The 227,805-nt window shown below is 60.9% G+C and carries 215 protein-coding genes and 1 tRNA gene (1 of these 216 only partly in view); 88 read left to right on the plus strand and 128 right to left on the minus strand.

Annotation, left to right across the window (positions count from 1 at the left end):
- Positions 1 to 61 precede the first annotated feature (61 nt).
- The 9 genes from J2D77_RS09210 to J2D77_RS09250 all read right to left on the minus strand — a co-directional run bounded on the left by J2D77_RS09210 (position 62) and on the right by J2D77_RS09250 (position 5,868).
- Positions 62 to 973 carry a hypothetical protein gene (locus J2D77_RS09210; RefSeq protein ID WP_207846000.1) on the minus strand — a complete coding sequence of 304 codons (912 nt, stop codon included), beginning with the start codon at positions 971 to 973 and terminating at the stop codon, positions 62 to 64.
- Positions 973 to 1,548 carry a DUF2612 domain-containing protein gene (locus J2D77_RS09215; protein ID WP_207846001.1) on the minus strand — a complete coding sequence of 192 codons (576 nt, stop codon included), beginning with the start codon at positions 1,546 to 1,548 and terminating at the stop codon, positions 973 to 975. Before J2D77_RS09215 ends, J2D77_RS09210 begins: the two co-directional genes overlap by 1 nt.
- Positions 1,548 to 2,765 (minus strand): baseplate J/gp47 family protein, encoded by a 1,218-nt coding sequence (locus J2D77_RS09220; protein WP_207846002.1) that lies wholly within the window; start codon positions 2,763 to 2,765, stop codon positions 1,548 to 1,550. The genes J2D77_RS09215 and J2D77_RS09220 overlap by 1 nt, the downstream gene beginning before the upstream one ends.
- Positions 2,752 to 3,105, minus strand: a complete 354-nt coding sequence (locus J2D77_RS09225; protein WP_207846003.1) for a hypothetical protein — start codon at positions 3,103 to 3,105, stop codon at positions 2,752 to 2,754. Before J2D77_RS09225 ends, J2D77_RS09220 begins: the two co-directional genes overlap by 14 nt.
- A 183-nt stretch (positions 3,106 to 3,288) precedes the next feature.
- Complete coding sequence (locus tag J2D77_RS09230; RefSeq protein ID WP_207846004.1) at positions 3,289 to 3,570, minus strand: BrnA antitoxin family protein; 282 nt, start codon at positions 3,568 to 3,570, stop codon at positions 3,289 to 3,291.
- A gap of 35 nt (positions 3,571 to 3,605) precedes the next feature.
- Positions 3,606 to 3,911: a BrnA antitoxin family protein gene (locus tag J2D77_RS09235; protein ID WP_230975688.1), complete on the minus strand. Its 306-nt coding sequence runs from the start codon at positions 3,909 to 3,911 to the stop codon at positions 3,606 to 3,608.
- A complete protein-coding gene (locus J2D77_RS09240) occupies positions 3,889 to 4,155 on the minus strand; it encodes a BrnT family toxin (protein ID WP_230975689.1) in 267 nt (88 codons plus the stop codon). Before J2D77_RS09240 ends, J2D77_RS09235 begins: the two co-directional genes overlap by 23 nt.
- 130 nt (positions 4,156 to 4,285) lie before the next feature.
- On the minus strand, positions 4,286 to 5,428 hold the full coding sequence (locus J2D77_RS09245) for a type I restriction endonuclease (RefSeq protein ID WP_207846005.1): 1,143 nt from the start codon (positions 5,426 to 5,428) through the stop codon (positions 4,286 to 4,288).
- Positions 5,429 to 5,619: 191 nt separating this feature from the next.
- Positions 5,620 to 5,868 (minus strand): Arc family DNA-binding protein, encoded by a 249-nt coding sequence (locus J2D77_RS09250; protein ID WP_207846006.1) that lies wholly within the window; start codon positions 5,866 to 5,868, stop codon positions 5,620 to 5,622.
- Positions 5,869 to 5,963: 95 nt separating this feature from the next.
- On the opposite strand from J2D77_RS09250, the gene J2D77_RS17615 reads away from it, so the two are divergent.
- From J2D77_RS17615 to J2D77_RS09270, 4 genes are all read left to right on the plus strand, one after another.
- Positions 5,964 to 6,158: an Arc family DNA-binding protein gene (locus tag J2D77_RS17615; RefSeq protein ID WP_207846007.1), complete on the plus strand. Its 195-nt coding sequence runs from the start codon at positions 5,964 to 5,966 to the stop codon at positions 6,156 to 6,158.
- Positions 6,159 to 6,175: 17 nt separating this feature from the next.
- A complete protein-coding gene (locus tag J2D77_RS09260) occupies positions 6,176 to 6,946 on the plus strand; it encodes a Rha family transcriptional regulator (RefSeq protein WP_207846008.1) in 771 nt (256 codons plus the stop codon).
- 122 nt (positions 6,947 to 7,068) lie between these two features.
- A complete protein-coding gene (locus J2D77_RS09265; RefSeq protein WP_207846009.1) occupies positions 7,069 to 7,446 on the plus strand; it encodes a hypothetical protein in 378 nt (125 codons plus the stop codon).
- A 92-nt stretch (positions 7,447 to 7,538) separates the two neighbouring features.
- Positions 7,539 to 8,066 (plus strand): hypothetical protein, encoded by a 528-nt coding sequence (locus J2D77_RS09270; protein ID WP_207846010.1) that lies wholly within the window; start codon positions 7,539 to 7,541, stop codon positions 8,064 to 8,066.
- A gap of 58 nt (positions 8,067 to 8,124) precedes the next feature.
- On the opposite strand, the gene J2D77_RS09275 is transcribed toward J2D77_RS09270, so the two are convergent.
- The 4 genes from J2D77_RS09275 to J2D77_RS09290 form a co-directional block, all read right to left on the minus strand.
- Positions 8,125 to 8,676, minus strand: coding sequence for a Gp138 family membrane-puncturing spike protein (locus J2D77_RS09275; RefSeq protein WP_230975690.1), 552 nt, complete (start codon positions 8,674 to 8,676; stop codon positions 8,125 to 8,127).
- Positions 8,677 to 8,758: 82 nt separating this feature from the next.
- Positions 8,759 to 9,709: a baseplate hub protein gene (locus J2D77_RS09280; RefSeq protein ID WP_207846012.1), complete on the minus strand. Its 951-nt coding sequence runs from the start codon at positions 9,707 to 9,709 to the stop codon at positions 8,759 to 8,761.
- A complete protein-coding gene (locus J2D77_RS09285; RefSeq protein ID WP_207846013.1) occupies positions 9,699 to 10,004 on the minus strand; it encodes a phage baseplate plug family protein in 306 nt (101 codons plus the stop codon). Before J2D77_RS09285 ends, J2D77_RS09280 begins: the two co-directional genes overlap by 11 nt.
- A complete protein-coding gene (locus tag J2D77_RS09290) occupies positions 10,004 to 10,741 on the minus strand; it encodes a hypothetical protein (RefSeq protein WP_207846014.1) in 738 nt (245 codons plus the stop codon). Before J2D77_RS09290 ends, J2D77_RS09285 begins: the two co-directional genes overlap by 1 nt.
- A 314-nt stretch (positions 10,742 to 11,055) precedes the next feature.
- On the opposite strand from J2D77_RS09290, the gene J2D77_RS09295 reads away from it, so the two are divergent.
- Positions 11,056 to 11,454: a hypothetical protein gene (locus J2D77_RS09295; protein ID WP_207846015.1), complete on the plus strand. Its 399-nt coding sequence runs from the start codon at positions 11,056 to 11,058 to the stop codon at positions 11,452 to 11,454.
- A 155-nt stretch (positions 11,455 to 11,609) separates the two neighbouring features.
- Here J2D77_RS09295 and J2D77_RS09300 read toward each other — a convergent pair whose 3' ends face one another.
- From J2D77_RS09300 to J2D77_RS09425, 26 genes are all read right to left on the minus strand, one after another.
- Positions 11,610 to 13,646, minus strand: coding sequence for a phage tail tip lysozyme (locus tag J2D77_RS09300; RefSeq protein WP_207846016.1), 2,037 nt, complete (start codon positions 13,644 to 13,646; stop codon positions 11,610 to 11,612).
- Between the two features lie 224 nt (positions 13,647 to 13,870).
- Positions 13,871 to 14,134 carry a hypothetical protein gene (locus J2D77_RS09305; protein WP_207846017.1) on the minus strand — a complete coding sequence of 88 codons (264 nt, stop codon included), beginning with the start codon at positions 14,132 to 14,134 and terminating at the stop codon, positions 13,871 to 13,873.
- A 110-nt stretch (positions 14,135 to 14,244) separates the two neighbouring features.
- Positions 14,245 to 14,733 carry a hypothetical protein gene (locus tag J2D77_RS09310; RefSeq protein ID WP_207846018.1) on the minus strand — a complete coding sequence of 163 codons (489 nt, stop codon included), beginning with the start codon at positions 14,731 to 14,733 and terminating at the stop codon, positions 14,245 to 14,247.
- Positions 14,733 to 15,167 (minus strand): phage tail fiber protein, encoded by a 435-nt coding sequence (locus J2D77_RS09315; RefSeq protein ID WP_207846019.1) that lies wholly within the window; start codon positions 15,165 to 15,167, stop codon positions 14,733 to 14,735. Before J2D77_RS09315 ends, J2D77_RS09310 begins: the two co-directional genes overlap by 1 nt.
- 2 nt (positions 15,168 to 15,169) lie before the next feature.
- Positions 15,170 to 16,561: a DUF3383 family protein gene (locus J2D77_RS09320; protein WP_207846020.1), complete on the minus strand. Its 1,392-nt coding sequence runs from the start codon at positions 16,559 to 16,561 to the stop codon at positions 15,170 to 15,172.
- A gap of 3 nt (positions 16,562 to 16,564) precedes the next feature.
- Entirely contained in the window at positions 16,565 to 17,125 is a 561-nt protein-coding gene (locus tag J2D77_RS09325; RefSeq protein ID WP_207846021.1) for a phage neck terminator protein, read from the minus strand.
- Positions 17,080 to 17,463, minus strand: a complete 384-nt coding sequence (locus J2D77_RS09330) for a hypothetical protein (protein ID WP_207846022.1) — start codon at positions 17,461 to 17,463, stop codon at positions 17,080 to 17,082. Before J2D77_RS09330 ends, J2D77_RS09325 begins: the two co-directional genes overlap by 46 nt.
- Positions 17,453 to 17,992, minus strand: a complete 540-nt coding sequence (locus tag J2D77_RS09335) for an HK97-gp10 family putative phage morphogenesis protein (RefSeq protein ID WP_207846023.1) — start codon at positions 17,990 to 17,992, stop codon at positions 17,453 to 17,455. The genes J2D77_RS09330 and J2D77_RS09335 overlap by 11 nt, the downstream gene beginning before the upstream one ends.
- A complete protein-coding gene (locus J2D77_RS09340; RefSeq protein WP_207846024.1) occupies positions 17,983 to 18,420 on the minus strand; it encodes a DUF4054 domain-containing protein in 438 nt (145 codons plus the stop codon). The genes J2D77_RS09335 and J2D77_RS09340 overlap by 10 nt, the downstream gene beginning before the upstream one ends.
- Positions 18,420 to 18,860, minus strand: coding sequence for a hypothetical protein (locus tag J2D77_RS09345; RefSeq protein ID WP_207846025.1), 441 nt, complete (start codon positions 18,858 to 18,860; stop codon positions 18,420 to 18,422). Before J2D77_RS09345 ends, J2D77_RS09340 begins: the two co-directional genes overlap by 1 nt.
- A gap of 3 nt (positions 18,861 to 18,863) precedes the next feature.
- Positions 18,864 to 19,922 carry a hypothetical protein gene (locus J2D77_RS09350; RefSeq protein WP_207846026.1) on the minus strand — a complete coding sequence of 353 codons (1,059 nt, stop codon included), beginning with the start codon at positions 19,920 to 19,922 and terminating at the stop codon, positions 18,864 to 18,866.
- 12 nt (positions 19,923 to 19,934) lie between these two features.
- Positions 19,935 to 20,681, minus strand: coding sequence for a structural cement protein Gp24 (locus J2D77_RS09355; protein WP_207846027.1), 747 nt, complete (start codon positions 20,679 to 20,681; stop codon positions 19,935 to 19,937).
- 11 nt (positions 20,682 to 20,692) lie between these two features.
- Positions 20,693 to 21,925, minus strand: coding sequence for a DUF2213 domain-containing protein (locus J2D77_RS09360; protein ID WP_207846028.1), 1,233 nt, complete (start codon positions 21,923 to 21,925; stop codon positions 20,693 to 20,695).
- The gene (locus J2D77_RS09365) at positions 21,918 to 22,730 is read right to left on the minus strand and encodes a phage head morphogenesis protein (RefSeq protein WP_207846029.1); all 813 of its coding nucleotides are present in this window, start codon (positions 22,728 to 22,730) and stop codon (positions 21,918 to 21,920) included. Before J2D77_RS09365 ends, J2D77_RS09360 begins: the two co-directional genes overlap by 8 nt.
- A complete protein-coding gene (locus J2D77_RS09370; protein WP_207846030.1) occupies positions 22,730 to 24,310 on the minus strand; it encodes a phage portal protein in 1,581 nt (526 codons plus the stop codon). The genes J2D77_RS09365 and J2D77_RS09370 overlap by 1 nt, the downstream gene beginning before the upstream one ends.
- Positions 24,307 to 25,551: a PBSX family phage terminase large subunit gene (locus J2D77_RS09375; protein ID WP_207846031.1), complete on the minus strand. Its 1,245-nt coding sequence runs from the start codon at positions 25,549 to 25,551 to the stop codon at positions 24,307 to 24,309. The genes J2D77_RS09370 and J2D77_RS09375 overlap by 4 nt, the downstream gene beginning before the upstream one ends.
- Positions 25,548 to 25,982: a terminase small subunit-like protein gene (locus tag J2D77_RS09380; RefSeq protein WP_207846032.1), complete on the minus strand. Its 435-nt coding sequence runs from the start codon at positions 25,980 to 25,982 to the stop codon at positions 25,548 to 25,550. Before J2D77_RS09380 ends, J2D77_RS09375 begins: the two co-directional genes overlap by 4 nt.
- Before the next feature lie 20 nt (positions 25,983 to 26,002).
- Positions 26,003 to 26,626 carry a GIY-YIG nuclease family protein gene (locus J2D77_RS09385; RefSeq protein ID WP_207846033.1) on the minus strand — a complete coding sequence of 208 codons (624 nt, stop codon included), beginning with the start codon at positions 26,624 to 26,626 and terminating at the stop codon, positions 26,003 to 26,005.
- Positions 26,627 to 26,698: 72 nt separating this feature from the next.
- Positions 26,699 to 27,241 carry a hypothetical protein gene (locus J2D77_RS09390; protein ID WP_207846034.1) on the minus strand — a complete coding sequence of 181 codons (543 nt, stop codon included), beginning with the start codon at positions 27,239 to 27,241 and terminating at the stop codon, positions 26,699 to 26,701.
- Complete coding sequence (locus J2D77_RS09395; protein ID WP_207846035.1) at positions 27,238 to 27,441, minus strand: hypothetical protein; 204 nt, start codon at positions 27,439 to 27,441, stop codon at positions 27,238 to 27,240. Before J2D77_RS09395 ends, J2D77_RS09390 begins: the two co-directional genes overlap by 4 nt.
- Before the next feature lie 267 nt (positions 27,442 to 27,708).
- Entirely contained in the window at positions 27,709 to 29,205 is a 1,497-nt protein-coding gene (locus J2D77_RS09400) for a replicative DNA helicase (RefSeq protein WP_207846036.1), read from the minus strand.
- Positions 29,202 to 30,092 carry a helix-turn-helix domain-containing protein gene (locus J2D77_RS09405; protein ID WP_207846037.1) on the minus strand — a complete coding sequence of 297 codons (891 nt, stop codon included), beginning with the start codon at positions 30,090 to 30,092 and terminating at the stop codon, positions 29,202 to 29,204. Before J2D77_RS09405 ends, J2D77_RS09400 begins: the two co-directional genes overlap by 4 nt.
- On the minus strand, positions 30,089 to 30,295 hold the full coding sequence (locus J2D77_RS09410) for a hypothetical protein (protein ID WP_207846038.1): 207 nt from the start codon (positions 30,293 to 30,295) through the stop codon (positions 30,089 to 30,091). The genes J2D77_RS09405 and J2D77_RS09410 overlap by 4 nt, the downstream gene beginning before the upstream one ends.
- Positions 30,292 to 30,618 (minus strand): hypothetical protein, encoded by a 327-nt coding sequence (locus J2D77_RS09415; protein WP_207846039.1) that lies wholly within the window; start codon positions 30,616 to 30,618, stop codon positions 30,292 to 30,294. The genes J2D77_RS09410 and J2D77_RS09415 overlap by 4 nt, the downstream gene beginning before the upstream one ends.
- Before the next feature lie 97 nt (positions 30,619 to 30,715).
- Positions 30,716 to 30,925, minus strand: coding sequence for a helix-turn-helix domain-containing protein (locus tag J2D77_RS09420; protein ID WP_207846040.1), 210 nt, complete (start codon positions 30,923 to 30,925; stop codon positions 30,716 to 30,718).
- 70 nt (positions 30,926 to 30,995) lie between these two features.
- Complete coding sequence (locus J2D77_RS09425; RefSeq protein ID WP_207846041.1) at positions 30,996 to 31,427, minus strand: hypothetical protein; 432 nt, start codon at positions 31,425 to 31,427, stop codon at positions 30,996 to 30,998.
- 44 nt (positions 31,428 to 31,471) lie between these two features.
- Between J2D77_RS09425 and J2D77_RS09430 the strand changes: the two genes are divergently transcribed.
- Positions 31,472 to 31,708 (plus strand): hypothetical protein, encoded by a 237-nt coding sequence (locus J2D77_RS09430; protein WP_207846042.1) that lies wholly within the window; start codon positions 31,472 to 31,474, stop codon positions 31,706 to 31,708.
- Here J2D77_RS09430 and J2D77_RS09435 read toward each other — a convergent pair.
- From J2D77_RS09435 to J2D77_RS17620, 3 genes are read right to left on the minus strand one after another with little or no spacing between them, the layout of a single operon-like run.
- Entirely contained in the window at positions 31,705 to 32,001 is a 297-nt protein-coding gene (locus tag J2D77_RS09435; protein ID WP_207846043.1) for a hypothetical protein, read from the minus strand. The two genes, J2D77_RS09430 and J2D77_RS09435, sit on opposite strands and share 4 nt — an antisense overlap.
- A complete protein-coding gene (locus J2D77_RS09440; protein ID WP_207846044.1) occupies positions 31,998 to 32,432 on the minus strand; it encodes a hypothetical protein in 435 nt (144 codons plus the stop codon). The genes J2D77_RS09435 and J2D77_RS09440 overlap by 4 nt, the downstream gene beginning before the upstream one ends.
- Entirely contained in the window at positions 32,429 to 32,632 is a 204-nt protein-coding gene (locus tag J2D77_RS17620) for a transcriptional regulator (protein WP_207846045.1), read from the minus strand. Before J2D77_RS17620 ends, J2D77_RS09440 begins: the two co-directional genes overlap by 4 nt.
- A gap of 91 nt (positions 32,633 to 32,723) precedes the next feature.
- Between J2D77_RS17620 and J2D77_RS09450 the strand changes: the two genes are divergently transcribed.
- The 17 genes from J2D77_RS09450 (at position 32,724) to J2D77_RS17290 (ending at position 42,065) form a co-directional block, all read left to right on the plus strand.
- Positions 32,724 to 33,083, plus strand: a complete 360-nt coding sequence (locus J2D77_RS09450) for a helix-turn-helix domain-containing protein (protein WP_207846046.1) — start codon at positions 32,724 to 32,726, stop codon at positions 33,081 to 33,083.
- Positions 33,084 to 33,209: 126 nt separating this feature from the next.
- On the plus strand, positions 33,210 to 33,467 hold the full coding sequence (locus J2D77_RS09455) for a hypothetical protein (RefSeq protein WP_207846047.1): 258 nt from the start codon (positions 33,210 to 33,212) through the stop codon (positions 33,465 to 33,467).
- Positions 33,464 to 33,937 (plus strand): hypothetical protein, encoded by a 474-nt coding sequence (locus J2D77_RS09460; protein WP_207846048.1) that lies wholly within the window; start codon positions 33,464 to 33,466, stop codon positions 33,935 to 33,937. Before J2D77_RS09455 ends, J2D77_RS09460 begins: the two co-directional genes overlap by 4 nt.
- A 135-nt stretch (positions 33,938 to 34,072) precedes the next feature.
- Positions 34,073 to 34,729, plus strand: a complete 657-nt coding sequence (locus J2D77_RS09465; RefSeq protein WP_207846049.1) for a hypothetical protein — start codon at positions 34,073 to 34,075, stop codon at positions 34,727 to 34,729.
- Positions 34,726 to 34,986, plus strand: a complete 261-nt coding sequence (locus J2D77_RS09470; RefSeq protein ID WP_207846050.1) for a hypothetical protein — start codon at positions 34,726 to 34,728, stop codon at positions 34,984 to 34,986. The genes J2D77_RS09465 and J2D77_RS09470 overlap by 4 nt, the downstream gene beginning before the upstream one ends.
- Before the next feature lie 371 nt (positions 34,987 to 35,357).
- Positions 35,358 to 35,651 carry a hypothetical protein gene (locus J2D77_RS09475; RefSeq protein WP_207846051.1) on the plus strand — a complete coding sequence of 98 codons (294 nt, stop codon included), beginning with the start codon at positions 35,358 to 35,360 and terminating at the stop codon, positions 35,649 to 35,651.
- The gene (locus J2D77_RS09480; RefSeq protein WP_207846052.1) at positions 35,651 to 36,409 is read left to right on the plus strand and encodes an ERF family protein; all 759 of its coding nucleotides are present in this window, start codon (positions 35,651 to 35,653) and stop codon (positions 36,407 to 36,409) included. Before J2D77_RS09475 ends, J2D77_RS09480 begins: the two co-directional genes overlap by 1 nt.
- Complete coding sequence (locus J2D77_RS09485) at positions 36,406 to 37,032, plus strand: lambda exonuclease family protein (RefSeq protein WP_207846053.1); 627 nt, start codon at positions 36,406 to 36,408, stop codon at positions 37,030 to 37,032. Before J2D77_RS09480 ends, J2D77_RS09485 begins: the two co-directional genes overlap by 4 nt.
- Positions 37,029 to 37,616, plus strand: coding sequence for a 3'-5' exonuclease (locus tag J2D77_RS09490; RefSeq protein WP_207846054.1), 588 nt, complete (start codon positions 37,029 to 37,031; stop codon positions 37,614 to 37,616). The genes J2D77_RS09485 and J2D77_RS09490 overlap by 4 nt, the downstream gene beginning before the upstream one ends.
- The gene (locus J2D77_RS09495) at positions 37,613 to 38,002 is read left to right on the plus strand and encodes a hypothetical protein (RefSeq protein ID WP_207846055.1); all 390 of its coding nucleotides are present in this window, start codon (positions 37,613 to 37,615) and stop codon (positions 38,000 to 38,002) included. Before J2D77_RS09490 ends, J2D77_RS09495 begins: the two co-directional genes overlap by 4 nt.
- A complete protein-coding gene (locus J2D77_RS09500) occupies positions 37,999 to 38,991 on the plus strand; it encodes a phosphoadenosine phosphosulfate reductase domain-containing protein (protein ID WP_207846056.1) in 993 nt (330 codons plus the stop codon). Before J2D77_RS09495 ends, J2D77_RS09500 begins: the two co-directional genes overlap by 4 nt.
- Positions 38,988 to 39,554 carry a hypothetical protein gene (locus J2D77_RS09505; protein WP_207846057.1) on the plus strand — a complete coding sequence of 189 codons (567 nt, stop codon included), beginning with the start codon at positions 38,988 to 38,990 and terminating at the stop codon, positions 39,552 to 39,554. The genes J2D77_RS09500 and J2D77_RS09505 overlap by 4 nt, the downstream gene beginning before the upstream one ends.
- Positions 39,555 to 39,765: 211 nt before the next feature.
- Positions 39,766 to 40,080, plus strand: a complete 315-nt coding sequence (locus tag J2D77_RS09510; RefSeq protein ID WP_207846058.1) for a hypothetical protein — start codon at positions 39,766 to 39,768, stop codon at positions 40,078 to 40,080.
- The gene (locus tag J2D77_RS09515; protein WP_207846059.1) at positions 40,067 to 40,585 is read left to right on the plus strand and encodes a hypothetical protein; all 519 of its coding nucleotides are present in this window, start codon (positions 40,067 to 40,069) and stop codon (positions 40,583 to 40,585) included. The genes J2D77_RS09510 and J2D77_RS09515 overlap by 14 nt, the downstream gene beginning before the upstream one ends.
- Positions 40,578 to 40,814, plus strand: coding sequence for a hypothetical protein (locus tag J2D77_RS09520; RefSeq protein ID WP_207846060.1), 237 nt, complete (start codon positions 40,578 to 40,580; stop codon positions 40,812 to 40,814). Before J2D77_RS09515 ends, J2D77_RS09520 begins: the two co-directional genes overlap by 8 nt.
- Positions 40,807 to 41,064 carry a helix-turn-helix transcriptional regulator gene (locus J2D77_RS09525; protein ID WP_207846061.1) on the plus strand — a complete coding sequence of 86 codons (258 nt, stop codon included), beginning with the start codon at positions 40,807 to 40,809 and terminating at the stop codon, positions 41,062 to 41,064. The genes J2D77_RS09520 and J2D77_RS09525 overlap by 8 nt, the downstream gene beginning before the upstream one ends.
- A complete protein-coding gene (locus J2D77_RS17290; protein ID WP_230975691.1) occupies positions 41,025 to 42,065 on the plus strand; it encodes a tyrosine-type recombinase/integrase in 1,041 nt (346 codons plus the stop codon). Before J2D77_RS09525 ends, J2D77_RS17290 begins: the two co-directional genes overlap by 40 nt.
- A 65-nt stretch (positions 42,066 to 42,130) precedes the next feature.
- Here J2D77_RS17290 and J2D77_RS09535 read toward each other — a convergent pair.
- Positions 42,131 to 42,207, minus strand: a tRNA-Arg gene (locus J2D77_RS09535).
- A gap of 111 nt (positions 42,208 to 42,318) precedes the next feature.
- On the minus strand, positions 42,319 to 43,470 hold the full coding sequence (locus tag J2D77_RS09540; RefSeq protein WP_207846239.1) for an alpha/beta fold hydrolase: 1,152 nt from the start codon (positions 43,468 to 43,470) through the stop codon (positions 42,319 to 42,321).
- 62 nt (positions 43,471 to 43,532) lie between these two features.
- Here J2D77_RS09540 and J2D77_RS09545 point away from each other — a divergent pair, with 62 nt between their 5' ends.
- On the plus strand, positions 43,533 to 43,757 hold the full coding sequence (locus J2D77_RS09545) for a zinc-finger domain-containing protein (protein WP_207846062.1): 225 nt from the start codon (positions 43,533 to 43,535) through the stop codon (positions 43,755 to 43,757).
- A gap of 241 nt (positions 43,758 to 43,998) precedes the next feature.
- Positions 43,999 to 46,419 (plus strand): protein-disulfide reductase DsbD family protein, encoded by a 2,421-nt coding sequence (locus J2D77_RS09550; RefSeq protein WP_230975692.1) that lies wholly within the window; start codon positions 43,999 to 44,001, stop codon positions 46,417 to 46,419.
- 176 nt (positions 46,420 to 46,595) lie between these two features.
- Here J2D77_RS09550 and J2D77_RS09555 read toward each other — a convergent pair whose 3' ends face one another.
- From J2D77_RS09555 to J2D77_RS09595, 9 genes are all read right to left on the minus strand, one after another.
- A complete protein-coding gene (locus tag J2D77_RS09555; protein ID WP_207846063.1) occupies positions 46,596 to 46,934 on the minus strand; it encodes a DMT family transporter in 339 nt (112 codons plus the stop codon).
- 26 nt (positions 46,935 to 46,960) lie between these two features.
- Positions 46,961 to 48,229, minus strand: coding sequence for a serine--tRNA ligase (serS, locus tag J2D77_RS09560; protein WP_207846064.1), 1,269 nt, complete (start codon positions 48,227 to 48,229; stop codon positions 46,961 to 46,963).
- Between the two features lie 3 nt (positions 48,230 to 48,232).
- Entirely contained in the window at positions 48,233 to 49,060 is an 828-nt protein-coding gene (tatC, locus tag J2D77_RS09565; RefSeq protein ID WP_207846065.1) for a twin-arginine translocase subunit TatC, read from the minus strand.
- Positions 49,057 to 49,869 (minus strand): Sec-independent protein translocase protein TatB, encoded by an 813-nt coding sequence (tatB, locus tag J2D77_RS09570; protein WP_207846066.1) that lies wholly within the window; start codon positions 49,867 to 49,869, stop codon positions 49,057 to 49,059. Before tatB ends, tatC begins: the two co-directional genes overlap by 4 nt.
- A 161-nt stretch (positions 49,870 to 50,030) precedes the next feature.
- Entirely contained in the window at positions 50,031 to 50,759 is a 729-nt protein-coding gene (gene scpB, locus J2D77_RS09575) for an SMC-Scp complex subunit ScpB (protein ID WP_230975711.1), read from the minus strand.
- Positions 50,760 to 50,995: 236 nt separating this feature from the next.
- Positions 50,996 to 51,964 carry a segregation and condensation protein A gene (locus tag J2D77_RS09580; RefSeq protein WP_207846242.1) on the minus strand — a complete coding sequence of 323 codons (969 nt, stop codon included), beginning with the start codon at positions 51,962 to 51,964 and terminating at the stop codon, positions 50,996 to 50,998.
- 61 nt (positions 51,965 to 52,025) lie between these two features.
- Complete coding sequence (locus tag J2D77_RS09585) at positions 52,026 to 53,057, minus strand: SPOR domain-containing protein (protein ID WP_207846067.1); 1,032 nt, start codon at positions 53,055 to 53,057, stop codon at positions 52,026 to 52,028.
- Complete coding sequence (argS, locus tag J2D77_RS09590; protein ID WP_207846068.1) at positions 53,057 to 54,856, minus strand: arginine--tRNA ligase; 1,800 nt, start codon at positions 54,854 to 54,856, stop codon at positions 53,057 to 53,059. Before argS ends, J2D77_RS09585 begins: the two co-directional genes overlap by 1 nt.
- Positions 54,857 to 54,923: 67 nt before the next feature.
- Positions 54,924 to 56,117: a deoxyguanosinetriphosphate triphosphohydrolase gene (locus J2D77_RS09595; RefSeq protein WP_207846069.1), complete on the minus strand. Its 1,194-nt coding sequence runs from the start codon at positions 56,115 to 56,117 to the stop codon at positions 54,924 to 54,926.
- A gap of 235 nt (positions 56,118 to 56,352) precedes the next feature.
- On the opposite strand from J2D77_RS09595, the gene J2D77_RS09600 reads away from it, so the two are divergent.
- The 9 genes from J2D77_RS09600 to J2D77_RS09640 all read left to right on the plus strand — a co-directional run bounded on the left by J2D77_RS09600 (position 56,353) and on the right by J2D77_RS09640 (position 63,868).
- The gene (locus tag J2D77_RS09600) at positions 56,353 to 56,724 is read left to right on the plus strand and encodes a HesB/IscA family protein (protein ID WP_207846070.1); all 372 of its coding nucleotides are present in this window, start codon (positions 56,353 to 56,355) and stop codon (positions 56,722 to 56,724) included.
- Positions 56,725 to 56,738: 14 nt separating this feature from the next.
- Entirely contained in the window at positions 56,739 to 57,554 is an 816-nt protein-coding gene (locus tag J2D77_RS09605) for an exodeoxyribonuclease III (RefSeq protein ID WP_331000169.1), read from the plus strand.
- A 179-nt stretch (positions 57,555 to 57,733) separates the two neighbouring features.
- Positions 57,734 to 57,814, plus strand: coding sequence for a pyrroloquinoline quinone precursor peptide PqqA (pqqA, locus tag J2D77_RS09610; RefSeq protein ID WP_035370857.1), 81 nt, complete (start codon positions 57,734 to 57,736; stop codon positions 57,812 to 57,814).
- Positions 57,815 to 57,908: 94 nt separating this feature from the next.
- Positions 57,909 to 58,820, plus strand: coding sequence for a pyrroloquinoline quinone biosynthesis protein PqqB (gene pqqB, locus J2D77_RS09615; protein WP_207846071.1), 912 nt, complete (start codon positions 57,909 to 57,911; stop codon positions 58,818 to 58,820).
- Positions 58,817 to 59,557, plus strand: coding sequence for a pyrroloquinoline-quinone synthase PqqC (gene pqqC, locus J2D77_RS09620; protein WP_207846072.1), 741 nt, complete (start codon positions 58,817 to 58,819; stop codon positions 59,555 to 59,557). Before pqqB ends, pqqC begins: the two co-directional genes overlap by 4 nt.
- A complete protein-coding gene (gene pqqD / locus J2D77_RS09625) occupies positions 59,554 to 59,850 on the plus strand; it encodes a pyrroloquinoline quinone biosynthesis peptide chaperone PqqD (RefSeq protein WP_207846073.1) in 297 nt (98 codons plus the stop codon). The genes pqqC and pqqD overlap by 4 nt, the downstream gene beginning before the upstream one ends.
- Complete coding sequence (gene pqqE, locus J2D77_RS09630) at positions 59,847 to 60,938, plus strand: pyrroloquinoline quinone biosynthesis protein PqqE (RefSeq protein ID WP_207846074.1); 1,092 nt, start codon at positions 59,847 to 59,849, stop codon at positions 60,936 to 60,938. The genes pqqD and pqqE overlap by 4 nt, the downstream gene beginning before the upstream one ends.
- Before the next feature lie 123 nt (positions 60,939 to 61,061).
- The gene (gene nhaA / locus J2D77_RS09635) at positions 61,062 to 62,261 is read left to right on the plus strand and encodes a Na+/H+ antiporter NhaA (protein ID WP_207846075.1); all 1,200 of its coding nucleotides are present in this window, start codon (positions 61,062 to 61,064) and stop codon (positions 62,259 to 62,261) included.
- Between the two features lie 713 nt (positions 62,262 to 62,974).
- Complete coding sequence (locus J2D77_RS09640; RefSeq protein ID WP_230975694.1) at positions 62,975 to 63,868, plus strand: LysR family transcriptional regulator; 894 nt, start codon at positions 62,975 to 62,977, stop codon at positions 63,866 to 63,868.
- On the opposite strand, the gene J2D77_RS09645 is transcribed toward J2D77_RS09640, so the two are convergent.
- Both J2D77_RS09645 and J2D77_RS09650 read right to left on the minus strand, forming a co-directional pair.
- Complete coding sequence (locus J2D77_RS09645; protein WP_207846076.1) at positions 63,861 to 65,189, minus strand: MFS transporter; 1,329 nt, start codon at positions 65,187 to 65,189, stop codon at positions 63,861 to 63,863. The genes J2D77_RS09640 and J2D77_RS09645 overlap by 8 nt on opposite strands.
- Before the next feature lie 77 nt (positions 65,190 to 65,266).
- Entirely contained in the window at positions 65,267 to 66,100 is an 834-nt protein-coding gene (locus J2D77_RS09650) for a putative hydro-lyase (protein WP_230975695.1), read from the minus strand.
- 219 nt (positions 66,101 to 66,319) lie between these two features.
- Here J2D77_RS09650 and J2D77_RS09655 point away from each other — a divergent pair, with 219 nt between their 5' ends.
- Together J2D77_RS09655 and J2D77_RS09660 are read left to right on the plus strand one after the other, a co-directional pair.
- Positions 66,320 to 67,618, plus strand: a complete 1,299-nt coding sequence (locus tag J2D77_RS09655) for an MFS transporter (protein ID WP_207846078.1) — start codon at positions 66,320 to 66,322, stop codon at positions 67,616 to 67,618.
- A gap of 14 nt (positions 67,619 to 67,632) precedes the next feature.
- Entirely contained in the window at positions 67,633 to 68,292 is a 660-nt protein-coding gene (locus tag J2D77_RS09660) for a DUF2848 domain-containing protein (RefSeq protein WP_207846079.1), read from the plus strand.
- A gap of 386 nt (positions 68,293 to 68,678) precedes the next feature.
- Here the strand turns inward: J2D77_RS09660 and J2D77_RS09665 are convergent, their stop codons facing one another.
- The 12 genes from J2D77_RS09665 to mdcA form a co-directional block, all read right to left on the minus strand.
- The gene (locus tag J2D77_RS09665) at positions 68,679 to 71,105 is read right to left on the minus strand and encodes a TonB-dependent receptor plug domain-containing protein (protein WP_331000100.1); all 2,427 of its coding nucleotides are present in this window, start codon (positions 71,103 to 71,105) and stop codon (positions 68,679 to 68,681) included.
- A 479-nt stretch (positions 71,106 to 71,584) separates the two neighbouring features.
- Positions 71,585 to 72,046, minus strand: a complete 462-nt coding sequence (locus J2D77_RS09670) for a RidA family protein (RefSeq protein ID WP_207846080.1) — start codon at positions 72,044 to 72,046, stop codon at positions 71,585 to 71,587.
- The gene (locus J2D77_RS09675; RefSeq protein ID WP_207846081.1) at positions 72,039 to 73,109 is read right to left on the minus strand and encodes a DUF4392 domain-containing protein; all 1,071 of its coding nucleotides are present in this window, start codon (positions 73,107 to 73,109) and stop codon (positions 72,039 to 72,041) included. Before J2D77_RS09675 ends, J2D77_RS09670 begins: the two co-directional genes overlap by 8 nt.
- Before the next feature lie 16 nt (positions 73,110 to 73,125).
- Complete coding sequence (locus J2D77_RS09680; protein ID WP_207846082.1) at positions 73,126 to 74,112, minus strand: threonine/serine dehydratase; 987 nt, start codon at positions 74,110 to 74,112, stop codon at positions 73,126 to 73,128.
- A 295-nt stretch (positions 74,113 to 74,407) separates the two neighbouring features.
- Positions 74,408 to 75,346, minus strand: a complete 939-nt coding sequence (locus J2D77_RS09685; RefSeq protein WP_269142543.1) for an acyltransferase domain-containing protein — start codon at positions 75,344 to 75,346, stop codon at positions 74,408 to 74,410.
- Between the two features lie 24 nt (positions 75,347 to 75,370).
- Positions 75,371 to 76,324 carry an AEC family transporter gene (locus tag J2D77_RS09690; RefSeq protein ID WP_207846084.1) on the minus strand — a complete coding sequence of 318 codons (954 nt, stop codon included), beginning with the start codon at positions 76,322 to 76,324 and terminating at the stop codon, positions 75,371 to 75,373.
- Positions 76,325 to 76,368: 44 nt separating this feature from the next.
- Complete coding sequence (gene mdcB / locus J2D77_RS09695) at positions 76,369 to 77,184, minus strand: triphosphoribosyl-dephospho-CoA synthase MdcB (protein WP_331000099.1); 816 nt, start codon at positions 77,182 to 77,184, stop codon at positions 76,369 to 76,371.
- Between the two features lie 35 nt (positions 77,185 to 77,219).
- Positions 77,220 to 77,936 (minus strand): malonate decarboxylase holo-[acyl-carrier-protein] synthase, encoded by a 717-nt coding sequence (mdcG, locus tag J2D77_RS09700; RefSeq protein WP_207846086.1) that lies wholly within the window; start codon positions 77,934 to 77,936, stop codon positions 77,220 to 77,222.
- Positions 77,936 to 78,685 carry a biotin-independent malonate decarboxylase subunit gamma gene (locus J2D77_RS09705; RefSeq protein ID WP_207846087.1) on the minus strand — a complete coding sequence of 250 codons (750 nt, stop codon included), beginning with the start codon at positions 78,683 to 78,685 and terminating at the stop codon, positions 77,936 to 77,938. The genes mdcG and J2D77_RS09705 overlap by 1 nt, the downstream gene beginning before the upstream one ends.
- Positions 78,672 to 79,601 (minus strand): biotin-independent malonate decarboxylase subunit beta, encoded by a 930-nt coding sequence (locus J2D77_RS09710; RefSeq protein WP_230975696.1) that lies wholly within the window; start codon positions 79,599 to 79,601, stop codon positions 78,672 to 78,674. The genes J2D77_RS09705 and J2D77_RS09710 overlap by 14 nt, the downstream gene beginning before the upstream one ends.
- Positions 79,598 to 79,912, minus strand: a complete 315-nt coding sequence (mdcC, locus tag J2D77_RS09715) for a malonate decarboxylase acyl carrier protein (protein ID WP_207846088.1) — start codon at positions 79,910 to 79,912, stop codon at positions 79,598 to 79,600. Before mdcC ends, J2D77_RS09710 begins: the two co-directional genes overlap by 4 nt.
- Positions 79,913 to 79,920: 8 nt before the next feature.
- Complete coding sequence (gene mdcA, locus J2D77_RS09720; protein ID WP_207846089.1) at positions 79,921 to 81,564, minus strand: malonate decarboxylase subunit alpha; 1,644 nt, start codon at positions 81,562 to 81,564, stop codon at positions 79,921 to 79,923.
- Between the two features lie 116 nt (positions 81,565 to 81,680).
- Between mdcA and J2D77_RS09725 the strand changes: the two genes are divergently transcribed.
- Entirely contained in the window at positions 81,681 to 82,586 is a 906-nt protein-coding gene (locus tag J2D77_RS09725) for a LysR family transcriptional regulator (protein WP_207846090.1), read from the plus strand.
- 152 nt (positions 82,587 to 82,738) lie between these two features.
- Here the strand turns inward: J2D77_RS09725 and J2D77_RS09730 are convergent, their stop codons facing one another.
- The 5 genes from J2D77_RS09730 to J2D77_RS09750 all read right to left on the minus strand — a co-directional run bounded on the left by J2D77_RS09730 (position 82,739) and on the right by J2D77_RS09750 (position 88,524).
- On the minus strand, positions 82,739 to 84,055 hold the full coding sequence (locus tag J2D77_RS09730) for an NTP/NDP exchange transporter (protein WP_207846091.1): 1,317 nt from the start codon (positions 84,053 to 84,055) through the stop codon (positions 82,739 to 82,741).
- A complete protein-coding gene (locus J2D77_RS09735; protein ID WP_207846092.1) occupies positions 84,045 to 84,704 on the minus strand; it encodes an NADPH-dependent F420 reductase in 660 nt (219 codons plus the stop codon). The genes J2D77_RS09730 and J2D77_RS09735 overlap by 11 nt, the downstream gene beginning before the upstream one ends.
- A 531-nt stretch (positions 84,705 to 85,235) precedes the next feature.
- On the minus strand, positions 85,236 to 86,366 hold the full coding sequence (locus J2D77_RS09740) for a methyl-accepting chemotaxis protein (RefSeq protein WP_207846093.1): 1,131 nt from the start codon (positions 86,364 to 86,366) through the stop codon (positions 85,236 to 85,238).
- Positions 86,367 to 86,691: 325 nt separating this feature from the next.
- A complete protein-coding gene (locus J2D77_RS09745; RefSeq protein ID WP_207846094.1) occupies positions 86,692 to 87,696 on the minus strand; it encodes a ferritin-like domain-containing protein in 1,005 nt (334 codons plus the stop codon).
- 135 nt (positions 87,697 to 87,831) lie between these two features.
- On the minus strand, positions 87,832 to 88,524 hold the full coding sequence (locus J2D77_RS09750) for an ATP-dependent Clp protease proteolytic subunit (RefSeq protein ID WP_207846095.1): 693 nt from the start codon (positions 88,522 to 88,524) through the stop codon (positions 87,832 to 87,834).
- Positions 88,525 to 88,649: 125 nt separating this feature from the next.
- Between J2D77_RS09750 and J2D77_RS09755 the strand changes: the two genes are divergently transcribed.
- The 6 genes from J2D77_RS09755 to J2D77_RS09780 all read left to right on the plus strand — a co-directional run bounded on the left by J2D77_RS09755 (position 88,650) and on the right by J2D77_RS09780 (position 97,792).
- Complete coding sequence (locus tag J2D77_RS09755; RefSeq protein ID WP_230975697.1) at positions 88,650 to 89,837, plus strand: OmpA family protein; 1,188 nt, start codon at positions 88,650 to 88,652, stop codon at positions 89,835 to 89,837.
- A gap of 202 nt (positions 89,838 to 90,039) precedes the next feature.
- Complete coding sequence (locus J2D77_RS09760; protein ID WP_207846096.1) at positions 90,040 to 91,275, plus strand: LL-diaminopimelate aminotransferase; 1,236 nt, start codon at positions 90,040 to 90,042, stop codon at positions 91,273 to 91,275.
- Positions 91,272 to 92,600, plus strand: coding sequence for a homoserine dehydrogenase (locus J2D77_RS09765; protein ID WP_207846097.1), 1,329 nt, complete (start codon positions 91,272 to 91,274; stop codon positions 92,598 to 92,600). Before J2D77_RS09760 ends, J2D77_RS09765 begins: the two co-directional genes overlap by 4 nt.
- A gap of 58 nt (positions 92,601 to 92,658) precedes the next feature.
- Positions 92,659 to 93,657, plus strand: coding sequence for a class II fructose-bisphosphatase (gene glpX, locus J2D77_RS09770; protein WP_207846098.1), 999 nt, complete (start codon positions 92,659 to 92,661; stop codon positions 93,655 to 93,657).
- A 34-nt stretch (positions 93,658 to 93,691) separates the two neighbouring features.
- A complete protein-coding gene (recJ, locus tag J2D77_RS09775) occupies positions 93,692 to 95,512 on the plus strand; it encodes a single-stranded-DNA-specific exonuclease RecJ (RefSeq protein WP_230975717.1) in 1,821 nt (606 codons plus the stop codon).
- Positions 95,513 to 95,677: 165 nt separating this feature from the next.
- Positions 95,678 to 97,792 carry an FUSC family protein gene (locus J2D77_RS09780; protein WP_207846099.1) on the plus strand — a complete coding sequence of 705 codons (2,115 nt, stop codon included), beginning with the start codon at positions 95,678 to 95,680 and terminating at the stop codon, positions 97,790 to 97,792.
- Between the two features lie 178 nt (positions 97,793 to 97,970).
- Here the strand turns inward: J2D77_RS09780 and rpoH are convergent, their stop codons facing one another.
- Together rpoH and J2D77_RS09790 are read right to left on the minus strand one after the other, a co-directional pair.
- Positions 97,971 to 98,858 (minus strand): RNA polymerase sigma factor RpoH, encoded by an 888-nt coding sequence (gene rpoH / locus J2D77_RS09785; RefSeq protein WP_207846100.1) that lies wholly within the window; start codon positions 98,856 to 98,858, stop codon positions 97,971 to 97,973.
- A 338-nt stretch (positions 98,859 to 99,196) separates the two neighbouring features.
- Positions 99,197 to 100,246 carry an RluA family pseudouridine synthase gene (locus J2D77_RS09790; RefSeq protein WP_207846249.1) on the minus strand — a complete coding sequence of 350 codons (1,050 nt, stop codon included), beginning with the start codon at positions 100,244 to 100,246 and terminating at the stop codon, positions 99,197 to 99,199.
- 252 nt (positions 100,247 to 100,498) lie between these two features.
- Between J2D77_RS09790 and J2D77_RS09795 the strand changes: the two genes are divergently transcribed.
- Together J2D77_RS09795 and J2D77_RS09800 are read left to right on the plus strand one after the other, a co-directional pair.
- Entirely contained in the window at positions 100,499 to 101,575 is a 1,077-nt protein-coding gene (locus J2D77_RS09795; RefSeq protein ID WP_207846101.1) for a FecCD family ABC transporter permease, read from the plus strand.
- Positions 101,572 to 102,537: an ABC transporter ATP-binding protein gene (locus J2D77_RS09800; RefSeq protein WP_207846102.1), complete on the plus strand. Its 966-nt coding sequence runs from the start codon at positions 101,572 to 101,574 to the stop codon at positions 102,535 to 102,537. The genes J2D77_RS09795 and J2D77_RS09800 overlap by 4 nt, the downstream gene beginning before the upstream one ends.
- Before the next feature lie 125 nt (positions 102,538 to 102,662).
- On the opposite strand, the gene J2D77_RS09805 is transcribed toward J2D77_RS09800, so the two are convergent.
- On the minus strand, positions 102,663 to 104,162 hold the full coding sequence (locus J2D77_RS09805; RefSeq protein WP_207846103.1) for a protein adenylyltransferase SelO: 1,500 nt from the start codon (positions 104,160 to 104,162) through the stop codon (positions 102,663 to 102,665).
- Positions 104,163 to 104,544: 382 nt separating this feature from the next.
- Here J2D77_RS09805 and J2D77_RS09810 point away from each other — a divergent pair, with 382 nt between their 5' ends.
- The 9 genes from J2D77_RS09810 to J2D77_RS09850 all read left to right on the plus strand — a co-directional run bounded on the left by J2D77_RS09810 (position 104,545) and on the right by J2D77_RS09850 (position 114,276).
- A complete protein-coding gene (locus J2D77_RS09810) occupies positions 104,545 to 105,660 on the plus strand; it encodes a branched-chain amino acid aminotransferase (protein WP_207846250.1) in 1,116 nt (371 codons plus the stop codon).
- Between the two features lie 85 nt (positions 105,661 to 105,745).
- Positions 105,746 to 106,228, plus strand: a complete 483-nt coding sequence (locus J2D77_RS09815) for a hypothetical protein (protein WP_230975698.1) — start codon at positions 105,746 to 105,748, stop codon at positions 106,226 to 106,228.
- A 157-nt stretch (positions 106,229 to 106,385) separates the two neighbouring features.
- Complete coding sequence (polA, locus tag J2D77_RS09820) at positions 106,386 to 109,193, plus strand: DNA polymerase I (RefSeq protein ID WP_207846104.1); 2,808 nt, start codon at positions 106,386 to 106,388, stop codon at positions 109,191 to 109,193.
- A 4-nt stretch (positions 109,194 to 109,197) separates the two neighbouring features.
- Positions 109,198 to 109,833: an SCO family protein gene (locus tag J2D77_RS09825; protein WP_207846105.1), complete on the plus strand. Its 636-nt coding sequence runs from the start codon at positions 109,198 to 109,200 to the stop codon at positions 109,831 to 109,833.
- A 49-nt stretch (positions 109,834 to 109,882) separates the two neighbouring features.
- Positions 109,883 to 110,686, plus strand: coding sequence for a lysophospholipid acyltransferase family protein (locus J2D77_RS09830; RefSeq protein WP_207846106.1), 804 nt, complete (start codon positions 109,883 to 109,885; stop codon positions 110,684 to 110,686).
- Positions 110,687 to 111,173: 487 nt separating this feature from the next.
- Positions 111,174 to 111,578: an oxalurate catabolism protein HpxZ gene (hpxZ, locus tag J2D77_RS09835; protein ID WP_207846107.1), complete on the plus strand. Its 405-nt coding sequence runs from the start codon at positions 111,174 to 111,176 to the stop codon at positions 111,576 to 111,578.
- A gap of 87 nt (positions 111,579 to 111,665) precedes the next feature.
- Complete coding sequence (locus J2D77_RS09840) at positions 111,666 to 111,941, plus strand: DUF4089 domain-containing protein (RefSeq protein ID WP_230975699.1); 276 nt, start codon at positions 111,666 to 111,668, stop codon at positions 111,939 to 111,941.
- The gene (locus J2D77_RS09845; RefSeq protein ID WP_207846108.1) at positions 111,938 to 113,308 is read left to right on the plus strand and encodes an AtzE family amidohydrolase; all 1,371 of its coding nucleotides are present in this window, start codon (positions 111,938 to 111,940) and stop codon (positions 113,306 to 113,308) included. Before J2D77_RS09840 ends, J2D77_RS09845 begins: the two co-directional genes overlap by 4 nt.
- Positions 113,309 to 113,373: 65 nt before the next feature.
- Positions 113,374 to 114,276 carry a LysR family transcriptional regulator gene (locus J2D77_RS09850; protein ID WP_207846109.1) on the plus strand — a complete coding sequence of 301 codons (903 nt, stop codon included), beginning with the start codon at positions 113,374 to 113,376 and terminating at the stop codon, positions 114,274 to 114,276.
- Positions 114,277 to 114,541: 265 nt separating this feature from the next.
- On the opposite strand, the gene J2D77_RS09855 is transcribed toward J2D77_RS09850, so the two are convergent.
- On the minus strand, positions 114,542 to 116,134 hold the full coding sequence (locus J2D77_RS09855) for a gamma-glutamyltransferase family protein (protein WP_207846110.1): 1,593 nt from the start codon (positions 116,132 to 116,134) through the stop codon (positions 114,542 to 114,544).
- Between the two features lie 201 nt (positions 116,135 to 116,335).
- Positions 116,336 to 117,811: a carbohydrate porin gene (locus J2D77_RS09860; RefSeq protein WP_407927098.1), complete on the minus strand. Its 1,476-nt coding sequence runs from the start codon at positions 117,809 to 117,811 to the stop codon at positions 116,336 to 116,338.
- Positions 117,812 to 118,485: 674 nt separating this feature from the next.
- Here J2D77_RS09860 and J2D77_RS09865 point away from each other — a divergent pair.
- Complete coding sequence (locus tag J2D77_RS09865; protein ID WP_207846111.1) at positions 118,486 to 120,942, plus strand: membrane-bound PQQ-dependent dehydrogenase, glucose/quinate/shikimate family; 2,457 nt, start codon at positions 118,486 to 118,488, stop codon at positions 120,940 to 120,942.
- A 405-nt stretch (positions 120,943 to 121,347) separates the two neighbouring features.
- Here J2D77_RS09865 and J2D77_RS09870 read toward each other — a convergent pair whose 3' ends face one another.
- Positions 121,348 to 121,800 (minus strand): Lrp/AsnC ligand binding domain-containing protein, encoded by a 453-nt coding sequence (locus J2D77_RS09870; protein WP_207846112.1) that lies wholly within the window; start codon positions 121,798 to 121,800, stop codon positions 121,348 to 121,350.
- 142 nt (positions 121,801 to 121,942) lie between these two features.
- Here J2D77_RS09870 and putA point away from each other — a divergent pair, with 142 nt between their 5' ends.
- The 4 genes from putA to J2D77_RS09890 all read left to right on the plus strand — a co-directional run bounded on the left by putA (position 121,943) and on the right by J2D77_RS09890 (position 131,371).
- Positions 121,943 to 125,539, plus strand: coding sequence for a trifunctional transcriptional regulator/proline dehydrogenase/L-glutamate gamma-semialdehyde dehydrogenase (gene putA / locus J2D77_RS09875; protein ID WP_207846113.1), 3,597 nt, complete (start codon positions 121,943 to 121,945; stop codon positions 125,537 to 125,539).
- Positions 125,540 to 126,300: 761 nt separating this feature from the next.
- On the plus strand, positions 126,301 to 128,811 hold the full coding sequence (locus J2D77_RS09880) for a TonB-dependent receptor (RefSeq protein WP_207846114.1): 2,511 nt from the start codon (positions 126,301 to 126,303) through the stop codon (positions 128,809 to 128,811).
- A gap of 418 nt (positions 128,812 to 129,229) precedes the next feature.
- Positions 129,230 to 130,489, plus strand: a complete 1,260-nt coding sequence (locus tag J2D77_RS09885) for a Glu/Leu/Phe/Val family dehydrogenase (RefSeq protein WP_207846115.1) — start codon at positions 129,230 to 129,232, stop codon at positions 130,487 to 130,489.
- 219 nt (positions 130,490 to 130,708) lie between these two features.
- Complete coding sequence (locus J2D77_RS09890) at positions 130,709 to 131,371, plus strand: TetR/AcrR family transcriptional regulator (protein WP_230975700.1); 663 nt, start codon at positions 130,709 to 130,711, stop codon at positions 131,369 to 131,371.
- A gap of 71 nt (positions 131,372 to 131,442) precedes the next feature.
- On the opposite strand, the gene J2D77_RS09895 is transcribed toward J2D77_RS09890, so the two are convergent.
- From J2D77_RS09895 to J2D77_RS09910, 4 genes are all read right to left on the minus strand, one after another.
- The gene (locus tag J2D77_RS09895; RefSeq protein ID WP_207846117.1) at positions 131,443 to 131,982 is read right to left on the minus strand and encodes a GlcG/HbpS family heme-binding protein; all 540 of its coding nucleotides are present in this window, start codon (positions 131,980 to 131,982) and stop codon (positions 131,443 to 131,445) included.
- Positions 131,983 to 132,049: 67 nt separating this feature from the next.
- Positions 132,050 to 133,459 carry a cytochrome c gene (locus J2D77_RS09900; RefSeq protein WP_207846118.1) on the minus strand — a complete coding sequence of 470 codons (1,410 nt, stop codon included), beginning with the start codon at positions 133,457 to 133,459 and terminating at the stop codon, positions 132,050 to 132,052.
- 10 nt (positions 133,460 to 133,469) lie between these two features.
- Positions 133,470 to 135,236 (minus strand): GMC family oxidoreductase, encoded by a 1,767-nt coding sequence (locus tag J2D77_RS09905; RefSeq protein ID WP_230975701.1) that lies wholly within the window; start codon positions 135,234 to 135,236, stop codon positions 133,470 to 133,472.
- Positions 135,237 to 135,252: 16 nt separating this feature from the next.
- On the minus strand, positions 135,253 to 135,987 hold the full coding sequence (locus J2D77_RS09910) for a gluconate 2-dehydrogenase subunit 3 family protein (protein ID WP_207846120.1): 735 nt from the start codon (positions 135,985 to 135,987) through the stop codon (positions 135,253 to 135,255).
- Positions 135,988 to 137,422: 1,435 nt separating this feature from the next.
- Here J2D77_RS09910 and J2D77_RS09915 point away from each other — a divergent pair.
- On the plus strand, positions 137,423 to 139,900 hold the full coding sequence (locus J2D77_RS09915) for a TonB-dependent receptor (RefSeq protein ID WP_207846121.1): 2,478 nt from the start codon (positions 137,423 to 137,425) through the stop codon (positions 139,898 to 139,900).
- 683 nt (positions 139,901 to 140,583) lie between these two features.
- Positions 140,584 to 141,495, plus strand: coding sequence for a LysR substrate-binding domain-containing protein (locus tag J2D77_RS09920; protein WP_207846122.1), 912 nt, complete (start codon positions 140,584 to 140,586; stop codon positions 141,493 to 141,495).
- 64 nt (positions 141,496 to 141,559) lie between these two features.
- Here J2D77_RS09920 and J2D77_RS09925 read toward each other — a convergent pair whose 3' ends face one another.
- Together J2D77_RS09925 and J2D77_RS09930 are read right to left on the minus strand one after the other, a co-directional pair.
- Positions 141,560 to 142,510 carry a hydroxyacid dehydrogenase gene (locus J2D77_RS09925; RefSeq protein WP_207846123.1) on the minus strand — a complete coding sequence of 317 codons (951 nt, stop codon included), beginning with the start codon at positions 142,508 to 142,510 and terminating at the stop codon, positions 141,560 to 141,562.
- Between the two features lie 177 nt (positions 142,511 to 142,687).
- Positions 142,688 to 143,620 carry a LysR family transcriptional regulator gene (locus J2D77_RS09930; protein ID WP_207846124.1) on the minus strand — a complete coding sequence of 311 codons (933 nt, stop codon included), beginning with the start codon at positions 143,618 to 143,620 and terminating at the stop codon, positions 142,688 to 142,690.
- A 417-nt stretch (positions 143,621 to 144,037) separates the two neighbouring features.
- Here J2D77_RS09930 and J2D77_RS09935 point away from each other — a divergent pair, with 417 nt between their 5' ends.
- Entirely contained in the window at positions 144,038 to 145,291 is a 1,254-nt protein-coding gene (locus J2D77_RS09935) for an MFS transporter (protein WP_207846125.1), read from the plus strand.
- 88 nt (positions 145,292 to 145,379) lie between these two features.
- Here J2D77_RS09935 and J2D77_RS09940 read toward each other — a convergent pair whose 3' ends face one another.
- The 9 genes from J2D77_RS09940 to J2D77_RS09980 form a co-directional block, all read right to left on the minus strand.
- Entirely contained in the window at positions 145,380 to 146,231 is an 852-nt protein-coding gene (locus tag J2D77_RS09940) for an urea carboxylase-associated family protein (RefSeq protein ID WP_207846126.1), read from the minus strand.
- Entirely contained in the window at positions 146,228 to 146,887 is a 660-nt protein-coding gene (locus J2D77_RS09945) for a GntR family transcriptional regulator (protein WP_207846127.1), read from the minus strand. The genes J2D77_RS09940 and J2D77_RS09945 overlap by 4 nt, the downstream gene beginning before the upstream one ends.
- Before the next feature lie 329 nt (positions 146,888 to 147,216).
- Positions 147,217 to 148,146 carry an EamA family transporter gene (locus tag J2D77_RS09950; RefSeq protein ID WP_207846128.1) on the minus strand — a complete coding sequence of 310 codons (930 nt, stop codon included), beginning with the start codon at positions 148,144 to 148,146 and terminating at the stop codon, positions 147,217 to 147,219.
- A 25-nt stretch (positions 148,147 to 148,171) separates the two neighbouring features.
- Entirely contained in the window at positions 148,172 to 148,525 is a 354-nt protein-coding gene (locus tag J2D77_RS09955; RefSeq protein WP_207846129.1) for a RidA family protein, read from the minus strand.
- A gap of 53 nt (positions 148,526 to 148,578) precedes the next feature.
- Complete coding sequence (locus J2D77_RS09960; protein WP_207846130.1) at positions 148,579 to 149,364, minus strand: maleate cis-trans isomerase family protein; 786 nt, start codon at positions 149,362 to 149,364, stop codon at positions 148,579 to 148,581.
- Positions 149,361 to 150,605: a D-amino acid dehydrogenase gene (locus J2D77_RS09965; RefSeq protein ID WP_207846131.1), complete on the minus strand. Its 1,245-nt coding sequence runs from the start codon at positions 150,603 to 150,605 to the stop codon at positions 149,361 to 149,363. Before J2D77_RS09965 ends, J2D77_RS09960 begins: the two co-directional genes overlap by 4 nt.
- 19 nt (positions 150,606 to 150,624) lie before the next feature.
- Positions 150,625 to 151,293 carry a GntR family transcriptional regulator gene (locus J2D77_RS09970; protein ID WP_207846132.1) on the minus strand — a complete coding sequence of 223 codons (669 nt, stop codon included), beginning with the start codon at positions 151,291 to 151,293 and terminating at the stop codon, positions 150,625 to 150,627.
- Positions 151,294 to 151,385: 92 nt separating this feature from the next.
- On the minus strand, positions 151,386 to 152,693 hold the full coding sequence (locus J2D77_RS09975) for an NAD(P)/FAD-dependent oxidoreductase (protein ID WP_207846133.1): 1,308 nt from the start codon (positions 152,691 to 152,693) through the stop codon (positions 151,386 to 151,388).
- Between the two features lie 70 nt (positions 152,694 to 152,763).
- A complete protein-coding gene (locus J2D77_RS09980; RefSeq protein WP_207846134.1) occupies positions 152,764 to 152,919 on the minus strand; it encodes a hypothetical protein in 156 nt (51 codons plus the stop codon).
- Positions 152,920 to 153,074: 155 nt separating this feature from the next.
- Between J2D77_RS09980 and J2D77_RS09985 the strand changes: the two genes are divergently transcribed.
- From J2D77_RS09985 to J2D77_RS10015, 7 genes are all read left to right on the plus strand, one after another.
- A complete protein-coding gene (locus J2D77_RS09985) occupies positions 153,075 to 153,854 on the plus strand; it encodes an SDR family NAD(P)-dependent oxidoreductase (RefSeq protein WP_207846135.1) in 780 nt (259 codons plus the stop codon).
- 79 nt (positions 153,855 to 153,933) lie between these two features.
- Positions 153,934 to 154,986 carry an LLM class flavin-dependent oxidoreductase gene (locus J2D77_RS09990; protein ID WP_207846136.1) on the plus strand — a complete coding sequence of 351 codons (1,053 nt, stop codon included), beginning with the start codon at positions 153,934 to 153,936 and terminating at the stop codon, positions 154,984 to 154,986.
- Positions 154,987 to 154,988: 2 nt separating this feature from the next.
- Positions 154,989 to 155,354 carry a VOC family protein gene (locus J2D77_RS09995; RefSeq protein ID WP_207846137.1) on the plus strand — a complete coding sequence of 122 codons (366 nt, stop codon included), beginning with the start codon at positions 154,989 to 154,991 and terminating at the stop codon, positions 155,352 to 155,354.
- Positions 155,355 to 155,730: 376 nt separating this feature from the next.
- On the plus strand, positions 155,731 to 156,861 hold the full coding sequence (locus J2D77_RS10000; RefSeq protein ID WP_207846138.1) for a TauD/TfdA family dioxygenase: 1,131 nt from the start codon (positions 155,731 to 155,733) through the stop codon (positions 156,859 to 156,861).
- Entirely contained in the window at positions 156,858 to 157,607 is a 750-nt protein-coding gene (locus tag J2D77_RS10005; RefSeq protein WP_207846139.1) for a class II aldolase/adducin family protein, read from the plus strand. The genes J2D77_RS10000 and J2D77_RS10005 overlap by 4 nt, the downstream gene beginning before the upstream one ends.
- A 28-nt stretch (positions 157,608 to 157,635) precedes the next feature.
- Positions 157,636 to 158,568 (plus strand): LysR substrate-binding domain-containing protein, encoded by a 933-nt coding sequence (locus J2D77_RS10010; RefSeq protein ID WP_207846140.1) that lies wholly within the window; start codon positions 157,636 to 157,638, stop codon positions 158,566 to 158,568.
- Positions 158,569 to 158,669: 101 nt separating this feature from the next.
- Positions 158,670 to 160,706, plus strand: coding sequence for an NADH:flavin oxidoreductase (locus J2D77_RS10015; RefSeq protein ID WP_207846141.1), 2,037 nt, complete (start codon positions 158,670 to 158,672; stop codon positions 160,704 to 160,706).
- A 73-nt stretch (positions 160,707 to 160,779) separates the two neighbouring features.
- Here J2D77_RS10015 and J2D77_RS10020 read toward each other — a convergent pair whose 3' ends face one another.
- Together J2D77_RS10020 and J2D77_RS10025 are read right to left on the minus strand one after the other, a co-directional pair.
- Positions 160,780 to 162,141 carry an MFS transporter gene (locus J2D77_RS10020; RefSeq protein ID WP_207846142.1) on the minus strand — a complete coding sequence of 454 codons (1,362 nt, stop codon included), beginning with the start codon at positions 162,139 to 162,141 and terminating at the stop codon, positions 160,780 to 160,782.
- A 437-nt stretch (positions 162,142 to 162,578) separates the two neighbouring features.
- A complete protein-coding gene (locus tag J2D77_RS10025) occupies positions 162,579 to 163,502 on the minus strand; it encodes a LysR family transcriptional regulator (RefSeq protein ID WP_207846143.1) in 924 nt (307 codons plus the stop codon).
- Positions 163,503 to 164,036: 534 nt separating this feature from the next.
- Here J2D77_RS10025 and J2D77_RS10030 point away from each other — a divergent pair.
- From J2D77_RS10030 to J2D77_RS10055, 6 genes are all read left to right on the plus strand, one after another.
- Complete coding sequence (locus J2D77_RS10030; protein ID WP_207846144.1) at positions 164,037 to 164,798, plus strand: SDR family NAD(P)-dependent oxidoreductase; 762 nt, start codon at positions 164,037 to 164,039, stop codon at positions 164,796 to 164,798.
- A gap of 370 nt (positions 164,799 to 165,168) precedes the next feature.
- Positions 165,169 to 166,347, plus strand: coding sequence for a M24 family metallopeptidase (locus J2D77_RS10035; RefSeq protein ID WP_207846145.1), 1,179 nt, complete (start codon positions 165,169 to 165,171; stop codon positions 166,345 to 166,347).
- Positions 166,348 to 166,428: 81 nt separating this feature from the next.
- Positions 166,429 to 166,998, plus strand: a complete 570-nt coding sequence (locus tag J2D77_RS10040) for a winged helix DNA-binding protein (RefSeq protein WP_207846146.1) — start codon at positions 166,429 to 166,431, stop codon at positions 166,996 to 166,998.
- 943 nt (positions 166,999 to 167,941) lie between these two features.
- The gene (locus J2D77_RS10045; RefSeq protein ID WP_207846147.1) at positions 167,942 to 170,383 is read left to right on the plus strand and encodes a TonB-dependent receptor; all 2,442 of its coding nucleotides are present in this window, start codon (positions 167,942 to 167,944) and stop codon (positions 170,381 to 170,383) included.
- A 45-nt stretch (positions 170,384 to 170,428) separates the two neighbouring features.
- Positions 170,429 to 172,462, plus strand: coding sequence for a phosphocholine-specific phospholipase C (locus J2D77_RS10050; protein WP_207846148.1), 2,034 nt, complete (start codon positions 170,429 to 170,431; stop codon positions 172,460 to 172,462).
- A complete protein-coding gene (locus tag J2D77_RS10055; RefSeq protein ID WP_207846149.1) occupies positions 172,462 to 173,769 on the plus strand; it encodes a haloacid dehalogenase-like hydrolase in 1,308 nt (435 codons plus the stop codon). The genes J2D77_RS10050 and J2D77_RS10055 overlap by 1 nt, the downstream gene beginning before the upstream one ends.
- A gap of 224 nt (positions 173,770 to 173,993) precedes the next feature.
- On the opposite strand, the gene J2D77_RS10060 is transcribed toward J2D77_RS10055, so the two are convergent.
- Positions 173,994 to 175,514 (minus strand): CYTH and CHAD domain-containing protein, encoded by a 1,521-nt coding sequence (locus tag J2D77_RS10060; RefSeq protein WP_207846150.1) that lies wholly within the window; start codon positions 175,512 to 175,514, stop codon positions 173,994 to 173,996.
- Positions 175,515 to 175,836: 322 nt separating this feature from the next.
- On the opposite strand from J2D77_RS10060, the gene J2D77_RS10065 reads away from it, so the two are divergent.
- From J2D77_RS10065 to mgtA, 3 genes are all read left to right on the plus strand, one after another.
- Complete coding sequence (locus J2D77_RS10065; protein WP_230975703.1) at positions 175,837 to 177,183, plus strand: erythromycin esterase family protein; 1,347 nt, start codon at positions 175,837 to 175,839, stop codon at positions 177,181 to 177,183.
- A 68-nt stretch (positions 177,184 to 177,251) separates the two neighbouring features.
- Entirely contained in the window at positions 177,252 to 177,959 is a 708-nt protein-coding gene (locus tag J2D77_RS10070; protein ID WP_207846152.1) for a phosphoribosyltransferase, read from the plus strand.
- A gap of 62 nt (positions 177,960 to 178,021) precedes the next feature.
- A complete protein-coding gene (mgtA, locus tag J2D77_RS10075) occupies positions 178,022 to 180,601 on the plus strand; it encodes a magnesium-translocating P-type ATPase (protein ID WP_207846153.1) in 2,580 nt (859 codons plus the stop codon).
- 8 nt (positions 180,602 to 180,609) lie between these two features.
- Here the strand turns inward: mgtA and J2D77_RS10080 are convergent, their stop codons facing one another.
- On the minus strand, positions 180,610 to 181,080 hold the full coding sequence (locus J2D77_RS10080) for a GAF domain-containing protein (protein WP_207846154.1): 471 nt from the start codon (positions 181,078 to 181,080) through the stop codon (positions 180,610 to 180,612).
- Between the two features lie 630 nt (positions 181,081 to 181,710).
- On the opposite strand from J2D77_RS10080, the gene J2D77_RS10085 reads away from it, so the two are divergent.
- The 3 genes from J2D77_RS10085 (at position 181,711) to J2D77_RS10095 (ending at position 185,332) form a co-directional block, all read left to right on the plus strand.
- Positions 181,711 to 183,051, plus strand: a complete 1,341-nt coding sequence (locus J2D77_RS10085; RefSeq protein ID WP_207846155.1) for an MFS transporter — start codon at positions 181,711 to 181,713, stop codon at positions 183,049 to 183,051.
- A 175-nt stretch (positions 183,052 to 183,226) separates the two neighbouring features.
- The gene (locus tag J2D77_RS10090; RefSeq protein ID WP_207846156.1) at positions 183,227 to 183,862 is read left to right on the plus strand and encodes a DJ-1/PfpI family protein; all 636 of its coding nucleotides are present in this window, start codon (positions 183,227 to 183,229) and stop codon (positions 183,860 to 183,862) included.
- Positions 183,863 to 183,985: 123 nt separating this feature from the next.
- Positions 183,986 to 185,332, plus strand: a complete 1,347-nt coding sequence (locus J2D77_RS10095) for a DUF4910 domain-containing protein (protein WP_207846157.1) — start codon at positions 183,986 to 183,988, stop codon at positions 185,330 to 185,332.
- Positions 185,333 to 185,375: 43 nt separating this feature from the next.
- On the opposite strand, the gene rfbF is transcribed toward J2D77_RS10095, so the two are convergent.
- From rfbF to J2D77_RS10125, 6 genes are all read right to left on the minus strand, one after another.
- A complete protein-coding gene (rfbF, locus tag J2D77_RS10100; RefSeq protein WP_207846158.1) occupies positions 185,376 to 186,140 on the minus strand; it encodes a glucose-1-phosphate cytidylyltransferase in 765 nt (254 codons plus the stop codon).
- Positions 186,141 to 186,459: 319 nt separating this feature from the next.
- Complete coding sequence (locus J2D77_RS10105; RefSeq protein WP_207846159.1) at positions 186,460 to 187,497, minus strand: NAD-dependent epimerase/dehydratase family protein; 1,038 nt, start codon at positions 187,495 to 187,497, stop codon at positions 186,460 to 186,462.
- Positions 187,498 to 187,538: 41 nt separating this feature from the next.
- Complete coding sequence (locus tag J2D77_RS10110) at positions 187,539 to 188,609, minus strand: hypothetical protein (protein ID WP_207846160.1); 1,071 nt, start codon at positions 188,607 to 188,609, stop codon at positions 187,539 to 187,541.
- Between the two features lies 1 nt (position 188,610).
- A complete protein-coding gene (locus tag J2D77_RS10115) occupies positions 188,611 to 188,874 on the minus strand; it encodes an acyl carrier protein (protein WP_207846161.1) in 264 nt (87 codons plus the stop codon).
- Positions 188,871 to 190,757: an HAD-IIIC family phosphatase gene (locus tag J2D77_RS10120; RefSeq protein ID WP_207846162.1), complete on the minus strand. Its 1,887-nt coding sequence runs from the start codon at positions 190,755 to 190,757 to the stop codon at positions 188,871 to 188,873. The genes J2D77_RS10115 and J2D77_RS10120 overlap by 4 nt, the downstream gene beginning before the upstream one ends.
- A gap of 9 nt (positions 190,758 to 190,766) precedes the next feature.
- A complete protein-coding gene (locus J2D77_RS10125; RefSeq protein ID WP_207846163.1) occupies positions 190,767 to 192,311 on the minus strand; it encodes an MBOAT family O-acyltransferase in 1,545 nt (514 codons plus the stop codon).
- A 253-nt stretch (positions 192,312 to 192,564) separates the two neighbouring features.
- Here J2D77_RS10125 and J2D77_RS10130 point away from each other — a divergent pair, with 253 nt between their 5' ends.
- The 4 genes from J2D77_RS10130 (at position 192,565) to J2D77_RS10145 (ending at position 196,315) form a co-directional block, all read left to right on the plus strand.
- On the plus strand, positions 192,565 to 193,272 hold the full coding sequence (locus tag J2D77_RS10130) for an SDR family oxidoreductase (RefSeq protein ID WP_207846164.1): 708 nt from the start codon (positions 192,565 to 192,567) through the stop codon (positions 193,270 to 193,272).
- Between the two features lie 105 nt (positions 193,273 to 193,377).
- Positions 193,378 to 193,926, plus strand: coding sequence for a dTDP-4-dehydrorhamnose 3,5-epimerase family protein (locus tag J2D77_RS10135; RefSeq protein WP_207846165.1), 549 nt, complete (start codon positions 193,378 to 193,380; stop codon positions 193,924 to 193,926).
- A gap of 67 nt (positions 193,927 to 193,993) precedes the next feature.
- Complete coding sequence (locus J2D77_RS10140) at positions 193,994 to 195,289, plus strand: class I SAM-dependent methyltransferase (RefSeq protein WP_207846166.1); 1,296 nt, start codon at positions 193,994 to 193,996, stop codon at positions 195,287 to 195,289.
- Positions 195,290 to 195,349: 60 nt separating this feature from the next.
- The gene (locus tag J2D77_RS10145; RefSeq protein WP_207846167.1) at positions 195,350 to 196,315 is read left to right on the plus strand and encodes a hypothetical protein; all 966 of its coding nucleotides are present in this window, start codon (positions 195,350 to 195,352) and stop codon (positions 196,313 to 196,315) included.
- A gap of 69 nt (positions 196,316 to 196,384) precedes the next feature.
- On the opposite strand, the gene J2D77_RS10150 is transcribed toward J2D77_RS10145, so the two are convergent.
- From J2D77_RS10150 to J2D77_RS10260, 22 genes are all read right to left on the minus strand, one after another.
- Positions 196,385 to 197,122, minus strand: coding sequence for a GntR family transcriptional regulator (locus J2D77_RS10150; protein WP_207846168.1), 738 nt, complete (start codon positions 197,120 to 197,122; stop codon positions 196,385 to 196,387).
- Between the two features lie 314 nt (positions 197,123 to 197,436).
- Positions 197,437 to 198,183: an ABC transporter permease gene (locus J2D77_RS10155; protein ID WP_207846169.1), complete on the minus strand. Its 747-nt coding sequence runs from the start codon at positions 198,181 to 198,183 to the stop codon at positions 197,437 to 197,439.
- 2 nt (positions 198,184 to 198,185) lie between these two features.
- On the minus strand, positions 198,186 to 198,950 hold the full coding sequence (locus tag J2D77_RS10160; RefSeq protein WP_207846170.1) for an ABC transporter permease: 765 nt from the start codon (positions 198,948 to 198,950) through the stop codon (positions 198,186 to 198,188).
- Positions 198,947 to 199,759 carry an ABC transporter ATP-binding protein gene (locus J2D77_RS10165; protein ID WP_207846171.1) on the minus strand — a complete coding sequence of 271 codons (813 nt, stop codon included), beginning with the start codon at positions 199,757 to 199,759 and terminating at the stop codon, positions 198,947 to 198,949. The genes J2D77_RS10160 and J2D77_RS10165 overlap by 4 nt, the downstream gene beginning before the upstream one ends.
- Positions 199,760 to 199,775: 16 nt before the next feature.
- Entirely contained in the window at positions 199,776 to 200,753 is a 978-nt protein-coding gene (locus J2D77_RS10170) for an ABC transporter substrate-binding protein (RefSeq protein ID WP_207846172.1), read from the minus strand.
- A 74-nt stretch (positions 200,754 to 200,827) separates the two neighbouring features.
- Complete coding sequence (gene phnN / locus J2D77_RS10175) at positions 200,828 to 202,897, minus strand: phosphonate metabolism protein/1,5-bisphosphokinase (PRPP-forming) PhnN (RefSeq protein ID WP_207846173.1); 2,070 nt, start codon at positions 202,895 to 202,897, stop codon at positions 200,828 to 200,830.
- Positions 202,897 to 203,751, minus strand: coding sequence for a carboxylating nicotinate-nucleotide diphosphorylase (gene nadC, locus J2D77_RS10180; RefSeq protein ID WP_207846174.1), 855 nt, complete (start codon positions 203,749 to 203,751; stop codon positions 202,897 to 202,899). The genes phnN and nadC overlap by 1 nt, the downstream gene beginning before the upstream one ends.
- Positions 203,752 to 203,817: 66 nt before the next feature.
- Positions 203,818 to 206,118 carry a TonB-dependent receptor gene (locus J2D77_RS10185; protein WP_407927099.1) on the minus strand — a complete coding sequence of 767 codons (2,301 nt, stop codon included), beginning with the start codon at positions 206,116 to 206,118 and terminating at the stop codon, positions 203,818 to 203,820.
- A gap of 663 nt (positions 206,119 to 206,781) precedes the next feature.
- Positions 206,782 to 207,096 (minus strand): hypothetical protein, encoded by a 315-nt coding sequence (locus J2D77_RS10195; protein WP_230975704.1) that lies wholly within the window; start codon positions 207,094 to 207,096, stop codon positions 206,782 to 206,784.
- A complete protein-coding gene (locus tag J2D77_RS10200) occupies positions 207,096 to 207,728 on the minus strand; it encodes a cytochrome c oxidase subunit 3 (RefSeq protein ID WP_207846178.1) in 633 nt (210 codons plus the stop codon). The genes J2D77_RS10195 and J2D77_RS10200 overlap by 1 nt, the downstream gene beginning before the upstream one ends.
- Positions 207,721 to 209,370: a cytochrome c oxidase subunit I gene (locus J2D77_RS10205; RefSeq protein WP_207846179.1), complete on the minus strand. Its 1,650-nt coding sequence runs from the start codon at positions 209,368 to 209,370 to the stop codon at positions 207,721 to 207,723. The genes J2D77_RS10200 and J2D77_RS10205 overlap by 8 nt, the downstream gene beginning before the upstream one ends.
- A gap of 4 nt (positions 209,371 to 209,374) precedes the next feature.
- The gene (gene coxB, locus J2D77_RS10210) at positions 209,375 to 210,373 is read right to left on the minus strand and encodes a cytochrome c oxidase subunit II (RefSeq protein WP_207846180.1); all 999 of its coding nucleotides are present in this window, start codon (positions 210,371 to 210,373) and stop codon (positions 209,375 to 209,377) included.
- The gene (locus tag J2D77_RS10215; RefSeq protein WP_207846181.1) at positions 210,370 to 211,170 is read right to left on the minus strand and encodes an SCO family protein; all 801 of its coding nucleotides are present in this window, start codon (positions 211,168 to 211,170) and stop codon (positions 210,370 to 210,372) included. Before J2D77_RS10215 ends, coxB begins: the two co-directional genes overlap by 4 nt.
- Positions 211,170 to 211,553 carry a hypothetical protein gene (locus J2D77_RS10220; protein ID WP_230975705.1) on the minus strand — a complete coding sequence of 128 codons (384 nt, stop codon included), beginning with the start codon at positions 211,551 to 211,553 and terminating at the stop codon, positions 211,170 to 211,172. The genes J2D77_RS10215 and J2D77_RS10220 overlap by 1 nt, the downstream gene beginning before the upstream one ends.
- On the minus strand, positions 211,546 to 212,595 hold the full coding sequence (locus J2D77_RS10225) for a hypothetical protein (protein WP_207846182.1): 1,050 nt from the start codon (positions 212,593 to 212,595) through the stop codon (positions 211,546 to 211,548). Before J2D77_RS10225 ends, J2D77_RS10220 begins: the two co-directional genes overlap by 8 nt.
- Complete coding sequence (locus J2D77_RS10230; RefSeq protein WP_207846183.1) at positions 212,592 to 213,095, minus strand: c-type cytochrome; 504 nt, start codon at positions 213,093 to 213,095, stop codon at positions 212,592 to 212,594. Before J2D77_RS10230 ends, J2D77_RS10225 begins: the two co-directional genes overlap by 4 nt.
- Positions 213,092 to 213,586: a DUF3341 domain-containing protein gene (locus J2D77_RS10235; protein WP_207846184.1), complete on the minus strand. Its 495-nt coding sequence runs from the start codon at positions 213,584 to 213,586 to the stop codon at positions 213,092 to 213,094. Before J2D77_RS10235 ends, J2D77_RS10230 begins: the two co-directional genes overlap by 4 nt.
- Positions 213,583 to 214,953 carry an NrfD/PsrC family molybdoenzyme membrane anchor subunit gene (gene nrfD / locus J2D77_RS10240; RefSeq protein WP_207846185.1) on the minus strand — a complete coding sequence of 457 codons (1,371 nt, stop codon included), beginning with the start codon at positions 214,951 to 214,953 and terminating at the stop codon, positions 213,583 to 213,585. Before nrfD ends, J2D77_RS10235 begins: the two co-directional genes overlap by 4 nt.
- Complete coding sequence (locus J2D77_RS10245) at positions 214,950 to 217,823, minus strand: 4Fe-4S dicluster domain-containing protein (protein ID WP_207846186.1); 2,874 nt, start codon at positions 217,821 to 217,823, stop codon at positions 214,950 to 214,952. Before J2D77_RS10245 ends, nrfD begins: the two co-directional genes overlap by 4 nt.
- Entirely contained in the window at positions 217,811 to 218,464 is a 654-nt protein-coding gene (locus J2D77_RS10250) for a cytochrome c3 family protein (RefSeq protein ID WP_207846187.1), read from the minus strand. Before J2D77_RS10250 ends, J2D77_RS10245 begins: the two co-directional genes overlap by 13 nt.
- A gap of 130 nt (positions 218,465 to 218,594) precedes the next feature.
- Positions 218,595 to 220,382 (minus strand): thiamine pyrophosphate-requiring protein, encoded by a 1,788-nt coding sequence (locus tag J2D77_RS10255; RefSeq protein WP_207846255.1) that lies wholly within the window; start codon positions 220,380 to 220,382, stop codon positions 218,595 to 218,597.
- A 350-nt stretch (positions 220,383 to 220,732) separates the two neighbouring features.
- Positions 220,733 to 221,944 carry an MFS transporter gene (locus J2D77_RS10260; protein ID WP_230975706.1) on the minus strand — a complete coding sequence of 404 codons (1,212 nt, stop codon included), beginning with the start codon at positions 221,942 to 221,944 and terminating at the stop codon, positions 220,733 to 220,735.
- A 115-nt stretch (positions 221,945 to 222,059) separates the two neighbouring features.
- Here J2D77_RS10260 and J2D77_RS10265 point away from each other — a divergent pair, with 115 nt between their 5' ends.
- From J2D77_RS10265 to J2D77_RS10275, 3 genes are all read left to right on the plus strand, one after another.
- Positions 222,060 to 222,671 (plus strand): TetR/AcrR family transcriptional regulator, encoded by a 612-nt coding sequence (locus J2D77_RS10265; protein WP_207846188.1) that lies wholly within the window; start codon positions 222,060 to 222,062, stop codon positions 222,669 to 222,671.
- A gap of 187 nt (positions 222,672 to 222,858) precedes the next feature.
- A complete protein-coding gene (locus J2D77_RS10270) occupies positions 222,859 to 223,620 on the plus strand; it encodes an SDR family NAD(P)-dependent oxidoreductase (RefSeq protein ID WP_207846189.1) in 762 nt (253 codons plus the stop codon).
- Between the two features lie 29 nt (positions 223,621 to 223,649).
- Positions 223,650 to 224,090, plus strand: a complete 441-nt coding sequence (locus J2D77_RS10275; RefSeq protein WP_207846190.1) for an SRPBCC family protein — start codon at positions 223,650 to 223,652, stop codon at positions 224,088 to 224,090.
- A gap of 23 nt (positions 224,091 to 224,113) precedes the next feature.
- On the opposite strand, the gene J2D77_RS10280 is transcribed toward J2D77_RS10275, so the two are convergent.
- The 3 genes from J2D77_RS10280 to J2D77_RS10290 form a co-directional block, all read right to left on the minus strand.
- On the minus strand, positions 224,114 to 225,160 hold the full coding sequence (locus J2D77_RS10280) for an NAD-dependent epimerase/dehydratase family protein (protein WP_207846191.1): 1,047 nt from the start codon (positions 225,158 to 225,160) through the stop codon (positions 224,114 to 224,116).
- A 102-nt stretch (positions 225,161 to 225,262) separates the two neighbouring features.
- Positions 225,263 to 226,555 (minus strand): cation:dicarboxylate symporter family transporter, encoded by a 1,293-nt coding sequence (locus J2D77_RS10285; RefSeq protein ID WP_207846192.1) that lies wholly within the window; start codon positions 226,553 to 226,555, stop codon positions 225,263 to 225,265.
- A gap of 40 nt (positions 226,556 to 226,595) precedes the next feature.
- On the minus strand, positions 226,596 to 227,805 hold the 3' portion of the coding sequence (locus tag J2D77_RS10290) for a TonB-dependent receptor (protein ID WP_230975707.1). Its footprint extends 1,049 nt past the window's final position; 1,210 of the gene's 2,259 nt are visible here — the last part of the coding sequence; the start codon falls outside the window, past its right edge; the stop codon is at positions 226,596 to 226,598.

Here is a 227,805-nt window from a genome sequence, read left to right on the forward strand (position 1 = left end):
ACCTGCACCAATAATTCCGCCGGATGAGTTTTTTACGACTGTATAAAACATTCACTAATCCTCAGCTTGGGACAAATAAATAGCTCAGCGACAGTCCGATCGGATACCAGGTGCCAGAGGTAGAGGCAGGCTGGTAGACGCACGAAATCGTATTTTCCCCTGCCACGGCCGAAATTGTGAGCGCATGCGACATCGAAAGCGGCGTCGAGTCAGAATCTATAGGGCTGGATGCGCCATTATAGAAAACTTCCAGTGCAGCCATATATGGCTGTGTGTCGCCTGGCGGAGCGCCGACATTCACACCGGCCTGAACTATGTACGTCCCCGGAACCGGCGCATTGTGCTCCAGCGTGATCGAACGCTGGGCGGTGCTGGCTGCGTAGTATACTTTGCTGCTCGCAGACTGGAACTGATTGGAAAACGCCACGTTCCCGAACTCGGTCGAGTCCACAACACTAACAACGCGACTTCCATTGTAGCCAAAATAGATGTCATGGCCGCCCTGCAAATCCCCTGCGCCGGACGCCCTTACGTAACGGAGATCAGCGTCTGATGTGGCGGTATAGTTTGCAAATAGGCTCTGCCATGCTGCTCCGGTCGCTCCTGGCACCGTTGTATTCGCGTCGGCAGTGGAAACCCAGAACGTGCCCGCAACCGTGCCGGAGACAATAGCCCCCTGCGGATATCCGCCGATGGCCGCAGCGAATGTCGCGTCATACGGGCCGAGATAGCCCGCCTGCAAGACCTGAACTGCACGAGAGAGGCGGTTGAGAAAGCCGTTCATGTCCTGCCCGCGCGGTGGCACGCCACCTGCGGCGCGGGCAATAAAGGTCTCGGGCGGGAAGCCGAGCGCAATGGAGGCCGTGCCATCGCCCGCCGTGGCCTGCGTGGCCGGAACGGTGGCGATATCGGACGAAGATGCGGATGCGCCGATCAGCGCGTCAAATTTGCCTAGATCGTCAGATTGTTTCATCAGCTTGCGCTCTTGATTGAGTAGGACACACCGACGCCCGCTGGCCGGGGCAGCACGCCGCTGTTCTGGATGATGCTGATCTGCACATCCGTTGGCACAAAGTCGAAAACATAGGTCATGGTCATGCCGCCGTTGTCCTGCACCCACACATCGCCCTGCCCGGCAAACAGGGTCATGGCGATAAGGTTGAGCGCCAGGATCGAACAGTCGGTGATGTTCGCCAGCGCTTTCGCGTAGATAAGCTGGCGGTACCCTTCATCCGACAGGGCAAAGTTTGTTGTCGCGTTGACGCCTGAATACCAGGGCGCGGTGTTGAACCCTTCTTCCGTCAGGTCGTTGGCCTCGGCAAAGCCCAGATAGGTTTCGGAACTGATCGTCAGCACGCGTGAGACGCCGACGATCCGGCCCCATACGTCCAGCCCATAGCCCTGCGCCGTCTGCACGTTCCACACCAGCGCGTACCATTGATCGATCAGCGCAGTCGGGTCCAGCGCCTGGTTCTGGCCGTCAATAATCGTGCACAGGCTGGGGCTGTTCGCATATTGCGACAGAATTGTCTGTTCGATGTTCAGCATCAGGACAACACGACGCTGATATTCGCCGCCTCAATGGTGGGGATCTGGTCGATGTTCAGGCCCGCGGTAAAGCTCGTGGGGCTGGCCGCCGTCCCGATTGTGACCTCGATGATTTGCGCCCATGACCCGATAGCCGCGATGGCCGCGTAATACGAGCTTGCGAACATCGTCCCGCCGATTGTCGCGTTAGTGTCGGTTGCGAAGGCCGCCACAATGGCCGCCTGCACGCTGGCGATAGCGGTAGATGGCACATTGGTCCCGTTCTTGAGCGTGACCGTGAAATAGATCGGCGTGTCCGTCGCCCTGGTGAAAGTCACCGTGTAGCTGGGTGGCGTGCTGTAGGCGCTGTTGGGGTCGGTCACGGTTACGCTTGTGGTGCCCGTGTAGCCGCAGCCGGGCGGCTTCTTGCTCAGGATGGCAAGGGCCACGTCCTCGTCCGTGCCGCCGTTGACGCACACATACAGGCTGTGCGCCGCAAGGCTGACGCCGCCCACTGTTTCCGCGTTGGCGGTGCTGTTGTCGGCCACGTAGGCCGCCGTTACCCCGTCCACTGACTTGACCACGCCCGCCAGCGCATTGAGCGTGCCTACTGCGTTGCTGGCCACAGAGGCCTCGCGCCGGGTTTCGAACGCAATGCGCCCTTCCTCCGCCGTGCCGGTCACACCCGCCGCCGGGTTGGTTACGGCCGTCAGCCCCGATACGGCCTGGTAGACGGCAACGCTCTGGGCCGGGCATTCAATCGCGCCCGTGGTCGTGCAGGAGAACGTGCCCGTGCCGGTCCCGACCGCGCTGATGGTGATTGCCCCGTCTGCCGCGTAATAGTTGCCGCTGCCGTCCTGTATGAGCGTGCCTTCCGGCACCACCGTTCCCGCGGCGCCCGTGCAGACCACCGTCACCACCGTAGCGGTCGCCCCCTTGCGGGACATGAAATAGATGTTGCCTATGGCGTCCTGCATGCGCCCGGACGCGCGCGCCGGGTCCACCCCGTTCAGGATCGCCAGAAACTGGTCGTAAGCATCCCCCAGCGCCGCCGTGAAAGACATGGCAAGCTGGCCCTGTGGCGTGGACAGATCCGTGTTCAGCACATTACCGAACGCAGCGTTCAGGTCCGCCAGAGCGCCGGTCAGGATGTCACTTTCCGCCGGGGCAGCAAAGCCCGCACTGGTGAACGACGGGGCCGGAACGGACGTGGTGCCTGTGCTGTTAGAACCCGACACTTTGCGTTGTCCCGTCTGTTGTGGTGAACAAAATGGCCCCGCCCAGCCTGCGGTCTGTGCCCAGGGCGGTAATGACGCAGCGCGCGGTTGCGACGCCGGGCACGGTCAGGGCTGTGGCTTCGGCCTGCGCCCGGAAGATGGAAATGGACTGCGCCCGGCCAAGGATATGCTGCCGGTAGGGCAGGCCCTTGCCGGTATCGTACCAGCATTCGCCCAGAAACACGCGGATAGCCGAGGCGATGTCCTGTGCGATGGAATACGGATCGGACGCCACAGCGATATTGCCGCCAGAGTCCAGAACCAGGTCCCATGTGGTTCGGTCCAGAAGCAGCGTTTGCATGGGGAGCGGCCAATAAAAAAGCCGCCCCGGTTGAGGGCGGCTGTTCACAGAATGGGCGATTGTGGGGGAACTATGACACAAACTGCGCCCGCGTACAAGGGCAATGTGGCCAAGCATTCACGCACGAATTTCCAAGGATAGGGAAAACATACCCTAAAAGGGTACCGGGCTGCAAGGGGTCGGTTATCTGCGCTCCAGCGCGCGGCGCAGTTCCTCGTTGACGCGGGTTTGCCAGCCCGGCCCGGTAGCGCGCCAAGCCGCAAGCACGTCTTCGTCCAAGCGCATAGACACCAGCATTTTGGTCGGCGCTTTCTGCGGCCCACGCACCCGGCGCGCGCTGGCCAGAACTGGCAGAGCCGACTGCGCTGGTTGTGCTGCCCGAAAGTCCGCCTCGGTCAGTTCTGGGTTATCGGGATCAGATGCAATGCCCTGGTTGATCCGGGCGTCCTCATCCTCTGTCGGCATGAAAAAGTCAGGTTTGCGCGGCATAGAAAGCCCTCTCACGCGTTCCGTAGCGCCTCATTAATGCGCGTTTGCCACCCAGGCCCTTTTGATCGGAATTTTTCAAGCACGTCCGGGTCAAGCCGAAGCGAAACCGATACTTTCCTGCCGGGGTCGCGTGGGCGGCCAACGGGCCGCTGAATGATGCCTTCCTTTGTTCTGGCTGCCAAAGCCGGATGAGAATCCACGAAACGGCGCGCGTGGGAGAGTTGTTCATCCGTGGCCTCGGGTGCGTCCGGGTCCAAGGCGATCATTTCCTGAACCTGGGCTTCTGTGACGCCCCTAAGAGATTTCAGCTTCTTCATAACGCTTCCGCTCCTTCCGGCTCGCGGGCCGCATGGAAATGATTGATATCGCCTCAGTGCCAAGCTCGATGAACACAACAGCTATCGTCCCGTCCAGAAATGGGCCGATAGCCATCAGGCGATCATTCTTGGCTGGCACCACGATTGAAGACAGGAAGAACGAGGCGGTCAGGTCAGCGAAATCCAAACCACGCTCATTCAGCGTTTTCAGGCGTTTCGGCTCGTCCCATGTGATTACCAGCATGGTTTTTGTATATACGGAAATGGGGTGAGGAGCAAGGGTATCGCTGCGGTGTTGAGGGCATTTGCCCTCAACTTGACGCGCTCGGCGTGGGTCGGCTTGCTCATGGCGTCATCGTATGCAGATTTTTGGATCAGGCCTCCACTTTGGCCTTCTTCCCCTTCACGCCCATAGCTTCTACGCGCGCTCTAAAAACACTCAACAGGTGAGCATCTATGGCGGCAAGATCATCGCCGGAGACTTCACCGCCGAAATCCTCCCCAAAATCGAAGGCGTATTTGCTACCTTTATCCTCGTGAAAATCAAAAAGGCGTCCAGCGCGTTCTTTTTTATAAAAGACAACGAATTTACCTTTGTAGTCTTTGTATTCAATCTCATCAATTGCATTGAATAAATCGTCTGTATCAGAGAGAAAAGATAGACGTCTTTTTGTGTATTCGTATACGTACATCTCCAATTCAGATACAGCAACCACGTCGACAGGCTTTGACTCGGGTTCTAGTTTGGAAATTTCTGGGACTGTTATATTTTTTTCCGCTTCTTTGTCTTTTACAGGCAAATCTAACCTTTGAAGAATTCTAAGGTTTATGAATTCGCCAAATGCATTTTTAGTAAGATCAGTATACTCAGCCATCGCCTTCGCGCGAGTATGCTTCAACCCGATATTCTGGAGAAGAAGTCGAACAAACGCTTCACTCGGATCAGCGGCAAGGATTTCAATTTGTTGCACCAAATTTTGGAAAACGAGCTTTCGTTTCGCCTCTGCGCCAATGTTTTCTGGATCAAAATTAGATTTCTGAAGGCTTTTCAAGCCATCAACAATAGAGTCTTCAATTTTACCCTTGGCTATTTCCCGCAAATCAAATGACAGAAAGGCGGTCGGGTCCATTATATTGGGCTCGTCTGAGTCCGCATAGAACTCATAAACAAGGCCATCAGTAATTACGCCCATTTTAACGGTCTGGGCCGCGTTGAAATAAGATTTTAGCTGCCCTCTATCATCTTTTAAAGCCGCACCCAAAGCTTTGCATTCAATTGCAATAACAGGATGCCTATCTTTCAATACGGCATAATCAACTCTATTTTTATATTTATCTGAAAAATCGGCATGATGTTCTGGGCATACCTCATCTGGGTTCATGGTGTCGTAGCCCAAGAACTGGAGAAACGGCAAAACCAAGAACATCTTGGTGGCTTCTTCGTTACTGCATCTTGGGGCTAATCCGACCATACGCTCAGAAAACGTCTTAAATTTTTGTCTAAAGTCATCCGACATACGATTCGCTCCATAAATTTTTTAAAACTTACGGGTTCCCCGCATTTTGCGGAATATTTTTTATAAATTTTAGTTATGCAATTTTTGTTGAGAAAGGACGCCGTTGTTAGCCAGGAGGGTCGGGAAGATGTTATTTTTTCAAACCTTCCGCCCAATAGCATCCAGATTAGACCTCCTGAATGAAGGGCAATTTATTCTTCTGACTTCCAGCTATTTAGAATAGATTGCATCTCTTCCCTTAAAGGATCGAGATTATTTTTAATCTCCTGCTGTATATACTGATGAATATCGGTCACCCCGGACGTATCAATTTTTTGCGCCGCCTCAATGCACGAAAGTATTTCTGCATTGATAGACCGATTATTGGATTTCGCATTTTTCTCCACCCACTCTTTGAGATGGCGAGGTATGCGGAGCCGAAAATGCGCTTCATCAGACATGACGCGAACATGACGCATTTTGCGCTTGACCTCAATAACGCAATTTGGCACACAATTGCGGCATGGCGCATTGTGCGTCATATTGGGGAGGAAGTATGCAGGTTCGAGAATACGCTCAGTTCCGGGTGAGAATGCACCCAGATCTCCTAAGCAAGCTGAGGAATGATGCTACTGCTGGGTATCGTAGTTTAAACTCTGAAATCGTGATGATTTTGGAACAGCATTTTGCCGACAAAGAAAAGGCACCGGGGAACGACGCCAATCAGACCCCCGGTGCCTCTCAGAAATGACCATAGGAAGTCACAACATGATGACGAATACCATAACCGAAGCCGCTTATTCAACGCCCACCATGTCCAGCCGCGAAATTGCGGAACTGACGGGGAAGCGCCACGACCACGTTGTTCGTGACATTGAAAAGATGCTTACGGATGTTGGAGAGGGTCTCCCCAAGTTTGGGGACACCTACATCAACGAGCAGAATGGCCAAGAATACCGCTGCTACAATCTCCCCAAGAACTTGACCCTAAACCTCGTGACGGGTTACCGGGCGGACATGCGGTTGAAGATCATCGATCGCTGGCTTGAACTGGAAGCCCGCCCGCAGCCCAAGCACGAAATTCCGCAGACGCTGCATGAGGCCCTGCGGCTGGCGGCTGATACGGAAGAGAAGCGGATCGCTGCCGAGGCCAAGGTCGTTGCTTTGACGCCCAAGGCCGAAGCGCTGGACCGCATCAGCGTGGCCGATGGATCATACGGGCTGTATGAGGCGGCGAAGATCCTGCAAATCGGCCCCAAGAAGTTCGTGCAATGGATGGCGTCGAACGGATGGGTCTATAAGCGGACGGGCAGCAAGACCTGGCTGGCCCGGCAGGAGAAGATTAACGCCGGGTATCTCTGGCATAAGGTCCGCGCCTACACGGACAGCAACGGCGAGGAAAAGACGCGCGACGATGTGCGCGTGCTGCCTAAGGGCCTGACCAAGCTCGCGCAGGTGATCCCCGGCGCCGCCATTGACCCATATCTGGCCCCGGAGGACGTGCCCCCTTTTCCCCCGGCGCCAGCGCGGACCCGGTAACTGCGCTGGCGTTAGTGCACGCCGAACCGGACCTGTCGTCTGAGGACCGGGGCCTTGTTCGGAACATGCGGAAGTTTCTGGCTGTCGGGGGCGCACTGCTCCCGGCTGACCGGCAAGCGCTTGTGGAACATATCGCCGGGTATGCGCCACAGAACCCGCGCTTGCGGAGCATCTGGGAGCGGTTCCGGGAGCAGCATGGGTTTCCGCCCATGGGCGGTGGCGTGTTTGCCGATCTCTCTCAAAATCTGGAACGCCACGCATTGGCGCAACTCTTCGGGCCATCCAAAGACATAGCCTTCAACGAACAGTGGAGCCGGGCACGCGCGGCGGTTCCGATCTGGGCTGAGAAGCTGGATCTAGAACTGCGCCAGTTGTGGCTGGCCCGTATGGACGGGGACACCGACACGCCCATGAGCGGGGAGGTGGCCCATGCCTTGGCAAGCCTGCTGCGGGCGTTCGGCTGGCCGGAGAAGCCCAAAGCACCGCGCGCGATTGCTTGAGGGGCCTGGGGAGCGGCCACGCGCCGTTCCCCATTTGTGTACCTTGGGGGACTCGATGCCGCGCTGGCAGGGTGCCTTTAAGGGAGACACTCTTGACCGCCATTACAGACTGGTTGACCGTGGTTTTTACGGCCACTTCTGCCGCCACGCCTTTCTTGCTTTACCGGCTACGGGCAAGCGCTAATTTGCCCCTTATTGAAGCCGAGGCCGTGCGCGTGAGGAAGTACGAGACAAAGAATGCAGTGAAAGTAATACTTAAATTTTCAAATAAAATAAATGAAACGCTTTCTGTAACAGATATTAGATGCAGAAAAATAAGCAAATTTCTAATTACTCCCGTGCTTTATAGAGAAGATAAATCCGGACGTATTGAAGATACTCTTTCTTCCGATTGGTTTGTGAGTTTTGATTTCCCACATAAAATCAGCAAATCCGAACATATAAGTGGTCCTTTACGGGGAGAGGCGCGGAGAATTGAATTTTATGTATCGCCAGTTTCGCCAATCTCAACGGGGATTAAAATATCTCTACGCATTTCCTCAAGCGCTCGAACGCTCAAGAGAAGGCGCTTGGTGATACCAATTAAAATCACAGATGAGGCGGCCAACGCTCCTGCCTGAACCGCAACTAGAACGCTGAGTGTTGTATTTGACATAATACGCTTCCTTTCGCGCCACCCTACCCCTGCGGCCCTCCCGTAGACGCGCTCCCCGTCTGCACCCCGGAGTGGGTGTGGCTCTCCAAGCTGATGCTCCCTGCCTTCACGTCGCCTGTCGCGGTGACGGGGCCCTGCACGTTAACCGCGCAGTTGATATCGCACTCGGCCGCGTCGATTATGAACTTGCCCGCTGTGTGGACATGCACGTCTTCACCCACCCAGCCGATATACTCGGACGGCGCCGCGTTCAGCAGGCCACCGATATAGACCGCATCGGCGTAATCGTGCTGGCGGAATGAGCCTGGTGCCGCAGCGGCGCGGTTGGCCTTGACATTGGAGATGTCCCGCCCACTGATGATAATATAGCCAATATCCCCCACAGCCGGGTCGCAGATGATGGCCCGCGTGCCGCCCTGCAGGCGGATATAGGGCACGTTGTGGATGATGCCTCGCGGGGTCGTGCGCCCTGCCCCGTCCTGCTGGTGGACAAGGGGCTGCACATCAACAAAGCCGACCGGGTTCAGGCCGACGCCTTCCACGGACAGCACCTGAACCGGCAGGTTCGCCCCCATGGTTGAAATAACGCTCCTTATGGCGGCATTTAAGGCATTCAGGTTGCTGCCTGAATCCGTTGGGAGCTTCGTCCCGACTAATTTAGTTGGCATAGGTCACCATTCCTGCAAATTCTGGCCGGGCCGCAGTCAGCGTTGTCACCCATGGGCCATCCGGCACTTCGGATTGCAGATCGTGCTGCAAGCGCTGCACCACCCAAAGGCCATTGGATGGCGGGTAGATCGTGCCCCCTGTGGCAGACCGCAACTGACCGTATTTGTTGACCCAGGCAGCCGGAGAATATGCGCTGTTGAGCTTGAGCGTGCTGCGGAACCCGATAGCTGGATTGAACAGCGTCTGCACATCAACCCCGTACTGGCTGTAGGCCGGGTATCCGATCATGCCGGTTGCGGCAGATACATCAATGGCCCCGCTTGCGTCCGCTGTAAAGTCGGATGGCCAGATGAACAGGGTGTTCATGCCGATCATGTAGACTGTGCGGGTTGCTGCGGCGCATAGGCCGATCTGCTCTGTCGCTGTGCCGTTATAGGTGACGCCGCCAGCAAGTATGGCCGTCACGCCATTGTTGTTGAAAGCCAGCCCCGCCTTTTTGGCTATGGTCTCCATGACTGTCGCAACTGTCACTGCCCCCTTGAAGGATGTGGGGGCAATGGGCACGGCGGCCGGAATGGATGTAGACAGTGCGCGCACTTCAAACGCCACGTCTGGCGCTCCGGAGTAATCCACAAAGCCCTCGATAATGCCGCCGGAGAAAACGACCGGCCGCTCTGTCTGGGCTGCGCCAGCATAAACGCTGACCGTGTTCATGCTCTGCATGATAACACCAGCCTGAACCGTGGACAGGCGGTTCATCAGATCCAGACCCATGCCCTCGATACGCAGATTGCACATGATGCCGCTTTCCTGTCCGGCACTGAGGATCTGGCAACTTACGCGGTGCCCCCGCAAGGTCTCCTGTGTTGCGCCGCCAAAACCATCCTGCGCGATGCCGAACACCACATCGATGCGCTTTTTTGTGAAGCTACTCGACATTTTGTCCCTCGACATAAACAAGCACGAAACGACTGCCCAGCCCCGAGTAAACAGGGTCATCCGTGCCTTGCGTGTCCTGAAACGCCAGGTCTCCGGGCATTCCGAAATAGGCTTTCCGCACAATCCATGTCCGGTCCTGGCATATGACCCCGGCCATAATCAGCGTGCCGTCCAGCGTGATGTTCATGTACAGGCCGGTGCTACGCTGCTGGATATCCAGTTGCACGGAATGCCCGGACAGCGGCACCTTGATTGCCTGATACGCCACGGCGTTAATCGGGATGATGGACGCCATCAGAAATACCCCGCCGGAGTAACAGGGCTCAACTCACCGCTTTCGATCGCCTGCGATTGCACATTGCCACCGTTCTGCTGGGCCTGCCCCTGAGGTTGGGCTGTGTCCACGCTGGTGGTCAGGTTACTTGGCGTCAAACGCACCTCCTGCAACAGCACGTCCGCCCACAGCAGAGTCACGCCGCGCCGGGCTTCGCGCCGCAGGTGGTATCCCACCACGTTGACGTTGGCATATGTCGCCTCTGGCGTGGTCACATGGTAAAGGTTCAGATCGGCAACAACGCCATCTAGCGCCGCCAGAAAGCTTGTGCGGCCCTGCTGGCCGGAACTGGTGGCATTGCTGTCAAAAGCGGAAATCAGCGTATCGATAACGTCTGAATTGCCCAGGCTGGTCGAACTGCCATCGCACAGCATTTCAACCATGTATTGGCCCGGAATGCGCACCTTGTTGTAGGACGCGAACGACCCGTTTTCGAGCGGGGCGTCAGATATCCGGTACTGGCTCTGCACGTCCAGCGCGCGCACCCGACCCGAGGTCAGGACTGGGCTGTTGCTGGCGTCGAAAATCCCCCACTGCTGGGCTGCTTGCGACACGAGATAATCGTCAAGCAGGGAGCCCAGGACGGTGGAAGCTGAGGCAGAAGCCCCGGCCCCGATAGACTGACCAAGTAGCGCGGGGACGCCCACGGCAACCGGAATGTCCCAGACAGACGGGAGAGAAACAAGTGATAGCGGCATAGCGCCAGACTCTCATGTTTGGGGATAGGGTACAAGTGAGAATGCGGATGGGAAGTATGCGCGCGCCGTTTAAAAGCAACCCGTCAATCTCTAAACGTAACCAACAAATACAAAGCTGTCGCAACGACGCGACATGCTACGCAAGTCAAGAATCTTTTGTGTAAATAATTAGAAGATTCGCCTAGGTACCGTTTCCGCGTACTGCTATTAGGGAATCAGACAAACGAAAGGGGCGGCCCGGCAAGGCCACCCCCTTCAATTCCGTAGCGACTGAACCGCCCCGGAAATGTTGCTACCATAATAGCTATGGCTCCATGCCATCGCAAGGCAATATGCGTCAAGGCGGTTTGTGTTTAAAGAATTTTTACAGCCATATCCGAAAAATACGTCGATTATCCGCCAGAAATGACGGTGATATCTTTCCGAATTGGATGGGCAAAACGCATTATGGTGGAGAAGCTATGAATACATTTATTTATAACACACAAACTGGGAAAACATCAGCAAAGATCAACGTCCAGGTCACTGCCGATTATGAGTGCGAATGCGGCAATAAATTGGAAATTTCTCTTGAATGGCCAGAAGATCTTATCGTGAGAGGGCAAATCACAGTAAACAACGCCAGATGTCCTATGTGTCACTCTCCCGTGGTTCTGCCTCGTGCAGAATATTATTCTGAGGGCCACAGGCTTTTTTCTCGCGCCATAGAGTAACGCGGCCTTCTACGACTGCATCGCCATCAATTAAAACGTTACCATTGTCATAAGTAACGGCACAACAATGCATAATTTGCATAATATCGCCCTCCATTCGCTCCCCTTTTGTGCCCATTTAACGCACGCTGCACAAGCGGTTTTTACGCACACCCTCACGCCAGCCCTCGGGCGACCTGCCACGCCATTACCCTGGGATCGTTGAAAGCGCTCTTAACCGCCTGACGAACGACATGCGGATCGCCACCCGGCGCATGCACAGTGATGTTGGTGGTGTTGTTTGTAGTGTTGGTAGTTGCGTTGTTGACGGGGGCAGAAGCCTGCGCCTGATCTACAGATCGCTGCATGTCTTCCATGTATTTGCCAAGGCTATCGTTCTGCGCGGGCACCTGTTTGGTGGCGGGAGCGCTTAGAATAGCCTGTGCGATTGTTTGGGGGGCCGTGGCCGACGACTGAGACGCCGCAGCATCTGCTCCGATTGTTCCCGCCGGGGCATTCTGGGTATTGAGATAGTCCGCCAGTTCTCCGCGCGCCCACGCTTCGGTTGCTTGCCCTGCCGGACGAATGCCATACATCGAAAGAACGGCTGCGGCTGTTTTCGCATCATTTGCATTACGAAAATAATTCCCCGCCGTCTTCTCCGTATTGTTCAATTCCCAATTTAAAAAACCGATCTGCTCCTTCATGGCCTGGTCACGGTCCGTCACGGATTCCATGGAATGGCCGTAGACCTTGCGATAATTTTCCCGACGATCGGAGTGCCATTGGAATAGCCCGTATGCATCCTCACCATTTTTCGGCTTGGCGAATGGATCAAGTTTGCTTTCCCGTATCGCGTTGGCCATCGCCGCCATGGCATGTGTCTGATCCATGCCGCTCGCCTTGAACATGTCGGCAGCCTTAGCCCGCGCTTCGGGGCTTGTGTCGCTGTCAGAAGACGCAATGGCCTGCTGCCCATATGACCGGCCAAGGCCAGCCTTGGAAAGAAAATTGTCGAGCGCCCCAAACCCCGGAATATGCTCATCAACAAACGTCTCGAACCGATCCCCGATCCCTGATTTTTTGTAGGCTTCGAGTGCGGCAAGAACGATGCCCACTTTCCCGAAAGCCGCCGCAAGAGCCAGGGCATTTTTAATGGCATTCAAGGCCGTCTTTCCTGCCCACAGAGTAAGAAAAACCTCCGCTATCTTCGCCCAGCCGCCAAAATTATTTGCCGTGTAATCGACCGCGCTCCCGATCTTCTCGATATCGGAGCCAATACGCTTCCAATCCAGCGAGCGCAGCCAAGTGATAGCATCCGAAATATCGCGGCCGACCTGCTTCCAGTCCATTTTTTTGAGGGATGCGGAGAGATTATCAACACCGGTCTTAATGCCCGCCAGCCAGCTTTCTCTGTTTTGATCAACGAAATTGTTGATCATCGTGAAAAGCTCATGCACCTCCGGGGAAAGGTCAGTCATGATAGACCGTCCGAACGCCTCGGATTTGGCTGTCAGAAGCGTCCAGTCCTCAAGAAGTTGGGCAGATGCTTTGACGTCTTCCGGGTTGGGAGCATACTGCTGAAGCGCCTTGTGAACCTGCTTTAATTTGTCTGGCCCCTGCTCCAACATATTGATGAAGCCCTGAGAAGCAAAGCTCCCAGCCAACGCCGAAAATAACTGCGGCCCAAGGATTTGGGATGCGCGCGCCATAGCCGGGATCAGCTTGTTCATGTTCTCCAACTGCCCGTTGGCACCCACTAACTGCACACCCATCTGCCCGAACACGCGCCCGAGGTTCTGCCGCCCCTCCACCGTCTGGAACTGCGACACCAGCGACTGCATAGACCCGGACACATCGTCCGCCGTGCCGCCGAAGGACTGTGCGACCTTTTGCCACGCCCCCAGGGACTGCACGGATACGCCCAGATTGCGCGACATATTGCCGAGGGCGACGTTGCTGGTTGTGGTATCGGCAATGAACGCCTTGAGCGTCTTACCCGCCGTCAGCACAGCCATGAAGGCCAGGGCCTCACGCCGCAGCTTGGTGAATGCCTCGGTGGCATTGTCCACGCCCCGGCTCACTCCGTCGCCCATCTTCTGGGCACCCTGCGTTACCTTGCCGAAAGCGTTGTTCGCCTGCTTCTGCCCCTGCTGAACCCCCTTGGGATCAAGGCCGAGGGTCACGATCAGGGCGTCGATTACTGTGGCCATGCAGGGGTCTTTCGGAAAGTGTGATTTCGCCGGACTCCGGCGCGGCTGTCAGGGTGGGGCTGAAGGAGATGATGCATGCAGACAGAATGCCCAAAGTGCGGAGCCACGATCAGAATACACCCGTCTGGAGTAAAGTTTGGCGTGGCAACGGATGACTTGCCAAAATGCCCGCATTACGAACCCGGGCGCATGCTCACCTGCCAGGAGGCCGCAACAGCGGCAACCTATTTCATCCAGAAGGTCAGGAGCGGCAATTCCGGGTGATCGGCAAGGCAGGCATCCAGTTCTGCCTGAGTATGGAACCGCCACCCCACAATCTGAAAGTTCGCCCGTTCATCAAGCTGGTAACAGATGGTGGAATCGGGCGCCACATATTGCTCGGCCCACTTGGGCATGCGGAGATGGTCGGGTGCTACCGTATCAAACGGGTGAAACGGAAAGTCACGCGCCCAACTCCCCATGATATTGCGCTCTAGATCTTCGCTCATGCTTCACCCATTGAACTGCTTGATCATCGCCATTTCCAGCAGGTCTTCGAAGTCCTCGCTGTCATAGGCCGTCTGGAGGTCGTGCAGGGTCGCCAACCCCTGCGTGATGACTAGGGCGTGGCGTTCGCTGACGTTTGCGTATCGGGCGACAGGCCGGTGCTTTCCGCCCCCAGCATCAGGGACAGAAGGGAGAACAACTGGCTGACGCCCTTGAAAAAATCCACGTGCAGGGCAAAGGCTTCCTTTTGCAACCAGCCCACGGTGGGAATTTCCTCGATATCGCTGTCATGCAGGGCACGCCGCAGGGCCGGGTTGGCGGGATCGGGCTGCACGCTGATACAGCGCATCAGCTCATCGATCAGCGCATCCATGCGGGCCGGGTCCATCACGCCGAAGATGTTGAGCCCGGCCGCTGCAACGCCCGCCAGCCCGGCCCCCGCCATCACGCCGGGGATATCGGCCCCCGATGCAATGGCCGCCTGGAGGCAATGCCGCCCCCATTTGTCGGCCTCGATGGCGGACATGCGCGTAATGACGAACCGCTTGCCCTTGTCGGCCCCATCCTGCGGGACCGTGACTGTTACTTCCTTGATCGCCATCAGATACCTGCCGGGTAAGTCGCCTGCCAGCGGACGGAGAAAGTTCGGGCCTCAAGCACGCGGGCCGCACTCGGGGTCGGGGCCATAGCGCGCAGCAGGCCGTTGACCATGGTGTATTTGCGCCCGGTGGCTTTGAGCGTGATTTCAGCCCCCAAACGGTAGAGTGTGCGCGCCGTCTGCTGCGCGGCCATGATGGCCTCGAACACCACCACGCTGTCACTGCTGGCGGCAAGGGAAATGGTCTGATCCACCGGGTTCGGCACCCAGCCTGCGTTCAGGTAGCCGTCGATCGACATTTCCGTCTCGGCCATTTCAAGCTCGGACGTTTCCCATGCCCGGTCGGCCGCGAAGTTCTGGAGCGTGACCGGAGCATTATACAGACCGGGCACTGTAATAGTGAAAATGGCGTTGGCCGCCGTGATATCGAGCGCCATGGTTACTGCACCTCAATGCTGTTCAGTTCGATGGACTGCACGCTCTGCCCATCGGCGTACCAAAGGCGCGCGGGCGGGGTGGTGCGGGACACCCGGTAGGACGCCGCAGCGGTCGAGACATTGGGCTGGAAATACCAGCCACGCGTGCCGACCGTATCCGCCGCCGTGGTTACGCTGGACGCATTGTTGATCTGCTGCTTCTGTTCCGTGGTCAGGGCCACGCCGGGCTGGATCGCGCCAAAGGCCAGCGCCTGCGTAATGGTGTCCTGCACGGCGGCAGAGACCAGCGTATCGCCCTCGGTGTTGTAAGGAATCTGCCCGGTGTTCAGCAGCAGGTTGATAAGATCGTCCGCCAGGTTGGCATTCAGCCAGATCTGGTTGATGTAGCTGTCTGCCCACAGGAACTTGCCCGACACGCTGCCCGGCCGCATGAACTGGAAGGAACTGCCCCCGTTGGCATACGCGCCATAGAAGTTGTAGCCATTGGCCAGCAGGATCGCCGCCACGCTCCCGCTTGAGACAGGCGGCGTAATCAGCCCTGTAGCGTCCTGGATCATGGCCAGCGTCTGGCGCCCGGCCGTGGTATCGAACGAAAGCGAAGCCATCCAGCCCAGACACAGAGCCGCAGTCAGCGCGTCATTGTAAACCGCCGTGACGCCACTAAGGCTCTGATTGGTCAGCCACACGCCAAAGGCTGTGGTGCTGTTCTGCGTCGTGGCCTGCGTGTCCGTATCCCAGATCACGCCCCAGACTTTGTTGCTCTGCGCGCCCACCCACTGCGCCAGCGCCTGCTTGTCGGCAAGGGACGGTTCGTAGGCCGGAGCAAAGCCATTCCACGCGCCACTGGCCGCCAGAAGCGTGTCCATCTGCCCGCCAATGTCTGCCCCGGCCGCAGGCATGATCGTAACCGTGGGGGCAGTCGTATAGCCCGTGCCGCCTTCCGTGATGGTGATGCCCGTCACCGCGCCACCGGAGACCGTCGCGGTTGCCGTCGCCCCCGTGCCGCCCCCGCCCGAGAGCGTGACGGTCGGAGCGGTCGCATAGCCCGTGCCGCCCGCGCTCACCGTAATGGCCGAGACCTCACCGTCAGCAATCGCGGCCGTGGCCTCAGCGCCCGACGCGGACGCACCCATGCCGCCGAAATACAGGGTGGCTGGCGTCATGATCGCGTTGCTGTAGCCCGCGAAATAGACCGATGCCATCTGGTATTCGACAGACGTGTCGCCAAACGCGGTGCCAACATCGGCGGACGCCGTGAAGGCCTTTACCGTCCCGGCCGGAACCGCCGTGGCGTTCTGGGTCAGGATCAGGCCGGTCAGGTTATTGAGACCCCCGGCAGCGGCAAGAACGCCGGGCGTGACCTGAACGATTGTGGAAATGGGAATGCCTGTCACGGCTTATTCTCCTGGTGGATAGGTTGTGTCGACCTCTAGGGTCTGAACCGGAAGGGAGGTCGCGAAATCCTGCGACACGCTGACGCTGAGATTGACCTGCATGGACAGATCCACGGTCCACAGGTCCTCGTACTGCTTCTCGCCGTTGATGAACCCGAGTTGGCGTGTGTCGGATGTGGTCAATGGGGTCAGCGGGATGCCGAGCCCGTCGAAGAAATCAACCGCCTGCATGTCCCGCCATAGGGCCGTGACGGTCTGCATCTGGTTGCTGGACGCCGGGCCGAACAGGCCGATCTGCATGGTGATCTGAACAGGCTCGGTCACGTCGCGCGTGGCAGTCCCGTAGGACCAGCCATTGGTAGCAATCCGCTCACGCCCGATGATCGTCATGGTCGCGAATGGATCGGTCGGCGGAGCCTGCCGGTTCTGCTGGCCCTGAATGACCCGCATGCCCGCGGGGAGGATCGCCAGGAGCCAGGACCGGACTGCCGTATAAATCTCGCTTTCGGTCGGGCTGACTACGAAGGGGGCTGCGTCTGCCGTGTCACCAGAACTTTCGACCATTCTCCGCCCCAATCTTCAAGCTGTTGGGTCACAAGCCAGTCGGACCCGTAAAATGTCAGGATGTCGCCGCCGATCTGGAGCGGCCGGTTGAGCGCGTTCACGGCACCCCGGACGTAGACCGCGCGCATGTCGGCCTGCTGGCTGATGTTTTCGACCTGCTGCAAGTCCTGGCTGCTCAGCGCCTGCACCTCGATCTGCACGGTAGCTGTGGAATAGGTCGGGTTGGGCGAGCCGTCCGGATTTTCGGTGCTGCCGGTGCTGAACCGGATCGTGGCCGTGATATGCGGATTGACCGGCGCGCAGATGTTCCCGGCCGCGCCGAAGATATCAAGACTCATCCGGGCCGCCCTTTACTTCGGACGCTACCGAATCGAGCATGTTGCCGCTCCACACCAGCGGCTTCCCGGCGGGGGCCGTTGCGCCTTTTTTCAGGTCTTTGATTGCCTGAAGGAAATCTTCTGTCGTGTAGCCGCCCATTGGAAACCTGTCCTTGAGCAAATTGGTCAGGGGGGCATTTGCTGGCTCACCCGTGGCAGTAATTTCCTTTTGCATCTGACCGACCATTTTCTCTCCAGCCATCGCCAAAGCCGCGTTTGTCTGGTAGCCGGTCGCCTTCAAGGATGCTTCAAGTAGCTTCCCCCAGCCATCTTTGTTATGCGCGACGGTGTTGCGCATGAATGGGCGGGGCGGAGCGGTCTTTGTGCCAAATTCGTTCCACGCAGCGATTTGCGCTGTCGGAATGTCGCCCTCCGCGCTCCCTTCCAGAAACCCGACGCGCACATGCGCGCCCTCTCCGACCTTCTGCTGCAACTGCTTTAGGGCGTTCTGGAGGCCCACGCCCCCGACTGACTTGATCTTTACGGCCATATGCGGGGCCTTTGCTGAAAGCCGGGCACGTATCGCGCCTGGCGCAGAAACCGGGTAGCTGCCCAGAAGGATGCGCCCGCCTGGGTCTGGTTGAACCAGGCTGCGCGTTCCTGCTGGCTACCGAAATCGGTGGAGACAGACACGCTCCCCCGACTGGCGGATGACACGCGCCCGATCACGCCGCCCACGCCACCTTGATCGGATGGCAGGTCCAGCATGGCCAGATGTGCCACCAGCATGTTTAGCAACAGCGCGCGCTTTGTCAGGGCGCGCACCGGGCTGCATGACGTGTTCGACAGATAGAGCGTGGCCTGATCGAAATACGACTGCGCAAGCGTCTGGTTCACATTCGCCGCCAGCGCGGGATAGCGGGCCGACCACGCCGCGTAATCGAACGTGACGACGCCGCTCGTGGTCGTGCAGGACATCAGTCGTCGTCCTTGCTCGCGGGGGTAACGCCCTGGAGTGCGTCAGGGTCGAGCCCCTCAAGGCCGGTGCGCTCCTGCCCGCGTTCGGCCAGCATGGACACCGCGTCGGACTCCTTCGCCGCCGCGAAAATCAGGCCGCTCTTGAGGGGCGCATAGTTGGCATTCTGTTCCTTCCATGCGCTCCAGAACGCAGCATCCACCTCGGTGCGTCCGCCCATGCCGAGCATCTGGTTGCTCTTGGGGTGGAAGCGCGGGTCACGCCGAGCGCCGCGCAGACGCACAGTGGCCTTGGGGACGGGAGGCCCCATGATGGGCATGGCGGAAAGAGCGCGGGCCTTGAGATCATCCTGCTCATACAGGTCCAGCACAAGGCCGGACGGCATGCGGCAGATGACCGTGACGGTATCGCCGCCGCGGCCGGAGTTGGGTGAAAGTGCCATGTATCAGATCCCCGCCATGGTTACGCAGGCCTGCGGGTAGAACCAGATGGTTCCCCACGAGCCCTGAGACTTCTTCTGCCGGAAGTTGGTCGAATACCGTTCGACGGCATGCGCACGCAGCTTCTCGGTGAATGCGGTCGTCACGCTCTGCTGGCCCTCGACCGCGTTGACGAACAACTGCATCAGCGTGACGCTGCTGTTGCCTCCGCTCAGGTTCGTACCTGCCTCGGGCAGCGTCTCGATCTTCAGGCCCGGCAGATTTTTCTTGAGCAGATCGGCCAGAGAGACCTGGAACTGGTTGGTATAAAGCAGGCACTGCTGACGCTCGGTCGGGATGACCAGCGTCATGGGGGTTTCAAGGGTCAGGTTGCCGCCCATCTGCGTGGTCAGAACCCCAAACGCCTTGAGGATGTCACCGTAAACCTGAACCGGGTCAGCCACGTCCAGCCAGCTATTCCCCGCAGCCGCACTGCCCGAAGGACCGACCTTCGCCACGGGTGCGATAGCCGGATGAAGCTGCGGGTCATTCAGCGCGCCATACAGTTCCAGCCCGCTCAGCCCGAACAGGTTGATGAGGTTGGCGTTCTTGTTCAGCACGGAAATGCTGGCCATGTTCTTCTGGTTCACCCAGTCGATCTTGGCCGCGCCCATGCGCTCCACCTCGCGCTCGCCCCACTTCGTCCAGGTCTGGAAATGGAAGGACTGGCGCTGCACCCAATTGGCGTTCGGGTCCGTGGTACCGGCCTGGCTGTAGTCGTCATAGGCCACGGCATAGCCGGACAGTTCCACAACGGGGAACTGCGCGGTATCGGTTACCCAATCGCCCTTCTTGGCGCTGCCGTAAATGTCTTCCGACTTCGTGGGCGTAATCAGCGCCTTGATGATGGTCGGATCGGTGTAGGTGGTGAACAGCGCGGGAATGCCGCTGTTGGGGGCCGTCACCGGCATATTGGGTGGCAGGGCGTCTGCGGCCATTTCCGAGAAATAGCCACGCACACCAGGAAGGTGGATGCCCCAATCCCGCGCGAGGATTGCGGCGTCCCTCTTGAAAATCGCATTCATGCGTGTGGTTCCTTACGCGGCCGCGACAGGGCCTGTGATGATGATGGGAGAGCCTGCGGCATTGCCCTGACTGACCTTCCAGCCCGTATCAATGCTGCCCTCGGGCGCGCTGCCCGCGGTCCCAGTGCTGATCGTGCCATCCGTGGTGGACGCATAGACCGCCTGCCCGATGGTGGCTGGGGTGCTGGAGGTCGCGAACACATCGCCACCCTCGGCAAGCTGCGCCATGAACCCCTCGGGGATCAGCATGGTGGCTTCCTGGAGATACTGCGTTGTCAGGCCCTGCTGGTCGGCATAGACAAAACCCTGGGGCGCGCCGTTGGGCACGGTCTGGGCCGTGATGGTCACGGTCGGAGCTTCCGTGTAGCCGGTGCCCGCGTTGACCACGTTGATGGCCGTCACTTCACCGCCGCTGACGACGGCCACGGCCGTCGCGCCCGAACCACCGCCACCGGACAGGGTGACAATGGGCGCAACGGTATATCCCGTGCCGCCTTCCGAAACGGCAATGGCGGAAATGGCCCCATCGGTAACGGTAGCCGTGCCCGTGGCGCCTGAGCCCGCGGCCGCAGTCGGCGCGGCATTGAGCAGCATTACGCCATCAGCCTGCACCCAGGCAAAGCGGGCGATATTCAGGCCGCCCAGCCCGGCCCGAAAGCCGTTGGGGCCAGGGATGACAATGCGGCGCGGGTTCTCACTGGCCCACCGGCCGGGGAAGCCAGCGGCCCAATTGTAATTGACGGTATTGGGGAAAGGCATTGCGTGGTTCCTTACAGCTTGCGGGGGGCGGCCACGCCGGCCACGACACTATCCTTGCCGGGAGCCGCATCGACGGCGATGGCGGGGGTGTGATGCAGGGAGCCAATCTGGGCCTGCACAAGGGCCTTGAGGCCGGGCAGGTTCACGCCGGTCGCATCCACGCCGCGCTCTTTCAGGGCGTAGCGGAGAATATCGGGGGCGCTGTCCATGCCGATCACATCGCCCACGAGCGGGCGGACGAGAGAGCGGGCTTCGTTGGCGTCGGCGTTGCGCTTGCGTTCGGCCTGGATTGCGGCGCTGACGGCGGACTGGATCGCGGCGTCATTGGCCTTCCGATCCTTGTCGTCCTTCTCGTCGTCCTCATCCTCGGCTTCTAGCTTCTTCTTTTCCTTGCGCTCGCCCTCTTCTTCCTCGTTGGCCTTGCGACCGCCTGCGGCTTCGTCGCGTTCGCGCTCTTCCTCGGACTCGTCACGGGCTCCTTTGTCCTTGGCGCCCTTGTCTTTCGCCTTGGGCTTGTCCTTCTCGTCGTCTTCATCATCCGCCTGGGTGGCGGATTCCGGCACGCCCGAGCTGTCCTCGTCCATGCACTTTTTCACATCTTCCTCGCTGGCATCCATCGCCAGCTTGCCGGAAGCAATGGCAGCACTAAGCCGCGCCAGCATCTGGCCAGCAGTCCGCATCTTTTTCACTCCGTTGGGTTTTGAATCGGCCACGAGGACATCCGGCCCCGCGCGCCCTGTCGGCACGAGGGCAACGTGATTTCCCCGTATCTGTGTCATGCGCCCGTCATAGCGCTGGCCCTGGTAGGTTCCTGGCTCCATGACGGGCACGTAGCGATAGGCGCAGGACAGTTCCCGCTGCTCTCCGCTGTTGATCCTGGCGATGGCATCCGCATCCCAGACCGTAAGACTGTTTCTTAGGTATGGATCATCGAACACCGCATCCGTGCCGGTCGCCCCGGCCACAATGTCCTTGCGCGGCTCATCCGCTGTGACGTGGACATGGTCCATCAGCACCGGGATGGCATTGAAGGTGGGCGCCGCCGCCGCCAGTTCCTGCGGATCGCGCAGAAGCTGGTAAAGCCGGTCAGGCTCTAACCCAAGCGCCCCGGCATTGGGAATTTCCCGGCCGTAATATGGATTGACCGTCGCCTTGCTGATCGGGGTGGAGGCCACGAACAGGCGCCCGTCCTCATCCGTGACGCGCACAGACCCGACGCGGTCGTAACCGAGTTTTTCAGTCATCATCAAATCCAGGAATAATTACCGAGGATACGCAGCGGCAGTTGCAAAGCTCGCCTGGGTGTATCCATTCGCCATCGATGTAAGCGCCCTCGGCAAGATTGTATCGGATCCGGTCTTGCCCGGCCTTTACGTGGCTGGGCCTCGGGTGCTTGCCGCCTGACGAATGCACCCAGATGGCCTCTTTCAAGCCAAGCTCCATCTGCCGCGTCCGGTTGATCACGGACGTAGTCTTGTTGTTCTGGTCCCGCGCTATGAAAGCAGCACGACGCCGGCTGATCCCGTATTGCTCCTGGAGTGCTGCGCTGAGGCTGGACAGGTCGCGTCCCTGCATCACCGACATGTTGACAGCGGTTTCAATGCCCTTGAGGTGATCGTCCGACATGCCCTTGATGAGATTGACGTTCTCGGCAATTGACCGAGACGCCATGTCCCGCACATGAGCAGTTGGGCGGAATTGAACCGCAAACCCGTTGCGCTTCAATTCCGCCTGAAGCGAACCCTGCGCATACCCCTGCGCAGATTTGACGAAGCGCGAGGCCATATCCTCGGCCATGTCGTCAAATTTCTTGCGCCACTGAGCCGTGAGGTCGTCCATGACCTTGACCAGACGGGCCAATGGTGATGCGTCCTGTGCAATCTGGGGTTCGGCGGCTTTGTACGCCTTAGCCAGATCGCTCAGAATGTCTCGGTGCATGCGTTTAAGCATGTCATGTAGAGCGCGATAATATCTTGCCTCTATCCCTGCATTAGCCCGCACCGGGGCAATGCGCTTGCCCTGCGCAGACTGACAGCGGAGTTGAGCCATTAACCATCCTCGCTTTCCTCGCCTCGCTTCAGAAGTCCCTCCAGACCCGCACCATCCCGCTCCGGATCGGGTGGGTCTGGAGGTGCCCCTGAGAGATTGACGTTGCGGTAAATGCTCTGCGGGTCGCCAGCCTGCCTCTCGCGCGCCTCTTCGGCTGCGAGAATCCCGGCCTGCACGTTCACCGCGTCCGTATCCGCCTTGATCTTCTCAACCTCAGCCGCCTCTTTCTCGGAAAGCTGCCAGAGGTGCACGAACTCAAAGTCAAGGTCGGGGTCGATCTCGCCCCACAGGTTCAGTTGCACCAGATGGAAGATCGCCCGTATCGTCGGGCCCATGTGGGCTTCCTGAAAGGCCGCGATTTCGTCGTAGAAGACCCTGATTTCCCCGTCGCTGCTGGCGTTCAGGCCGGTGGGCTGGATACCGAACAGTTTGACCAGCGGAATGCCGGGAATGCCCGCCATGAACTCCATGGACTGGGCTTGTAGCGCATCTAGCGTGCCCAGCGGGACCGCGTTGATCGCGAAGTCCTCGTTCTCCTTGTCAATGACAAACGTGCCGTTGTTGCTCTGCCAGGCATTCATGGCCGCCACACGGCCGGTCACGCTGTCCGCGTCGATATCGCCGAAATCCATGCACCCATCAGTCTGCGCGTTTCCGGCCATGTCGGTCTTGAGAACCTTGGTCGCGAAGTTGCTGACCAGATCGGAGACTGACTGCCTGGTGCGCAGGAAGTTATGCACGTAGGCTTCAAGCATCTGCGGAAGCGCCAGGCCACCGAAGTTGAACGCGGGCTTTAGGATGTCCGGCACCTCGAACGGCACGACGGTCAGCAGCCGCGACGTATGCACAAGCGTGCCCTGCACCCACCAGTTCTGAGGCCGGTAGTAATCTGGCTTCAGCGGGTTGTCGGCATTGTAGGCGTTCGGGTTCGTCCAGATCGGGTCGATGTTGATAAGCTGCTCGACAGATCCTTTCTGGACCCCGTTCGGGCCGATGACGAGGGGCTTCTCCTGGCCCTCGGTGTTGAGCGCAGCGCCCTTGATCCCGATCCAGATATGCCCCAGCCCGTAGCCCATGCCGTGGGTGATCTGACGCCGCACCACGTCGCGCACACGCAGGCGCCGAAATTCGCCTTCAATCTCGCGCAGTCGATCCGATACGTCGCCATCGTCTTCAGCCTTCGTATCGACAGACCGGAACTTAATCCATTCGCGCGTGGATTCCTTGACAATAGTCTCGACCGGCTTGCGGAACTCGGCCCGCAGCATCATCGCGGCAAGATCGGCATAGCCCTTGAAGTTCAGGCCATCCGCAAGGAAATTGCTGACGATATTGTAATTTGAGCCCATGTAAGACGAAAGGCCGGTGTCCATGGCCAGGCCGGGCTTGCCGTCACCGCGCACCCCGGCAGGAGGCTGATAGGGCTTGAACAGCGCTTCCGCGCGGCTCTGCAATTCATCGGGCGCAACAGTAACAAAGCGCGGCATCTTCCTGCGCTCTTTCGCCTTCACAACCGGCTCGACACGCGCGGCAGCGGGCACAGGCCCAGCCTTGCGCGTGAACCAGTCGAAAAGCTTCATCTTCGTCCCTGTTGGGCTATGCGGTTGACCGTATCGGCAGTGAATTTCGGCATGCGGCGGCGGTTCTGGATCACGCCATCAAGCGCGTATCTGAGCGCATCAATCCAATGGTTCCAGGCGTCCACGATGATCGGGAGAACATCTTCCGTCTGCTTGTCCACCTTGTAGGAATACTTGCGGAACTCTTCTGCTAGACGCTTGCAGCGGGGATGAATGATGATCTTCTTGAACGCCTTCAGCCGCGCAATGCCGTCCTCGACGCTGCCGGGCCACTTGTCGGCCGCGCTGATCTTGAACCCGAAGCGATTGGCGAGAAAACTGATCGTCTCGGGCCGCGCCCCGTCGGCCTTCCAGGGCCAGCGGTAAGCGTCGGGGATTTCCTCAAGAATGGCTGGCGTATCATCAAGCTCAATACCGACCCCGCCCGCCTCATAATCCACATACAGGCAATCGTTCTGGATAAAGCACCGGATGGCTGCGGTAGGGTCTTTGGCAAAGCCCCAATCCACGCCGTAGTAGAGCCTCGCGTCAGACGGGGTGGTGAACTCTTCCTCATAGACACGATTGCGAAAGATAATCGCATCAGAAATGGTGAGGTAATCACCTTCCCAGATATGCCCATACTCATCCGGTCGCGCGCGCTGGTCCTCAACCCGCTCAGTGGGCAATGTGCCGTCACCGAACCATGGGTTATCGGACCAGTTTGCCCGAACTGCGATCAGGTCTTTTCGGTCAGAGCCGGGACCGCGAAAGAAATCATCTATCGGATCATCGGGGCTGGCCGGGTTCCAGCTTGCCCATATTTCAGAACCAGCCTTACGCATGGTCGGCCGGAGCATCCGCCACGAATATGCGCTGATCGACTGCGCTTCTTCAATCCATGCCCGGTCGAACCCTTCTAGCGACTTGATGCTATCGGCCGTGTGATTCTGCATGCCCTGAAAGATGATCAGGCCACCACCCGGCGTTTTGATAAGCTGGTCCTGGACGTCAAACGTGCTGTTCAGATTGAACCGGTTGATCTTGTCCACGATCAACTGCTTCGAAGAGCGCTCGATAGACTTCTGCACCTCACGAATGCAGACCGTGCGATGCCCTGGGATGCGAAGATGCTCTTCGACTATGCACTCACCGAAGAAATGCGACTTCCCTGACCCTCGCCCTCCATACGCACCCTTGTACCGGCATGGAGCCAAGAGCGGCTCGAATACCTCGGCTGTGGGTATGGAGAGGCTTGTCATTTTTCCTTGTCTGGTGGCCTGACGATAACGCGGCGAACCTCGCTCACTTGAACTGGGCCGCCATCAGGCCCCGTGTGCTCCTGCGTGATCTTGTCGCCGTAAACCTTGGGGGCACGCTTGGACATGACCCACTTGAGGGCATCCACCTGAAGCCTGCGGGCGTTGGCATCCTCTGGCGTGGCGGCGCGAGCAACATCAATGATCTCGTCTTCAAAGACCTCTGCGGCTCGCTTGCGCGCGCGCACGTACCTGCTGCGGAAATCCTCATGCGCGTCGTTATCAAGCCGCTCAAATACTGTTCTTTGACCCGGCATGTGGTCATCTCGGCATATAGAGCGGAGGCTTTCGCCCTCCATGATCCTCGCGCAAATTTCGTCTTCAATGTCGGGCGAGAAAACAGATGGCCTTCCTGCCTTCATCTTCCTCTCCATTACGTTTCCTAGGCATCCGACTACCCTGCAAACAAGTCTGGACGCCTTTCTTCTAGCTTCTTATTAATTCGATTGGTCGCCGAGCGCTTTCCCTCTCGAGAATAAGCCGCTCGAAGGGACTGCTCTATTCGCGCAAGCCTCTCAAGAGAGCGGTCGGCAATATCATCAAATCCCAATCGGCGCGCATCGCGCTCAAGCCTTCTCGCATTTTGGATAACTTTCTGTATCGGGGTCCACCCGGTATAAGCAGAAGCTTTCTTTGCGCGCGCTGCGTGAGCAAGTGAATTGCCGCCATCGGCCAGATTTGTGAGGCGAAGCCCACTTTTCCTAGCAAGATCAATCCAACGCCCTTCGGCCGCTTCCCAATCTACGCATTCTTCTAGGACGAACATCCGCGGCGCATCCCCCGCAAGGATAAGGCTGCGAAGCCAATTCGTCACATGCCTTGATGCGCACCGGTTATTGGAAAGCGATCTGTGCTGAAGGAGCCTTTTCCATGGGTTCTTGGCCTTCCCAATATATCTGATTTCGTTTTCCGAAGATGCTGTAAGCGCATAAATGAAAAATTTCCCCGCGACCCCTTCGCGATGGGCGGTTATTTCTTCCAGGCCAGAAACGTCAAAAACGCAAGACGTACCGGCCATGCTCATTCTCCAGAAACGAAAAAAAGCCACCCGGAGGTGGCTCTTGAACATAGTTTTTCGATTGTGGCTAACTCATACCATAACTGCGCCACGCGTACAAATTTTTTCTTTCCGCATGCTCAGATAGAATTCTGAAAGCTGCTCAAGCAGTATTGCGCATTGTGCTGCGACCTTCTTCCCGGCAGTCGCTTCTGCATGGTGAGGGATAAGGATTGCTCCCATTTGACGGAAGCTGCTTTCATCTACAAGCATCATCCGCAAACGCAATTCCGCACACATGCCCAAAGCATCCCGAACCCTCCCAAGTCGCCCGGCAGCAGCCGCACGCGTCATCAGCCACGAAACATCATCATGCCTGGTCGTGGTGTCTCCCTCATGGTTCTCCGGGAACTCGATCACCCCGTGATAAGCGAACGCCCAATCCCGATACCATCGCTCGGCTGCATTGGCCTCATCTTGCGAAATATCGCCTGAGTTCAGTAGGGCCTGAACAGTCGTCAGCACTCGCGGAGGGATGCCCCGCGTAAACACCGACTTAGCCGCTCGCTCTGGCGTAGGCCCATTGTTCTGCGCCTGGGGTATCTCATAGCGAGGCTTCACGCGCGGTTTCGTCATGTTGCTGCTCCAACTTCCACGCGCTTCATTTGCGCTTTCAGGTTCTGTATCGCGCGCCGGTCGCTGGGCGTTGCCGCACCGAACACGAACGCACCGCTTGTGTGCTTCCACCGGACATGACCGCCCCGGGTCAATTCAGCGCTCCAGCCCCTCGCCTTCACGCTGCGCAGGAGTTCTTTCAGGGCGTGGCGGGGCATCATGGCCACTTCTCGGCGCGGTGCATCTGCGCTTCTGTGAGTTTGGGCTTCTGATGCTCCCACTTCGGGAACAACCCCCGCTGCGCCTCAGTCAGCCGCACCCCGGCCCGAGCCTGCGTAAGCGCGCAAGCCGCATCCCAATTCCGCGCAGGAGCCAGATGCTCGGCAAAGTGCGCGGGCATGCACTCGGGCCATGTGTCGGAGGTTTTCTGCATGCCGTTCATGGAATCACACGCAAGCCAAAATGTACAGGAAAATATGGGAGAATATTCACCATGCCTCGCTTCCCTCCCCTTCGGATATGCTCCTGAACCACGTTCCCTTTCCATCGAATAGCATCGGTATAGATCCCGTCTCTCCTTGCCGGTTCTTGTCGATGATCCACAGGGCTTTCCCGGCTGATGCGGCCTGAGCACGTTCGTATTGATCTATGCGGGCATGCCACTGCATATCACTTTCGCCGGGCTTCTGGGTGGGGCTGCCGTCTTGCTGAAGGTAGTATTCCTCCCGGTAAAGCAGGATGATTACCGATGCATCCTGCTCCAAGTTCCCGCTGTCGCGCAGATCGGCTTTGGTCGGCTTCTTGTTGTCACGTTTCTCAACCTCGCGATTAAGCTGCTGAAGCGCGATGACGGGCACATTGAGAGATTTTGCCATAGCCAGAAGGTCAGCAGAAATTTCGGACACCTCTGCATATTTCCCCTGGCGACGAGCATCTGCTGTCCCCCTCATCAAGGCCAGGTAATCAACCACAACCATCGCAAGGCCGCCTTTCGATCGCGCCAGCCTGCGCGCAGCGCTGTAGAGCTTGGCCACAGTGATCGCCGGGGTATCATCGATGAGCAGCGGAACATGCGTTGCGGCATGCCGCGCGGCTACAATCCTATCCCACTGCTCCTGCCTCAATGGCGTTCCTGGCCCGTAAACTCCCTCTGAAACCTCTCTTCCCCTGTTCTTCCCCGACCTGATGCAAAGCACGGGAATGCCTGTTTTTGCCGCGATAATGCGTTGTGAGATGGCCTCGGCGCTAACCTCTCCGGACCAATAGAGAACACGCTTGTGGGTCGCCTTGGCCGCCCGTACGGCAATCCCAACACCTGCGGCAGTTTTCCCCATGGCAGGGCGTCCAGCGATGATCGTGAGCGTACCCGCCTCAAATCCCCCTGTGAGCCCGTCCAGTGCATCGTACCCGGAAGGCACCCCCACCACCCCGGAAGCCTTTGAAGCGCTCTCAGCGGCCACCATAACGGCATCCATGGCGGTGGTCAGGTGGCGCGTGCGCATGTCGGCCCGGTCTGTGCTGATTTCCAGCATCGTTTCCTCGACATGATCGACCACATCCTGGGCCGTCACGCCATCAGGGCGCACGATCATATCGCGCATATCGCCGGATAACGCGAGCATCTGCCGCCGCAGCCATGCGCTGCGTATTTGCTCGGCATATCCCTTGATCCCGTGAATGCCGATCATGCTCATCAGCAGCGGGCCGATAATGGTTTCCCATCCGCCGGCCTGCCGCACAAGGTCATTCCCGCTGAGCAGCGGACGCAACGAAACCGGATTGGCGGCATGCCCGCCAAGGATCATGGTTTCTGCGGTTTGGTAGAACAGGGCATTGAGCGGAGAATAAAAAAACCGCCCCTCCAGAACCTCGCAAACCTCATCATAGGCCCGGTTGTTGGTCAGGATGCCGCCAATTATCGCCTGCTCAGCCGCCAGGTCATGTGGCATTTCGGCGGCCAATTCCATGCGTTCGAAGGCGCTCATGCCGCACATTCCGCAGATGCCCCGGCGTAGCCGTTGCGTTTCTCCCAAGCCGCCCTGAACTCGGCGTAGGGCAGCCGTTTCTTGCCGCCGCGGACACAGGCCGTCACGTGGTCCGCGTAGTCGCGGTTGACGAAATCAGCCCAGGGTGCCCGCGTTTCCTCGGCGGCTTTGACAACCCCCGCCTGGATCGCCTCCGCAACCGGCTTCGTGAACCATGCTGGCGGCTTGCCCCGGCCCGCGAATTTCGCTCGCTCCCGAACCACTGCGAGGATCGTCTCGCGGGCAGCCTCGAACTCGTATCCGGCCCGGCGGGCATCGGCCAGCCATTGCCGCACACATCCCGTCTGCTGGAGCGACCGAGTGGGGTCATGACCAATCTCGATGAGCACAGAATTGCCCACGTTCATCCATTCGTCAGTCACCCAATCGCCGGTAGGCGACTGCTGCATTGCTGCAATAGGTTCCTTACGGTTCTTTACGGTTAGGGTGCATTTGGTGCCGGTCTGACCGGCATGTGGTGCCGGTTGCCCTGCATGACGTGCCAGGTAACCGGCATCTGGTGCAGTGGCATGTGGTGCCGGTTGCCCTGCATGACGTGCCGGGTGCCCGGCATCTGGTGCCGGTATCTCATTCCCTTTATCGAGGCTCAGTTGATAGGTTTTTGAGCGTGTGCTGCTGCTGACGCGCATGATAAACCCACCCTGCTCAAGCTGCTTCAGGGCATACCGAACGGCCCTTTCGCAAGCACCAGTCATATCTGAAATTGTCCGCGCAGATGGCCATGCGATCCCCTCGTCATTGGCGCGCTCAGCCAGGGCCACCAGCACGAATTTCTGGCATAGGGGCAATTGAACAGAATATGCCCAGTCTCTCGCTCTAGCGCTCATCCCAGCCCCTCCAGTTGCAGTGCGCCACGCATGGCATTTATGGTGCAGTTGATCTCGCCCCGCAGTATTTGGGGGTCCACGCCGCTGCGGATAAGGCAAAAGAAAGTGCGCATCATGTCCTGACGCGTCCAGTCGAACGCCTCCTGCGCGGAGTAAGCATCCATAGGCAGGAAGGGTATTTCCGGTTCTGTCGGTGTCTTCATCCCACAATCTCCGTAATCGTCACCACGGTGCGCTGCTCATGTCGCGCGCATTTTATGGAGTGCACCTCGTAGATGATGTGCTTGGGGCTATCGTCCACAATGAAGCCCAGACCGCGCTTGTTCCTGATGACCGGCCTCGCGCCTGGGGTGCGCACGTGCAGAACCTTCGGCGTCGTCAGACAGTCAAGCAGGCGCTTGGCGCCAGCCACCACGTTGTCATAGTCGGGAAGTCCCGCCGAATGCCGCTCGATCACCACGCGTGCTTTCCTGAACGGCTCAGGCGGGATCAGATGGCGCGCATGAACTGCCACAGAGCGTTTCACGGAATCCTTATGCCTAGCGGTCGTGTGATGGCTAAATCCGTTCGTCCGGTTCACGGTCGCGAAGGCATATGGGAGCGTGAAGGTTATGGTGCGGGGTTCAGGCATTGGCGCGCTCAAAATACTCAACGCGCCGTAATCCAATGACCGTGAGCAGGCGCGGTGATATTGGGCGGCGAGAATTCAGAACATCAGAAACGTCCTGCTCTCTGAGGTCGTGAGCGTTGGCAAAATTACGCTGGCTGCCGTATTTTTTGATTTCCTCACGTAAAATGCGGAAGGCATCAAGTTTATCCAGGCGATCTGTCACTCGCCACACTCCTTCGCCAACCGATCCGCCTTAGCCTGCAAGCTATCTGCCCGCGCGTTCAGCCAGTCCGCTATCTCGCGGTAATAGAGGGCGCGGTGCATGGCTCGGACAGCGCGCTTTCGAGTGACGACAATTCGCCAGCGCAAAACGAGTTTCCCCATTTGCTTTCCCATTCATTGTTGAGAGTGCGATACATGGCGGCCTGATGTTCAGCCTGCCGCTGTAGGCGCTCCAGGTTGTTCCGATAGGCGGCCAGCAGACGCAGAAAGACATGCGCCGGGATTGCATGGGGCTCGCCGTAATAAATACTCTTCGCCTGGCGCTCCGTGACTCGCAGGACACCGGCCAGGTGATGAATGATTTCCTTGACGCTACGGGATGCCCCGAACGCCCTTGCGATGGTTCGGGCCATAGTCTGGGCGTCCCGCGTGACTGCTTCAGCGGTCTGCATTGGACAGTTTTCCAAACTGGTGGAACGATTTTCCAAATTTTTGTCTGCCATCTGCTCCATTCTCCGTTTTGCAGACACGAAGAACTGGAGAGCCCATGACAGAGGAGGAAAGAATCAGGCTGTATCGCGGGGCCTTTTCTTTCGACCCCGTGAACAGATGCGACGTGTTCAACACCCCGGCAGCATACACAGCCCCATTCCTCGCGCAGTCGCTGGTAACCACTGCCGAGCTTTGGGGCTGGCTGCATCCGTTCGCCACGCTGCCCGAGCGTGTCAGGCTCGTGCAGGATATGGCGCGGAAGATGGGGGTTGAGGTGCGCATGGCGTGTTAAGCCAGCCCCGCCGTTGTGGACTTGCAGCCGGAGCACATGAAGTTGCCCTTATGCTCCGGCCTGAATTCGCGGCGGCAGCGCAGGCACGGACGCAGCTTGATCGCCGCTTTGGCGCGCTCGCGCTCCTGCGCCTTCTGCGCGCGCATTTCTTTCAGATGGGCGCGCACGTCCTCCAGGTTCATGCCCAACTGGGACGCAATCAGCTTGGCTGCCACATTTCTCTCGCGCAGCACCGCGATCCGCTGGCGCACGGTCTCGGCGTCCGCTTGGGAATATTGGACGGAGATGCTCATGCCGCACCGCCATGCGTACGCTCGGCTTCCTCCGGGCCAGCAGGCGAGGCTACCGTTTCAGTGCGTGAGGGAGTCGGAAGCTCCCCCACGCTTTCACCATCTTGCACAGAGGATGAATTGCTATGAGTGCTGGAAACATTACCACCCGCGAGGGGCTGATATTTCAAATTGCTACCTACCTCGCCCTCGCGGACGGGAAAGAGCTTCCCTCCTTGCCCGTCAAAAATGGCGGCGTCACACGCACTGAGGTTGAGGAATGGTTCAACGCTGCCCGCTGCATCGTCGATGGGCGCAAGGCTGGCTATTTGCCCAGCTAAGTAAGCCTCAAACACGGAGGCGTCCTTCACGATGCTGGACGCCTCCAGTTCCTCTGCCCGCCTTGCAAGCTCCATCGCATGCTCAAGCGCCCGCGCTCTGATTTCGTTTATCATCCCCCCACCCCCTCGGCTGGGGTGCGCTTGAAGAGGTCGGGACGCAGTTCCTCGCGGGGAATGCCGGTGGCGGCCTCAAGCGCGACGACACGTCCATCGGGAACTTTCTCCCAGCGGACAACGGCGCTGTGATGAATTCCAAGAAGGCGAGCTACCGTCGAAGCTCCACCCGCTCTTTTGATGATTGCTTTTATGCTCATGCCTCATTGTGACATGACATCACAAAACAGGTCAAGAGAAAACGTGATCTGATCTCACACACGAAATGCAAGAAAGTGCCACTATATCGAAATGGACAAAGCCTTTGCCGCGCGGATCAAACGGCTCCGCATTGATAGTGGCTTAAACCAGGTGGATATTCAGGCCGCCACTGGTATTGACCGCACGTACCTATCGCGGATGGAAAGCAAGGGCATTCCGACCGCATGGAATAAAATGTGCGCCTTGGCCGATTTATATGGCGTCTCCCTTGATTACCTGCGCCACGGACAAACGGTTCCTTCTCTGGAAGGCTCGGGCGAGATCATCAAAGACGCCGACGAGCGGTCCCTGCTCCGCATGTGGAGAGCAATGAACGAAGGAGAGCGCATGGCTCTCCGGGCGGTTGCTGAGCGGCTCGCTGATAAGGCTGACCCCAGTGGCGCGGCCTAATCCCTCGCTCTCGACTCTATCTAGCTGTGCCATGGAGCGAGTATGTCAGAACAAAATGAGAACATCAACATATTCGCTTGTGTATATCTGTTCCATTAAGTTTAGAAATTTGACGAGGAATATCCGATGATAATAAAAGATTTAGAAGGGAAATGCTCTTTAATAAAAGATTATAACGTCCGATTAGCCCTCGGAGAAATTGCTCTTTCACTATCAAAGTTGGCATCTGTAGTTGATGCCAATGATAAACTTTTAAATTCACTTCTAAAAAGTAGGCTGCCTCTAGACAGCGATCATATCAAGCTCAAAAGTAAACTAATAACAGAGGTGGAAGAAGATATGAAAGATTTGGCCATGATGCTGTGGCGGATAACACAGCAATGAGTGGGGCACTTTCTGACGAAGAAAACTTAAAAAATCGCTTTGCTAATTATCTAAAGGAAGCTGACGAGCTATCTAAATCAGGCCTTGACGGGGGCGGCGGCCCTCCCCATGATTCAGATATGGAACGCCGGGTCGAAAGCCTTGAAAGGAAGATGGATGGAGTTCAGGGAACCCTGAATGCCATACAGGTGACCCTTGCTGAAATACGGACAGGCATGGCCACGAAGGATGATATTTCGTCTGCTCGCAACGAAGCCAAAAATGACATTTCATCCGTGCGGTCTGATCTTTCGCCCATTAAAGCCGATATTGCATCCGCAAAAACTTCCCTGGAAGGCAAGGCTACATCCGCATCTGTAGCTGAACTTAAGGGCCGAGTTGACTCTCTCCCTGGAATCGCGAAAATTTCAGCGGTGGTCGCATTAATCGGAGCGGTTTTGAAATTTTTCCCTTGGATATTTAACCACTAAATAGCAGATGCCTCAGTCCCGGCCCAGCGCCGGGATATTTTTTATCGGCATATGTGAGTTCATATCACATTTTCTGTTGACGCGATATGTGATGTCATGTCACAAGTAACCCATCAACCACTCAGGTGATGGGCAATGACACAGACACAGACGGTCGAGCGCGAGAACGCGGCTCCCGAACGGAAATACGAACTCACAGGCGAAACCATTACGACACCCAGCGGCAGAACCCTGCACCGCATCCGCGCGCTCGTTGCGATTGCCGCAATTGGTGTATCGGCGGGCGACCTCGGCGGGTTCATCGAGACTGACGACAATTTGGATATGTTCGGCGATGCCTGGGTGTTCGGCAATGCCCGGGTGTTCGGCAATGCCCGGGTGTTCGGCAATGCCCAGGTGTTCGGCAATGCCCAGGTGTTCGGCAATGCCTGGGTGTTCGGCAATGCCTGGGTGTCCGGCAATGCCCAGGTGTTCGGCAATGCCCGGGTGTCCGGCGATGCCCAGGTGTCCGGCAATGCCCGGGTGTCCGGCGATGCCTGGGTGTCTTTGAATATCCATGTTGGCTGGCACTCGCATGTCGGTTCTGAAAACGGCACGTTGACATGGTTCCGAACCCAAACTGGCGGAATTTCAGTGAACCATGGATGTTTTTACGGAACGCTACCAGAGTTTGAGGGCGCCGTTCAGAAGGCGCATGGCGATAACCAGACCGCTCGTGAGTATGGACTTCTCGTTCAGTTCATCAAGTTGCGTGCTTCTGCGTGGCCTGCCGACAACAAGGAGGCCGCATGATGCCTCCCGTAACCCGTGATCGCCCCATATTCGAACGCCTTCAGTTCTGGGCTACCCACTACGCCCTGCGCGCACTGGATAACAAGATCGTGCAGGCTGCTGTCGGTGCGCTGGTCTGGGCTGCCTGCATCGCGTTCATCTTCCTCACGGACGCGGGCCTTGCGGCATCGGGCGACGCCCTGAACGTGCTGTTCGGTGTCTGGAACGTGCTTGCAGACGTGACCGGGCTTCCTCGCGCTCCTTACTTGGAGGGTTGAGGGATGCGTTTACTTAAGTCGGATATCCGAACTCTGGAGAAAGCGCGAGTATACGGTCAAGTGCGCGTTTTCGAATATTTCGGCAGCAAAGTCCCAAACTCTGGGATTAAGGACGCGGAAAAAGGGAAATTTGTTGACCGCAATATTTCCAGAGGACTGCTTAGGGGGGGGATTTCTTCAACCAATATGTGCTGACCGAAAGGGGTATGCGCGCATTGCTGGAGAACGAATAAAATATCCGCCTAAAAGCGGAAAAGAAAGAAAAAAGGAAAAAGAAAAATACATCCCCCTAACGCCCCCGCGTCACCCGGCTTGCGGGCCGGGCTTCGTGGCCGCGTTGGCCTATCATTTCCCACGAGGGAGTTTGGAAAATGTCACAAGCACTTGGATACCCGGATGGTATGGCGTTTGGGCGTATGGCTCCGGTTGGGAGCCCTTACCACAATGAACTGCCGATGGAGCGTGAATCCCGCGCAGATCAGAAGCTGCTCGAAGCGTTCCATGACAAACTGGAAGCAGTTGCGAAAGAAGGTGACGCCTTAATGGCAAGGCTCCATTTCGCGCGTGACCTGCCCTCATTTGCGTTCATCGTGGATGACCTGAGAAAAGCTGCTGCTGAGGTCATGTCTTCTGATGTGGAATATCTGATCGGGATGCAGGGGTGATGAGCGAAGTCATAACGCGCCCCGCTGCCGCTATTGCCAAGCCGCAAGAGCCTGCGGGCGGCGATCAGTTGCTTGCCCTCATCACGCAGGCGGCAAGCAATCCAAATTGCGACGTTGAGAAGCTTCGCGCCCTGCTGGAGATGAAAAAGCAGGTCATGGAGATGGATGACCGCAAGGCGTTCAACGAAGCAATGGCGCTTGCCTCGGGCGAAATCCCGCAGGTCTTCAAGGCTGGCATCAAAGACATGAAGGGGCATGGCTCCTACAAGTTTGCCAAGTGGGAAGATATGGACCGGCTGATCCGCCCTGTCCTTCTCAAGCACCAACTGCGCCTGTCGTTTGATACCGTGCGACTGGACGGCGGTTTTATCCGCGTCACCGGGATCATCACGCACGCCAGCGGGCAATCGCAGAGCGCGTCCATGGAGCTTCCCATTGATAATGGGCCAGGGCGTACAGAGGTGCAGGCCCGTGGTTCAACCATCTCATACGGGAAGCGCTACTGTGCTGAAATGCTGCTGAATATCGTGCGGACTGATGAAGATACAGACGGCGCACCCAGGGGTCCCCAGCCGATGTCGGCCATTACGCCCGAGCAAAAAGAAGAACTGGTCAGGCTTCTGCAAGAGACGGGAGCCAATACCGAACAGTTCTTGGCATGGGCGCGATGCCGCACCCTTGATGAAATGGAAGCGAAGCACTTCCCCAAGGCGCGGCAGGTTCTCTTGGCAAAGCTTAAGGGCAGTTCAGCGTCATGAAAATCCACAATGTAGAGCAAGGCTCCGAGGCATGGCACAAGCTGCGCCTTGGTATCCCAACGGCTTCTGAATTTAGCCGCATCATAACCCCAGACGGCAAGCCTTCACCGCGGGCGAAGGAATACGCGGCCCGGCTTGTGGCTGAGATCATCCTTGGCCGCTCCATGGATGCGGACAAATCTCATATCGAGGCTATCGCGCGCGGTAAGGAGCTGGAACCCTTTGCTGCCCTTGCATATGAGTTTGAAATGGGGCTGATCACACAGAAAGTCGGCTTTGTGACGAACGACGCGGGGACGATTGGCATCAGCCCAGATCGGTTTGTCGGGAACGATGGCCTTGTGGAAATCAAATGCCCCTACCCCACCAAGCACGTTCTCTACAGCACATGCGGGTTCGAAAAACATTACATCGCACAGGTTCAAGGACAGCTTCTGCTTGCTGAACGCGAATGGAATGATCGTGTGTCTTACAGCGATGAACTGCCGATTTTCATAGATCGCACTTATCGGGATGAGCCTTTCATCAAGGCCCTCGATCAAGCGCTTAAGGACTTCCACGAAATGAAAATGGAAATGCTGCACAAGGTGCGCGCCGCCGTGAATGTCGAGGTGGCCGCATGATCCTCTTTTACGACACGGAAAAGACCGGTCTGCCCGACCGGTTTGTCCCACTCAATTCTGACCGCCAGCCCCGCTGCGTGCAGCTTGCCGCCATATTGACGGACAATGCCGGCGTGGAACTGTCATGCCTGAACCTGATCGTGCATCCGGACGGCTGGACTGTGCCTGCTGGCGCTGCTGCCGTGCATGGCATCACCACTGAAAAGGCCAAGGCTATCGGCATCCGAGAAGCTGTTGTTGCAACTGCTTTCTACGACCTGAGCCGCAAAGCCGATCTGGTGGTCGCTCATAACGAGAAGTTCGACCGCCAGATCATCAGCATCATGTATGAACGACTTGGGCGGGGATGGAAACTGGATACGCCTGCGTTTGACACGATGGAAGCCGCATCCCCGATCGTTAACCTTCCGCCAACGCCCCGCATGGTCGCTGCGGGCATCGATAAGCCCAAAGCGCCCAAACTGGAAGAGTGCATTCAGCACTTCTTTGGCGAGAAGCTCGAAGGCGCACATGATGCCCTTGTCGATGTTCGCGCCTGCGCTCGCCTGTATTTCCACCTTCGGGATATCGGAGTCGCCGCATGACCGACCAGAAACCCACAGGCGTGTTCGTGCGGTTTCATGATGGGCAACTGAGCGAAACTCAGATCGCCAAGATATTCAACCCGAAGCGGACCATGATAGAGAGCCTTCTCGCTATCGGTACGCCTTTGCAGGATGGGGATTTGCCTGTTGTCACCACACTAGGAACCCTTCGCGATCCTGTTCCATGCGTCCGCCAGTCCGACGCCCAAGCCGCGATTGCCGCCGTGCAGGCTGAGAATGAGCAGTTGCGGGAAGCTCTTTCGCATGCACGGGAAGCCATAACTTCAGACGAAAACAAGAGCAGCATCGTTTGCACCGTCTGGGCTGGCCCGGGTGAAACACTGGTGGATTACATCAGCGCGACCCTGGAAGGCGGTGCGGCATGAGCGAACAGAACGACGGCAGGCCGGTCCCGACCTATCCCCGTGTGCATGCGCTTCCTGTCGTATCGTTCAGCGGTGGCAAAGACAGCCTCTGCACGCTGATAAAGGCGCTGGAGATATACGGCCGCGACGGGATACGGGTTGTAACGGCGGACACGGACAACGAAAACCCACTGACTGTCGAATACATCAACCATACCATCCCGGAATTTTTCGGCATCAAGATCGACGTGGTGAAGGCTGATTTCACCGCCCAGATCGCGCGCAAGCGCGTCTACGTTGAAACCGTTTGGCCGACAAAAGGCGTACCTGACGATATCATTCGAAGCGCCCTGGCAACGCTTCATCCCACCGGAAACGCCTTTCTTGACCTGTGCATCTGGAAAGGCCGGTTCCCATCGCGCCGGGTGCAATTCTGCACGCAGGAATTAAAATCAAGGCCTCTGTCTGATTATCTGGATAACGTCATAGCCTCGACCAGCCTGCATGTTGAGAACTGGCAGGGCGTTCGTCGCGATGAGAGCGCAAGCAGGGCAAATGCGCTCATGTGGGAAATCGGCAGCACGAAAACGCAAGCGCACTGGATACACCGGCCCATCATCCACATGAGCGCGCTGGAAGTGGTTGCATTCGCCCGCAGCCGTGGTGTGCCACTGAACCCGCTTTACGCGCTGGGAGAAAACCGGGTGGGCTGTTTCCCATGTGTGAACTGCGGGAAAGCAGAAATCCTCAATCTGTACCACCGCTGGCCGGAAGTTATCGAGCGGATGCGGGAATGGGAGCGGATCGTCAGCGCAGCCTCAAAACGCGGGCTTGGTACATTCTTCTTTATTAACCAGGAGGACGGACGCACAGACGCGGAACACTTCGAGGCCAACCGGATCGACAGCGCGGTGGAGTGGGCCAAGACCGCCCGCGGCGGCACGCAGTTTGACCTTGAGTGCATGATTCCTCCGGCCATGTGTTCATCAGAATATGGATTATGCGAATGACCAGCCCCACAAACTGGCCCGACCCCGAGCGGCTGGGCGTGCCGATGTTCCCTGAGCAGGATGGGTGGCACTGGCTGTCGAACCGTCCGAATGAAACTCCATTCCCGGCTGAGTGGTCGCATGAGGACTATTCAGACGCTGACACAGAATGGTTCTGGGATATGGGGGAAGAGTTGGTATCTTCTCATGAAATGAGGGGGCTTTACTATCGTGGCCCGTGTCCATTTCCCGGCGCGGCAAATGAGGCTGGCTGCGTTGCTTTAAACAACATCGCAACCCTCACGGAGCAAGCAAGGAAAAACATCGCGGTTGCAACAGGTGCGCGCAAGATGGCAAAGGCGGTTTCCCCCATTCTTCATGATATCGACAACCAAGTTAATGCCATTCGCAATTCCGGGCTCATCCTCACCCCCACGCAAATAGCCGAGATGCTGGCGGGGGAGCGTGAGAAGGTCGCGAGTAAAATCGACGGGCTGATGTTGCGCGGCCGGCGGTTTGATGAGTGGAACAGAGCCCTGCAGGCCGCATCGACGGAAATACGACACAGGTGGGAAGCGCCATGACCCGTTACAGACTACCAGATGGCCGCACATTCTCCGTGAATGAGACTTTCTATCTCGCCTCATGCGACCACTGTGGTTGGGTTGGCTCAACCGAAAAATGCGGCACTGACGTGAATACGGACGCCGGGGACTCAAATGTTTATTGCCCAAAGTGCCGTGCTGCTGGGGCTGATTGTGGGAAAGTGGCGGAAACAGCCGCGGAGATAGCGCCATGAGGACGAGAGAGGAGCAGATTTCTCATTTATCGGTCGCGCTGTTTAACCAGCATGTCGATATTGATGCCTGTATTAAACTTGCCCGGAAATACATCCTCGAAGCCGAACGCCGGGCCGAACAGCGCGTTCGGGCGGAGATCGGGCGGGATAGTGAGCGTCTGGATTGGTTGGATAAAACCAGATTTGTCACTCTCGAAGACGCAATAATCGGATGGCGTATCTCCGTTATTGGTAACAGGCTTTTCAGTATGAAGGGAACAGTGCGCCAAGCCATCGACGCAGCGCGGGAGCTCGACAATGACAGAGGATGAAGCCAACTCGGATGACCTGAAAGAAATGCCTCATAACGTCGTCAACATTGGCGACTACCGCATAGAGCGCACGAAATCGGGGTATGATGGCATTGCGATCGGTAAAGATTGTCCGCACCGAAGCCTTGTCATGGATGACAACGGACACACCTGCACATGTGACGATTGTAAAAAGCAGGTATCCGCATATTGGGCTCTTGGAATGCTCATAACCCAATATCGACGCGAATATGAAAAGCTGCACCGGATGCAGGCATTACAGAGGAAACGCGAAACAAAGACCCTTCGGCTCAAGGCCTCCCAAGCTATCGAGACGGCATGGCGCAGGCGGGGAACTGTACCAACCTGCCCGCACTGCGATAGAGGAATTTTCCCCTCTGACACTTTTGGTGCCGTTGGGAAGGCTCTGGAATTGGCAGAGCGGGAAAAATCGCCCCCTAAGAAGTGGTCGGGCGCCGCAACGGCTGAAGTGGTGAAGATAACGGAGCAGGCAATCCATGACTGACCCACGCATTGAGGCGGTAGCCCGTGCATTGTGCCTTCAGGACGGACATGACCCAGACGGCAATGACAGCTATATCCAGTCCGGCATGGGCGCGAACTGGTGTGCATTCAAGGATAATGCGCGGGCTGCCTTAGCAGTCGCCGACGCCGTGTACCCGCTGCTCCGAGGTGTGAGCATTCCGGAGCTGCCCACAAACGTGCCGATCGGCAGGAGGGGGAAAGATGGGTGAGATTCTTGCCCCCGTTCAGCGCAAAGTCATGCGCGCCAGCGAGGCGGCGTCTTATCTGGGCATATCCGAAACCAGCTTTCGGAGCATCGCCAAGAAGGAGATACCGCCCGTCCAGATCAGCGAAAAACGCCAGGTCTGGCTTATTGAGGATCTGGACTCATACCTTGCGGCCCGCTCGGGCAGGATGCCGGCACCGCAACAGACGAATGAATGGGATTCCCTGTGCCGCCGCTTAACCTCAAATATGTGAAAATTTACAGGGATAGGCACGGGAAAACCCGATATTACTTCCGCAAAAAAGGGGCAAAAAGTGTCAAGCTGCCGGACCTTCATGCGGAAGGGTTCTTGGATGCGTACCATGCGGCCCTCACCGGATATGAGCGCGTTGAGCCAAAAGCCGCTGCGGTCAGGAGCCAAACTTTAGAACATCTGATTATCCTCTGGCTCAAGTCTCCGCACTTCACTCGCCTGGAAGAAAGCACAAAGGCCGTTTATATGCGCCTGCTAAACCGGATCAGGGAGAGTGAAGCCGCAGGCGGCAATGCCCCCACCATGCAGGCAAAGCATATTCGCATCCTCGTCTCGCACTTCGGGACTGCGCCAACAACCGCACAGAGGATACTCCGCCTGATGGGGCAGCTTATGCAGTTTTCCAGATCGATCGGATGGAGAGAGGATGACCCCACCCTTGGGATAAAGCTCAAGCGCCAGAGAAGCGAAGGAATACACTCTTGGACTGAGGGGGAAATTGCGCAGTATGAAGCATGCTGGCCGTCCGGGAGCATCCCGCGCCTGGCACTCTATCTCATGCTCTACACCGGCCAACGCCGGAGTGACGTGGTGCGCATGGGGCCTGCTGACATTTCAGGCGGATCACTCAGGCTTAAGCAGCAGAAGACCAAAACTGAACTGATCCTGCCCATTCATGCAGCATTGCGCGCGGAGATCGACCAGTGGCGAGGAACCGGGCAAACATTTCTGGAAGCCAGTAGCCGGAGACCCTACACGGCTAACGGATTTTACAACGTATTCAAGGGGTGGTGCCGAGCGGCCAAGCTGCCGGAGCGATGCTCTCCGCACGGGCTCAGAAAGGCTGCGGCCAGGCGGCTGGCGGAGGCGGGCTGTTCTGCACATCAAATCGCGGCCATCACAGGACACAAGAGGCTGGCTGATGTGGCCCATTACACCAAGGCCGCTGAGCAGCGGAAAATGGCAGAGGACGCAATGTCAAGGTTAGACGGAAGTGTCTAACCGAAAACGGCAGAGTGTCTAACCAAGATAGAAAATGGCGGTTTACTGCGTTTTTCGCAAAGCGCTGGTGGACCCGACGCGATTCGAACGCGTGACCTTTGCCTTCGGAGGGCAACGCTCTATCCAGCTGAGCTACGGGTCCCTGCGCCCTCCCTAACCCAAAGCCATAGGGTTGCCAAGCCTCTATCTGTGCGGGCTGGCAACTTCGTGTGCTCATACAGCGTGGGCTTGCCAAAGGCGGCCCGGCGACCGGTCAGCGGGTCAGTTGATCCAGACGGGCAGGCAGGAACCATGGCATGCCCGCCTTGCCGGGGCGTGTATCTCCCCCATCCTGGGCCAGCCATGCGGCGGCGGCCACATCGCCCCCCGATGGCAGGAAAAAGCCCGGCTGTGTCATCCAGCGCAGGATATCGCCTTCCACCAGCGCGCTGTTGCGCCCGCGCAGCAGCAGGTGGTAGCCGCCGGGGATCAGGTCCAGCCTTGCCGGGCCGCTGGCCTCTGCCCCGTGCATTGCCATGGCGCGCCATACGGGGCCCATGGCGGCAGGGGGCACCAGGGCATCGCGATCGCCATACACGCACAGGATCGGGCCATGCAGGTTGGGTGCTGCTTCAGCAGCGTCGCGCATCAGGTTGACCAGGCCACGCAGCGTGGCCAGTTGTGTTTCGCGCAGGCTCAGCGGGTCGTAATATAGACGGATCAGGGCGGCGAGGTTATCGCTGGCCACCACATGCACCGGCAGTTCACGGCCGGTCACCACACGGTGCGGGAACATGGTGGCAAGGATATTCAGCGGCACGTCCGCCCCCGGCCCCAGCGCCCACACGGCCGGGGCCAGCAGGATCGTTCCGGCAATATGCGGTGCATCGGGGCTGGCCATGAGCAGCATGGCGACTGCCCCACCCATGCTCTCCCCCGCCAGGTAAAGGGGCACGCCGGGGTTTTCCCGCGCCAGGATGGCCAGTTCCTCGCGGATGTCAGCCACCATGCGCGCGCTTCCTGCCCAGCCGCCCCGGTCCGGGGCACCGCCGAAACCGCGCTGGTCAGGGGCTACGATACGCACCCCATTGGCCGTAAAGAACGGGGCGGGAAATTCCCACGCATCCCGGCTGTCGTTAAAGCCGTGCAGGGCCAGTATGACGGCGCGCGGGGCCGTGGCGGGGGACCAGACACGGGCGGGCAGGGCCGCACCGTCGGACAGGATAAAGACCCGGTCAGGCGGGACAAGCCGGGCGGCGGCGGCAAAGCGGGGTGGGGGCACGGGTGCATGGGCGGGCACGGCGGCACACCCGCCAAGCCAGCCGGCAAGGGCCAATGCCGCCATGCGCGCACCCCGCCGGGGCCAGCCGCTCACGCGCATGGGAAGAGAGGAAAGCTGCACAACCACGACGGGAATGCGTATCATCACCGGCACCGACAGACCAGAGCGGACCACGCGCCGCCCGCACCATGACACTGGGGATACCAATGCTGCCCACCCTTGTTCAGCCGACCAATCCCGTGCCCCGCCCAAGGCTTGGCCATATCGAGACCATTGTGGTGGACAAGCGCAAGGTCGCCTGCGATGGCGGGCTGGGCCAGCTTGGCCACCCCCGCGTGTGGCTGAAGATAGGCGATCACCAGACGGTGTGCCCCTACTGCTCACGCCTGTTTGTTCTCCAGCCCTCGGCCGACGCGCAGGACGAACACTGAGCGCGCGCACACTGCCCCCACTGGCAGGTGGGATGTTGCGGATACTATGCTGCACAGGGAACGGCGCGTAGCCCGGGCCCTCTGCGCAAGGGGCGTGCGGGGGTGCAACGTCTGCCGCCTTGGGGATCGCGCCTTTCCAAGCAGATGCGGCTTTGGGTATGCTGTGGCTTTGGCGCGTCGCGCCGAGTTGCCTGAAAGCCTACCCATGCTGCGCCCTGCCCCCTTCCCGCCCGGACCGAATATGACACGCCCGATGCGTGCGGCATGGCGGGCGGTGGCCGCCACCCTGTGGCTGAGCACGGGCCTGTTCCTGACGGCCCCGCTGGCTCGGGCTGCGGAAACTGCGCCGGTCAGGACAGGGCATGCCACCGCCAGCCTGATAACCGAGTCCGACACGGCGGACGGGCAGGCCCCCCTGCCTGTCGCCCTGTCGCTGCATTTGCAGGACGGCTGGCACACCTACTGGCGCAACCCGGGTGATGCGGGGGATCCGGTAAGCGTGTCTGTCACAGCCAGCGGCGCGCTGGAGGGCGAGGCGCAGACCATCCTGTGGCCCACGCCCCGACGGATCAGCGAATTTTCGCTGATGTCCTATGCCTATACGGGGGATGTCATCCTGCCCCTGCTCCTGCCCCTGCGCCACGCGCAGGGTGAAAAGGCCGCGCAGACAACGCTGACAGCCCATGCGCACTGGCTGGTCTGCGAACAGGTCTGCGTGCCGGAGGAAGCGGATTTCAGCCTGACCCTGCCCGTGGGCCCGCAGCACCCCGCGCCACAGGCCCCGTTGTTCGAGCGCGCGGCCCAGCAATCCCCCGTGGCGTCCCCCTACCCCGCAACCATCAGCCCCGATGGCGTTCTGCGCCTGATGGGGGCTGACCTTAACCCCCGTTCCGTGGCCGATGCCTGGTTCATGCCGGATGAACGCGGGCAGATCGTGGAAGCCGCAGCCCAGGCCCCCACCATACAGGATGGCTCCGTCACCCTGCATCTGCACCCCACAGCGGATTTCGCCCCGGCACAGGGCCACCGGCAGGGGACCACACAAGGCCAGGCGCCCGGCCCTGACGGCATAAGCGGCATTGTCGTGCTCAAGGACCCGGCGGGGGAAGAACGGGCCCTGCACGTGCAGGCAACGCCGGTGGCAGCCGCGCGCCCCGCCAGTTCCAGCACCCCGGTGCCCGGCGCAGGCCTGGTCCGTGATGCCGCCCCCAACCCGCTTCTGCCCGCCCCTTCGTCCGGCCCACCTGCCTCCCGGCCTGTCTCTTCCAGCCCGCTCCCGCCCGGATCGGCACCCTATGGTGCCGTATCCGCGCCTTCTGGCATGCCTGAAGGGCTGTCCATGGCGGGGCTGATGGCCTTTGCGTGGCTGGGGCTCATGGGGTTTGCAGGGGGGCTTGTCCTGAACCTGATGCCCTGCGTGTTCCCCATTCTGGCCATGAAGGCGCTGGCCCTTGTACGCATGGGCGGGCATGCGCGGCATGTCCAGCGCTATAGTGCGGTGGGGTACGCGGCGGGGGTTCTGGCCGGGTTCATGGTTCTGGGCGGGCTTGTCATGGGGCTGCGCCTGGCGGGCGGGTCCGTGGGCTGGGGGTTCCAGTTCCAGTCCCCCCTGTTTGTGGGCATGGTATTGTGGCTGCTGTTCGGCATGGCGTTGAACCTGCTGGGCGTTTTCACGCTTTTCCTGTCCGTTCCCGGGGCTCGCACCCTGCGCCCCAACCAGCCCGAAGCCCCGATCTGGCGCGAGATCTGGCATAACGTGCTGACCGGATTGCTGGCCGTGGCCGTGGCCTCGCCCTGTTCCGCACCGTTCATGGGGGTGGCCATTGCCGGGGCCCTTTCCGCCCCCCCTGCCGCGGGGCTTGCCATTTTCGCAGCCCTGGGGGCCGGGCTTGCCGCCCCCTATGTGCTGCTGGCCTTCTACCCCCGCCTGGCCGAAGCCCTGCCACGGCCCGGCGTGTGGATGGATTATCTCAAGCAGTTCCTGGCGTTTCCGCTGCTGGGCTCATGCGTGTGGCTGCTCTGGGTCGCGACGTTGCAGGGAGGGGCCACGGCCACCGTGCTGCTGGGCGCGGGGCTGGTCATGCTTGGGGCGGCGGCATGGCTGTACGGCATTGCCCAGCGCGAACAGATGCGCGACGGGGCAGATAATGCGGACCGCTTCCTGCGCGGCCTGGCCCTGCTGAGCCTGCTGGCGGCCCTGGGCCTGCTGCCCGTGCTCAAACAGCAGACGGACATTCCGGCCGGAACCGAGTTGGGGAATACCGCCGCGCCGGTCGCCATGGGCACGGCCAAACCGGACGCACCTGCCACCAGTGGAGCGAATGGGACAGAACCTTTCTCGCCGCAGCGGCTGGCGGCGTTGCATGACGCGGGCAGGCCCGTGTTCATAGACATGACGGCGGCATGGTGCATTACCTGCCTGATCAACGAACGCGTGGCCCTGGATACGCAGGCGGCCCGCGCGGCCTTTGCCCGCCAGGGGGTTGTGTTCATGCGTGGGGACTGGACCCGCCATGACAGCGCCATCACCACATTCCTGCAACAGCACGGGCGGGACGGCGTGCCGTTCTACCTGTTCGTGCCCGCCCACGGGGCGGAGGTAACGCTGCCGCAGATCCTCACGCCGAACATGGTTATCAACGCCATATCCCCTCCATCCTGACGCCACCCAAGCGAATATCTGACAGGAGGAGGCGAGAGGCAGGCTGCGTCCGCAAATTGCTAAAGTTTTTGTGTGTCGCCTTTTTTCAAAAAGGCCACGTTCTTTGAAGCTTTTTGAAAAAAGCTTCACCAAAAACTTTTATCAATTTTTATCAATAAGGTATTTTGCAACCGCCTTTAATGCCGGACGGAGGACGACAGCAGGTTGATCACCAGCACGCCCGCGACAATCAGGGCGATACCGGCAAGGGCGGGCAGGTCCAGGCTCTGGCGGAACACCACAAGCCCCACCACAGCGCTAAGCACCACCCCTGCCCCCGCCCATATGGCGTAGATCACACCCACCGGCATGGTCTTGAGCGGAATGGACAGGCAATAAAAGGCAAACCCGTAGGCCACCAGGCTGGCAACGGCGGGCAGCCAGCGCGCAAACCCCTGGGATGCGGCAAGGCAGCTTGTGCCGATCATTTCCGAGACGATCGCAAGTGCCAGCAGCACGAAGGATTTATGCGCCATGGGCTGGTCCTATGCCGTGGGAATATTCAGCCAATCCGTGCAAGCCCACCCATATAGGGTAGCAGGGCGTCGGGCACGGTGATGGAGCCATCCTCGTTCTGGTAATTCTCCATGACCGCGATCAGCGTGCGCCCGACCGCAAGGCCCGAGCCGTTGAGCGTATGCACGAAAGCCGGAGCCGCCCCAGCCTGCGGGCGGAAACGCGCATTCATGCGCCGGGCCTGGAAGTCGCGCGTGTTGGAGCACGATGAAATTTCGCGCCACGCATCCTGCCCGGGCAGCCAGGCTTCCAGGTCAAAGGTCTTGGCAGCACCGAACCCGGTATCGCCCGCGCAAAGCAGCATGCGCCGGTAAGGAATGCCCAGGCGTTCGAGCACGGTTTCGGCGCAGCGGGTCATGCGTTCGTGTTCGGCCTCGCTCTGTTCGGGCGTGGTCACGCAGACCATTTCCACTTTCTCGAACTGGTGCTGGCGCAGCATGCCGCGCACATCCCGCCCGGCCGAACCCGCTTCGCTGCGGAAGCACTGGGTCAGGGCCGTCATGCGCAGGGGCAGGCTGGCCCCATCGAGAATATCCCCCGCGACCGAGGCCGTCAGCGGCACCTCGGCAGTGGGAATAAGCCAGCGCCCGTCTTCCGTGCGAAAGGACTGATCGGCGAATTTGGGCAGCTTGTCCGTGCCGTACATGGCGTCATCCGTCACCAGGACGGGCACCTGCATTTCGACAAAATCATGTTCGCCCACATGCAGGTCCAGCATGAACTGGCCAAGGGCGCGGGCAAGGCGGGCAAGCCCTGCGCGCAGCACCACAAAGCGCGCGCCGGACAATTTGCCGGCGGTGGCGAAATCCATCTGGCCCAGCGCCTCGCCCAGTTCGAAATGCTGCTTGGGCGTAAAAGTGAATTCCCGGCGCGTGCCCCAGACATGCCTGATCTCGTTGGCACTTTCATCCGGCCCGTCGGGCACGGCAGGGTCCAGGCGGTTGGGCAGGTTGGCCAGCAGGGCCGTGCTTTCACGCTCCACCGCGCGGGCCTGTTCTTCCAGCGCTTCCATCTGCGCGCGCAGGCTTACACCTTCGACCTCCAGCGCGCTGGTATCCCCCCCTTCGCGCTTGAGCATGCCGATCTCGCGCGCCAGGGCCTTGCGGCGGGCCTGCCTGTCCTGCAACGCGGTCTGGGCCTGCCGGCGTTCCTCGTCCCACGCAAGAAGCCGTTGGGCCACGGGCTCCAGCCCCCGGCGCGCCAGATCGGCATCGAAAGCGGCGGGATCGGCCCGCAGGGCGCGGATGTCATGCATAACTCAGGAAATCTCCTGCTCGGGGTTGGGGTCGGTTTCAGTCGTGGAGCCGCGCTTGGGTTCCACCAGGCGGGCACACAGGATGGACACTTCGTAAAGCAGCACAAGGGGGACGGCCAGGCCGATCTGGGTAATGACATCGGGCGGCATGAGAATGGCTGCCACCACGAACGCGCCCACAATGGCGTAGCGCCTGAAGCGGCGCAGCATGGCAGCCGTCACGATCCCGGCGCGGGCCAGCAGGGTCAGCACCACGGGCAGTTCGAAGGCTGCGCCAAAGGCCATGATCAGCTTCATGACCAGGGCAAGATATTCCGACACCTTGGCCTGGAGTTCGATCTGCACGCCGCCATTGCCCGTGCCCGCCGTCTGGAAGGACAGGAAGAAACGCCATGCGATGGGGAAGATGAAATAATACGCCAGTGCCGCGCCCACTAAAAACAGCACGGGGGTCGCGATCAGAAACGGGGCGAAGGCGCGTTTTTCAGACCGGTAGAGGCCGGGGGCAATGAAGATCCACGCCTGTATGGCCCACATGGGAAAAGACAGGAACGCCGCCCCGAACAGGGCCACACGGATATAGGTGAAAAACGCTTCATACAGGGCGGTGTAGATCAGATGCGGTTGCAGGCCCTGCTGGCGCATGATGTCGCCCAGCGGCTGGGCCAGGAACAGATAGATGTTCTGCGCATAATGGTAGCACAGCGCGAAACACAGGATGAACGAGACAGCGGACCATAGCAGCCTGCGGCGCAGTTCCAGCAGATGTTCGATCAGCGACATGGGCTGGTCGTGGATCGGGTCGTCCTGAATGGTGGTGTTCTCGTTCATGCCTGCGAACCTGTGGGCGGAGAGACGCTGCCCTGTGGCGGCGGGAAGCCCGGAGGGATTGCTGAGGGGGCTGCTGGTGAGGCTGCTGGTGAGGCTGCTGGTGAGGCTGTCTGGGGCACCGCCGTTTCCGCAGCGGGTGTCTCCACCAGGGGCGACGGGTCCGATACCTGTTCCGCAGCGACTGCCGTATCCGCCCCCATTGTATCGGGCACCGGCAGGATGGCAATGCGGCCGGGGGCTACGGGCCGCCTGCCGTGCATCACGCGTACGGGCGGGACAATGGCGGGCGGGTGCAGCCTGTCCTGTTCGCGCAGGATACGCCGCGCAATGCCGGGTGGCAGTTCCGGCGGCGCGTTATCGACCACGCTCTGGGGAATGACGGGCGTGGCATAAGTATCCACCGTGGACCAGGCCGGGGTGGTGGACCGCACGGGCTCGGACCAGGTTTCCCCCCCTTGATCCAGCGGGGGGGCGCGGTCGAGCGCGCGGGGGCCCGCGGGTATGATACGTTCGGCCAGGGTGTCGGGCTGCTGCGTGGCGCGGGCCAGCGTGCCGTCGCTGTCCAAGGCCTTCATCAGCGTGCCGCGCACATTCAGGTTACGCAGGTCGCGCACCTGATCGCGCACGTCACCCAGATCGGCATCGCGCACCATGTCATCGAGATGGGACTGGAATTCCCCGGCCAGATTGCGGGCTTTCTTGACCAGCCCGGCCAGGCCGCGCATGGCGACGGGCAGGTCCTTGGGGCCGATCACCACCAATGCGACCGCACCAATCAGCGCGATTTCCGACCACGCAAAATCAAACATATGCAGCCCCGTTCACACCCACCCCCACGCGGGATGGCCGCCCTTGTGCGGATACAGACCGATTGTCTCTATCACGGGTGGGGGGAGGCATAAACCGTATCCTGCCGGCCTGCCCTGCCGCCACCCTGTCCCGGCCTGTCCTGCCCCGCATCATCCGGACCTCATGGTTCGGGGTCGGAAGGGTGGGGGTCGGAAGGGTCTTGTTCGCCACTCTCCCCTTCCGCCTCGCTCTCGGGGCGCGGAGCGGTTGGGCCATGGGGGAATGGAGCGTCCTGCTCCGCGCCGTGCTTTGCAGCAAAAGTGATCTCGGACTGGGCGGTGCCATAGCCGGACTGGGTTTCGGGCAGGTCCACCAGCAGTTCTTCGCGCCGGGGCAGGTCGGAGAGAGCCCGCAGGCCGAAATGGCGCAGGAAGTCGGGTGTCGTTCCCCACAGGACCGGCCGGCCCGGTACCTCCTTGCGGCCACGCGGGGCGATCAGCCCAGTCTCGATCAGCGTGTCCAGCACCGTCTGGCCCAGGCTGACGCCGCGAATATCCTCGATCTCGGTGCGCGTGCAGGGCTGGTGGTAAGCGATAATGGCCAGTGTTTCCATGACCGCGCGCGGCAGGCGGCGCGGGCGCTCCAGCACACGGGTCAGCAGGGGGGCCAGGTCGGGTGCGGTGCGGAACTGCCAGCCCCCCGCGACCTCCACCGGGCCGACACCCCGCCCCGCATAGCGCTGTTGCAGAGCCTGAAGCACGGCATCGACAAACGCTGCCAGGTCATCCTGCCCGGCGGGCATGATCTGGCGCGCTTCTAGCAGGTCCGCCAGCCTGCGGGTGCTGACCGGCTCGACGGAGGCGAAGATCAGCGCCTCCGCCAGGCGCACGGCATCGTCGGGAATGACCATAGGCACGCGTGCCTCGGCTTCCGGCGCTGAATTTTCACTGGCGCCATCGGGGCCTTCCTGCACCATGTTTTCGGGTGCTGGATTTTCGGGCGCGGGGCTGTCCTGCATGCTGCGTTCTTCCGAGAAAGCTTCCGGAACGGGGCTTTCCTGAACGGGACATTCCTGCATAGGACGCGCGTGATCGGGGCTTTCATCGGGGGCGTGATCCCGCATGGGGTGTTCGGCCTGGGTGCCGGTCATGCGTGTTCTCCGTTTTCGGTCTCGTCCGCACCGGTGGGGGGCATACCGGTCTGGGGCTCCTGCTCCTGCGGGCGGAGCAGGATCTGGCCGAAGGTTTCATCCTGGCGCAGTTCCAACTGCCCGGTCTTGGCCAGTTCCAGCCCCGCGATCAGCGTTCCGGCCAGGGCCGCGCGGCGCTGGCGGATGGCATCCGGCCCCACCGCCTGGTCGGGCAGGGCATCGGGCAGGAAGGCGTCCAGCGCGTTCCAGCCCGGCGGCGTTTCGCCCAGCAGGCGTGTCAGGCGGCTGAGCGCGTCCTGCACGGTCCATAAACGCAGGGTGCGGGGCGCGTAGATACGCCGCTGCGCGGTACGCCGCATGGCCGCCAGATAGGCCCGCATAAGCTGGGGCACGTCCAGGGCCAGGCCCGAACGGTCGACTTCCGTCAGGTTCTCGGGCTCGCCACGGGCAAAAACATCCCGCCCCAGCCGGGGCCGGGCTTCCAGCCAGCGGGCCAGTTGCCCCATGCACGCCAGTTCCATCAGGCGTTCATGCAGCAGTTCGGCTGCTTCTTCCCCCTCCACGGCCAGTTCGTCATCGGCGGGCAGCAGCAGGCGGGATTTCAGCCAGGCCAGCCACGCCGCCATGACCAGCCAGTCCGCCGCCAGTTCCAGCCTGATCCGGCGGGCCTTTTCCACCACCGCCAGATACTGTTCGACCAGTTGCAGGATGGAAATACGCGCCAGATCCACCTTCTGCGCCCGCGCGAGGTCGAGCAGCAGGTCCATCGGCCCTTCGAACCCCTCCAGCCGCAGCAGGGGCGAACGCGGGGTTCCGCCCTCGGCGGGGGGACTGGCGAGTCCGGTTTCCGCTGCGGCCCCGGCGGCCGGATGGGCCTGCGTGGCATCAGCGGGGCTGGCCCCTGCCCCCGTTGGAGAATCCTCCGGGGCAGCAGTTTGGACTGGGGTTACGGGTGTTGCCCCCATGGGCCCGGCGGGCGGGGGATCTTGCGCATCCATTAGGTCAGGCGGCCTGTGCGGGGTGGACTTACGGATGAGCCACCAGGCAGGCCAGGCCACGTTCACGCACGCTGGCGCAGAACGTGCGCGCATCGGCACTGGTGGCAAAGCCGCTTACGCGCAGGCGATAGAACTGGGCGTTGTTCTGTTCGGTCCGCACGATGGCCGGGGTACGGTCCGCGAACAGGGTGGGGTAGCGTGCCTTCAGCCGCGCCCATTCCTTGCGGGCATCGGCCTCGCTCGGCAGGGCGGCAAGCTGCGCCTGGAACGCACCCCCCGTTGAAGGCGGCAGGGCGGATGCCGGCGCGCTTTCCTCCGCCGCTGGCTTGGCATTGCCCGCACTGGCCGCCGGCGCAGGGGTGGCGGGGCCGGGCGGGGCCGGGCTTGCGGAAGATGCGGCTGCACTATCGCCTGCCTCTTCCGCACCGGGGGCTGTTGCGTCCTCCTCCTCCGCGTCCTGGGCGGGTTTGGCCTGCGCGCCGGGTGCGGCAGGTGGCGCGCCAGACGCCATGACCGGCGGCGGCACGGGGGCCGCTCCACCCACAGGCGGAGCACCCACGGCTTCGGCCCCACCCGCAGTCCCATTGGCCGTCCCATTGGCAGCACCCGGTGTGGCAGGCGGGGGCGTGGTCGCGCCATATTGCGCGGCAAGGGCTGCGGGGTTGGGGTTTTCGGGGGCGGGCACGGGGTGGTCGCCCTGATCGTCCGCAGCCGATGCGGGGGCGAGGGAGTCCAGTTGCATGCCACCGGGATCGACCGGCTTGGTCCGCATGGAGACGGCAGGCGGGCCAATGACGGGAATACCGCCCTGATGGTGGCGGACCAGCGCCCAGCCGCCTATGCCCAGCACAAGCAGCCCGCCCAGCCCGGCGGCCCCATAGGCCAGCCAGCGCGTGGCCGAGGCATTGCCCAGGAAACGGCTGAGCAGAATGGCCAGCGTGTTGGGGTCGGCCTTGTCGGGCGTGTCGTCGTAATCCATCGTCATGCGCTCGCGCGCACGGTTGATCCTGTCATCCGCCTGGTTCGACGGCGGAGCAGCAATATCGTCCCTCTCGCTCATCAGCGCATTTCCTCTACCGGGTCCACACCCATGACAGCCAGGCCCGAGCGGATGACCGTGGCCGTGGCCGCGACCAGGGCCAGGCGCGCACGGGTTGCCTCCACCGCGTCGGGCTGGAGGAACCGCAAGGACGCGTCATCCCGCCCGCGGTTCCATAACGCGTGGAAGTCCCCCGCCAGTTCCGCCAGGTAGAACGCCACGCGGTGCGGTTCGCGCGCAAGGGCCGCGGCTTCCACCAGGCGCGGCCATTCGGCCAGGCGGCGGATCAGCGCCATTTCCGCATCCGATGTCAGGGCATCCAGCGCGGCTTCGGCCAGGGCTGCGTCGGCCACGGGGCCATAAGCGGCATCGTCCAGGGCGGCGCGCAGCACGGAGCGGCAGCGGGCATGGGCGTACTGGACGTAAAAGACCGGATTGTCGCGCTGCTGGGCAACGACCAGATCAAGGTCGAATTCCATCTGCGCGTCGCTTTTGCGGGTCAGCATGGTAAAGCGCACCGCATCGCGCCCGACCTCGTCTATCAGGTCGCGCAGGGTCACGAACGTGCCCGCGCGCTTGGACATGCGCACCGGCTGGCCGTCGCGCAGGATATGCACGATCTGGCACAGCACCACCTCAAGCGGCACGCTGTCAGCCGTCAGCGCCCGGACGGCCGCCTTCATGCGCTTGACGTAACCGCCATGGTCCGCGCCCCAGACATCGATCATCATCTGCGCGCCACGGGCCACCTTGTCCGCATGGTAGCCGATATCGTTGGCGAAATAGGTATTGGTGCCGTCGGACTTGCGCAGCGGGCGATCCACGTCGTCACCGAACCTGGTGGAGCGGAACAGAAGCTGCTCGCGTTCCTCCCAGTCCTCGGGCAGCTTGCCCTTGGGGGGCTCCAGCACACCTTCGTACAGCAGGCCTTCGGCGTCCAGCCTGCCAATGGCTTCGTCCGTGACACCACGGGCCAGCACATCCGCCTCGGACGTGAACACGTCCTGATGCACGCCCAGCGCCGCCAGGTCTTCCTTGATGGCGTTGAGCATATGCGCGATGGTGAAGCCGCGCACGGTTTCCAGCCACGTGGCCTCGGGCGCTATGCAGGCCGTGCCGTCCGGCGCTGTTTCGGCCAGTTTGGCACCGTACTGTGCTGCCAGTTCCATGCCGACGGGGATCAGGTATTCGCCCTGGTATTGCAGCCCGCCGGGTGTCTGGGCCGCAAATTCGTCCTGCGACAGGGCGGTGCCAAGGGCTTGCAGGTAGCGCCAGTACGCAGCCCAGGCCAGGGCGCGGACCTGTGTGCCCGCATCGTTGATGTAGAATTCCTTGGTGACATCAAAACCGGCCTTGGCCAGCAGGTTGGCCAGCGCGTCCCCCACCACGGCCCCACGGCAATGGCCCACATGCATGGGGCCGGTGGGGTTGGCGGAGACATATTCCACATTGACCCGCACACCCTGCCCCAGCTTTGACGCGCCATACCCTTCACCCGCGCGCAGGATGGCGGGCAGCACGCCGCGCAGCACATCGGGGTGGAGGGTGATGTTCACAAAACCCGGCCCCGCGGCCGCGACAGCGGCCACACCCGCCACCTTTGCCAGGGCATCGACCAGGTCGGCGGCAATGTCGGCGGGTTTGCGGCGGCCGGCCTTGGCCAGCAGCAGGGCGGCGTTGGTGGCCATGTCCCCATGGGCGGGGTCACGCGTGGGGGTCAGTTCAACACGCGCCAGGATTTCCTCGGGCACGTCGGGCAGCAACCGCCGCACGGTGTCCAGGACATGGTGACGGTACTGTACGAACACACACTCTGACATCAACACTCAACCCCGTAATTCCGGCCCATCATTCTTCAGGGCCCACACACGCGCCGAAAACGCGTTATCAGCCCGCAACTGAGATGTCCGTCAACCGCCTATGTTCCTGCATGGCATAGCGATCGGTCATGGAAGCCACGTAATCCGCCACGATACGCCGCAATGCCGTGTCATCCCCCGGGGGGATCTGCTGCTGCCATTCCCCCGGCAGCAGGTTGGGCGACTCCGTCAGCACGGTGAACAGCTCGGCCGTGACCTGCCTTGCCTTATACGTCATGCGGTTGACCCGCCAATGCCGGTACAGCCGCGCGAACAGGAATTTGCGTATCCCCTTGTTGGCCTCGGCCATGGCATCGGAAAAGGCCACCACCGGGGCGCGGGCGGCGCGGATATCCTCCACACTGCGCGGGGCCAGGTCGCGCAGGCGTTGGCGGGTGCAGGCCATGACATCGGTCATGAGCACATTGATAACACGGCGCACCATTTCATGGCGGATGCGCTGGTGCGTGCGCGGGTCCGATGCCGGCAGGTCGGACGCCAGGGCCCGGGCCTGGGCCAGCGCCTGCCCCACCAGCGGCACGTCATCCAGGTCTGCCAGCGACAGAAGGCCCGATTTCACGCCATCGTCCAGGTCATGGCCGTGATAGGCGATATCGTCCGCCAGGGCCGCCACCTGGGCCTCGGCCGAGGCATGGGTGCCCAGGTCCAGGTCGAACAGGGCGTTGATTTCCCCCAGCCGGACAGACGGCCTGCGCACCGGCCCGTTATGCTTGGCCAGGCCTTCAAGCGTTTCCCATGTCAGGTTCAGGCCATCGAAGCCAATATAGTGCCGCTCCAGCACCATGACCTGCCGCAACGCCTGGGCGTTATGGTCGAAACCACCCCAGGGCTGCATCTGTGCGGCCAGCGCATCTTCCCCCGCATGGCCGAAGGGGGTGTGGCCCAGGTCATGGGCCAGGGCCACGGCTTCGGTCAGGTCCTCATCAAGCCGCAGGTGGCGGGCCATGGAGCGGGCGACCTGGGCGACTTCGAGCGAATGGGTCAGCCGCGTGCGAAAGAAATCGCCTTCGTGGTTGATGAAAACCTGCGTCTTGTACTGCAGCCGCCGAAAGCCCGAGGAATGCACCACCCGGTCGCGGTCGCGCTGCCAGGGGGTGCGGGTGGGGGAATCCGGTTCGTCATACAGGCGCCGCCCGCGCCCGGCCCCGGCTTGTACGGCATAGGGTTCCAGCCCCTGGCACCCGGCGGCGACCTGTTGCATGCACTTCAATCCTTCAGCTTCCCGGCAAAGGCGTCACACGCCATGGCGGGGCGAGTACGAACCCGATCACGCAAGGCCGGCCATCCGCCAGCGTGGGCCACTGGCCGGGCCATCTTCAACGCACCCGGCTTCAACGCCCGTTGCAGGCCCCATGATAGGGCACGGCAGGAAAGTTGACCATCACGCTCCTCTTTCCCCCTTCAAACTCGGCTGCACTCAGACTATCTAATCAGTCATGACACAGCCAGCACCCACCTTTTCCGTTTCAGAGTCGGCGGCCAAGCGCGTCGCCAGCGTGATAGCCCGCAAGCATGCGGATGCCACACAAGGGGAAACCGTGCCCACCGCCCTGCGCGTCGCGGTGGAAGCGGGGGGCTGCAACGGCTTTCAGTATCTGTTCAGCCTGATCCCGGCCGACGCCATAGCGGATGACGATACGCGGATCGAACGCGATGGCGCGACGATCGTGGTGGACCCGGCAAGCCTGGACCTGCTGGCCGGTGCCGAACTGACCTTTACCGACAAGCTGATGGGGGCCCATTTCGCGGTGGAAAACCCCAATGCGGCATCGTCCTGCGGCTGCGGCACCAGCTTTTCGCTGGCATGATGCAGGACATGTTCGTGGGCGCCACGCAAGCCGTGGCGCCAGATGCTGCGTCTTCCCTCAAGCTTGCAACATGGAATGTCAATTCCATCCGCCAGCGGCAGGATCTGGTGCTGGACTGGCTGGCGCGCGAAAAGCCCGACGTGCTGATGATGCAGGAAATCAAGTGCGAAACCGCGCAGTTCCCTGCCGAGGCGTTCAAGCAAGCCGGGTATGGCTGCGTCGTGGTGGGGCAGAAATCCTATAACGGCGTGGCGACCCTGGTGCGCGGCCCGTTCGAGACCGTGACCGAATGCCTGCCCGGCTTTGCCGACGACGCGGCACGCTATGTGGAAGTTCGCACGCAGGGGATGGTGCTGGGTAACCTGTACCTGCCCAACGGCAATTCCGGGGGGGAGGCAGGCTACGCCACCAAGCTGAACTTCCTGGATGCGCTGACCGCCCGCGCGCGGCAGATGCTCGAACAGAGCACCGATTTCGTTCTGGCGGGTGACTATAATATCTGCCCCACGCGTGAAGACTGCGCCCCCGGCGCCCTGGGGCCGGAGGATGCGCTGGTGCGCCCCCAAAGCCGTGCGGCCTGGCGCCGCCTGTGCTGGCTGGGCCTGACGGACGCCCTGCGTGCCCTGCACCCGCATGGAGAGGCCTATACATTCTGGGATTATCAGGCCCGTGCGTGGGAGCGCGATTGCGGGCTGCGTATCGACCACATGCTGCTTTCCCCCCGCGTGGCCGAGCGGCTGCAAACCGCCATACCGGACCGGGCGGAACGTGGCCTGCCGCGCCCATCGGACCATGTTCCGTTTGTCGTGACGGTTGCAGGCGGGGCATGAACAAGGCGTTCACAGTAACGTGATTACAAGCGGACGCATGCCACCATTTTGCGTTCAGGGCTTGCGTTCGGGTATTTTTTCCCCACAGTTAAAGTTGCAACAGTCTTCTTCCGTCCTGCACCACAGGCGCGGGAGAAAGGCCATTGTTGAACAAACACCTATGGCTAAGGAGAAGACCCATGGCTTGGAACGCACCGAAAGTTACCGAAATTCCGCTGGGCGCAGAAATCAACAGCTATGTCTGCGGTCAGAAGAAGTAAGATAGACCCTACGTTCTATCTTATTTTCAGCCGTCAGCCGCCAGGCGCGCTTAACGCATGGTGCTGACGGCTTTTTTCTGACTGGAAAGGGCGCATGCTCCAAATTGTCGTTCTTGGCGCAGCAGCCGGTGGGGGATTCCCACAGTGGAATTCCAATGCCCCCGCCTGTCGGCGCGCACGTGCGGGTGACCCCGCAGCCCCTGCCCGCACCCAGGCTTCCATCGCTGTCAGTGGTGATGGCGTATCGTGGTATGTGCTCAATGCCTCACCCGACCTGCGGACCCAGATCAACCAGACCCCCGACATGCACCCGCGCGAAGGCCTGCGATCCACGCCGATTGCCGGGGTTATCCTCACCAATGGGGAAATTGACTCCATCATCGGCCTGCTGAGCCTGCGCGAACGCCAGCCCTTCACGCTCTATGCGACCGCACCCGTCTTGCACCAGATGGACGCCAACCCCATCTTTACTGCGTTGGACAGTGCCATCGTGCCCAGACACGAACTTGCGCTGGACCAGCCTTTGGCCCTGAAGCCGCCTGGTTTTCGGATCACGCCGTTCGCGGTGCCGGGCAAGGCCCCGCTTTACGCGGAAAACAGCATCAACCCGGCCGAAATCCTGACCAATGGGGAAAATATCGGGCTGGAGATAACTGATGGCAGCAAGCGTGCGCTGTTCATTCCCGGCTGTGCGGACATGACCGACGCCATGCGCCAGCGGATCGAAGGGGCGGATGTCGTGTTTTTCGACGGCACCTTGTGGCACGACGATGAAATGATCCGCGCGGGCCTGGGCAGCAAGACCGGCCACCGCATGGGCCATCTGTCCATGGCCGACGAACCCGATGGCACGATTGCCGCCTTCCGCCCGCTGAAGGTAGGGCGCAAGGTATTTATTCATATCAACAACTCCAACCCCGTCCTTCTGGCGGACAGCCCGGAGCGCCGCCAGGCCGAACAGGCGGGGTGGGATATCGCATATGATGGGATGAAGATCACCCTATGACACACAGCCTGCTCACGCCCGACGCACTCGAAGCGGCCCTGCGCGCCATCGGTGCCGAACGCTACCATAACCTGCACCCGTTCCACCGCGCGCTGCACGACGGCAAGCTGAACAAGGGCCAGGTCCAGGCCTGGGCGCTGAACCGCTATTATTACCAGGCCTGTATTCCCGCCAAGGACGCGACGTTGCTGGCACGCCTGCCCACGGCGGAACTGCGCCGCGAATGGCGCCGCAGGCTGGAAGACCATGACGGCAGGGAACCGGGCACGGGTGGTGTGGCGCGGTGGCTGCGACTGACGGAAGGGCTGGGGCTGGATAACGCCTATGTGGAATCGCTTGAAGGCCTGCTGCCGGGCACGCGTTTCGCGGTGGAAGCCTATGTGCATTTCGTGCGTGAGCGCTCGATCCTTGAAGCCGTCGCCTCATCCCTGACCGAACTGTTCTCGCCCACCATCATCAGCGAGCGCGTATCGGGCATGCTGCGCAACTACGACTTCATTACCGAGGAAACGCTGGCCTATTTCAAGCCGCGCCTGACACAGGCCCCGCAGGATTCCGCCTTCGCCCTGGCCTATGTGAAGGAACATGCCAGAACGCCTGAACAGCAGCAGGCGGTGCTGGACGCGCTTAAGTTCAAGTGCAACGTGCTGTGGTCCATGCTGGACGCGCTGGATTACGCCTATGTCACGCCCGCGCGCATTCCGCCCGGCGCGTTCCGCCCCAAGGCGGACACATGAACGGGGTCACCCCCACACCCTTGACCGAGGCCAGTGTGCCGCGTTTTGCGCGCGGCACACGGCTGCAATACGACCGCGTGCGTGAAACCTGGTTTATCCAGGCGCCTGAACGCGCTTTCCAGGCCGACGCGGTCGCGGCCGAAATCCTGCAACTGGTGGATGGCACCCGCGCGCTTGGCACCATTATCGACCAGTTGAGTGAAAAATTCTCGGCCCCGCGCGATATTATCGCCCGTGACGTGCTGGCCCTGGCACAGGACCTTAGCGCCAGACAGGTGCTTGTAAGCCCATGACCGCCCTGCCCCCACCCCCCATGAGCCTGCTGGCGGAGCTGACCCATCGTTGCCCGCTGCAATGCCCCTATTGTTCGAACCCGCTCAAGCTGGACCCGCGCGGGCAGGAACTGGACACGCAGGAATGGCTGCGCGTGCTGGACGAAGCCGCGGAAATGGGAGTGCTCCAGGTCCATTTTTCGGGTGGGGAGCCCATGGCCCGGCCAGACCTGCCCGATCTGGTACGCCATGCGGCAAAAAAAGGGCTTTATTCCAACCTTATTACCTCGGGCGTGCTGATCACGCCCGAAAGCCTGCACAAGCTGGCCGAAGCCGGGCTGGACCATATCCAGCTTTCCTTCCAGGACGCGCAGGCCGAAACGGCGGACCGCATCGCCCATATGGCGGGCAGCCACGCCAAAAAGCTTGAAGCCGCCCGGCTGATCGCCGCCGAAGGCCTGCCGCTGACGCTGAACTTCGTGATCCACCGCCAGAACGCCGAACGCGTGCCCGCCATGCTGGACCTGGCCGAACGTCTTGGCGCGCGGCGGGTGGAGATCGCGCATACGCAGTATTACGGCTGGGGCCTGCTGAACCGCGACGCGCTTCTGCCCGATCGCGCGCAGCTTGAAGCCACGGAAAAAGCGGTGGAACAGGCCCGCACCCGCCTGGCCGGGCGGATGAGCATCGACTTCGTGACACCCGACTATTATGCCGAACAGCCCAAGCCCTGCATGGGTGGCTGGGGGCAGCGCTTCATCAATATCTCGCCCGCCGGCCGGGTTCTGCCCTGCCATGCGGCGGAGAGCATTCCCGGCGTCGTTTTTCCCACCGTGCGTGAGGCGAGCCTGGCCGATATCTGGAACACAGCGCCCCTGTTCACGATGTTTCGCGGCACCGACTGGATGCCCGAACCCTGCAAGTCCTGCGCCTTCAAGGAAGACGACTGGGGCGGTTGTCGCTGCCAGGCCCTGGCCCTGGCCGGACGGGCCGACGCCACGGACCCGGTCTGCCACCGGGCGCCAGACCATACGGTGATCGAGCGCACCATAACCGCACGCCCGCAAACCCCGCCCCCGTTCCAATACCGGCGCTTCGGTAACGCATAAGCTGCATTTTCCGCAAACATGATGCGGTTTGGGCAATGTTTCCAGAAAATGGATAGCGGGAGAGACCCGACCAAAAACCCGCATTGGCTTGTGCGCGTGATCCGACTCAGTCAATGAAGGGGAATGACTGAACGCGCTACCGGAATTCTCGACCGCGCCCGGCGTTTCCGGGCCTCCCCCGCAGGTGGGGCGTCAGCACTTCTGCTGGCTTCCCTTGCCGGGTTTGTCCTGGCCAATTCGCCCTGGGCTGCGGATTATGCCAGTTTGACGACCCTACCACTGAAACTGTCACTTCTGGGCGACAAGGCACCGGACACGCTCGCTGCCTGGATTTCCGACGGGCTGATGACCCTGTTTTTCGTGGTGGTCATTCTTGAAATCAAGAAAGAGATCGTCTGCGGGCATCTCTCATCCCTACGGCGCATCGCCCTGCCGCTGATCGGGGCCGTGGGCGGCATGATTGCGCCTGCCACACTGTATCTTCTGGTAACCGGCAGCCGCCCGGAACTGGGGCGTGGCTGGGCCATTCCCGTGGCAACGGATGCCGCTTTCACCCTGCCGGTCATTCTGGCACTGGGCGCGCGCGTCTCCCCCGCTGCGCGGGCGTGGCTGATGGCGCTGGCCATTTTCGATGATGTGCTGGGCATTGTGGTCATTGCCCTGTTCTACGGAAATGCACTGTCATGGCCCGCGCTGGCCGCGGCCGGGATCATGACGGCGGCGTTGATAGGAGCCAACCGGGCGGGTGTCCGAACATTATGGGGCTATGGTGTGGGGGGCGTGCTGCTATGGACGACCCTGCTGGTTTCGGGCCTGCATCCGACGCTGGCCGGGGTCATAACCGGCCTATGCCTGCCCGCCACGACGCATGGCATGCAGCCCGGCCAGCTTTCCCCCATGGAAAGAGCGGCATCCGCGCTGACCCCTTTTGTCACCTGGGTAGTGCTTCCGCTTTTCGGGTTCATGAATGTGGGCGTTCCGCTGGCGGGCCTGCATGCGAGCATGCTGCTGGAGCGCCTTCCCCTGGGTATCGTGCTGGCATTGCTAGTTGGCAAGCCGGTCGGCGTTTTCGGCGCGACCATGCTCTCTGTCCGGCTGAAAATCGCAACACTTCCGCCTTTTATGCCGATAGGCATGCTGTTCGGGCTTTCGCTCTTATGCGGTATCGGATTTACGATCAGCCTGTTTATCGCCAACCTGGCATTTTCGGGTTCCGCATTGATATCATCAGCAAAAATCGGAATATTTGCAGGCTCCGTCCTGTCTGCCCTGACAGGATGGCTCTGGCTGCGCCTTTCCCCACTGCGCACAGGCGCTGCGTGACAGTCGGGGCGCTAACAACTGCTTGGAGATCGGTTCAAAACAACACTTTGATCAATAGTGATAAAAGTTTTTGGTGAAGCTTTTTTCAAAAAGCTTGAGGGATCGTCAATTTTTTTGAAAAAAGACGATACCTAAAAACTTTGGGACTGGCATAGGTAGTAGTGACGGGACGGGTTAGCCCATCTGGTAAGAATTTCATGAGCTTTGCGGGAGAGCCCGTATTGAACCGCTACTCGCACTCGGCCAGGGAGAGGTGGAAGTCCTTACGTGGTATTCCCCCTGAGTGAAATGCCTGCTGTGATCGACGCGCTCATGATGGAACTCAGACACATCGAGCTTGTCGGAGGCATACCAGGAAACACCGTAAACGATTGAATCCGGTAGAACTTTCTGCCGGATGAGAGACATCAGCGTCCGATGCCCAGCATTATTGCGATTGACGCCCACAAGTTCGGCTGCACTCCGTGCAGGCGTGCCCGCAACGAAGTGCTCCACAAGCCGTTTCTGGGTGCCAACAAGCAATCGTCTGCGACGACGTGCTTTCATAAGGCATATCAAGCCTTTATCGGCTTACCTATGCCAGCCCCCAGACTTGACGTTCCCATTTGCCTCGGCAACTCAGGATATGCATCAATCCAACCATAGAATGCTATTGTGGAAAAACGCGGCCACCGTCTTTTGTCAACAAAACCCAGGCGACAGAGAGAAGACACATGATCATAGACTTCAAGACATTAGAAGCTGTCCTTTGGATCGACCGACTTGGTAGCTTTCGTGCTGCCGCGGAAGCCCTGCATATGACACAGCCCGCAGTGTCGGTCAGAATTTCCCAATTGGAGACAGCACTGGACGCTCGAGTATTCTACCGCGAACCCAAGTCCGTCACTTTGACGCCAGTTGGCATGACGCTTGTACATTACGCAAAGCAAATTCTCGAATTAAGGGACGAACTGGTCGAAACGATCAAGGGACATCAGGAAGCCAGCGGCATTATCCGAATTGCCGCGATCGAGACCATAGCTCAGACATGGATCTCAGACCTTCTCATGGAAATTCGACACAAATACCCGAATTTGACTGTCGATCTCGAAATCGCCATCTCTGACGAAATTTCACGCAAGATTACAAAAGGCATGGTGGATGTAGGTTTTTTTCTGGGCCCGGTGAACTCTCCCAAGATGATCGAAAGCGAATTATGCCGCTATGAAACCGCCCTGGTCGGAGAAGGCAGCCTGTCTTTTCAGAATGCTGATAAGCTTGATCTGGGCCAGGTACCGTCCATTTCCATTGTCACCATGTCTCGAAACACCATTCCTCATTCCGCGATAAGAAATTTTCTTGCGCGCGAGGGGATCGTCCATCACCGTGTCGATACGATGAGTTCCATACCCTCCATCCTGACGATCACGTTGCGTGGTGAGGGGCTGGCCCTATTACCCTATGCCGTCATGCGCGAATATCTCGCCAGCGGTAAACTCCGGGTCTTTGAAACAGGCATGAAGCTGCCGGTTCTGCGCTGCGTGGCAGGACGCCTGATCAATCACGGATCGCCGGTTATCGAGGATATTGTCTCGATCGCCGAACGGGTATCCGCGTCTATTACCTAGAGGCGGACGTGGGGACCGCGCCCCGGCGTGCCAGTCCCCCCACAGTCAGCACCGCGCCAAGCAGGGCACATCCGGCGACCAAGAACACTCCGGCAAGAGGCGAGCCGAAATGATCACGCATCCATCCGATGCCATAAGGCCCCAGCAACCCGCCGATCGCTCCAAGACTGTTGATCCATGCCAGCCCCGTGGCAAGTGTGGAGGGAGACAGAACATAGGGCGGCAGCGTGAAAATCATGGACGTCGTGCACAAAGCTCCCGCCAGGGCGCCGGTCAGGAAAAACAGGGCCAAACCACCACGGGCCTGGACGAAAAAAGTCAGTACCAGGCATATGCATACACACAGGAATGGCCCTGCCAGATGCCAGCATCGCTCCTCATGCTTGTCGGAACTTCGCGCGTTCAGGGTCATGCTAATGGCTGCGACAGCAAAAGGTATTGCAGTATAAAGCCCTGTCGCCGTCGGTGACCCCGGTATGACCTGACCGATGAAGGTGGGAATCCAGAACACGATCCCATAGTTACACACGGCCTGACAAAAGCAGATCACCACCAGAAGGCGCACCTCACGCTGGCCGAGGGCGGCAAGGAACGACGCCCTTCGGCCCGTTTCTCCACCACTTCCTATCTGTGTGACAAAAGCGTTTTCGCCACCTTTGCCATGGGCAAGAGCAGCTGCCAGAGGTGCCCGCTGGCTGGCGGGCACCCATTTTGCCGTCATGGGCCCGTCATCCAGGCGGCAGAAGACCACTCCCCCCAGCAGCAGGGGGGGCACAGCTTCGATCAGGAACATCCATTTCCAGCCGGACAGGCCCAGCACGCCATCCATGGCATGTAGAAGGTAGGTGGATACCGGCCCACCCAGCACACCCGATAGCGGAATAGCCAACAGGAATCCACCAGTCACCCGCGCGAGCATGGCGCGGGGGAACCACAGAGCCAAATAATAGAGCACAGCGGGATAAAACCCGGCTTCCGCGGCGCCCAGCACAATCCGCAGCAGGCAGAACTGCCAGGCAGAGTGAACGAGAATGAACAGGAAGGATGTCACGCTCCAGGCAAGCATGATTGCGGCAATGGTCAGGCGCGGTCCGATCCGCTCAAGTATCAGCGCCGAAGGAACCTGGCATATGATATAGCCGAGAAAAAACAGACCAGCGCCGAGCCCGAATGTGGAATCCGAAAACTGGAGTTCATGCTCCATGGGCAGGCGCGCGAAGCTGAGATTGATCCGGTCCAGGTAGGAAAACATATAGCAGACGATCAGAAGCGGAATAATACGCCAGACGGCCTGCCGGAAAAGCGTCTGTTCTACAATCATGCGAGCTGGACCTTCACGCCAAGCAATCCTTCCTGTTCTGTTTTGTATTTTCTACGCCTGGCAGGTAATGTTTTCCATTATATAATCGGAACGGAGAAGTCCTTGACCAACCGATCATAATCGGGAATGGCGATATCGGTCACCAGCATGGCGCCCGGCGCATGCGTAATGGCGAAGGCTGGCCTGCTGGCGTCAAGCACGGCCTGGGGCGTTACGCCACAGGCCCAGAAAACCGGCAATTCGTCTGACTTGATCTCGGTTGCCACACCGTAATCGGGCGTCGCGATATCGGTAATGCCAATTTCCTCGGGAAAACCGATTTGCACCGGGCCACCATGCGCGAGGGGGATCATGGCACTGATTTCCGTGGCCTTGATAATATCCTTTGAACGGAAAGGCCGCATCGATACCACGACAGGCCCACTGAATGGCCCGACAGGCGTGCAGGCGATATTGGTGCGATACATCGAAACCCCTTGCCCGGTCTCGAAATGCCTCATGCTGACACCACAGGCCAGCAAGGCATTTTCGAAGGAAAAGGAACAGCCCAGGGCAAAAGCGACCAGATCGTCCCGCCAGAAAGACGCGATATCCGTAACCTCCGCAACCAGCACGCCGTCGCGCCAGACACGATAGAGCGGCAGGTCGGTACGAATGTCGAGGTCCTGGCCAAGCGCGGGGGCGCTCCAGTCTCCTGGTGCGGACATCCCGACCAGGGGACAGGATTTCGGGTTCTTCTCACAAAATTCTTCGAATTGCCGGGCTTGGTCAGCCGGCAGGATGACCAGATTGGCTTGGATATAGCCCGCCGCCATGCCGCTTGTGATGGTGTGGGCCCGGTTGGCTCGGCACAACCTGCGGACATCCCGCGGCAACGCGTGGAAATAAGGCGGCAGGGACCGCAGGTTCATATCCCGCATCACTCTTTCTCCGGGGATCGTTCATGGATGAGTCCTGACACGATGGCCTGACGGTAGCATGATGGTCATTCCGGCTTCAAATCATCAAAATAAATATCCTGGTATAAGGGAAAATTATCGGCCCATCAGAAGGGTCTTTTCTTATTTTTATATGCGTTGAATAGAGATTTTGATTTGACCTGCGGCCCCAAACCCACGATGATTGCAATCATGATCCAGCCCATATCCCTTCGGCAGACCCCACCCTCCGCCCTGGTGCTTGCCGCGGCCGCCACGATCGGTACAACGCTCGAATGGTATGACTTCATCGTGTACAACATGATGACGGCTCTCGTTTTCAACGAACTGTTCTTCGTTTCAAAAAATACCGTTACAAGCCTGGTATTTGCTTTCCTGACCTACGCGACGGGCTATCTTTCCCGCCCTCTGGGCGGCATCCTCCTGGGGCGGCTGGGAGATATAAAGGGCAGACGGTTCGTTTTGACAATTTCCCTCGTACTCATGGGGATCTGCACGGGCCTTATCGGGCTTTTGCCGGTCTACAATTCCGTAGGAAGCCTTGCTCCGTTCCTGCTGATCGTATTGCGGCTTGTCCAGGGTATAGCGCTGGGAGGAGAATGGGCGGGGGCTGTTCTTCTAAGCGTGGAACATGGCGAAGCGGACAGCCAGAAACAGCGCGCGTCATGGGCGCAGATAGGCCCCGGTGCCGGGACCGTACTGTCAGCGCTTGTCATTGCCATGGTAACACAGGCAACCAACCATCAGCAGTTTCTGGCCTGGGGGTGGCGAATTCCATTTTTCATCAGCTTCATCCTGGTTCTGTGCGGGGTGGCGGTGCGTCTGCGTATTCCTGAAACTCCGGTTTTCCAGGAGCATAAGGCGCGCACGGACCAGACAAACGGTCGTCCACCCATACCCCGGCTGGAACGACGGGCCCTGATCCTGGCGTCGGGTTCCAGAATAGGGCCCGATGTACTTTATAGCCTGCTTACTGTTTTCGCCCTCAGTTATGCGACAAATTTCACGCATATCGCAAATTCCGTCATGCTGACGGCTTTGCTCACGGGATCGACGCTGAGTATCGGCGTAACGTTGCTGTCGGGACGCCTGGCAGATTACGTGGGAATCAAACCGGTTTTCCTGACGGGGCTTGCCATGGCGATAGCTGTCCCATTCCTGGTTTTTCTTGCGCTCAGCCACCATAGTTCCGCGCTGGTCATAGGCGTGGTGGTGGTGGGTCTATGTGTCCATGCCACGACGTATTCCGTGCAAAGTGCTTTCATTATTAGCTTGTTTCCACCGGCCAACCGTTATTATGGGGCTTCGGTCGCTTACAATATCGGCAGCCTGGCCGGCGGCGGGGCATTCGCTCCGTTGATCATGGTCCTGCTGTACAGCAGGACGCAAAGCACCTTGCCCCTATGTTTTTATACCGTTCTGGCCCTGGGTATTACCGGAACCTGCGTGCTGCTGGGCAAGCAGGCGAAGGGCGAAGCCCCGGCCGCATAGGAGACGACGCTTCCATGAAGGATTATCCCATAACTCTGGCAGCCCCGCAAAAGCTGATCATAGCGGGCTGGACGGGGCGAAACCCGTCGGATATCGCGCATCATATCGAGGAGCTGGCTGCGATCGGTGTGCCAGGACCGTCGGCAACACCGCTATTCTACCGGGTGAGCGCCAGCCTGTTGACCCAGGACGAAATGATCGAGGTGCTGGGACCGCACACGACCGGGGAGGCCGAGCCTGTCATTCTTTGGGCCGATGACGGACCCTATGTGGGCATCGGATCAGACCATACGGACAGGCAGGCAGAAACCATTGGCGTGGCTCTTTCCAAGCAGGTCGCGCCGAAAGTGCTGGGGCGCATGTTCTGGCGCCTGGACGATATCGCACTCCGCTGGGACAGCCTTGTCCTGCGGTCCTACCGATGGGTGGGGGGGCAAAAAATCCTCTACCAGGAAGGAACGCTGGCCAGCATGCGCCCACCGACCGACCTGCTGCCGCGTTATCAGGCACAGGACGGCGCCTTGCAGAAGGGAGCTGTCATGTTCTGTGGCACGGTGCCCGTTATAGGACCGCTCTGTAGCGCAGAAATGTTCGAAATCGTCCTTTCTGATCCCCAGAGTGGGAAAAGCCTTTCCCATCTTTACCGTATCAGAGAACTGCCCGTTATAGCCTGAGAAAGTGTTACCAAAGCTGATTGATGACATACTCAGCAAGCGCTCTAAAAAATCCTGAAAAAATGGTTTAAAAAAATCTTCTGGCAGAATTATCTTTCAAAAATTCGATACCCAAGAGCTTTGACTGTTCATATCAAGAGTTTGTCCCACGAGATTGTTCCAGAAACCTGTCAACGCACCATTCTGAAGATTTTAGAAAATGTTTGACGAAGAACGTCGCTTTTTTCAAAAAAGTGACACCTAAAAACTCTCGTTCCTGGTTATCAACTGGTGATTTTGAAATGGTCGCTGCTTCTCTGTGCCCCAAAAACGGAAGCACCCCCGTCGCGTCGCGACAGGGGTAAGTGGCAATATCAAAAGCGTATTCCCGGCAGGACCGTGGAGGATTAGAAATCATAGTTCATTTTTACATAATACATTCCGCCATTGAAACCGTAGGGGGAATTGCTGGGATAGATAAAGGCATTTTGAAGCGCCGCGCGTGACGCCGCATTGGCCATGTGCGGATAATGGTTGCCCAGATTGTAGGCGCCACCCGCCGCATGCCAGCGGGGCGTGATATCGTATCCCAGCTCAAGATTTGTAATGTAGGAGGGCCCGGCATATGTCCATTGGGCTTGGGTCAGCGAGGGTGCAGCGACAAAGGTATAAGCCCCGAAACGCTGCTCCTGTACACGTGCAGAAAACCGGCCGAATTTCCAGTTGACTGTCAGGTTCTCAATATTCTTGGGCGCGGAATGCAGAAGGTATTCCGCGTTGGTCCGGTTGAAGGCGGATAGGCCAAGATTTTTCAGGATCGAAGGTGTGGCGTTATAGTGACTGATCTCGCTGTCCGCGATGTTGAGAGAAAAGCGAAACTGGAAGGTTCCCGCTTTTTTGGTATTGAGAACGTAGGCGGTTGTAATGTCGCCCCCGTTGGTCGTCGTGTTGACCGGATTTCCATAATAGGACGCATACAGGACGTTAGGCAGTCCCGCGGCGCTCAGCAAGGCTTCGACGCTGGCACCACCGAACTGGGTGCTATTATACAGACGGTCATTGATCGAGATCCGATACAAATTGGCCGTCAGCGTCCAGTTGGGCAGCAATGTCGCATCCACCCCGACACTATAGCTGCGTGACTGTTCCCCTTTCAGCGGGGTTGCGCCAAGTACCTTCGCCCAGTTCGATGCCACGGGAAGCTGGGCGGTACGATAGGTCGGGAAAGTCGTTTCGGCAAAAAATGCCTCTTCCGCCAAGGTAGGTGCTCGGTAGCCCGTATTGACATTGGCCCTGAACGCCAGGTTTTTCGTAACGTTGTAACGCGTTCCTATGGACCCGGTGGGGTGAGTACCCGTATCGTCATAACTGACGGCATGGCCACCCAGTGTCCACTCCCATTGCGGCGTCACATAGAAATCGAGATTCACATAGCCGTCGTATACTCCCCTGTTCAGGATGGATCCGGCCTCTTTGGGAATACCGAACTTGTCCACTGCCCCGGCAGATGCCAGCATGCCGGCATCCGGACCGTCCAGAATGGGAACACCCCCGTTCAGGGTAGATGCTGCGTCACCCGCACCGACCTGGTAGGTGTCAAAACGGTAGTCGAACCCATAGGTCAGATTGACCGGCCGAGGCAGCACGGGCGGCTTGAATATCTTGGTTGACTTGAAGCCCGCATCAAGCTCGGTCGAAATGAACTGCCCCGTATAGAAGCTTGTCGGGCTTGCCAGGCCCATGGTGGGATTGTCCGTGTCCACAATATGGTTGATCTGCTGGTTGCGGCCGTAATTGACGAACACATCCCATTGCATACCCAGGAGTTGGTGCACTTTTACACCATTATTCACCTGGAAATCCCATTCCTCGGCATGCCACATGGGTTCCATGCCGTCGGGGTGCAGGGCGCGGACCACGTTGTCATTGGATGGGGCGCGATATGTCTCCGGGGCGATGATATTCTTGTGCGCGAATGTCGAGGTATTATAGAGTTCGATATTCTCCGTGACAGGATAGGCCATATTGATGCTGGCGGTCTCCAGCAGCATCCTGATATTGCCGCCCAGGCGTTGTACGTCCTTGCTGGCGGTCGCGTTACGCGGGTCTCCGGCGAAATAGAGCGAGCCCAGATAATCCCCCGATCTGTTGGTCGCAAGCTGGTTGTCGATCTGCGCGGCCATGTTCAGATAGCCGCCGTCATGGCCCAGGGCTATGCCGTAATCGGCGTTTCCGTCGAATGACTGGCCGTCACCCGCGTAAAAGCCGCTATTCTGCAAATTGATTGAGCCGCCTTTTGTGTCCGTTTTCAGCACAATATTGACCGCACCGGCCTCGGCGTCCTGACCGTACAGCGCGCTGGCGCCTTCGGTAATGATTTCGACATGATCGATGGCGCTGACCGGGATCAGGGACAGATCGGCCGGATCGGTGCCGTAATTGGGGCCGGCCTGATAATAATTGAAATTCGCATCCACATGGCGGCGTTTGCCGTTGACCAACATCAGGGTCTGGTCTGCGCCGAGATTGCGCAACTGCATGGTCTTGTTAAAACCGTTACTGCCCATGCCCCCGAAAGGCGAAGACGTAACGGCGGCCGAAAGCTGGGAAAGTGCCGCCAGGATATTGGTCTGCCCGGTTTCCTTGAGCTGCTGGGAGCTATAGCGGAAAACCTGGACAGTACTGTGTTCGCGCGTCGAGGGCGAAAATACCCCGCTCCCTGGTGCCGCCATGCCGTTTACGGCAATTTCCTCCTGCCCTGCCGCGTGCAAGGCGGCCAGACGCTGGGACGTGGGCTTGCGCGTGGAAGGGGGCGTGGCCCCGGGGGATGCCACGGCATGTGTCGACTTTACGGAAACTGTTTTTGTCGTGCTTTTGGCTTTGGAAGAGAGGGCATTTTCCGCCGCGACTGCCATATGGGACAAGGACGTTGTAAGTAGACATGCGACGCTCCAGGACACATGACGCAGTAGATATTTCTGCCAACCCATGGTTACCTCTTTCAATACTATTTCCGTCATCCATTTTTGGCTATCCCGATGGAGATAAGCGTTTCAGGACAGGAAGTTACATTCCAAAGAACCCGAACAGACGTGAGATGAGCGCGAGACTTTCCGCATGATGGGAATAGTTCTTTCAACGTTCGCCTTGTTTCAAAATAATACAGTTGATCGTAACGGAAATGGAATGATTGTCTCATTATGCGCACCGATAATTTTTGATTATCCGCAAGTCTGTCGTAACAACGCAAAAAAACCCGGAAAGACGGGGGCGTCCTCCGGGCGGCTGAAAAAAACGGGTTATTTCAAGCGTGTCAGCGAAGCTGGAACATCGCCTCCACTTCCACCGCCATGCCTGACGGCAGGGACGACGTGCCTATGGCGATACGGACGTGCCGACCTGCTTCGCCCAGCGCCATGACGAACAGGTCGGATGCCCCGTTCAGCACCGTGGCCTGCTGTTCGAACCCGTCCACGCACTGGACCACACCGGCTATGCGGACAAGCTGGCGGACAGGTCCAAGATCGCCATCCAGAAAAGCCCGGACATGGGCCAGAATATTGAGCGCGCACAGGCGCGCGGCATCCTGTCCCGCCTGAATATCCAGATCCTGCCCGAGCTTTCCCTTGTAACGCAGGTCATTCCCCCAGCGCGGCCCCTGCCCGGAAACAAACAACCATTCCCCAGCCTGCCGCACAGGCACGTAGTTACCGCGTGGCGTGCCGACAGGCGGCAGGACCAGACCGGGTGGTAGAACAATGGCGGGCTCAGGCACGGATCTGCCTCCAGTCACCGCTCTGGCCCTGCCAGTTTATGGTCATCCCCAGGTGTCGGCGCAGGCTCATGCGCAGCGTGTGCACAAGCCCCCGCCATTCCTCAGCCGCTATGCCGTCGGTAGCCGGTTCTGACCCCATGAACATACCATCCACCCCGCCATGGGCCACACAGGCTTCTATGCATCGTACCTCAAGCTCGGCGTCATGGAAAACGGCCTGGTTTTCAAGCAGGCAGGACAGAGCCGCCACAAGGCCGGTCGCCCCCCAATTGGATACATTGGCCACGAGCAGAATATCCGTCGCCGTGCTGGCGGCAACGCCACCCCGCCCGGCGATCCCGCAGTCACGCGCCTTGGCGATAACGGCCTTCAGATCCTCCGCGATCACACCCATGCCCAGTTCGTTTCCGCCGTCACCGATCCCGATCGACACCAGCCCTTTGCGCCGCGCCTGCGCGAAAAGATAGTCGAGATCGGCCACCAGCCCATCCAGCGGACGGCCGCCAAGACCATGATACAGGCCCTGGTCATTGCAGCCGGGCCGTTCGATGGAAATCAGGAGGCTGGGTTCGAGCCGCGTCAGCAAGTCATCGCATACAGCGTCGCTTCCCGCCTTGTCCTTGGGCACTGTCGCCACGTAAACCGGCCGCAGATAGGGAGTGGGAACAATCTTGCCGTCGGCGGGCAGAGGCAGGGGGGCAAGCCCGGCGCCACGACATGTGGCGTACATCATACCTTTCCAGTCTTCATCGACCACTATCACGCTTTCTCGCGACAGTCCCAGAAAGATGGCCCGTGCGATAAAAGCAGCTCCCACAGGTCCGTCCGTCTCCGGCACACCGCCTCCTTCGGGAAATCCAGTAGCGATCAAAACAGGGCCGGTGCGCGCGGCAAGCTGTTCGACAACTGTTTCGGCAGCTTTCATGCACATGGGGCCCGGCTGGTGTTTTTGCTGGGCCTCGTAAATCAGGCCGATGCTGCCGACGCCCGTATAATCAAGAACCATGAAATCATCGATAAGCTTTGAAAGGCGCTTATACAGAAAACTATTTTTTTCGAGCATTGCCATTACTCTCGCCTTACAGGGCCGCCGAAAAAACAGCGGGATCGACATTCCCGCCGCTTAGAACGGCTACCGTGACCTTGTCTCTTACGTCGATCTTACCCGACAGAATTGCGGCAAGAGGTGCTGCGCCACCGGGTTCGGCAACAAGCTTGAAATGCTCGAAACATGCGCTCATCCCCAACTTGACCTCGCTATCATTGACCACAAGACCATCGCTGAGCAGATTGCGATTTGTTTCAAACGTCAGTTCACCCGGGGTTCCGACCATCAGGGAGTCACATAATGTCGTGGCACCCGGTGCATTATCCACACGCTGCCCCGATGCGAGAGAGCGCGACAGGTCGTCAAAACCGGCGGGCTCCACGCTATAGATATTTGCCAGCGGGTTAAGGGTCCGTACTGCTGTACCAACCCCTGCTACCAGCCCGCCACCACTCGCACTCGCCAGCACATTATCAGGCGTAATACCGAGCACACGGCATTGCTCCATGATTTCAAGCCCGATCGTTCCCTGCCCGGCCATGATACGCAGGTCGTCATAAGGGGGAACGATTACAGCGCCTTCTCGTTCGGCAATTTCACGACCGATATCTTCGCGCGTCTCCGTTGCACGATCATACAGCCTTACTTTTGCGCCATAATGTCGAGCGCCATCAATTTTCATACGGGGAGCCGTTTCCGGCATGATAATATAGGCAGGAATACCGAACTGCGCACAAACGGCGGAAACTGCCAAAGCGTGGTTTCCGGATGACCAAGCTACCACGCCGCCCCTACGTTCATTTTCGGTCATCTGAAGAATGCGATTGCATGCTCCCCTGAACTTGAAAGAGCCCGTGATCTGGAGCATTTCCGGCTTGATCAAAACACGCCCGCCCAAGCGCTCGTTGAGAGCCGCGTTTTCTATCAATGGTGTCTTGACAATATAGTCGCGTATAATGATGGAGGCGGCAAAAATTTCCGCGAAATCGAGCGTTCGCAGTTCAGCGCAGGACATCATCTTTGCTCCTTCTGGCAATATAATTCACAGTTCCTTCAAAAAAATAGACGGGTCAAATATTATGTTTTCATCGTAGCCTATAACGGCTGCTTATTCCGGACGGGCAGAAAATACCGGGGAATCATATAAGTCCATCACTGAATTGCCCATCTGCCGACCCGTAAAGCGGGCCTGCCTGATCCGCATTCAGGAACAGGCAGGGACATATGCCGCGGCAGGCGACATCGTGATGACACCAGACAACACCCGCATCGACTACGAGGCTAAACCACCCGACAGGGGGATGGTCCGTTTATTACGTTCTCTGTTCCAGCCATGCCTGAAGACCCGCCAGAGAGTGAAAGTCTTCCACCGCCCTTACACTCCCGTCCTTAAGGACGCCACCGTGCGCCATGCGGGCCAGAGCCGTACCAGGCCCCAGTTCCAAAACGCTCATGCTCCCGGCTTCCACACAAGCCTCCATGCATGCATCCCAATGCACTGTAGACGCCACCTGTTTAGCGAGGCGCCTTACCCCATCCTCTATTTGAAAAACTGGCTCACCATCGTATCCACTGATTAGCCGCGCTCCCCTGCGAGGGGGCAGAGGATGTTGCATCAGAACCGCATCCAGCAAAGGGGAGACCGCCTTCTTCAGGAGAGGCGTGTGTGATGGCACCGCCACCTTCAGACGTCGGGCGGTTCCTGCACCAGCCCTGAGTGCCAGATGGATAGCCCTATCCAAATTCTCGTCAGTTCCGCCAATCACAACGGATTCAGGTGTATTGGAGATAGCAATCCACACCTGACATTTTTCAATAATTTCCTCAATCGTGCGACGTGGAATACCAGCAAGCCCCGCAAGGCCCGCCCCACGGGGGCTTACTGCATCCATCAGATCCGCACGGCGAGCCGCCAGTTCCAGAACCTGCCTGGGTGTCAAACATCCAGCCACCCCCCAGGCTCCCAGTTCCCCCACACTATAACCTGCACAAAGTATACTCCGGCTGGAAAGAGTTTTTTCAAGAACAGCAGCGACAGCCAGAGCCTGTGTGCAGCATAAAATCTGCCCACTCCGATTTGTATAGATATTTTCCAAGTCGTTTTGTTTTACAAATACTCTGGGGTCTTTGCCAAGAACTGTTCCAGCAGCATCAAAAACAGCGTCCGCCGCGGGGCACTCTGCAACCATGTCAAACATTGCGGCATGCTGGCCTCCCTGACCGGAACACAGTACAGCCAGTATACCATTCATGAGAGCACCCTTCTTTGTATCAGCTTAGGACGCTGCTGACGTTCCCGCCACCAGGGCCAGAGCAACCGTCAACGTTGCAAGACTCATAACCGTGCTCACCACCATGATGGATCCGGCGTCACGACTATCTGCCTGATAACGCAGAGCAAACAGCAGACCGAAGAACCCGGCAGGAAGCGCCATCAACAGGATGACGGCATGGGCCATTTCCACAGGCATAGGAATGATGAGCGTGAGCGGATAAGCTAGAAGCGGCTGGACCACATTGCACAGCAGCCCAAGAAACAGGATGCGCGGAGAAAGAGATACCTTCTGCGCACTAAGGATAAGCCCTGTAACAAACAGCGCAATACCTGCCGTCGCCTGACCCAGCAGATCGAAAGACCGCAGAATATAGTCTGGCAGAACAATACCCAGCAGTGCAATTGCCACCCCCAGAAACGGCGCAACCACCAGGGGCTTGAGCATGGAGCGGCCTATGGAGAGAAATAGCAAAGATAAACCACTTTCGCCGCCATTTGCCTTCTGCGCTTCAAGGAAAGCCAGAGTAAGGGGAGACATGACAATAGCCCCCGAGACAATGGCTGTTGTAATATAGAGTTTTCCCGTTACACCAAAAACGGCCGATGCAAGGGGTATACCTGCCGCCGCATAGTTGGGAAGTGAAACGCTCAATGCGATAACGGCTGAAACTGCTGCTGAGAATTTCGAGATATAACGCGACAGTATCCAGACAAAAGCAAAAACAGCCAGCATACCTAGCAACAGCGCAAAAAGTAGAGGCCATTGCTCGGCCAGAACAGTACGTGATGCCCGTGCGGTAGTGCCGAAAAGAGCCGCCGGCAATGCAAACTCCATTGTCAGCATATTCAGACTACCGACATTTTTGTTGTCAATTTTCCCTCTCCTGCCCGCGATATACCCCGCAGCCATAACTGCAAAGATGGGAACAAGAGAAACCAGAAGAATATGTATCATGTTACGTCCTGTTCTTTTTATTGTTTCAGAAGGACATGTCAGTGTCAGCGGAGATGCTCCACGCGTTCGAGAAACAGGCAGACAGCAAGGCCATCTGCAGCACCTCCCGGGGAAATCTTTCGTAAAATAAACGCATGATGCAGCTTCTGTGCCACCACACGCCAACCAGGAAGCCCCACCCCCCCCTGCCTGAGAAACGTGGCCGCACTGTTACGGGCATAGGACAGCCCTTCCATGCCGCCGCGATACAAAATATTTGTATCCTCAAGCTCCGCGATCAGCGCCATGCAGCATTGTACCCGTGCCGCTTCCTCGTCGCCGGAACTCAGTTCACGCCCTCTGTGCAATGCCGGCAAACCGACAGAGCGGATAATAGGGAACCCCCACCCGGCCTCAATACGTGCGCCCCCTGCGCCATAAAGCCGATGCGCCAGCCCGCCATGACTGGAGGGATCGTGAGTGGTCTGGAGAATTTCTGCTCCCCATACCTGTCTCACCACATCGCAGCAGGACAGCTTCAGCCCCTGCGCAGTACGCCAGCCCAGTGCCGCACTCAACAGTCCCAGCGCCCAGATTGCACCGCGATGCGTATTGATACCGCCTGTTGCGCGCAGCATATCTTTTTCTGCCGCCATGCCTATGCTGCGCAGAGCGGGGAGTTTCTCTCCCGCATACCCGGCACGATAAAGGGTTGCAAAATAGGGCGTAATCGCAAGCGCACTTGCCTCAAAGTGAGCAAGTGTCATATCGGTGTGGCTGCCCGTATCAATGTGGCTGACAAGCCCCGGCTTGGGCCATGTCCGTACCTCATCAAGCAGGCACCCCTGTGCGACCGTCGCAACGTCCTCCGCAGATATCACGGAAAAAGCTGCTGTCTTACGAAGGGAAGTACGTCTCATGCTGTCACCTTCCCTCTTGCTTTGGTTAAGTTTCTGACTGGCACAAGGCTGACAGAACCAATGGTTTTCACCAGGACTTCATCATCAGGCTGCGCCGAGCACAGTTCTTGCCACTGCACAGCCCTATCTCCCGGAAAAACGATTTCACCATCCATACGAATGGACAGCTTGCGTGCTGTCCGGACGAGATCATCAAGAAAGGCGGAAAGAGCATCGACATCCCACATTGATGCGGATGGCAGACGCCAAATCACATCAAAATCTGACGTTTCTGAAAGATAAGGCATGCCAGTCACCGCCTCCCACAGGAAGCTGCCTGCGGCCTCCGGGGCCAGATCATGCCGCGCGCCAAGGGCCGTAAGCTGCCCGATATCGTGCAAGCGGGCAGAGGTTTGGCCAGGAAAAGAGATATCGTCACCTAGCCATACCGGTCCGGAAAAACTTTCCAGCCCAGAAGGGGGAAGAATAAATGAAAGGCGTTGTTTCCCCATATAGGGCGGTAAAGGCAGCCCGACAGCGACACCTCCGGCTTCTATTTCCATGCGCTCCCTCTCGCAGGGGCGCCGGCAGATCAGCGGCCATCCATGCATGGCCCAGTTCTGCACGACGGATCTGGCACGATCGTCATCCAATTCCAGAAGCGTGGCGTCACAGACCTCACGCCAGACGTCCTGTCTGACAACGAGCAGTCTGTGGCGCCAGATCGGCAACATTAGCGTGCTTCCGACACGGTAGCATCGTGTGTAAAGGCAGCCTCCACACGCCGGGCCACGTCGGCGGCCATCTTTCGTCCGCCCCGACTGGCCCCCAGCACATCCCGGTGGTCCGCATCATCCTGCCCGCCTTCAGCAAGAAGAGCCGCCAGTCGTTCAGCACACTGCCTGTCAGAAATTTTCCAGACCTCAGAGACAGCGCCCGTTGCGGCCAAAGGCGCGACGCCGGGCGCGAAAACCGGCGTTTCCTTCGCTTTCTCGGTTAAAACATCCAGAGGCAGCTTGGTAACGCGGGCAATGGACGGTAGATCCATCACACTTGGATGGGCTCCATCCACAGCCACCATTGTCTGCGTCGAAAGTGCCGTGGCAATAAATGCGCCCGCCGCAGCCGTGCCATAGAGTACACTGACTGTTCTGTGCCCGGAAACTCCGGCAAGCGTAATGCTCTTGGCCAGATGTGCCAGATACTCGTTCAGCCCCAGCATTTCATCGCGCCGGGTCATCCGCTGGCTGGCTGTATCGATAAGAAAGACGATGGGAGCGCCGCTCCTCAATCGCACAATCTCCAAGACGCGACCAGCCAGCACAAGCGCTGTTTCGGGGCCTAGCGGTGTGCTATCTGCAATTCCCAAGACCTCGACCGTTTTCCCGGCGACCCTCGCCTGACCCGAAAAAGTATTCTCAGCACCGGGTGAAATCGTATGCCCCTGTGGGAACAAGGCAGAGATCAGTTCATCGGGCATCATGGTGTAATCCCTCCTTGGCCAGCAGAGACATGAAATCGTCCTCCGTCATGTCAGCGATGCCCTCCGGCTCCGGTAGACCAGCAATCCTCCAAATCTCCGGCGTATCATGACAGGAACCATACAGTTTCAAGCGTTCGGTAAGGCGCTCCTGCTCGCGCTCCAGCGTTTCCAGCGAAAAAGAGGGCGTGCTGTTGCGTGCCTGTGCCGCAGCTTTGCGAAAACTTCCGACATCTCCCTTAACGTAACTGTCCGCACCACCAAGAAGCACACGGCTGCGCCCCCCCGTGACGCGCCAGACAAGAGCCCGGTCACGAGAGTCGAACTCCTCCACGCCTTTGTTGGTTTCAATCACTTCCGGCCCGCTGACAGAAATGCGACCCTGTTCGGAAATCACAACGTGCGAACAGCACGCGGTCACCAACCCTCCCCCACCAAACGCGCCAGCCCGCCCCCCTATCAGGGCAATGACCGGAACACCTGCACGTCGAACATCGATAATGGCACGGATGGTCTCAGAAACAGCCATCTCACCTGCATTGGCCTCCTGCAGTCGCACGCCGCCTGTATCAAGCAAAAGGAGAACAGCGCCCACCCCCTGGCGTGTACCGGCGCTGTGGGCAACACCCCTTAACAGGCCAACAAGTTTGGCACCGCTGACTTCAGCAAATGTGCCCCCCATAAACTGCCCTTCCTGTGCAGCGACCGCAACAGGACAACCATCAATCTGGCCACGCCCGACAATCATCCCGTCATCAAAAGCCGGCGGCAGATCGAAAAGTGCCAAATGGGGGCTCATGACACGACTTTGCGGGGGGAGTATTTCTTCGAAGCTTCCCGAATCCAGCAGCCCCTCAATCCTTGCCCGTGCAGATGATTCGTACCAACTGGGCTCGCTCATTACATTTTTCGGAATCATGACTGCGCCTCCATAAGCCTGGCCCCCTGCATCAGACGCAGCAGAACAGTGTCTGGCCGTGCTCCGTTATCATGAATGGAAATATGCATTCCGCCCGGAGAAACCCGTTCAACAAAATCGCGGATGACGGCATCCCATACAGGTTTATACCCGTGTGATGCTGTCATGACCTCGACCGTAACAACTAAAGAATCCTTGTTTCTTTCAAAGAGAATTTCCAGATTTCCTGAAGCGACAACGCCAGTCACCGCTTCAGAACGCTCTCCACCCAGTGGCTCTTTCGCCTGGGCCTGTATGGTGAATTTTTCCATGGGAGACCTCACCAGTTGCGGAATTTCGACGGTGGCGCATAAAGACCGTCAGACCATGTGACAAGATCACGAACGGATCTGGCGGCAAGAAGGTTACGGTCGGCTTGCAGGAGATCAATTCCAAGATCCTCCGGACGACGTATCACACCGCGCGCGCGCAGTTCTTCCACCTTTGCCCGGTCACGGGCGAGACCTACAGGCGTGTAGCCTGCAACCCCGCGGATCGCCTGTTCCACCTCGTCAGCATCACGGCACAGAAGAAGATTTGCGATCCCCTCCTCCGTAACTATATGTGTGACGTCGTCACCAAAAATCATGACAGGTGCGAGAGGCATGCCCAGCTTCCGTGCCAGGGCGATACTGTCGAGTTCTTCAACGAAGGCAGGCTTCATGCCTTCACCAAACGTTTCGACCATCTGCACGACGAGTTTGCGGCCCCGCACCAGAGGTCCATCGCTCCCCGCAGCTTCGCGTCCGGCTTTCAGCCATGCGTCAGAGATATGCCTGCGGCCGTGCGCATCGGATCCCATATTCGGCGCACCGCCAAAACCCGCGATCCGATCGGGAGTGACGGTCGAGGAATTACCTGCAAGATCGATCTGCAGCGTAGATCCTATAAACATGTCACAAGCGTAAAGCCCTGCATTCTGACACAGCAGGCGGTTGGAACGCAGTGTCCCATCATGGCCTATGAAATACACATCCGGCCGTGCGGACATGTAGCGATCCATGCCGACCTCACTGCCAAAGCAGTGGATTTGCTGCACCCAGCCACTTTCGATCGCCGGTATGAGCGTAGGATGCGGATTGAGGGCCCAGTGCGTTGCAACCTCCCCGCGCAAACCAAGCTGCTCTCCGTATGTCGGCAAAAGAAGTTCAATTGCAGCCGTAGCAAATCCGATACCATGGTTGAGCCTGCGCGGCCGGTATTCAGCGTAAATGCCTTTCAAGGCAATCATCGCCATCAGAATTTGTGTCTCGGTCACGGCCCCCGGGTCGCGTGTAAACAGTGGCTCGACGTAAAAAGGCCTTGGAGCCTCGACAACGAAATCCACCTGATCACCCGGAATGTCCGTGCGCGGCACTTCGTCAACAATCTTGTTGACCTGAGCAATAACAATCCCGTTTTTATAGGCAGTTGCCTCAACGATCGTCGGCGTATCTTCGGTGTTTGGACCTGTATAGAGGTTACCGTTCCGATCCGCGCTCACTGCCGCAATAAGAGAGACGTTCGGGGTCAGATCAACAAAATAGCGGGCAAATAGTTCGATATAAGTGTGAATAGCACCCAGTTCGATCTTTCCCTGATCCAGAGCCCTTGCAATCGCCGCAGACTGGGGACCCGAGTATGAGAAATCCAGTTTGCGGGCAATTCCGAGCCGGAACAGATCAAGATGCTCGGACAGCACCAAACCTGACTGCACGATATGCAGGTCATGCACATCAGCAGGATCAACCTGCGTCAGGCACTCCGCCAGAAAATCCGCCTGTTTCTGGTTGTCACCTTCAAGGCACACCCGGTCTTCACTGCAAATTACACTCTTGAGCAGAGCGGTAACATTCCCCGGCTCCACCACTTTACCTGACACAAACGGAGCCGCCGCCTCTAGACGCCGTGCCCGCTCTTGTTTTTGCTTGGTCCAATCGGTCATCAATCCTGTCCTGTCCGCCATTGCGCCCGGCTACAGGAACACTACGCCCAGAAAAATTTTTAGTGGAAGAATAAATTATTGACAGGTCAGTGAGTGGATATTGTAATAATCATATTATGATTCATACTGACCTCCTGGAAAGCTTCCTCGCCCTGGTAGAAGAAGGAAGCTTCACCTTCGCCGCAGAACGAATGGGCCTTACGCAATCCACTGTCAGCCAGCAGATCCGCAGGCTTGAAGCGCAACTTGGGCAGCGTCTGTTTCATCGCTCGACGCATCGCGTTACCCTTCTGCCGGAAGGAGAGCGCCTGTTACCCCACGCCAGACGCATTCTTGGTGCCATAAGGGATGCAGAAAACGACTTCGCGGCACCAAACGTAACGGGGCATGTTAAACTGGGCGTTGCAGAAGATTTCGCGACATCGCGGCTTCCGGATATCCTCAGGCGCTTTCGGCGCTTTTATCCGGGAGTAACGCTGCAGATCGAGGTCGGCCTTAGCGGAAATCTGCTCGACAAGCTTCATGCCGGCTTCTTCGATATTGCTCTTATCAAAACGCGGACTGCTAATCAGCAATCCGAGCCCCTTATGGCCGATCCACTTGTGTGGGTCGCCTCTCCCGAAGAGCCGGATTTATATAACCAGCGCCCGCTTCCGCTCGCCCTTCATCCCGAACCCAGCCTTAGCCGTAAAATGGCACTTGAGGCGCTAAACGCTGCCCGCATCCCATTTACCATTACGCACACCAGTCTGAGCATTACCGGACTCAGGGCTGGCGTTATAGCGGGACTTGGAGTTTCGGCTTTCGGGCGTAGTTTCATTCCTGACGGTGTGCAAATCATCGACGCCCGTACTGCAGGCCTCCCTCCCCTGCCGGACCTGCCCTTCGTATTGGAACAGCAAAAAGGCACACAGGGCAGTCAGGCGGTTACAGCCCTGATCAGAGCCATTCATGAAAATGTAGCCCTACTTGATCAACACACGCTGCCGCTCTCGCAAAGCCCCAGAAAAACCTCACCATAGAAATGATGCTCTCAATTGAGGTTTGCGAAAGCCCATTTCCTTCTGTGGTTACCGGTGTCGCCTGATACCACTTCGCGAATTGCCGTTGGACTTTCCCATCAACGCCTCCTGTCCCTATTTTTAGGGGCCTGGGCGCCCCTAAAAACCAGGGGCTATTCAGTGCGCGCTATGGGGCGGCGGCCTAGCGCATAACCTAGGGCAGCCCAGGCAAAAGCCAGAACGGCGCCCACGAGCGACACCGCCGTCAGGCTTTGCGTGAAGCTGATCAAGGTCGCACTCGCCCAACCGCTGAGCGCATCTCCGCCACGATAAACCACCGTGTCGAGAAAACTCTTGGCACGATAACGCACGTCTTCAGCAACACCGGTGAACAGGATCTCCCGCCCCGGGCGGATGAACGCATATTCCCCCACACGCCGAATACCCATGACAGCCGCCACCACGGCAAAGACCGGCCAGATTGCAAGAACCAGAAAACCGGCCCCAACCAGCAGGGGAATGGCACTCAGCAGGCCCGTAACACCGAAGCGGCGGGCAAAGCGCCCGACAAGAAATACCTGGCAGATAAGCGATACGGCCTGGACAACGCCGTCGATAATCGAAAAAACCCGCACCTGCGCATTGCGCGTGGGGAACGTGCTTGCAACCAGCCGTGCCTGTTCAAAATACAGGAAGGTAGAAGCCGTTGTCAGCAGAATGACGAACGCGCCCAGGCAGAGCAGATAGGGCGATCGGGCCACCAGCGAGAAACCGGTGAACGGATTGCCCGCAACCGGGCGCCTGCGCGACTGCGCCTGCTGCACGGTATCGCGGCCCGCCCGCCAAGCCAGCAGGCGGGCCTTGGCGTAAACCGCAGCCCCCAGCAGAAGGGCGGAGACAACCAGCAACCCGCGCACCGACAGCACACTGACCATGGCCGCCCCGAATAGTGGCCCCGTAACACCGCCAATACTCGCCCCACCGGCAATAAACCCGAAGACCCGCTTGGCCTGTTCGGTATCGAAGATGTCCGCCATCAGGCTCCATGCCACGGACACCACGAACAGGTTGAACACCGACAGCCAGACAAAAAAGACCCGCGCAACCCACGGGCTTGCGGGCCACAGGCTGAGCAATGCTGCAAAGGCGAACATGTTGAGCGCGAAAAAGCCGTAAACCCAGTCGATGAACCGCGCGCGGGGCACATGGGCATTCAACCAGCCATGCAGCGGAATAGCGACCAGCATGACCACGAATGTCGCGCTGAAAAGCCATTGCAGGTTACGCACGCCACCCGCAATACCCATGGCGTCACGCACCGGCCGCAAAATCGCGTAACTGGTGAACAGGAAGAAAAAGAGCCCGCAACCCCACAGCACGGCCGCAACCTCGTCAGGCTGCGCGTTGATGGCGCGGATCAGCCAGCCCCGCCAGCCTGTTACGGGTACTGGTGCCTGGGGGTCGACGTGGGGCGCGTTTTCACAGGTCATGGCCCCGCACGGGAATGCTACCCGTGGCCTTGATGAGTGCTGCGACAATCGCACCGGCGGCGTTGTCGGTATAGCTGTAAATCACTTCGGTATCGCCCCCGCCGCCATCGGCCAGGGAACTGGCATTGACCGAATTGAACGCCCGCACAAAACGCGTGCCCGCGAACAGGCGGGCGGAATAACGCGCCACACCTTCTGCCTGGGCTTCCCGTGCCACCGCACCATCGCGGAACGGATAGGCATTGTCGGCATCGATCAGGACCTTGCCTGCAAGGGCTGCACCATGCTCGTGGGCAATGCCAGGTTCGGCGTGGTACGGCACCGCAAGCAGGATCACATCCCCGAACGCGATCGCCTGCTCCACCGTGCCCGCACGCGCATTGGGACCGGCGGCGGCAACGATCTGCCCCAGCTCATCCGGATGGCGGGAGGAGAACATGACCGAATAACCCGCGCCGGCCCATAATCGGCCCAGCGTGCCCCCGACCTGCCCGGCACCGATAATACCAATACGCGGCAAGGCGGCTGGCGTGTCAGCCGCATGACCGGGCGCGACACCGGCCAGCGCTGCGCCACCCAAGGTGGCACCGCCCAATGCGGCAAGCAGGATAAACCGTCGGCTCAGAGGCGGACATGATGAGAGTGCCATGCTAAACTTCCTCTTTCATCCAGACGAAAAAACTGTCGACACAGCCAGCAGGCCCATACCGCAGATCGCGCCCTGCCCTATGCGGGGTGACGCAAAGGCCCCTCACGCCGTGCTTTGGCGGCATCCGACGTTTATAACACCCCCCAATGCGCATAGGGGACAACCCCTAAATTTTCGTTTAAACGCCTGTCGGCGGCCTATTTCCCCTGGCTCGCGGAGTAGTGAGCCCCTCCTGAACCGGCCTGCCTGTAAATTGACCAGCAACTCTCCCCGCAAAGCGTGGCAGTCGGCAGTGGCAGGAATGGCGATGGATGGCGGGCGGCGTGTAAGTCATGCCCAGCAAGCTGCGAGGGAGAGCGCGCGCAGCGGGGGCACAGGATAATCGCGGGCTGATTTTGGAGCCCGCAGCCACTGGCGGGGCTTATATCAGGCAGCACGACATGCCGCGCCGATTGTCGTAACGAAGCCCGGGGCGTAGCTGCCCGATAAAGGTCATTCGTCGTAAAAAAGCAGTACGGACCGGACGGGAGGTTAAATCTGCTGGGTCAACCGCGCCAGATCCGAAACATTTGAGAACAGGATTCCGCAAATATCGTTGGCACGACCAACAGTTTCGTTATTGTTCTGCGTGGAGCAACGCACGTCATCCATGATGGCGTTCAGGCCGAGAATATCGTTTTTCTGGTTTTGCGCAAAGGCCTCGAAATCCGCGAACATCTGGCTGATCGTCTCGACTTTCTTGGTAATTTCCAGCAATGCGTCTGAATTTCCGCTCATTGTTTCAAGACAGTTGCCGATTGTATTTTTGGAACACCCGATAAGCGAGCGGATTGTCTCCAGCGATGATGAGGTGACATTCGCAAGGTTGCGCACCTCCTGCGCCACAACGGAAAAGCCGGCACCGTAAACCCCGGCATGGGCGGCCTCGATCGAGGCGTTGACGCTTAGAAGAGTGATCCGGAACGAAATATCGCTCATAATATCGAGAATACCCCCGATATCCGATGATATTTTGGAAATATCCTTAAAGTCTTCTATCGCGTCGTTTATCCTGACGCAGGACTGTTCGATATCCTTTGTCGCGGTCCTGATATAATCCTGCGACCTGGCAATCTTGCCGCACTCGCTTTCAGTATTTTTTATAATGATCCTTATCTGTTCATCAGATTTTTCCAGGTTTCTGTTCTGGATATGGTTGCGTTCGGACAGCTTGTCGGACTCGTCCTGCAATGTCCGCGCCCCTACATTGAGCGATTTTGTCGTATTTGTAATATCCTCGAACATATCGCTCAATGTCTGTGTTTTTTCTTCCAGCACGACCGAAATGGCGTTGCTGTGCAGATATGACGCCCTGAACAGGTCGAACGGCGTAGCCGTGCCCAGATAGGCCCCCCGCTCCGCAATGATAAAGCCGTTATGGATATTATGGATGACACCTTGCAATATTTTCTGGGTAAAAACCGGAACAGGCATGCTGGCATCGACAATAATCGGATTTGGGTCCATCAGCAGCGTAATGGGCCGCTTGTGGTACAGGGCGTAGGAAAACGGGCTCGACATCAGGGAAAGAAAATGCTGCCGGTCGATCAGCCCCAGCGGCGTGCCCTGTTGATCGACAACACAGATCAGATTGACCGTCTCCGTCTCCCTGAAGAGCGCCATGACCGCAGAACCGCATTCTGACGGATGTAATGTCACGCCTTTCTTCGCGATGGATCGCATGAACACTTTGGGTACATCGGGACGTGGGAAAGACATGATCTTTGTACACAATATTTATTTAAAATCTACCCACAAATACTAGGATCACCACCCCTCATATTCAAATGACAGATTTATTTCACCCTCTCACGATACCCTTTATACTATCGCCCATATCCTGCCGCGCGCGGGAGAAGGTCTGGTGCGGCCCGGACATGAAAAAAGCGCCTGCCCTTTTTCATGGGGCAGGCGCTTTTATTCTCGCTCTCGCACGCCGTAGACGAGGTTACTTGCGGTTGGCCTTGATGATACCGCTCGCAAATTCCCAGGCGCGTCCGGTGTTGCGGATCACGCGAGCCAGGAAGGGGGCGGTGGTGGGTCGCAGCAGGCGCGTGTCATAACCTGCGAAACGGCGGTCGTCTTCCTTCAGGCACAGGTCCATGAAGTCCGGCAGGCTGATATCGATATTGGCCACATCCTTGGTGCCAGTGACCGTAAAGTTGTTGTCCTGCGTGTGTTCCTGCCCCTTGTCGTCGACCGTACGGGCCAGGCTCATACGTTCATAGGCCAGAAAAGCCCAGACCGCCCACACCTTCGCTTCGAAATAAGGGCGGCGCCACCACGGCATGACGGCACGCTGCCAGGCCAGCCAGTTCGCGAACAGCAGGATATGGCGGCATTCCTCCTGCATGATCGGCTCGAACGTGTCCGTCAGTTCGGGGGGGAAAAAGCCCGAACGCTTGGCCAGTTCGAACATGCCAAAGGCAAAGAAGCTATCCACGCATTCCGAAAAACCCGTGACCAGATAGGCCCACTCCACATCCTTGGGCTCGACGTAGGGGGGTTCCGGCGCCATGGGAATGTCATAGGCCGCCACCATCTTGGACAGCACTTCCTTATGGCGGTTTTCCTCCCACGCATTGCGCGAGATGGCGTCTTTCATGTCCGGGTCCTGCACCAGATTGGCGTAGGCGGCCATGCGCAGGCGCGCCTTGCCTTCGGTCTGGACCGCGATATCCCAGATCGGCAGGGAGACGATGCGGTGCAGTGTCTGCGGATCGAGCTTGGGCCATTCGATGACCGATGGCCGGTAGGGATTGAACGTGTCGCGGAACATGGCGGCCACGGCGCGCTTGTGCGCCTCGGACCCGGGCTTGAGCGGGCCTGTCTGCGGGCTGACCCAATGCCGCGCGTGATAGTCGGCCTCGGCCACAGCCTGCTGGCTGGGCGGGGGCGGCAGATCGTCCATGCTGTCGGGGAGTTTGGAATAAATTGCGCTCAGCGAACCCATAGTGAAGGAACCTGTCTTTGGGGGACCGCGACATAAGGTGTTCCGGCGCGACTGGCTGGATCGACTGCCGCAGGGTCCGATAATGCGGATCGGTGCTGCCCCCCACCCTGCGGTGAGCAGCAGCACCGACCCCGTTTAGTGCAGATCGGAAAGCTGGGAAATGATCTTGGTCACTAAACCGTAATCAATCGCTTCCTGCGCGGACATCCAGTAGTTGCGGTCCGTGTCCTTGGCGATCTTTTCGTAGGTATGGCCGGTTTCCTTGGCGAAAATCCGGTTCAGCCGTTCACGCATCTTCAGGATTTCACGCGCTTCGATATCGATATCCGTTGCGGGGCCACGCACGCCGCCCATGGGCTGGTGCAGCAGGAACCGCGTGTTGGGCAGGCAGAATCGACGTTCCTTGTGCCCGGCGGCGAAAATCAGCGCGCCAGCGGATGCCACCCAGCCGGTGCCGATCATGTTGACCGGGGCAATCGAATCGACAAAGCGGATCATGTCATGGATCGTGTCGCCACTTTCCACATGGCCGCCGGGGGAATTGACATATACATCGATCGGCTTGTCGGACTCGCCCGCCAGGGCCAGCAGGCGACCGGTCACGTCACGCGCCACCTTGTCGTTGATCCCGCCGAAAATCAGGATCTTGCGCTGCTTGAACAGCTTGTGCTCCAGCTCACCATGCGGGGCGCCGGAGGATTTGCCCTCTCCCTCTTCCTTTTCCGGGGTGTCCGGGGTTTCGGGTTCGTCGTCATCCAGCCTGAAGGCATCACGGGGGAATGGTCCCGGCATTGCTGTCTCCACGTCGTGTTTCGTGTCTGTGTTCATGGCCCCATCCTGCGCCGCCGCAACGTGCCTGCCAAGGGGCAATTACCACTATCTCGCCAGCGGGCGGGGAAAGGGCTAAGGTGCGGCCCGTCCCCACCCGATCGTGCAGGAGTACCCGCCCGGCCATGCAGCCCAGCCCAGACCAGACACCACCCGCGGCCCCGCCACGCCCAGGGCGGCAGACAATGCCGGCCCGGCTGTGCCAGGACGCGCAGGCCGCGGGCAGGCTTGCCGCAATGGGGCTGGCGGCGGCACTGTTACTTGGGGGCTGCCATCATCAGGACGCGGTGGATTCCACCTTCGACTGGATTCACCACATGCGCGGCGGTGCCATCGCGGAACAGCGGCCGCCCCCGCCCGGACGGTATGACCCCTATCCGCTGGTGGGGCTGACCCCCACGACCCCGCCGGCCCTGCCTTCCGCCCAGGCGCGCACCCTGCTGACGCAACAGCTTATCCGCAACCGGACGCTGACATACCGCACTGTCTCCGCCAACGGCACGCTCTACCCCGATATACCGCCCCCGCCCAACGCGGCGGCCACGGGTGCGGCTGCGGGCAAGCCCCAGCCGGCCGGCACGGCGCAGAAAGGCGAGAACGGCCAGCCAGCCCCCGCTACCCTGCCCCCGGGCGTGAACGGCGCCATCATGGACGCGGCCGAAGCCCCGCCACCCCCACCCGTCGTAGCAGGCACGTCAGCCGCCAGCCCCGCCCAGGCGGGTTCTTCCCAAGCAGGTTCTTCCCAGGGAGGGACGCAGCAGGGTGGCGCGGGTCAGGCGGAACTGCCCATGCCCGCCGTAACGCATGCAGGAACTGGCAATACCAAGGGCAGCGCAACGCAGGACGAGGCCGAGGTCGCGATGCCCGAGGTCCGGCAAAAGGCGGACCAGGGGAATGCCCCCCCCGTCGCCATACCGCAAATTCCCGACGCCCCGCCCGAACCACCCGCCTTCCCCGGTTATGACGTGCCCTCCGATGCGGGGCTGGCGGATAGCATGCAGCCCAATTACGACCTGACCAATGTCAGGGGCACGCCGTTCCATTTCGTACCGCAATCGGACCTTCTCTCCGCCGGGCAGGACGGCACGTTCACCAAGCTGCTGAGCAGCACGCCGCACGGCCCCTTTTATATTCGCGGGTTTGGCGATACGGCGTCGCAGGACGTGCAGGACCAGGCCGATGCCGTGCGGCTGGGGCTGCTGCGGGCGACGCGCATCGCCCAGGGGCTGGTCAGCCGCGGGGTGCCGGCGTCAGCCATCCATGTCAGGGGCGACGCCTTTGGTACCGGGGCCATGGTCAGCACCACGCCCTAGGTGCTTTTTTGAGCACGGCCCGATCGGGGCCACGATGTGGGGCCATGACGGGCCATGGCCGGGAGTGCGGGCAGCCATGTTGAAAAAAACATGCCGGGCCTGATGGTTTTCCCGCACGGGGAGTTGCCTGTTCCATTTTGGCGTTTACTATAGCCGCTCTCGCAATCAAGGGGCCTGTCCCCTCAGCCAAAGCACCAAGTCCATGACCGAAGAGTTCCACCGCATCCGCCGCCTGCCGCCCTATGTGTTTGCCTCCGTGAACCAGGCCAAGGCAGCGGCCCGAGCGCGTGGCGAGGACATTATCGACCTTGGCATGGGCAACCCCGACACCCCTACCCCGCCGCATATCGTCAGCAAGCTGATCGAGACGGTGAACGACCCGCGCAGCCACCGTTATTCGGTCAGCAAGGGTATTCCCGGGTTGCGCAAGGCCGTGGCGGGGTATTACGAACGCCGGTTCAATGTGGGGCTGAACCCCGACAAGGAAGTGATCGTCACCCTGGGTTCGAAGGAAGGGCTGGCCAACCTGGCGTCGGCCATCACCAGCCCGGGCGACACCATCCTTGTGCCCAACCCGTCCTACCCCATCCACCAGTTCGGCTTCATTATCGCCGGGGCTTCCGTGCGCTCCATTCCCGCCACCCCGGATGAGGACATGCTGCGCGCACTCGACCGGGCGGTGCGCCATTCCGTGCCCAAGCCCACGGCCCTGATCGTCAATTTCCCTTCCAACCCCACGGCGTATCTGGCGGACCTGGATTTCTACAAGGAACTGGTGGCCTTCGCCCGGCGCGAGAATATCTGGATCCTGTCCGACCTGGCCTATGCCGAAATCTATTTCGGCGATCGGGTGCCCCCCTCCATCCTGGCGGTTCCCGGTGCGCGCGATATCGCGGTGGAATTTACCTCCCTGTCCAAGACCTATTCCATGGCGGGCTGGCGCGTGGGCTTTGCCGCAGGCAACGAACGGCTGATTTCAGCCCTCACACGGATCAAGTCCTATCTCGATTACGGGGCGTTCACGCCCATTCAGGTTGCCGCCGTCACCGCACTGAACGGCCCGCAGGACTGCGTGGCCGACCTGCGCGCCCTGTACAAGGACCGGCGCGACGTGCTGATAAAGGGCCTGCATGCCGCCGGGTGGGACGTGCCTTCACCCGAAGGGTCCATGTTCGCATGGGCGCCCATTCCCGAACCGTTCCGCGAAATGGGCAGTGTGGCGTTCTCCAAGCTGCTGCTGGAAGAAGCGGGTGTTGCCGTGGCCCCGGGCCTGGGCTTTGGCGAATATGGCGATGACCATGTGCGCATCGGGCTGGTGGAAAATACCCACCGCCTGCGCCAGGCCCTGCGTTCGATCCGCGGTTTCATGTCCGCCCATGGCGTGAATGCGCCCGTCTCTTCCCCATCCGCGAAAAAACCGGAGTCTGTTACATCGTGACATCCCGCACATCTTCCGCTTCTGCGCCTGCTACCCCCCTGCGTCTTGGCATTGCCGGTCTTGGCACCGTGGGCGCGGGCGTAATCCGGCTTTTGCGCGCCAATGCCGACCTGCTGCGCGCGCGTGCGGGCCGCCCGATCGAGGTCGTGGCCGTCAGCGCGCGTGACAAGACACGCGATCGCGGCGTCGATCTGGCCGGGCTGCGCTGGTATGAGGATGCGCGCGAACTCGTCACCGATCCGGATGTGGACGTGGTGGTGGAACTGATCGGCGGGGCCGAAGGCACGGCCCGCGCGGTGGTGGAACAGGCCCTGGCGGCGGGCAAGCCCGTGGTCACGGCCAACAAGGCGCTGGTGGCCCTGCATGGCTCGGCCCTGGCGCAGCTCAGCGCCACCCACAACGCGCCCCTGTTATTCGAAGCGGCGGTGGCGGGCGGCATACCCGCCATCAAGACCGTGCGCGAAGGCCTGGCCGGGGACCGGCTGCTGCGCGTGGGCGGTATCCTGAACGGCACGTGCAACTATATCCTGACCGTCATGCGCGAAACCGGCAAGGATTTCGCAACGGTGCTCAAGGACGCGCAGGACCTGGGCTATGCCGAGGCCGATCCGTCCACCGATATCGACGGGCTGGACGCGGCCCACAAGCTGACGATCCTGGCCGGGCTTGCCTTTGGCCAGCCGGTGGAATTCTCTTCCGTGCATGTGGAGGGCATTCGCCGCATCGGGGCGGAGGACCTGTCCTTTGCCCGCGCCCTTGGCTACCGGATCAGGCTGCTGGGCCTGGCCCATATGACGGAGTGCGGCTTGCAGGCACGGGTCACACCCTGCCTGGTGCCCCAACATTCCCCCCTGGCGCAGGTCGATGGCGTGTTCAATGCCGTGGTGGCGGAAGGGGAATTTGTCGGCCGTATCATGATCGAAGGGCGCGGGGCCGGGGCCGGCCCCACTGCAAGTGCGGTCACGGCCGACCTGATCGACATCGCACGCGGGCATACCATTGCAGTCTGGGGCGTACAGGCCAGTGCGGGCCTGCCGCTGCGTGCGGCCCCCATTACGCTGGGCCATGGTGCATTCTACCTGCGCCTTGCGGTGGAGGACCGGCCGGGCGTGATCGCGGATATTACCGCCGTGCTGCGCGATTGCGGTGTTTCCCTGCGCAGCATGCTCCAGCACCCGGCGGAAACGGACGACGCGCCTTATGTTCCCCTTGTTCTGGTCACACATCAGACATCCGAGGCTGCCATGCAGGAAGCGGTCACCCGGATTGACGCGCTCAGCGTTGTCACGGACAGCCCGGTCATGATCCGGATAGAGACGGCGTAAGAAAAACGCCCACCGTTCCACCACCTGCCACGCAGCGCGATAAGGACCACATATTCCAATGTCTGAACCTATTGGCCCATCCCCCTTTGTTGTGTCCGACCGCAATCTGGCACTGGAACTGGTACGCGTGACTGAAGCCGCGGCCCTTGCCTCTTCCCGCTGGACGGGGCGTGGCCGCAAGAACGATGCCGATGGCGCGGCGGTTGAAGCCATGCGCACCGCCTTCGACACCGTGGCCATAGACGGCACCGTGGTGATCGGCGAGGGCGAGATGGACGAAGCGCCCATGCTGTATATCGGTGAAAAAGTGGGCTCGGGCGGCCCGGCGATGGATATCGCGGTGGACCCGCTCGAAGGCACCAACCTGTGTGCGAAAGACATGCCCAACGCCATTACGGTGGTGGCCCTGGCCGAACGCGGCAACTTCCTGCACGCACCCGATATCTACATGGACAAGATCGTGGTCGGCCCCGGCCTGCCCGAAGGTGTGGTGGATCTGGACGCCTCGATCGAAAACAACCTCAAGAACCTTGCCCGCGCCAAGGGCCGCACCGTTCACGACCTGCTGCTGTGCACGCTCGAGCGCGAACGGCATGAGGAAATGATCGCCCGCGCCCGCGCGGCGGGGGCCCGCGTGCGCCTGCTGACCGATGGTGATGTGGCGGGCGGCATTGCGGCCTGTCTCGATAACAGCCAGGTCGATATTTACGTGGGTTCGGGCGGGGCGCCCGAAGGCGTGCTGACGGCTGCTGCCGTGCGCTGCGTGGAAGGGCAGATGCAGGGCCGCCTGCTGTTCGAAACGGACGAACAGCGCGAGCGCGCACTGGCAATGAACCCCGGCAAAAGCCCAGACCGCAAGCTGGGCCTGCATGAAATGGCGGCAGGCCCCGTCCTGTTCTCGGCCACGGGTGTGACCACCGGCGCGCTGCTGCGCGGTGTCCGCCACGAAGCGCACCAGGCCGTGACCCATTCGCTGGTCATGCGCTCCAAATCCGGCACGTCGCGCTATATCGAAGGCCACCACAACTTCCGCACCAAGACCTGGGCGCCGCAATAAGCCCCTGTCGGTGCAACCCGTGCCCGTGCAATCCATGTCCATGCTCGACCGCCCTGCCGAAAACGCCCCGGCCCCCGCCGTGCTGGGCGTGGAACACAGCCTGAGCGGTCGGCGCTGGACGTGGCGCAGCGGGGCTGAAAACCCCGCCGTCGAACGCATGGGCGCGGCATTGGCCCAGCAACTGGGCGTGCCCGCCCCCGTGGGCCGCCTGCTGGCCTTGCGCGACATCACCCCCCAACAGGCGGCCAATTTCCTTGACCCGCGCCTGCGCGCCCTGCTGCCCGACCCGTCCAGCCTTGTGGATATGGACAGGGCCGCCGCCCGCATGGCGCGTGCCGTGCAAAACCGTGAAACGGTGGGTATTTTCGGCGATTACGACGTGGATGGCAGTTGCGCCAGCGCCATTGTCGCAGGGTTTTTCGAGGAACTGGGCTGTGCGGTCCACACCCATATTCCCGACCGGCTGGCCGAAGGCTACGGCCCCAACGGCCCCGCGCTGCAAGCCATGATCGACCAGGGAGCAACGCTGCTGATCTGTGTGGATTGCGGCACCACGTCGGCCAGCGTGCTGAACCCGCTGAGCGCGCAGGCCGATGTGATCGTGCTGGACCACCACAAGTCGGAGGAGGCGCTGCCCGCCATCCTGGCGACAGTCAACCCCAACCGGCTGGACTGTTCCTCCGGCCTGGGGTCGGTCTGTGCGGCGGCACTGGGTTTTCTGGCAATCGTCGCCACAGCGCGCGTGCTGCGCCAGGCGGGCTGGTTCGGCCCCGACAGGCCCGAACCCGACCTGATGCGCCAGCTCGACCTGGTGGCCCTGGCGACCATATGCGACGTCATGCCCCTGCAGGGGCTGAACCGCGCCTTTGTGGCCCAGGGGCTCAAGATCATGGCAAAGCGACAGCGCACGGGCCTTGTCGCACTGATGGAAATCGCAGGCGTGACCAAGGCGCCGGATGCGTTTTCGTGCGGGTTCGCGCTGGGGCCACGCATCAACGCCGGCGGCCGCATTGCCGAAGCGGCGCTGGGCCTGCGGCTGCTGCGCTGCGTCGATGCGCTGGACGCAAAGCAGATGGCCGAACGGCTGGACGCCGTCAACCGCCGCCGCCAGGGCGTGGAAGCCGAAATTCTCGACCGCGCCATGCTAGCCGCCGCCGAGCAGAAAGAGGCCGGGCACGGCGTTATCGTGCTGGCGGGAAAAAACTGGCACCCCGGCGTGGTGGGCATTGTGGCTGGCCGGATCAAGGAACGCTTCAACCGCCCTGCCCTGGTCGGGGCGGAACTGGACGATGGCAGCATAAAGGGGTCGGGCCGGTCCGTGGCGGGGCTGGATCTGGGCAGTGCGATTATCGCCGCACGGCAGGCGGGCCTGCTCAAGACCGGTGGCGGGCACGCCATGGCGGCGGGATTTTCGCTGGCGGCGGACCAGCTCGATGCCTTCCACGCCTTCCTGAACACCCGCCTGCCCGATGCGGCAACCCTGCCCGATACGCTGGACCTGATCGTGGATACGGTGGTGGCCGCCGCCGGGGCAACGCCCGAACTGGCGCAGGACATGGGCCGCCTGGCGCCATTTGGTGCGGGCAACCCCGAACCGCTGGTTGCCCTGCCCCATGTCGGCATTGTCCGTACGGACCGGATCGGGCGCGATGGCAACACGCTGCGTGTTCTGCTGCGGGCCGAGAACGGCACGCGTCTCAAGGCGCTGCTGTTCCGCGCCGAAGACAACCCCCTGACCCCGACGCTGGAAGATACGACCCGCCCCGCCTTGCATCTGGCGGGCTACCTGCGGGCGGAAAGCTGGAACGGGCGAACGGATGCCACCTTCTTCATTCAGGACGCTGCCCGCGCCTGAGCAAGAACATGCTGTCACTATAGAAAAGCAGGCCACATCTGTTCTGACGAGGGATTTTGTTTTGAGCGCTCTCACGGTATCTTTATCGTGTTATAACTCAACACCATCGCCTGTCAGGTTGCTTCCGGCCGTCATGGCTGGATTTTTCAGATTGCGCTTTCGTCGATGACAAAAAACCCCCACGCCATTCTCCGCCGTACCCGCCGTGTTCTGGCTTTTCTGTCAGGCAGTTTCATGCCGGTGGCCATCACGCACTGGCTGGGCGTGCGCGCCATTTCGGTCGCGCCCGAACAGATCGCCCTGCGCGAAGGACTGCGGGCAGGTGTATCCGTGGGCTCGGTCATGCTGGTGGCGTGGTACCTGCATGCCCCGCTCATGGCCTGGGCGGCGTTCGCCGCGTTCTGGACCTGCCTTGTGGACCCCGGCGGGCTCGCACGCGTGCGGCTGGAAACGCAGATCAAGTTCGGCCTGTCGGGCACGCTTATCACGGGGCTGATGTCGGCGGCCTCCGGCTTTGGGGTTTTCTGCGTCTTTCCTGCCCTGGGGGTCTGCGTCTTCATATGCGGGCTGCAACGCATGCGCGGCGCCATTGCGACCCAGATCAGCGTGCTGGCAGCCATTGTGGCGGTGGTGGCGGTCTGCTACCCGCAAACCCCGATAGGCGGCGTGCAACTGGCAGGCATGTTCCTTTCGGGTTCAGCCTGGGCCATGCTGGTCTGCACATGGGCCTGGCCGGTAGACCCCTACAGCCCGCAAAGACAGACCTGTGCCGCCATATTCCGCGAACAGGCCCATATGGCGGGCAGGCTGCGCAACTTCCTGCTGGCCCGCCGCCCCCTGAACAGCCAGACCAAATATTACGCCGTCAGCGCCTACAGGCGCGATATCCGCAACCGGATCGAACAGGCCCGCGCCAAAATCGAAATCCTTTCGGGCGGGCTGCCCACCAACCGCGCGCGCGCCAGCCTGCTGCCCGCGGTCGAGGCAGCGGACCGTATTTTTGTCGCGGTCATGGGGTTTGAACATGCCGTGCTGTCAGGCGTGCCCACGGCCGCGGCCCCGCGCGCCATCCGCCTTGTGACCGCAGCGCTGAACCGCATCGCGCGCGAGATCGCCCGCACCGACCCCCGGCCCGAAAGGCTGGACAGGCCGATCGATGTGCTGCGGGCCATCAGCGTCGGGCAGGCCGATATTTTTGCCAAGGGCGCCCGCCTGTGCGCCGATGCGCTGTCCGACCTGCAAACCGCCTGGCAGGACGCCCCGCTGGACAGGCCGGCACCTGCCCAACCCCTCGCCCCGACACCGGCGGGGCGGCGGTTGCTGGGGCCACCCCAGTTCATCCGCCACGCCATGCGGCTGACCGTGGCGGTTCTGGTCGCCTATGCCATCTCGCTGATTTTCGAACTATCCTATGCCTACTGGGCGATGATGGCGGTGGTGGTGGTCACCCAGCCCAGTGCCAGCGCCACCCTGCCCCGCGCCCTTGAACGCATGGCAGGCAGCATAGCGGGGGGTATTCTGGCCGCCATCATGGGGGTAGCGCTTCCGCTGCCGGTCATTCTGGTGCTGATCTTCCCGCTTGCCACACTGACCATTGCCCTGCGCAGCGTGAACTATACGGCGTGCGTGATGTTCATGACCCAGCTTTTCGTGCTGGTAACGGACCTGGTCAGCACCACACATGGGTGGGACGTAGCCCTTTCCCGCGCGACGGATAATATTATCGGCAGCCTGGTGGGGCTTGTCGCCTGCCTGACCGTCTGGCCGGAAAAGCGTGCGGCGACCCTGCCCGTCCTGCTGGGGCAGGCGTTCGACGCCAATATCGCCTACGCGGCCCTGGCCGCCCGAACCGAAAAAGCCGGCTGGGGCGAGATCGAACAGGCCCGCAGAAAAGCGGGAACGACCTCCACCAAGGCCGAAATTCTCTACCAGCAGACCTGCCTGGAAGGGCTGCGGCGTTCGGCCTACCTGAAAAGCTGCGGTGACTTGCTGTTCGAGCTGCGCCAGCTTGCCGGCGCGGCCAGCGTATGGTGGCTGGAACACCCCGCCCCCGCGACATCCGTGGCCGGCACGAACGCCGCCCCGGCTTCCGGCGCAAACACGAGCGAATGCTCAGCCCCGGTTGGGACAGTTGCCAGCCCTGCCCCCGAACGCGCCCGCCATTACGCCGCCTTCGAGCGCGAACGCACCACTGCCGCTTCCACCGCGCTGACGCCAGCGGAACTGACCATCATGCTAACCCGCCTGCGCGCGATCGAGCGGGAATTGGCAGCCCAGTAAAACCCTGCCCCGAAAAATCGCGGGACGGTACCTGGCACGGATTTTTTGAAACGAAACGGGGGATTTTCAGCCCCACGGGCGGGAAACAAGCGGCATAGACGGACCAAAAGGGGCCACACCGTGCTACCGCAACCCAGCACGCCCGCCCACACATCATGGCAGACAGGCTGGAGGGATATTACCCCTCCAGCGCGGCGTTGCGCCTTGCGTCCACTTCCTTCTTCATGGCCGCCTGCACTTTTTCAAAGGCACGTACCTCGATCTGGCGCACGCGCTCACGCGAAATACCGTATTCCTGCGCAAGGTCTTCCAGCGTGGCCGGTTCGTCCTGCAGGCGCCGTTCGGTGAAAATGCGCCGCTCGCGCTCGTTCAGCGTTTCCAGCGCATTGGCCAGCAGCGCCTTGCGACCGGACATTTCCTCGGCTTCGGCGTAGGTCTCTTCCTGGTTGTGCTGGTCGTCCACCAGCCGGTCCTGCCATTCACTGTCCTGATCGGCCTTGAGCGGGGCATTCAGGCTGTGATCGGGGGCGGCCATGCGGCGGTTCATATCCACCACGTCCTGCTCGGACACGCCCAGCGTGGTTGCGATCTTGCTGACATGTTCGGGCTGCAGATCGCCTTCTTCCAGCGCCTGGATCTGGCCCTTGACCCGCCGCAGGTTGAAGAACAGCTTTTTCTGCGCAGCCGTGGTGCCCATTTTCACCAGCGACCAGCTATGCAGGATATATTCCTGAATGGCCGCGCGAATCCACCACATCGCGTAGGTCGCCAGCCGGAAACCCTTTTCAGGGTCGAACCGCTTGACGGCCTGCATCATGCCGATATTGCCTTCGCTGATGAGTTCGTTCACCGGCAGGCCATAGCCGCGATACCCCATGGCGATCTTGGCGACCAGCCGCAGATGAGACGTCACCAGCTTGTGCGCGGCCTTCACATCGCCCTTGTCGTGCCACAGGCGGGAAAGCTTGAGTTCTTCCTCGGGTGTGAGAATGGGATATTTGCGTATTTCCTGCAGGTACCTTGAAAGGTTGCTTTCAGGCCCAACATCGATAACGGAAGATACCATGTGCTGACTCCTCCCTGTGCTGAAAACTCCCTGCGGGGCGTTTGGTTCCTGTGTCGCCACAGCCGCCCCCCATAATCATGGAGGCAAGTCCCAGCACATTATGGACTATGTATGTGTCTCCTTCCCGCTCGCCCTCGCGATTGAGCAGCGAACAGGAACAGACTGCCCCGTCTTTTCTCCCTGACGGAAAAATGATGGAAGGGCTGCCTGAAGGGTGCGCCCCAAATGCCACCCGTGTCAAGGAAACAGCCCCGGGCCGGGGTTAAGCGCCGTTTTAACGGACCAAAATGGTACTGTTTTTTATGCGACTCGGAACAAGCCCGACCGGCAGGCCAGCCTCATGCCCCGGATCGGTCTGCCGACAGGGCGGCGCGCAGGGCCTGCATGTCCGCGGGCATGGGGGTTTCGAACAGCAGGTTTTCGCCCGTGCGGGGGTGGGTAAAGCCCAGCCGGGCCGCATGCAGCGCCTGGCGGGAAAAATCGAGCGCCTGCGCCCGTGCCTCCGCCCCCAGCCCCTTGGCGGCGGCCGGAATACGCCGCAGGTAGAGCGGATCGCCGATCAGCGGGTGGCCGTTGGTTGAAAAATGCACCCGGATCTGGTGCGTGCGCCCGGTGGCCAGCCGGCATTCCACCAAGGCCGCCGCCGATCCGAAACATTCGAGCGTGCGGTAACGGGTCAGCGCCCATTTTCCGCCGCGCGGGGTCAGCGCCATGCGCTTGCGGTCGCGCTTGTCGCGCCCGATCGCGCCTTCGTACTCCCCTTGCGCGGGGGCGGGCAGGCCCCAGGCAAAGGCCAGGTAGCACCGGTCGATCCGGCGCTGGGCGAAATCCTCCGACAGGGCCAGATGGGCCAGTTCCGTCTTGGCCACCACCATCACGCCGGATGTATCCTTGTCCAGCCGGTGGACGATACCCGGCCTGCGCTCCCCGCCAATCCCTTGCAGGCTGGCGCCGCAATGGGCGATCAGGCCGTTGACCAGCGTGCCCGTCTCGTTCCCCGGCGCGGGGTGGACGACCAGGCCCGCGGGCTTGTCCAGCACGATCAGGTCGTCATCCTCATACAACACGGCAAAGGCCATGGCCTCGCCCTCCGGCGTTGCGGGGGCGGGTTGGGGCACGTCCAGCACAAGCTGCATGCCCCCGCGCACGGGCGCTGCGGGTTCGCGCAGGGTCTGGCCATTGCACAGCAGGTGCCCCGCTTCGATCAGCCCCTTGATACGCGAGCGCGACAGGGCCTGGAACCGGGGCTGGGCCTGAAGCTGGCTGGCGGCCACCGCATGCGCGACATTTTCGGCCAGATAACGGTCCACACGTTCGCCCGCCTGATCCTGCGCCACCGTAAAGACCAGCGCGCCGGGCTGTTCGCATGGCTGGGAGGCTGGTTCCAAAGGCTGGGGGGCTGTATGGGGCAAACGCAGTTTGTCTCGCGGCAAAGGGGCGGGAAAAGAATGGAGTGTGTACAAACCATTTTACCCCGTACCGTCAAGCATGATGCGGTTTTTTACCGGCACGTGGACATTCGATCCCCCTTCAGCCACGACAGGCCCCTTTTCTTGGGGCGACAACTGCCGCAATCATAAGATGATCATGACAGCAGCCAGCCCCCGCGCCCCCAGACCAGCCACGCCCGGAGCGCCCCGATGAACAACATTGGGGCGGCGGATATCTCTGACGCAGGGGCCACAGGCGTCGGGCGGGCCTATGCCACGGCCTTGCGCCGCAGGCTGGGCGTGCTGGGGCTGCTGGGGGTGGCAGTACTGGCCTCTCTGATCGCGGATATTGCTGTGGGACCGGCTGCAATTTCTCCCCCCGCCCTGATGCACGCGCTGTTCTCCCCCGCCGCCGCCCCGCCTGAGACCGTGCTGATCCTGTGGCAGATCCGCCTGCCCTATGCGCTGATGGCCGCCTGCGTGGGTGGGGCGCTGGGCCTTGCCGGGGCGGAAATGCAGACCGTGCTGGCCAACCCGCTGGCAAGCCCGTTCACGCTGGGTACCTCGGCCGCAGGGGCCTTTGGGGCATCGCTGGCCATTGTGCTGGACTGGCATGTGGGCGGGGTGCCGCAAACCTGGCTGGTGGCGGGCTGCGCCTTCGTGTTCGCGGTAATCGGGGTTGTCGTGCTCGACCTGCTCACGCGCCTGCGCCCGGCCGATACCGGCACCGTCATCCTGTGTGGCGTGGCGCTGGTGTTCTGCTTCCAGGCCCTGGTCTCGCTCATGCAGTTCGTCGCCAGCGAAGATACGTTGCAGGACCTTGTGTTCTGGACGCTGGGCAGCCTGAACCGCGCCACATGGCCGGCCATTGCGCTGCTGGGCGCCGCCCTTGCCTGTGTGGTGCCCTTTTCGCTGCGGGCCGCCTGGGGGCTGACGGTCCTGCGCATGGGAGAAGAGCGCGCGGCAAGCCTTGGCGTGGACGTGCCCCGCCTGCGCCGCGCGGCCCTGCTGCGGATCTGCCTGCTGAGCGCGCTGGCCGTGGCCTTTGTGGGGATCATCGGCTTTATTGGGCTGGTGGCCCCGCATATCGCCCGCCGGCTGGTGGGGGAAGACCACAGGTTCTACCTGCCGGCCAGCCTGCTGGGCGGGGCGTTCATCCTGTCCACCGCGGCCCTTGTGGCGCGTGTGCTCGTACCCGGCGTGGTGGTGCCGACCGGCATCGTGACGGCACTGGTGGGCATTCCGTTCTTTCTGGCCATTATCCTCAGACGCCAAGTCCTGTCATGAACGCCCCCGCCAGCGACACCGGGCTGATGGCGCAAAACCTGTTCGTCAGCCATGGCAGGCGCATGGTCCTGCACGGGGTAACGGTCGGGCCGTTCGGGCCCGGCACGCTCAATGCCGTACTTGGCCCCAATGGCAGCGGCAAATCCACCCTGCTGCGCGCCATGAGCGGGCTTGTCCCCCTGCGCGGGGCGGTAACGCTCGACGGCCAGGATCTTGGCCGCCTGCGCCTGCCCGCGCGTTCGCAACGCTGCCTTTACCTGCCGCAAAGCCTGCCCGAACCCATGCAGATCACGGTTATCGAGGCCATGATGGCGGCGCGCCACGTCATGCCCGCGCCCGTCCGGCAGCAGGCCGCGCCTTCACCACCCGCCGCCCTGCCGGACGGGCGCGGAACGCGTGTCAGCACGATTGGCACCGCCGGTAGCACCTTACCCGGCGTAGCGGCTGACCCGACGGGGTGCGCGGGCCAGATTGCACGGGGCAGCCTACCGAACGGCACGTCCAGCGGGCCGGAAGCCGCGTTGGCCTGGCTCGAGCATATGGGAATCGCGCATCTGGCCATGCGGGGCCTGCGCGAACTCTCGGGCGGGCAGCGCCAGTTGGTGGGGCTGGCCCAGGCACTCAGCCGCAGGCCCCGGGCGCTGCTGCTGGATGAACCGCTCAGCGCGCTGGACCCTTATTACCAGCAACGGGTCATGGACCTGCTGGCGCATGAAGCGCGTGAAACCGGGCTGGTCGTGGTGCTGGTGCTCCATGACCTGAACATGGCGCTTGCCCGCTGTCACAACGCAAGCGTGCTGAATGACGGGCGGATAGAAGCCTCCGGCCCGCCGGAGACGGTGCTGACACCCGCACTCCTGCGGCGCGTCTACCGTATCGATGCCTGCCTGGACACCGGGGCTTCGGGGCAGCGCTTCCTCAGCGTGCGCGGCGTGGCCCCGGCACCCCGGAGCATGGCCTGAAAATCGCACCTCCGCCGCGGGTTCTTATGGCCAGGCCGGGCGCACACCCCCGCCGTTATCGGCTTTGAAATTGGCCCACACGGCATCAGATTGACGACACCGGCAGGCCGATATCGCCGCCCCGCTCAGGTTCCGCAATAGGTGTATTGGACACGTTCCTGCGGCGTGGGCGGGGCTGCAAAATGATCGCGCCCGGGCTGGGTTTCGTAAGGCTTTGCCAGCACGGCCAGCATTTCCTCGAACGGAGCGTAGTCATCGTGCTCGATGGCGGCGGTGATCATGGCCTCCACCAGATGATTGCGCGGAATATAGCACGGGTTCACCGCCCGCATGCGTGCGGCGCGTTCCTCGGCTGTGGCTGTCCCGTGCAATGCGATGCGCTGACGCCACTGCGCAAGCCATGGCGCGAAGGCTTCGGCCATGGCGGGCGGCCAGTCGGCAGAGGTGGCTGCGTCAATGACCGCGCCGCTGCTGAGCGCGCGGAACGTGTTGGTAAAATCTGCCTGTGTAGCCTGCATGGTTTCAAGCAGGGCGTGGAACAGGGTTTCATCCTGCGTGTCTTCCCCCTCCAGCCCCAGCTTGGCGCGCATGCCCGCGAAATACGCGTCGTGAAAGCGGGCATGAAAGCCCGCCAGCGCCTGTTGCGCGTATTCCACGGCCTGATCTTCATCTTCGGACAGGAGCGGCAGCAGCGCTTCGGCCAGGCGGGTCAGGTTCCACAGGGCTATGCTGGGCTGGTTCGTATAGGCGTAGCGGCCATGTTCGTCGATGAAGCTGAACACCGTGGCGGGGTCGTACTGGTCCATGAACGCGCAGGGGCCGTAATCGATCGTCTCGCCCGAGATCGCCATGTTGTCCGTATTCATCACGCCGTGGATGAAGCCGATCAGCATCCAGTGCGCCACAAGCCCGGCCTGCGCGGCCACGACCCCTTGCAGAAACGCCACGTAAGGGTGGGTCGCCCCCGCGGCTTCGGGCGCATGGCGGGCTATGGCGAAATCGGCCAGCAGGCGCAGGCCCGCCACATCCTGCCGTGCCGCGAAATACTGGAACGTGCCGACCCGGATATGACTTGCCGCCACCCGCACAATCATGCCGCCGGGCAGCGGTTTTTCCCGCATGACAGTCTCACCCGTGCGCAGGGCCGCCAGCGCCCTTGTGGTGGGCACGCCCAATGCCGCCATGCTTTCGCTCAGCAGGTATTCGCGCAGCACAGGCCCCAACGCGGCGCGGCCATCCCCCCGGCGCGAAAACGCCGTGCGTCCCGAACCCTTGATCTGGATTTCACGCTCACGCCCGTGGATGTCGCGCACATCGCCCAGCAGCAGGGCACGCCCATCCCCCAGGCGGGAGACGAAATGCCCGAACTGGTGCCCGGCATAGGCCAGCGCCAAAGGCCGTACGCCCTGTGGCATATGGCTGGCCGAAAGCATGGCCACCCCGTCCGGTCCGGCCAGCCAGTCCGCATCCAGGCCAAGTTCGGCCGCCAGCGGGCGGTTGAGGTGGATAAGCCGCGCATCCGCCACGGGGGACAGTTCGGGCGGGGCGTAGAACCGTTCGGGCAGGCCGTCGTAACTCTGCCGCATGTCGCCCCAGGGTAGGGTGGTTGCGCCTGCATGAGCCATGTGGGGCTGTCCTTGAGGATGATGTGAGCCAGATTGCGACATTACAGTGCACCACCTTGTGAACAGGATACAGGCCGGATAACGCCCCCAGGCCCCGTGCAACAGGCCGGGGTGGGGCAGAAAAGCCTGCGCGCGGGAACAACGCAGCCCCCGCGCCATGGCAGGGGTGGCGGCCTGTCTCCTGTCTGGCACAGCTCGGCCGAACATGATAGGGAAGACCTCCGCCGGGCTTATCCCCGACATGCTCTTTCCCCGACAGGGTCTTTGAGCCGGCAGGTCCATGCGCGCCATGCCCGCCAAGCGCAATGCCCCGCCCGCCAACCGTGCTACGGCACAACCCGACACCTGCCCGAATACCAGTGCCGCGGAGACACCAGAACCGATGACCACCGCCCCTGACACGGCCCTAGAGACAGCCTTCAAGATCACGCGCAAGACCGATGGCATTTCCGCCGTCGAACGTGAACGCCTTGTGGCCGACCCCGGTTTCGGCCGGGCCTTCACCGACCATATGGCTGTCATCACCTATACGGAAGGCAGGGGCTGGCATTCACCCGAAATTCTGCCCCGCCAGCCGCTGATGCTGGACCCCGCGGCCTCTGTCCTGCATTACGCGCAGGAAATTTTCGAAGGCATGAAGGCCTACCGCGCCCCCGATGGCGGCATTCTGCTGTTCCGCCCCGAAGCCAATGCCCGCCGGTTCCAGAAATCGGCCGAACGCATGGCCATGGCCCAACTGCCCGAAGACCTGTTCCTGGAAGCGGTGGACCAACTGGTCACGATCGACCAGGCCTGGGTGCCCAAGCCCGAAGTCGGCACGCTGTATATCCGCCCGTTCATGATCGCGACGGAAGCGGCATTGGGCGTGAAGCCGTCGGCCGAATTCAAGTTCATTGTCATCGCCTGTGCGGCGGGGGAATATTTCTCCTCCGATGCGGGGGCGGTTTCGGTGTGGGTGGAAGAAAATTCCGTCCGTGCCTCACGCGGGGGGACGGGCATTGCCAAATGCGGCGGCAATTACGCCGCAAGCCTGACCGCCCAGATGGAAGGCAAGGCCCATGGCTGCCACCAGGTGCTGTTTCTCGACGCCGAGGAACGCCGCTGGCTGGAAGAAATGGGCGGCATGAACGTCATGATGGTGTTCGAAGACGGCACGTTGGTAACGCCCCCGCTGGATACCGGGACCATCCTGCACGGTATCACGCGGGATTCGCTGCTGACTCTGGCGCGCGATAACGGCCTGACCGTAAAGGAAGAGCGCTACGCGATCGACCAGCTTTACGCGGACGCCGCTGCTGGTCGCCTGAAGGAAGTGTTTGCCTGCGGCACCGCCGCCGTCGTGACCCCCATCGGCACGTTCAAGAGTGGGAAGGGCGACTGCACCATTGGCGATGGCAGGAGCACTGGCCCCGTGACCGCGAAGCTGCGCCAGACGCTGTGCGATATCCAGTTCGGCCGCACCAACGATCCGCATGACTGGGTCAAGCGGGTCGTCTGACCCCCTGCCCTGTCGCGTGCGACCTGACGGGCCGCATGACGACAGGGGCATGCGCAGGCCGATCCTTCAGTGGGGAGAGCAGACCATGAGCACACGCCTGACAGCCCTGCCGCGCATGGCGGCCCTTCTGGCGGTACTGGGGCTGCTGCCGTCCTGTGAGAGTGCGCGCGATCGCACCCTGGCGAAGGAAGACCATCTGGCGGCGGCGGGCTTCGCCTTCCAGCCTGCCAGCACGCCCCAGCGCCAGGCCATGCTGAACCGCCTGCCGCCGCACCGTTTTGTCCGGCGCGTGCGGGGTGGGCAGCTCTTTTACATCTATTCCGACCCCGCCGTGTGCGACTGCCTGTATGTGGGGGACGAAAGTGCTTATGCCCGCTACCAGCAATACCGGCAGGCCAAGGCGTTGGCCGACGAACAGCAGGCCACCGCCATGGAATACCAGGATGCGTCGTGGAACTGGGGCGCATGGGGCCCGTGGGGCGGCGGCCCATGGGTCGGGCGCGGATGGTATGGCTGGAATCCGTCCTGGGGCAACTGGGACCCGGGCATGGGCCCCGTCGGATGGTGACATCCGGCCCCATGCCGGATAAGCCGCTACTCCCCCTCCCCAGGCCCGATACCCCGAGGCTGGACAACACGACGCAAGGCGCATATCCCCAGACGATGCTGACCGCACGCCCCGCTCTTTTCCGCCCCACCCTGTCCTGTTCCATACGGGCCTGACCATGACCCAGACCCCGCATCTGGTGCTGGTGGATGGCAGTGGCTTCATCTTCCGCGCCTTTCATGCCCTCCCGCCCATGACCAACCCGGATGGCGTGCCCGTCAACGCGGTGTACGGGTTCACCAACATGCTGGCCCGGCTGCTGCGCGATCATACCGGCACGCATCTGGCCGTGCTGTTCGATGCATCCCGCCAGACCTTCCGTTCGGAGATTTATCCGCAATACAAGGCCCACCGCCCCGAACCGCCCGAAGACCTGCGGCCCCAGTTCAGCCTGATCCGCGAAGCCACACAGGCCTTTGGCGTGCCCGGCATCGAACTGCCCGGCTGGGAGGCGGACGACCTGATCGCCTCCTACGCCACGGCAATCCGCGCAGCGGGTGGAACCTGCACCATTATTTCCTCCGACAAGGATCTGATGCAGCTTGTGGGGCCGGGCGTGTGCATGCTCGACCCCATTCGCCAGACGCCCATTGGCCCTGCTGAAGTCGAAGCCAAATTCGGCGTGCCGCCTGAAAAGGTGGTGGACGTGCAGGCCCTGATGGGCGACCCCACGGACAACGTGCCCGGCGTGCCCGGTATCGGGCCCAAGACGGCATCGGCCCTGGTGGGTGAGTTCGGAACACTGGAGGCGGTGCTGCAAGCCGCCCCGGAAATGAAGAAATCCAAACGGCGCGACATGCTGATCGAGCATGCGCAGGCCGCGCGGATTTCCATGCAGCTTGTCACCCTGGCGCGCGACGTACCCCTGCCCGTGCCGCTGGAAGACCTGCCCACGCGTGAGCCGGATATGCTGGTGCTGGCCGAATGGCTGGACCGCATGGGCTTTCGCTCCGTGCTGGCGCGCATGGGTGGGGGCCAGCCGTCGGGCAGCCAGGCCCATCGTGCCGCCCGCGCCACGGCCCATGCCAGCGCGAACGGCACCCTGCCCACCACTGCCCCCGCCACCGCCGCAACCCCGGCGGGCGAGGTGCTGAGCGCCCCTTACCATCAGTACGAAACCGTCCGCACGGCCGAGGCCCTGCAAAAATGGGTCACCAAAGCGCAGGAAGCCGGGCTGTGCGCGGTCGATACCGAAACCGACGGTCTGGACCCGCTTTGCGCCAACCTTGTCGGCTTTTCGCTCTGCCCGGCCCCCGGGCAGGCCTGTTACGTTCCGCTCAGGCATGAAGGCACGCTCGAAGCCCCGGCGGGCGAGCAGTTGGAGGCCAGTGCCGCCCTGCACCTGCTGCGCCCGCTGCTGGAAGACGATACGGTTCTAAAAATCTTCCATAATGCCAAGTTCGACCTGCTGGTGCTGGACCGCGCGGGGATCGCGCTGGATACGATCGGCCCGGTGGATGACACGATGCTGATCTCTTACAGCCAGTCGGCCGGGCTGCACGGGCAGGGCATGGACGAGCTTTCGGCCCTGCACCTCAACCACACGCCCATTTCCTATGACAGCGTGACCGGAACGGGGCGCAACCGCATTCCCTTCGCGCAGGTGCCCGTGGACAAGGCGAGCCAGTACGCGGCGGAGGATACCGATGTCACGCTGCGGCTGTGGCACGTGCTGCACCCCGCCCTGCGCCCCGCCAAGGCCCTGGCGCTGTACGAACAGGTTGAACGCCCGCTGGCCCCGGTGCTGGCCCGCATGGAAAAAATGGGCATTGCCGTGGACCGCGCGGAACTTGCACGCCTGTCGGCCGATTTCGAAGCCCGCATGAAGGATATGGAACGCGGCATTTACGATGCGGCGGGCCGTGACTTCAATATCGGCTCACCCAAGCAGCTTGGCGAAATCCTGTTCGATGAAATGGGCCTGCGCGGCGGCAAGCGCGGCAAGGCCGGCGCGTGGAGCACGGATTCCTCCGTCCTGCAGGATCTGGCCGACCAGGGCCATGACCTGCCGGTGCGCATTCTGGACTGGCGGCAGCTTTCAAAACTGAAATCCACCTATACGGATGCGCTGCTGCGCCAGACAGATGCGCAAAGCCGGGTGCATACGTGCTTCCAGATGGCGATCACCACCACCGGTCGACTGTCTTCCACCGAGCCGAATTTGCAGAATATTCCCGTCCGCACGGAAGAAGGCACCCGCATTCGTCGCGCATTCGTCGCCCCCGAGGGGCGGCGGCTGATCTCGGCCGATTACTCCCAGATCGAACTGCGCCTGCTGGCCGATGTGGCCGACATACCCGCCCTGCGCGATGCCTTTCACCTGGGCCAGGACATTCACGCCCGCACGGCGTCCGAAGTGTTCGGCGTGCCGCTAGAAGGCATGGACCCGCTGACACGCCGCCGGGCCAAGGCCATCAATTTCGGGATCATCTACGGCATTTCGGCCTTCGGGCTGAGCAAGCAGCTTGGCATTCCCGCGGGAGAGGCCCGCAGTTATATCGATGCGTATTTCGCCCGCTACCCCGGCATACGCGACTATATGGAACGCATGAAGGACCAAGCCCAGCGCACGGGCTATGTGCTGACCCCCTTCGGACGCCGCTGCTTTGTGCCGGGCATCGGGGAAAAAAGCGCGGCCCGCAGGCAATATGCCGAACGCCAGGCCATCAACGCGCCCTTGCAGGGCGGGGCTGCCGATATCATCAAGCAGGCCATGGTCCGCCTGCCCGCAGCCCTTGACGCCGCGGGGCTGGGTTCGGCACGCATGGTGTTGCAGGTGCATGATGAACTGCTGTTCGAGGCCGACGCGCATGAGGCCGAAGCAGTGGCACAGATCGCAAGGACCGTCATGGCGGGTGCGGCACGGCTTTCCGTGCCCCTGGTCGTGGAAACCGGCATAGGCCAGAACTGGGCGGAGGCACATTGACCCCATGACACCGGCAGGAAAACGCGCGTTATTGATTACGGGTGCCATTATCGCCGTTGCGGGTGCGGGCGGTTACGTCGCCACGCGCTATGCGCTGCACCACAAGCTGACACTGGACAGCTACGGCAACGCCGTGGGCGGGTCGTTCCGGCTGATGGATTCCACAACCGGCACCATGACGGACCAGACCTTCAGCGGGCGCTGGATGCTGGTTCTGTTCGGGGCGACCCATTGCGCGGACGAAGCCTGCACCCCCGCCATGCAGGCCATGACCACGGCCCTGAACGCGGTGGACCCGGGCGGGCGCAAGGCGGTGATCATTTTTGTAAGCCTGGACCCTGACCGCGACGATGCCGAACGCCTGCGCCAGTACGGCGAAAGCATAAGCCCGCGCGTGGTAGCCGGTACGGCCGCCCCCTTCGCGCTGGCTGACCTGGCGAAGGAATACCATGCGCCCATCGAACGCGTGAGCGACCCCGAATGGACCTATGCCATGCGTATGTCGCCGCAATTCGTGGTGATGGACCCGCAGACCCGCTACCGTGGCAGCATAGACGCCCATGCGGATGCCGCCACCATGACCGAGGCCCTGCGCGCGATCATGGCCACGGGGCCCGGCAGCACGGGACCCGGCAAGTAGTTCTTTCCACCCAGCCCCGATCCGTCTTGCAGAACTGCCTGGCCTGTCCATGTCCTTCCTGTCTTCCCTGAACGCTAGCGTGCGGTTTTATGCCTCCCTTGTCGTGACGGGGCTCATTTTCCTGTGCCTGGATACGGGCTCCTTCCTGCTGCGCCGGATCATGCCCGAAGGCGTGGCGCGCAGGCGGGCGGGGCGGCGCTGGCTGTATGCCATGTCGCGGCTGGCCGTGCGCTACCTGCGGGCGGCAGGCATCATCCAATGCGATCTGGCTGCACTTGAGGCCCTGGCTGACGAGCAGCATGTCGTGCTGGTGGCCAACCACCCATCGCGCATGGACAGCCTGATCCTGGCATCCGCCCTGCCCCGCCTGTCCTGCGTGACCAAGGCCTCGATCTGGGAAAGGCCGGTGCTGGGCAGCACCTTGCGCATGGCGGGCTATATCCGGCACGACACGCTACTGCGCGTGATCGGCCCGGCTTCCGAACGGCTGGCGGAAGGCTGCCAGCTTCTGCTCTTTCCCGAAGGCACCCGCTCGCGCGCGGGAGACGCGCCAGGCCCCATCCAGCCCGGTTTCGCCGCCATTGCCCAGCGCACGCGCAGTGCGGTGCAGGTGCTGCTGATTGAAACGGATTCCCCCTATTTGTCGCAGGGCTGGCCCTTTCTCAAACGCCCGCCGCTGCCCATGCGCTACGCTGTAAAGACCGGGCCACGCTTTGCCGCCCCCCGGCGCGATGAAGCCAGCGGACGTGCCCTGGTCGAAACCGTGGAAACCTGGCTGAACACGGCACTGGCCAATAAAGGCCAGCCCCGCCCAGCAAGCCCGGATACAGGCAAGCCAGGCGCGCAGACGTAATATCCGCTTCGCCGGCCGTGGCCACACACCCAGTATAAAGCCGTGCGACCAGCCCGGGCATAAGGCTGCCTGCGCGCCGTTGCCGCAGCAGAAACTGCGCATTCGGATACCGGCCAAGCCGTTTCCACATCGATACGCAGCCCGCGCAAACCTTGGCGTATAGGGCGCCGGGCTACTGGCTGAAACCGCCGGTCCCTGCCCTCCTGCGTCTGGCAGACTAGCTGTATCCATAACGCTGCGGGCTGCATCGGGCTGGTTCTCAGCCCCCTGTGCATTCGTGCCGGAGCGTCGCATGCGCTCGCATTTCGGCAACGGGTGCGTGCTTTTTTTATTTTTGAGAGAACGGTAAAAAGCGAGCTATAGTTTTATCTTCCTGTTCGCGGAGCATGGTTGGTAACACCTTCCACCCCGCTGCGGGCTACATTCTTGCGCCACCCCGCCCCATCGCCTTTCTGCCGGAAGGGTGAGAGAACACCAAAGGCCGCCCATGACACTTGACGATGCGCAGACGCTGCAAGAAATCACCCTGTGTTCGGACGCCTATGAAAAAGCACTGGGCGATAACGACCTGAGCGCGCTGGACGCCATGTTCTGGGACGGGCCGCAAACCGTGCGCTACGGCGTGGGCGAGAACTTGTATGGTGCAGCGGAAATCGCCGCCTTCCGGCGGGCGCGCAGCGGTGGTTCGCCCCCGCGCACCGTGCTGCGCCGTGCCATTACCCCCATCGGGACCGAAAGTGCAGTCGTCAGCCTTGAATTCCGGCGCGAAGGTTCGACCCGCACGGGCAGGCAGATGCAAACCTGGATCCGCACCCCACAGGGCTGGAAAATCCTGGCGGCCCATGTCTCGCTCATGGCAGAACAGCCCGAAACCCAACGCCCCGCGCTGTAAAAACGCTGCCTTCATAACCCTCCGTCCGGACTGAACACCCGCCAGACCCGCTTGCCCCGATCCCCCCGCACAAGGACGTTGCCTGCCATGCCCCAGCCCCCCACCGCCCAAACTGGCATGCCCCAGGCAGGCACGCCCGCGCCAGGTGGCATGCCCGCAAATATCCTTCCGGCAGAGGCTGTTCCCAAAGATGCGACCCTCGCACTGGTGCAGGCCCGTGCGGCGGCCCTCGGCCTGGTCCTGCCCGAAGCCTGCCTGCCCGGCATTGTCAGCAACACGGACCTGCTTGGCCATTATACGGCTTTGCTGGAACAGGTCGCCCTGCCCGATCTGTGCGAACCTGCCGGCGAGTACACGCCATGACCCGTTTTGCCAGCGCGCTCGACCTGGCCGCAGACATCCGCTCGGGCAAAACAACTGCGCTCGCCGTCATTACGGATGTTCTTGCAACCATCCGCCAGCATGACGCACCCATCAACAGCGTGACCCATCTGTTCGAAGAACAGGCCCTTGAACGCGCCCGCCAGATCGATGCCATGCGCGCACGCGGGCAGGCCCTGCCGCCGCTGGCCGGTGTGCCGTTCGGCGTGAAAGACCTGTTCGACGTGGCGGGCCATGTGACCACCGCAGGCTCCGTCGTGCTGCGCGACACACCGCCCGCCACGCAGGATGCCGCCATTGTCCAGCGCCTGAAAGCGGCCGGGGCCATTGTGGTCGCCACCCTGAACATGGATGAATTCGCTTATGGTTTTGCAACCGACAATGCCCATTACGGCATAACCCGCAACCCGCATGACACGGCCCGCATGGCTGGCGGGTCTTCGGGCGGGTCGGCTGCTTCTGTTGCCGCGGGTTTCCTGCCTTTTACGCTGGGAAGCGACACCAACGGCTCCATCCGTGTTCCGGCCGCGCTGTGCGGTGTGTGGGGGCTCAAGCCCACCTTCGGGCGGCTGCCGCGCCAGGGGGCTTACCCGTTTTCGGCCAGCCTGGACGTGGTGGGGCATTTCGCCGGCACGCTCGATGACCTGATCAGCACGTTTCATGTCATGGACGCCAGCCTTCCCGTCGCGGGACCCGATGTCAAAACACTGAAGATCGCCCGGCTGGGCGGGTGGTTCGCGGCCGATATCGTCCCCGCGCTGGAACAGGCCATCGCGCATGTATGCAACGCACTGGGCACCGCGGACAGGATCGAACTGCCCGAAACACCGCAGGCCCGAGCGGCCTCTTTCCTGATTACCGCCTGCGAGGGCGGGAACCTGCACCTACCCCGCCTGCGCGCGCAGGCCATGGCCTATGATGCCGCCACTCGCGACCGGCTTCTGGCCGGGGCAATGCTGCCCGCAAACACCTATATCCAGGCCCAACGTTTTCGCAGCCGCTTCCGCCGGGCTGTGCATGCGGCATTCCGGCAGGCCGACGTGCTGATCGCCCCCGCGGTTGCCTGCGAAGCGCCCCGGCTGGACAGCCCGACCATTGAAATAGGGGGTAAACTGGTATCGGCCCGCGCCAATCTGGGGTGCTTCACCCAGCCAATCAGCCTGCCGGGGCTGCCGGTGCTGACCCTGCCGCTCCTTGACACGCATACCCTGCCGCTGGGGTTGCAGCTTGTCGCCGCCCCGGGGCGTGAGACCGCCCTGTTCAGCGTGGCGCGCGAACTGGCGCGCCAGGGGCTGGCCGGGCGGGTGCCAATGCAACACGCCCCCCCCGGCGCGACACCTGACACCTGACACCTGACACCTGACACCTGACACCTGACACCTGACACCTGACATATCCGGGCAGAAAACAGACCATGCCAGTCTTTTCCCGTTTTCTGCGGTATTTCATGGCGGTTGCGCGCCATGGCTCCATTCGCAAGGCCTCGGACGAATTGCATATTGCTGCCTCGGCCATTGACCGGCAGATATTGCAGGGCGAGAAAACATTGGGCACTCCTTTGTTCGAACGCCTGCCATCGGGCCTGCGGCTGACCACGGCGGGGGAATTGCTGCTGACATCGTGCCATCGCTGGTCGCGCGATTTCACGGCGCTGCAAACCCAGATCGACAACCTTAAAGGCCTGCGCCGGGGCGAGACGGATATCCTTATTCCCGACGCGCTGACAAAAGGGTTCCTGCCCACCCTGCTGGGGCGGCTGCGCGAGAGCCATCCGGGCATCGTGGCCAGCGTGCATGTGCGCAAAAGCCGTGACATGGGCGAACTTCTTGTCAAAGGGCAGGCCGATTTCGCGCTGATGTTCAACCCCACCCCCATGCGAGAGCTGGCCGTGCGGGCGCAAAAGGACATTCCGCTGGGCTTTGTCTCACCCCCCGGCCACCCCGTAACGGCCACAGCACCGGCACGCTTCAGCCTGGTGGCGGAATACCCGATGATTATTCCCGCCCCGCCCCTGGCGCTGTGGCATCCGATCAGCATGCTGGAGGCCGAAACCGGAGTACAGATCACCACCGTCATCCGGACCGACAATATCCAGATGATCAAGTCCCTGGTGATGGAGGGAACAGGTGTCGGTATGCTGAGCTATCTGGACGTGTATGACGAGGTGCAAAAAGGCCAGTTGGCGTTTACCCCCATCGTCAACCGCAAGCTCTCCCCCCTGCGCCTTGCACTCTGCGTCGACCGTTCGCGCCAGCTTTCGACTGCGGCGCGCTTTGTCATGGCCGAGATCGAAGCTTTCTTTTTCAACACGCCCTGAACGCCAGCCCCCTTGCTATCGTCATATCCAGCGGGTGACATGGCTCGGTTTTTCAAAACCCCTTTTAACGGGAAACTGGTTTTCACGACTGATGGCAAAAGGAAACCGTATCGAAAGTCTGGCCACGCAATATTCTGGTCAATAGACAAAAGTTTTTGGGTGTCGCCTTTGTTTCAAAAAGGTGACGGTCTTTGAAGCTTTTTGGAAAAAGCTTCACCAAAAACTTTTATCTTTCTTTATCCATGCGTTAATTTTGAAACAGACTTTAAAATCCTGCGGCATAACCATCGCTTCTTGGGTCCCCGGCTCCTTCGAACAAGCCGCTGGCATGCCGCACCACCGCCCCCGCATGCCCCATGAGGCTGGAGAACGGGGCAACCCGTTCCACCACATGCCCGGCCTGTTCAAGCCTGGCCACCACACCGGCATCGAGCGCGCTTTCCACCTTCAGTGTGTTGCTGTTGCTGCCCCATGTGCGGCCCAGCAGCCAACGGGGCGCTGTAACCGCCTGCTGCAACCCCATGCCAAACAGGGCATAGCGGGTGAAAATGGCAGCCTGCGTCTGGGGCTGTCCTTCCCCACCCATGGTGCCGTACACCATGACCCGGCCATCATCAAAGCGGGCCAGGGCCGGGTTGAGCGTATGAAACGGCTTGCGGCCGGGCTCGTAAGCATTCCACGTAGCGGGCGCCAACTGGAAGGACGCCCCCCTGTTCTGCCACAATAGGCCCGTCTCGGGCAGGAACACGCCCGACCCAAATTCGAAATACAGGCTCTGGATCATGCTGACGGCAAGGCCCGTGCCATCGATCGCGCCCATCCACGTCGTATCGCCCTGCTGGGATGGCACGGGCCAAGGCATGGCACGGTGCCTGTCGATACCCGCCGCCAGTGCCGCAAGCCCTGCCTTGTCATCCAGAAACGCCTGGGCATCACGCGTCATATAGCGCGGATCACCCACATGCGCATTGCGGAACAGGAACGCGCGCTTGGTCGCTTCCACCAGCCCGTGCACATGGGCAAAGCCTTCGCCCTCCGCCACGCCCAGCCTTTCGAACAGGTCCAGAATAGCCAGGGACGCAACACCCTGCGTGGGCGGCGGCGTATTATAGACCTGCACGCCGTTCAGGCGCGTATGCAGGGGGGCCTTGTGTTCCACACCATGGCGGGCAAAATCCTCCGCCGCCAGCGGGCTGCCCGCAGCAGAAAGATCGGCCAGCAGCAGATCGGCAATGCCGCCGCTGTAGAAACTGCCAAGCCCATGATCGGCCATATGCTGCAAGGTTCTGGCCAGCGCGGGGTTTTTACGAATCTCGCCCGCACGGAACAGCCGCCCGTCCGGGGCATAGCTGTCGGCAAAGGCGGCGTTATCCAGCAGTTCATCCTGCTTGTGGGCCAGCAATGTGGCCTCGCTTTGCGAGACGGCATAGCCGTTTGCCGCGTACCAGATCGCATCATTCAGCAGGTCGCGCACAGGCAGCGGTGGTTGCAGGGCGGCACTGCACTGCAAGGCAGCCTGCCAGCCCGAAACTGCGCCGGCCATGGTATTGGTCGCCAGCCCCCCGCGCCAGGGCACGCTCTCGTACCCGCCCTTGCGGTACAGGTCGATACTGCCGCCCAGCGCGGCCGCCCCACAGGCGTCCAGCACCTGCGTGCGCCCGTCGGGATAGGCGACAAGCCAGAACGCATCTCCGCCGATCCCGGTCATATGCGGGTAGACGGCGGATAATGTCGCGGCCATGGCGGTCACGGCTTCCAGCGCCGTGCCACCTTTCTTAAGGATATCCAGCCCGCTTTGACTGGCCAGGTGATGGGGGGATGTCACCATCCCGCGTGTGGACTGAAATGTGTGCAGCATGGCCCAATCTTGCACGGCTACGACACGATGAAAAGCCCGATCCCTCTCCGCCGGCCTGCCGTTGGGCGGCAAGCGGGAGACAAGTGGGAGGCCAGTCGCGCGGCCAATGGGCGGCCAGCATTTTCAACCTATCCGCGCCGGGGCCGCCATCCCGCCAGATAGAACCCGTGGCGCGGACAGATCCTGCTGGCGTCGTTGTTTTTACAAAGTGCCGATCACCTTCAGGCCGACCAGGGCAGCGTCAGGCGTACGGCCTGCTTCGCCCGGGCGGATCATGTACTGGAATTCGGGCTGCACCAGAATGCCGGGAACGGCATCGATCGCGTAATAGGCTTCGATCACATGGGAATCCGTCTGCGGGGCGAGAACCTGCGACCCCAGCGAATACCCGGCATCAAGGGCATACATCTGCCCCAGTTCCTTGCGGTGGCTGACATGGTACCAGGAATACAGGATACCGACCCGATCCTTGTCACGGTTGGGAATAACGCCGTTGAAGGACATGCCGCCATACGCTTCATCGGAAATGGAGGAGACATGCGGCGTGTTGTGGATGTAGCCCGCCATCAGGTACCCGCCCGCCATCTGGCTGGCACCCCCCTTGCGGTAGACCATCTGGTCGCCTTCGAACCAGAACATGTCCATGGGCGCGCTGCGGGAATGCGCGATAAGGCTTGCAGGCTTGGTGCCGATTATATCGGGGTAGCGGGTCGTATCATGCGCATAACCGAACACATAATGGCCGGGCAGTTTGTCGCGCGTCAGGTAAGGCTGCCAGGTAAATTCGATCGGCAGCATCAGCCCGGTCGCGTTTTCGCTGGCCCAGGCCCAGCCGCTGGGGCCGTCGGCCAGGGCGCTGACGGAATACGCGCCAAGCTGGATGGCGGTGTCACGCGTGGGGCGGAAGCGGATACGGCTGCCCCAGGTGGCCTTCGGGTAAACGGCAAATCCCGGATCAACCTTGAGCGCGACCGGGGCCGAACACGTGACCATGAAGGAGCAGATCAGCGGCGATGTCGCGAACACATGCGTCAGGGACATGCGGCCGAATGTAATATCCATCCGGTTGTCGAGAAATTTCTTCTCGGCATAGAAATCGACAAGATGGGCCACCACGTGGCCCGACAGGCCATACACTTCCATCAGGCTGACATAGTAATCACCCACGCGGTCGCGTGAGACTTCGCGCCCGGCGCGGTTCATCAGCAGCGTGTGGATGGTCCAGCCTTTCAGCCCGGCCATTTTTTCCAGGTCGAAATTCATCTGCAGGGTCAGCTCGTGCACGTAATCCATGCCGCGCGCGATACCGCCGTGAATATTCGCCATGGCTTCACCTTTGTAGGTGAAGGCGAAGGAGAAACCCTTTTTTGCCAGGCGTTCGCGAAAAGGCATGATCTGCGGCAGGATGTGACCGCCACCCGCCACGGGCACGTAGTACGGATCTTCCAGGTCGGTCAGGCGCTGGGCATCCACTTCCGATGGCAAAAGCCAGGACATGGCCTCGCCCCCGGTCAGGGCGTCCAGTTCCACCTTGTGGCGGGGCATGATCCCCGCTGCCGCCCAGTTGGGACCGGCAGCAGGCGCGGCCGGAGCACCGGCATGGGACAGGCTGGCATTGACCGAGACCTTGGATGCGCCCGCGTCAGCATTGTGAACGACCGCGTCCTGGTGGGGCATTATTCGGGAACTGTCTGTCGCCTTAACGGAGGGAGTCTTCTGCTTGAGAACAGGGGCAGTCTGCGCGGAGGCGCTTGCGTATGCTGATGCGCAACAGATGGCTATACTGCACAGGCCTATTTTTATTTTGTACGCATCTTGGAAAAATATTTTAATATTTAACATCTTTACACCAATCCGCCCGGGGGTCTTTAGTTCTCAAACAAGTGACACGAGCCGCATAACGGGACTATAAGTCCTGAGATCACGATATCGCGATGTCTTTTCGGACCCGATCCGTCGCCAGATCCGGCCCGACAGCCGTCATGCGCATAGAATATGCTGCGTTATCAAACAGGTAAATCCATGCTTGCGGCACCGGGCCGCGCCACACCCGCGCGCCCTTGTGGTAATCACATAGTAGCATTGCAATTTTGCAACCCCATTTGGGGACCCCCAAAAAAAACGTTCCTATTTCAAAAAAAATCGCTCCCAAGCTTCGATTTTTCTGACTTATTCATAAAAATCAAATACTTAGTTATAACAAGCTCAAGCCATAAATCGTCCCTTGGTGCAATTCCTTCTCATACTCAGCCAGTGCCCCGCACGACGCAAGGCATTTGAATTTGCCGGGGACTTCCGTCAGAAAGGGAAGTGCTAGCCAATTGTTCACCAAAATTACGGAAGCAAGCAGCATGGTTGAGACTGAAATAGGGAAGTCGAAATTCGGCGCGATTGACGTGTTCCGAGTTCTATTCTCGCTTATCAATATAATTATTGGATTGTATTTGTTAAAAGGAGGCTTCACCCTCCTATCTCTCGGAGGTTCCTCTTACTATTTTCTTGCCGGCATCGCCTACACGGCCATAGCTGTTCTTTATTTTCTTAAAAACCGCTATGCTTTACTCCTCTCTGTTATAACATTTGTTGCAACATTTATTTGGGCACTGGGCGACACGCCCGAGTTCGGATATTGGGCGCTCCTGCCTCGACTCGTCGTGCCGGCGATTCTCTTCACCCTCAGCCTGTGGCTTTCCGCGGCTTACTCGGCACCCTATTCCCTGGGGCAGCGCAAAGGCATGGCCGGTGTCGGCTTCGGTATCCTGGGCTGCCTGGTGATTACGCTGGTCGAAGCGTTCTCCCCCCATGGTGAAATCCACAACCCCGATGCGCTGGCGCCCCCGCCTGCAACGCCAGTTGCGACAAATGCCCCGGATGACTGGGAATTTTTCGCGCGTGACCCCAACGGCACCCGCTTTGTGCAGTACACGCAGATCACACCGCAGAACGTGAACAAGCTGCAGGTCGCCTGGATTTACCGGACCGGCCGCCGCCTGAAGGGTTCTGGCATCGGGGTGGATGAGAACACGCCGTCGCAGATCGGCAATGTTCTGTATTCCTGCACCCCTGAAGACATCGTAACCGCGATCGATGCCGACACCGGCAAAAGCCTGTGGAGATACGACGCGAAGGCCCGCACGGCCGAGCACGTCTCCTGCCGTGGCGTAGGCTACTACGACATCGACAAGGATGCCTCGCTCAGTGCAGAGGAAAAGGCGCCCCCCACGGACGGCACCCCTGTTTCCTGCCGCCAGCGTATCCTGGTCGAAACGGTTGATGCCCGCTTCATGGCGCTGGATGCGCATACCGGTGTTCCCTGCGAAGGCTTTGGCGAACACGGCTTCGTCGATCTCAAGCCCCAGATGGGCCCGACCGAAAACAGCAAGCGCTATCACCCGACTGCCATTCCGGTTGTCATGGGCCATGTCGCCGTTATTGGTGGCTGGGTGCGTGATATCGTGCATGGTGAACCTTCGGGCGTTGTGCGCGCCTACGACGTTCGCACCGGTGCCCTGGTCTGGGCGTGGGATGTTGGCGATCCGGACAACACGGGTGCCCCCCCTGCCGACAAGACCTATACGCTTGAAACACCCAACGTCTGGGCCGTTCCGACCTATGACAAGGAACTGAACCTCGTTTACCTGCCGACCGGCAACGGCCCGCCTGACTACTGGGGTGGCGACCGCGATGCGGTGAAGGAAAAGTTCGGCGCCGCGATCGTGGCGGTCGACGCATCCACCGGCAAGACCAAATGGGTTTTCCAGACTGTCCACCACGACGTGTGGGACTATGACCTGCCTTCCCAGCCGGTCCTGCATGACATGACCAATGCCAAGGGTGAAACGATCCCCGCATTGATCCAGACCACCAAGACCGGCAACATCTTCGTTGTCGACCGTCGCACGGGTGAACCCGTGACGGACGTTGTGGAACACCCCGTTGCCACGACACCGGACGCCCAGGGCGAACACCTGTCCAAGACCCAGCCTTTCTCCGTTGGGATGCCGACAATCGGTGCCGACCCGCTGACCGAACAGTCCATGTGGGGCGTCAGCACGTTCGACCAGCTTGGCTGCCGTATCAAGTTCAAGCAGTCGGTCTATACCGGTCCGTTCACACCGCCGGGTGAAAAGCCGTATATCGAATGGCCCAGCCTGCTGGGTGGCATGAACTGGGGTGGCGTCGCGATTGACGAAACCCGTGGCCTGATGTTCGTCAACGACATGCGCATGCCGCTGCAGATGACGCTCGTCACCAAGGAAAATGCCAAGAAGTACAAGATCTCGACCGATGAAGTCCCTGGCTTCATGGGTACGATCCGCCCGCAGGTCGCAGGTCCCTATGGTGGCGTGAAGATCGACATCCTCCAGTCCGCGCTGCAGGTGCCGTGCAACACCCCGCCCTTCGGCACCATGAGTGCGATCGATCTGCGCACGAAAAAGCTCGTGTGGCAGGTGCCGCTTGGCACGGTGCAGGATACCGGCCCGATGGGGATCAAGACCCATATGCCCGTCCCGCTTGGCATGCCCACCCTGGGTGGCCCGACGGCTACGGCATCCGGCCTGGTGTTCTTCGCCGGAACGCAGGACTACTACCTGCGCGCCCTGGACGCGACGACCGGCAAGCAGGTCTGGAAAGAACGCCTGCCCGTTGGCGCTGTAGCAGCTCCGCTGATCTACAAGTCTCCTAAAACCGGCAAGGAATACGTCGTGATTTCCGCAGGTGGCATGGCCCACTCCCCGGATATCGGCGACTACATCATCGCCTACAGCCTGCCCGAAGGTGCCAGCACCGGCGACGCAAGCAAGTAAGCGCAAGCCTCTGTCGTTACAGCAGGGCCATCTTCAACACGAAGATGGCCCTGCCATTTGAAAAGCCACTGTTCCGATCGCCAAAACCTGGCTTCGGGACAGTGGCTTTTTCATTTTTACCGGCTTTTTTACACTCGGGGAAATTGGGCCATCCCGGTCCGTCCGCTGCCTGCTCGGCAGCGCAGGCAGCCTAACCCTGCCGGGTCGACCGCACCTCTTTGCCGCTCATGCTCCGCGAAGAGGTGCTACCCGTCGTGGCGGGAGAGCAGCCCCAGGCCAAACGATAACCGCCCATGCCTCGGCCGGCCCCATGCGCGCCATGCTCATGCGCGCCTCTCTTACTCCATCCACGGACTACGGAGCGTGGCTCGGGTCGTCTCCCATGCGTCGTCTCCCATGCAGGGATCAGATCGGCAGTTCGGGGTCGCACTTCACTTCCTCCATGACGGAGTAGGTGTGGGTCTGGCGTATGCCGGGCAGGCGTGTCAGCGTCTTGCCCAGGAAGTTGCGATAGGCGGTCATGTCCCGCACCCGCGCTTTGACCAGATAGTCGAACCCGCCGGCCACCATGTAGCATTCCGTCACCTGCGGAATGGCCTTGATCGCTTTTGAAAACGCCTCGAACAGGTCGGGGGTGGAGCGATCAAGTGTCACCTGGATGAACACCACCAACCCAAGTTGCAGGGCATGCGGGTCGAGCCGCGCCATGTAGCCACGGATCACCCCCGATTGCTCCAGCTTGCGCACACGCTCGAGCGTTGCCGCGGGGCTCAGGTTGATGGCCCGCGACAGGTCGAGATTGCTCAGCCGCCCGTTTTTTTGCAGATTCGTAAGGATTTTGCGGTCAAGTTCATCCATGATCTTTCCATATGCAAAACAGAATTCGGTCTTTCTCTTATAGGCTGATTATAATTTTTTGGTAACGCCCATCTTCCGTATTACATTTGGCATAAGGCGCGGTATGTGAGGATCAGAGTTTCCTAGCACAAAGCAGGCCGGAATGACCCTTTCCTCTCCCTTTGCCACGCTTCTTGACGCTGTTCCTTCCCGCTCCACCCTGCGCGAAGCCATTACGGCCCAGACACGCCCGCCCGAGATGGCTCGCGTGCGTGCGCTGGCGACAGAGGCAGCCATTCCCGCCGATCTGGCCCCTACCGTGAGCCAGACCGCCTACAAGCTGGTCAAGGCCCTGCGCGATGCCGGCACGAGGGGGATCGTGCAGGGGCTGGTGCAGGAATACGACCTGTCCACGCAGGAAGGCGTGGCCCTGATGTGCCTGGCCGAAGCGCTTTTGCGTATTCCCGATACCGCGACGCGGGACGCGCTGATTCGCGACAAGATCGGCCAGGGCAACTGGCGCGGCCATGTGGGGGATGACAGTTCCCTGTTCGTCAACGCCGCCACCTGGGGGCTGGTCGTATCGGGCAAGCTGCTGTCTTCCGCACAGCCGCAGGGCACGAAGGAAGGGCTGGCTGGCAGCCTGTCCAAGCTGATCGCCCGTTGCGGCGAACCCGTGATCCGCCGTGGCGTGGACATGGCCATGCGCCTGATGGGCGAACAGTTCGTCACCGGCCAGACCATTGACAGCGCGCTCAAGAACAGCCGCCGCCTGAACGCCAAGGGCTTTCGCTATTCCTACGACATGCTGGGCGAAGCCGCGACCACGGCCGCCGATGCCGACCGGTACTACCGCGACTACGAAACCGCCATTCACGCCATAGGCAAGGCATCCGCCGGGGCGGGCGTGTATCGCGGGCCGGGCATTTCGGTCAAGCTGTCGGCGCTTCACCCGCGTTATGCCCGCCTGCAACGCGAACGGGTCATGACCGAACTGCTGCCGCGCCTGACTGCCCTGGCCCGCCTGGCCTGCCAGTACGACATCGGCTTCAATATCGATGCCGAGGAAGTGGATCGGCTGGAAATCTCGCTCGACCTGCTCGAAGCCCTGTGTTTCGACCCCAAGCTTGCGAACTGGAAAGGCATCGGCTTTGTGGTGCAGGCCTACCAGAAGCGCGCGCCCTTCGTGCTGGACTGGGTCATCGACCTGGCGCGGCGCAGCGGCCAGCGGCTGATGGTGCGCCTGGTCAAGGGCGCCTACTGGGACAGCGAAATCAAGCGCGCGCAGGTGGAGGGGCTGAGTGACTTCCCCGTCTTCACCACCAAGGCGCATACCGATATTTCCTACATCGCCTGCGCGAAGAAGCTGCTTGCAGCGCCGGATGCCATTTTCCCGCAATTCGCGACCCATAACGCCCAGACCCTGGCCAGCATCTACGCCCTGGCAGGGCCGGACTTTACGGTGGAAAGCTACGAATTCCAGTGCCTGCACGGCATGGGCGAAAGCCTGTACAAGGAAGTGGTGGGCCCCGACAAGCTCGACCGTCCGGTGCGCGTCTATGCCCCCGTCGGCACGCATGAAACCCTGCTGGCCTATCTGGTGCGCCGCCTGCTTGAAAACGGGGCGAATTCGTCCTTCGTCAACCGTATCCAGGACGAAGCCGTCACCATTGAGGAACTGATCGCCGATCCGGTCACCACCCTCAAGACGCATGACGTGCCCAGCAGCATCCGCCTGCCCGCCGACCTGTTCCAGCCCGAACGCGTGAATTCCGCGGGCCTTGACCTGACGGACGAAAACACGTTGCGCGAGCTGGCCAAAAACCTGGCGGTTCCCGCCCCCCGGCTGGGTGAGACGGGCGAGCCCGTGCTGAACCCGGCCGACCACAGCGATGTGGTGGGCCATGTCACCTTCGCCACCCCGACCGAAGTGACACAGGCCGTGGCGCGCGCGCAATCTGCTTTTGCAGGCTGGAGTGCGCGCACACCGCAGGAACGTGGTGCCCTGCTGGCCGCCGCCGCCGACAGGCTGGAAGCCGAAACACCTTACCTGCTGGGCATTATCGTGCGCGAAGCGGGCAAGACGTTCGCCAACGCCGTGGCCGAAGTGCGTGAAGCGGTGGACTTCCTGCGCTATTACGGCGCACAGGTGTCCAACACGTTCAGCAACGACACCCATCGTCCGCTGGGGCCCGTGGTCTGTATCAGCCCGTGGAACTTCCCGCTGGCCATTTTCCTCGGCCAGGTTGCCGCGGCCCTGGCGGCTGGCAATACCGTGCTGGCCAAGCCGGCGGAAGAAACCCCGCTGATCGCCAGCGAAGCCGTGCGTATCCTGCATGAAGCCGGCATTCCGGCCAATGCGGTGCAGATCGTGATCGGCGCGGGTGCCGTGGGGGCCGCCCTTGTGGGGGACAAGGCCGTGCGCGGCGTGATGTTCACCGGCTCCACCGAGGTGGCGCGGCTGATCCAGGCGCAACTGGCCGGCCGCCTGAACCCCGATGGCCAGCCCGTACCGCTGATTGCCGAAACAGGCGGACAGAACGCCCTGATCGTCGACAGTTCCGCCCTGGCCGAACAGGTGGTGGGGGATGTCCTGTCCTCCGCCTTCGACAGCGCGGGCCAGCGCTGCTCGGCCCTGCGTGTCCTGTGCCTGCAGAATGACTGCGCCGATCGCGTGCTGACCATGCTCAAAGGGGCGATGGAAGAACTGGCCGTGGGCAACCCCACCCAGCTTGCCACCGATATCGGCCCGGTCATTACGGCAGAGGCGCAGTCGCTCATCAACGGTCATATCGACGCCTTGCGCAAGCAGGGCTACAGCGTGCACCAGACCGCCATGCCCGAAGCCTGCGCGCAGGGCACCTTCGTGCCCCCGACCCTGATCGAGATCGGCGGCATTGCCGCCCTCAAGCGCGAGGTCTTCGGCCCCGTGCTACATGTGGTCCGCTACGCACGCCAGGACCTGAACGCGCTGATGGACGCCATCAACGCCACGGGCTACGCCCTGACCTTTGGCGTTCATTCCCGTATTGACGAGACCATCAACGCCGTGACGGCGCGTTCGCATGCGGGCAATATCTACGTCAATCGCAACCTTGTCGGTGCGGTCGTGGGTGTGCAGCCTTTCGGCGGGCATGACCTTTCGGGCACCGGCCCCAAGGCGGGCGGCCCGCTTTATTTACGCCGCCTGCTTTCCGCCTGCCCTGCGCTGTCAGCCCCGCTGGCGGCCCCGCTGCCCACGCTGGTGCACCGCTACCGGATCTGGTTGCAGACCACGCAGCCGGACCTGAAGCTGGACACCGCGACCAGCCCGCTGGGGGTGAGCCTGACACTGCCCGGCCCGGTGGGTGAGGACAATGTCTACAGCCTGACCCCGCGCGGAACCGTCCTGTGCGCCGGCCCCACGCCCGAAGCGCTCTACCGCCAGATCGATACCGCGCTGGCAACGGGCAATGCGGTCAAGGCGCCTGCGGCACTGCTGCGCACCCTGCCCCCCTTGCCGGTGGATCTGGCTGCTCTCATCAGCGCCTTTAACGAGGGCGACAGAATCGACACCGCCATCATGGATGCCAGCGCATCGGAGCAGGAGCGACTGGAACTGGGCGAACGCCTGGCGACACGCCCGGGGCAGATCGTCAGCCTGAACGTCTCGCGCCCCGATGGCAGCTACGCGCTGGAATGGCTGGTGCTCGAACGGGCTTGCAGCACCAACACCACGGCTGCGGGCGGTAACGCGGCCCTTATGGCCACGCAGTCCTGAACGGCCATACCGCGGGATCGGTTCGATTGTGAAACATCCCGACGCTGTCCGGTCTTTACCGGAATAAAAGAACAGCGCTCCCTGGAGACTCCGCTCCGGGGAGCGCTTTGTGGACCGCGCCACCCTGCGCACCAGCCCTTTTTTTTATCATTCCGTACGGCCGTGGCGGGCGCAAAAGGCCCGCGCGCGTGCGGTTTATCCATACCATTTCGGAATCGTTATGGAAAAATAAGGGTTTTTCAAAATTTTCCCTTGTGGACTCGGGCCAGATCGGCCAAAAACACTCCACACAAAGCGGCCTGCGCCTTCCGGGCGCGTTTCCCTGTGGGGAATAGGCACCATTCATCCAAAAAAACTGTTGCAATAAAGCAACATCGCGCAGCGCGATGACGTTTGTATTTTTTTGTTATTGCGACATGAGTGTCGTATATTTGTTGTAGAAAACTCTTTTATAGCAATATGTTATAGAAAATTTTTCGTAAAAAACATCTTTCGCTTCCGAACCAAATATGGCACATGCACCAAGCGTAACATATTTGCAAAAATCTGGACCGCCTATATACAGCGTTTCCAGGCGATAATGGACGATACAGCCGCAGGGCGGATCAGGTCGTTTCATTGCAAAAACTGTCCCGATTCATCGGGTCCGGTCCTGCGGGCCGGGCATCCGGTCGGTTGGGCAATGGAATATTTTTTGTCGGAGCCTGCATCTTTCCGTAATGGAATCGACGGCAGGCTCAACTTCGGAGCCATGAGAATACATGAAGCATGTGATCAAAAGAGGTGTTCTGGCGGCTGGCACTTCCGCGCTGGTCCTGACGGCGGTGACCGTGCCTGCAACCGGTCTTGCAGCCACCAAGTCCAAGGCCCGTTCCACACACGTATCTTCGGTCCACAGCAAGGCAGCAGCGTCTTCCAAGGCGTCTTCGGCACCGGCAGCACCCCGCCATGTCGCCCCCGCCGCCTTCACGTCCCATCGGACGGAAGAAGTCGGCGTTGTCGGCCACCCCTACCGCGCGCAGACGGTCAGCGTCAGCTCCGCCATGCTGCAGCGTTCGGTCCCCGGCACGAACCCCATGAAGGTGCTGGGCCAGCTTCCCGGTGTCATGTTCCAGTCCGGTGACCCGCAGGGCCTGGATACCTATTCGGCCCAGATCATGATGCATGGTTTCCAGCAGCAGGAAATCGGCATGACGCTCGATGGCATGCCGCTGGGTGAAATGACCTACCGCAACTATAACGGCACGAACCCCCTGCAGGCGATTTCATCCGAAAACGTGGCCAGCATGGACGTGTCGCGTTCCGCCGGTGCGGAAACGGTTGCCGCGACCAACAACCTTGGTGGCTCGATCGAATACATCTCGTCCGATCCGAAGGACAAGATGGGCGGACAGATCAACCAGATGTTCGGCAGCAACTCGACCTTTCACACCTTCATCCGGTTTGATTCGGGCAAGCTGAATTCGTCGGGCACGAAATTCTATGTTTCGTACATGCGCAACGACAACCAGATGTGGAAGGGCTCGGGCGAGCAGTTCCTGCAGCAGGTCAACGCCAAGTTCGTCCAGCCGATCGGTGAGCGCAGCAAGATCAGCGCCTTCTTCGACTGGAGCGACCTGCACCAGGACGTGTACAACGACTATTCCTTCGACATGCTGAACAAGCTCGGTGGCAGCAGCCAGGCCAACTACTACAATGGCAAGCTTTCCGGCTACGAGACGGCCTATAACGCGGCACTGGCCGCGCAGAACAAGGGTGGCAGCTACCCGACGGGTATCGCCGGGCTGACCGATCCGGCTGACGCCGCCTATTATTCGGGTGGGCAGAACAGCGTGGACGTCCTGGGCGGCCTGAAGGCCGACCTGCAACTGACAGACCATGTGAAGTGGACCACCACGGTTTACGGCCATGACCAGCAGAACCAGACCACCTGGGTCACGCCGTACTATGGTTCGCCCAACGGTTCGCCCATGAGCGACCTGGTGAAGGAACCCGAAATTCGTCGTTTCGGTATCCTGTCCGCCGTGCACTACAACATCAAGCATAACGAACTGGCCGGTGGTGTGTGGTATGAAAACAACCACTACAACTCCCCCATGAACGCCTATGCGGAACCGGCTCTGGTCAACGGCGTGCTCAGCAGCCCGCTGGTAAACGACCTGAACCATTTTTCCAATCCGTTTGCGCAGATCTTCAACCAGACGTACAACACCAACACCTTCACGGCGTTCGTCAACGATACGTTCCACCCGGTGCGTAACCTTGACCTGCATTTCGGCTTCAAGTCGGTGCTAAGCACGACCCGCGTGGGCAATGGCTATCTGAACCAGGATTATTACGCCTCGACCACGAACGGCGTGACCACCTATCCTGGCCCGATCACCAGCGGTGTGGGCATGACGGTTGCAAAGCCTTTCCTGCCGCATATCGGCATTGCCTACCGCTTCCTGCCCGGGCATGAAATCTTCATCGACATTTCCGAGAACGTGCACACCTACGCACAGTCGGGCTACAAGCTGTCGACCTCGCCCATGGCTTACACCCAGAGCGCTTATGATGCGGGCCATTACCGCCCCGAAACGGCGTGGACCTATGCCATCGGCTACCGGTTCAACAACCGCCTGATTTCGGCCAGCGCGTATGCCTATCGCACCAACTTCAACAACCGCCTGCAGCAGGTCTCGACCGGTTCGATCATCAACCCCACCGCCTCTGTCGCGAATGTGGGTGGCGTGACCATGAACGGCGTCGATGCCGGGCTGACCCTGCGCCCGATCCGTGGCCTGGAACTGACGAACAGCATCAGCTACAACCACGCTGTTTACGATCAGAACGTGCAGAACGGCGTGAATTCGGACGGCAGCCCCGCCATGATCGCCATGAAGGGCCAGCAGGTGGTGAACTACCCGCGCCTGATGTACAAGGCCCGCCTGTCCTACACCTGGCATAACGCCACGGCCTGGATCGACGGTTCCTACATGAGTGCGCGTAACTTCAGCTATGTGGGTGACGTCAAGGCACCGGGCTACTGGCTGGCCAACCTGGGTGCGGACTACAAGATGGGCAACATGGGCCAGTATATCCATGGCGCCGATTTCGTGCAGAACCTGGTGTTTTCCTTCACCGTCGCCAACCTGACGAATGCGGGCTACATCTCCACCATGGGCGAAGGCGGCAACCCGCTGAGCATCTCCCAGGGGGCGCTGAGCTACAACTCCTTCATGATTGGTGCACCGCGCCAGTATTTCGGCTCCGTCCGCGCCGAATTCTAAGCGGACAGATGCGTGGTCTCCGCCCTGTCCCCCGGGCCCTTGCGGTTCGTGGGCTGGCGGCTACCACGCAGTACCGGCCTATGCCGCGCGGGGTCCTTCGGGGCCCCGTTTTTTATTCATCTCCCTGCAACGGCACACAGCCCCCCTACGCCCGGGCCCTGCATACGGGAGCAATCACCAATACTTCCAGACCAGCGGCTGCCTTGCCCGAACCGGGCTGCGGCATGGGTGAACACCACACGCCTGCCCGCCATAGCCGCACCGGCCGTGTTTTCGGTAACAAACCGATCACTTCTCAAAAGATCTGTACCCATCCCATTGACCATTGCCCCTTGAACCGGCACTGGCCATTGGGGATATTATTGACATACGGCGGCAGTTTTTCCTTCCGATGCAGCCGTTACAAAGGATTTTTCGCATGAGCGTTTATTCCGGCCCCGTGTTCGACATGGCACGGCAGCAGTTTGACGGCATTGCCGACTATCTTGATATCGACATCAAATATCGCGACCGGCTGTTCCTGCCCAAGCGCGCCATTGCGGTGACCTGCCCGATCCACCGCGACGATGGCAGCGTAGCCGTGTTCCAGGGCTACCGCGTGCAGCATCATCTGAGTTGCGGGCCGACAAAGGGCGGCACACGCTTCGCCGCCTCCGTGGATATGGGCGAGGTCGCGGCCCTGGCGGTATGGATGAGCTGGAAATGCGCGCTGACCGGCCTGCCCTATGGCGGCGGCAAAGGCGGCATCGCGGTGGACACCACCACCCTTTCCCCGCGTGAGCTTGAAGCCCTGTCGCGGCGCTACATGCAGGAAATGATCCCCTTTGTCGGGCCCGATGTGGATGTGATGGCCCCCGATGTCGGCACCAACGAGCAGGTCATGGCGTGGTTCATGGACACGTATTCCGTCCATCATGGCCATGCCGTGCCCCAGATCGTGACCGGCAAGCCCCTTGCCGCCGGTGGCACGGCTGGCCGGCGTGAAGCCACGGGCCGCGGCGTTGTCCACCTGATCGGGCGGGCGGCGCAGGAAATTTCCATGCCCCTGGCGGGTGCCACGGCCATCGTGCAGGGGTTTGGCAATGTGGGCTCGGTCGCAGCACTTGAACTGGCGCGGCGTGGCGTGCGCATTGTCGGTGTCAGCGATCATTCCGCCTGTTACTACGACCCCGCAGGCCTGCCGGTGGAAGCGCTGGATGCCCATGTGCGTGAACATCGCTGCCTTGCGGGCTTTGCCACCCAATGCAGCATTGACCCGCGCGAATTACTGGTGCAGCCCTGCGACATTCTGGTGCCCGCCGCCCTTGAACGCGTGATCGATGCCGACACGGCCGCCAGGCTGCAATGCCGTATCTTGGCCGAAGGGGCCAATGGCCCCACCACCCCGGATGCGGACCGTGTCCTGCGCGAACGCGGGAACGACGTGTTCGTCATTCCCGATATCCTGTGCAATTCGGGTGGCGTTGTGGTCAGCTATTTCGAATGGGTGCAGGGTATCCAGAAGATTTTCTGGGAAGAGGATGAAGTCAACAAGCGGCTTCTGGTCATTCTGGACCGCGCGTTCGATCAGGTCATTGCCCGCGCGCGCCGTGACAAGGTTGGCCATCGCACGGCAGCCCTTGCCATTGGCGTGGACCGCGTCCTGCAAACCAAGATGGCGCGCGGCCTTTTCCCCTGAGCCTGTCCGGGCACCCGCCATCAGACTGCATGCGCGGGTGCCCCGTCCTTCGGGGTGCTCCCCTTTGCGTACTTCCTTGGGGCGCTTGGGGCTATCGCCGGGGCACCTCCCTGGAGCTCCGTTTTTGCCCTGCGTGGTTTGCCAATAGGCGCGCATGCGACGTATCCTTGCTGCCCGGGCCATTCCCCCTGTCCCGGACATGGGAGCATGGAGTCCACAATGAGCGAAACCAGCAGACGCGGATCGTCCGATGTCTGGCTTACGGCAGCCTATGAAGCCTTGCTTGAAAACGGGGTGGACGCCGTCAAGATCCAGCCGCTGGCCAAAAGCTTGGGCCTGTCGCGCACCAGCTTCTACTGGTTCTTTGCAGACCGCGAAGAACTCCTGGCAGCCCTTGTCTCGCTCTGGCGCCAGAAAAATACCGGCGGCGTTCTCAAACAGGCGGAAGCCTACGCCGAAACCATTGTCGAGGCCGTGCTGAATGTCTTTGACTGCTGGCTGAACAGGGATTTGTTCGACTCCCCGTTCGAATTCGCAATGCGAAGCTGGTCCTTGCAGTCGGCCGAGATCCTGGCGGAAGTGCAACGGGCCGATCAGTTGCGCATTACCGCCCTGACACAGATGTTCCGCCGCTTCGGCTATACGGAGACGGCGTCCGATGTACATGCGCGCGCCATATACCTGGTGCAGATCGGTTATATCTCGATGCAGACGCGCGAAGACGGTCCAAGCCGCATGGAACGCATCAAGGATTATGTGAGCATTTTCACCGGCCACACACCCCAGCCCCGCGACCTGGACCGGTTTTTCGCCCGCCACCGCCACGCCTGCCAGGCCGCACCCACGACAGCGGCCCGGGAACCGAGCGCCGCTGCCCCGTAGCGAACGGCGTTGTGGCAAAGCAAAGGCGGAGCACGCCCGCCCCGCAGGGCTGGCGGTCCAGCCCCTATGCTTTATTTTATAGCGGCCAGTCCGGCCTGGGCGATGTCCTCATCATGGTCGGGTGTATCAACCGAAACACCAATCCCCCCCACCAACTGGCCGTTGATGATAATGGGCTCCCCCCCTTTGAGCATGACAAAGCCCGGCGCCGTTGCAAGGGCTGGCCGCGGACCGGCAATGGCTGTTTCCAGTGTTGCGGTGGAGCGGCGGAACATGACGGCGGAGCGGGCTTTTTCCGGCGCCAGGCGCGAACTTGCGCGCATGAAGGCGTTATCCATCCGGATCTGCAAAATCACCTCGCCCGCGTCATCGACAATGGCTATGACGCCTGTCGCGGGAATGGTCCTGGCTTTCTGGATGGCGGCATCGGCAATTTTCTGCGCCAGTGCAAAAGGCAGCACCGGCCGCGCTGGCAGTTCGACGGGTGCCGCCCGAACGGATGTCAGCGAAACAGCCGGGGCCATGACAGCCATGGCCAGCAGTGCCGCAAGGCCTGCGCGCACGGCGCGGCCTTGCACGCGTACGGACCCATCTGAACGGTGTTGAGACATTGTACTATCCTTTTATATGCAGAAAAGAGCGGGCCGGTGGCGTGACACACCAGCCCGCCTCAGGCTTTCAGGGGCTTTTATAATCACCGGGGCGGATTATCGTGGATCTGATCTTCGCCACCGTGGCAGCGTCGATACCGGGCGCATGGTTCCCCCAACTGGAGCGGATAAAGGTCACAATATTCGCCACGTCCTGATCTGACAGCCTGTGCGCGAAAGACGGCATGGTGAAATGCGTGGGTGCGGTGGCTGTCGCGGGTACTGTATCGCCTGAGAGAATGATATTCACCACAGAACGTGCATCGGGCGCATTAACAACCGGGTTACCGGCAAGGGCCGGGAACGTGCCATCATACCCCTTGCCCGATGCCAGGTGGCAGGCGGCACAGTTGTTGAGGTAATCCAGCGCCCCGGGCCGCGTGACCTTTCCCGCATCGAGTTCCTGCGCCACCTGCGGATCATAGGTGAATGGCCTGTCATGCGGCGATGGCGGCAGGGTCTTGAGATAATGGGCGATGGCGCGCAGGTCCGCATCGTTCATGAACTGGGTGCTGGCGGTCACCACGTCCGACATTTCCCCGAACGCGGCTTCATGCACGTTTCGCCCGGTCTTGAGAAACTGGACGATATCGTCCTCGCTCCAGTTTCCAAGGCCTGTCACTGCATCGCCGCGCAGGTTGTTGGCGACATTGGTGCCGACGACCCCGCCGGCCAGGTACCATTCCCCATCACGCGGGGACAGGGCTTTTTCCTGCAAGGCCAGGCCGCGCGGCGTGTGGCAGGTGCCGCAATGCCCCAGCCCCTGCACCAGATAGGCCCCGCGATCGGCCACGGCGTCTCCACTGGGGTGGGGTGGGGCCACCTGAACCTCGGGGGCGAAGATCCAGCGCCAGATGGCCAGCGGCCAGCGCATGGACAGCGGCCAACGGATATCCGCCTCCCTTCCGGGGGTCGGCGCGGGCTTTATGCTGTGTTGCAGATAGGCATAAAGCGCGTGCAAATCATCGTCGGTGACATGGGCATAGGACGGGTACGGCATGGCCGGGTACAGCGTGGTGCCGTCCTTGCGAATACCCCGGCGCACCGCGCGTTCGAAATCCTCATAACTATAGGCCCCGATACCGTGCGTGCGATCGGGGGTGATGTTGGACGAATAGATCGTGCCGATAGCGGAGACAATCGGCAGCCCCCCTGCAAAGGGCGCCCCGCCGGGGGCCGTGTGGCAGGCCGCGCAGTCCCCCAGGATTGCAACATAGGCCCCGCGTTCGAGAAGTCTGGCTTCGGCCGATCCTGCGGGGGCTGCCGGTGCCGCCGGGGCCGCAGCCCCTGTCGCGGCCGGCGCCGTGGCCGGGGCCGCGGTGTTGGGTATGGCAGGTGCTGCCCCCTGGGCGCTGGCCTGCCCCTGCAACGCCAGGCCAAGGCTCAGGCAAAGGGCTGCCCCACCCAATAAGGTTGTCGGTTTGACGATCGCTTTCATGACGGTATCCTCAGACGGGAACCAGCGGGCCGGGAGATTTCAGATATTTCTCCCTGATGGCGTGAGCGCCCATATAGGTCAGCCCCCCGATCAGGCCTGTCGGGTTGTAGCCGAAATTCTGCGGGAAGGCCGATGCCCCGAACACGAACAGGTTGGGCACGTCCCAGCTTTGGGAGTAACGGTTGACCGCACTGGTCTTGGGGTCGGCCCCGGTAATGACGCCACCTGTAATATGCGTTGTCTGGTACTGGCGCGTATTGAAATGCTCACCCGGCTTGCGCATGGTCACGGTGTGCGATTTGGGGTTCATTTTCGCCACGATCTCCAATGCACGATCGGTGACGAACTTGGTCATCTTGTATTCGTTGTCGTGCCAGTCGAACGTGATACGGGCCAGTGGCTGGCCCAGCGCGTTGCGATAGGTGGGGTCGAGATCGACATAGGCACCACGGTACGACATGACGGAAGAATGGGTCTGCACCCGGGTGGAATGCAGGTAGGTATCCTTGGCGGCCTTCTTCCACGCTGCCCCCCAGGCCGGCGTGCCGGGCGGCACGTTCAACTGCTGGAGCGGACGCCCGCCCGTGGTGCCACCCAGGATATACCCACCCCCGATGAAGCCATGCGGTGCGTGGTCGAAATGATCGGCATTGAATTCGTCAATGATCTGCTGGGCCCCCGCCCCCGCGCCAATGAACGGGTTGGTGGCCACGTCCTTGTCGAAGAACAAGGCGGACTCGCTCATCATCTGATAGGCGAAATTCTTGCCGATCACCCCTTCCCCCGTGTTGGGGTCATAGGGCTTGCCGATCCCCGAAAGCAGCATGAGCCGGACATTATTGATCTGGAACGAAGACAGGATGACCAGATCGGCAGGCTGGATGACCTCCTGGCCTGTGGCATCGACATAGGTGACGCCGGTCGCGCGCTTCCCGTCGGAGGATAGGTTGATCTTGGTGACGGTGCTGTGCGTGCGCATTTCAAAATTGGGCTTGCGCAACAGGGCGGGCAGGATCGTCGTCTGTGGTGACGCCTTGGCATAGATATAGCAGCCATAGCGTTCGCAGTACCCGCACAGGTTGCACGGCCCCAGCCTGACACCGTACTGGTTGGTCCAGGGCTGGGAGCAGTTGGCCGAAGGCTGCGGAAAGGGCGAATACCCCATTTCCTTCGCCGCCTTGGCGAAACGACGGGCACCCTCGCTGTCGGGCAAGGCCGGGGTGGGATAATCGCGCGAACGCGGCCCTTCGAACGGGTTGCCGCCGGCAATCAGTTTTCCACGAATATTGCCCGCCTGGCCGGACGTGCCGCAAAGCCGCTCGAACTCGTCCAGATAGGGTTCCAGTTCGTCATAGGTGACGTCGTAATCCTGGATCGTCATGTCTTCGGGCAGGAATTTAGCCCCGTAGCGTTCGACATTGTGGCTGTAGAATTTCAGATCCTCGGGGGATGGGCGGTAATGCTGCCCGTTCCAGTGCACCCCGGCCCCACCCACATTGTCGGGCAACAGGAACACGTTAAGCTGGCGATAGGGAACCGCCGTATCGCCCACGGCGTGGCGGATGGTCACGGTGTCCTTGCTCAGCCGCTGGAACAGTTCGCCCCGGATCCCGTATTTCAGTTCATCCACGGCCTTGGGGTAGGTCCAGTCCGGGGCCGTGTCACGGTAGGCCCCGCGTTCGAGGGCTACGACATTGATCCCCTCGCTGGCCAGTTCCATGCTCAGGATCGAACCGGTCCAGCCCAGGCCGATCACGACAGCGTCGACAGGTTTCATTGTTACGGTCATGGAATTATGCTTTCTCACCCTGAATGGAAACGGGCCCCAGCGGGTAGACCACCCCCGGCCGCGTCATCCAGCTTTTGAAATCCGCCCGCGCACCGGGAAAACCGATCATTTTCCAGCTTCCCATATGCTTGTTGCCGCCATACATCGGGTCGGCGAAATAGCCTTCCTTGGTGTTGGCCAGAAGCTGGATGAAAAATTCAGCCGGTTTTGCAATGCGGGCGAGCGGCAGGCTTCCCTTCTGCAACGCCGTCAGAACGGCGTCCTGGGTTGCGGGGTCCAACGCGCTGAAGGCATTGCCATGCGCGCTGACACAGGCCGCGTCGATATCGGCAATGGCGGTGCGGTAGAATTCTCGCGGCGCGTATTGAAGCTGGTAGCCCAGGGACGGGTCGACATCGGGCACGAACGGGCTGCTAAGATACCAGAATTCGCCATAGCCGTACCCGGTCTCCATCTGCCGGTCTATGAATTCGGGCACACCCAGTTCGACCCCGCCCGGCCCTTCCAGATCGGCGGGAATAAGCCGGTCGACTGCCGCGTTCAGGAACGCCCATTCCGCAGCGTTAAAAAAGGTCGGGGCATAGGGTGTGGCAGGCGGCGGCTTGACGGTCGCCCCCAGGGCGGTGGCGGAGGACAGAAGTTCAGCGCCACCGCTGCTGAGCAAAACCGCTCCGGGGACGATACCAAGGGCCTGACGCAGGAACGTCCGGCGATTTTTAAAACTCTCGTCGAGAGGCATGGGGCTCTTCCATCCAATGGCGAACCACGTCCGACGTCTGGACGGGGTTGCTCGGTGAAGGGACACAATTGTCGGGTTCCAGATGCAGTCGTCTTAATTTTTCTTGCCTTACGCCGTGCTGTTACGCGTGGAGCGCGCAACAGGTTTCCAGCCGGCCAATCACATAATAATGAGGACAAGCACTGCCCCCATACGGTGCCACACAGAAGTGAGCCGCCAGGATAAGTCAGAAATACCCTGCGCTTATTTCAATACATGTTCGCGCAGGAACATTATATCTTTCACGTGGGTTTTTATAATATTGTTATAACAAATATGGATGAAAATTATTCCCCATAGAAGGTATTTTCGTTTTTTGTTTCTTTTTCGCAATGGTCGTATTTGTCATGAAAGCCACCCCAATGCATCCGGCGCAGGTTCCCTGTCGCCGCCTGTATTTCAGCCAGGCAAGAAATTCCTGCACCACCCCGATCCCTCCCCTTTCTGGCGATACGCGCCAGAAATGCGGGCTCTTGTACAGCAGCCCCATATGAAAGAAGGGTGGGTTCCCACAGCTTGGCACGCCAGCCCCACACACTGGCGGGCCCAAAGCAGGTCAATGCGCTTCCCCCGGGTCAGGTCCTGAACGGGACCGGTCGTCAGCCCTGTGGAATGCGCGTCATGATTTCGGGCGGATGGGAGCGTGTCAGAATCAAGCTATGACGCCTGTCGTATAAACACCGCTCATGTCGCACAGATACCGTATCAAATAGCGTGCCATAAGCCGCAAAAACTGTGGCACAGAAATCACAGCATCCGGGATGAATAGGAGATTGCAGGACGATGGAATGTTTTTTCTATCGTTTTTTCGGCTGGGAGGACGAGGAGAAAAAGGCGATTTTTGGAAAAATTTTCCTTTTAAATCATATTGTTATTTTAATTTTATAAAACATTAACAGAGTTAATTTTCCAAAGTTTGGATTAGCGCTTCTAATGCGTTCATTAGCAAAACAGATTTGCAAATACGTAACACCTTCGATACCGTTTCCAATAAGCAATGAATGAGCATTGTGTCCTTTGCGGGGCGGAGCAACGTGGTGTCAAAACAGTATGACCTCTTGTCGCCACAGATGGCATCGGCAGCCTTCGGGGTACCGAAGATCGGCTTTCCGTTCGCAATATGTGGGTTCGACGTCATTTTCACTGACGCATGTAATGTCTCGGCACCTCCGGGCATGCAGGGGCGTTACGCGAACGGACAGTTTTCATCCACGCGCAACCAACCCGAACGGATACGCGGCCCCCACATTGCGACGGCGCCATCTCCAGGCCTGAATCGCCGACAGGCACAGTTCTTGCCCACAGGACTATAGGTGGGGTTTCTCAGTTAGAAGGCCGAAGTCTCTCGAGATGGAAGCGATGGCAAGTTCAATCTTGAATTCGTGAAAGCAAATACATGAAGCAAGCGATCAAAAGAGGCGTTCTCGCGGCCAGCACGTCTGCGCTGGTCTTGACCGCGATGGCAGTACCACAGACCGGCTTTGCCGCAACCAAGGCAAAGGCCAAATCTGCCCACACTTCTTCCACAAGCAAGGTTGCACGCACTTCCGCGACGACTTCCGCTCCTGCTCCGGTGCGCCACGTCGCCCCCGCCGCCCTGACGTCCCACCGGACCGAAGAAGTCGGCGTTGTCGGCCATCCCTACCGCGCGCAGACCGTGACGGTCGGTGCTGCTGAAATCCAGCGCGCCATTCCCGGCACGAACCCCATGAAGGTCCTGGGCATGCAGCCCGGCGTCATGTTCCAGTCCAACGATCCGCAGGGCTTGGACACCTGGTCCGCCCAGATCATGATGCATGGCTTCGCCCAGCAGGAAATCGGCCTGACGCTGGACGGGATCCCGCTTGGTGAAATGGGTTATCGTAACTATAACGGCACCAACCCCCTGCAGGCGATTTCCTCCGAAAACGTCGGCAGCATGGACGTGTCGCGTTCCGCTGGTGCGGAAACGGTTGCCGCGACCAACAACCTCGGCGGCTCGATCGAATACAACTCGTCCGACCCCAAGGACAAGATGGGCGGCCAGCTTGGCCAGTCCTTCGGTTCCAACGCGAACTTCCACACCTTCATCCGCTTTGACTCCGGCAAGCTGAATGAATCGGGCACGAAGTTCTTTGTCTCCTACATGCGTAACGACAGCCAGCTCTGGAAAGGGTATGGCGACCAGTTCCTGCAGCAGGTCAACGCCAAGTTCGTCCAGCCGATCGGTGAGCGCAGCAAGATCAGCCTCTTCTTCGACTGGAGCGACCTGCACCAGATCACCTATGACGATTATTCATTCGAGATGCTGGACAAGCTGGGGCCCCAGCAGGGCTTTACGTATAACGGCAAGTTCTCGGGCTACCAGACCGCTTTCAACGAAGCCAAGGGTATCAGCTATCCGGGCAATATCGGCCAGCTTACCGACAAGGCTGACGCGGCCTATTATAGCGGCGGCACGAACAACGTCGATCTTCTGGGCGGCCTGAAAGCCGACCTGCAGATGACCGATCGCCTGCGCTGGACCACCACGGTTTACGGTCATAACCAGCAGAACCAGACCACCTGGGTTTCGCCTTATGGTGCCAGCGGGGCCTGGGGTAGCTTCCCCACACCCAACGGTTCCCCGCTGTTCAACATCGTCAAGGAACCCGAAATCCGTCGTTTCGGTATTATTTCAGCCGTACACTACAACATCGCGCATAACGAACTGGGTGCGGGTGTATGGTATGAAAACAACAAATACAGTTCCCCCATGAACGCGTATGAAGAACCCAATATCGTCAACGGCCAGTTGACCAGCCCGCTGGTCTATGACCTGAACCATTTCTCCGACCCGTTCGCGCAGGTCTTCAACCAGGTCTACAACACCAACACTTTCACGGCGTTCTTCAACGACACGTACCACCCCATCCGCAACCTGGATCTGCATTTCGGCTTCAAGTCGGTGCTGAACACCACCCGCGTGGGCGATGGCTACCTGAACCCCGATTACTATGGCGCCGGCGTCAGCCCGATCGCCAGTGGTGTGGGCCTGACCGTGGCCAAGCCGTTCCTGCCGCATATCGGTGTTGCCTATCGCTTCCTGCCCGGGCATGAAATCTTCATCGATATTTCCGAGAACGTGCACGTCTATCCGCAGTCCGGCTACAAACTGTCGACCTCGCCCTTCGCGTATTCGATGGAATCCTTCACCTCCACCCATTACCGTCCTGAAACGGCCTGGACCTACGCTATCGGTTACCGGTTCAACAACCGCCTGATTTCGGCCAGCGCGTATGCCTACCGCACCAACTTCAACAACCGCTTGCAGCAGATCGCCGCAGGGTCGCCCCAGAACCCGATCGCATCGGTCGCGAACGTCGGTGGTGTGACCATGAACGGTGTGGATGCGGGCCTGACCATCCGTCCGATCCGTGGGCTGGAACTGTATAACAGCATCAGCTACAACCACGCGACGTATGACCAGAACCTGGTTACGGCCAGTGGCACCTACAACATCAAGGGCCAGCAGGTCGTGAACTACCCGCGCCTGATGTACAAATCCCGCCTGTCCTACACCTGGCACGATGCCATGGTGTGGATCGACGGCTCCTACATGAGCGCGCGTAACTTCGACTACACGGGCGATATCAAGGCACCGGGCTATTGGATGTCCAACCTGGGTGCTGAATACCGGCTTGGCAACATGGGCAAATACATCCATGGCGCTGGCTTCGTGCAGAACCTGGTGTTCTCCTTCACCGTCGCCAACCTGACCAACGTCACCTATATCTCCACCATGGGTGAAAACGGCAACCCGTCCAACAACGCAGGCGGCGCTGCCTATACCGACCAGTCCTTCCTGATCGGTGCACCGCGTCAGTATTTCGGTTCCGTCCGCGCCGAATTCTGATCCAAAAGACCGTTCCCCCGGTGGCAGACAGGCTTACGGCCTGCTGCTACCAAAAAGGCAACGGCCTTCAGGTTTACATCAGAAGAAATGGGGCCTTGTGGCCCCATTTTTTTGTGCCATCAACGCTGCTCGGCATTTTTCATGGTTGGGTCAGCCATTCTTGCAACCATGTCCGGCAGCCATCGCCTGCACGAGCATCGACCTGACCGATCGCCCAGTGCAGATTTGCAAATGCCTGCGTTGATACAACAACCCCGATCACACGCCGAACGGAGCATTGCACCACACGCTTTCGCAGCCGTCACACTGATACGGGACAGAACGGCGTGATGTTGCAAAACAAGTTTATCAGCATACTCAAGATCGGCTTTACGCGGTCCGGGTCAGGTGGCATGCTGGCACTTCCAGCCCACTGTTCGACAGTGGCACTCAGTGGCCAGGGCTTAATGGATTATTCTTATTTCCTTTTCCACGCAGGCGTATGTGTTTCAACGCGCCCGGCGTCCTGTGCTCCGTCTTGATACGGGCAGGTGTCGATACCATAACTTTATCAATCGGGTGGACGATCTCGTGCCCTCGGGCTGGCACTTTGCCCTGGGCCGCACATGTTATTGCAACCGGCCACGCCGTGTATTCAGAACCGTCCCGCGCAGGCATGAAAAGGCCGCGCATCGGAAGCACCGATGAATAATTTATCAACCGGCAGGGCGCCAGCCAATCTTCCGCCCCTCAACCTTCTCAGGACGTTCGACGCCGCAGCACGGCTGGGGAATTTTACCCTGGCGGCAGACGAATTGAGCATAAGCCAGTCAGCGGTCAGCCAGCAGATCAGACAGCTTGAAGACTGGATGAATGTGCGGCTGTTCCGCCGAATGCCCCGCCGGGTAGACCTGACGCGTGAAGGCATTGTGCTGAGCGGGGCTGTCCGGCGGGCGCTGATCCTGATGGATCAGGCCTGTCTGGAAATTGCCGAAAGTGCCGCCACGCGCAGCCTGTGCGTCAATGCCGCACCGGGTTTTGCATCGCGCTGGCTCATGCCACGCCTTGCGGGCTTTACGGATATCCAGTCGCATATCCGCCTGACCCTGCTGACATCGAACGATCCGGTCGACCTGCGCAAGCACGATGTCGATATCGCCATCAGGCGCGGCACCATGGAGGAGATCGAGCACAGCCAGGTGCCACTGGATGACGGCCGCCTGATTGTCGTGGGCAGCCCCGCCCTTTTGCAGGCGCGCGGCATCAGTTCACCCGATCATGTGGCGGAACAGACCTTGCTGCGTAATATTTCGGGGGATCGATGGGATTCGTGGCTGGAACATGCGGGAATCACGCGCCTGCCCATGGCCCGCTCCCTGCATTTCAACGATGTCACGCTACTGCTCGATGCTGCCTTGCAGGGGCAGGGCCTGGCCCTTGTCAGCGCGCTGCTGGTGGAGCACGAAATCCAGTGCGGGCGGCTGCAACGCGTCACGGACATCGATTTCCATGATTCAGCACGTTACATCCTGACATGCCGGTCTGACTTTTACGACCACGATTCCGTTCGCGCTTTCCGCGGCTGGATCCTTAACGAACTCAAGCACAGCCTGTAGGCAAACTGCGTTACGCCCGCGGGCGGCAATATCGGGCTGACCCAGGCGCGTCCGGATGCGACTTTCAGGGCCGCACGATGTGGGCGGGTTCACGTCCGGCCAGCACATCCAGCACCTGTTGTGCGCACATCATGGCCATGCGGCGCAGCGCCTCATCCGTCGCCGCCCCCAGATGCGGGGCCAGGATAAGATTGGGTGCATGCAAAAGCGGGTCGGTCAGCGCGGGCGGTTCCTCGGGCAGGACATCGAGCGCTGCACCGGCCAGGCGGCCTTCTTGCAGGGCCGCGATCAGGGCCGCCCGGTCTACCGCAGCCCCACGGCTGGTATTGACCAGAACAGCCCCGCGGCGCAGCGTGGCGAAAGCCTGCGCATCCATGACAAAAGGATCGCGCGCATTGCTTGGCCGATGCAGGGACACAAAATCGGCCTCACGCAGCATGGCATGAATATCGGTCCGGCGTGGGACACCATGGCGCGCGAACACATCGTCCGGCACGCTGGGCGAATAGGCCAGAACCCGCATGCCCAGGCCTTGGGCGGCAATATCAGCCACATGCCGGGCTATGGCCCCGAACCCTACCAGGGCCAGCGTCTTGCCGTGCAGTTCGATACCGCGCGCGGCGTAGCGGAACGCCCATTGCCCATCGCGCACGGCCCGGTCAGCGGGAATCAACTGGCGGGCAACGGCCAACATCATGCCGATAGCCATTTCCGCCACCGAACGGCTGTTCATTTCCGGTGTGCGGGTCACGAAAATGCCGCGCGCCGCTGCCTCGGCAATGGCGACCTTGTTCACGCCCGCCCCATGATACGCCACCACCCTGAGTGCCGGGGCCCGCGCCAGCGCCTGGGCACTGAAACCCAGGTCACGGGTAATGACGGCCTGCGCATCGCCTATCTCTGCAATGACGGCGTCCATATCGGGGCTGCTGGCGTATTGCGGCGTGACACCATTGGCCCTGAGAAACTCCAGGGCATCGGCGTGGATGGGCTGGGTTATGAAACAGCGTGTCATGGAGCGCTCTTTTGACTGGGTGAAACCACGACATGGCCTTTAGCGAAGCCAGGAACCACGCCAAACGGTTCGGACAGATCGCGGACATGTTCGAAAATGCGCCGTCCCGCCTGCCCGCTCATCGGAAACGCCCTATAGGAAGCCTTGGACAGGTGCTCCGTTGCCAACCGCGCGCGCTCATCCATGCGGGCGGGCCAGTCGCGACAGGCTTGCCCCACCCCGGCGCAGCACGGCGGTGGACCGGGCCGTTTCCGCTGCTATGTCTTCAAGATGTTTACAAAATGCCATGAGCGCATCATCACTGGCGCGGGCGGGTATCATCAGGCCGACTTCGCGCGAGAGATCGCGATCCTCCATGGGCAGGACACGGATGTTGGGCATGAAACTGACCGCCAGCACATCGGGCACGATGGCGCAGCCGATATTGCTTGCGACCATCTGCAGAATGGTGTGCACCTCTTCGGTCTCGAACACGGTGCGGGGCGTGACCCCCCGCGCCTTGAGAAAACGGTCTACCCCACGCCCGCCGAAAGACCGGCTGTCATAGCGAATGAACGGGCAGGACAGGATGATCTCCTTCCACAATTCACCGGGCGTGTCCGCGGGAACCACCATGACGTAATCCTGCGTCAGCAGGCCGCGCCATGTCATGTGCGACATAAGGCCGAAGGGCGGGTGCACCAGCAAGGCTGCATCCAGTTCACCCGCGTCAAGCCGGTCCAGCAGCGCCATGGACGTACCCGAGGACATCTGCACCACCAGTTCGGGGAATTCGGTATAAAGACGGGACGCCGCCGGGGCGAACAGCGTGGTTTGTGTGGTGGCGATCGCCCCCACCCGCAGAATCCGCCCTTCGACCCGGGGGGGTGTCTGGTCGCGCAGGCGGTCAAAAGCCCCGATAATATCTTCAACCGTGGGGATAATGCTGCGGCCGACCCGTGTCAGGGATACGGCCCACCCGCTGCGGTCGAAGACCTGATAGCCCAGTTCGCGTTCCAGCCTGCGGATCTGCGCGCCAATCGCGGCCTGTGTCAGACCGATGCGTTTGGCGGCGGCAGAAAAGCTACCGGCCTCCGCCACCATCAGAAAACTGCGCAGTTCTGAGATCATTTCTAAAAATTCTTTTTTGATGTTTCCAAAACTTGAGCATGTTTTTCTTTCAAGCAAAAGAAAAATCTAGCCGCCTGCGCGTACCCTCGCAGGTCGTAACGCCAAAGGAACCGACCCGCCGCAATGGGCTGCGCTGGCGTATCATGTCAGAACAATCGTTGTACGACAAATATGTTATTACAAAAAGTTGATCTTTTGCAAAGACTGGAACAATCAGCCATCCGCACGAAAAGACAGCTGCACCGGGCCAGAAACACCCCCTTGGAGTCGCAATATTCATCCATCGTATAAATTAAGTTGCCACCCCATTATGTATATGTTTTATAGACGTTGTGATTCCGTAATGTTGCCACCCCTTGACGGACGCCCCAGAACCGCACGGAACCGCCGCCCGGATCGGAAGATTTTGGAAATAGCATGAACTTGCAGAACACGGCCTCACCCTCCCAGGGGCAACCCACCCGTTTCCGGTTTGTCATTTACGTTCTCATTATCGCGATGTGCGTCGTCTGCTATGGCGACCGGGCGGCCCTTTCGGTCGCCATGCCCGGCATCGCCACCGAATTCGGGCTGAATTCGGGCCAGACCGGCTGGGTGCTGTCCAGTTTCCTGTGGTCGTATTTCATTCTCAACCTGCCCAGCGCCATCCTGCTGGACAGGCTGGGCACGCGTGTCATGGGTGTGCTGGCAGTCACGCTGTGGTCCATGGCCATGATTCTGGGCAGCCTAAGTGCAAGCATAGGCGCGTTCATTGCAACACGTGTCCTGCTTGGCATTGGAGAGGCCCCGGCCTTTCCGCTTGGGAACAAGGTTGTGCGGCTATGGGCGCCCGTGCGCGAACGCGGCGCGGTCATGACGGCCTTTGTCTGCGGCATTCCAATCGGGCTGGCCTGTGGTGCCGCCGCAAGCACATGGCTTATTACCAGTTTTGGCTGGCGCACGGCATTTGCAAGCCTGGGTGGCCTGGGGCTGGTCTGGGCCGCCTGCTGGCTGTTTATCAGCCCACGCGGCGACAAGGCGCGCGACGGCAGAATTCGTGAAGTCCTCTCCGTGCCCACGCTGTTTCGCTGCCGCGCTTTCTGGGGGATCATCATCTCCCAATGCTGTGCGAATTACGCGAATTTCCTGCTCATGTCGTGGATGCCGATCATGCTGCGCGATATTCTGCATCTCAGCCTTGCGCAATCGGGCACGTATACGGCCTGCGCCAATCTGGGGGCGGCCGTGCTTTCGCTCATTGCCGGAAAATGCGGGGAATATTTCGTATCCGGCCATGCGTTGATGCATGGTGAACGCCGCCGTGTTGTCAGCCTTTATCTGGTACTGGCCGCCACCCTCGGCTTCCTGCCATTCTGCCACACGACGTTGAGCGTGGTTGGCGTGCTGGCGTTCTCGCTGGCCTTTGTCGCCGCCGCCGACGGGGCCAACATGGCGCTGCTGGCCGACCTGCTGGTCGATCACGAACTGCTGGGCTCGGTCACTGGGCTGACCATGACCTTCAGCAATGGCGTGGGCATTCTCGCCCCGATCATGACCGGATACCTGTTGCAGGGCACCGGCAGTTTCCACGCCGTTTTCTATATCATGGCAACGCTGCTCCTGCTGGGCGCGCTCAACGCCATGATCCTGCCCCGCAGCGCCGTGCGCGCCCGCCCCGACCAGCCCGCCTGACAGCAAAAACCCCTTGCAACGCCTGTTGCAAGGGGCCGTGCCCGACAATGGGGCGGAGGCTGGACCTCCGCCGGGCCGTATGGCCGGATTATTTCAGCACGTTCGAGCGGTCTTCGCGCAGCCCGTGCAGGCCCTTGTAATCGGAACGTTCGGGGGGCACCCACCCCGCCAGCACGTCCGGCCTGGTTTCATAAACCTCGATCTGGAGCGGGCGACAGACCGAGACTGTGCTCGTCACTGTTTCGTCCCCCCACATGGGCAGGGACAGATCGCCCCCCGGGCAGGTCGAAATCGCGCATAGCAGATCGACTTCGGCGAAAAATTCCAGATATTCGCCAGGCTTTGCCGGGCATGCCTTCATGAAATACTGATCGTCCTGGTTCAGGCCCGTGACCTGGAACACATTGAGCACGTCATGCACGTCGAATTCCGTCAGCCGGTACGGCAGGACCGCACGCGTCAGGTTGGAATGGCAATGGTGGTCGAATTCCTCCCCCGTCAGCAGTTTGTTGACGTATGGATCGCAGCGCGTGCCCAGCAGGTCGTGAACCCGGCCGCCATATTCATCGACCCCGTAATCGGCCAGGGTATCGGCCGTAATCGTGGCCAGCGGACGCATGAAAGGCAGGGTGGACCAGATACGGTTGAAGGTGGTCAGATGCGCGCTTTCAAGCTGGCGCGTGCGGGCTGCCCACATGCGTTCACGCGGGTCGTGACGGTACCAGATATTCAGATCCCCCACCTGCGGGCCTTCGGGGGCGACGACGCGAAAAATCTCGCCCTGCTTGACCTCCCACGCGTAACCGCTGCGAATGGGCACGACTTCGCTCAGGCGCGGGGCACGCGATGTCGCATCTGCCGAGACGGCCTTGTAAAAGGCCTTGTCGACAGCGTAACGGAAGTCATCGGGGATCTGGTAGGCGGCTGGATAATTCTTCATGTCGGTTGTCCTGTCATGATCTGAAAAATCAGTGTTTCGGAGTAGGTGAGGTAATCGTGCAGCAAGTCCGTTGCCGCCTTGACCTGCCCGGCCCGCAAAGCCTCGAAAATGGCGATATCCTTTGCAAGCCAGGGTGATTGCAGATGTTCCTGGTCCGCCACTGTCTGGAAAACCAGGCGCATTTGCGCGCAGATCGTGTCAAAGAACTGCGAAAGCTGATCGGAACCGCATGCATTGACCAGCAGGCGGTGGAACAGAAGGCTGGCCGTGCCGGCCAGAAGCCAGTCCCCATTGCGGGCCGCCGAACGGGCCTGGGTAAAGGCTGATGAAAAGACCGGCTCCAGTGCGGTCCATTGCTGTGCGGGCACCCGTTCGCAACACCCGGATTCAATCAGGTGGCGGATCATGTAGAGTTCGCGGATTTCATGCGGGGCCAACTGCCGCACGAAGCTGCCGCGGTTGCTGATAACCGTGACAAGCCCCGACTGGGCCAGGGAATGCATGGCTTCGCGGATGGTATTGCGTGAAACACCAAAGCGCTCGACCATCTGCGCTTCCACCAGCGCCTGGCCGCTGACCAGGGCACCGTTGAGAATATCGTCACGCAGCAATTGGGCAATGCGCACCGGGCGGGAAAGCCCGCTGGACTTTGGCATGGTACCCCTGCTTTCCCGAACCGGGATGCGGCAGACCGCACCCCGAAAAATCGTTCAACAAAAACATGTGTGTCAGGGAACAGACCTGCCGATTCCATAGGCTGAATAGCCCGATAAACCGCTATTCAGCACAGGAAATCCCGTTCCGTTCCAAGTCTAGAATATGCAATGGAAACGACCTCCGTCAATATATTGTTCAACAATTTATGCGATTGTGAACACCCCCGCCAGACGGTGCCCTGTGTCCGGGCAGCCATAAAAAAAGCGGGCTGTCGCGATCCATCTCGCGAGCAGCCCGCCTTTGCGGCTTCAGGCAGCAGGAGCACGGCCTAGGCTGTTTTCCGGCGTCCAGCCCCCCCGAAAATGTTCAGCCGGGTTGGAAGCAGCAGAAGGGCGACACTGCCCAGAATGACCACCATGCCCACAAGGGAGAGCAGGGCCGGACGTTCGCCCAGGATAAGCGAGCCCAGGCAAACCCCCACGATCGGGTTGACATAGGCGAAGGTCGAGGCAATTTCCGGCCTGAACGTACGCACGACCGCGACATAGGAGCTGGGTGCGATAACCGAGCCGAACAGCACCAGAAATGCCAGCGCCCCCCATTGCTGGGGGCCCACGTCAAAATGCGGCACATCGTGAATGGCCAGGGCCACGCAGGACAGCCCGACAGCACCCGTCGCAAGCTGGGCGCTCGCAATCAGCCCGCCAGGAAAGCGTGCGGCAAGCGGGCGTTGCAGCACGGTGCCTGCGGCCCAGCTCATGGCGCCAAGCTGCAGCACCAGCATGATCAGCAGCGGGTGCCCCTGCCCATTACCTGCCTGCCCGCCATGGAAAGTGGGCCAGACAACCATGGCAAGGCCCGCAAGCCCCGTCAGCAGGCTGAGCACCATCCGGCGCGAAATTCTCCCGCCCCCGAAAAGGCTGTCGAACAACGCTGTCCACAGGGGAATGACCCCCATGGCCATGACGATAAAGCCCGAACTGGTATAGCGCGCGCACGCCGTGGCCAGCGTGTTGCCCCCACACCAGAGCAGGACACCGCAGAACAGGCACAGGCCGATATCGCGCCCGCGCACGCCCGCGGGCCAGCCATGGCGCAGAAGGCTCAACGCGCCCAGGACGGAAGCGCCGATGATTTCCCGCGTGATCTGCAGTTGCAGCACGCTCATGGCATGGGGACCTGACAGGCAGATCTTGCTGGCCAGGTACGTGCTGCCCCAGATCAGATAGATCGCAACCAGATGGCCGTACGCGCCCACAGGTATGCGTGACCGGGCCGCGGAATCAGAGGGCGGCAATGACGCCGATCTCGACCGTGAATTCCGGTGCGGCCAGGCGCGATTCCACACAGGCACGGGCCGGTGTCTGCCCCGGCACGATCCAGGCGTCCCACACGCCGTTCAGTTCCGCGAAATTGGCGATATCGGCCAGCCAGATCGTCGCGGACAGGATACGCGTCTTGTCGGTGCCCGCTTCGGCCAGCAGCGCGTCGATACGGCTGAGAATGTCGGCTGTCTGCTCCGCAACGGAGGTGCCGGGCGCACCCAGGGCAACCTGGCCGGCCAGGTAGACGGTGTTGCCATGAATGACGCCCTGGCTCATACGCGGGCCTGCGGAAAGACGCTTGATATCGGACATGATTTTTTCCTTGGTCTTGGGTTTTTGGTAAACGATCTGGAGCCAGCAGCCTCTTAACCCGCCAGCCCCATGGTGAACAGACGCCCCGCATCCACAACCGTGTCATCCACACCGGCGGTGCGGAGCATATGCCAGATCATGGCGTGGTTGCTGGACGTGACGGGAACGCCCGTCGCCGCCTCGATTTCCGCCACGGCCTCGGCCACGCGCAGGCTCGTGCAGGAAACGAACAGCATGTCGAAGCCGCCTTGCGCGCTCATGCGCCGCGCCGCATCGATAATATCGGCCACGCGGATCCGGGCCACTTCCAGGTCATCGCGCCGATCGAAGGTGGCCATGGCCGTGACATGCACGCCCCGCCCCGCGAAATAGGCCGCGATTCGCAGGTTGATTTCGGCAACGTAAGGGGTGAGCAGCCCCACACGCCGCGCCTTGAACGCCGCAATGGCGGCCAGCGCGCCGGTAATGGGCGTGGAACAGGCAACGCCGGGCCTTGCCTTGCGAATTTCGGCAAAAACCGCCTCTTCGCCCAGCACCATGGTGGCCGAGGTACAGCCAAACCCCACCACGTCGAGCTTGCAGCCCGGCAGGATCAGATCGGCCGCGGGGGCAATGCGGGGCTGGATGGCGCGCAGGGTTTCGGGGGTTATGTCGGCATCGTTCCACAGGCGGGCCACATAGGGCACCACCCCGGGCATGCGGATCAGTTGCGCCGCTTCAGGCTCCAGCGTCTGGTCGGTCGCCAGCACGACCAGGCCGAGCGCCGCACGACGTGCAGCACCACCATCGAGGGAGGAAGGCAGCACGCCCATATCGAGCGGGGGCGGAAACGTGCTCATGCCCTGTACCCCAGCCCCTGCATGGGAATGGCGGGAGCCCGGCCCGCGATCAGGTCGGCCACGATCCGCGCGGACCCATGCGACATGGTCCAGCCGATATGCCCGTGCCCGGTATTGCAGAAAAGATTGGCAAAACGCGCCCGGCCCAGAATGGGCAGGTTGGTGGGTGTCATGGGGCGCAGGCCGGACCATTCATTGGCGTGCTCGTAATCCCCGCCATCGGGGAACAGCGCCTGCGTGACCGAGCGCATGAAGGTGAAGTCGGACGCCTTGTTGCTGTTATCGTAACCTGAGAACTGTGCGGTGGCGGTTATGCGCAGCCGGTCGTCAAAACGGGTGATGGCGACAAGGTTGTGCTCGTCCACCATCCCGACCGTGGGTGGTGCCTTGTGCTGGCCGATCGGCACGGTCAGCGCGTATCCCTTCACCGGGTAGATGGGCAGGCTTATGCCCACGCGCCGCCCCAGCAGGGGCGAGAAGGAGCCCATGGCCAGCACGTAGGCATCCCCCCGCACGATGCCCTGGTTGGTCAGCACGCCGTTTACAGTGCCCCCATCGGTTTGCAGGTCGCGAATGACGACACCGGTCATGATCTCGCCCCCGCGAGCCGCGACCAGCGCGCCCAGCCCACGGGTGAATTTGGCGCAGTCTCCGGTTTCATCCGTGGGGCAGTAAATCGCACCTGTAATGCCGGGGGCCGCCCCCAGCACGGGGTCCACCTTCGCCACCCCGGCACGGTCGAGCATCTGCACGACCTGACCATCGGATTCGAGCAGCTTCATGTGCTGGGCGCCCGCCTCCATCGCCGCATCGCTGCGATAGGCATACAGAATACCGCGCGTGTTGCGGTCATAACGCAGGTCTTCCTCGGCCACGACCTCGCCCAGGATCTTCTGGGAATAGGTGGCCAGCCGGTGCTTGAGCAGCGTGTTACGCCGCGCGCGTTCATGCGTGCACTGGGCAAGGAATTCCAGCGACCATTTGTAAAGATACGGATCGGCCGAAAACCGGAAACGCAGCGCCTGGTCCTTGAGGAACAGCGATTTCAGAAGCGTTTTGGGGGCCGCGGGCGATGACCACACAAAGGAATGCCCCGGGGCGATCATGCCCGCATTGCCCCAGCTTGTTTCTGCGGCCAGGCTTTCCTCGCGCTCGATCACAACGACCTCGTGCCCGTCTTTTTGAAGCTGATAGGCCGTGGACACACCCACGACACCGCCACCAAGAACTACGACCCTCATCCCGGACCCATTCCTTCCTTCAGTTCGTGTAAAGACGCAGCAGGCCGTCGGCCACGCCATGATCGATCTCGCGCGCCGAAGCCTGCAGATGCGCGCGGACCAGATGCGCCGCCTGCGGGGCGTTGCCGTCCAGCAGGGCGTTGAGAATATCGAGATGGTCGGCCAATGTGCGGGCCTGGCGTTCGGGCCGTTCCACATTGATCCGCCGCACGAAACGAATGCGCGCGTTGATATTGCGCAGAATCTTCACCCGCTCCGCATTGTCGCTGACCCCCGCCAGGGCCAGGTGAAAGGCTTCGTCCTGATCGACCATGTCCTCGATCGCCTGGCCGGGGGCCGACAGCGCAACCCAGGCCGCGCGCAGATCCACCAGCCGGGCGCGCAAGTCGGGCTCCGCCAGGCGATCCGCAAGGGCCAGAAGGCCCCCGGCCTCCAGGTCGGCGCGCACGGCGTACAGGTCGCGCAGTTCGCGCGGGTTCAGGCGGCGGCAGAAAAAACCCTTGCCCGAAACACTTTCCACCAGCCCTTCGCTGGCCAGACGGTTCAGCGCCTCCCGCACAGGAGCACGGGACATGCCCAGCACGCGGGCGAGGGAGACCTCGTTCACGTGCTCGCCCGGCCTGAGCTCGAAGCTCACCACCATGGCGTGCAGATATTCATAGGCGCGGTCGGCTGTGCTTTCCTGCATGGCGAACTCCCTGCCGACAATACTGTCGACAGACCTGTCGGCTGGCAAGCGTTAATTTACGATTCGCAATGTTCTGTCGAAAAAACAGTCTCCTAGCTTTCGGACCGGGCGATTTCCTTGCGGTCTTGGGCGCGCAGCCTTGGGTGCATGTAGCGCGCGTATTGCACGCCAATCCCGTGGAACGGCACCGTGCGCAGGCGTGTCACCGGTACTGGGGCATCGCGCTCGGCCACCTCGCCCAGGGCGAGACCCGCCGCCATGGCCCCCCACGCAACGCTGAGTGCGACCCCCCGGCCGGAATAGATACCCGCGAAATTCAGCCCCGGGGCCAGCGCCATCAGCCTTGGCAGGCGGTCGGTCACGGCAGCGATCGTGCCTTCCCAATAGCGGTCGGCCATTTGCAGAGGCAGGCCAGGAAAAACCTTGCGCAGTCGCTCCGCCACGGCCCGCCGCCCCCGATCCGCCGCGTCATGCCAGAGCGTGTGCTGGCCAACCATGGCCAACCCACCCTGGGAATCGTAGCGGAAGGCGCAGATCGCCCGGCTTGTATCGGACACCCCTTCGCGCCCGGGCAGGATACGCGCCTGCCACTCCGGAGCCAGCGCGCCGGTGGAGACCTGATAAACCCGCACCGGCACGGAAACCTTGCCAATACCCGGCCAGAACGCCGATTGCGGCAGGTTGGCCGTCACCAGCACTTCGCGCGCGAGCACACTCCCCCCCGGGCAGGTCAGCAGCCAGCGCCGGTTCACCCGCTCCAGATTCAGCACAGCAGAGTCCTGGCGGATATCCACCCCCGCATCCCCCGCAATCCGCGCCATGCCCTGGCAGAATGCATAAGGATTGAGATACCCGCCCGATCCCGCCTTCCACCCGCCGTAAAAAGCCGAGGAGCCGATATGGGCGGTCATGGCATCCCGGTCCAGCCATTCCGCCTGGTGGCCCCTGTCCTTCCAGCCTTCGTAAACGCTCCGCACGCGGGCCAGGGCAGATGTGGCGTGACAGGCCTGAATCCAGCCGTTCTGCACAAAATCGCAGGCCAGCGCATGGTCGCGGACCAGCTTTGCAACGCCATCGGCCGAACCGCCCACCATCCGGTTGAAGATCGCACCCCGATGCGCGCCGAACCTTGCCTCGATTTCCTGGGGGGTGTGCCGCCCGTAATGGGGAATGACCTGGCCGTTATTCCGCCCCGACGCGGCCTGGCCGATCTGCCCTGCATCGAGCAGCACCACCCGCGCCCCGGCCAGTGCAAAATGCCGCGCCGCGGCAAGCCCGGTCAGCCCCGCGCCAATGACCGCCACATCGGTTTCGATATCCGTATCCACGACATTGAGAGGATATTCCGGTTCCCTGGATAACTGGCGCCAATGAAACATGGCGGGTGGCGTGGGGATCATGCTTGCTCTCTCTGGCATGTGTGGGGTGTTCGGGCGGGACAACGCAGTGTTACCCCTGCTCCTGTTTACGTTACCAGCCCGCAACGGCCTTGAGAACCTGCCCTACGGGTGCCCTTGCCCGTACCCTGCCCATCGGGTGCGAAAGGGCCGTGGGGCGCGATTTTCCGCTTGGATCGGGCTGGTGGCGGGCCGGGGCCATGCCGCCCGGCATAACGAGTCCACGCATTATGCATTAGATTACCTAATGCCAAAAACAACATATTTCGCCGTTTAATGGCAGTATTAGAAATGAGAAATTGAATGCCTCGTTGCAATTCCATAACGTGACGTTATGGAAATCGATGCAGCACGCATCCATTGTTTTGCCATGAAGAAAAAGACATGACATCAGACTCCAGCCTGCCAAAAGCATCTTCACCGCGCACCATCCTGGTCACTGGCGGGTCCAGCGGCCTTGGTCTGGCGACCTGCCACGCCCTGGCCGATGCGGGCAATACCGCGATCGGGATTGTCGATATCAATGCCGAAGCGACCGAGGCCGCACTGGCCGAACTGCGCGCCAAGGGCGTTCCCTGCGCCGCCGCCGTGGGCGATATCACCACCCGCGACAGTGCTGAAGCCCTGACGGCCGAGATTGTCAAAGCCCTTGGCGGGCTGACCGGCCTTGTCAACTGCGCAGGCGTTTATCCGCGCCGCCCCATTCTCGACATTACCGATGCTGACTGGGACTTCAGCTTTTCGGTCAATGTGCGCGGGCTTTACAACATGACCATCGCAGCCGTAGCCCGGATGGAAGGGAACGCGCCCGTTCGCAACATTCGTGGGCGGGTGCTCAATGTTTCCTCCATCGATGCGTTCAAGCCGCATCCCAAGAACGCGCATTACGCTGCCATGAAAGCCGCCGTTGTCAGCCTGACGCGCAGCCTGGGGCTGGAACTTGCCCCCAAGGGCATTCTGGTCAACGGCATTGCCCCGGCCGGAATCGCGACAGCCAAGGCGCATGCAGCAGGCTTCGTGCCCGAACTTACGGCGCAGTCCGCCATTGGCCGCGCGGCCGAACCCGAAGACATTGCCGATGTCATTGCCTTCATGATGTCGGATGCCAACCGCTACATGGTGGGCGAAACCGTTGTCACCGCCGGTGGCTACTACATTCCCTGAACGCGATCGCCCTGAACCGCCCCCGACCCGGGGCGGCCACCCCAAACGGCCACGGCCTGTAAAACGGAAAGACAGCAGAATGCATTTTGGCATCTTCAATCTTATGGGCTACCGCGACAATCCCGGTGGCGTGCCAGGCGTTATCAGCGACACATGCGAGATGGTGACCACCGCCGAACAGGCCGGATTTGAAATAGCCTGGTTTGCCGAACACCATTTTACCAATTATTCGGTCTGCATGTCTCCGCTGATGATGGCCGCCCACGCGGCGGGCCGCACGTCACGCATCAAGCTTGGGACCGGCGTGATCGTGCTGCCCCTGTACCACCCCATGCGCGTGGCCCAGGAGATCGGGCTGCTGGATGCCATGTCCAACGGTCGCGCGGTCCTTGGGGTAGGTACGGGTTACCAGGCCTATGAATTCGAACGCTACGGCGCTGATGTGACCCACAAGGTCGATATCTTCCTCGAATACTGGAAAATTCTCGAAGGGGCGCTCAGCGAAGGCCATGTCGCCTTTTCGGGAAAATACATTCAGGAACCCGAAACCGTTTTCTGCGTGCGCCCGGCCAAGGGCATGCCCCCTGTCTATTGCACGTCGCCCCACCCGGTTATTCTCAAAGCGCTTTCGAAGTGGAATTCCACGCCGTTCATCACCGCAGGGTGGCGCGGCAGCCCGGCTTTGCCCGGCATTTTGGAATATGTGCGCAATGCGTGGGTGGCTGGCGGGCTGGATGGCGCGACAATGCCGGTCGCACTCCAGCAATATGTGCATGTCACCGACAGTGCGACCGAAGCGCTGGAAGCGGCGGAACGGGCCCGCTATGTCGGGCGCATGGTCCACGGCCTGCGCGCGCCCGACCTGCACCTTGAAGGCGCGTTCTTCAAGGCCCCGCCCTTGCCGGACGAACCCCCGCTTGAAACCTTCCGCGACAACCTGCTGATCGGCTCGCCCGAATATGTGGCCGAACGGCTGGTGAACGAGATCCGCACGCTCAAGCCCAGCCATTACAACTGCTTCTTCCAGTTCGGGGATATGCCGCTGGCCCGGGCGAAGCGCTCGCTCGAACGCTTCTCGACCGAGGTTCTGCCCCTGGTCGAGCGCGAAGTCGGCCCCCTTTCGGAACTCTAGGCATGACAAACCCTGCTGGCGCCGTCACACGGCTGATGACTGTCTATGTTCCCAGTGCGGGCTCGGCCGAGGCTACGCGATTCTATACGGACTGCATCGGCCTGCCGCTGAAATTCGCCGATGGCGAGCGCTGGGTGCAGTTCGGCACGGGCAACGCCAACTTCGCCCTGGCGGGCGCAAGCGAATACCCGGCCGGGGCGCAAGGGGCGGTCGCGGTGTTCGAGGTTGACGACATGGCGGCTTTCCGCGCCCGGTGCGCCGCCGCAAATGTGACGGAAATGGGCCTGCGCGACATGGGGGACCACGGGCAGGTGCTCACACTCAAGGATCCTGACGGCAATATCGTGCAGTTTTTCAGCAAAAGCTGAGCAACGATCCGTAACAGCCATTACCCGATTTCCCGGCGCGGGCAGGCGCCTTCCTTGCCTGCCCGCGCCACCCTGGGCCCTATCCCCGAGCCCATCGCCAGCCCGCTCGCCAACCCTGCGTGGAGCTTGCCCCTATCGCGCTTCGATATCACGCCCATTCTTGGGCTTTGGGCGCGCCGTCGCGCTCCGTGCCGCGCAGCCATTATAACCCACAGGTTATGATGTGATGAATTTTTCCAGCCTTGAGTGATCGTCCCAGACCTCTACACTCGATGCGTATGGAAGTCTTCGATCCGAAAATTTCCCGCCCCCTTATTGCTGCTGCGCCCCGCGTTTTCGCGCGTTCGGGTCATGGCTTTTTTCGGAGGTTCCGCCCGTGCTCGCCCATTCCCCCAGCCTGACACTGCATGAAAACGGTCTTGAGATCGGCCGGGGCGATAATGCACCCGCCTATTTCAATTATTACTGGCTGCGCGATAACTGCGCGACCTCCTTCGACCCCGAAACACGCGAGCGGGTGTTCGATATTTTTGCGCAAGCCGCGCCACCCACCCCCCTTGAGGCCACGCTCGATAGCGGGGAACTCCGCATCGTGTGGGCGGGGGACAGGCATGTTTCCACCTACCCGCTTGCATGGCTGGGCCGCCACGCGCAGGCCAAACCCCGGCCCGATCCCGCCATCATGCCGCGCAAGCTGTGGTATGCGGATCATTACCCGCATATTCCGCGTTTTGCGCTATCGGCACTTCAAGCCGATCGCGCCACCAGGAAGGCATGGGTGCATACATTGCTGAGCGAGGGCATCGCCCTGCTGACAGACATGCCCGATACCGACCAGGCACTTGAAGACGCGGCCTTCCTGATCGGGGTGCCCCGCCCCACTTTTTTCGGCCTGTATTTTGACGTCAACCTGCATGCCAAGCCCGACAACCTTGCCTATACCGCCAAGGCGCTGGAACTGCATACGGATGTCCCGTCCGAGGACCTGCCCCCCGGCGTGCAGTTCCTGCATTGCCGCGCCAATTCCGCCGAAGGGGGAGAAAGCCTGTTCGTGGATGGGGCTGCGGTCGCGGCCGAACTGCGGCGCACCCACCCCGAGGACTTCGCGCTGTTATGCGAAACCCTTGTCCCCTTCTACGACGAACACGACACCTACGACATGCGCGCCCGCCAGAGAGTGATCGAACTGGACGAACAGGGCGATATTTCGGGGGTGACGATCAGCCAGCACATGGCCGATGTGTTCGACATGGACCAGCATTTCCTGGACCGCTTCTACCCGGCCTTCTGCCGTTTCGGCCGCCTGTTGCAGGACCCGCGCTTTCTTATGCGCTTTCGCCTGAACGCGGGGGAATGTATCGTGTTCGACAACCACCGTATCGTGCATGGGCGGGCGGCCTTCAAGGCCGGGAGCGGGGCGCGCCATCTGCGCGGCACCTACACGGACCGGGGCGAATTGCGCAGTGCCTGGCGCGTCTTGTCAGATGAAGGAAGGTTCCAGCCATGACAGCGGATATCAGCGCCCCCGTGGACGAAACAGCCCTGCGGGTCGACCTGGCCGCGGCCTTTCGCCTGGCGGCACGCTTCGGCTGGCATGAATCCGTCGGCAATCATTTCAGCGCGGCGCTGACGCCCGATGGCCGGCGCTTTCTTATGAACCGCAAATGGCAGCATTTCGCGACCATCCGTGCAAGCGACCTGCAAATTCTCGACGCGGACGACCCCGATGTCATGACCCGCCCCGATGCACCCGACCCATCCGCATGGTGCATTCACGGCCATGCGCACCGGCGTGTGCCCGCAGCCCGCGTCATTATCCATTGCCACCCGATCAGTGCGACAACATTGTCCACCCTGGCCGATCCGCGCCTGCTGCCCATTGACCAGAATGCCGCGCGCTTTTTCGGGCGCATGGCGATCGACCTGGAATGCGGGGGCATTGCCGACCAGGACGAAGAAGGCATCCGCATTGCCGACCTGCTGGCGAGCGCCCCCACGCTGCTGATGGCCAACCATGGCCTGAGCGTGACCGGGCAGACGGTTGCCGAAGCGTTCGAGAATCTCTATTTCTTTGAAAAAGCGGCGGATACGTTGCTGCGCGCCTATGCTACGGGCCGCCCGCTCTCGGTCATGACGGATGAGATCGCGACGCTTACGGCTGAAGGGTGGGATGCGTATCGCGGTGCATCCTTCGCGCATTTCGCGTATCTGAAATCGGTTCTGGATGCGGAGGATCCTTCCTACCGCGACTGAACCCAACGGGGGCACGGACGGGACGGCCATGAAGTTACCGCGTCAGCTCCCGCCCCTGCGCCTGCTCAGCGTCTTTCGCGCCATTGCCCGGCACCGCACGCTGCGCGCTGCCGCACGCGCGCTGAATGTGTCGCAACCGGCTGTCAGCAAATCCCTGCGCGAGTTGGAACAATGGGTGGGGGCCGCCCTGCTTGACCGCAGCCGCAGGCCGCTGGGCCTGACCCCCAGTGGCGAAATGCTGCTGGCCGCGATCGAGACCAGCTTCGGCCTGCTGGCCGACACGCTGGACGACATTGCCCGCCTGCACGCGCAACGCGGTCGCACGCTGCGCATTTCCTGTTCCATCGGGTTTGCGACCTACTGGCTGATGCAGCGCCTTTCGACATTCAGCGTGGCCTGGCCCGATATTGCCGTCAGCGTGATGACAACCGCGCATGACGCCGCCCCCGACGCCCCGCATGCCGATGTCATGTTCCGCTACGGGCACGGCCGCTGGACCGATGGCGACATCATCACCCTTTTTGCCGAACGCATAGACCCCGTCGCGAGCCCGGACTTTGTCGCCCGCCTGCCCCCCGCGAGCACGGACCTGTCGGATATCGCGCTGATCCATGTCGATGTCGATGATGCGTCCTGGAGAAGCTGGAACGGCTATCTGCAACAGACCGGGCTGTCACGGCGGCGCAACGGGGCGGATCTGCGCTTCAACAACTATGTGCAGGCGACCCAGGCAGCCCTGAACGGCCAGGGCATCATGCTGGGCTGGCGCTCCATTACGGGCGACCTTGTCGCAGATGCCCGGTTGCGCCTTGCGGGCCTGCCCCCGGTCATGCCCGAAGACGGCGCCTATCATATCGTCATTCCCCCAGGCAGTGCGGACAACCCGGCCGTAGCCCATTTCGTATCCTGGCTGCGGCAGTTGATCGCGGATGAAAAACACGCATTCCGGAAGGCGGAATAACCCCCGAAAGGCAGCAGAAGACACAGGTGAAGAGAAAACTTGACACCAATGTACACTGCATGCAAATTCGGAGGCATTATTCTGATACGGGAACGTTCGTTATGCGCGCCGATCCTCTGCTTACGCCTTTCACCATCAAGCACCTGACATTCAAAAATCGCATCATGCTTTCATCGCATGAACCGGCTTATGCCGAAGATGGAATGCCAAAAGACGCTTATCGCGCCTATCACGTCGAACGCGCGAAAGCGGGTGTCGCGCTGACCATGACAGCCGGTTCCGCCACCGTATCCACCGACAGCCCGCCCGCTTTCAACAACATCCTGCTTTACAAGGATGAATGCGTACCCTGGCTGAAAGCCCTGGCGGATGAATGCCACGACCATGGCACGGCCGTCATGATCCAGATGACGCATCTGGGCCGTCGCACACGCTGGGACAAGGGCGACTGGCTGCCCTCGCTCAGCGCGACCCATGCGCGCGAACCCGCGCACCGGGCTTCTCCAAAAATTGCGGAAGACTGGGATATCGAAAGAATTATAAAAGACTTTGCCGATGCCGCCGAACGCGTGAAGGCGGCCGGGCTGGACGGGTTGGAACTGGAAGCCTATGGCCACCTGCTCGACCAGTTCTGGAGCCCGCTGACAAACGAACTGTCAGCCCCTTATGGGGGGTCGTTCGATAACCGCCTTCGTTTCATTTTCGATGTGCTGGGCGCGATCCGCGAACGGGTTGGCGAAAAATTCCTGATCGGGGTTCGTTTTTCAGCCGATGAGCGCCAGCCCGGTGGCATAGACGCACAAGCGGGCCTGGAAATCGCCAGTCGTTTCAAGGCATCCGGGCTGGTCGATTTTCTCAATGTCATTCGCGGCCATATCGACACGGATTCCGGCCTGGCCGATGTCATTCCCGTGCAGGGCATGGCGAACGCGCCTTTTCTGGACTTTGTCTCCGCCATGCGCGCCCATACCGGCATGCCCACATTCCACGCAGCGAAAATCTCTGACGTGGCAACCGCGCGTTACGCGATTGAAAGCGGGAAAATGGACATGGTGGGCATGACCCGGGCCCATATTGCCGACCCGCATATTGTCCGCAAGATCATGGCCGGGCAGGAAGACAGGATCCGCCCTTGCGTGGGAGCCACATATTGCCTTGACCGGATTTATCAGGGCGGCATGGCGCTGTGTATTCACAACGCGGCAACGGGCCGTGAACTGACCATGCCCAATGAAATAACCCCTGCCCCGTTTGCCCGGCGCGTGGTTATCGTGGGGGCCGGGCCCGGCGGGCTGGAAGCCGCGCGCGTGGCGGCCGAACGGGGGCACAAGGTTATCGTTTTCGAAGCCGCGAACGAAGCCGGCGGGCAAGTTCGCCTGACCGCACGCAGCCCCCGCCGCAAGGAGATGCTGAGCATCATCGCCTGGCGCATGGCCGAATGCGAACGGCTGGGTGTTGAATTCCGTTTCAACACCTGGGCGGAAAGTGCGGATGTTCTGGCTGAATCTCCGGATTGCGTGATTATCGCAACCGGTGGCTACCCCGACACGCCGCCCCTGGCCACGGGCGAAGACCTTGTCGTATCGACATGGGATATCCTGTCCGGCGATGTCCCGCCCGGCAAGAGCGTGCTGCTGTTTGACGACGCCGGCGATCACGCCGCCCTTCAGGTCGCGGAAATGATCGTGGCAGGTGGCGGAAAAATTGAAATCATCACACCCGACCGGACATTTTCACCCGAGATCATGGGCCTCAATCTGGTGCCCTATATCCGTTCCCTGCAAGGGGACAACGCCGTCTTTACCGTGGCCCAACGCCTTGAAGGTGTTGAACGTTCCGGCAACGGCCTGACGGCGTCAATCGGCAGCGACTATCGCGATTTTGCGCGCAAGGTCGATGTCGACCAGGTTATCGTGAACTGCGGCACCAGGCCCATGGATGAGCTGTATTTCGAACTCAAGCCGCATTCGCGCAACCAGGGTGCTGTCGATTACGTGGCGCTGACTCACGGCCAGAAGCAGGACATATGCAAGAACGCAGACGGCACGTTCGTCCTTTACCGGATTGGTGATGCCGTATCGTCACGCAACACCCATGCAGCCATCTACGACGCGCTGCGTCTTATGAAGGATATATAAGAGTTTCTGAACGTCACCTTTTTTCAAAAAGGTGACGTTCCATGAAGCTTTTATTATTCCCCACGCCACCTGCCTAGGCGGGCATGGGCTGGCCTGTTCTGTCTTTCAGCCCCCACAGCGCCATCAAGCCGATCACGGCACAGACAACCAGGTACCATGCGGGCACAAGGGCGTCCTGGGTTCTGGCAATCAGCCAAGTGTTGACCAAAGGTGCTGTCCCACCCAGCAAGGAAGCCGATACGTTATAGCTGACAGCAAGGCAGGTATAACGGACCGCGCTCCCGAACAGCGATGGCAAGGTAGCAGGCATGGTGCCGTGGAAACACAGCATACCCGTTATCAGCACCGCCATGCAGGCCGATATGACCAGCACGCTGCTATGGGCCTGAAAGGCAAGAAACGCGGGAAGAGCCCCGCCACCAATGAAAAGACACCCCGCGAGGAGCATTGTCTTGCGGCTGATATAATCCCCCATCCAGCCAAAAACCGGTATGAACACCAGAAGGCAGAGCGATATGGCAAGGGACAGGTTGGAACAGAATGTCTGGGAATATCCGGCAATGTTTGCAAGATAGGTCGGCGTATAACCCAGGACGATGTAATACGTGACGTTAAAAGTGGCCACAAGACCGGCGCTGCGCAATAAGTTCGGCCACTCTCCCTTGAAGATATCCCACATCGGGTTCTGCCTTGTGGGCTTGTGGCTTTTCTCTTCCTGCATATGCCGAAATACCGGTGTTTCATCGACATTCATGCGAATATACAGGGCGATCACACCCATCATGCTGGCAAGAAGAAACGGTACCCGCCACCCCCATTGGAGCATTGCCTCCCAACCCAGGCAATAGGTGACACCGCTTACCATAAGTCCGCCGATCAGAAAGCCGGTGGTATTCCCGAATTCAAGCCAGCTTGTCAGAAAGGTTCTTTTTTTATCCGGGCTATATTCCGCAATAAAAATACAGGACCCGCCATATTCCCCCCCGGTGGAGAGCCCCTGCAACAGGCGCATGCCCACAAGCAGAACCGGCGCCCAGACACCGATGCTGCGGTACCCCGGAATGGCGGAAATACAGAACGTGGCAATGGACATGAGGGCAATGCTCGCCACCAGGGCGGTACGTCGGCCATACTTGTCGCCAATGGGACCGAAGAGAAAGCCCCCCAGGGGACGGATCAGAAACCCCGCGGCGAAGGCTGCATAGACGGCAATGAGTTGGCTGAGCTTGTTCGAGACGGGAAAGAAAACCTGCGCCATGACGCCGGACATGGAGGAATAGATTGCAAAATCGAACCATTCGACCATATTGCCAAAGGTGACCCCGGCCACGGCCTTTGCCAAACCGCGCGGGCCAATGTCATGCTGGCCAGCGGCGTTTTCCTGCGGGTTTTCGGTGCCTACACGGGCGCTGTCGGGCGTCATATTCTCTGTCATTGTCGTACCTTCCTTCAAAAGGCGGGTCCCGTCGAGAATATTTTACGACCTGAAAACTTCGATAATCCTGACAATCCCAAGTAATTTTTCCTCATATATCTTCCCTTGTCGATATATTCAGGACAATTGCCCGACGCGCGTGCGCGTTTTACGGAGAATGACACGGCCTTGATAAAACATTTCATCGGGAGTGTCCTTCAGGTCTCCGGCCTATCGTAACGAACCAGCAACAACAAGATGCAGTCATAGGCGCTTTATCGCGCCCCATGAACCTGCCAACGCCAATGCTTCCTACAGGATTGTCCTATGGGCAGCATATGTCGAAACAGTTTTTACGGGCCACCGTCAACAGTCGTGCTGAAACATTAGGGCACGGCGAGAGCATACCCGCCAAGATACTGTATTTATTTTTACTGTATCGGTGACATCAAACAGGTCTAGATTTCAATATTGCTGAACTGGTCTTGGATTTTTGTCAGGTATTTTCTCATCATCCCCATCATTTCACGCGTTGCGGTGGATATGGCGGTATCGGAGCGATAAATAAACCCGAAGACCTCAAAAACATGCGGTTCAATCGGCACCCATTTAAGCCTGTCCTGATACCCAAGCTGATACAGGATCGGCCGGGTGGCCACGACATCTCCCAGCCCGCGGGCAGCCAGTTCGAAGGCTGTCGCCTGGTGTTCCACCTCTATCAACGGTTCGAGTTCGCGCCCCTTCGCCCGCGCCCGCCTGTTCAGGAGCTTCCTGATCGGATCGGACGTATTCCATTTGGCATCGCTCAGGATCAGGGGGGCGGCAAGTAACGCATCGATATCTTTTTTGCCGACCAGATGCTGTTCATTGGCACTGATATATCCGACCTGGGCGGACCAGACGGGTTCGCTGGTAATAAGGCTTTTATTATTGACGGGAAGCATGACCAGCCCGGCTTCGATCTGGCCGTCTATGACCGCTTCCGCGACTTCGCTTGAATTCAGCCCCACGACCTTGACGCGAACATGCGGGTGCAGATGCCTGAATTCCTCGATCAAATCGATCAGGAAATATTGATAAGCGCTGCCGAACGTGCCGAAACTGGCCACGCCACCCCGCAATTCCCGCACCGACTGCACGGCATCGTGCCCCTCCTGCACCGCCCGCAACGATGCCTTGGCATGGGGAATGAGCCGCCGACCGGCTTCGGTCAGGATCAGCTTGCGATTTGTCCTGATGAACAGATGCGTGCCCAAGGCGTTTTCCAAGCGCAAAATCTGATCGGAAAGCGATGGCTGCGAGATATTGAGGTGCTCAGCGGCTTTTGACAAAGTCCCGTGATCGATGGCCGCCAGGAAATAATGCAGTTGCTGCAAGGTCATGATTTCAATACCGCACCATACTTCGGAACAAATCGATCCATATTCCACAATACCTTTGAATGACCGTATATGGGCCTGCTGTCTCCATCAGGGGTGTTCTTCGCCATCAACACCTTTTATAATTTGCCGGCCACCTGCGACTAGTGCCCCCCACCACTCTCCCCTTGATCTTGCCCCCTTCGGGCAATACGGTCTTGTCGTCCATCAGCCTGCGTCCTCAGCCCCGCCCTGCTTCGCATCCTTGTTTTATATAGGTCTGACCTATGCGAGGCACGGACTTTCTGGCCTTCATAGCATCTTCCACCGGGCCTACGGTCGTATCGTTTGTGCAATGACCATCCTGTGGAAGGGGGTGCTACGCAATACTGCCGTCAGCCGAAATACACGGATGGCCTGATGCGTGGATGCCTGCCACCCGACAGCCACCGGCACGACACAGACCTGCCCCCCTGAAAACCATTGCCGAAGAACACCCGATCCGAGTCACGACATGGACAGCCCATATTCCGGGAATGTCCCAGCAAGGAGCGAACAATGCCACAAAACGACGCATCCATTCCCCGTCGCCTGGAAGGCCGCATTGCCCTGATTACAGGTGGCGCACGCGGCCAGGGTGCCGCCCATGCCCGCCGACTGGCCCAGGAAGGTGCCTGTGTGATTGCCGTCGATATTCTGGATGAAGACGGTGCTGCTCTGGCACAGGCCCTTCGGGACGAGAAACTGAGCGTCACGTACCGGCACCTGGATGTAACCAGTAAACCCGAATGGGCGGCACTGCATGACTATATCGCCCACACGCATGGAAAGCTGGATATTCTTGTCAATAACGCGGGCATTGTGCGGATCAACGATATCGCGCATGAAACGCTGGAAAACTGGACGCAGGTTCTCAACGTCAATCTGACAGGGGCATTCCTGGGCTTGCAGAGCATGATCCCCTTGCTGCGCAGCAGTGGGAATGCCTCTGTCATCAACACGTCATCCATTTTTGGTCCGTCCGGTGCCCCAGGCTATGTTGCCTATGCAACGAGCAAGGCGGGGTTGCTGGGTTTCAGCCGGACCGCGGCCCTGGAACTGGCCCCCGATGGCATTCGGGTCAATGCCCTTGTGCCAGGGGGTGTGAGCACGCCTTTGAATGAGGCGGAAAAAGAAGGCGGCGTCATTCCCGAAACACCGCTGCGGCGTCGGGCTTTCCCACAGGAACTGGCGGCGGCCGTAGCATTCCTGGCCAGCGACGACGCCAGCTTCATGACGGGCGCGGAACTGGTGGTGGATGGCGGGTTCAGCACCCGCTGACATCAGCAGGCGCAGGCCTTCCCCCTTTTTGCCCGGTCCAGGGTCGTCACGCTCTGCTCTGCTCTGCTCTGCTCTGCTCTGCTCTGCTCTGCTCTGCTCTGCTCTGCTCTGCTCTGCTCTGCTCTATATCAGGGCAAATTTTATCTATTGTCTACAAAGACTTCCCCGCATTTGTCGCAATACGCGAAACGTCAAGTATCCTCGCTTCCAGGCAAGTTTATCCCACGTTTTTCTGCATACAGATCACGCCTTTATTTGACTTTACGCCCCCTTGGGGGACGCGCGCCTTATTTGCGTAACCGTATCGATCTGTGAGAAAAATGATCCAAAGAGCACCGTCAGGATAAATGAACCGAAGAGGCGCGCGCCCATGCTGCGTTATTTCCCACTGGATGAATACGAAACACGCTGGCAGCGTGTCCTGGCTGAAATGGAGGCCAGAGGATTTGAAACAGCCGTAGTCTTCGGACGTGGCGGCGGCACGCTGGATAATTGTGGCGACATTCTTTACCTTTCGAACCACTACACCATTAGCAGCGGGCTTGATTCCCTGATCTGGTCGGCGCGGTCTTTTTCAGCCGTCATATTCCGCAAGGGGCAAATGCCCCGGCTGGTTATTGATGAACCGGCGGTCCGGAGGGATCTGGTCAGTATCGAGGATGTCACCTGTTCGAACCATCCGTTCCGCTGCGTGGCCGAAACCTTGACGGCCGAAGGCGTATGCGGCCCTGTGGCCCTGATCGGCACGCACTTTATTCCCGTAAAATACTACCAGCAGTTGCTGGATGCAGCACCCGCAATAGACTGGGTCGCCACCGATGACCTGGTCAAGGCTGTGAGGCGGATCAAGAGCCCCCGGGAACTGGAATGTTACCGCATAGCGGGGGAAAGTGCGACCATTGCCACCAACCGGCTTATGGAAGGGCTGACAAGCGGGCTTTCCGAGCAGGAAGCAGCGGGGGAGGCCGCGCGTGAGGTTGTGCGGCGCGGTGGGCGTATCCAGATGATCGGCACCAACCATGGCGAGACACTGGGCTTTGACCAGCGCTTTCCCCTGACGGGCTATAGCGCGGACGTGCCCCGCATGGGCGATATTGTCACGGGCACCGTGCATGCCGCGTTCTTTCAGGGCTACCTGCTCGACCCCGGGCGGACCGGCGTGCGCGGCAGGGCCACAGCCGATCAGAAACGCCTGATCGAAGCCGCGGTCGGGATCGTCCACCACCTGTCAGCCATGATGCGCCCGGGAACCAGACTGCTCGATGTCGCGGCCGAAGGCGACCGCCTGACAAGGGAGTTCGGCGGGGCGGTCTCACCCATCATGAAGAACTTTCCCTTCTATGGGCATGGGATCGGGCTCGGCTTTGAATATCCCCGCATTTCTTCCGTCATGTCATTGCCAGAGGACCGTGTTGAGCAGAACATGGTTTTCGGTGTGGAGGCCTTTTTGTCGCTCGATGGCACGGGCTCCGCATTTTTCGAGGATATCATCATGATCGGCGAACACGACAATGAACTGCTGACACGCTCACCCGATTGCTGGTTCTGACCCGCGGGATCGCAGTCGGGTGGGGAAGAGCCCTGATTTTCGGAACCTTTCGCAGATGTCTTGACAGACAAGGAGCATGCCATGGCCGAAACACGTCGCAAGACCGGAAAAAACCACGCGGTTCAGCTTCCCGACGGAGCGGACATGGAACGTGCGTTTGTTGTGTCATCGCTGAATATTGCCATGCCTGAAAAGGTTTTTCGTGATTTCGAATATGCCCTGAACAGCATGACCATGACGTTTCAGCGCTGGATGCGCCACGGCATGATCCAGGCCGGCCACCCCGAACTGTCCGCCCTGGAGATACTGGTGTTGCGCAGCGTGAACCAGAACGGGCCAGATGAAAGCATTGCCAGCGTCATGGCCCATCTTCAACTGAGCGAACGCCACCCCCTTGATTACGCCCTGAAGAAACTTGACCGGCTGGGGCTGATAACGCGCCGCCGACAGAGAAAGGAGGTGTTCGTGGGCCTGACCGACAAGGGGCGCAAGGCCTGCCGGGACCACGCCCGGCTTCAGCACCAATGCCTGCTGGCCGCCATGCCACAGGACCGCAAAATCGCCAATATGGCCCTGACCGAACTGACCGGCATGATCCGCCAACTGGCCGCCATTTACGATCATGCCATAGCGGTTTCCGACGCCACCTGACATACGGCCCTTTGGCTGAAACAGACAAGACGCCCGCTGCGGGCAGCTCTCTCGCACCTGCCTGCCCTATATTTGGGCGCACACGCCCCCCGCAGGCCACGCCGACCTGCCTACCTGACGTTGCACCGCATAAGTGGGATGGTCGCGCCGTTTGCTGCTTACGCCCACCGCATGTGACCGGACTGGATAGGCCGGCTGTAACTGTCGGGCAATAAATGGAATGGCACCGCGGCAGCCCGTCTCATTACAATGCAGCAATATGCGGCTTATAGCGCAAAGTGTTTAGAAAAACAGACATTATACATATAGTACAGAATACCAGCCTTGCCCGTGCGCTACGGGGAACGAAATAGCCTTTCGGGCCTCCGGAGATCTGTTTTGCCGCCGATGCGACTTCCTTATTCCGACACGACCATCGTTAATGCGACAGGTGGAACGTCGTATTTAAAGAAATAAAGAAGCACTAAAAAAAACTTTATTGAGAATTAAGGGACCTCGACAAATTATTGTGGACAAACTGTCGGCCCAATACCCGCGCCCGGGCGCACCACTTCCATGTGACTTATACGCAACACATATTCCGTCTTTAAATTTCGGGTATCATTTCTTCCTTGCGGCGCATTTATCTTATTCCGTTATAATCCCGTAACGAGAATCGATACCTGCAAGGGGTATTTCACGGAATTGGCGGATCAGACAGCATCTTTCCTCCAGCGCGTGCGCATGCTGCCGATACCCCGCCAACAGACCGGGAAGAATACCTTACGGGACGAAACAGGACGGTGGAAAAGGCCCGGTAACACCCGCGTAATAAAACCGTCGTCGAAATGTCATTGAATAGTCACGGGTCATATACGACCCAGGTTTGTATTTTCGCCCCAACAACTTCAGCCGCCCCGCGCCGGGACCGGCTGGCCGGAACAGACAACTTAAAGGTGAGGGTATGACCCGTAGCAAAAAGCTCTTTCTTTCCACTTGCCTCACTACCGTGATGATCTCCGGGGCGACCGCCAACGCAGCAACGACACGCACCAAGTCGCAGTCTGCCACGCACTCCGCCTCCCAGGCCGCCACCAAATCCGCGGCAAAAACCGCTACCCCGACCTCCACCGTCGCAGCACGTCCGGCCACTGCTCCTGCCCCCGCACCCGTTCCCGGCAAGGCCGTAACGGCCCGCAACCAGGAAGCCATCATGGTTCTGGGTGCGGGTGCCGCGCGCGAAACGCAGACAGTCTCGCGCACCGCCATTTCGCAGTATGTGCCCGGCACCAGCCCGTTCAAGGCGCTGTCCAAGCTGCCTGGGGTCATGTTCACCTCGTCCGATCCGCTGGGATCGTATGAATGGTCGCAGCAGATCATTATCCGCGGCTTCGACCAGAGCCGCCTTGGCTTCACCATGGATGGCGTGCCTTTGGGCAACCTAGCCTATGGTAATGACAACGGCCTTTCCATCGGTCGTGCGCTCCAGACCGAAAACAACGGTGCTGCGACACTCAGCCAGGGTGCCGGCTCGGTCGGCGTTGCGGCGGCCAACAACCTGGGTGGTGCCCTGGAATTCACCTCCATCGCCCCCACCGACAAGTTCGGCGTGGATGTGTCGGGCACGATCGGCTCGGCCTCGACCTGGCGCACCTTCATGCGCGTCAACAGCGGCCTGCTGCCTGGCGGCGGCAAGTTCTTTGTCTCCTACGACTATCAGGACGCGAACAAGTGGAAGGGCGACGGCATCCAGCGCCAGCAGCAGGCCAATGCGAAATTCGTCCAGCCGCTGGGCGATCACGTCAAGCTGACCCTGTTCGGGGACTGGTCCTTGCGGCAGGAAAACGACTACCAGGATCTCTCACTCGCCACCATCAAGCAGTATGGCTACCGGGTTGACAACATTACCGGCAACTACCCGCTGGCCAAGCAGATCGGCTATGCCTACCAGAACAACACCCCTTATCCGGCAGGCATCGGCACCACCAACTACGGTAGCGCACCCGATTTCGAGTATTACAACGCGGCGGGCCTGCGGCAGGACGCCATGGGCTATGGCCGGTTCGACTTCGATATCAATAGCAGGCTCAAGGCCTATGCGACCGTTTACGGCCACACCAATAGCGGTGAAGGCGTGTGGGTAACACCTTACACACCCACACCCGAAGCGCTGGGCGGCTCGCCCCTGTCGGTTCGTACGACCGAATACGGCATCCATCGCGAAGGCTTTATGGGCGGTGTGACCTACAAGATCGGCACCCACACGATCGAAGGCGGTTTCTGGTTCGAAAACAACGATTTCGAACAGGCACGCCGCTTCTATCCGCTGGCGCTGGACACCACGCCGGGCAGCACCCACTGGTATAAGGGCAATTCCTTCGATACCGCGTGGCAGGCTGCCTTCAACACCAAGACCTATCAGGTCCATTTGCAGGATAACTGGCAGGTCACCCCGGCCCTTAAGCTGAATTACGGCTTCCGTTCACTGATCGTGGACAGCTCCGCCCGCCAGCTTGGCAGCAATTCGATGGGCGTGATCGGCAATGACGGCTACCCGTCGGGTTCCATCCAGTCGTCCAACGGCTTCCTGCCCCAGATCGGCGCCAATTACCGCGTGAACCGTCATAACGAAATCTTCGCCGATTTCTCGCGCAACATGTCCGCGTTCGACAATTCCCAGACGGGGGCCACCAGCCCGTTCGCCACGACAATCGCCGGTTACAACGCCATCAAGGGCAAGATCCGCCCCGAAATGGCCTATTCGGAAGAAATCGGTTACCGCTACCACGACTCCAACATCCAGGCGTCGGTCACCGGTTACTATGTCGAATTCGAGAACCGCCTGGCCTCCATTACCCAGGGTGTTGGCATTCAGGGCAATGCCGCGGTGCTGGCCAACGTGGGTAACGTGACGACACGCGGCGTGGACGTGGCCTTCAACTACCGCTTTGCCATGAACTGGTCGATCTACGCATCCTACGCCTTCAACGACTCCAAATACGATAACAACATGACCACGGGCGGGATCACCTATTACACGAAGGGCAAGGATGTCGTGGCCATGCCGCGTAACCTCGCCAACGTGCAGCTTGGCTATGATGACGGCACCATCTGGGGCAACGTCAACATGCAGTTCCAGGACAAGCGGACCTATACCTACCTGAACGACTCCTGGGTGCCGGCCAACGATATTTTCAACCTCAACCTTGGTTATCGCGTGCATAGCGACAATTTCTTCCTGCGTGGGCTGGACGCCCAGATCAATGTCAGCAACCTGTTCGACAAGCATTATGTTGCAACGGTGGGGAGTAACGGGTTCGTCTTCTCTGACCCGTCACATACCTTCGCCACCCTTCAGGCGGGCTCACCGCGCATGGTCTTCTTTACCCTGCGCAAGCATTTCTGAGCGCAACACGCCTTTAGTCTTACAGTCGCAAGGAGCCTTGCCTCGATGTCCGCAACGCCTGGTCGCCGCAGTTTTCTCAAGTTCGCAGCAGCCCTTGCGGCAAGTGGCGCCATGCCTGACAACCTCAAGCGCGCGTTGGCCATAGCCCCCAACCGCGCCACGGGCACGATCCAGGATGTCGAGCATGTGGTGATCCTGATGCAGGAAAACCGCTCCTTCGATCATTATTTCGGCTGCCTGAACGGCGTGCGGGGTTATGGCGACCCGCGCGCCGAACGCCGCAAGGACGGGCACAGCGTGTTCGCCCAGCCTGACGGCCACGGCAAATATATTCTGCCATTCCAGTTTGAAACCGCCCATACGTCCAGCGCGTGCCTGGCCAGCCTGGACCATAGCTGGAAGGGCACGCAGGCCGCCTGGAACGACTGGGATATCTGGATTGCGCGGAAAACGGCCATGACAATGGGCCATTTCACCCGCACCGAAATACCCTATTATTACGCGCTGGCCGACGCCTTTACCATTTGCGACGCCTATCATGCCTCGATCTTCGGCCCGACCAACCCAAACCGGCTCTATTTCTTTACCGGCACAAGCGGCCTGGCGGCGGGCGATGACGGCAAGCAGGTGATCGACAATGTCGATGACGGCAACTGGACCGCCGACATGGCGCTCGACCACCCGGATTTCAAACCCTTCGGTTGGGAAACCTACCCCGAACGCCTGCAAAAGGCCGGGGTGACGTGGCGCGTCTACCAGGAATACGACAATTTCGGTGACAACCCGCTGGCCTCTTTCGCGGCCTTCAGGAAGGTCTCCCCCAAATCCTGGCAGTATCGCCAGGCCCGCCAGATCGTTCCCGGTTCGACCCATGAAAACAAGGATACATCCGAAGGCCGGTACCTGGTGCAGGCCTTCGAGCACGATATCGCCAATGGCACGCTGCCGCAGGTCTCGTGGATCGTGCCGCCAACGGCCCTGACGGAACACCCCAACGCCCCGCCGGGCTATGGGGAATTCCTGATCTCGCAGCTTATGGACGTGTTTGTCCGCTACCCCGATGTGTGGGCAAAAACTGTCTTCATTCTCAATTACGATGAAAATGACGGTTTTTTCGACCACGTGCCGCCGCCGGTTCCCGCACTTGACGCAACACAGGGTGCCAGCACCGTCAGCACCGCGGGGGAGAGCTTTCACGGCGTGCCTGTAGGGCTTGGCCCACGCGTGCCTGCCATTATCATCTCGCCGTGGACAAAAGGCGGGTGGGTCAATTCGCAGGTCTTCGACCATACGTCAGTCCTGCGTTTTCTCGAAGCGCGTTTCGGCGTCGCGGCTCCGCTGGTCACGCCCTGGCGGCGGGCGATTTCGGGCGACCTGACCTCGGTATTCGATTTCACCCGGCCAGATCCGGTCTGGACGGCGGAACTACCGAACACCGCCGATTATCTGGCTGAAACACGCCATTCCTGCATGCTGCCCGCGCCACAAATTCCGACCCACCAACATGCGCCGGTGCAGGAGGCAGGCCAACGCCCCGCCCGCCCGCTGCCTTATGCGCTCCATGCCGACCTGATCGAACCCGGGCAGATTCGCCTGGGCAATAGCGGGGCCGAAGGGGCCGTGCTGCGGGTGATCGACGCCACAGGTGCGCGGCACTTTACATTAGGGGCGGGGGCTGAACTGAATGCTGCCGTGCAAAATACCGGCGTGGTTACGGTGCATGGTCCCAACGGGTTTTACCGCGCGTTCGATGCGGCAGGCACACTCCTTGCCGCGCTGAGCGTGGACCCCACGCTGGATTTTGTAACCCTCTCCCTGTCACGCGGCGCCGGCACCAAAGCAGCATCGCTGAGCCTGCGGCTGCACGATGCCTATGCGGGCACGAACGAAACACTTGTCGTAAGCGGGGATACACCACAGGTCGCGCAGTTGCCGGTGGCGAAACAGGACCACTGGTACGATCTTTCCATTTTCCACGGCAAGACATTGCTGGCGCAGTTCGCCGGGCATGTGGAAACCGGCCGCCCCAGCCGCACCGATCCGCTGATGGGCAGGGGTACTGCCGGGGTCCACGCTTGATGGCCGTTTCGCGGCGGCAGCTTATTGCTGCGGGCGGTGCGGCGTTCGGTACCCTGCTGGCCCCCCGCCTTGCTGGCGGCATTTTTGCCGATGCGGCCCCCCTTGCCGCCGATACAGCGCCGGACCTGCCCGCCCCCGCCGCCCATGGCGATCTTGCACCCCTGAAATGGGCACCGCGAAACCGGGCATTTCTTCAACGCCTTATTGCCAATTACGGTATCGGCAGCCCCCATTACAACCCGGCGCAAAAACCCTATGCCGTGTTCGACTGGGACAATACCTGCATTGCGGGCGACTGCGAAGAAACGCTGATGCGCTATGCGGCGACCCATTTCCGGTTCGCATTGTCCCCGCAGGATTTTGCGCGTGCGATCGCGCTGGATGTGCCAGCCCGCCCGCTCGATCCCACATTGACCACAACGACCGGCAAGCCCGTATCGCTGGGCGACATCCAGGCCGACCTGCTTGCGGACTATACGGCACTGGCCGCCCGTTCAGGCCCGATCCCTATGGATAATCCGGCCCTGCTGAGCCTGAAAAGCAAATTACTGTTCGCCTATAACGCGATCGATGCCAGCTATGACGCCGATGTATCCTGCCGCTGGATCATCCGGCTGTTCAGTGGCCTGTCGCATGAACAGCTTGCGGCCCTCGCCAAGGATTCCAATCTTTGGCACCTTGGTCAGGGTATCAGGCAGGATATGTGGACCACACCCGCGCAGCGCCCGGGCCGTGCGGGGCTTGTCGCCTGCCCGGCCCTGACCGCCCTGCGCCTGACGCCCGAAATTGCCGACCTGCAGGCAACCCTGCGCCGCTGCGGCATAGATGTGTTTGTCTGCTCCGCATCACTCGAAGACGTCGTGGCCGTTTTCGCGACCGACCCGGATTTTGGCTATAACCTCCCGCGTGAGAATATCCTGGGCGTGCGTATGACCTGGCCGGGCGGCAAGCTTGGGCTGGAGCCGGCAGCGGGCTGGCCCGTTACGGTCAAGGCTGGCAAGGTGCGCGCCTTGCACGCGGCCCTTGCCGACAAGCGCGGTTACGGACCGGTTCTGGTCTGCGGCGACAGCAGTGGCGATTACGCGATGATGACCGCCTTTGCCGACACCCGACATGCCCTGATCGTCAACCGCTGCCTGGGCGGGGAAATCGGCCAGCTTTCCGCCAGGGCGGCGGCCCAGATCGATGACAAGCACCCCCGTTTCCTGCTCCAGGGCCGCAATGAGAATACGGGGGAATGGCGCCCCTCCGAACGGGCGATAAAACTGGGCGAAGACACCCCGCGCCTGCTGGCAGATAAGGCGTGACGGGCTGAGCCCAGCACCTTCCTGCCGGTTTGCCCAAAGCCGATCCCGGATCTGACGCGTGCCCGACCGGTTTGGTATTCAGGCGGTGCGTCAAAATCTGATCAGATCGGCCTAAGGGCTGCGTTTCGGGCTGGCATCCCCCTTTGATCCGCCAGTTCGGGCGAAGGCACTCCGTGCCTCGCCGGGACGGATTTTGATGCTCCGGGTCAAGGAATGACGCGGCTTTATCGCCAGAACTCGTCTGTCTTGTGAAAATCCTTCCATAGGCGCGGCAGGTCGTGCAGCGATTTTTTCCTTCGTTTATGGCTCCGCTGGACGATATCCGCACAAAAGGACGCAAGGTTCGGATGGGCCAGGGCCAGGCTGTCGGCCAGGGTTGCGGCCACCGCCGCGTCATTGATCTCGCCCAATGCGGATTGCAGGCCCCGCCCCAGCTTGAGGTACGGTTTGACGTGACGGGCCGGATAGAAGGCCGTGAAATAATCGGCACTGTAGCGCAGCCTTTTCAGCGCCTTGCGCAAAGTATGCAGCCCCTTGGGGTCCAGATGCCCCACCCCCCGACCGCGACGCGCGACCTTGCGGGCAAACCGGTCGAGCCGTTTGGGCACAAACGCACAAAGGGGATCCGGGTCAGCTGCGCTGCCCGGAACAAAGGGCGTATCCTCCACCCAGGCCATAAGCTCCAGCGCCATCATGGTCGGGGCGGGACCGCTCAGTTCCGCATGCAGATCCTCATGGGCGGCGGCCCTTTTTTCTTCGGCCGCCGCGACAAGCTGCGGGCATTCATCCAGTTCCCGGGGGTCAAAGGCCGCAGGCAGGGTTTGCAGGCAGAACACATCCCAATCCCTTGCCACGCCAAGCACCTGCCCCAGTCGCTGCAATGCCTCTTCGAACCGTTCCAGTTCCGGCGGAGCAAGACGGGGGGTGAACAGCCGCAGCACCGTGCGGAGCTTGCGGATCGCAACCCGCATGTCATGTATGCCGTCGGGCTGCCCGGCCTCGGCCGCAGGCTGGTTGCCGATCAGGACCGCCAGTTGGGAGCGCACGATCATCCTGAACGCATCCTCGGTCGGGGTTTCCGGGGCCAGGAGCACCACAGGTTCGGCCACCGGTTCGGGCAGCCCACCCCGTAACAGCCGGTACCCACGCCCGGCCTTGGTTTCGACCCCGATCCGCAGGGGCAGGTCGGCCAGCAGGCGCAACGCCAGGCAATAGACCTGCAAAACGGGGCCTTCCTTCAGTTCCAGTTCCAGTTCGCGGACCGGCTCTTCCCCCCCGCCGGCGCGGACCGCGCCTTCATCGATCGCCGCCTCGATCACCGCGCCCCCATACGCCACAAGATGCACGCTGCGCCGAATATCGCTGACCAGGACCGGCATCAGCTTTTCAGCCAGCGCAGGCCCGAAGACTGCTGCCGGCGTCTTGGCCAGCAGGGTCGTATCGGGCCGGTTTGTCCTGACGGGCCATGCCCATTCATCGCGGCTGGCGGCAAGCCCGCCGCCCGCTGCATCCGACTTCAAGGTCTGGGTATAGGCCCCGCCGGACTGCCGCACCCGTAGGGACAATCCTTTCTCGTACAAGGCAAGGGCTGGTGTATCGTAATAGGTGGTGAGCAGATGGTGGTGGACCACGCCGGACACCAGCCCGTCGCACAAGGCGGGATGCCGATCGAGACCCGGGCGATCCGGGGCCGAAAAAAGCAGTTTCAGCTCGATTTCCTGCGGGGGCGATGTCGGGGCGGTCATCGTCTCTCCTGACAATCCGGGCGGGCAGGGTCTTACCGCTCTGCAACGCGATACAGAGTGCCGCGGATGCACGACCTGCGCGAGGAAAAACGCAAGGGCTCCCGCAATCGGGGCACACAGGGCAGGAGCTTGCCAAAAATACTGGTCAGGGCCGCCTCGCATCCCTTCATTTCTTGCAAATAAATCCACCGCCATGCGTTACACCAGACAGGATCGCACCCGAGCGTGTTTGGGAAAAATGCGTGCCCTGACGGCTGACAAACTTCCGGACCAACGCCATGGCTCGGCTGGCTGAGCCCTTACGCCAATGGGGATAACGCCCATGACTGTCGAAACTGCGCCCCGCATGACTTTGCACGATGACAGCGTGCCCGAACGTCTGGTCGCGGCCCTGCAGGACTATGGTGAACCCCTGCCCGCGCTGGAAGAAATCGAGGCGTTCGGTACCTGTTTCGACCGCTTTGGCGATGCGCGGGTCATCCTGTTGGGGGAGGCAACCCATGGCAGTGCGGAATTCTACCGCGCGCGGGCGGCCATTACGCGCAGGCTGATCGAACGCCATGGTTTCAGCATTGTCGCGGTAGAGGCGGACTGGCCCGACGCCGCCCGGATTGACGATTACGTACGCCACAACGCGCGCCGCCCCTGGCGTGGCCCTGCCTTCACGCGCTTTCCCGCCTGGATGTGGCGGAATGAGGATGTCGCGGCTTTTGTCCGCTGGCTGCACCACCATAACGAAAGCTGCATGGCCGATCAGCGTGTATCCTTTCATGGGCTGGATATCTACAGTCTTGGCCAGTCCATTCATGCGGTGTTGGACTATCTGGACACCCACGACCAGCAGGCGGCAAAGCAGGCCCGCCAGCGTTACGGATGCCTGACACCCTGGCAGGACAACCCCGCCCTTTACGGCCAGATGGCGATACGCGCGCAAAGCGACAGTTGCGAAAATGCCGCCGTCGCCCAATTGCGCGACCTTCTGGCCCAGCGCCTGCACGCTCTGCACGACGATGGGGAGGCTTGGTTCGACGCGGTGCAGAACGCCCGCGTCGTGCGCGCGGCCGAGCAGTATTACCGCATCATGTATCGTGGCACGAACGAAAGCTGGAACCTGCGCGATCGGCATATGTTCGCAACGCTGCAAGCTTTGCTCACCCACCGGGGCGATGCAGCCAAGGCGGTCGTATGGGCGCATAATTCGCATGTGGGAAACGCCGCCGCCACCGCCATGGGGTGGGAAGGGCAGTTCAATATTGGCGAGCTATGCCGCATGGCCCATGGGGACGATGCGGTGCTGATCGGCTTTGGCACCGATCGCGGCACCGTGGCCGCCGCCAGCACATGGGACGGGCCGATGGAGGTCAAGGCGCTGCGCCCCGCCCGGCCCGACAGTTACGAACATGCCTTTTCGCGCGCCGGGCTTGCATGCAGCCTGACCGAGTGGCGGCACGGCAACCCCCTGCTGCGCGAACAGTTGAGCACCCCGCTGCGCGAACGGGCGGTGGGCGTGATCTATCGCCCCGAAACCGAACTGGCCAGCCATTATTTCGAAGCATCGCTGGCCGATCAGTTCGATGCCTTTGTCTGGTTCGAACAGACAAAAGCCGTTGCCCCGCTGGGGCCCGAACACCCGCATGGCGCGCCCGAAACCTGGCCATTCGGCCTGTAGGCCCGGTTCGTCACGCTTTCGCGCCGGCTCCGCCCCGGGCGGTGGAAACCGACAGGAGGCATTAAAAAATGTCTGATTCCGCGCAATTTTTTAAAAACCGGTGCGAAGCGGGACAAGCGCTGGGTGCAGCGCTGCTCCCGCTTGCTGCCACCCACCCCCTGGTTCTGGCATTACCACGCGGCGGGGTGCCCGTGGCGTTCGAAGTCGCCCAGGCCCTGAACGCGGAGATGGACCTGCTGTTCGTTCGCAAGATCGGCATGCCGGGTCACGAGGAATACGGGCTGGGTGCGGTGGTGGACGGAGCAGCCCCGCAGGTCGTGCTGGACCAGGCCATTCTGCGGGCCATGCAGATCGATGCGCAGACAATCCAGACGGTCGTGGACCGCCAGTTGCGTGAAATCGAACGCCAGCGCTGGCTTTACACCGGCAACCGCCAACCGCGCCCCGTGACCGGCCGGGTGGTGATCGTGGTGGATGACGGGATCGCCACGGGTGGCACCATGCGCGCAGCCTTGCAGGCCCTGCGCCGCAACCACCCCGCCCGGCTTGTGCTGGCGGTACCGGTTGCGGCCCCCGACAGCCTCCAGCTTCTCAGCGACGAATGCGATCAGGTGGTCAGCCTGATCCAGCCAGCCCGCCTTGCCGCCGTTGGTGCGTTTTACGAAGACTTTTCGCAAGTCGAGGATACCGAGGTCATGCGCCTGATCGAAGCCGCCGACCAACGGGAAAATGCCCGATCGGCGGGTGCGGGGCGCAAAGTGCCGAAGCAGGCATGACGCACGCCGATACGGCCCGTCCCGCCCAAAAGCCCGGTCCCTGACGAAAAAGCATTCCCACCATGTCCCCTCCCCCGAACACGCCAGGACCGACACAGCCCCATAACACGGGGGACAGCCACCCCCCAGACCTGGCCCTGTTCTGGACCCTCCCGCCCGAGGCGTTGGGCCAGGCCCTGCAATCCGGGCCGGAGGGCCTGAGTGCGGGGGAAGCCAAGCGCCGCCTGGAGCAGTACGGCCCCAATACCGACAGCAAGCCCCACACCACCAGCACGCCACGCGCCGTCATGCGGCGCCTGTTCGAACCGCTTTCCCTTATCCTGCTGGGGGCGGGGGCTGTGTCCGTGGCGACGGGCGATGCCAGCGGCGGGTCCATTATCGTGGCCATTCTGGTCCTGTCCATCGGGCTCGACACCGTTCAGGAGGGATATGCGCTCAAGGCCGCCGAAGCCCTGAAACAATCCGTGGCCCTGCGCGCGGAAGTCCGGCGCGATGGCATTTTTGTGCCGGTCGATGTCAGCACCGTCGTGCCCGGCGATATAGTGCGTGTGCGGGGCGGCGATATCATACCCGCCGATGCACGGGTTCTGGCCAGCAACAGTTTCACGGTGGATGAGGCCGCCCTGACCGGTGAGCCCTATCCGGTGGAAAAACGCCCCGGCACGGTTGCGGCCCAAAGCCCGGCCGACGCCACCAACGCGGTGTTCCGGGGTGCCGTGGCCCAGACGGGAGAGGCCACGGCCCTGGTGGTCGGCACCGGACGCGCCACGTTGTTCGGCAGTGCGGCCGCGATCCTGGACGAGGCGCAGGCCCCCTCCCCCTTCCAGCGTGACCTGCATGCCTTCGGGCTGGTCATCGCCCGGCTGACACTGGCCCTTGTGGTGATCGTTCTGGCCATGCGGGTGATCATGGGCAGGCCCGCCCTGGAATCGCTGATGTTCGCCGTGGCGCTGGCCGTGGGGCTGACACCCGAACTGCTGCCCATGATCACCACCGTCACCCTTTCACGCGGGGCGGTGCGCATGGCGCGGCGCAAGGTTATTGTCAAACGCCTTGCCGCCATACACGATCTGGGGGCCATGACCGTGCTATGCACGGACAAGACCGGAACACTGACTTCGGCCGAAATCACGCTGGCTGACACGCTTGATGCGGCTGGCCGCCCTGCCCCGCGCCCGGCCATGCTGGGGGCGATCGCGGCACGACTGGGGGGTGACCGCGGAGCGCTCGACCAGGCATTGGCGGAATTTCCCGCAACACCGGGGGATGCGGGCTGGACGTTGCAGGCCCAGCGCCCCTTCGATTTCAGCCGCAGGCTTGGCTCGGTCCTGGCCCTTGGGCCCGAAGGCCCGCTGCTGATCGTCAAAGGCGCGGTCGAAGCCATCCTGCCCCTGTGCACCACCCTGCGCGCGGACAGCACGCCCCCCTTGGACGAGCCCGCACATGCGCTGATCACAAGCCGCATCCAGACCCTGGCGGAGGAGGGGAAAAGAACCATCGCCATCGCGTCGCGCCCATGGGGCGGTGCTGCGAACGACATTGACGACCACGCCCTGACCGGGCTGGTTTTCGAAGGGCTGTGCACCTTTACCGATCCGCCCAAACCCACCGCAAGTGCCGCGATTACCCGGCTCAAGGAACGAGGGATCGCGCTGCGGATCCTGTCGGGGGACGATCCGGTCATTGTCCGCCGGGTTGCAGGTCTGGTCGGGATCGATGTCAGCACCATTCTGTCGGGCCCTGACATTGCAGCCCTGAGCGATGAGGCACTGGCCGTCCAGGTCCAGACGGTTCACGCCTATGGTCGCCTGGCGCCGGACCAGAAATCGCGGATTGTCCACGCCCTTCAGGCCCGGGGGGCTGTTGTGGGTTACCTGGGCGACGGCATAAACGATTCACCGGCGCTAAAAGTGGCTGATATCGGGCTGTCGGTCTCGGGGGCCACGGGTGTTGCCCAGGCGGCGGCCGATATGATCCTTCTGGCCCCGGACCTTGAGGTCGTGGCCGACGGGGTGGAGGAAGGGCGGCGGACATTCGCCAATATCCTGAAATATGTGCGCATGGCGGCCAGTTCCAACCTGGGCAACATGCTGTCCATGGCCATTGCGTCGGTCACGCTGCCCTTCCTGCCCATGTTGCCGACCCAGATCCTGTTGAACAACCTGCTTTACGATTTTTCGGAAATCGGGATTCCCTTCGACACCGTAAGGCCAGAAGCCGTCGCCAGGCCGCAGGTATGGGACATGCGGGCCCTTGTGCGCTTCGCCGCCGTGATGGGGCCGCTGTCCTCGATCTTCGACCTTGCGACATTTGGCGTTCTTGTCTTCGTTTTTCAGGCAAGGGAGACCGAATTCCGCACCGCCTGGTTCCTTGAATCCATGGCCACGCAAATTCTGGTCATTTTCATTATCAGGACCAATGGCCGCGCCTGGCATGCCCGACCGGGGGCAGCCCTTGTGGTCTCCTCGCTCGCAGCACTGGCGCTGGCGCTGGTCCTGCCCTTTACCCCGCTGCGCGCCTGGTTCGGCTTCGATCCCCCGCCTTTGCCCGTGGCCCTGACCATCGGCCTGCTTGTCGGGCTTTATCTTGTCTGCGCGGAAGCGATCAAACGGTTTGCGATCATCCCGACCCGGCCACGCTGAACACTCCCTTACCGGGCGAGCGCCTGCACCAGGGCCTGGACAATCGCTTCGAGCATGATCCGGTCCGCCTGCGTGAAGCGGTCCTTCAGCGGGCTGTCCACATCGAGCACGCCCAGCAGCGCCCCACCCGCCAGCACCGGCACCACGATCTCGGAGGCGGAGGCCGCATCGCAGGCGATATGGCCGGGAAAATCATGCACGTCGGGCACGACACGCGTTCTTCGCTCCTGTGCCACCGTGCCGCACACACCCTTGCCAAGCGGTATACGGGTACAGGCCATGCGGCCCTGGAACGGGCCCAGCACCAGTTGCCCGTCTTTCCACAGATAGAAACCCGCCCAGTTCAGATCCGGCATGGCTTCGAAAATCAGGGCCGAGATATTGGCCATGTTGGCGATCAGATCCGTCTCGTCCGCTACCACCGCGGTCACGGCCGGGACAAGATCCGCTATCGTCAGGCGCTGGGTCGGAGCAACCATGGCCTATCATTCCTATGCAACATTGGGGCAATGCCGACTGGGCACGACGGGCGCCCACAGGTCAATCCCCCTTGCCGTAATGGAGCGAATGAATAGTTGCGCGACCCCGCAAGGGGGCACCTGCGCCATGCCGGGCCAAGCCCCCCTGGCCGGCCCCCGCGCCCTTCAAAAGACCTTGGAATAATAAATACATTTCCTGAATAGATAAAACCACCATCCGGCCCGAAACCCGGTGATCAGAAGCGGCGGCGCAGAGTTTTTTTGGAAAAAATGGTACAGGAATTCATTTTCCCTTCCCAAGAAAAACAAAACCTAAATACAATTATTCATACATATGAATACACATAAAATAAAATAACAAACGGAAATAAAAAAGAGACTCATTCATTGTCGGCGTGATCTTTATTTATAAAAAATATCTTGAAATATAGAAAGAATGATTATATAAACCCCTCAACACACATCATCTGTGCTTTCCATTCCGTGATGCGCGATCCTGTTTTCGTGCTCGCATCCAGTCGGCCCTGCTGTGTCATCGCGGGGGCCCAGCATCACGCATGCCCGCCGTCCGGTCTCCTTCGGGCTCTGTCCTATCGCGGGCTGCACTGAAATTTATAAGGAGAGAGCGTCTTGCCAGAGACAAGCCCTCAGACTGCTACACAACCTCGCGGATTTTCCGCACGTCTGGGCATTCCCCCATCCCTGTTTTTCGGTTTCGTCGGCCTGCTGCTTTTCATGGTCGGTGACGGGGTGGAGGCCGGGTATCTCGACACCTTCATGCTCCACCATGGCCATACCCAGGGCGATGTGAACCTGATGTTCACGACATATGGCGTGGCTGTCATGATTTCCGCATGGCTGGCGGGGCCCCTGTCCGATCTTTACGGGCCGCGCCGCACCATGTGGGCGGGGCTCTTTTTGTGGGCAGTGCTTGAAGCAGGCTTCCTGGCGCTGGGCCTGGGCCCTGACAACCTGACCATGACCCTGCTGTTCTATACGCTGCGCGGCTTTGCCTATCCGCTGTTCGCGTACGGTTTCCTGGTCTGGATCGCGGCTGTCACGCCCGCACGCATGCTGGGTTCGGCCGCCGGGTGGTTCTGGTTTTCCTTTTCCGCCGGGCTGCCCACACTGGGTTCGCAGTTCGCACGCTACACCATTCCCTATATCGGCGAGCTTGCAACATTCTGGTGTTCGCTGGGCCTGGTTATCCTGGGTGGGCTGATCGCATTGTTCGGTGTGCGCGAACCGACCGGATCGAAGCCGCTGGTTCCTGCAAACATGGATAAAAAGCAGGTCTTTTTCGGTTCCATCAGCATCATGTGGCGCGAGCCCAAAACCCTTGCGGCTGGCATTATCCGCACGGTCGACACATCCTCGGAATACGCGTTCCTGGCGATCATGCCCGCTTTCTTCATTGACGTGCTGCATTTTTCGCAAGCCCAGTGGCTGGACCTGCTGTCCCTGATCTTTTTGGGCAATATTCTGTTCAACCTTGCCGCGGGCATGCTTGCTGACAAGCTGGGCCACCGGTTCGTGGTTGCCGTTGGCGGCTGTGTGGGGTGCTGCATCACCATTCCGCTCTTCTACTACGTGCCGCTGTGGTATCCGGGCAACTTCACGCTTGCCGCCATTGCGGGCTTTATCTACGGCGGAACGGTTGCGGCCTTTGTGCCCATGTCCGGGCTGATGCCGCTGATCTGCCCCAAGGAAAAAGCCGCCGCCCTGTCCATTCTGGGGCTGGGTGCGGGGGCAAGCACCTGGGTCGGGCCTGCTGTCGTGGGGGTGTGTGAATCCTGGCTTGGCATGGGGCTGGAAGGCGTGATCTGGACATTTTCGGGTCTCTACCTTGCCGCCGGTGTCCTGACCCTGTGCCTGCGCATCTCCCCCGAAGCGCGCCGCCATACGGAAATGCTGGAAAAAAAGCAGAACCGCGCCCGGCAGGATGATTATGCCGTGGGCCAGGCAGCCTGAAAACCGCCCGCCCCGGCCCAACCTTGTGGCCGGGGCTTTTTTTGCCTATCATGCAGGTGATGTCGCGTTTTCCAGAAAAATCTGGCCGCGTCGGGGTAAATCGTCCAGAAGGAAAAAGACTGTCCCTGGCCGACAGTCCCGGCAGAGACAGCCGGTTTTCTGGAAAGCCCGGCCCATGCATATCGCCATTCTCACTTTCGATGGATACAACGAACTCGACTCCCTGATCGCCCTGGGGGTTCTCAATCGGGTCAAAAAGCCGGATTGGCGTGTATCCCTTGCCTGCCCCACCGCGCGTGTGACCTCCATGAACGGTGTGGTGATCGAGGCACAAGCCACGTTGGAAGAAGCCAGCCGTGCCGATGCCGTGCTGATCGGCAGCGGTATGCTGACCCGCGACATCGTGGCCAACAGCCAGATCATGGACCGGCTGAAGCTTGATCCATCCCGCCAGCTTCTGGGCGCGCAGTGTTCGGGCACCCTGATCCTGGCAAAGCTTGGCCTGCTGGACACAATTCCCGCCTGCACGGACCTGACAACCAGACCCTGGGTGAAGGAAGCGGGGGTGCGCGTGCTCGAACAGCCATTCTTTGCGCGCGGCAATATCGCAACGGCTGGCGGCTGCCTGGCCTCCCCCTATCTGGCGGCATGGGTCATTGCCCGCCTTGAAGGCCCGCAAGCCGCACAGGACGCCCTGCATTACGTAGCCCCGGTTGGTGAAAAGGAAAGCTACGTCACGCGCAGCATGGCGCATATCCTGCCAAGCCTGGCCGATACAACACCGGTGCGATCCCCGGCTTTGTCTGCCTGAAGGCTGCACCACCCCCGCATATGATCCGTGCGGGGAACCCGAGGCTCATGGCTTCCGTTCGTGTCTGGAGACAGCGTCCTGCTTTGTGGGGCGATCCTGTCTTCAACCGGTCGAGGAATCTCCATGACGATATGCGCCTTCCCCCTGGCCATACCTGGCGCACCCTCAGGCGGCAAACCGGACCAGCTCCATGACCATGCCCGCAGGCTGTTCCCCATCTGCCGTAGCATCACCGGGGAGGGCATTCGCCAGACACTGTCCTATATTGGCGAATATATCGACAATTTTCACATTCACCATATCGGCAGTGGCACGCAGGTCTTCGACTGGCAGGTGCCGCTGGAATGGAATGTCCGCACCGCACGGATCTGCCGCACGAATGGCGAGGTGGTGATCGACTTCGCGCAAAGCAACCTGCATCTGGTCCAATACAGCACGCCCATGCGCGCACGCGTGTCACGCGATGTCCTGCAAGAGCATCTGTATTCCCTGCCGGACCAGCCGGACCTGATCCCCTACCGCACCAGCTATTATAACGAAAGCTGGGGTTTTTGTGTTTCCGAACATCAGCGCGCGGCCCTGACCGATGCGGAATACGATATCGAGATCGACACGGACCTGCGCCCGGGTGTGTTGAGCTATGGCGAGGTACGCATTCCCGGCAAACAGGCGGATGAGGTCCTGTTCTCGGTCCATTGCTGCCACCCCTCGCTTGCCAACGACAATCTTTCCTCCATTGCCATAGCCATCGAATTGGTGCGCGCATTACAGGCCGGGCCCGCGCGCAGGCTGTCCTATCGGTTCGTGTTCATACCGGGCACGATCGGAGCGATCACCTGGCTGGCCATCAACCGTAATACGGTGGACCGCATTCGCCACGGGCTGGTGCTCAGTTGCCTGGGGGATGAAGCCCCACCCACCTACAAGCAGTCACGCCAGGGCGACGCACCGGTGGACCGTTATGCCGCCTATCTGCTCAGCCGCTGGCCCGGCGCACAGATTGTGCCGTTCGAACCATACGGCTATGACGAACGGCAATATTGTTCGCCCGGCTTCAACCTGCCGGTTGGCTGTCTCATGCGCTCGCGCAATGGTACTTTTGCGCAATACCACACATCGGCGGATAATCTGGATTTCATAACACCTGCCGCCCTTGCCGGTTCATACCGCATGATTGCGAACATGATCGCGATGATGGAGGCGGATACCACGCTGACCAGCCTCAACCCCTTTTGCGAACCCCAACTGGGGCGGCGCGGTCTTTACAAGGTAATCGGCGGCACGAACACCACAGAGGCAGAACCGGGGCACGCCATCGACCAGATGACGTTGCTATGGGTGCTCAACCTGGCCGATGGTACGCATTCCCTGCTCGATATCGCCGACCGATCGGGCAAGCCATTCGGCGCCGTCATGGCCGCCACACATGCATTGAGCAAGGCAGGGCTCGTGCGCGCCAACGCCGACTGAACCCGCACCCGACCCTAGCTCATGCCCTATGCAGCACCCGTTTCTACCATATGCGCCATGGGGCCTGCTGGGTGGCCCATAATTCGTCCAGGTGGCGCTTGTCGCGCAGCGTGTCCATGGAATGCCAGAAGGCATCGTGCTTGAGCGCCATCAGTTCCCCATCCTGCGCCAGGCGTTCGAGCGGGCCGCGTTCGAAAACGGTTTCGTCATCTTCCAGATAATCGAAGACGCCAGGCGAGAGCACGAAAAACCCGCCATTGACGTAATCCTGTTCGATCGGCTTTTCGCGAAAAGCGCCAACCCGGCCGTTTTCGATCTCCAGCGTGCCAAAGCGCGCAGGCGGCTTGACCGCCGTCACCGTGGCCAGACGGCCATGGCTTTTATGAAAATCGACAGTGTTGGAAACCTTGATTTCGGCCACGCCATCGCCATAGGTCATGCAGAAGGGTTCGTCGTCCAGATAGGGGCGCAGGCGCTTCAAGCGTCCGCCGGTCATGGTCTCCAGCCCCGTATCGACCAGGGTCACCCGCCAGGGTTCGGCTGTCCTTTTCAGCATGCTGATGGACTCGTTTTGCAGATCGACCGTGATATCGGCTGACAGCAGATGATAATTCGCAAAATACTGCTTTATCATTTCCGCCTTGTAGCCCAGCGGTATGACAAAATCGTTGATGCCGGACTGGGAATAGATCTTCATGATATGCCACAGGATCGGCCGCCCTCCGATCTCGACCATGGGTTTGGGCCTGCTTTGGGTTTCTTCCATCAGACGTGTGCCATAACCACCCGACAGGATGACGGCTTTCATGACGTTCTTCTCCTTTTGTGGCCCGGCCGACCATGGTTTACGCCATCCACCAGGCATGAGAACCGGACGCGCAGCACGTCCCGGCCTTCGGAATAATCTTTATCAAAGGCTTAAAGTTCCCATGTTTCCATAATTTGTATACTCGTGACACCCACCCCCATCCCCCACACGAATACCATCCCGCCTTGCCATGCGTGAACGCCGGTGCTGCATATCCGCCGCGCGGATGTCCACAACGCGCGCGTTCCTGCCTTCCCGTTCAGGAATAATCCATTATTTTATCGCCATATATTCAGACATTCCGCAGGCATGGGGCTGTTCAGGAGACCCAGCGCAGGTCGTTTGACAACCTGCCGTCTTCCATCATGCCTGCCAGCGCATGCAGCCTGATCAGCGATGAATGGCGGAAATCCCGGTCGGCAAAACCGAACCCGCGCAGCCCGCCTATCAGTTCGCCAATTGCGTTCTCCAGGGTCATGCGCGGCAGGTGATCGGGGGCGAGTTCGGACATAAGCGAAAAATCCACCTTGTAGGAACGGCGGTCGGGCGGGGCCGCGGTATTGATGCTGACTGTGGTACCGGGCAGTTGCGTCGCCACGGCCTCGGCCAGGTCGCGCACCGTATAATTCCAGGTGTCGCTCCCCGCGTTGATGACCAGCATGGGATCACCCGTGCGCGACATGGCCCATTCGATGGCGCGCGCCATGTCGCGCACATGGATCAGGGGGCGCCAAGGCGTGCCATCGCTCAGCACGACGATCTCGCCCGTTGTCAGGGCGCTGGCTACAAAATCGTTCAGCACAAGATCCAGCCGCAGCCGGTCAGAAAAACCGCAGGCCGTCGCAAAGCGCAGGCATGTCACCATCATGTCGCCAAGCTCAACCTGGCGCAGCGCACGTTCGGTATCGATCTTGGACCGTGCATAGGCTGTCAGCGGCTCCACGGGATCGCGCTCCGTGCGGGGCGCGCCGGCCGCGCACCCATAGACACTGCAACTGGAGGCAAAGACGAAATGCCCCACCCCGGCCTGTGCGGCGGCTTCCGCCACCTTGACACTGGCACCCCGGTTTATCGCATCGGTCGCGACCTCGAAGCGGTTGCCCATGGGATCGTTGGAAATTGCCGCCAGTTGAACGACCACATCCACCCCTTCAAGCAAGGCTTCGGGCAGGTCGCGCACGTCGCCGAAATACTGGGCGTCCAGAAAAACCTCGGGCAAGGGCCCGCGCGTGGTCAGGGATTGTCCGAACAGGGATGAATCGTAGCCGACAATCCGCGCATCGGGGAATGTCATGCGCATGTGCCGCACCACGACGGGACCGACGTAACCCATGTTACCAACGATCAGGATATGCATTGTCTGTCTCGTCCCTGTTGCGCCTGCGCGGGGCAGTGCTGTTATTGATAGATATGCCTGCCGATAACGCGTGAAAGCGATGTCGCGGCAGACCAGCGAATATGAACGGCATCCGTAAAATCTGCATCCATCAGCGGGGTGCTGTAATCGGCGTTCCACCGGCGTGCGTCACTTCCCGCCAGGGCTGCATCCAGCCGTTGGTCGAAGGTGTCCGCCACATGCCAGGCGGGATCGTAAAGCCGGTGCCATTCGGGCTTGAGCGGCATTTCAACCACCGTCATGCGTATGCCCGCCGCACTTAAATGCCGGGCCATGTCCCGCATGGCGGTAAAACAGGTGGTATCGAAATCGGGCATGGCCAGGTCGCCCAATGTCGGGCGGGTCACGATAGTATTGAGCGGCCCATCCCCCGTCGGGGTGAACACCAGCGGGTCCAGGGGGGTGCGGTTCTGCCGCTGGGCCGCAATGCCAACGGCGTTATGCAACAGCGAAACCGGATCGAAATAGCGATAATAAAACCCCCAGCGCGACCGGCGCGCAAAAACATAGGCATCCGCATCATGGATGTTGAACACGTGATCCGCCACCTGGCGGCATCCGGTGAAATCCTGTGGCACCACCAGCATGACGACAACGCGCACGGCATGGTAATGGTGCAGCAGCCAGTCCGTTACAAAGGCTGTCTGCGTGGCCTTGAGCCCGCAAAACGCCCCGTTGAGCACCTGCGCGCCGGGGGTCGAGGCCTCGAGTGCTGCACTATCCACGCCGCGCCACGCAACGGATGAGCCCACAATCAGCAGGTTTGGCGATATTTCTCCCTTCTCCCGCAGGAAACGCAGTTTTTCATCAACACAGACACTGTTCGACAAGGCGGGTGGCGGCAGGTGGCCCACAGCATCCAGCCCGCGCAGGAGCACCATGAAGGCCGCAAGGCAGAGCAGCCCGCCACAGGCCAGCCAGGCAAAATAGCTTATGCCGAAACGGGGAAAACGCATGAAGCGGCGCCATGCACGCCCCCGCCCGGGTGAGAGCGCATCGGCCGTGGACCGGCGGAGTGTATCCGCATTGGGGATTGTTGTGCCCTCGCCGCCCAGAAGCTTCTCGTCATGCATGTTAACCGGCTGCCCCCTGATTTTTTGCGCATCGGGCTTCGATGAGGTCGACAAAATCGGCAACATTGTGAAGCCGGTCGAGTTCCGCCGTCCTGAAATGAATTCCGAAATGCGTCTCGGCGGCGACGATCAGCATGATATGGGTCTGGCTGTCCCAACCCGGCAGGTCCGCCGCTGTGGTTTCAGGCAGGAGCACGATCGTATCGTCATCCAGGACATCACGGAAAATCGTATTCAGTTCGTCATAGATCCTGCTTTGGGTCATGTCATTTCCACCTTGATGAAAGGCGATGGCGGCACACCGCGCCGCATGTCGTATCGCCATGAAACCGCACCGTCCGTGCCGGCGGGATCGGGACCGTCAAAGCCCAGCCGCCCATACAGGGTAGAGACCATGGCGTTGCGCGGGGTCGGCCTGTATTCGCCACGCATTGCCCCCACCCCGCGTTCACACGCATCCAGCGCCAGTACGGCAAAGATCGCGTTCTCCACGCCACGCCCCAGAACGCGGCAGCTCATCACCCAGTTCTCGATCAGGTTGCGCTGCTCGTCCGCCTCCGCCCGGGTCAGCACGACACTGACCAGCCCGTTATCGCCAAACCGGTCGATCAGGCGAAACGCCCAGCCCTGCACACCGGGTGTTGCAAGAACAAGGCGGAACTCGGCCTCGCCGTATCGCCGTGTGGTCAGGTTGAACTGGTTTGTCTTGTTGAGTAACTGCACCGCCCGCGCAAGGGACGCATCGTCAATGCGCGAGGCGAGCAGGCGCATGTCCAGTTCCCGCAAGTATCCGTCAAGGTCCGTTGCGCCCTGCATGGCCGCCGCCCGCGCGTTATTGGCGGCATAGCTGCGGTTGCGCTGGAGATCGTCGGGCGTGAAGGACACGGCCTCGAAACATCCGCTGGCGGCCAGCACCTGCGGATATAACGCGCAGTCGTCTGGCATTTCGGGAACGGCGACCATCGGCAGTTCGCGCCGGACAATGGCGCGTTCGGCCGGGTTGTCATCCACGAACACCAGGGCGTCCAGCCCCAGCCCCAATGTCTGCGCGATCATGCGTATGTTGGTGGCCTTGTCATCCCAGTTGGCGACAAAGGCCGCGATATCGCCACGCTTGAGAACCATATCGGCATGGGCGAAGCCGCGTTCCGCCATGTCCGTGTCGTTCTTGCTGCAAACCGCCAGCACAATACCGCGCTGCCCAAGCTGGGCGATGTAATGCTGGAATGCGGTATAGGATTCTCCTTCCGGGCTGCCCTGCCCAAGCCGAAGCCCCTCCGGCCCGTCATCCCCCACCACACCACCCCAGACCGTATTGTCCAGGTCCAGAACAAGGCATTTACGCGACAGGCCGCAGGCTGCCGCCATGATACGGGCCAGCACGTCCCCATAAGTCGGTGCGGCGGCGGGGGTGACCAGTTGCTTGGCCTGATGCCAGCGCGCGGGATCGCCCAGCGCTTGTGCGCCCCCCGTCAGGGCCGCGCAGACCTCCATATCCAGAACCGGCACGCCTTCGGCCTTCGCCGTATCGCACAAGGCGCTGTCCAGTCGTGCTGCAATGGCGGTGGGCGAGCCGGGAACCTGCCTATCATACGAACCGAACAGACGCGTATCCGGCCGGATCAGGCTTTGCTGGATGACGGTTGCCCCAAGGGCCCTGCCCCGCCGCCACAGGCCGCGCAGTTCCTCCACCCTGCGGGCTGTTGCGGCCTCCGCCATCTCGGACGTGGCCCCCAGCCCCACATCCAGCGGCGTGTCCCACCGGTCCAGGGCGAGAAGGATGAAATCCGGTGCGAAACGGGCCAGATCGCCATCTGGCGCCAGAAGGGCCTGGCGGTATTGCCCGTACGGTGCGCACCAGATCTCCGCCAGCAGGCCGCGCGCGAGGCAGGCCACGCGGATGGCGGGCAGCAGGTGTTCAACCGTATGCGACGCCAGGATCGCCAGGCGGCAGGCCCGCAGCCCCTCGGGGGCCTCCACTGCCTGGGGGATGAGGCGGTCGAGCATGCCGGTCTGGACAAAATCCCTGCGAAAGGCTGAAAGGTTACGCGCGGCCTGCAAGCGTATCTGCGGGTCTGTCCCTACGCGTGCCGCGCGGATCGCACCCGACAGGTCCGCATGTGGCGGCAGCCAGAAAAGCTGTTCCATGAACCGCCCTCAGAACTGGAAATAGAGAAATTCAGTCGGCGCTGCGGAAAGGGCGCGCATGACGGCCAGCATACCCACCGCACCCACCACCAGCCCGCAGACAGGCCCCGGCCGCCACGCACTGCTGGGCCAGGCGCGTTCCAGCCAGGATCGCGCGGGCCGGTAATTGAGTGCGGTCTGGAAATTGCGCATCCATTGCCCGGCATTGGGCAGGCCCCAGACCACCAGCAGCAGTACTGCGATCAGCATCACCTGCCGCAACCCGACCGCGATGGCGCCACCCCCCTGCGGCGCACCCAGCACCATGCCGTGCAAAATGGCCCGAGCTGCCGATACGCTATCTGCGCGGAAGAAGACCAGCCCCACCAGCACGCACAGGCATGTCAGCAGGACCGAGCCCGCATGGGCGATCCACCCGCCGTCGATCCGGTAGCCCAGGGCCGCCTTAAGGCTGCGCCAGCCGTGATTGATGCTGAGATAAACCCCGTGCAACAGGCCGAACACGATGAACTGCCACCCCGCGCCATGCCAGAGCCCGGAAAGAAACATGGTAAAGAGCGAAGGAAGGGCGACCAGTGTCGCGAACGTGCCCAGCGTGTGCTGGCCACGCCTGGGCAGTCGCAGGCCCTTTTTCGCCCGCGCACGTGTCAGGCGCAGCACAAGCGGGTTGTAGATATAGGCGGTCAGAAAACGGGTGAGCGTCATATGCCAGCGCGACCAGAATTCTATGATATTGCGCGATTTGAAAGGACTGTCGAAATTCGGCGGCAGGCTGATCCCGAACAGCAGCCCCAGCCCGATCGCCATATCCGTATACCCGGAAAAATCGAAATATATCTGCAATGCATACGATCCGGCCCCCGCCCAGGCCGCACCCATTGCGGGCACATGGCCTGCACCGGCCAGCGCGAAGACGGGTGTTGCATAAGCGCCCATCGGGTCTGCAAGGATCACTTTCTTGAACAGCCCGATCAGGAACAGCGTCATTCCCACGGCAGCACGCCCTGCTTCCCCCCGCCCGCTCATCAACCGGTTGAACTGGGGCAGCATCTCGCTGTGATGGGTGATGGGGCCCGCGATCAGATGGGGGAAGAAGGAAATAAACAGACAGTAATCGAGAAAACTATGCTGGACCGCCGTCCCGTCATAGGCGTCGCTCAGATAGGCAATCTGCTGGAAAGTGAAAAAGGATATCGCAAGGGGGAGGACAATATGCGGGATCGTCCAGTCCACCCCTGTGGCGTCCACTGCCACGGATACCACGAAACCGGCATATTTGTAGTATCCCAGCACCCCCAGATTGACGCCCACCGCAACAAGCAGCAGCCATGCGGAGCGGGTTCGGGCAAGGGATTTGCCCATAAGGAAGTTTGCGATAATGCTCAGCATGAACAGCGGCACGGCCTGGATATTCCACCAGCCATAGAACACCACCGATGCGACACTCAGCCACGCGACCGAGGCCCGGCGCGCGCCCAGCCTGGTCAGCAGGACAAAGCCCAGCAGGACCACGGGCAGGAAATAGACAAGAAATATCTTTGAATTGAACAGCATGAGCTTCCCCCAGGAAGAAGGCGTCCCACGGCCTGCCATCTAGTCTTGTCCTGATCTCAATCCAAAAATCATTGTCCGCGCCGTGGCCGCGTTCCAGTGCGTTCAACGCCGCCATTCTCTTTCGTGACAACACCCCCCGAACACGTTTTCGTGATCATGCACATTACCTTGCGGGAAAGACGTCGCTGGATCGTAATACCGTGGAACGCGTGCGAAATCCCCGTCATGCGACGCAAAAAGGGTTTTCCTTTCCATGAGCTTTCCTGAAAAAGACAGTGTGGCACTGGTGACAGGTGCTTCTGGCGGCATAGGGGCGGCCGTGGCGCGGCATCTGGCGGAAGCGGGCTGTCATGTCATTCTGACCGGGCGGCAGCCCGCATCCCTGCTGGCCCTCGCCGCCTCGTTAGGGATTGCACGCACAACCGTAGTCCCGGCCGATCTGACCGATGAGGGCGATCGCCAATCCCTTGCGCGCCATTGTGCCGACCGCATGGACGTGCTGGTTCATTGCGCGGGGTTGTTCCTGCCCGGCCCGGCCGACGCGGGACAGAACGCAACCCTGCTTGAGGCCATCAATGTTACCGCGCCCATGGCATTGTCATCCCTGTGCCTTGCAGCCGTACTCAAGGCACGGGGGCAGATTGTTTTTGTCAACTCGACTGCCGCGCTGAACCCGGCAGGCCATGCACACGGCGCCTACACCGCCAGCAAACGCGCCCTGAAAATTGCCGCCGACGGCCTTCGTCCCACGCTCAGGGGCCGCCATGTTCGCGTGCTGAACGTCTTTCCCGGCCGTACTGACACCGCAATGCAGCAGACAGTGCTGGACAGCGAAGCCAGGACGGGCAGTCGTATCGCCCTGCTCCAGCCCGACGATATCGCCCGCACCATCCTGTACTGCCTTGGCACGCCGCGCCGGTTTGAACTGACCGACATCGTCATCCGCCCTGAAAACGCATGACGATTTTTTTTACCCAATGGAAACTTTTGAAGGCGATCCCGTCTTAACATCCAGACACCGCGAAATATCGGGTTGGCACGGCTTTCCTGCACATATGGGGTAACCATGATCTTTGAGCCGACGCGGATCGAAGGTTTATGGAAGATCGGTATCGAACGCCATATCGATAACCGTGGATCGTTCGGGCGGCTGTTCTGCCGTGACGAATTTTCCGCGCGCGGGCTATGTGCCGACTTTGTGCAGATGAACAGTTCCCGCACGGCACGGGCAGGCACGGTCCGGGGCATGCACCTCCAGCTTCCACCACATATGGAGGTCAAGCTGGTACGCTGTATCCGCGGTGCGATCGAAGACGTTGTCTGCGATCTTCGTTCCGCCTCCCCCAGCTATCTGCAAAAAGAATCCTTTGTTCTGGATGCGGACGATGACCGGCTTTTATATATTCCCACGGGATGTGCACATGGTTTCCAGACACTGACCGACGATGTCGAGGTTTTTTATGCGATGTCGCATGTTTTTTCCCCCGGTTCGGGCACCGGCATTCGGTTCGACGATCCCGCGCTGAACATTGTGTGGCCCCTGCCGGTCACCTGTATTTCCCAGCAGGACAGAACATGGCCCCCTTACCGGGCTGCGGCGTTTTCCCTCCCATGACGCGAGCGGGGCCAGGACTGTCTGGCATGGATTTTTCGCCATAACCCCTTATGCAAAAGGCACGGCAATGGACCCTGTAACACTTACCCCCCCAAGCCCGGCCAGCACATGCGTGCCGGACCTTGCCCATGTAGCCGTGACGCATTGCCGTTTATGCGGGGCGGCGCTGAGCACCAGTGTTGCCAATCTGGGGCTTTCGCCCCTGGCCAATTCCTACATAAAGCCAGAGCTGGAAAACGCGATGGAGGCATTTTATCCCCTGCACGCGTTTATCTGCGATGACTGCCACCTGGTCCAGTTGGCGGAGTTCGAATCCCCCCAGGCCATATTCGGCGACTATCTGTATTTTTCATCCTATTCCGAAAGCTGGCTCCGGCATGCGCAGGCCTATATCCGCAAGCAGATTTCACGCTTCGGGCTTGGTCGTCAGTCCCTTGTCGTGGAAATTGCCTCCAATGACGGTTATCTTTTACAATATGCGTCCCAGGCGGGTATTCCGGCACTGGGGGTGGAACCCGCAGCCAATGTCGCGGAAGTCGCGATATCGAAAGGCATTCCCACCGATATCGCCTTTTTCGGCCAGCAGACCGCCCTTCGGCTGAAAGAGGCCGGATATACCGCGAACCTGATGGTCGCCAACAATGTCGTAGCCCATGTGCCCGACCTGCATGACTTTTTAGAAGGCTTCAGGATCCTGCTGGCCGATGATGGGGTCGTGACATTCGAATTTCCCCACCTGCTGCAACTGATCTCGCAATACCAGTTCGACACGATCTATCACGAGCATTTTTCCTATTTTTCGCTGCTGGTCATGCGCCGCGCGCTCGCCATGCATGATCTCAGAGTGTTCGATGTCGAGGAACTGCCCACGCATGGCGGGTCACTGCGCGTTTATGCCACGCCTTCCGCCAATGCGCTTTTGCCTACCCTGCCATCGGTGGAAGAAATGATGGGCCGCGAACGTGCGGGCGGGCTGGAAGATATCCAGACCTATCGCGATTTTTCAAAAAAGATCGTGACCATAAAATGCGATGTCCTGGACTTTGTCATCAAGGCCCACAGGGAAGGTGCGACGGTGGCTGCGTACGGTGCCCCGGCCAAGGGGAACACCTTGCTGAACTACTGCGGGATCGGCCCGGAACTGATCCCCTTTACCGTCGATGCCAGCCCTTATAAGCAGAATTTGCTGCTACCGGGCACACGTATTCCCATCCTTCACCCCGATGCCCTGCGCAAGGCGCGCCCCGATTACGTGCTTATTCTGCCATGGAACCTGAAGGACGAGATCATGACCAGCATGGCCGATATCAGGGAATGGGGCGGCCGGTTCGTGGTGCCGATCCCGACATTGGAAATTCTCTGAACCGCTCGGATCGGCTTGTTGCAAGGCGTATTCCAGCCCTGACGCCCGGATGACATGACAATGGACCATCCCCCCCGTTATGCGGTTCTGTTCCGTACCCATGTCTGGGACAGCTTTATCGAACGGCAATTTGCCCGGCTGCGCCAGATCGTCAGGCATGGCGATGTCCATATCGTTGCCAATAACACGGCAGGAACGTGCCCGCCGGTTGCGGGCCTGCCGTTCATGACATTTACCGAGAGCGAACTGGAGGCCATGGGGCTGGCCCGCGGTGGCGAGGGCGAAATGTTATGGAACAATGTTGATTACGCGCTGTATTACTTCATGAAAGCCTGCCCCGATTACGACTATTATATCCTGTTCGAATATGATGTCATGGCCAATATCGACCTTGACGCGGTGATGGCAAAGGTCCTGGACGACAGGGCGGATCTGGTCGGCACCACAAAGGGACCGCCGCTGAAGAACTGGTGGTTCCGCCAGACCTGTGCGGATGTCTACCCCGAGGATGATGTCGTGAAAATGCTTCTGCCACTGGGCATTTTCTCCAACAGGGCCGTGCGTTTCCTTTTTGAAAAAAGACTATCCATGTCCGCGCGGCTTCCCGACGGTTCCGCACGGAACTGGCCCCATTGCGAGGCATTTATTCCCACCGAGCTATCGCTGGCAGGGTTCAAGCTGGCCGAACTTTCATCCTATGGGGCGATCGAGCGCTACAGTCACGAACCCGCCTATCTGGAAGACGATGTTAAAACCCCGGCGGTGGACGAATTTATCCACCCCGTGCTCGATACAAGCCGTTACATTGCCAGCGCAATCCGTTACGAAGGCCGGCCCGAGACGTATTTCATACCGGGCAGTCCGTTCAGGCGTAAACTGGCGCGTTTTCCGCGCGGTTTCTACATGCCCTTGCTGCGGGACGCCTTCAGGCGGCGTTTCGTCTCACTCAACCAGAAGCTGCGCAGGCTGTTGGCCGAATGGTATGGATCTGTGCGTTCCGGGCGCGTTCCATCCATTTTCCATTAAGGCGCGCCCTGTCACCGCATAGGCGACGCTACGCACCGGGCCGGGCCGGCATGAGTATGTGCCTAACGGTCAGGAAATCTTGGAATCCACCACAAATTCTATATCGTCACGGCAGAACAGCACTTTTCCGTAAAGCAGGCGTTCGTCCTGACGCGTGAGATAGACATGTTCGGATTGCAGCACATGACGGCTGCGGCTGAGTTCAAGATGTTTCATGACATCGACCGCTGTCTTCACGCAACTGATCTTGTTGATGATGCGATAAGGATGTTTTTCGATCGCACGCAGGAGTGACACGATAGGCAGGTTCGCCATCATGTCCGGGGTGACGACAGCGGCAAGGGCTGCGGCCATATAGCGTGTTTCATAAGCCAGGGGGTGGCCATCCAGCACGCGAACGCGCTTGAACTGCAACACGCGCTCCCCCTCCGGAATATCGAGCCCCGCCGCCACGATGGCAGGGGCCGGGCAGATGTCATGCGCGATCAGGCGGAAGGTCATGATCCGCTGGGTTATCAGCAGTTCGTCCTCGAACGCCACGGTCAGGTCATGGGCCAGGCGTTCGGCGGCGATAAAGGTGCCACGCCCCCGCCCGCGCACGACCAGCCCGTCGGATACCAGACGGTCCATCGCCTGGCGCACGGTCGCACGGCTGACACCGAAATATTCCATGCAGCGCGTCTCGGGCGGGAGCATATAGCCCGCAAGACGGTGGCGCCGGGCCTGGATCAGGGCGGCCATGGACGAGGCGATCTGGGCGTAAAGCGGTTCCGACAGGGACGGGTCGGGAATGGAAAGCTCGGACAAGGAGATTGTGCCACTCTCCCCTTGCGGAAGCGTACTCTTCTGTTTCACTCTCCGGCCCGGCCTTTCTGACTATGCGATCATGCGCTCGCGGCGTGCCCGACACCTGTCGGGCGCATAGTGTTAGTCTATGATCGCGCTTTTTTCCAGTAGCCGGTATTGATCGGGACGGCATGGCTGCAACGCCACAGCCGGACGGCCCTGGCGCAACCCGGGGGCACTCCCCCGCTGCCAGATGCACCAAGCGCCACACCCCGTAACGGAGAATGGCGCTTGCTGGCTTGGGGCGGGCATGAGCCGCCTATGGGGGCAGGGCGTTAGTGACGCAGCTTGTGTTCGCAATAGAGCAGCAGCGTATTGATGCCGACTGCCATGAACGCCAGGAAAAACCCCACGGCCAGGGTCACGGGCGTGTCACCCAGGTTGATGGCGTTCACCGCCATGAAGCCGAGCCCGCTATGGGACGCAAACATTTCCCCGATCAGCACGCCCAGCAGGCAGAGCGCGACCGAGACACGCAGCGTTGCGATCATATCGGGCAGGATGGCCGGGACAATGACGAAATAGAACCGCTCGGCCGCGCCAAGCCGCATGACCCGGGCCGAACGCAGCAGAACTTTGCGCACACCCGCAACCAGGCGGCTGGTAATGAAATAGACCGGAATAACCCCGTGCATGACCCCGAAGGCCACCTTGGGGGCCATGCCCAGCCCGAAGAGTTCAAGCACGATGGGGTAGAGCGTGATCTTGGGCACGGTCTGGAAGATCATGAGCAAGGGGGCCAGATACCACGACAGAAGCCGTGAACTGCCGATCAGCAGGCCCAGGGCACCGCCCACGGCAATGGAAATGCCGCTGGCCAGCAGGAAAGACCGGCCGGTTGCCGCCGCATTATGCCAGAAATAGGCCTTGCCCATCAGGTGCAGCAATGTTGCCGCCACGGAAACCGGGCCGGGTTCGGGGTGGGGATACGCCCAGCACGCAACCTGCCACAAAACCAGCACGGCCCCCATCAGCACGACCGGAGGGGCGACGGCACGAAAATGGGCCTGGATGGCGGTCATGGCTATGCGCCCTCCCTTTTGACCGGTTCGGCGGCAATCATGTCGAAACCCAGCGTGGTGGCAGCGGCCAGCACAACCACGCAGCCGATATAGCCGTACATCGTGTCAGTATCGAAATTGTCGTAGGCATAGGCGATCTGGTAACCGACGCCCGCATCCGACATGATGAATTCCGAAGCGATCACCCCAATGAACGCATAGGACACGCACAACCGCAGGCCCGACAGCAGCATGGGTGCCGCGGCCGGAATGCGCACATACATGACGTTCTGCAACGGTGTCAGGCCGAATACCCGGGCCGTTCGCACGATCGAACGCGACACGCCATCCAGCGCTGTCAGGGTCGTGGTGATCATGGCGACAATCCCGAGCATGATCGAGATCAGGATAATGGGCAGCCGCCCGCTTCCCGTCACGGTAATGAGGGCGGGATAGAAAATGAAGGTCGGCACCGCGTAGTAGCTGGCCAGATAGGGCTCCAGCGCAGCACGCAGCAGGCGTATGGGGTGGACGATCATGCCTACGGCTATCCCCCCCGCCCCTGCGATCAGTGCCGCGATCAGGATATCGCGCAGGCTCAGCCATAAGGCCGCGCGGGAAGCAGACTGCCCCATGACCGCGCACATATCATGCCAGATCGTGACGGGTGCGGGCACGATGCCCGTGCCGAGCAGGCCGATAGAACAGAACACCTGCCAGAGACCCACCAGTACGACGATCAGCAGCAGACGCAGGGCATACGGTATGGCTGTCAGACCGGTCTTCATGCGTTGTTCGCCGCCATATGGTGGTTGCTTTCGGCGCGCAGGGGGGCCCAGATCTCGCTCAGCAGGTCGCCATAATGCGGGCTGGAGACGACAGTGCTGTCGCGCTCCCGCGGCCAGCCGGTTTCCACCAGCTTGATCAGCCGGCCCGGCCGGGCGGACATGACGCCGATCCGGTCCGAAAGCATGACGGCCTCGTCCAGCGAATGGGTGATCAGCAGGATCGTGGCGTTGGTCTCGCGCCACAGCCTGAGCAGTTCATCGCCCATCAACAGGCGTGTCTGCTGGTCGAGCGCGCCAAAGGGTTCATCGAGCAGGATAAGGCTGGGGCGCATGACCAGCGTGCGCGCGATACACACACGCTGGCGCATGCCCCCCGAAAGCTGGGAGGGATAGGAGGTCCGGAACCGCCTGAGCCCCATGAAGTCGAGCGCATGTTCCACGCGGGCCGCAATGTCATCACGCGCAAGGCCACGGCGCTTGAGACCGAAGGCAATATTGTTCTCGACCGTAAGCCACCCGAAGGACGCATCTTCCTGGAAAACGATGCCAACGCCATCGGGCACCCCGCGAATGGGCTGCCCGTTCAGCAATGCCTGGCCTGCGGCAGGCCGCGCAAGGCCGGACAGAATATCGAGCAGGGTCGATTTGCCACACCCCGATGGCCCGACGATGGAAAGAAATTCGCCCCGCCGCAATGTCAGGTCCAGGGGACCAAGCGCGTGAACATTGCCGCCCTTGCGGGTGGTGAAACGCTGTTCGACCTGCCGCAATTCCACGCAGGGGACGTCTGTTTGTCCGTTTTCTGTCATGATCCGGAATATCGTTTCAGTTAAGGAATGATGAATTGACGGCGGTATTCCAGTCGATGTCGCCCTTCAGTTCGCCGATCAGCTTCAGCCCGTCGGCCGCGCGGTTCAGTTCCGTGGTGTCGATCGCTCCATCGCTCCACATATGCGCCTTGACCATGTTGTCTATCGCAACACGGGCCAGTTCCGGCGGCATGTGGTACACCTCGGCCAGAATGGTCGCGGCCTCGGCCGGGGCGGCGTAAAGCCGTTCAACCGCCTTGCGGCGCTGGCCGATGATGCAGCGCAGGGTGTCAGGATGAGCACTTGCAAAGGCGCGTGTCGTAATCCCGACGGACATGGTCATGGGGGGCAGGATGTCCTCGGCCCGGACAACGGTGCGGTAGTCGTCGCGCCTGCGAATGGCCAGGGGTTCGATCAGCACGGCGGCGTCAACCTCCCCGCTGTCCAGCATGGAAAGCCCCTGCACATACCCACCTGACGCCACCCGGTGCACGCTGGCTGGGTCTATGCCCTTGTGTTGCAGTTCCATGAGCAGCAGCATTTCGGATGAGGCACGCGGCGTGGTGATGGCAACCTTGTGGCCCGCCAGGTCGGCCAGCGTATGGATCGCGCTGGTCTTGGTAGTGACGACCGACGCCCCGGCCGGGGTATCGGTCCCGACATTGACGATAATCACGTCCAGATGATGGGCGATGGCGGCCACGGCGGCGGGAAAGGCTACCTCGGCATAGGGCAGATCGCTCGCCATCATGTTGCGCACGGTGGACCCGCCGCCCGCCGAACCGATAATACCGTCAATATCCCCACAGGGCTTGAAAAGCCCGTCATGCAGGGCAACGGCGTATGGGGCGCCGTACATGCTCTGCCCCCATTGGGTGACGGAAATTTCCGCAGCCCGCGCCCCTGGCTGGAACAGCCCGCAACCCAGCAGAACAGCCCCCGCCACAACGCCACCGCGCAGGATGGCGGCGGCCGCTTGAATTGTCTGTTTCATGCTCGGGTTTCCTTCTCTACCTGCAACGGCGGCACACCGTCAGTCCCATACAACCATGTCGTTACGATAGGGTATCAACATTCCCTGATATCGAAACCATTTTCTTTACTGCTTTCATCAGCGGATTTTCCTACTCCCGCACTCGCGGCCATGTGAGCGGCGGCCTGTACGTCCGGCAGGGACGATCCCATGAGCGTGAACACGACCGTATCGGCCTCCACCCGATCACCCACGCTGGCGTGCAGGTCCAGCCCGGCGGAAAGATCGGTCGGGGCCCCCGCACGCCGCGCCAGGGTGGCAATACGCCAGCCATTGATGCCACGCACGACACCGGCCCGCCCCGCCCGAACGGGCAGGCGTACGGGCCCCGGGGCCACGGCAGGAACACGCGGCCCCTGGGCGTGGATAATGTCTTCGAACTTCGCCAGGGCGGCCCCGCTGCGCAGAATATCGCGCGCGATCTCATGGGCTGCGGCGATCGTGGGCACGTTCGGGTCGAAGGCAATGATCTCGGCGGCGAAACACAACGCCTTTTCGCGCATGTCAGGCGGGGCTGCGGGATCTTCGGCCAGCACGGCGCGGGCGTCGCGCAGTTCCAGGGCCGGTCCTATGCCGCGGCCTATGGGCCTGCTGCCGTCGGTGGGCATCGCCCCCACGCGCAGGCCCATCTTGTCCCCCACCGCTTCGAACAGTTCCGCCAGCAATGTCGCCTGGTCCAGGTCATGCACCTTGGCGAATGGGCCATAGGGAATGTCGATCATGACATGGGTGGACCCTGCGATCAGCTTTTTCGACAGGATGGAGGCCACAGACCAGCGGTTGGTTTCCAGGTTGAGCGGGCGTGTCAGGTCATTGACGATGTCGTCGAGCGGGGAATGCATCAGTCGGCCGTTCCAGGCAATGCACCCGCCTGTGCGGGCGACGACCTGCTCCATCTCAGCCATGCCCAGATCGACCCGGGCCACGGTTTCCATGGCCTCCGCCGTGCCGGAGGCCGAGGTAATGGCGCGCGAGGATGTCTTGGGAATAAGCAGGCCATAGGCCGCAACAATGGGCACCACGACCAGGGTGATGCGACTGCCCGGCACCCCACCGAGGGAATGCTTGTCGACCACCATCTTTTCGGGCCATGTCATGGGCGACACAAGGCTTGCGCGGGCACGGGCAACGCGCGCGGTTTCCTCTATCGACATGTTGGGGATGATGGATACGAGAAGGGCTGCGACCTCGGCATCCGAATAGCGACGGTTCACGATATCGCGGAACAGGTTTTCGTATTCGCTTTCGCGCAGGACATGCCCCGCGATCCGCTGTTGCAGCAGTGACCGGCTTGGCGGTGCAGGTGCCCGCGCAATAAGCACCGGCGTGGCCTCGGGCAGCCCCAGAAAACGGAACCCGTCGTCCGACACGCCAATTTCATGCGCGCCGACAACCGATGGATCGTGACACATCATGGCCTGCGCGCAAAGGCTGCGCCCGGCGGCCTGGATTTCAAGCCGGTGGGCAGGTGGCGCATCGGTGGCCTTACCGGGCAGGAACACCACCGGTCCCCGCCCCGTCGCCACAGCCACGCGCCGCAGCCGCGGCCGGTCGGCTATGGCGCGAATGGTCGCGACCAGAGCGTTCACCCCGCTTTGCACGTCCGTATCGTTGGAGACGTGAAAGACGCTGACATCGGCGGGCATGGGCAAGGGCTTGCGCGCCAGGCGGCTGGCTATGGCCTGCGCATTTTCGCGCCCCCGCGTGGCCAGCCGCCGGGCGATGGTTTCGTCACGGGCGGTGATTTCGATCACCACCAGATTGGCAAATTTCTCACGCAGGGCCGGGATATCGGCGCGCGATCCGTTTGCAATCACGCACCCGCCCTGCGCAAGGGCTGCGAACTGTTCGGTCCGCCAGCCATAGGACAGGCCATGCGCCTTCCAGCCATGTACAAGGGCCCCGCTTGCCATGAGCGCCTCGAACTCCTCCGCCCCGACACTTTCATGGCCTTCGGTTCCCACATTTTCGGGGCGGGTAATAACGCGCTGCGCAAAGGCAAAGCGCGTATCCTCACGCAGGGCGGCCCATGCGCCCGCCAGCAGCGTATCCTTTCCAACGCCGCTGGCTCCGACCACGACGCAGAAAATGCCGCTGCCCGTCATCAGCCAGGCTCCGTCACGGCCTTGGGTTCGTCCAGCCCGATATCCACCGCCCGCGCAGACTGGAACGGCCGGCTGGACGACACGTAGTCCACCCCGGTCTGCGCCACGGCACGGATGGTCTCGAACGTGATGCCGCCCGATGCCTCCACCTTCGCGCGGCCGTTCACCACGCGCACGGCTTCACGCATGTCCTCGAGCGACATGTTGTCGAGCATGATGATATCGACATCGGTCGCGACCGCCTCATGCACCTGTTCAAGCCGGTCGCATTCGACCTCGATCCGGGTCAGGGTGGGGGCCAGTGCCCGCGCCCGCGCCACGGCCGCCGTAATGCCGCCGCTGACCGCGATATGGTTGTCCTTGAGCATGATGCCGCTATCCAGCGCCAGCCGGTGGTTCAGGGCACCCCCGCAATAAGCCGCGTGTTTTTCAAGCATTCTCAGCCCCGGCGTGGTCTTGCGCGTATCCAGCAGCTTGACCCCCGTGCCGTCCAGTTCACGCACATAACGCGCGGTTTCCGTGGCGATGCCCGACAGGCGCTGGACAATGTTCAGCGCCGTGCGTTCGGCCGTCAGCAGATACTGCGCGGGACCGGTCACGCTGAGCAGGATATCTCCGCGCGCCAGGGTGTCTCCATCGCGGCAGCATGTCGTAACCTGGCATTGCGGCGCGTAACGCGAAAACACGGCGGCGGCGACATCCACGCCGGAGACGGTCATGGCTTCCCGGGCGTTCATGACAAACGTTCCGATCGTTTCGGGTGCCACCATGAGTTGCGCCGTCAAATCGAACTGGCCGATATCTTCCATCAGCCAGGTATCGATCATCTTGAGAAGTGTAAAGTGGTCGTACATGCAGGTTTCCTTGCGGCCGCGTCCGGCGACCGTCGTCTTGCCAAGAAAAGAGAATTACGGAACCTTCTAGAAATGATAATCAAGGGTTCCGAAGAACTGGCGTGGCGCCCCAATGAACATCGACGCAAGGTCACCCGACAATGGAAAGCCGTTTTCGCCCAGCGTGCTGATATAGCGTTCATTGAACAGGTTATAGACATTGAAGCTGATTTTCAGGCCTTTGAGCGGGCGATAATGCCTGAACGTATAGGACAGTCCGGTATTGGCCACCCAGTAGGCCGGCACGGACGTATCGTTGACATAGGAGAAATAGCGTTTTCCGACATAGTTGGCGTCGAAATGCATGTTCACGTCATTGATGTCGTAGGAAACGCTCGTCTTGTACATCCAGGACGGATAGCCGACAAGCTTCTTGCCCTTTACCGAATAGACCACGTTGGATGACGTAATGTTGTCGTCGTAAACCGAATGGTTGTAGCTGACACTGTTGAAGATCGACAGATGCTTGACCGGGTGCAGGGTAACTCCCGCATCTATACCGTTCTGGGTCACGGACCCCACGTTCGAAACCGTGTTCTGCGGATCGAGACGGTTGCCCGAAGCAAGCTGCGCCAGGCGGTTATAGAAATTCACACGGTACAGGCTGAGGGAGGCCACGAGAAATTCCGACGTATACCGATAACCCAACTGGTAAACCCAGTCCCGTTCGGGGCGCAGCTTTTTTTGTTCGGCCAGGAATGTCGGTTGATCGCCGGCACACCACACGCACGGCTTGCCATAGGAACTATAGGTATAGGCACGCATGTTTTCGGATATATCGAAATACAGCTCGTGATTTTTCAGGAATGTCCAGTTCCCCGCGAAATGCGGCAGGAAAGCCGCGGCCGATGTCAGGGAGCCGCTGGGAATGGAGGGTTCCTTGTTGATGACGGGATTGTTGTAGTTCCCACCACCCGCCGTGGTCACGAGCAGGGACTTGAAACCCGCCCGGAAGGAAAGATTGGGAAGAACCCTGTAGACATCCTGAAGGTAGTACTGAAACGTATTGGTGTTGAAGTTCTGCCCCCAGCGTTCCGCAAAGGCCGGGCCATAGGTGTTCCACGGACCGGTGGTGAGCAGGGGTGCGCCCTGGCCGAGTGCGGGTTCGTTGTAATACACGCGCTTGTTCGTCCACCCCACGTTTTCGTACCAGATACCCGAACTGATCGTGTGCCGGTTGATCGCATATTGCAACCCGGAGGTAAAGCCGTAGCGATGCGTGACCGGGTTCTGCACCTGTTCGGAAAGGGGCGCGCCCGTGCCGGGGGATGGAACATACGGGTTGCCATATGTCCCGAATTCCGATGTGGACTGCGCGTAGGCCACAGACTGCCAGCGCAGGCGGCTTGTCAGCGCGAAATCGAAATTCAGGCCACCCAGAAAATCCTTCTCGACCTGCCCTGCATCGTAATAAGACACGTCCTTGGGGCTTTTGGTCGTGTTATAGCCGGGGGGATAGATACCTTGGGCGGCCTTGTAGGCTGCGGTATAATTCGGGTAATAGGAATCGATATTCATGCCCAGATGGTTGATGATATCGAGCGAAAGATCCGAATAGCTGAATTCCGACAGGTCCGACCAGTCGAACAGAGCGGTAATCTTGCTATCCTGCCCGATGGGCTGGACAAGCTTTGCGTTCACCTGCTGCTGAAACTGCTCGCCCGCACCACGCCATTTCTGGGTGGAGGAACGCGCGTAGGAGACAAAGAACTTGGTGCCGGTGGAGTTCAGCGCACCGCTATCGGCCCGCACATAGGTGCGATAGGTGTCGTAGCTGCCGAACATCTGCGATACCCGCCCCCCCGCCTTTTCAGACGGATCGGACGAGAAAAACCGCAGGCCGCCACCCAGTGCGGTCACAGACGGCAGATCCAGCGCCCCGGCCCCCTGCGAGAGGCTCATGGCCGAAATATTGTCCTGCGTGATCGCGGAATTGATATCCAGCCCGTTATATTTGAGAAACGACTGGTCCCCCAGGGGAATGCCATCAAGCGTTACGCCGATCTGGCTCTGGTCGAACCCGCGCAGATACATGGAATTCGCCCAGGTATCCAGGCCCAGCGCGTCCGATGTGGTGAAATTCACCCCCGGGGTCGTTGTAGCAAGAATTTTGAAAGGACTTGTTCCTGACGTGAATTCTGACATTGTTTCGCGTGCGACGAACTGTTCCGTGCCGTGCGAGACACGATGCGAAGCATTGACGGAAATCTGTTCGGTTCCGCGGCCACGAAGTGCTTCCGCCTTCGAACGGTTGCTTTTGGCTTTATGCGCGGCCGGTGTTTCAACCGACGGCGATGATGTCGCGGCAAAAGCTGGCAACGGAAGCATCAAAATCGGTGTCAGTACGGAGCAGGCGGTAAGAACGGCGCTATGGCGCGCGACAGATGCGTGGCTCATTGACGTGCATAATCCCCCTAATGACGACCTGGTTAAGCGTTTGGCCAAGACCCATATCCCAGCCGGAAAAGAAAAGCAAAGTTATACAAAAGATATTTTCTATCTTAACGCCGCCGCAAAACATTTTTCTGGCGACAGTATTTTTGCCATGTCCGAATGTCCGGACAATATGATGATAGAACCCATACCGTGTCAAGTTCGAAATGAAAATTCATGCGAACACATGTTAATTCGTTGATATTATTAATTAATTTTCGATCAGGAATCGAAGGGGTGTAACAGAGTCAAAGCGCGCAGCGGTGCGAAGCTGGTGAAGCCGGTCACAACCGCCCCATTCTACCGATCACATGGTATTGGACGGCACCTGCAAGGCTGTGGGGACTATATCCGGCGCTGATGGCCCGCACGACGTCAGGACGCGGCATACCCGCTCACGCCCATATCCAGACTGCGCCTGTCAGCGGGTTGCAATTTCAAAACCCCGTTAATCTGTCGATCTGCACAGAGGTTTTGCCAATCAGGATCTGTGAGCATTGTCATCGCACTTTTGTGGCCACGCCCGATGCGTCGGGAACGGGCGCCGATCATTCTGTATCAGGGTGCTGTATCGGGCGGTATGCGCGGGTTCGGTGCGGGGGAAGACAGTGTGTCCCCGACGGGAAAATTCGTTCGCGTGAAGCTGTCCAGGCTGCCCAGCGCAAGCAGGACGGACAGCCAGAACAGGCCGCCAATGGCAAAGATAGCGGCCAGCGTCGGGGCGCGCATCATGCGCATGAAACCGCAGGCGATCAGCAGCGCCATCAACCCCGCACATCCGCCAATGCCCCAGTTGGCCCCCACCGCCGCCAGGACCAGTTCGACTGCCAGCAGCATGAGCAGCAGGCCCCAGCATGACAGGACGCGCGCCATCACACCCGTCCGATCAGGTACAGGACGGGAAAAAGCAGGACCCAGACCAGATCGACAAAACTCCAGTAAAGACCGACGACCTCCACCGGCATGGCTATAAGGGGCGCGCTCCTGCCCCGGTAGGTGCGCAGGCAGATCCAGCCGATCAGCCCGATCCCCACCAGCATGTGCAGGCCATGCAGTGCCGTGGACAGGAAATAGAAGCTGTAGAAAAGCTGTGCCCCGCCTGCCTGCGGGCCACCAAGGGCAAATCCGGGGCCGGGGAACAGGTGATCGGCCAGTTCCGTATGCCATTCCCACCCTTTCAGGCACAGAAAGGTCACGCCCAGCCCGGCTGCGCTCAACCCGGCCAGAATGACGCCGCGCGCGTTTTCATTGCGTGCGGCGTCTACCCCAAGCGTGTAGGCCATGCTGCTGGTCAGCAGCAATGCGGTGTTGATGCCGCCGATCATAAGGTTGGTATGTCTTACTCCCAGCGCCCAGCCTGCCGCGCGGGTGTGGGAATAGACCACGAAAATCAGGAACAGCCCGCCAAACAGCAGGATTTCACTGGCAAGGAACAGCCACATGCCGGCTATTGCCGTCTCGTCACGGTGGCGCGGGCTGTCATAGGGTGCGAGGTGTTCAGACATGCGGGGGCTCCGCCTGCGGGGCGGGGGCCGGGTGGTCCAGCGCGGCGTAATCGTAGGCGTCATGCGTTACGACGGGCGGCTCTATGAAGTTTTCCGTAGGTGGGGGCGAGGATGTCCGCCATTCCAGCCCGGTTGCCTGCCACGGGTTGGCGGTTGCACGCGCTCCGCGGAACAGCGACCAGATGAAGTAGATCAATGGCAGGATATAGGCCAGCGCAAGGATGCTCGCCCCGGCGGAGGACAGCACGTTCAGCACCTGGAACTGCGCGGGATAGGTCGCATACCGGCGGGGCATGCCCTCATACCCCAGAAGGAACTGGGGGAAGAATGTCAGGTTGAAGCCGAAGAACAGCAGTGCCGCCGCCGTGCGCCCCCACATTTCGGGGTACATGCGCCCTGTTATCTTGGGCCACCAGTAATGCAGCCCGGCGAAATAGGCCGATACCATGCCCCCGACCATGATGTAGTGGAAATGCGCCACCACGAAATACGTCTGGGTGAGGTGCACATCACTTGCCAAGGAGGCCAGAAACAGCCCCGTAAGCCCGCCCACCGTAAAAAGCCCGATGAACCCCAGGGCATAAAGCATAGGCGCGTCCAGCCTTATGGCGCCGCCATGCATGGTGCCCAGCCAGTTGAAGACCTTGATGGCCGAAGGCACGGAAACCAGGAAACTCAGCATGGAAAACACAACCGCCGCATACAGCGATGTGCCGGCCACGAACATGTGGTGCCCCCAGACCAGAAAGCCGATGGCGGCAATGGAAATGGAAGACCACGCAACAAACCTGTAGCCGAAAACAGGCTTGTGGCAGAACGTGCTCACCACTTCGCTGACCACCCCCATGCCCGGCAGGATCATGATGTAGACCGCCGGGTGGGAATAGAACCAGAACAGGTGCTGGAACAGGAGCGGATCACCCCCCAGGGCAGGGTCGAATACGCCGACATGAAAGACATGCTCGAAAGCCAGCAGCACCAGCGTAATGCTCAGCACCGGTGTTGCCAGCACGAAAATGACGCTGGTCGCATACAGCGCCCAGAGCATGAGCGGCAGCCGGTACCATGTCAGCCCGGGCGCGCGAAGCTGGTGGATACTGATGATGAAGTTCACCCCCGTGGCGATAGAGGAAAATCCGCTCAGGAACACCCCTGCCACCACGGGCAGCACGCGGCCCTGGGTATAATCGGTGGAAAGCGGGGTATAAAAGGTCCATCCCGTTTCCAGCCCGCCCCGGAACAGCCCGTAAACCACCAGCGCGCCAGCCATGACGAACAGGTACCAACTGATCAGGTTCAGCCGCGGAAAGGCCAGGTCCGGCGCCCCGAGCATGAGGGGGACAAGAAAATTGCCCAGCGTGACCGGTATGGACGGCACAAGGAACAGCCAGACCATGACAATGCCGTGCATGGTGAACATGCGGCTATAGGTCTCATCCGACAGGATGGCCCCGGTGGGGGAAATCAGGTGCAACCGGATCAGGGCCGCGCCAAGGCTGCCAAGTACAAAAAACGCCGTGATCGACGCCATGTATAACAGCGCGATCCGTTTGTGGTCGGTCGTCAGCAGCCACGAACGCAGCGTGCCGTCCTGCCACAGGTAGCTGCGCTGCATGGTTTGCGGGTCGGACGTGGGTGCCATGGTGTCAGTTCCCCTTGCGCTCAGGACTGGCCGACATCCCCACGCCCGATAGGCGCGACGGCGAGAGTGTCTGGATATAGGCGATCAGGGCCGCCAGGTCCTCTTCCGCCAGCACGCCACGGTAAGACGGCATCTGGGTGGCATAAGCCGCCGCCTGCCCGCTTACAGTTGCGGTGTGCAAGATGGCATCGTGCAGGAACGCGTTATCCACCTTTACGCGCTGGCCATCCGGCCCCATGGTCTGGCTGCCGTACAGCCCCACCATGGACGGCGCGCGGCTGGTATCGTCCGCACCGGGGGAATAAGGCTGCGAGACATGGCAGCCACTGCATCCATTATGGATGAACAGGGCTTCTCCCCTGGTTGCAAGACTGCCGCTGGCGGGGGTCTGGCCCAGCCAGTTGGCGTAATCGGTCGGGGTCAGGACAATCAGGGTGCCGGTCATGCGCGAATGCCCGATGCCACAGAACTGTGTGCAGTAAAAACGAAACGCCCCGACCTGGGTCGCGGTGAACCACAGGCTCTGGTACCGCCGGGGCAGCACGTCATGCTTGATCCGCAGCGCGGGGATCGAGAAATCATGAATGACATCTTCGGACGTAAGCAGAAGCTGCACCGGCCGCCCCAGGGGCACATGCAGCGCGTTGATCTCGCGCTGGCCGCCGGGATACTGGACCTTCCACATCCATTGCTTGCCGGTGACATAGATCTGGATCGCACCGGATGGCGGCTGGAACCCCACCACGTAAAGCCGCGCCGCCCATAGGAAGAGTGCAAAGAAAACAGCCAGCGTGACCGAGGTCCAGGCAATTTCGAAGCGCCAGCTTTTATGGGCCACCGTCTCCGCCGATACGGGCACCCTGCTCCCGACCCGGAAACGGATGATGTTGAGCAGCATCAGCCCGAACACCAGCCCCAGCACCGCCAGGCTGATGAGCAGGAGCCCACCCAGCAGGATATCGACCTGGCCGGCATGGACCGATGCTGCGGGCAGCCACGTCATCGCTGACCCCGCCAGTGGGCCATGCCCAGCAGGGTGCCCAGCGTCAGCACGGTCAGCGCGCCGCCGAGCTTGAGCAGTTTTTCCACGGCCAGCGTATAGCGCCCGGTCGTATCGTCGTAATGAAAGCACAGAAGCAGGATGGAGGAGGCACTGGCCTGCTCGCCGCGTGCTGCATGGGCCAGGGCCTGGCGCACATCGCCCGGCTGGTACCCGATACCCAGCACATAGCCCGAGACACTGCCCGCCGGGGTTATGAAGACAAGCCCCATCGGGTGCATGTACTGGTGCAGTTTTTCATCGTAACGTGCGTGAAACCCCACCGCACGCGACAGGCGCTGGATACTGGCGGGCGCACCGGTTACGAAATGCCACCCCTGGCCTGCGCCAGGGGTGGGAAACCGCGCAAGATCCTCCGCCAGCGCCTGCCGCGCCATGCCGCGCGTTTCCGCCGGGTCGATACTGACCACCAGCAGCGTGTAGTCCGCCGGTGTTGTCAGGCCACCGCGCGCCAGCGCATCCAGCATATCCCTGCGTTCGAGTTCACACATGTTGGGGCAGGCGTAATACCCCATCGAAAGAATGGTGGCCCCATGCCCCAGAAAGGCCCCCAGTGGGCGGGTCTGGCCCGATGTATCAGTAAAGGGCGCATCGAGCGGCAACGCATGACCCTGCCGCGGGGTAAAGGCCAGTGCCTGCAACCCATCCCCCGCTGGTTGCGCCCATGCTGAAGGCACCGCGCAGGCCAGCACCACCCACAGCACCCCGATATGGCGCAAAAGGGCCGCATGGCGCGCCATTACGGTGCTGCCTTTTCAGGCGCGGGCCAGCCGGGAATGCCCTCGCGCAGGATTTCCTGCATGGCCTGGTCGATCGGAATATGCCCGATACCCCTGCTCCTGTCCGTCCATCCAAAACTGTTCAGGGCGTTCTTCTCGCGCGCAGCAAACGCCGCCATATCCGCCACCGGATCGGATTGCAGCCGGGGTTCGGCAATGATGGGAAACGGCGGCTTGAGCAGACGGTCGAGTGATTTTTGCGGGAACAGCATATCGGCCCCCACCACAAGCCCACCCACCACCAGCCCGATGGCCAGCCCCCCGATCGTGACCGCACGGAAAGACACATCGCGGGTTTCGTGCCGCAGGGGGTGTGTATCGGGTGTGGGATGCTGCTCAGACATGGGCATCCCTCCGCTCGCGTGGCCATGGCGCGTAGGGCACCTGTATGCCGGGGCGGAAAGCCAGGAACACGCTGCTGGAACCGAAAAAGACAAGCGACAGCACAATGGGCAACGCCACCTGCGCCCATGGCCAGCCCGGCAGCACCAGCCAGAAATTGCGCAGCACCTCCATGCCCACCAGCAATCCTGCCACCCCCACAACAACGGGCCGCAGCCCTTGCAGGGGGCGCAGGGCCAGCAGCCCGAACGGCAGGACGACATGCAGCCCCACGATGGACAGCGCCACCCTCCCCCACCCGCCGCGCAGGCGCGGGCCGTACCATGCGGCCTCCACCGGCAGGTTGGACTGCCACACAATCAGGAACTGCATGAAATCCAGATAGGCCCACAGCACCGTAAGCCCCAGCAGCAGTCGCGCCAGATCCTTCAGTTCCAACGGGCGGGCCCGCCACCCTTCGCACATGATCCCCACGGCAAAGGCCAGCAGCACCGCCCCGGCAGAGGCGACAAGCCCGTAAGCGCTGGAACTGAAATGCGGATCAAGGGATTCCGTCAGGTCGATTGCGGCAAAACCGGATGTAAAACCCAGCACGATCAGCCCGGCAGGCGCGGCCCGCGCCAGATCCCGCCTGCGCAGGCAGATCAGGCCTAAAGCACCCCACGCCACCCCGTAAATCGCCACCCGCGCCAATGCGGCCGGCATGTTGAGATAAAAGCCGTTTGCCAGCCCGGCCATCCTGTCCGGGTGCAGCCATGGGTACAGGTATCGTGCACCCCAAATAATACCCCCCAAGGCGGGCAGGCCCAGCGGCAGCGTTGCAATGCCCGCGCGCAGGGCGGGGTGCAGGATTTCCCCCCACCGCCCGCCTGTCAGGGCATGCACCAGCATGAGCGCCATGCTGCCAAGCGGCCAGCCAAGCCATGCCGCCGCGACTGCAAGCCAGGCGGGGAATACGGCCGCGGGCATCAGGACAGCATCAGCCACCAGCCCCACCAATGCGACTGGTGCGACCATGATGGCCATGGACCGCACGCGGTTCATGGCGGTGTGGCCCGCTGGGCGGGGGTCATGTCTGCCAGCATGGCATACTGGCTGCGACGCAACGCATACAGATAGGCCACGATAGCCCAGCGGTCATCGGGCATGATCCGTTGGGCAAAGCCATACATCACGCCCTGCCCCGCTGTAATGATGGCGTAAAGCTGATCGGGCGTAGCATTGTGGGTGGGAGCCGTTGCCAGGGGCCGCGGGGCGGGAAAGCCCCTTTGCACCACCATGCCGTCGCCCAAGCCCGTCCGTGCATGGCAGGGCGCGCAGAAGGCGTCGTATTCGCTGCGCCCGCGCCGCAACAGGGCCGATGTCAGGGCGGGGGCAGGCCGCGGGGCATCATGATATTCCACGCGGCCTGCCACGCCATTCGCCGGGGCGCTGCGGGGGCTGGCATAGGGGTTTTCCTTATGCTGTTTCGACATGTCGTCGCACCCGCCAGCCAGAAGCATCAGCGCGCCGGGCAGGATGCGCAGCGGCCGGATGCGCGTCATGACGTGATGTCTTCAATCTTCAGCGCACCGTGGCGCGCCAGCGTGGCCCGCACCGCACCGTTGCCCTCGGCCCCGTGCACCACCACAACCGCATGGCCGCCTGTCATGACGGTACGCATGCTCCGGGCCTCATCCACCGGGTCGTAAAGACGGGGCAGGCGCACCGTCATGCAGTAGCCGATGAACCCCGCCAGAACGGCCCCCAGGACCGCCAGTTCAAAACAGGCCGGGATATAGGACGGCCATGAAAAATTCGGCCTCCCGCCAATATTCTGCGGGTAAGCCAGTATCGTGGCATAGGCCTGCATGCCAAAGCCGCCCGCAGCCCCCACCATGCCCCCACCCAGCATGAGCACGGGCACGATGGAGCTACCCCCGATCTCGGGTGGCGGGGTGGCGCTATAGGTTTCGACCACACAGGCCGTGTCGCGCCGCAGTTCGGCGACGGCCTCATGCAGAGTGTCTTGGGTGGCGAAGGCTGCGATCATCATGGCCGGTGTGCCAGCATGGCGCGCATCTCGGCCATGGCAAGCATGGGCATGAAGCGCAGCAGGAGAAGAAACGCGGTCAGGAACAGCCCGATACTGCCGCATAGCAGGCTCCATTCCCACAATGTGGGCGTGTACTGCCCCCACGCGGATGGAAGCTGCGTGCGCGCCAGGCTGCTGACGATGATCAGGAAGCGTTCGAGCCACATGCCGATCAGCACACCCAGGCAGATCAGCCATACCACCGGCAGGTCAAGCCGGATCGCCCGCCACCACAGCAGTTGCGGGAACCCGATATTGAGCACGATGGTGCCCCAGTAGACGGGCGCATACAGGCCATGAAGCCGGAAGGCGAACATGGTCCTGTCCGCAGGGTCTGGACCGTAATAGGTTGAAAACGCGTCCATCACATAGGCGTAGGCCACGCACAGGCTGCTGGTGAGCAGCAGACGCCCCAATGTGTCGATATGCCGGGCGGTGATATAAGGGTGCAGCCCCATGGCCGGGCGGAGCAGTATGACCGCCATCAGCACGACGGCAAAACCCGACAGGGCGGCCCCGAATACAAAGAAGGGCGGGAACTGGGTCGAATGCCACCCGGGTGTGGCACCCCCTGCAAAATCCATACCGACAATACTATGGACCGAGACCACCAGCGGCGCCATGAGTGCGGCCATGACCCCGTAGACCGGCTGGTAATGCCGCCACTGCCGCCCCGAACCCCGAAACCCCAGCGCCAGCACGCCATAGAATACCTGCTGCCAGCGCTGTTGCGCGCGGTCGCGCAGGGTGGCCAGATCGGGGAGCAACCCGAAATACCAGAACAGGATCGAACACAGCACATAGGCCAGGATTGCAAAGAAATCCCACACCAGCGGACTGCGGAACTGCGCCCACAGCCCCATCGTATTGGGGTAGGGAAACAGCCAGTAGAAAAACCAGGGCCGCCCCAGATGCAGGATGGGAAAAATGGCCGCGCACAGGGCCGCACACAGGGTCAGGCTTTCGGCCAGCCGGTTGAGCGACGTACGCCACGGCGCGCGCAGCAGGAAGAACAGGGCCGAAATGAACGTCCCGCCCGAGGCGATGGCAATCCACCAGACGTAATTGAGGATGTCGAACCCCCAGGCCACGGGCCAGTCGATACCCCATATGCCCAGGCCCGCATAAAACAGCCATGCAACGGAGATAACACCCATGCAAAGCAACGCCAGAGCAAAGCCGAGGCCCAGCCACCACCACAGCGGTGTCCAGCCGCTCTCGCCCTCATGCAGGGTGATGGCGCAGATGCGTTCCGTCAGGGAATGGGGTGTCTCGGCCGGGAAGATAAGGGCGGCATCGTCCACCGCGGCACCTGTCTTGCCCGTCATGACGGAATGGCCGGATTGCGGTTGAGGATACGCGCTTCATAGGTCACGCGCGGGTGGGTGCCCTGTTCGGGCAGGGCCGCATAGGTGAGCGGACTGGCCTTGCGGCGTGTCACCTCGGCTGCGGGGTCATTGATGTTGCCAAAGCTTATGGCCTGTGCGGGACAGGCCGCCTGGCAGGCGGTGACCACCTGTTCCCCCATCCCGTCACGGTCGGCCACGATGCGTGCCTGTGCGATACGCTGCACGCAGAAGGTGCATTTTTCCATGACCCCGCGCGCACGGACCGAGACATCGGGGTTGCGGCTGATGGGGGGCCTGCTCTCGTGCTCGGCAAAGGCGAAGTAATTGAACCGCCTGACCTTGTAGGGGCAGTTGTTGGAGCAGAACTTCGTGCCGATACACCGATTGTAGACCATGACATTCAGGCCTTCAGAATCATGCGTCGTGGCCCCTACCGGACAGACGGTCTCGCACGGGGCCTGTTCGCAATGCATGCAGAGCATGGGCTGGAAGAACGTATCGGGTGCGTGCTCCGTTCCTTCGTAAAGACGGTCGATCCGCAGCCAGTGCATTTCACGCTGGCGCAGCACCTCGTCCCGGCCGACCACGGGAATATTGTTTTCCACCTGGCACGCGCTCACACAGGCATTGCAGCCTATGCAGGCATTGAGATCGATGCTCATGCCCCATGCGACCGGCGCACCGGGGTCACGATGGTACAGCGCGTCATGGGGCGTTGCACCACCGCCGAGAAAATCAGGCCGATCACGAAACTGCGCCAGCGTGCCATGGCGCGCCACGTCCGAAGGTGCGGTCCCCACCGCCGTTGCATGGTGTTCGGTACAGGCGATGGGTGTGGCAGGCGTGCGGAGAGCCTCGATTTGCACCGGGCCGGTCATGTCACGCAAAGGGTAAAGGTCGGTGCCCACACCGTTACCCGTCTCGCCCGCATGGCGGCGGCCCCAGCCCAGCAGCCCCACGACACAGCCTGTCGCCTGACCGGGCTGTATCCATATGGGTAGCTGTGCGCGGGTGGTGCCACGGGTCAGGATGACCCTGTCGCCGTTACGCAGGTTCATTGCCTGCGCCATGTCGGGCGGGACCAGCAGGGGGTTGTCCCACACCACCTTGCTCAGCGGGCGGGGCAGTTCCTGCAACCACGGATTATTCGCCCCCCGCCCATCCCACAGATACGGATCGGGCCGCAACAGCAGCACAGCTTCGTTGGCCGCGCGCGGGAACGAGGCGGGGGAAGCCACACGCATGGCCGCCTGCCGCAAGGGGGCATCCACCCGCCGTGACACCGTTCCCGCAATGACCCCGGCCGCCAGCGCATCATGCCAGTCCCGTGGGGTGGGAAGCCGGTCCCGCCATGCGTCGCGCAGCATGTCCATGGCCGGGCGCGATGGCTGGCCCAGGCAGGCATGCAGGGCGCTGAGGGCGTTCATTCCGCCGTAAAGCGGTACGGCCTGCGGCTGGATGAGGGCAACGGTGCCGTCATGCCCGCGCGCATCCCCCCATTCCTCCATCGCGTGGGCAAGGGGCACATGCCACTGTGCAGCCAGCGCTGTCTCATGCGGGCGGTCTGACAGGGCAATGCTATTGGGCACGTGCTTCAGCGCTGCTGCAAAACGGGGCGACTGGCAGACGGGGTTGACGTCCAGTATCAGCAAGGCCCGCACCGCCCCACGTTCCATATCGTCCATCAACGCGGCCAGCGTGCCGGTGGGGGGGGCCGGGGGGTAGCAGGGCGATTCAACGATATCGAACACCGCCCCACGCCCGCCCAGCGCTTCATTCATGGCCTGCACGGCGGCCTGTGCCTCGGCCGGGTAATCGGGGCCCAGATGCACGAAGGCGCGGCCATGGTGGGCGCGCAAGTCGGCTACCACGGGGGTAAGCCAGTCTGGCCCGCCCGATGGGGCTTCGTTCTGCAAAAGCTGGGCCGACAGCCGGCCGATGACCTCATTCATCATGGCAGGCGTTGCAATGAAGCGATGATCCGCCGCAACCCCGGTCAGGGAGGGTGTGGGTTCCACCGCATAAAGCCGGTTCATGGTGCCACGGGCGGGATTACGGCGCGCGGCAAAGGCGCGGGCATAGGCCAGGTGCCCCGGCGCGCTGTCCAGCAGGTCGCTGTCCAGGGCAAGCAGCACATCCGCCTGCCCCGGATGGGCGACAATCGCGATGGACGGACCATAAGCCAGATCCAGGCCCTGCGTTACGCTCTCCCGCCCGATTGCATCCCATTGGTGCCAGATCGCACCGGGGAAAGTGGCAAGAACCTGCTCGATCGCCCGCCCCAGCGTTGGGGATGTGATCGTGCCGGTGAGAATACGCAGCCCCTCGCCTGCCTGCGTGCCATCGGGGTGCGGGGCCGTGGCGGTTGCGCGCATCGCCTGCATGGCAGCAGCCAGATCCGGCCACGATGTCGGCATGCCCCTGTGAAGCGGGCCTGTGGCGCGATCGGGATCGTAAAAATCGTAGACAAGCGCCTGGGCCGTCACATCCGTTGCACCAAGACTGCTGGGGTGGTCGGGATTGCCTTCTATCTTGATCGGCCGGCCCATCTGGTGCGTGACCAGAATACCCTCCGCATAGCCATCGCGCATATGGGCGGTGGCGTAGATGTTGGGCAGGCCGGGCACCACGCCCTGCGCCGCACGCACGGCGGAGACAAAACCCCGGTCAGGTGTGCCGGGGTCACAACCGGCCACCCCGCCACTGGCCAGCGCCAGCCCCAGCAGCTTGAGCATGCGCCGCCGGTCCAGCGTATGGGACAGCGCGGCTTCAAGCTGGGGAAAATGCCGGACCAGTGCTGCGTCCGACACATCCATGCCGATGCGTGAGCCCCCCTCTAGCGGTGGCATATCGAGCATTCCGTAAGGTTGCGCCGGCCGAGATGGTACTGCGCCACCAATGCGGCGATGCTGGGTGTATCGGGGCCGCGATGCCAGTCCATGTCGAAGATGTTTTCCACCGGCCGCAGGTTGGGGCCCGGGTCGCGGTGGCAGTCCAGGCAGAACTGCATTGTCAGTGTCTTTGCCTTGTAGGTCAGCGGCATGGAGCCCACGTTGCCGTGGCAGCTTTCGCAACCTACCCCTTTGGCAATGTGAATGCTGTGGTTGAAATAGACATAGTCCGGCACATCGGTCACACGCTGCCAGGTCATGGGTGTATTCCTTGCCAGACTGTCGCGAACGGGTGCGAGGACTGCGGCATTGGTCCATATCTGTGAATGACATGTCATGCAGGTGAAGGTTGGCGGCAGGCTGGCCTGCGCGCTGTTTTCCACGCTGCTATGACAGAAGCGGCAATCAAGCCCGAGGCCGGCCACATGATGCTGGTGGCTGAAGGGAACCGGCTGCTGGACCACCCAGCCCACATGCCGGGTATAATCCGAATACGGCCAGGCAAACCACCACAGCCCCCCGCCTGCGACCGCAAAGGCAATGGCGGCCAGGCATGTCGTCATGATGATATTGGCGCGGGGGGTGAACGGCGCTCCCATCAGTTTGCGTTCCGTCTGAGATGGCGGGCTCGAGAACCTGTTTAACGGGAGGGGATTATCAATTATCCCGCAGCCGGATGGTCGGGCGGCAAACCCGGTGCAAACCCCGTGCCCCGGCTGGCAAAACGGCTCATGATTTTTCGCCCGGCAGGATGGAGGCCAGCATTTCCCTTGCCGAACCCAGAATGACACTGGCCCGTTCAGGCTCCGTTGGAAGGGATGTCAGGAAGGCCTTGGCCTGTTGCAGGGTGATGTGCGGCGGCAGCGGCGGCACGTTGGGGTCAGTGCGGGCTTCCAGAATGACGGGGCGGTCCGCACTCAGCGCTTCTTCCCATGCGGCTGCGACATGGGCGGGATCGTCAACATAGATCCCCTTCAAGCCCAGCAGCTCGGCGTATCGATGATAGGGAAAATCCGGGATGGACTGGGTTGCTTCCGTCTTGCCCTCGCCAAGCTGGATGCGTTCCTCCCATGTCACCTGATTGAGATCCTGGTTGTTCAGCACCAGCACGATCAGCGTCGGATTGGACCACTGCTTCCAGTATTTGGAAATCGTGATCATGACATTCAGGCCGTTCATCTGCATGGCCCCATCGCCCATACAGGCAATGACGGTGCGTTCGGGATAGGCCATCTTGCCCGCCACGGCGTAAGGTGTCCCCGCCCCGAGCGATGCAAGGCCACCCGACAGCGATGCCTTCATGCCCCGGCGCATTTTCAGGTCGCGGGCATACCAGTTGGCGACGGAGCCGGAATCCGCCGTGATAATCGCGTTCTCCGGCAGGCGGGGCGACAGTTCCCAGAAGACGCGCTGCGGGTTGAGCGGGCTGGCGCTGGTCATGGCGCGGGCTTCCAGCACGTTCCACCACTGCGCGACTTCCTTTTCTATGCGAGCGCGCCATGCACGATCGTCCTTGCGGTGCAGAAGCGGGATCAGTGCGCTCAGTGTTGCGGCGCTGTCGCCTTGCAGGTTGACCTCCATCGGGTAACGCAGCGACAGGTTGGCACTGTTGACATCGATCTGCACGCCACGCGCCTGCCCCGGCTTGGGCAGGAATTCGCTATAGGGGAATGCCGACCCCACCATGAGAAACGTGTCGCATTCCTTCATCATATCCCATGACGGCTTTGTGCCCAGCAGCCCGATCGAGCCGGTCACGAACGGGCATTCATCCGGCACGGCGGCCTTGCCCAGCAGCGCCTTGGCTATGCCCGCCCCAAGGATTTCCGCGATTTCGAGCAACTGATCCGTTGCCTCCAGCGCGCCCGCCCCTGCCAGGACTGCAACCTTGCTGCCTGCGTTCAGGATCTCGGCAGCGGCCTGCAGGCCAGCTTTCTCCGGCACCGTGCTGCAGATTGTCGTGCCAATACCCGTATGGGTTGCGCCATGTGCCATTGGCGGCTCCGCATAGGGGAGTTCCTGCAAGTCATTGGGCACGATCAGGACCGTTGGGGCGCGCTTGTCGCGTGCAATACGCACGGCCCGGTCCACCGCATGGCGCATTTGCGATGGCTCGGTCACGGTGACGATGTACTCACACGCCACGTCCTTGCACAGCGAATGCAAATCCACTTCCTGCTGGTAATTCGTGCCGATGGCCGTGCGGGCCTGCTGGCCCATGATCGCCACAACGCCGACATGATCGAGCTTGGCATCGTAAAGCCCGTTCAGCAGGTGGATGGCGCCGGGCCCCGATGTCGCGAAACACAGCCCGACCTGCCCGGTGAACTTGGCATGCGCCGTGGCCATGAATGCCGCCATTTCCTCATGTCGCACCTGCACGTATTCAATGGTGCCTGCATCCACCTCGCGCTGCAGGGCCACGTCTATTCCCCCGGCCCCATCGCCCGGATAGCCATAGGCACGCCGCAGCCCCCATTCCTGAAGGCGCTTCCATAAGAATTCGCTGACATTCATCTCGCGCTCTCCCATGCGGACTCATTCGCCAACGTCAGAAATTCAAAGGGGTTGCCAATAATTCCCACAGGCGTCGACAATGGCCCGCAGCGCAGGGCCCACGAAAAAATACGCCACAACGGAAGGTCCGCTCGCCTCTTGTCCTATCGCACTCGTTGCTCAAACGCTCGTCCGCAAACGGGGGCGTGGGGTTTGCCCATTTCGGAAACCACGCCATGGCTCCGGAGATATTCGCAAAGGGGCTTAAAACGGGGTCGTGACGGCATGCACGACGCGACACGCCAGGACAGGAATCCGACCGCCTGCCTTCTACCCTCTCACTGGCAGTTGCCGCCGTCTGTTGTGGAACATTACAGGGTTTCGAAATGCCCCTGCGAAAGGCGATGACCGCTCGGAAATCCGTGTGAGCGTGCGCCCCAGGCCGTAAGGAAGCCACCCGCCAGAATAACCAGCATGGCCCATGGGAAAGACGCGGCACCACCCACATCCAGCAGCATGCCGCCCAGAAGACCGCCTGCGGCGATGGCGCTGTTCCATGCCACGACATTGATTGAAAGCGCCACGTCCGCACCTTCCCCCGCTGCATCCGCCAGCGCGGTCTGCAACAGGGTTGCGGCCCCGCCAAAGGTCAGCCCCCAGATGGCCACACCCAGCCAGATGACGACGGAAGAATTCGCCCCCACGGCGAAAACACCGCAGACCGCCGCAAAGACCGCCAGACTGACCAGGACGGACGCGCGTAGCGCATGGTCCACCAGCCGACCGGTCAGCCCTATGCCACCAAGGGCTGCAACACCGAAAACCAGCAGCACAAGATCCGCCTGCCCCGCCAGACCCGACGGCATAAGGAAGGGCACAATATAGGTGTAGAGAATATTATGCGCGAGCATCCAGGCGATCACGACGCCCAGAACCGATCTCACGCCGGGCATCATCAGAACATGACGAAACGGCAGGCGTTGTGTATGCGCAGCCCCCGGAAAATCAGGCACCGTAGCCAGCACCCAGCCGATCAGCAGGATGGTGAAAGCGGACATGATGCCAAAGGCCAGCCGCCATCCCATCATGGCGCCAAGCCATGTGCCGGCCGGGACACCAAGGGCCATGGCGATGGGTGTGCCGACCATGGCAATGGCCAGCGCCCGCCCCTGCTGGGCACGCGTTACCATCCGGCGGGCATATCCGGCCAGAAGCGCCCATGCCAGACCGGCTGCCGCTCCCGCACAATAGCGGGCGACAAGCGTCACCCGGTAGTCCGGCGAAAATGCAGTGACGGAATTGAACACCAGAAAGCCGATGATGGCCAGCAGCAGAACAGCCCGCCGCCGCCACCGTTGTGTTGCAAGTGTCAGCGGAATGGCCGCGCTGAGCGAGCCTACGGCATAGGCCGTCACCATCTGCCCTGCATAGGCCGGCGGAACGTGCAGGCCCGCGCCGATCTGGGGGAGAAGGCCAGCCGGCAGGGTTTCGGTCATGATACACAGGAAGCCGGTCATTGCGAGCGCCAGAAGACCGGCGACCGGCAGGCTGCCATCCGGCGACGGGTGTGGATTTCGGGTCATCTGAAACTCGCATATATAGAATGGTCAATACAGATATACGGAGGGCGGGAAATGCTGGCAATATATTTCTGGATTGCTTAGTATGGAAGTCTATCCGCACAGGGAGGAAAACCAGATGGCCCGCACAGGACGGCCCCGTGAATTTGACCGGGACAAGGCGCTTGATGCCGCCATGACGCTGTTCTGGGCGCAGGGTTACGAACCCACATCGCTGAACCAGCTCAAGGCCTGCATGGGCAATATTTCCCCGGCGAGTTTCTATGCCGCATTCGGGTCCAAGGAAACCCTGTTCCGTGAAGTGGTGCAGCGTTACCTGCAAACCCACGGGCAGGTCATGGCACCCCTATGGGACGAAACGCTTTCCCCCCGTGACGCCATCGAACAGACACTGCGACGCTCTGCCCGCATGCAGACAGCACGCTCACACCCCACCGGGTGCCTGATTGTGCAGGGTGCGTGCAACTGTTCGCCTGAAAACCTGCCCGTTCAGGCCCTTCTGGCTGCCGAGCGCGAACGCAGTCGCGACGGTATCAAAGCCTGCATAGAACGGGCGGTAACGAACGGTGAACTGCCGGCCTCGGCAGTCACCCAGACCCTGCCTGCCCTGTTTACAACCTTCCTGCATGGCATGGCCTGCGAAGCCAGAGACGGGGACAAGGTGAAAACACTGGACGCAGCCATCACGACCCTCATGCAGGTGTGGGATAGCCAGGCCCTTCAGCCCTGACGCCTGTCCTTCAGGTATACTGTCCTGATCGTGTGATCGGAAACCATCCACCGATTTTATCTGTATCGGCCGATCCATAAATCATTGACGACCATTGCCGCCCTATTTATGTATCGAATGGTCTTTAAGTATCGCCAAGCCATTCCGGCGTCCCGTTTTATATGCATCCCGTCAAAGGAAATCGGTCATGAACCAGAAGAACGCAGCCCTTGTCACGGGTGCAAATCGTGGGATCGGATACAGTATCGCAAAATATCTGACCGATGCTGGCGTCAATGTCATCGGCACCTATCATACCAATGCAGCCGAAGCCAAGGCGGCTGAAACGACACTCAGCAATGCAGGGGCAAAACTGCGCATGCTGAAACTGGATATTTCAGATCATACCGGTTTTGCGGCGTTCATAGAGCAGGTGAAAAATATTCTGGCAGAAGAATTCCGCCAGTCTTCCCTGAAATACGTCATACAGAATGCGGGAAATATCGTTCATACCCGTTTTGATGCCGCCACGCCCGAACAGCTCGACAATCAGTACAATATCCACTTCAAGGGGCCCTATCTGCTGAATGTGGCCCTTCTGCCGCTGATCTGCGATGGCGGTCGTATTCTCAACATCACCTCGGCCGCCACACGCTTCTATCTGCCCGATCATGGTCCCTATTCGGCCATGAAAGGGGCGACCGAAGTGATCTCGCTTTATATGGCAAAGGAACTTGGGGCCCGTCGCATTACCGTCAATGCGGTGGCCCCGGGCGCCATTGCCTCTGACTTTGGCGGCGGACTGGTTCGGGACAATGCCCGGATCAATTCAAGCCTGGCGGATATCACACCGCTGGGGCGTGTCGGGCAGCCCGATGACATTGGCGCTGCGGTCGCGGCCCTTCTGTCCGACAACATGCACTGGGTGAACGGCCAGCGGATCGAAGTGACGGGCGGCCAGTCGCTTTGATGCTTCCGTATCGGGAGGGGGACAATACAATGATCGACGTCATGGCCAGCAGCGTTCTCGATGCGCCTGTTGCATCCGTCTGGCCGCTTATCCGGGATTTCGGGGCCATCGGAATGTGGCTGCCGGGTGTAAAAAGCTGCCAGATCGAAGGGGGTGATCCGGGTGATCGCGTCGGCGCCATCCGGCGACTCGAGATGGGCGATGTCGGCCTTATCCGCGAGCAGCTTCTCGCCCTGTCCGACACGGATCATGCGGTGACATTCTCGATCATCGAATCAGCCCTGCCGATCTGGAACTATCGCTCGACAATCAGGCTGTTTCGCGTAACGGATGGCGAACGCACGTTCATTCGCTGGAAAGGGGCGTTTGAAGCGGACGCAGACCATGCCTGTGCAATGCAGACACGAATGCCGACCCTGATCTACCAACCGGGCTTCAACAGCCTGGCAAAAAGGCTCGCCGATCGATAATCGTGCCTCCTTGCTTAAGGCCGTCAGCGCCCCTGCTTTCCGATGCGCGGGATCACGCGCTGTTGCTGCTGGCGTTCGATCGCGCTGATCAGAACCGCGAGCGGATCGGCATCCGCCGTATAGCCAGCCAGCCGGATCTTCGTCATGTCGGACACGACATCGACCTCCGTGCCGAACACGAAGTCTCCAAACCCCCAGCCCACAGCCCGGGCGAAATCGGGTTGCACCAGATCCTGTCCGATCTGCGTCCAGATGGGGGCGAGCGCGGGCATGTGGCCGGCCAGCGAAAATGGAATGGGCTCACCGACCGCAAGGCCGAAATGCCGGGCCACGCGCTCCCATACCCGGCGCCAGCGGAAAGGTGCGTGAACGTAGTTGAATGCCTGACCGGCTGCCGCTTCTGCCGTTGCCGCCCATGCGCTGGCGCGCGCCAGCGCATGGGCATCCGTGACCTGCGCCAGGCACCTGTCATAGGTTTTATACGATCCGGGGAACCGGAAGGCCGCCCCGTCGGCCGCGCAGATCGCAGCATACGCCCCTATGACGGTGGCGATATTCATCGCATTTCCGGCCGCATCACCCACGACCACATCCGGGCGCAGGATCGTCCATTCCGGCCCACCGGCTTCATGGCGGGCCTCTAATTCGCGTTGCTGGGTGAAATAGAAGTTCGGCCCGATCGGCCGGGGATTTTCATCTTCATAAAACGGTGTGCAAACCGGTCCGAGATGCACGCCATAAACCTTGGCCCCCTGGTAAAGAACGACCCGCTTCAGCGGTGCCCCGACCTGTTCCAACCCGTCGAGCAAATTGCGGAGCATGGCCGAATTGCGCGTATCTTCCTCCGCCAGGCCACCACCGGGGCCGTAGGCGGCGTAGAACAGGTGCGTGCAGTCCGCGGCACCTTCCAGCGCCTTTCGCGTCTGTGCGGCATCACCCAGATCGGCACGGATATTGCCATGGCTGCGGGAAAGGCCCTGGCCTTCCCAACCAGGTGCCCTGGCAAGTTCCTCCAGCAGGGCCTTTCCAATAATGCCGTTTGCGCCTGCAACCAGTGCTTTGTGAACCATGTCCGTTTTCCTCCTGCACAATGACGATACAGGGCCGATGCGCTCATCCAAAGGCTTGAAATGCAGTCACAGGTCCAAACCCGCACAGGGGGATGATTTCGGTCACGGTCGTCCCAGGACTTCGGCCGCGCGCTTGCGGTCCAGCTTGCCTTCCCACGCGCCGATCACCACAGGTGCGACACAGTTGCCGGCCAGATTGCCCACCGCCCGGGCAATGCCGATGAACCAGTCCACCGCCAGCAGCATGACCAGGCTTGCAACCGGAATGGAAGGAATGGCGGACAGGGTGGCAGCCAGCACCACGATGGCGATTCCCGGAACGCCGTGCGCCCCCTTGGATGAGACGAGTGCCGTCGCCAGCATGATCAAAATCTGCCATGCGCTTAAGGCCGTACCCGTTGCCTGGGCAAGGAAGATGACGGCCAGGCCGAGATAGATCGACAGGGCATCGAGATTGAAGGAATAGCCCGCCGGCACCACCAGCCCCACGACCTGACGGTCCACGCCGATCTGCTCAAGCTTGGCCATGACACTGGGCAGCACGGCATCCGATGCGGTGGTGGCGAAGGTGATCGCGAATTCCGTCCGAAAATAGCGGAAGAAACGGATCGGGCTGATGCCCGACAGGCGCAGGCAAAGCCCCAGCCCGCCGATGACGAACACGGCAATGACCACGAAATAGAGCGCCACAAAGGCAGCAAGATGCCCGATTGCGCCCAGGCCGTAACGGGCGGTCGTGGTGGCCATGGCGCCGAAAACGCCCAACGGCGCCAATGCGATGATGAACCGCATCATGCGCGAAAACAGGGTGGACAGGGCGTCGATCAGGCGAATGATCGGCGCACCGGCTTCGCCGATCTGGCTGAGACAGCAGCCGAACAGAATTGCGAAGAACAGGATTTGCAGCACGTTGCCCTGGGTAAAGGCATCGGCGGGCGTGTGGGGGATCAGCCCAAGCAGGAACTCCGTGACCCCGCCCTGGTGCATGACCTGGGCATTATGGGCGTAGGACGAAATGACGCGTGCATCGTCAGGCGCAGGTACGAACACGATACCCCGGCCAGGCTGGAGCAGCAGGGCAATGCCCACGGCAATAAGCAGCACCAGCGTGGTCATGCCTTCGAAATAGAGCAAGGCCTTGGCCCCCAGCCGGCCGACGGTGCGCAGGGAGCCCGCGCCCACAATGCCCGTGACGACGATGCAGAACAGCAGGGGGCCGACCGCCATCACGATCAGGTGGAGGAAGAGATCGGTCGCCCAGCGTGTCTGCGCAGCAAGGCCCGGTGCGAAAACACCCAGCGCCAGGCCCAGCACGGTGGCGATGACGACCTGGAGGAACATGCCAGGGCGTGTCACCCGGCTGGCATGTGTCACGGGCAGGGTCGTCTCGCTCATCCGATGGGTCCTTGGCTGGTTTGGGGGCCGCGCGCTCGGCTCAGTAAGTCACGTTGATCCGCGCACCGACGAAGCGGGGCATGCCGGGGATCACGCCGTAGAAGGTAGCCTGCGTACCGGCCGATAGCCAATAGCGGCGATCGGCCAGGTTCTCACCATAGACGGTGACCGACCAATGCTGCCTGGGGGCCGCGAAGGTCAGGAACGAATTGACCAGGAAATAGGCGGGTGAGCGGTAGATGCCCGTCTGGCCGATATATTGCGGCTGGGTCTGGCGGCCGCGATAGGAATAATCGACATCGAACGTCATCTGGTAGTCACGCAGGACATTCCACGTGTAGTTGGCAGCCCCCGACAGGGTCAGGTTGGCCAGCCCCATATTGACATTGTCATAATTCGTATTGACGGCCTGCCAGACACCGGTGGCGGCGAAGTTCGCCGTGGTGGCCGTGCGGTTGATGCTCTGGAACTTGGTATAGACGCCGTTCTGGTAGCCGAAATTCTGCGTCAGGATCATGCCACGGAACGGACGGGCCTCGGCATCGAATTCGGCACCGTAAATATAGGACCGTGGCGCATTCACATAACCGCCCAGCACGCCGTAGGGCGGGACCAGGATCGTGCCCAGAAGCTGCTGATCGCGATAATCGTAGTAAAACCCGGCAGCGTTCAGGCGAAGGCGGCGGTCGAACAGCATGGTCTTGAAACCGCCTTCATAGGTCAGGATCTGTTCCGGCTTGAACGGGCGGAGCTGGGCTGCCTGCTGCGTGATATTGGCCGAGAACCCGCCGGGCTTGAAGCCACGGCTGAACATCATGTAGCCCATGATATTGCGCGTGAACTGGTATTGCGCACCGACACGGCCACCGAACTCGTTGCTGAGCGCACCGCTATTGCCGAAATTGGTCGGCGTGCCGACAATGCCGCCCGTATCCAGGTTGTAGTTCGTGCTGGTGACGTTCAGCATCTGCCGGTCATCGGATTCATGCAAGATCGCGCCGATCAGCCGCAGCTTTGGAAGAATACGGTAGGAAAGCTGGACGTACTGATTGAAATTCTGCTGATTCTGCCGGTAGCTCGTCTCGTTCAGCGGGGTCGTGCCGGGTCGATCGGAGGAATCGTACCAGAAATTCTGCGCCATACGCGACCGGCTGTAGTACATCCCCGTTTCCCAGTGAAAACGCGCGCTGGGGTCGATCGATTCCAGTTTCACTTCCTGCGAGAACACGTTTGTCTGGTTGTTGCGGAAC

It is taken from the genome of Acetobacter garciniae, from assembly GCF_017377735.1.
GTDB classification, from domain to species: Bacteria; Pseudomonadota; Alphaproteobacteria; order Acetobacterales; family Acetobacteraceae; genus Acetobacter; species Acetobacter garciniae.

What these genes read in the sequence shown, in the direction of transcription:
- J2D77_RS09480 (WP_207846052.1), top strand. Translation starts at nt 35,651, where the DNA reads ATGAGCGAAGTCATAACGCGCCCCGCTGCCGCTATTGCCAAGCCGCAA.
- J2D77_RS09725 (WP_207846090.1), top strand. Translation starts at nt 81,681, where the DNA reads ATGATTCATACTGACCTCCTGGAAAGCTTCCTCGCCCTGGTAGAAGAA.
- phnN (WP_207846173.1), bottom strand. Translation starts at nt 202,897, where the DNA reads ATGACGGGCAGCGGCATTTTCTGCGTCGTGGTCGGAGCCAGCGGCGTT.
- J2D77_RS09870 (WP_207846112.1), bottom strand. Translation starts at nt 121,800, where the DNA reads ATGGATGAACTTGACCGCAAAATCCTTACGAATCTGCAAAAAAACGGG.
- J2D77_RS09440 (WP_207846044.1), bottom strand. Translation starts at nt 32,432, where the DNA reads ATGATAAACGAAATCAGAGCGCGGGCGCTTGAGCATGCGATGGAGCTT.
- J2D77_RS09275 (WP_230975690.1), bottom strand. Translation starts at nt 8,676, where the DNA reads ATGGGGGCGAACCTGCCGGTTCAGGTGCTGTCCGTGGAAGGCGTCGGC.
- J2D77_RS09830 (WP_207846106.1), top strand. Translation starts at nt 109,883, where the DNA reads ATGTCCTTCCTGTCTTCCCTGAACGCTAGCGTGCGGTTTTATGCCTCC.
- J2D77_RS09600 (WP_207846070.1), top strand. Translation starts at nt 56,353, where the DNA reads ATGACACAGCCAGCACCCACCTTTTCCGTTTCAGAGTCGGCGGCCAAG.
- J2D77_RS10020 (WP_207846142.1), bottom strand. Translation starts at nt 162,141, where the DNA reads ATGACAGAGAATATGACGCCCGACAGCGCCCGTGTAGGCACCGAAAAC.
- J2D77_RS09290 (WP_207846014.1), bottom strand. Translation starts at nt 10,741, where the DNA reads ATGCCGCTATCACTTGTTTCTCTCCCGTCTGTCTGGGACATTCCGGTT.
- J2D77_RS10235 (WP_207846184.1), bottom strand. Translation starts at nt 213,586, where the DNA reads ATGATGATCGCAGCCTTCGCCACCCAAGACACTCTGCATGAGGCCGTC.
- J2D77_RS09500 (WP_207846056.1), top strand. Translation starts at nt 37,999, where the DNA reads ATGAGCGAACAGAACGACGGCAGGCCGGTCCCGACCTATCCCCGTGTG.
- J2D77_RS09985 (WP_207846135.1), top strand. Translation starts at nt 153,075, where the DNA reads ATGACATCAGACTCCAGCCTGCCAAAAGCATCTTCACCGCGCACCATC.
- J2D77_RS09540 (WP_207846239.1), bottom strand. Translation starts at nt 43,470, where the DNA reads ATGATACGCATTCCCGTCGTGGTTGTGCAGCTTTCCTCTCTTCCCATG.
- J2D77_RS10285 (WP_207846192.1), bottom strand. Translation starts at nt 226,555, where the DNA reads ATGAGCGAGACGACCCTGCCCGTGACACATGCCAGCCGGGTGACACGC.
- J2D77_RS10125 (WP_207846163.1), bottom strand. Translation starts at nt 192,311, where the DNA reads ATGCTGTTCAATTCAAAGATATTTCTTGTCTATTTCCTGCCCGTGGTC.
- nrfD (WP_207846185.1), bottom strand. Translation starts at nt 214,953, where the DNA reads ATGACGGGCAAGACAGGTGCCGCGGTGGACGATGCCGCCCTTATCTTC.
- J2D77_RS09595 (WP_207846069.1), bottom strand. Translation starts at nt 56,117, where the DNA reads ATGCAACAGGTCGCCGCCGGGTGCCAGGGGCTGGAACCCTATGCCGTA.
- J2D77_RS10105 (WP_207846159.1), bottom strand. Translation starts at nt 187,497, where the DNA reads ATGCATATCCTGATCGTTGGTAACATGGGTTACGTCGGTCCCGTCGTG.
- J2D77_RS10215 (WP_207846181.1), bottom strand. Translation starts at nt 211,170, where the DNA reads ATGGCGCGCCATGCGGCCCTTTTGCGCCATATCGGGGTGCTGTGGGTG.
- J2D77_RS09755 (WP_230975697.1), top strand. Translation starts at nt 88,650, where the DNA reads ATGCAGCCCAGCCCAGACCAGACACCACCCGCGGCCCCGCCACGCCCA.
- J2D77_RS09240 (WP_230975689.1), bottom strand. Translation starts at nt 4,155, where the DNA reads ATGCTGGTAATCACATGGGACGAGCCGAAACGCCTGAAAACGCTGAAT.
- J2D77_RS09460 (WP_207846048.1), top strand. Translation starts at nt 33,464, where the DNA reads ATGAGTGGGGCACTTTCTGACGAAGAAAACTTAAAAAATCGCTTTGCT.
- J2D77_RS09345 (WP_207846025.1), bottom strand. Translation starts at nt 18,860, where the DNA reads ATGGCACTTTCACCCAACTCCGGCCGCGGCGGCGATACCGTCACGGTC.
- J2D77_RS09375 (WP_207846031.1), bottom strand. Translation starts at nt 25,551, where the DNA reads ATGACAAGCCTCTCCATACCCACAGCCGAGGTATTCGAGCCGCTCTTG.
- J2D77_RS10145 (WP_207846167.1), top strand. Translation starts at nt 195,350, where the DNA reads ATGGACCATCCCCCCCGTTATGCGGTTCTGTTCCGTACCCATGTCTGG.
- J2D77_RS10270 (WP_207846189.1), top strand. Translation starts at nt 222,859, where the DNA reads ATGAACCAGAAGAACGCAGCCCTTGTCACGGGTGCAAATCGTGGGATC.
- J2D77_RS09645 (WP_207846076.1), bottom strand. Translation starts at nt 65,189, where the DNA reads ATGATTGTAGAACAGACGCTTTTCCGGCAGGCCGTCTGGCGTATTATT.
- pqqA (WP_035370857.1), top strand. Translation starts at nt 57,734, where the DNA reads ATGGCTTGGAACGCACCGAAAGTTACCGAAATTCCGCTGGGCGCAGAA.
- J2D77_RS09935 (WP_207846125.1), top strand. Translation starts at nt 144,038, where the DNA reads ATGAACTTGCAGAACACGGCCTCACCCTCCCAGGGGCAACCCACCCGT.
- J2D77_RS09745 (WP_207846094.1), bottom strand. Translation starts at nt 87,696, where the DNA reads ATGGGTTCGCTGAGCGCAATTTATTCCAAACTCCCCGACAGCATGGAC.
- J2D77_RS09455 (WP_207846047.1), top strand. Translation starts at nt 33,210, where the DNA reads ATGATAATAAAAGATTTAGAAGGGAAATGCTCTTTAATAAAAGATTAT.
- J2D77_RS09810 (WP_207846250.1), top strand. Translation starts at nt 104,545, where the DNA reads ATGACCACCGCCCCTGACACGGCCCTAGAGACAGCCTTCAAGATCACG.
- J2D77_RS09425 (WP_207846041.1), bottom strand. Translation starts at nt 31,427, where the DNA reads ATGGCAGACAAAAATTTGGAAAATCGTTCCACCAGTTTGGAAAACTGT.
- J2D77_RS09710 (WP_230975696.1), bottom strand. Translation starts at nt 79,601, where the DNA reads ATGATTCCGAAAAATGTAATGAGCGAGCCCAGTTGGTACGAATCATCT.
- tatC (WP_207846065.1), bottom strand. Translation starts at nt 49,060, where the DNA reads ATGAACGAGAACACCACCATTCAGGACGACCCGATCCACGACCAGCCC.
- J2D77_RS09395 (WP_207846035.1), bottom strand. Translation starts at nt 27,441, where the DNA reads ATGATGCCCCGCCACGCCCTGAAAGAACTCCTGCGCAGCGTGAAGGCG.
- J2D77_RS09930 (WP_207846124.1), bottom strand. Translation starts at nt 143,620, where the DNA reads ATGATCTCAGAACTGCGCAGTTTTCTGATGGTGGCGGAGGCCGGTAGC.
- J2D77_RS09760 (WP_207846096.1), top strand. Translation starts at nt 90,040, where the DNA reads ATGACCGAAGAGTTCCACCGCATCCGCCGCCTGCCGCCCTATGTGTTT.
- J2D77_RS09285 (WP_207846013.1), bottom strand. Translation starts at nt 10,004, where the DNA reads ATGGCGTCCATCATCCCGATTAACGCCGTGGCGTATCAGGCAATCAAG.
- J2D77_RS09940 (WP_207846126.1), bottom strand. Translation starts at nt 146,231, where the DNA reads ATGAAGAATTATCCAGCCGCCTACCAGATCCCCGATGACTTCCGTTAC.
- J2D77_RS10205 (WP_207846179.1), bottom strand. Translation starts at nt 209,370, where the DNA reads ATGGCACCCACGTCCGACCCGCAAACCATGCAGCGCAGCTACCTGTGG.
- J2D77_RS10065 (WP_230975703.1), top strand. Translation starts at nt 175,837, where the DNA reads ATGACTGTCGAAACTGCGCCCCGCATGACTTTGCACGATGACAGCGTG.
- J2D77_RS09470 (WP_207846050.1), top strand. Translation starts at nt 34,726, where the DNA reads ATGATGCCTCCCGTAACCCGTGATCGCCCCATATTCGAACGCCTTCAG.
- J2D77_RS10250 (WP_207846187.1), bottom strand. Translation starts at nt 218,464, where the DNA reads ATGGGAGCGCCGTTCACCCCCCGCGCCAATATCATCATGACGACATGC.
- J2D77_RS10060 (WP_207846150.1), bottom strand. Translation starts at nt 175,514, where the DNA reads ATGACCGCCCCGACATCGCCCCCGCAGGAAATCGAGCTGAAACTGCTT.
- J2D77_RS10015 (WP_207846141.1), top strand. Translation starts at nt 158,670, where the DNA reads ATGCGCGCCGATCCTCTGCTTACGCCTTTCACCATCAAGCACCTGACA.
- J2D77_RS17620 (WP_207846045.1), bottom strand. Translation starts at nt 32,632, where the DNA reads ATGAGCATAAAAGCAATCATCAAAAGAGCGGGTGGAGCTTCGACGGTA.
- J2D77_RS09660 (WP_207846079.1), top strand. Translation starts at nt 67,633, where the DNA reads ATGAAGGATTATCCCATAACTCTGGCAGCCCCGCAAAAGCTGATCATA.
- J2D77_RS09325 (WP_207846021.1), bottom strand. Translation starts at nt 17,125, where the DNA reads ATGGTCGAAAGTTCTGGTGACACGGCAGACGCAGCCCCCTTCGTAGTC.
- J2D77_RS09510 (WP_207846058.1), top strand. Translation starts at nt 39,766, where the DNA reads ATGAGGACGAGAGAGGAGCAGATTTCTCATTTATCGGTCGCGCTGTTT.
- J2D77_RS09865 (WP_207846111.1), top strand. Translation starts at nt 118,486, where the DNA reads ATGGTTGAGACTGAAATAGGGAAGTCGAAATTCGGCGCGATTGACGTG.
- J2D77_RS09330 (WP_207846022.1), bottom strand. Translation starts at nt 17,463, where the DNA reads ATGAGTCTTGATATCTTCGGCGCGGCCGGGAACATCTGCGCGCCGGTC.
- J2D77_RS09385 (WP_207846033.1), bottom strand. Translation starts at nt 26,626, where the DNA reads ATGGCCGGTACGTCTTGCGTTTTTGACGTTTCTGGCCTGGAAGAAATA.
- J2D77_RS09300 (WP_207846016.1), bottom strand. Translation starts at nt 13,646, where the DNA reads ATGGCCACAGTAATCGACGCCCTGATCGTGACCCTCGGCCTTGATCCC.
- J2D77_RS10275 (WP_207846190.1), top strand. Translation starts at nt 223,650, where the DNA reads ATGATCGACGTCATGGCCAGCAGCGTTCTCGATGCGCCTGTTGCATCC.
- J2D77_RS10155 (WP_207846169.1), bottom strand. Translation starts at nt 198,183, where the DNA reads ATGACCGCCATCCAGGCCCATTTTCGTGCCGTCGCCCCTCCGGTCGTG.
- J2D77_RS09490 (WP_207846054.1), top strand. Translation starts at nt 37,029, where the DNA reads ATGATCCTCTTTTACGACACGGAAAAGACCGGTCTGCCCGACCGGTTT.
- J2D77_RS09800 (WP_207846102.1), top strand. Translation starts at nt 101,572, where the DNA reads ATGAACGCCCCCGCCAGCGACACCGGGCTGATGGCGCAAAACCTGTTC.
- J2D77_RS09965 (WP_207846131.1), bottom strand. Translation starts at nt 150,605, where the DNA reads ATGAGGGTCGTAGTTCTTGGTGGCGGTGTCGTGGGTGTGTCCACGGCC.
- rfbF (WP_207846158.1), bottom strand. Translation starts at nt 186,140, where the DNA reads ATGAAAGCCGTCATCCTGTCGGGTGGTTATGGCACACGTCTGATGGAA.
- J2D77_RS09405 (WP_207846037.1), bottom strand. Translation starts at nt 30,092, where the DNA reads ATGAGCGCTAGAGCGAGAGACTGGGCATATTCTGTTCAATTGCCCCTA.
- serS (WP_207846064.1), bottom strand. Translation starts at nt 48,229, where the DNA reads ATGCATGACATCCGCGCCCTGCGGGCCGATCCCGCCGCTTTCGATGCC.
- J2D77_RS09225 (WP_207846003.1), bottom strand. Translation starts at nt 3,105, where the DNA reads ATGCAAACGCTGCTTCTGGACCGAACCACATGGGACCTGGTTCTGGAC.
- J2D77_RS09740 (WP_207846093.1), bottom strand. Translation starts at nt 86,366, where the DNA reads ATGGCGCTCTTCAGGGAGACGGAGACGGTCAATCTGATCTGTGTTGTC.
- J2D77_RS09915 (WP_207846121.1), top strand. Translation starts at nt 137,423, where the DNA reads ATGAAGCAAGCGATCAAAAGAGGCGTTCTCGCGGCCAGCACGTCTGCG.
- J2D77_RS09970 (WP_207846132.1), bottom strand. Translation starts at nt 151,293, where the DNA reads ATGCAGGAAAGCACAGCCGACCGCGCCTATGAATATCTGCACGCCATG.
- J2D77_RS10025 (WP_207846143.1), bottom strand. Translation starts at nt 163,502, where the DNA reads ATGACCTTGCAGCAACTGCATTATTTCCTGGCGGCCATCGATCACGGG.
- J2D77_RS09485 (WP_207846053.1), top strand. Translation starts at nt 36,406, where the DNA reads ATGAAAATCCACAATGTAGAGCAAGGCTCCGAGGCATGGCACAAGCTG.
- J2D77_RS10090 (WP_207846156.1), top strand. Translation starts at nt 183,227, where the DNA reads ATGCATATCGCCATTCTCACTTTCGATGGATACAACGAACTCGACTCC.
- J2D77_RS09370 (WP_207846030.1), bottom strand. Translation starts at nt 24,310, where the DNA reads ATGAAGCTTTTCGACTGGTTCACGCGCAAGGCTGGGCCTGTGCCCGCT.
- J2D77_RS10120 (WP_207846162.1), bottom strand. Translation starts at nt 190,757, where the DNA reads ATGGAACAGCTTTTCTGGCTGCCGCCACATGCGGACCTGTCGGGTGCG.
- J2D77_RS10200 (WP_207846178.1), bottom strand. Translation starts at nt 207,728, where the DNA reads ATGTCTGAACACCTCGCACCCTATGACAGCCCGCGCCACCGTGACGAG.
- J2D77_RS09895 (WP_207846117.1), bottom strand. Translation starts at nt 131,982, where the DNA reads ATGTCTCAACACCGTTCAGATGGGTCCGTACGCGTGCAAGGCCGCGCC.
- mdcG (WP_207846086.1), bottom strand. Translation starts at nt 77,936, where the DNA reads ATGTTGCCGATCTGGCGCCACAGACTGCTCGTTGTCAGACAGGACGTC.
- J2D77_RS10080 (WP_207846154.1), bottom strand. Translation starts at nt 181,080, where the DNA reads ATGGTTGCTCCGACCCAGCGCCTGACGATAGCGGATCTTGTCCCGGCC.
- argS (WP_207846068.1), bottom strand. Translation starts at nt 54,856, where the DNA reads ATGTCAGAGTGTGTGTTCGTACAGTACCGTCACCATGTCCTGGACACC.
- coxB (WP_207846180.1), bottom strand. Translation starts at nt 210,373, where the DNA reads ATGACGTGGCTGCCCGCAGCATCGGTCCATGCCGGCCAGGTCGATATC.
- J2D77_RS10070 (WP_207846152.1), top strand. Translation starts at nt 177,252, where the DNA reads ATGTCTGATTCCGCGCAATTTTTTAAAAACCGGTGCGAAGCGGGACAA.
- J2D77_RS10010 (WP_207846140.1), top strand. Translation starts at nt 157,636, where the DNA reads ATGAAGTTACCGCGTCAGCTCCCGCCCCTGCGCCTGCTCAGCGTCTTT.
- J2D77_RS09260 (WP_207846008.1), top strand. Translation starts at nt 6,176, where the DNA reads ATGATGACGAATACCATAACCGAAGCCGCTTATTCAACGCCCACCATG.
- J2D77_RS09295 (WP_207846015.1), top strand. Translation starts at nt 11,056, where the DNA reads ATGCCATCGCAAGGCAATATGCGTCAAGGCGGTTTGTGTTTAAAGAAT.
- J2D77_RS09315 (WP_207846019.1), bottom strand. Translation starts at nt 15,167, where the DNA reads ATGGCGCTCGATATCACGGCGGCCAACGCCATTTTCACTATTACAGTG.
- mdcC (WP_207846088.1), bottom strand. Translation starts at nt 79,912, where the DNA reads ATGGAAAAATTCACCATACAGGCCCAGGCGAAAGAGCCACTGGGTGGA.
- J2D77_RS09550 (WP_230975692.1), top strand. Translation starts at nt 43,999, where the DNA reads ATGACACGCCCGATGCGTGCGGCATGGCGGGCGGTGGCCGCCACCCTG.
- J2D77_RS10260 (WP_230975706.1), bottom strand. Translation starts at nt 221,944, where the DNA reads ATGACCCGAAATCCACACCCGTCGCCGGATGGCAGCCTGCCGGTCGCC.
- J2D77_RS10225 (WP_207846182.1), bottom strand. Translation starts at nt 212,595, where the DNA reads ATGAACCGCGTGCGGTCCATGGCCATCATGGTCGCACCAGTCGCATTG.
- J2D77_RS10160 (WP_207846170.1), bottom strand. Translation starts at nt 198,950, where the DNA reads ATGAAGACCGGTCTGACAGCCATACCGTATGCCCTGCGTCTGCTGCTG.
- J2D77_RS10245 (WP_207846186.1), bottom strand. Translation starts at nt 217,823, where the DNA reads ATGCCACCGCTAGAGGGGGGCTCACGCATCGGCATGGATGTGTCGGAC.
- J2D77_RS10110 (WP_207846160.1), bottom strand. Translation starts at nt 188,609, where the DNA reads ATGCATGACGAGAAGCTTCTGGGCGGCGAGGGCACAACAATCCCCAAT.
- J2D77_RS09495 (WP_207846055.1), top strand. Translation starts at nt 37,613, where the DNA reads ATGACCGACCAGAAACCCACAGGCGTGTTCGTGCGGTTTCATGATGGG.
- J2D77_RS09435 (WP_207846043.1), bottom strand. Translation starts at nt 32,001, where the DNA reads ATGAGCATCTCCGTCCAATATTCCCAAGCGGACGCCGAGACCGTGCGC.
- J2D77_RS09730 (WP_207846091.1), bottom strand. Translation starts at nt 84,055, where the DNA reads ATGACCTGTGAAAACGCGCCCCACGTCGACCCCCAGGCACCAGTACCC.
- J2D77_RS09980 (WP_207846134.1), bottom strand. Translation starts at nt 152,919, where the DNA reads ATGCGTGGACTCGTTATGCCGGGCGGCATGGCCCCGGCCCGCCACCAG.
- J2D77_RS09430 (WP_207846042.1), top strand. Translation starts at nt 31,472, where the DNA reads ATGACAGAGGAGGAAAGAATCAGGCTGTATCGCGGGGCCTTTTCTTTC.
- J2D77_RS17615 (WP_207846007.1), top strand. Translation starts at nt 5,964, where the DNA reads ATGCAGGTTCGAGAATACGCTCAGTTCCGGGTGAGAATGCACCCAGAT.
- nhaA (WP_207846075.1), top strand. Translation starts at nt 61,062, where the DNA reads ATGACTGAACGCGCTACCGGAATTCTCGACCGCGCCCGGCGTTTCCGG.
- J2D77_RS09900 (WP_207846118.1), bottom strand. Translation starts at nt 133,459, where the DNA reads ATGAAAGCGATCGTCAAACCGACAACCTTATTGGGTGGGGCAGCCCTT.
- J2D77_RS09955 (WP_207846129.1), bottom strand. Translation starts at nt 148,525, where the DNA reads ATGTCCGATATCAAGCGTCTTTCCGCAGGCCCGCGTATGAGCCAGGGC.
- J2D77_RS09365 (WP_207846029.1), bottom strand. Translation starts at nt 22,730, where the DNA reads ATGGCTCAACTCCGCTGTCAGTCTGCGCAGGGCAAGCGCATTGCCCCG.
- J2D77_RS09780 (WP_207846099.1), top strand. Translation starts at nt 95,678, where the DNA reads ATGACAAAAAACCCCCACGCCATTCTCCGCCGTACCCGCCGTGTTCTG.
- J2D77_RS10185 (WP_407927099.1), bottom strand. Translation starts at nt 206,118, where the DNA reads ATGCTTCCGTTGCCAGCTTTTGCCGCGACATCATCGCCGTCGGTTGAA.
- J2D77_RS09945 (WP_207846127.1), bottom strand. Translation starts at nt 146,887, where the DNA reads ATGCCAAAGTCCAGCGGGCTTTCCCGCCCGGTGCGCATTGCCCAATTG.
- J2D77_RS10050 (WP_207846148.1), top strand. Translation starts at nt 170,429, where the DNA reads ATGTCCGCAACGCCTGGTCGCCGCAGTTTTCTCAAGTTCGCAGCAGCC.
- J2D77_RS10255 (WP_207846255.1), bottom strand. Translation starts at nt 220,382, where the DNA reads ATGAATGTCAGCGAATTCTTATGGAAGCGCCTTCAGGAATGGGGGCTG.
- J2D77_RS09450 (WP_207846046.1), top strand. Translation starts at nt 32,724, where the DNA reads ATGGACAAAGCCTTTGCCGCGCGGATCAAACGGCTCCGCATTGATAGT.
- J2D77_RS09890 (WP_230975700.1), top strand. Translation starts at nt 130,709, where the DNA reads ATGAGCGAAACCAGCAGACGCGGATCGTCCGATGTCTGGCTTACGGCA.
- J2D77_RS09230 (WP_207846004.1), bottom strand. Translation starts at nt 3,570, where the DNA reads ATGCCGACAGAGGATGAGGACGCCCGGATCAACCAGGGCATTGCATCT.
- J2D77_RS10265 (WP_207846188.1), top strand. Translation starts at nt 222,060, where the DNA reads ATGGCCCGCACAGGACGGCCCCGTGAATTTGACCGGGACAAGGCGCTT.
- J2D77_RS09515 (WP_207846059.1), top strand. Translation starts at nt 40,067, where the DNA reads ATGACAGAGGATGAAGCCAACTCGGATGACCTGAAAGAAATGCCTCAT.
- J2D77_RS09215 (WP_207846001.1), bottom strand. Translation starts at nt 1,548, where the DNA reads ATGCTGAACATCGAACAGACAATTCTGTCGCAATATGCGAACAGCCCC.
- J2D77_RS09840 (WP_230975699.1), top strand. Translation starts at nt 111,666, where the DNA reads ATGCCCCAGCCCCCCACCGCCCAAACTGGCATGCCCCAGGCAGGCACG.
- J2D77_RS09555 (WP_207846063.1), bottom strand. Translation starts at nt 46,934, where the DNA reads ATGGCGCATAAATCCTTCGTGCTGCTGGCACTTGCGATCGTCTCGGAA.
- J2D77_RS10220 (WP_230975705.1), bottom strand. Translation starts at nt 211,553, where the DNA reads ATGTCTGAGCAGCATCCCACACCCGATACACACCCCCTGCGGCACGAA.
- pqqD (WP_207846073.1), top strand. Translation starts at nt 59,554, where the DNA reads ATGAACGGGGTCACCCCCACACCCTTGACCGAGGCCAGTGTGCCGCGT.
- J2D77_RS10035 (WP_207846145.1), top strand. Translation starts at nt 165,169, where the DNA reads ATGCTGCGTTATTTCCCACTGGATGAATACGAAACACGCTGGCAGCGT.
- J2D77_RS10135 (WP_207846165.1), top strand. Translation starts at nt 193,378, where the DNA reads ATGATCTTTGAGCCGACGCGGATCGAAGGTTTATGGAAGATCGGTATC.
- J2D77_RS09585 (WP_207846067.1), bottom strand. Translation starts at nt 53,057, where the DNA reads ATGAGCGAGAGGGACGATATTGCTGCTCCGCCGTCGAACCAGGCGGAT.
- J2D77_RS09960 (WP_207846130.1), bottom strand. Translation starts at nt 149,364, where the DNA reads ATGAGCACGTTTCCGCCCCCGCTCGATATGGGCGTGCTGCCTTCCTCC.
- J2D77_RS09525 (WP_207846061.1), top strand. Translation starts at nt 40,807, where the DNA reads ATGGGTGAGATTCTTGCCCCCGTTCAGCGCAAAGTCATGCGCGCCAGC.
- J2D77_RS10055 (WP_207846149.1), top strand. Translation starts at nt 172,462, where the DNA reads ATGGCCGTTTCGCGGCGGCAGCTTATTGCTGCGGGCGGTGCGGCGTTC.
- J2D77_RS09355 (WP_207846027.1), bottom strand. Translation starts at nt 20,681, where the DNA reads ATGCCTTTCCCCAATACCGTCAATTACAATTGGGCCGCTGGCTTCCCC.
- putA (WP_207846113.1), top strand. Translation starts at nt 121,943, where the DNA reads ATGACCCTTTCCTCTCCCTTTGCCACGCTTCTTGACGCTGTTCCTTCC.
- J2D77_RS10195 (WP_230975704.1), bottom strand. Translation starts at nt 207,096, where the DNA reads ATGGCGCGCGTCCTGTCATGCTGGGGCCTGCTGCTCATGCTGCTGGCA.
- J2D77_RS10280 (WP_207846191.1), bottom strand. Translation starts at nt 225,160, where the DNA reads ATGGTTCACAAAGCACTGGTTGCAGGCGCAAACGGCATTATTGGAAAG.
- J2D77_RS10030 (WP_207846144.1), top strand. Translation starts at nt 164,037, where the DNA reads ATGCCACAAAACGACGCATCCATTCCCCGTCGCCTGGAAGGCCGCATT.
- J2D77_RS09245 (WP_207846005.1), bottom strand. Translation starts at nt 5,428, where the DNA reads ATGTCGGATGACTTTAGACAAAAATTTAAGACGTTTTCTGAGCGTATG.
- J2D77_RS10095 (WP_207846157.1), top strand. Translation starts at nt 183,986, where the DNA reads ATGACGATATGCGCCTTCCCCCTGGCCATACCTGGCGCACCCTCAGGC.
- J2D77_RS09380 (WP_207846032.1), bottom strand. Translation starts at nt 25,982, where the DNA reads ATGGAGAGGAAGATGAAGGCAGGAAGGCCATCTGTTTTCTCGCCCGAC.
- mdcA (WP_207846089.1), bottom strand. Translation starts at nt 81,564, where the DNA reads ATGACCGATTGGACCAAGCAAAAACAAGAGCGGGCACGGCGTCTAGAG.
- J2D77_RS09880 (WP_207846114.1), top strand. Translation starts at nt 126,301, where the DNA reads ATGAAGCATGTGATCAAAAGAGGTGTTCTGGCGGCTGGCACTTCCGCG.
- J2D77_RS09655 (WP_207846078.1), top strand. Translation starts at nt 66,320, where the DNA reads ATGATCCAGCCCATATCCCTTCGGCAGACCCCACCCTCCGCCCTGGTG.
- J2D77_RS10005 (WP_207846139.1), top strand. Translation starts at nt 156,858, where the DNA reads ATGACAGCGGATATCAGCGCCCCCGTGGACGAAACAGCCCTGCGGGTC.
- J2D77_RS09885 (WP_207846115.1), top strand. Translation starts at nt 129,230, where the DNA reads ATGAGCGTTTATTCCGGCCCCGTGTTCGACATGGCACGGCAGCAGTTT.
- J2D77_RS09505 (WP_207846057.1), top strand. Translation starts at nt 38,988, where the DNA reads ATGACCAGCCCCACAAACTGGCCCGACCCCGAGCGGCTGGGCGTGCCG.
- J2D77_RS09310 (WP_207846018.1), bottom strand. Translation starts at nt 14,733, where the DNA reads ATGGCGATCAAGGAAGTAACAGTCACGGTCCCGCAGGATGGGGCCGAC.
- pqqC (WP_207846072.1), top strand. Translation starts at nt 58,817, where the DNA reads ATGACACACAGCCTGCTCACGCCCGACGCACTCGAAGCGGCCCTGCGC.
- glpX (WP_207846098.1), top strand. Translation starts at nt 92,659, where the DNA reads ATGTCTGAACCTATTGGCCCATCCCCCTTTGTTGTGTCCGACCGCAAT.
- J2D77_RS09580 (WP_207846242.1), bottom strand. Translation starts at nt 51,964, where the DNA reads ATGGGGGCAACACCCGTAACCCCAGTCCAAACTGCTGCCCCGGAGGAT.
- J2D77_RS10230 (WP_207846183.1), bottom strand. Translation starts at nt 213,095, where the DNA reads ATGACGCGCATCCGGCCGCTGCGCATCCTGCCCGGCGCGCTGATGCTT.
- nadC (WP_207846174.1), bottom strand. Translation starts at nt 203,751, where the DNA reads ATGTACGACCACTTTACACTTCTCAAGATGATCGATACCTGGCTGATG.
- hpxZ (WP_207846107.1), top strand. Translation starts at nt 111,174, where the DNA reads ATGACACTTGACGATGCGCAGACGCTGCAAGAAATCACCCTGTGTTCG.
- J2D77_RS09990 (WP_207846136.1), top strand. Translation starts at nt 153,934, where the DNA reads ATGCATTTTGGCATCTTCAATCTTATGGGCTACCGCGACAATCCCGGT.
- J2D77_RS09335 (WP_207846023.1), bottom strand. Translation starts at nt 17,992, where the DNA reads ATGGCCGTAAAGATCAAGTCAGTCGGGGGCGTGGGCCTCCAGAACGCC.
- J2D77_RS09975 (WP_207846133.1), bottom strand. Translation starts at nt 152,693, where the DNA reads ATGATCCCCACGCCACCCGCCATGTTTCATTGGCGCCAGTTATCCAGG.
- J2D77_RS09475 (WP_207846051.1), top strand. Translation starts at nt 35,358, where the DNA reads ATGTCACAAGCACTTGGATACCCGGATGGTATGGCGTTTGGGCGTATG.
- J2D77_RS09390 (WP_207846034.1), bottom strand. Translation starts at nt 27,241, where the DNA reads ATGACGAAACCGCGCGTGAAGCCTCGCTATGAGATACCCCAGGCGCAG.
- pqqB (WP_207846071.1), top strand. Translation starts at nt 57,909, where the DNA reads ATGCTCCAAATTGTCGTTCTTGGCGCAGCAGCCGGTGGGGGATTCCCA.
- J2D77_RS09305 (WP_207846017.1), bottom strand. Translation starts at nt 14,134, where the DNA reads ATGAGCGAAGATCTAGAGCGCAATATCATGGGGAGTTGGGCGCGTGAC.
- J2D77_RS09910 (WP_207846120.1), bottom strand. Translation starts at nt 135,987, where the DNA reads ATGCCTCTCGACGAGAGTTTTAAAAATCGCCGGACGTTCCTGCGTCAG.
- J2D77_RS09640 (WP_230975694.1), top strand. Translation starts at nt 62,975, where the DNA reads ATGATCATAGACTTCAAGACATTAGAAGCTGTCCTTTGGATCGACCGA.
- J2D77_RS09465 (WP_207846049.1), top strand. Translation starts at nt 34,073, where the DNA reads ATGACACAGACACAGACGGTCGAGCGCGAGAACGCGGCTCCCGAACGG.
- J2D77_RS17290 (WP_230975691.1), top strand. Translation starts at nt 41,025, where the DNA reads ATGGGATTCCCTGTGCCGCCGCTTAACCTCAAATATGTGAAAATTTAC.
- J2D77_RS10130 (WP_207846164.1), top strand. Translation starts at nt 192,565, where the DNA reads ATGAGCTTTCCTGAAAAAGACAGTGTGGCACTGGTGACAGGTGCTTCT.
- J2D77_RS09680 (WP_207846082.1), bottom strand. Translation starts at nt 74,112, where the DNA reads ATGATGTCCTGCGCTGAACTGCGAACGCTCGATTTCGCGGAAATTTTT.
- J2D77_RS09805 (WP_207846103.1), bottom strand. Translation starts at nt 104,162, where the DNA reads ATGGCTCATGCAGGCGCAACCACCCTACCCTGGGGCGACATGCGGCAG.
- J2D77_RS09685 (WP_269142543.1), bottom strand. Translation starts at nt 75,346, where the DNA reads ATGAATGGTATACTGGCTGTACTGTGTTCCGGTCAGGGAGGCCAGCAT.
- J2D77_RS10045 (WP_207846147.1), top strand. Translation starts at nt 167,942, where the DNA reads ATGACCCGTAGCAAAAAGCTCTTTCTTTCCACTTGCCTCACTACCGTG.
- J2D77_RS09995 (WP_207846137.1), top strand. Translation starts at nt 154,989, where the DNA reads ATGACAAACCCTGCTGGCGCCGTCACACGGCTGATGACTGTCTATGTT.
- mgtA (WP_207846153.1), top strand. Translation starts at nt 178,022, where the DNA reads ATGTCCCCTCCCCCGAACACGCCAGGACCGACACAGCCCCATAACACG.
- J2D77_RS10040 (WP_207846146.1), top strand. Translation starts at nt 166,429, where the DNA reads ATGGCCGAAACACGTCGCAAGACCGGAAAAAACCACGCGGTTCAGCTT.
- pqqE (WP_207846074.1), top strand. Translation starts at nt 59,847, where the DNA reads ATGACCGCCCTGCCCCCACCCCCCATGAGCCTGCTGGCGGAGCTGACC.
- J2D77_RS09815 (WP_230975698.1), top strand. Translation starts at nt 105,746, where the DNA reads ATGAGCACACGCCTGACAGCCCTGCCGCGCATGGCGGCCCTTCTGGCG.
- J2D77_RS09650 (WP_230975695.1), bottom strand. Translation starts at nt 66,100, where the DNA reads ATGAACCTGCGGTCCCTGCCGCCTTATTTCCACGCGTTGCCGCGGGAT.
- J2D77_RS09705 (WP_207846087.1), bottom strand. Translation starts at nt 78,685, where the DNA reads ATGATGCCCGATGAACTGATCTCTGCCTTGTTCCCACAGGGGCATACG.
- J2D77_RS09400 (WP_207846036.1), bottom strand. Translation starts at nt 29,205, where the DNA reads ATGAGCGCCTTCGAACGCATGGAATTGGCCGCCGAAATGCCACATGAC.
- J2D77_RS09350 (WP_207846026.1), bottom strand. Translation starts at nt 19,922, where the DNA reads ATGAATGCGATTTTCAAGAGGGACGCCGCAATCCTCGCGCGGGATTGG.
- J2D77_RS09690 (WP_207846084.1), bottom strand. Translation starts at nt 76,324, where the DNA reads ATGATACATATTCTTCTGGTTTCTCTTGTTCCCATCTTTGCAGTTATG.
- J2D77_RS10165 (WP_207846171.1), bottom strand. Translation starts at nt 199,759, where the DNA reads ATGACAGAAAACGGACAAACAGACGTCCCCTGCGTGGAATTGCGGCAG.
- J2D77_RS09545 (WP_207846062.1), top strand. Translation starts at nt 43,533, where the DNA reads ATGCTGCCCACCCTTGTTCAGCCGACCAATCCCGTGCCCCGCCCAAGG.
- J2D77_RS09410 (WP_207846038.1), bottom strand. Translation starts at nt 30,295, where the DNA reads ATGAAGACACCGACAGAACCGGAAATACCCTTCCTGCCTATGGATGCT.
- J2D77_RS09235 (WP_230975688.1), bottom strand. Translation starts at nt 3,911, where the DNA reads ATGAAGAAGCTGAAATCTCTTAGGGGCGTCACAGAAGCCCAGGTTCAG.
- J2D77_RS09845 (WP_207846108.1), top strand. Translation starts at nt 111,938, where the DNA reads ATGACCCGTTTTGCCAGCGCGCTCGACCTGGCCGCAGACATCCGCTCG.
- J2D77_RS09825 (WP_207846105.1), top strand. Translation starts at nt 109,198, where the DNA reads ATGACACCGGCAGGAAAACGCGCGTTATTGATTACGGGTGCCATTATC.
- J2D77_RS09925 (WP_207846123.1), bottom strand. Translation starts at nt 142,510, where the DNA reads ATGACACGCTGTTTCATAACCCAGCCCATCCACGCCGATGCCCTGGAG.
- J2D77_RS09850 (WP_207846109.1), top strand. Translation starts at nt 113,374, where the DNA reads ATGCCAGTCTTTTCCCGTTTTCTGCGGTATTTCATGGCGGTTGCGCGC.
- J2D77_RS09675 (WP_207846081.1), bottom strand. Translation starts at nt 73,109, where the DNA reads ATGCTCGAAAAAAATAGTTTTCTGTATAAGCGCCTTTCAAAGCTTATC.
- J2D77_RS09855 (WP_207846110.1), bottom strand. Translation starts at nt 116,134, where the DNA reads ATGCTGCACACATTTCAGTCCACACGCGGGATGGTGACATCCCCCCAT.
- J2D77_RS09750 (WP_207846095.1), bottom strand. Translation starts at nt 88,524, where the DNA reads ATGAACACAGACACGAAACACGACGTGGAGACAGCAATGCCGGGACCA.
- J2D77_RS10170 (WP_207846172.1), bottom strand. Translation starts at nt 200,753, where the DNA reads ATGAAACAGACAATTCAAGCGGCCGCCGCCATCCTGCGCGGTGGCGTT.
- J2D77_RS09250 (WP_207846006.1), bottom strand. Translation starts at nt 5,868, where the DNA reads ATGTCTGATGAAGCGCATTTTCGGCTCCGCATACCTCGCCATCTCAAA.
- J2D77_RS09795 (WP_207846101.1), top strand. Translation starts at nt 100,499, where the DNA reads ATGAACAACATTGGGGCGGCGGATATCTCTGACGCAGGGGCCACAGGC.
- J2D77_RS10140 (WP_207846166.1), top strand. Translation starts at nt 193,994, where the DNA reads ATGGACCCTGTAACACTTACCCCCCCAAGCCCGGCCAGCACATGCGTG.
- tatB (WP_207846066.1), bottom strand. Translation starts at nt 49,869, where the DNA reads ATGTTTGATTTTGCGTGGTCGGAAATCGCGCTGATTGGTGCGGTCGCA.
- rpoH (WP_207846100.1), bottom strand. Translation starts at nt 98,858, where the DNA reads ATGGTATCTTCCGTTATCGATGTTGGGCCTGAAAGCAACCTTTCAAGG.
- J2D77_RS10115 (WP_207846161.1), bottom strand. Translation starts at nt 188,874, where the DNA reads ATGACCCAAAGCAGGATCTATGACGAACTGAATACGATTTTCCGTGAT.
- J2D77_RS09735 (WP_207846092.1), bottom strand. Translation starts at nt 84,704, where the DNA reads ATGGCACTCTCATCATGTCCGCCTCTGAGCCGACGGTTTATCCTGCTT.
- J2D77_RS09340 (WP_207846024.1), bottom strand. Translation starts at nt 18,420, where the DNA reads ATGTCCTGCACGACCACGAGCGGCGTCGTCACGTTCGATTACGCGGCG.
- polA (WP_207846104.1), top strand. Translation starts at nt 106,386, where the DNA reads ATGACCCAGACCCCGCATCTGGTGCTGGTGGATGGCAGTGGCTTCATC.
- J2D77_RS09210 (WP_207846000.1), bottom strand. Translation starts at nt 973, where the DNA reads ATGAAACAATCTGACGATCTAGGCAAATTTGACGCGCTGATCGGCGCA.
- J2D77_RS09920 (WP_207846122.1), top strand. Translation starts at nt 140,584, where the DNA reads ATGAATAATTTATCAACCGGCAGGGCGCCAGCCAATCTTCCGCCCCTC.
- scpB (WP_230975711.1), bottom strand. Translation starts at nt 50,759, where the DNA reads ATGGTCATTCCCGACGATGCCGTGCGCCTGGCGGAGGCGCTGATCTTC.
- J2D77_RS09905 (WP_230975701.1), bottom strand. Translation starts at nt 135,236, where the DNA reads ATGAAACCTGTCGACGCTGTCGTGATCGGCCTGGGCTGGACCGGTTCG.
- J2D77_RS09360 (WP_207846028.1), bottom strand. Translation starts at nt 21,925, where the DNA reads ATGACTGAAAAACTCGGTTACGACCGCGTCGGGTCTGTGCGCGTCACG.
- J2D77_RS09280 (WP_207846012.1), bottom strand. Translation starts at nt 9,709, where the DNA reads ATGTCGAGTAGCTTCACAAAAAAGCGCATCGATGTGGTGTTCGGCATC.
- recJ (WP_230975717.1), top strand. Translation starts at nt 93,692, where the DNA reads ATGTCCATGCTCGACCGCCCTGCCGAAAACGCCCCGGCCCCCGCCGTG.
- J2D77_RS09520 (WP_207846060.1), top strand. Translation starts at nt 40,578, where the DNA reads ATGACTGACCCACGCATTGAGGCGGTAGCCCGTGCATTGTGCCTTCAG.
- J2D77_RS09860 (WP_407927098.1), bottom strand. Translation starts at nt 117,811, where the DNA reads ATGCCCCACCAGGACGCGGTCGTTCACAATGCTGACGCGGGCGCATCC.